The following is a 228,663-nucleotide window of genomic DNA, read 5'->3' as shown; positions in this document are numbered from 1 at the left end:
TCGGTCAGGTCGTTGAAGGCGGCGGCGAGGATGCCGGCCTCGTCGCGGGTGGTGACGGGGACGCGCACATGCAGCTCGGGCGGCTGCTGTGCCGCCTGCGTCAGCGCCCGCAGCGGCCGGACGAGCCGGGTGGCGACGACGGCGGTCACCGCCACGGTGACCGCCAGCACGAGCCCGGCGGCGCCGACGACCTTGGCCTTGTTGGCCGGGGACATGTCGAAGCGGACGGCGGTGGTGTCCCCACCCCCCAGGAAGAGTTCGGCGACGGGGGCGACGTACGGGTCGAGCTGGGCGTGGCGTGCCCCGTCGACACAGCGTTCCGCCTCACGTACGGCCTCGCGGTCGCCGGGCCTGCCGACCTTGCCCAGGAGGTAGCGGGTGCCCAGGCGTTGCTCGGTCACGTCGACCGCGACGAACTCGTTCATGCCCGGACTCGTTCCGTACTTGTCCAGGCACGCCTGGGAGCGCGCGGTCAGATCGGAGAGGGCCTTCTCCTCGGTCGGTGTGGGGGCGCTGAGCAGTCCGTCGGCGCATTCGTCGGGGACATGGCCGCCCGCGACGGGTCCGTCGTGGTCCGTGACGACGGGGCGGCCGCTCGGCGTCTGGACGACGTCGGCCTCGTAGCCGTTGCGGGCGAAGCACTTCTGCCGCATCAGGGCGAGCTTGTCCAGCCTGGCCCGCTCCTCGCCGGTCACCCGGTACGGGCCCACCACACGCGGATCGATGCCGCCGCGCTGTGCTCCGCGCTCCGTGTACGTGTCGACGTGCAGGGGGTCGACGGTGGCGGCGGCGCGGGGCGGCAGGGAGGTGCCGGGCGGGGCCGAGTCGGCGATGGTCCTGCGGTCCGTCGTGGTCAGGGCGATACGGCGACCCGTGCGTGTGGACAGCGCCCGTACGGTGTCCTGCACTCCCCGCCACTCGGGGTGCGTCGCCGCGTAGCCGCTGAGGCGGGCGAGGACGTCCATGTCCTCCGCGAGGACCTGCCCCTGTTCCTCCCGCAGCGCCCGGGTGGTGGTCTCCACCGCGAGCCAGGCGGTCGCCGCGACCGAGCACACGGCGATCAGCACCGTGGCGATCAGCAGCCGCACCAGGAGGCGCTTGCGCAGCGGTGCCCGCCGGTTCATCCGCGGCCGCCGCTGAGCTTGTATCCGACGCCGAACACGGTCAGCAGCCGCACCGGCCTGCGCGGATCGGCCTCGATCTTCCTGCGCAGGTTCATGATGTGGACGTCGACGGCCCGTTCGGTGGAGGCCCGGTCGGTGCCCCGGGTGCACTCCAGCAACTGCCGCCGGGAGAAGACCCGTTCGGGCTCGGCGGCCATGGCGAGCAGGATCTCGAACTCGGCCGGCGTGCACTCCACGGCGGCCCCGTCGCATCGGACCTCGTGCCGTACGGGGTCGACGGCGATGCCCGCCGCGCGTACGACGGGTTCCTCGCGCCGGTCGGCGGCACGCCCGCTGCGCCGCAGCACCGTGCGGATACGGGCCATCAGCTCACGAGGGCTGTACGGCTTGGTCATGTAGTCGTCGGCGCCGAGTTCCAGGCCGAGCAGTACGTCGTCCTCGGTCGAACGCGCCGTCAGCATCAGCACGGGGATGTCGTCGTCCCGGCGCAGCACCCGGCACACCCCGAACCCGTCGATCACGGGCAGCATCAGGTCGAGGACGACGAGGTCCGGCCTGAGCCTGCGGGCGGCGTCGAGGGCGGCCGACCCGTCGTGGACCACGGTGGCGGTGTGGCCCTCCGACAGCAGGGAGCGGCGTATGAGTTCGGCCTGCATCTCGTCGTCCTCGGCGACCAGCACATGTGCGCACACGCGGCGGATCCTAAGCGGTCGGGGGATTTTCAGCGGGCCAGCGACGTGGCGTCGCCCATGACGACGACGGGATGCAAGTCGGGGTCGAGCTTTCGCAGCAGCTCCCTCATGTACTCCCGCGCGATGCTGACACAGCCCTGTGTCGGACCGTCGTGGTCGACGTGCAGCCATATGCCGCCGCCTCGGCCCGCACCCAGCGGGCGGGTCCAGTCCAGGGGCGAAGTGCCGGGCGCGCGGTTGTAGTTGATGGCGATCACGAAGTCGAAGGAGCCGGCGAGGGACTCGCCCTCGAAGCCGGTGCCGGTGGCGGTGAATCCGCGGCCGTGGTCGTACGGCAGCCTGGTCCCGGGGTCGCGGAGCAGGCCGCCGGTGTCCGTGAGGGTGAACACCCCGATGGGTGAGCGCAGGTCGCCGGCGCGGTGGTGGTCGGTCCAGCCGCGCAGGGCGTTGTGGGCGGGCCGGCTGTCACCGGCCTCCCAGCCGGCCTCGGTGCGCTCGTACAGGACGACGGTGGACTGCGGGGAGTTCCTGCCGCGTCCGGTGACGACGACGGCCTGCCGGGTCCCGGTGGGCACCTCGGCCCAGGTCTGCGGTCCCAGGCCGGGCAGTCGCCGCGGGGCGGCCTGCGGCGTCATCTCGGGCGTGGGCGCGCCGGTCGTGGGCGCGCCCGGCACATCCGTGCCCGCCGGGGCCGTGGCGGCGCCGGGCTTGTGAGCCGGTGTCGCCACGGCTCCCCCGCCGCATCCGGTCAGCAACAGGGAGGCGGCCAGCAGCGCGGCACGAGGTCGGTCGGTGATCATGACTCGACCTTGGCCGACACTTGTGAGGAACTCGTCAGGGTCTACGGCTTGTTCGGCTTCCCCGGGGCGTACACCCAGGTCCGGAACAGCGCGTCCAGCTCTTTGCCCGACACGCGTTCCGCGAGCCGGACGAACTGCGCCGTCGTGCCGTGGCCGTCGCGGCGCTCGCCCGCCCACGTCCGCAGGATCCGGAAGAACGTGCGGTCCCCGACCGTCGTGCGGAGCCGGTGCAGGGCCATCGCGCCGCGGGCGTAGACAGGGACGCCGAAGATGTTCGCACCGCTGCCCGGGTCGCCGGGCGGGAACTCCCACAGAACGTCGTCGGCGGGGCGGGCGTACAGCGCGTCGAAGGTCTGCTGGGCGCTGTCGCCGCCGTGCTGCTCGCTGTAGAGCCAGTCGGCGTAGGTCGCGAAGCCCTCGTTGAGCCAGATGTCCTTCCAGCTGGTCAGGGACACGGAGTCGCCGAACCACTGGTGGGCGCTCTCATGGACGAGGGTGGCGAGGTCCGGCGCCCGGTCGTACACGGGACGCGTCTGGGTCTCCAGCGCGTACCCGACGTCCGGGGCACGGTCCACGATCGAACCGGCGGCCCGGTACGGGTAGGGCCCGAAGAGCTTGCTCGCCCACTCCAGGACGGAGGGCAGCTTCTTCAGTACGGGTGCCGCCTCGGCGGCCTCGCGCGGGTCGACGGCGTTGTAGACCCGGATGCCGTCGGGGGTGGTGTACTGCTCGACCTGGAACCTCCCCACGGTCGCCGTCGCGAGGTAGGCGGCCATCGGTTCGGGCTGGTGCCAGCGGAAGGTGGTCAGGCCGTTCGTCGTCCACTGCCCCAGGAGGACGCCGTTGGCGACGGCGGTGCGGCCCTTGGGAACGGTGATCGTGAAGTCGTACGACGACTTGTCCTTGGGGTGGTTGTTGGCCGGGAACCAGGTCATGGCGCCCTGCGGCTCCCCGGCGACGAAGGCGCCGTCATCGGTGGGGATCCAGCCGTCGACCGTGCCGTCCGGGTCGGTCACCGGGCCGGGGGTGCCGTTGTAGCTGACCGCGACGCTGAACACCTGGCCCTGGCGCAGGGCGCGGCGCGGGGTGACGACGAGTTCCTGTCCGTCGCGCCGGAAGGCGGCCTTGCGGTGGTCGACGGTGAGTCCGGTTACCTTCAGGCCGTTGAGGTCGAGGTCGAAGCGGGTCAGGGACCGGGTGGCACGGGCCGTCAGAACCGCCCTGCCGTCGAGGTGACGGCTCGTCGGGTCGTAGCGGAGGGTCAGGTCGTAGTGCCCGACGTGGTAGCCGCCGTTGCCGGCCAGGGGGAAGTACGGGTCACCCACGCCGGCCTCGCCGACGGGTCCGGCCGACGCGGGCCCGGCGGTGGCGAGGAGCGCGGCCAGGGCGAGGGGGACGGTCACGATCACGGCTTCGCGGCGGAGGACGGCCGTGCGTCTGGTGGCCTGCTCTCCGATGGCCTGCTTCACGTGTGCTCCTCCAACGTGGGGGGGGTGGGCAACGGCCTCACCCTAGGCGTGGGGTCGCCCGAACCCCCCTCACTCGCGGCAGGTTGTGTCGCTTCGACGGCCATATGAGTTCGCGGCAGTAGGCTCCGTGCACGACTTCGCCCGAGAAAGGCACGATCGTGAGCATTCGCGTCCGCCGCGTGTACGAACCGCCCGAGCCGGAGGACGGCGTGCGCGTCCTGGTCGACCGGCTGTGGCCGCGCGGTCTGTCGAAGGACGCGGCCCGCGTGGACGAGTGGCCCAAGGGGCTCACCCCGTCGACGGAGCTGCGCCACTGGTATCACGCGGACGAGAGGTCGTACGAGGAGTTCGCCGACCGCTACGAGGCGGAGCTGGCCGAGCCGGAGGCGGCCGAACTCCTCGTTCATGTACGGGAGTTGGCGAGCAAGGGTGAGGTGACCCTGCTGACCTCGTCGAAGTCCCCCGAGCAGAGCCACGCCGCCGTGCTGGCCCGTCTCCTTCAGGCGTGACGCCTGATTCCGTGGCGAGGAGACGGGCCGTATGCCCCCGTCAGGCCGTCTGCCGTGCCGCGGCCCGGCCCGCCGCGCGGCCCGAGAAGAGGCAGCCGCCGAGGAAGGTGCCCTCCAGCGCGTTGTAGCCGTGGACGCCGCCGCCGCCGAAGCCGGCGACCTCGCCGGCCGCGTACAGACCGTCGATGGGCGTCCCGTCGGCTGCGAGCGCGCGCGAGTCGAGGTCGGTCTGGATGCCGCCGAGGGTCTTGCGGGTCAGGATGTGCAGCTTGACGCCGATGAGGGGGCCGGCCGCCGGGTCGAGGATGCGGTGCGGGGTGGCGACCCGGCCGAGGCGGTCGCCGATGTAGCGGCGGGCGTTGCGGATGCCCTGGACCTGCGAGTCCTTGCTGTACGGGTTGGCGATCTGCAGGTCGCGGGCCTCGATCTGGCGCCGGACGGCCTCCGCGTCGAGGAGCGGCTTGTCCGTCAACTGGTTCATCTTCTCGACCAGTTGCTCCAGGTTCGGGGCGGTCACGAAGTCCGCGCCGTTGCGCAGGAACGCCGCCACCGGCCCCGGGGCGCCCTTCCCGAGCACCCGCTCCTTCAGGAACCCGGCGCGGTCCTTGGCGGTGATGTCGGGGTTCTGCTCGGAGCCCGACAGCGCGAACTCCTTCTCGATGATCTTCTGGCTGAGGATGAACCAGGAGTGGTCGTACCCGGCGATGTCCGCGTCGGTGCGCAGGTGCTTGAGGGTGCCCAGGGTGTCGTAGCCCGGCAGGCACGGGTCGGGCAGGCGGCGGCCGAGGGCGTCGAACCACATCGAGGACGGGCCGGGCAGGATGCGGATGCCGTGGCCGGGCCAGATCGGGTCCCAGTTCTGCAGGCCCTCGGTGTAGTGCCACATGCGGTCGCGGTTGACCAGGCGTACGCCCGCCTCCGCGCTGATGTCGAGCATCCGCCCGTCGACGTAGGCGGGGACACCGGTGACCATCTCGGTGGGCGGGGTGCCGAGCCGCTCGGGCCAGTAGCGGCGGACGATGTCGTGGTTGGCGCCGATGCCGCCGGTGGTGACGACGACGGCCTGGGCGGTCAGCTCGAACTCGCCGACCCGGTCGCGGTTGGAGGCGACGCCCCGGGGCGAGGTGTCGTCGGCCAGGACCGTGCCGCGCACGCCGCGTGCGGTGCCGTCCTCGATGACCAGTTCGTCGACCTGGTGCCGGTGGTAGAAGGTGAGCAGGCCGTCGCGCGCGGCCTGCTTGGCGTACCGGACGAACGGCTCCACCACGCCCGTGCCGGTGCCCCAGGCGATGTGGAACCGGGGCACGGAGTTGCCGTGGCCGTCGGCGCGCAGGTCGCCGCGCTCCGCCCAGCCCACCGTGGGCAGGAACTTGATGCCGTGTCCGTCCAGCCAGGCCCGCTTCTCGCCGGCCGCGAACTCGACGTACGCGCGTGCCCAGCGCACCGCCCAGGAGTCCTCGTCGTCCACCCGGTCGAACCGGGCGCTGCCCCGCCAGTCGTTCCAGGCCAGGTCGAGGGAGTCCTTGATGCCCAGGCGCCGTTGCTCCGGGGAGTCGACGAGGAAGAGCCCGCCGAAGGACCAGAACGCCTGCCCGCCGAGGTTGGCCGCGTTCTCCTGGTCCACCAGCGCGACCCTGCGGCCCCGGCTGGTCAGTTCGCTCGCGGCGACCAGGCCCGCGAGTCCCGCTCCGACGACGATGACGTCGGCATCCATGGCGACCGTCCCTTCCTTCGATGGTGGCGCTATTCGGTGGTGTCGCTGCCGTCGGTGAGCAGCGCCGTGAGCAGTTGCTTGAGCCAGCCGCGAGCGCGCTCGACGTCCCGGTCCAGCAGCAGTTGGGTGGTGACTCCGTCGTAGGCGGCGACCACCGCGTGGGCGGCGCCCTCGATGTCGCCGAGCACGACGGGCAGCTCGGTGTGCCCCCGCGCCCGGGTGAGCCGGTCGGCGATCGCCTCGCGCAGCCGCGCGCGATGTTCCAGCAGGCTCTGCGCGACATCCGGGTCACGCGCGGCATGGACCAGGAAGTCCGTCTTCACCAGCAGCCAGTCGCGGTCCAGGAGCAGCACCTCGGTGACCCGGTCCACGGCGGCGGGCACGTCCAGGTCCGGCCCGTCGAGGGCGAGCGCTGCGGACACCTGCTCCGCGATCAGGTCCGCGCGCTGCTGGTAGAGGGCGAAGAACAGTTCGTCCAGGCTGTCGAAGTTGGAGTAGAAGGCGCCCCTGCTGTAGCCGGCGGCCTCGCAGACCTCCTCGATGGAGACCCGGCCGAACCCCTTGGCGGCGAACACGGCGAACGCGGCGTCGAGCAGGTTGGCGCGCGTGCGGACGCGGCGCTTGGTGACGCGCCCGGTCGTTTCTTTCACCGCCATGCCCCGACCTCCGTTCGATACGCGAATGTATCTGATACACGAACGTATCCGAAGTGGAGGCCGGGAACTCGGTCGAAAATTTAATGGGAACACATTTTCGAATCAGGGGTACGCTGGAGCCATGGCCACGCATCTCCAGGGCTATCTCCAGGGCTCCCTCTTCGACCAGACCGACGAGCTGCGGCTCGGGTCTCTCGCCGGGATCCGCCGTACCCTGCTCGGCCTCGGCGCCTGGATCGACGTCCTGCCCGGCTGGCTGAGCGGGGCCGACGTCCTGTTCGCGCAGCTCGCCGCCGAGGTTCCCTGGCGTGCGGAGCGGCGGACGATGTACGACCACGTGGTCGACGTACCTCGGCTGCTCTCCTTCTACGGCGCCGACGGCGCACTCCCGCATCCCGTCCTCGCCCAGGCCCGCGACGCGCTGTCCGCGCACTACGCCGAGGAACTGGGCGAGCCGTTCACCACCGCCGGGCTCTGCTACTACCGCGACGGCCGGGACAGTGTCGCCTGGCACGGGGACCGGATCGGGCGGGGTGCGCGCGAGGACACGATGGTGGCGATCCTCTCCGTGGGGGCGCCCCGGGATCTGCTGCTGCGCCCGGTGCGGGGCGGCGGCGAGACGGTGCGCCGTGCGCTGGGGCACGGCGACCTCATCGTGATGGGCGGCTCCTGTCAGCGGACCTGGGAGCACTCGGTACCGAAGACCACGCGCGCCGCGGGGCCGCGTATCAGCGTCCAGTTCCGTCCGCACGGCGTGCACTGAGGCTTCGGAGGCGGCTGCCTCGGGTGCACGCGGGGGCTGCCTCCGGCGGACGGTGCCGGAGGCAGCCCTTCCTCTGGGCGAAGCCCTGCCGCGCCCCCACACTGGTCCGGGTGAGCGCTCGGACGCAGGTACCGGCCACCGCTCCCCGGCGCGGCGAGCCGGACACGCTGCGGATCTTCGTCGTCCTCGGTCTGGTCTTCTTCCACTCCGCCCTCGTCTTCTCACCGGACGACGACTTCTACGTCAAGAACGCGGAGACGACCGACGCCATTACCGTGCTCGCCGGGCTCGGGGTGCGGCGCCTGGGCGTCCCGCTGGTCTTCGCGACGCTCGTCCTGTGCCCGCTCCCCCAGTGCTCCTCGCCCCGGTCGCCAGGCCGCTCGCGGCCTGGACGGAGCCCGTCGGGCGGACGGTGGCGCGGCACCCGGCCCTGCTCCTCCTGCCCGCCCTGCCGCTCGCCGCGATCAACGCCTTCCTGGGCATGGAGGAGGGCTTCGCGGGCTGGAACCGCTGGGCGTACCTGGTGTTCTTCCTCTTCGGTTACGTCCTCGCCGACGACGCACGCGTGCGTGCCGGGCTGCGCCGACTCGCCGTGCCGGTGGGCGTGTCAGGGGTCGTCCTCTTCGCGGGGACCGCGCCCGGGTTCCTCGCCCTGGACGACCCTCCCCCAGCCTTCGGCCGGGGGGACCCCATCTCGCTGCGCTCGCCGAGTGGGGCCCGCTGGCGCTGGTGACCCGGGCGGTGTTCGGGGCGGCGGGCTGGTGCTGGGTCGTGGCGATCCTCGGGCTGCTGGACCGGCCGCGCGGGGGTCGGCCACACGAAGGGCGGCCGCCGTCGCGCGCGATGGTGTACCTCGGGATCGCGGCCCTGCCGCTGTACGTCCTGCACCAGCCGGTGGTGGTCGCCTTCGCCTACGGCGTGGTGGGCTGGTCGGCGCCGATCGTGGTCAAGTACGTCATGATCGTGACCGGTTCGCTGGCGGTGATCCTCGCGGTGTACGAGTTCCTGGTGCGCAGGACGCGCGTGACGCGGTTCCTGCTCGGGATGCGCACCGACCCGCCGGTCGCACCGTCCTCCTGATCTGCTTTGCTGTGTCCGTCGGGCACGGACCTCACCACGCGGGACGATCATGCGGGCAGATGTGCAGCAAGTGGCGGACGGCACCTACCTGGTGCACGGCAGCAACACCAACTGGGTGATCCTGACCGAGGGGGACGCGGTCACGCTGATCGACACCGGATACCCCGGGGACCGGGCCAGGCTCCTCGCCTCGCTCGCGGAGGTGGGGAGTTCGCCGGAGGCCGTCAGCGCCGTACTGATCACGCACGCGCACACGGACCACCTGGGCAACGCCGAGTTCCTGCGCACCACCCACGGCACCCCCATATACCTGCACGAGGCCGAACTGCCGCACGCCCGCCGGGAGTTCCTGCACCAGGTCAACGTCGGCACGGTCCTGAAGAACGGCTGGCGGCCGGGCGTCCTGCCCTGGGCGGTCCACGCGATCCGCTCCGGCGGCACGGCGCACGTCCCGGTCACCTCCCCCGAGCCGTTCCCGTCGGACGGCCCGCTCGACCTGCCCGGCCGGCCCGTCCCGGTGCACACGCCCGGCCACACCGGCGGACACTGCGCCTACCACCTGCCCGACGCCGGTGTGGTGATCGCGGGCGACGCCCTGGTCAGCGGGCACCCCACCTCGCGGATCAAGGGACCGCAGCTGCTGCCCGACATGTTCCACCACGAGCGGGCTCGTGCCGTGGCCTCGCTGGACGTGCTCGAAGGGCTCAAGGGCGACCTGCTGCTGCCCGGACACGGGCCGGTGCACCGGGGGTCGGTGCGAGAAGCTGCTCTTCAGGCGCGGGAGCGCGCGCTTTAGGGTGAGGTGACGATCACCGGCGAGGCGAGGACGAACGGCCCATGGCACTGCAGATCAGCGCGACGAACCCGGAGCACCCCGCGCTCCTGCTGGAACTGCCCTGGCAGCTGCCCCTGGAGGAGTGGCCGGAGGAGGTCCTGGTCCCGTTGCCGCGCGGTATCTCCCGCCACGTCGTGCGGTACGCCCGGGCCGGCAGCGAGGTGATCGCGGTCAAGGAGCTCGCCGAGCGCCCGGCACTGCGCGAGTACGAGTTGCTGCGTGACCTCGACCGGCTCGGCATCCCGTCGGTGGATCCGCTGGCCGTGGTCACCGGCCGCACCGACACCGCCGGCGGCCCGCTGGAGCCGGTGCTGGTCACCCGGCACCTGGGCGGCTCGCAGCCGTACCGCTCGATGTTCGAGACGACGATGCGTCCGGCGACCATGCACCGGCTGATGGACGCGCTGGCCGTGCTGCTGGTCCGCCTCCACCTCGCCGGTTTCGCCTGGGGCGACTGCTCGCTGTCCAACACGCTGTTCCGGCGCGACGCGGGCGCCTACGCGGCGTACCTGGTGGACGCCGAGACCGGCGATCTGCACCCGCAGCTCAGCACCGGCCAGCGCGACTACGACCTCGACCTCGCCCGGGTCAACATCAGCGGCGAGCTGCTCGACCTGGAGGCGTCCGGGGCGCTGCACCCGTCCGTCGACCCGATCGAGTTCGGCATGGAGATCTGCGCCCGCTACCAGAGCCTGTGGCAGGAGCTGACCCGCACCTCGGTCTACCCGGCGGGCAAGTACCACTACATAGAGCGCCGCATACGCCGCCTGAACGACCTCGGTTTCGACGTGGCCGAGATGCAGATCGAGCACGCCACGAACGGCGACACGGTCACCTTCGTGCCCAAGGTCGTCGACGCCGGCCACCACCAGCGTCAGCTGCTGCGTCTGACGGGCCTGGACGCCGAGGAGAACCAGGCCCGGCGCCTCCTGAACGACCTGGAGAGCTGGATGGCCACCCAGGACGACTACGCCCCGGACGACCCGCTCGGCGCCCGCCCGGAGGTGCTCGCCCACCGCTGGGTGCGGGACGTCTTCCGCCCCACGGTCCGGGCCGTGCCGCTGGAGCTGCGCGGCTCGATGGACCCGGCGGAGATCTACCACGAGCTGCTCGAACACCGCTGGTACCTGTCCGAGCGGGCGCAGCACGACATCGGTCTGGACGCGGTGGTCGAGGACTACATCAAGAACATCCTGCCCACGGCCCGGGAGACGCTGCAGCCGACGGCGTCCGACTGACTCAGTCGTGCGGCACGACCGCGACCGGGCAGTCCGCGTGGTGCAGCACGCCATGTGCGACCGACCCGATCCGGGCTCCCACGGCAGTACGGTGGGCGCGCCGCCCGACGACCATCAGCTGGATCCGTCCGGCGACCGACAGCAGCACCTGGCTGGCGCTGCCCATCTCCACGTGCTCGACGACATGGACGTCCGGGAAGCGCTCCCGCCACGGCCGCAGCGCCTCGCCCAGCGCCTTCTTCTCGTACGGCTCCAGGCCCCCGGCCTCGTCGAGGAGCTTGAGGGAGGCCGGGCTGTAGGCGAACAGCGGCGGCAGGGTCCAGGCCCGTACGGCGCGCACGGTCGCGCCGCGCGCCGCGGCCGTCTCGAACGCGAACCGCAGCGCGGCGGCGCTGTCTTCGGGGTCGCCCTGCTGGCCCACGACGATCTCGCGTCCGGCGGCCTCGGCGGACGCCTGGTCCTCGGCCCGTACGAGTACGACCGGAACCTTGGCCTCGGCGATCACCTGCTGTCCGACGGAGCCCAGCAGGAACCCGACGACCGCGCCGTGGCCCCGCGATCCCAGCACCAGCATCTCGGCTTGCGCCGCCGCGGCGACTAGCGTCTCGGCGGGCCCGCCGTCGAGGACGTCCGTGGTCACCTCAAGGCCCGGATGCCGTCCGGTGACGGTACGGGCGGCCTCCGCCAGCCCCTCCCGCACCCACTGCGCCTGAGTGTCCGGGTCCCCCACGTCGATCGCGTCGTGCGGCTGGAACCGCCAGGCGTGCACCACCCGCAGCGCGAGCCCCCGCCGCACCGCCTCCCGCGCCGCCCAGGCCAGCGCGGCGAGGCTCTCCTCCGATCCGTCCACCCCTGCCGTGATCGGGCGCGTCATGCCGGATGCCTCCTCGTGTCGTGGTCACGTTCTTCGGGCCCAGTCTTCACTACGCTGCGCCCATGGCCTTGGAATGGGAACAAGTGAACGTGGACGCGGCCGACCCGGCTGCCCTGGGGCGTTGGTGGGCCGAGGCGCTCGGCTGGGTCGTGGTGAACGACTCGGCCGAGGAGTACGAGATCCGGCCGGAGCACGACCGCCTGCCGGGCCTGCTCTTCGCCCCGGTACCGGAGGGCAAGACCGTCAAGAACCGCCTCCACCTCGACTTCCGTCCCGAAGACCAGGACGCGGAGGTCACCCGCCTGCTCGCGCTCGGCGCACGCCACGCGGACGTCGGTCAGACCGGCGAGGAGCCGTGGGTCACGCTGGCGGATCCCGAGGGCAACGAGTTCTGCGTGCTGGCCGCGCGGCGCGGCTGAAAACCTCCGTCTCCCGCCTACCCGAGCGAAGCGGGCGGATCGAACATACGATGGGCCGGAGTCGGCGCGGCGGTCGTCCAGACGCCGTGCCCTGGTTCCGATCCCGGGGTGGGAGACGTATGGCACAGGCCGCCGACGCAGCGCGGACCGTCATTCTGACCGTGGATGACGATCCGGGGGTGTCCCGGGCGGTCGCCCGTGATCTGCGACGGCGCTACGGTGCGTCGCACCGGATCGTGCGGGCGGAGTCCGGCGAGTCCGCGATGGAGGCGTTGCGGGAACTGAAGCTGCGCGGTGATCTCGTGGCCGTGATCCTGGCCGACTACCGCATGCCGCAGATGAACGGCATCGAGTTCCTCGAACAGGCCCTGGACGTGTACCCGGGGGCGCGGCGGGTGCTGTTGACCGCGTACGCGGACACGAACGCGGCGATCGACGCGATCAACGTCGTCGACCTTGATCACTACCTGCTCAAGCCGTGGGATCCGCCCGAGGAGAAGCTCTACCCGGTCCTGGACGACCTGTTGGAGGCGTGGCGGCGCAGCGACTACCGGCCGGTGCCCAGCACCAAGGTGGTCGGGCACCGGTGGTCGGCGCGCTCCTCGGAGGTACGGGAGTTCCTGGCCCGCAACCAGGTGCCGTACCGCTGGTACTCCGCCGATGAGCCGGAGGGGCAGCGGCTGCTGGCCGCGGCCGGGCAGGACGGGCAGCGGCTGCCGTTGGTGATCACGCCGGACGGGACGCCGCTGGTCGCCCCGGAGGCCCCCGAGCTGGCGGCGCAGGTCGGGCTGGCCACAATGCCGACGGCCGACTTCTACGACCTCGTCGTCATCGGCGGCGGACCCGCCGGGCTCGGCGCGGCCGTGTACGGGGCCTCGGAGGGCCTGCGGACCGTGCTGGTGGAGCGGTCGGCCACCGGTGGGCAGGCCGGGCAGAGCTCCCGGATCGAGAACTACCTCGGCTTCCCGGACGGCGTGTCGGGGGCGCAGCTCACCGACCGGGCCCGGCGGCAGGCGGCGAAGTTCGGCGCCGAGATCCTCACCGCGCGCGAGGTGACGGCACTGGAGGTCAGCGGCGCCGCCCGGATCGTACGGTTCTCGGACGGCTCGGCGGTCGCCGCGCACAGCGTGATCCTGGCGACCGGCGTGTCGTACCGGCAGCTGGCGGCGCCCGGCTGCGAGGACCTGACCGGCTGCGGGGTGTTCTACGGGTCGGCGCTGACGGAGGCACCGTCCTGCCAGGGCCAGGACGTGTACATCGTCGGCGGCGCCAACTCCGCCGGGCAGGCGGCGATGTATCTGTCGCGGGGCGCCAAGTCGGTGACGCTGCTGGTGCGTGGTTCGTCGCTGTCGGCGTCCATGTCGCACTACCTGATCCAGCAGATCGACGAGGCGCCGAACATCTCGGTGCGCACCGGCACGGTCGTCGAGTCCGCACACGGCTCCGACCACCTGGAGCAGCTGACGCTGCGCGACGTGGAGAGCGGGCGGACGGAACTCGTCGATGCGCAGTGGATGTTCGTGTTCATCGGCGCGGCCCCGCTGACCGACTGGCTGGGCGAGACGGTGCTGCGGGACGAGCGCGGCTTCATCCTGGCCGGGCCCGACCTGACGTCGGACGGGCGGCCGCCGGCCGGCTGGGAGCTGGACCGGCCGCCGTACCACCTGGAGACGAACGTCCCGGGCGTGTTCGTGGCGGGCGACGCGCGCGCCGAGTCCGCCAAGCGCGTGGCGTCCGCCGTCGGAGAGGGAGCCATGGCCGTGATGCTCGTCCACCGCTATCTGGAGCAGTCATGAGCGGGCAGTCGATGCCGTGCAATCCGGGGGAGATCGGGGCGCTGTTCCTGTTCGAGAAGCTCACCCCGGAGCAGCTCGGCAGGCTGTGCAGCGAGGGGCGGGTGGAGCTGTTCCAGCCCGGTCCCGTGTACGCCGAGGGTGATCCCGCGACCTGCTTCTACGTCATGGTCGAGGGCACCGTCGTGCTGTCCCGGCGGGTCGGCGGGGACGACGTGGAGGTCACCCGGACCTCCCAGCGCGGGGTGTACTCCGGGGCCTGGCAGGCCTACCTCGGGGACCGCGTGCCGCAGGTCTACAACAGCTCGATGCGGGTCACGGAGCCGACGCGCTTCTTCGTGCTGCCCGCCGAGACCTTCGCGGCCGTGATCCAGGAGTGGTTCCCGATGGCCCTGCATCTGCTCGAAGGCCTCTTCTTCGGCCAGAAGAGCACCCAGTCGGCCATCAACCAACGCGAACGGCTGCTGGCGCTCGGCTCGTTGTCCGCCGGGCTCACACACGAGCTCAACAACCCCGCGGCGGCGGCCGTACGAGCGACCGCGACGCTGCGCGAGCGGGTGGCGAAGATGCGGCACAAGCTCGCCATCATCGCGCAGGGCTCCTACTCCCCCGAGGTCATGGCGAACCTCATCGACATCCAGGAGCGCACGGCCGAACGCGTCGCCAAGGCACCCACGTTGAGCCCCTTGGAGGCCTCGGACCGGGAGGACGAACTCACCGACTGGCTGGACGACCACGGCATCGCGGAGGGCTGGCGGATCGCGCCCACCTTCGTGCAGGCCGGTCTGGACGCGGACTGGCTGGACCAGATCGCGGCGGCCGTGGACGAGGAGATCCTGCCGAGCGCGATCGGATGGCTCAACTACACCGTCGAGACCGAGCTGTTGATGGACGAGATCAACGACTCCACCAACCGCATCTCGCACCTCGTCGACGCCGCCAAGCAGTACTCCCAGCTCGACCGCGCGCCCTTCCAGAACGCCGACGTGCACGAACTCCTCGACAGCACCCTGCTGATGCTGTCGGGCAAGATCGGCCGGCAGATCAAGGTCGTCAAGGAGTACGACCGTACGCTGCCGAAGATCCCGGCGTACCCGGCGGAGCTCAACCAGGTGTGGACGAACCTGATCGACAACGCGGTCGCGGCGATCGAGAGCGCCGGCGGGGAAGGGACGTTGACCGTGCGGACGGCACCGGATCACGACCGGCTGCTGGTGGAGTTCCGCGATACGGGGGTCGGGATTCCGCCGGAGCACCGGGGGCGGATCTTCGATCCCTTCTTCACGACGAAGCCGGTGGGTGAGGGAACCGGGCTCGGCCTCGACATCTCCTGGCGGATCGTGGTCAACAAGCACCACGGCAGCCTCCAGGTGGAGTCGCAGCCGGGTGACACCCGCTTCCAGGTGCTGCTGCCGCTCACATCGGCCGAGGAGGAGTCCGCATGAGCAGCGACAACGGAATCGACCCGAGCGTTCCGCCGAGCGGGAGCGGGTGTGCCGAGTGCGATGCGGTCGGGGGGTGGTGGTTCCATCTGCGGCGGTGTGCGCAGTGCGGGCATGTGGGGTGTTGTGACAGTTCGCCCGCGAAGCATGCGACGGGGCATTTCCGGGACACCGGGCACCCCTTCGTGCAGAGCTTCGAGCCGGGTGAGAACTGGTACTGGAACTACGAGACGGACGAGTTGTACGAGTCGGGGCCTGAGCTGACTCCGCCGGTGAGTCATCCGGCTGAGCAGCCTGCGCCGGGGCCTGCGGGGCGGGTGCCGGATGATTGGGCGAAGACCTTGCGTGCCTGAGAACAGGTCGGCACAGGCGCTGTCAGTGGTGAGTGACAGGATGTGTGCGTGTCGCAGACCTCATTCAGCACGCCGTTGATCGGGCGGGAAGACGAGCTTGACCGGCTCTCCGGTGTGCTGGAGCGGGCCCGAAGCGGTGAGAGCCGGGCCGTCTTGATCGCCGGGGATGCCGGGGTGGGCAAGACCCGGGTGCTGGACGAGGTCGCGGGGCGCGCCGCTGCGGACAGAATGATCGTCCTGGCCGGGCACTGTGTCGATCTCGGCGACGTCGGGCTGCCGTATCTGCCGTTCACCGAGGTGCTGGGAGTCCTCGCCGCTGAGGAGCGGTTCGCGCAGGTCCTCACCGCGCATCCCGTGGTCGAAGGGCTGCTGGGCGGCGGGACGGACGCCGTGAGGGACCGGCTGCGGTTGTTCGAGGGCATCGCGGGGCTGCTCGCCGATCTGGCGGACGTCGCGCCCGTGCTGCTCGTGCTGGAGGATCTGCACTGGGCCGACCAGTCGTCCAGGGATCTGCTGCGGTTCCTGTTGAGCCGGGGGATCTTGCAACGGCCGACGGGGGGTGCGCCCGCGCATCGGCTTGCCGTGTTGGCCTCGTACCGCGCGGATGATCTGCATCGACGTCATCCGCTGCGGCCGCTGCTGGCCGAGTTGGTGCGGCTGCCCGCCGTCGAGCGGCTCGAACTGCGGCCGTTGGCCGACGCCGAGGTGACGCGTCTGGTGCGGGCCGTGCAGGAGCGGCCGCTGTCGGACGGCACGGTCCGGCGGATCGTCGAGCGGGCCGAGGGCAACGCTTTTTACGCCGAGGAGCTGGTCGCGGCGACCGACACGGAGGTCGGCGGGGTGCCCAGCGGGCTGGCCGACGTTCTCCTCATCCGGTTCGAGCAGCTGTCCGACACCGCCCAGCAGGTGCTGCGTACGGCCGCCGTCGCGGGGCGCCGTGTCGAACACGAGCTGCTGCGGGGCGCCGTGGGCATCCCGGAGGAGGAGCTGGAGGCGGCCCTGCGGGAGGCGATCGGGCGGCAGTTGCTCGTGGCCGGCGACGGCGACACGTACGCGTTCCGGCACGCGCTCGCGCGGGAGGCGGTGTACGCCGATCTGCTGCCCGGTGAACGGGCCCGGCTGCACGGCGCGTTCGCCCGGCTGCTCACCGGACGCGGCCGACCCGCCGAGACGGCGGCGGAGCGCGCCCACCACTACCGCGAGAGCCACGACCTGGCCGAGGCGCTGGCCGCCTCGCTGGAGGCCGCCGACCACGCGCACCGGGTCGGCGCTCCCGCCGAAGAGCTACGGCATCTGGAGGCCGCCCTGGACCTGTGGTCGTCGGTGGAGCCGTCGGCGCGGCCCTCGGGCGAGGGAAACGACCGTGTGACGCTCACGCTGCGCGCGTCGGCGGCGGCCGCGCACGCCGGGGAGTCGCACCGCGCGGTCACCCTCACCCGCTCCGCGCTCGCCGGCGTCGGCCAGGACACGGACACCGAGCTCGCCGCCCGGGTCCGCTACACGCTCGCCGGCAATCTGCTCAGCGTCGACAGCCTGACGGCGGCCTTCGCATACAGCAGCGAGGCGCTCGCTCTGATCCCCGCCGAGCCTCCGTCGCGCACGTGGACGTGGGCGGCGGCCACGCATGTCATGGCGGCACGCCAGGTCGGGGAGAACGAGACCGCGCTGCGGGTCGGCCGCGAGGCCCTGCGCACGGCCGAGAAATTGCAGGTGACGGATGCCCAGGCCGACCTGCTCATCTCTCTGACCGGACTCGAAGGCGGCAGCCGCGGCACGCCGGAGGGCCGGGAGCGGATGCGCCAGGCCCGGGAGTTGGCGCGGCGTGCGGGCAACGCGCCGGTGGAGATGCGCGCGCTGTTCAACCTCGCCATCGGCTGCTTCGAGTCCGGTGACCTTCAGGAGTGTCTGGCCTGGCTGACGGAGGGGCTGGACCGGGCCCGGCGTGCCGGGTTGCTGTCCTCGTCGTATCCGCTGGCGATGCGGTATCTGCAACTGCTGGTGCTGTACACGCTGGGCCGCTGGGACGAGTGCGTGAGCGCTGCCGCGGCCGACACCGAGGTGCTGCCCGCGACGGGCGGATATGCGGCCGGTCCGGCGCTGTACGTCGCTCTCGCTCGCGGCGACCTCGCGGCCGCCGAGCAGGCTCGCGCCCTGCTGGAGGGGCCCTTCGACTGGATGGGCACGCTCGTCGCGGGCATCGCGCTCACCGACGCCGCCGCGCTGCGCGGTGACGCGGAGGAGGCGGTGGAGCGGATGCGGTCCACGGTCGCGGCTCTCACCGACGAGGCGGGCAAGCTGCCCGACTCCACGGTCCGGCTCGCCGCCCTCGCGCTGGCCGCGGTCGCCGACCGTGCCGCCGCGCTGCGCCTGACCGGCGACGAGGCGGAGGTGCGCCGCTGGGCGGGGACGGCGACCGAACTGGTCGAACTGGCCCGGACGGCGGCCGTGCACGGCGAGAGCGGCACGCCACAGGGCCCGGAAGGCATGGCGTGGCTGGCCCGCGCGGAGGCGGAGTGGGCGCGGGCGGTGTCCGGGCCGGACGTGCGGGCGTGGGCGAAGGCGGTGGCCGCCTCCGACTACGGCGACGAGTACGAGCGGGCGCGGTGCCGACTGCGCCACGCCGAGGCCCTGTTGGCGGCGGACGACCGCGAGGCGGCGGCCACCGAGGCCCGGGCGGCCCGGGACACGGCGGCCCGGCTCGGCGCTACGCTTCTGCTGGAGCGACTGGACGCCTTGATCCGCCGCGGCCGCCTCGCGGAAACCTCCACCGACCGCTCCTCGCCGCTCACGGCCCGCGAGCAGGAGGTCCTGCTCCTGCTCGCCCTCGGCCGCAGCAACCGGCAGATCGGCGAGGAGCTGTACATCACCGGCAAGACGGCGAGCGTCCACGTCTCCAACATCCTCGCCAAGCTGGGCGCCGCGAGCCGCACGGAGGCGGTGGCGATCGCCTATCGGCAGGGTTTGATCACCCGCGAGGAGACGGTCGGCTGACTTCCCGTCGTGGCCGTCAGCCGGTGGTGTCGCAGTCGAGGGCGGTCAGGTCGACGGCGTCGGCCATCGCCTGCATCCCCTTGTCGTTGGGGTGGATGTGGTCGCCGCCGTCGAGGGCCGGAAGCATCCGTGCGGGGTCGTAGGGGCTGCGCAGGATGCGGTCGAAGTCGGTGACGGCGTCGAACTCGCCGCTGGTGCGGATGAAGGCGTTGACCTCCTGGCGCACGGCCTCGGCGGCCGGGTCCCATTCGTGCCAGCCCTTGAAGGGGCCGACGGTCGCGCCGACGACGCACTTGCCGGCCGCGCGGGCCCGGTCGACGATCTCGCGGTAGCCGTCGATCAGGTCCGCGGCCGTGACACCCGTATGGGCCTTGATGTCGTTGACGCCCTGGAACAGGAACACGGTCCGCACCCCCGGCTGGGACAGGACATCCCGCTCCAGCCGGTTCAGCCCGCTCTGGCCGGGGTTGTCCGCGAGGACCTTGTTCCCGGACATTCCTTCGTTGGCCACGCCCTTCACCGCCGTGTCCGCGCGTTGCAGGCGGCGGGCCAGGTAGTCGGGCCATCGGCGGTTCAGGTCGGCGGTGGACTGCCAGCCGTCGGTGATGGAGTCGCCGAGGGCGACCACCGCTCCGGTGCCCGCGGGGGCGCGTACGGAGACGGCGTCGAGGTAGAACCAGGAGCCGGTCGGGATGGTCCAGGCGGCGCCGCTCTCCTCGGCGGTGTGGTCGCCCTGGGTGGCGTACGACGACTGCAGGGCCATCCAGTGGCCGCTGGCCGGGCCGCCCGCGTCCGGGCTGTGCAGGCTCACGGCGAGGTTGGTCGCGGCGGGCAGCCTGCCGGGCAGCGGGTCGCTCCACACGGTGCCGCCGGCCGGCACGGTGACCGTGCGCGCACCGCCGAAAGTCAGGCGCCGGTTGCTGCCGGGCCGCAGTTCGGCGCCCTGTTCCTGGATGCCCGCGTAGACGCTGTCGAAGGTCAGCGGCCGGTCCCCGAAGGCGTTGGAGAGCCGGATCCGCAGGTCGGTTCCGCCCGCGCTGGTGTGGACGACGAGCCGGTAGCCGCGGCCGGCGACACCGTCGCCCATCCGGTCGGCGCTCGCCGCCCAGGTGACGACGCCGCTGGGGTCGCCGGTCGCCTCGGCGGGCGGGGACTGGCAGGCGACGAGCGTCAACAGGATGACGGCGATTGGTAGTTCGGCCCTCACCGGGCGAAGTCCTTCAACGTGACGGAGGCGCCGGGCCGCAGGGTGACCGTGCGCGACACACCGCCGTACGCGACCGTCGTGGTGCGGCCGCCGACGCTGTGGATCCGGACCTCGGTCGGTCTCCCGTCGTGCCAGCGCAGGTCCGCCTCGAAGCCGCCCCGCGCGGCCACGCCCCGGACGAAGCCCGAGCCTGCCCAGGCGTCGGGAAGCGCCGGGAGGAGTTCGATGTGCCCCGGCCGGGAGTACAGCAGCATCTCCACCACCGCGGCCGCAGTGCCGAAGTTGGCGTCGATCTGGAAGATGCCCCGGCCGCGTTCCACCTCGTAGATGTCGAAGAGGTTGGGTGCCGTGCCGTTGCTGCCGCCGGTCGACGGGCGGAGGTTGTTCACGACCAGCTGGTAGGCCTTCTCCGCGTCCTTCAGGCGGGCCCAGCACAGGCCGCGCCAGGCGTTGGCCCAGCCGAAGCTCTCCGTGCCGCGCGCGGTGAGCAGGGCGGTGGCGCCGGCCACGAGGTGGGCCGGGGTGGAGCCGTCGGGGCGGATCCGGTCGCCGGGGAACAGGCCGACGAGCGGGGACAGGTGCCGGTGCGTGGTCTCGCCGAGGTTGTCGGGGGACATCCACTCCTCCAGCCAGCCGGTGCTCGGGCTGACCTGTGGCAGGTAGAGCTTTCTGCGCAGTGAGGCGATCGTATCCGCGTAGTCCATGTCCGTCCGCAGCTCGGCCGCAGCGGTGCAGTAGTTCCCGAACAGCGCCCACACCAGTTCCTGAGCGTAGGTGATGCCCTTGGCGTCGAGCGGGCCGTGCTCGGGCGACCAGTCGCTGTCGGCGATCAACACCTCCTGTGTGGTGCCGGGGAGGGTGGTGGTGAGCAGTCTGGCCTCCCAGAACTCGCAGGCCCCCTTGAGCAACGGGTAGATCCTGGCCAGGAGTTCCCGTGACCGGGTGTACTCGTAGTGCTCCCACAAGGTCGCGCACAGCCAGGCGTTGCCCGCCGGGTGCCACCACCAGCCGCCTCCGCCGTGGGGGTTGGTGGAGATGGCGACGGTCCAGCCGGCGTTCCTGCCGGTGGAGTTGCGGTAGCGGTTGCGGGGGTCGCTGAACAGTCGGCGGGTGAGGTCGGTCCAGGACGGGAGCTGGGCGAGGCAGTAGTCGGTGAGGGCGTCGAAGCACGGCGACAGGCCCGTGCGGTCGGCCATCCAGTAGTTCATCTGGATGTTGATGTCGGTGTGGTAGTCGCCCATCCAGTCCGGGTCGTTGCCGTCGAGCCACAGCCCTTGCAGGGCGAGGGGCAGGCTCCCGCGTGAACCGGAGATCATCAGGTAGCGGCCGAAGTGCACGTAGGCGGCTTCGAGTTCGGGGTCGGGTGCGCCGTCCCGGGCCCGCGCCCGGAGCCGTTCCCAGGTGTCCAGCGAGCGCTGCTCGGCGGACGACGTGCCGAGCGCGAGGTCCATGCGCCCGTACAGGTCCTGGTAGTCGGCGACATGGGTGCGCAGCAGGGTGTCGACGGCGTGGGTGGCGGCATCGCGCACCTTGGTGCGGGCCAGCTTGTGCGGGTCGAGGGACGGATCGCGGTAGTCCTGGGCCGCGTCCGGCGCGTAGTCGGTGCCGCCGCTCACGACCACAGTCAGCTCCCGGCACCCGGCGAAATCGATCCGCGAGCCGCTGACGGTGACCCGGCCGCCCGTGCCGTACGCGGTGACGGCGGCCCCGTAGCGCAGGCCGTTCGGGAATGCCGTGCCGAAAGACACCCCGGCGCCCTCACCGTGCGTGCCCTCCAGCACGACGGTGCCGGTGTAGCAGCCGCCGCCGCTCTGCGTGAAGTGCAGGACGATCACGTCGTCGGGTCGACTGGCGAAGATCCGCCTGCGGTACGTCACTGCGGAGCGCGTGTACGACGTGGTCACCAGCCCCTGTGCCAGGTCGAGGGTGCGGCGGTAGCCGTTGACGGCGGACAGGTCGTGGTCAGGGATGTCGACGGAGAGGCGGGCGAGGAGGGTGAAGGAGCCGAAGTCGTCACGGCCGTAGGGGAACTGGCCGTCGGCGTCGAGGGTGTCGTTGCGGCCGCCGGTCCACATCGTGGCGTCGGTGATCAGGAGGAGTTCGCGGCCGGGGTCGTTGCCGACGAGGGCGCCGAGGCGGCCGTTGCCGACCGGCAGGCCCTGCTCGATCATGGAGTGCTCGTCGGCGGGGGCCTGCCACCACAGCTGGTGGCGTGAACTGCCCTCGCTCAGCGGCGAGTCGGTGGGGCGTTGCGGTGCGGCCGACGCGGTGAAGGCGGGCAGCGTGGTGAGGGCTCCGGTCGCCGCGGCGAGGGCGAGCAGGCTGCGTCTGGGCAGGCGGTCGGACGGGGCGGTGTCCATGGCGGGCTCCTGGCAGTCGTGGGCGGGCGCCCGGGGTGCGTTCAGGACGACTTCGGTACGTCGATCCGGTCGATGTCCGGGGCGTAGCCGGCGCCGCTGTCGAAGGTGACCGTGTTGGCACCCGCCTTGAGCGTCACGGGCACACTGACCGTCTCGGCGGTCCCCCAGTCGCCGGTGGAGGGGAACTTGTGCCGGGTGGCGCCGCCGCCGTTCGCGGAGATGCCGACCGACCGGGGGTCACCGCTGACGTAGGCCACCTTGATCAGGTAGGTGCCGGGCTTGTCCACGACGACGTCGTTGAAGCGGAGCGTGCCGCCGAGGTAGAGGTTGCCCACCTTGCGGCCGTCGGAGCAGGCCGAGCAGTCGGCGACGGAGGCGTTGCCGCCGAGGGTGTTCGCCGGGGACTCGGCTTCATAGGCGGTCGTGGTGAGCGCGCTGCCGCGCGGCGTGACGGTGAAGAGGCGGGAGCCGTGGGCGGGCAGGGCCTGGGTGATCTTGTTCGTGTAGCTGCCGAGGTTCTCGTGGTTCCACAGGTCGCGTACCGCGGCCTTGCCGGTGAAGCCGAGGGACGCCCAGTGGGCGGTGACGGCGGCGGGGGCGTCGGCGAGGTTGAACAGGGCGACGGTGTAGGTGCCGTCGGGGTTCTTCGCGGCCCACACCTGCTGGGGGTCGGAGGGGGTGACGGGGCGTGCGGGCGGGGTGGCGCCCTGGTTGACGGCGATGACCTCGCGGTTGGTCAGCAGGGACAGGCCGTAGGAGTCGAGGCGGGTGAGGTCGTCGCCGGTGTAGAGGGGGGACTTGGCGATGGCCCACAGGGTGGCGTAGCTCTGCCGCTCGGCCTTGGTGAGGCCGTCCATCTCGCCGTTGCCGACGTCGAGGGAGTCGAGGTCGTTCCAGCCGCCGGGGCCGGCGTGCCGGGTCCAGGCGGGGGCGTCGTCCCAGCGGTCGTCGACGGAGTTCTCCCAGCTGACCAGGGTGTTGCAGTAGCACTCGACGTCGGTGTCGATGCGCCAGCCCTGGGAGTGCTTCTTCCAGTCGGCCACGCGCCCGATGTCGAGGGACCAGGACAGTTCCAGGTGGATGGGCCGGCCGGTGGCGGCGATGGCCTTCTGCCACGCGGCCACGTCGGCAACGTTGTCGTACTGGTCGCCGTTCTTGCCGGAGCCGGGGCCGACACCGTCGAGCTTGAGGAAGTCGTAGCCCCAGTCGGCGAACATGCTCGCCTGGGAGTCGACGTACTTCTGCGCGCAGGGGTCGGAGAAGTCGAGCTTGTACGCGCTGTCCCAGCCGTTGGTCGTGCGCAGGTCGTCGTGGACGATGTCGGCGGTGGTACAGCCGTCGGCGTTCCAGATGGGCACCTTGCCGTCGCCGTACGCCTCCTTCTCCAGGCCGACCGGCAGATAGATGCCGGCCTTGAGGCCCTTGGCGTGGATGCGGTCGGCGAGGGCCTTCATGCCGCTGGGGAAGCGGACCGGGTCGGCCTGCTGGCGTCCGTACCGGTCGAACCCGGGCTTCCATGCCTTGTCGCGCCACCAGCCGGCGTCGATGTTGACGTATTCGTAGCCGTACTTCTTCAGCTTGGCGGCCAGGGCGCCGGCCTGCTTGAGGACGTTCGCCTCGGTCAGGTAGCTGTAGTCGCCGTCCGGGTTCAGGCCGGGATACTTCGAGGACTGCATGCTCCAGCTCGACCAGCCCATGTAGGGCTTGGCGGCGAGAGCCGGTGCGGCGGTCTCGGCCTGGGCGGCGGGTACGGCGGCGGTCACACCGGCGGCGAGGGCCAGGACCACCACCGCTCTCAGGGTGCGTGCGGGCATGACGGAGTACGAGGATGACCGCATGGGTCGTACCTCCAGGTGCGGTTTCAGCGGCTCTACTGCTGCTGGTCGGCTCTGATGAAGGACTGGATCGCGGTGGCCGCGGCGCCCCGCGCCCACTCGTCGAAGGGCAGCGGGCGGGTCTGTACGTCGCAGTGGGCGGCGGAGCCGAACGCGGCCGCGGCGAAGGCGTCGCGGATCTGTTCGGCGAACAGGTCGTGGGCGGCGAGGCCCTCACCGGAGATGATCACCCGCTCGGGGCCGAGCAGGTTGGCCACGGTGGCGATGCCCCGGCCGATCGCCTCGCCCGCGCGCGCATAGGCCTCGCGCGCTCCGGCGTTGCCTCGGTGGGCCAACTCCACGGCCTCGGCGGCGTCGGCGACCTGGACGCCCGTGGTCTCGCGGATCCGCCGGACGATCGCGGCGTCCCCCGCGATCGCCTCCACGCAGCCGCGGTTGCCGCAGTGGCAGGGCGGGCCCGCCGGGTCGACGGTCACATGGCCGATCTCCCCGGCCACACCGTGTGCCCCGGCGACCACCCGGCCGTGCACCACGAGCCCGCAGCCGATGCCGGCGCCGACCGTCACCACGGCGAAGTCGGACAGCCCCACGCCGGCGCCGAACCACTGCTCGGCGACGGTGAGGGCCCGTACGTCGTTGTCGACGGTGACCGGCAACCCGGTGGTCGTGGCGGCGAGTTCGGCGAGGGGCACGTCCCGCCACTCCAGGAACGGTGAGTAGCGGACGACGCCCGCGCCACGGTCGACGTCACCGGAGACGGCGATGCCGAGGCCGAGAACCGGCACGCCCAAGTCGCCCGCCTCGGCGAGCAGTTCGCCCGCCAGCTCGGCGACCGAGGCCAGCACGCCCTTCGGTTCCCGGTCCGCGAGCGGCGCGTGGCGGGCGACGCGGATGCGGCAGCACAGGTCGGTGAGCACGCCGATGATCTCGTCGCCGGTCACCTTGACGCCGATGAACAGCGCCCGTCCCCCGTCGACCCGCACCGGGTTGGCGGGGCGGCCGAGCGCGGGGCGGGCCGGCTCGTCCGCGTCCTCCACCAGGTAGCCGGCCTCGATGAGGGGCCGTACCGCCTTGGTGACGGCCGCCGGGGACAGTCCCGCCCGCCGGGCCACCTCCAGGCGGGTGAGCGGCCCGTGGGAGAGGACCGTGGTGAAGATCTGCGAGGCGGCCGGCGTGTTCGCCGGGAACGTCTCGGCACGGCGGGTCGAGGTCATGCCCGGAACCTAGAGCCCTTATTTTCCGCCGTCAATAAAAGAAGCAGGATTCACTGAAGGACTCCCTCCCGGCGGTCCGCTGTCGTCCAACTGCGCGTCGTCTGTGGCGATGTGACGGGATGCGAGAACGTTGCCCCGCACGAAGGTGATCGTTCTCGTATCAGCAGCACATCGACAGAATTGGGAGGAATCCGGATGGTCTCAGCATCGGTGGTCCGAGGTACGGCGGCAGCGGCGGCCCTCGTGTCGCTCCTGGCGGTTCCCGCACACGCCGCCACGCGGGAACCCGGCACCACCACGGCCGACGCCTCGGCGCGCGCACTGGCCGAACCGGACGTCACGGGCGTGTGGAACGTCCTGAACACGGTGCGGCGGCAGGGCGCACCCGGCGCGATGGCACGCCTCGACGACCGCGACACGATCCACTGGGCGGCCGTCGGTGTCGCCGATCGGAAGTCCGGACGGGCCATCAGCAACGCCGACCGGTTCCGCATCGGCAGCGTCACCAAGGTCTTCTCGGCCGTCGTCCTGCTGCAACTGGTCGACGAGAAGAAGCTGAAGCTGGACGCCCCGGTCAACCGCTATCTGCCGGGGCTGCTGCCCGACGACCGCATCACCGTGCGCCATGTGCTGAGCCACCGCAGTGGCCTGCACGACTACACCAACGAGATGTTCGCGCGGACGGTTCCCGGCTTCGAGGCGGTCCGCACCAAGGTGTTCACCTACCGGCAACTGGTGAACCGGTCCCTGAGCAAGCCACGCACCACCGAGCCCGGTGGCGCGTACTCCTACTCCAACACCAACTTCGTCGTCGCCGGCATGCTCATCGAGAAACTGACCGGGCACTGGGTGGGGACCGAGTACAAGGACCGGATCATCGACCCGCTGAAGCTGCGCGACACCTTCTACGTGCACCCCGGCACGAAGATCCCCGGCCGGCACGCCCGCGGCTATCTCACCCCGGACGCGGCCGGAGCGGCGCTCGTCGACTCCACCGAGCAGACGGTGTCCTGGGCGCAGAGTGCGGGCGCGATGATCTCCAGCACGCGGGATCTCAACACCTTCCTGTCGGCGCTGCTCGGCGGCCGGCTGACCTCCGGGGCGCAACTGGCCCAGATGGAGCGGTGGGTGCCGTCGGGCACCTCGCAGGCGTACGGGCTCGGGCTGCGGCGCCGCGACCTGTCGTGCGGGGTCTCCGTCTACGGCCACACGGGCGCCGTCCAGGGCTACTACACGTATGCGTTCGCGTCCAAGGACGGCAGGCGCAGCCTCGCCGCGGTAGCCAACACCTCCAACAACGGCACGGTCCTCAACTCCATGCTGGGCACGCTGGAGTCCGCGTTCTGCGGCAAGCAGACGAAGGCGCAGCGCGGTTCCGCGCCCGTCGAACGGCACGAGGACGTAGCGCCCGGGGTCCCCCTGGGCGTGAACCCGAGCTGAGGGCGGGCGCACACCGTCATCCCGGCCGGCGGGAACCCACGAGATCCCGGGGACGTTTTCCGGACATCCCCACCGGATCTCGAAGCACCCACCAGGACGGCACGATGAACGAGTTGGTTCCCGGGGGCAATCTGCCCCTCCCGGGCGGCAGCGTGAGCGTCCGGGTGACCGGCCCCTTCGACGTGTCCGCGCTCGTCACCGACGACAGCGGCAAGGTCCGGGGCGACGCCGACTTCGTGTTCTACAACCAGCCGTCCGCTCCGGGTGCCCGGCTCCACGGCGACACCCTGACCCTCGACCCACTGCGACTGCGCCCCGGGGCCACCCGGGTCACGGTGGTCGTCAGCCCCGCCGACCCCGGCACTCCCCTGGGCCGCCTGCCCTCCCCCACGCTCCAGGTCACCGGCCCGGGCGGCCACCCGATCGCCCGGTTCGCCCCGCCGCGCCCGCGGCAGGAGACCGTGCTGCTGCTCGCGGAGATCTACCGTCGTGGCGGCGGCTGGAAGCTGCGGGCCCTGGGGCAGGGGTACGCGGACGGGCTGGCGGGGCTCGCGCGCGATTTCGGGGTCGACGTCATCGAGGATGCGACGCCCTCGCCGGTCCCGTCGGCACCTGCCCCGCCGTCGCCCGTCGCACCACCCGCACCCCCACCCGCCGCTCCTCCCATGCCCACCGCTCCCCCGGTGCCTCCCGCACGGCCCTCGATGCAGACCCTCTCCGCCGTCTCCACCCCGCATGCCCCGTTCCCGGATCGCGACGGCTTCCTGGGCCTGGTCAACTCCGCCCGCGCCGAGGCAGGTTCACCGCCGGTCACCCTCGACGCCCGCCTCGCCTCCGCCGCCCAGGCCCACGCCTCCGCCATGGCCGCGGCAGGACGGCTCGGCGTCGAGGGCCGCGACGGTGTCTCCGTGTACCAGCGCATCACCACCGCCGGGTACGCGTATCTCACCGTCGGCGAGCACCTGGTCTCCGGCCCCCGCACACCCGCCGAGTTCGTCGCGTACTGCCTGCGCACCGAACACCCCCGCCGCACCCTGCACGACCCGGCCTTCACCCACGCCGCCCTGGCGCATGTCACGGGCGGCCGCTCGGGCGACACCTACTGGACCGCGCTGTGGGCCAGGCCGCTCACGCCGGGCGACCTGTCCCGCACGGCGGCCGAGGTCGTCGAGCTCACCAACCGGGAGCGGGCCGGGGCCGGGCTGCGCCCCCTGTCCGTCGACCCCGTGCTCACCACCGCCGCGCAGGCGTACAGCGCGGACATGGCGGCCCGCGCCTTCTACTCCCACACCTCGCCCGAAGGGGGTCAGCCCTGGGACCGGGCCGCCGCCGCGGGCTCCACGCGGCGTTCGATCGGCGAGAACATAGCGTGCGGCCAGCGCTCCCCCGCCGAGGTCGTGGAGGGCTGGATGAACAGCCCGGGCCACCGCGCCAACATCCTCAAGCGCGACTTCACCCACCTGGGGATCGGCTTCGCGGGCGGCGGACCGGCGGGGACGTACTGGACGCAACTCTTCGGTGCCTGACGGCCGCAGGACAGCGGCATGCCGCGATCTGGTCGGAACGGGACCGTCCGGGACAGGATGCCCGCATGAAGGGTGACCTCTTTTCCAGCGAGCACATGGTCCAGCCCGCCTCGGTGCCGGGCATGACGGTCGAAAACGCCAAATGCATCAAGTACGCGGTGAACGGCGAGATGCACGCCCGCCAGGGCGCGATGATCGCCTACCGCGGCAACCTCCAGTTCGAGCGCAAGGGCCAGGGCGTGGGCGGCATGCTCAAGCGGGCCATGACCGGTGAGGGGCTGCCGCTGATGGCGGTGCGCGGGCAGGGCGAGGCCTGGTTCGCGCACGAGGCGCAGAACTGCTTCATCGTCGAGGTCGACCCCGGCGACGAGTTCACGGTCAACGGCCGCAACGTCCTGTGTTTCGACGCCTCGTTGTCGTACCGGATCGCGACGGTGAAGGGCGCGGGCATCGCCGGTGGGGGGCTGTTCAACAGCGTCTTCACGGGGCAGGGCCGGCTGGGCCTGGTGTGCGAGGGCAACCCCCTGGTCATACCGGTCTCGCCGCAGTTCCCGGTGTACGTCGACACGGACGCGGTGGTCGGCTGGACCGCCGGACTGCAGACCTCGCTGCACCGCTCGCAGTCGCTCGGCTCGATGCTGCGCGGCGGTTCCGGGGAGGCCGTGCAGCTGATGCTGCAGGGTCAGGGCCATGTCGTCGTACGGCCGAGCGAGGCGACGCCGCAGAAGGCCCAGCAGCACTGAGGCCCACCGAGGCATAGGGTCCCGCGACGTGATCTGCGCCTCACGAGCAACCCTGCCCGCCCCGCCGACGTCTTGATCGACAACAGCTGAACAACATCAGGTGACCGACCTGGGATGACGCCCTGGCCCTTTGGGTCAGGGCTCACTTCCGACGCACTATACCCCTCATGTATACACAGTGCGTATAGATGCTGTGTATACCGGATCGAAAGGCATCCATGTACGGCAAGGCATTCGCCCCGGAGTATCAGGGCGCCCTGACCACGCTGTCCGTCAACTCCTCGCTGACCGACGTACTGGCCGCCGGCACCGAGCAGTTGCAGGCCGCGGAGCGGGCCGGGCGGCACGGCGAGGCGGCGCGCTCGGGGCTCGCGGTCGCCGAGGCGCATCGCCGGCTGGGGCAGGTCGGGGACGCGGACCGGGCGTGGAAGGCGAGCTACCGCGCCGCCCGGGAGGCCGACGACACCGCGGCGATGGCGTGGGCCCTGTGGAGCGGCGGCACGCTGGCCCGGCAGCGCGGCGCGTTCCCCCTGGCCCGGCGGCTGCTCCAACTCGCGGCAGACCTCGGCGAGCGCGGCGGCGACATCGTCGTACGCGGCTACTCGCTGGCCGGCCTGGCCGAGACCGGCCGGATCCAGGGCGACTACGAGGCCGTCCACCGGCTGCACGAGCAGCTGCTGGCCGAGGCCCGGCGGCGTGGCGAGGCGCGGCACACGGTGTGGGCACTGGAGGGCATAGCCCAGATCCATCGCAACACCGGGTCGTACGACACCGCGTACGCCCTGTTCGAGGAGGCGGCCGAGATCGCCGTGCGTGCCGACGACCGGCGTGGCCACGCCTGGGCGCTGCGCGGACTCGCGGACATCGTCTCGGTGCGCGACGGCGACGCCGAGCGGGCGCTGGCCCTGCTGTCCGAGGCGGAGACGACCTGCCGTGCGATGAAGCTCTCCAGCGCGCTGGCCTACAACCACAAGATGCGCGGCAACGTCCTCTACCGCGCCGGGCGTTACGCCGAGGCCCGGGACCTGTACGAGCAGGCGCTCGCGGAGTTCCGTGCCATGAGCGAGCCGCGCGGGGAGGCGCTGTCCCGGCTGGGGCTGGCCAAGTCGCGGGCCCGGCTGGGACGCGACCATGCTGAGACCGCCGCCGAACTGGCCGAGCTGGCAGGGGTGTTGGAGCGCATCGGACTGCGGCACGCGCGGGAGATGGTGGCGCGGGCGCAGGAGGAGTTCGGTGTCGTGGCGGATGCGGAAAACCCTGCCGAGCATGCCGTGGCGGGCGCCGGGGCGGTGTCCGTACGGTGACGGCGTTCCCCTCTGCGGTACAGGCGCCGGCAGACGCCCGCCAAGTCCTCGACCGCTGCCGCGCCTTGGTGCGGCCCGCACTGCGGGAGGCGGTGGGGCGGACGCATCCGTGGGTCGGTGAGATGGCCGCGTACTCCTTCGGCTGGTGCGAGGTGGGCGGCGCGCCGGCCGCAGCGTCCGGCGGGAAGGGCATACGGCAGGCGCTGGCGGTTCTCGGGGCCGAGGCGGCCGGTGCGCCCGGGCGTGTCGCGGTGCCCGGGGCGGTCGCGGTGGAGCTGGTGCACGCCTTCTCCCTGCTGCACGACGACATCATGGACGGCGACACGTCCAGGCGCCGCCGCCCCACCGTGTGGAAGGCGTACGGCACAGGGCCCGCGGTTCTCGCCGGGGACGCGCTGTTCGCGCTCGCGGTCGAGACGCTCGCCGTGGAAGCGGCGGGCCCGCAGGCCGTACGGCTGCTGTCGGTGGCGTTGCAGGACCTGGTGCGCGGGCAGGCGGACGACCTGCTGTTCGCCACGCGTCCCTGGACGGGACCGGAGCGGGTGCGGCCGGACGAGTACCGGAGGATGGCCGAGCACAAGACGGGCGCCCTGCTGGGCTGTGCGGCCGCGCTGGGCGCTCTGCTCGGCGGTGCGCCGCCCTCGACCGTCACCGCGCTCGACCGCGCCGGGCGGCATCTGGGCATCGCCTTCCAGGTGGTCGACGATCTGCTGGGCATCTGGGGCGACCCCGCCGTCACCGGCAAACCGGTGTACGGCGATCTGCGGGAGCGCAAGAAGACGTTCCCCGTGCTGGCCGCGCTCGACTCCCCCGCCGCCGGTCGTCTCAGCACGCTCCTGGAGTCGGCCGCCGACCCCGCCGAGACAGCCGCACTGATCGAGGAGGCGGGGGGCCGCTCGGCCGCGCTGGCTCAGGCGCGGCGCCATGTGACCGCCGTGGAGGCGGCTCTCGCCGATGTACCGCTGGAGGCGCGAGCCGCCGGGGAGCTGCGGGCGCTGCTCGACTTCCTCGTCCGGCGCGATCTGTGAAAGCACGGTTCACCGCCGGACGGCGGTGAACTTCGCGCCGCCATGCCGCCCACAGCGAAACCGAGTTGACCGGTGTCACCAGCCACGTCAGGGTGCGAAGCGGCGTGGCTCATCGCCCCCCACGCCGGAAAGGTGACTGCCTTGATCGGGATCTCGGACGTCGAAGCCGCGGCCGACCTCATCGCCGGACACGTCGTACCCACCCCGACCGTACCCAGCCCGGGCCTGTCGGCCCTGCTCGGCGTTCCGGTCACGGCCAAACTCGAACTCCTCCAGCGCACCGGCTCGTTCAAGGCCCGCGGGGCGACGGCGAAGCTGCTGTCGCTGACCGACGCCCAGCGCGCCGCCGGCGTCGTGGCGGTCAGCGGGGGCAACCACGGGATCGCCCTGGCGCTGACGGCGGCCGCCCACGACGTGAAGGCCACCGTGGTGATGCCGCGTACGGCGCCGGCCCGCTCCATCCGGATCGTCGAGGACGCCGGGGCGTCGGTGCGGCTGACGGACGACATGGACGGCGCGTTCTCGCTCGTCACCCGGCTGCGCGACGAGGGGCTGACGCTCGTCCACCCCTTCGACGACCCCTTGGTGATCGCCGGCCAGGGCACGGTCGGGCTGGAACTCGCCGAGGACGCCGGGGACCTCACGGACGTGCTCGTCAGCGTCGGGGGCGGCGGGCTCGTCGCCGGCGTCGCGGTGGCACTGCGGGCCCGCCGTCCCCACGTGCGGATCTGGGGTGTGGAGACCGAGGGCGCCGAGGCCATGTCCGAGGCGCTGGCGGCGGGCGGGCCGGTGCCGGTGGCGCTGTCGTCGATCGTGTCGACGCTGAGCGCGCCGGCCGTGTCGCAACTGACGTACGACCATGTGTCCGCGCTGGTCGACGAGGTGCTCGTGGTGCCGGACCGGGAGGCGGTGCGGGGCGTGCTCGACCTCGCCGAGCACGCCAAGGTGTGGGCGGAGCCGGCCACCGGCTGTCTGCTGCCCGCGGCCCGGCGCGTGGTGGAGCGGGTCGGGGACGGCGCCCGGCTGGGGCTGGTGGTGTGCGGGGGCAACGCGACGACCGGTGACGTGCTGCGCTGGGCGGCGGATTTCGGTCTTCACTGAAGCCCGCTGGCTCAATTCCCTCGGTTTTCCGAATACTTACTCGCGCGTAAGAAACAAATGAAAAGAGACGCCCTTTAGTTGAGGCTTTCGTTGAACGCATCCCGTCGCACCTCTCGTACTTCCTGTGAGAAATGAGAGCCAGGGGTTCAGCGAGGGATGACCATGGTCAAGGCGCGTGTCTCCACAGCCGAGTTGGTCGCGGGAAGGTACCGGCTCGTCGATGTCGTCCATCGCGAGACGAACCGCGTCAGTTACTACGGCGAGGAGATGGAGACCGGACGTCCATGCCTCCTCACCCAGATCGGGCTCCCCGACGACCCGTGCCCCGAGGACGGGCGCCGGGCCACCTCGCGGATCCTGCGGGCGTCCGAGCGGATGGGGCTGCTGCGCCCGGGCCGGGTAGCGAGCGTCCTGGAGGCCGTCGAGGAGGCCGGCAGCCTGTGGACCGTCACCGAGTGGATCGACGGCACGCCCCTGGGCGAACTCCTCACCCAGCAGGGCACGTTCAACTATGTGCGGGCCGCGCGCATCGGCCTCGAGCTGCTGGACGTGCTGGAGGCCGCGCACGTCGCGGGCATCACCCACGGCGAGCTGAGCCCGGGCCAGGTCTTCGTGAGCGACGAGGGCTCCGTCGTGGTCACCGGCTTCGGCCTGGCCGGCGCGACCCTCGCACCCCGGGTCGCCGCGCCGTCGTACGCCTCCCCGGAACAGGCCCGTGACGAGCGCATCGGGCCGGCGTCGGATCTGTGGGCGCTCGGCGCGATCCTCTACACGATGGTCGAGGGCCGCCCGCCGTATCGCGAACGGGACCGGCCCGAGGCCACGTTGAAGGGCGTGGACCGGCTTCCGCTGCGCGCGCCGGTGCGTGCCGGGCCGCTCACCCAGGCCGTGCAGGGGCTGCTGCGCAAGGACTCCCGGGAGCGGCTGAGCCGACCGGTGGTCCGCGACGCGTTCGTCCGCGTGCTCAACGAGGACCCCGAGGCTCCCCTGCAGGCGCAGTCAGGCCCCCGGCTGCGCGGTCTGTACGCCGTGGGACCGGGCTGGGGCAGACGCGCCATGGTCGCCGGCACCGCCCTCGCCGTGGTCACCGTCGCCGCCGCCGTCCTGGTGGTGACCAACGGCCGGCCGGACGACTCGGACTCGTCGGCGGCGGGTACGGCGCCCGGTCCGTCCGCCTCCACCGAGGCACCCACCCGTCCGTCCCCCACTGCCACGCCCAGCTCGGCGCCCAGTTCGTCCCCCACGCGGGAAGCGACACAGGCGCAGACGCCCACCGTGTCCCCGTCGCGCACGGCCCTGCCGCCCGGCTATGCGACGTACAAGTCACCGGACGGCTTCTCCGTCGCCCTGCCCGAGGGCTGGCAGCCGCTGCGCACCAAGCGCGCCTCGGACCTGGCGTACCGCGTCTTCTTCAGCGCCGACGGCGATGCGCGCAAGCTGGCCATCACCTACAGCGAACGCCTGGGCCCGGACCCGGTCGCCGTCTGGCGCGACGACGTGGAGCCCGGTCTGCAGGAGTGGAGCGGGTTCCAGCGGATCGGCGAGATCGAGGCGACCACGTACCAGGGATACGAGGCCGCCGACATGGAGTGGCTCTCGGACAAGGACGGCGTCCGTGTCCGCACCTTCGGCCGCGGCTTCCTCATCGATGATCACCGGGGCTACTCACTGCGCTGGACGACCCCGGAGGCCGACTGGGACGACCCGGCCAACCAGGAGGCCCTGGACGTCTTCCTGCGGACCTTCCGGGTGCCCGAGGACTGATCAGGCCGACGCGCGAGGTGCGCCCATCGCGCGCAGGGGCCGCTGGTGCAGCGGTTCGGTGCGCCAACGCGCCGTGAACGTCCGGTCCTTGAGCGAGCACGTCACGTCCAGGTGGTGCGGGGTCTCCAGGAAGGCGACGTCCACGACGAGGGTGTCCGCGTCGGTCCAGCCGCCACTGACCGCGGTGGGCACCGGCTCCTCGGCGACGGTCCAGTCGGCGTCCCCGAGCCGCAGCCGAAGCGGGTGACCGTCCTCGGTGAGCGTCAGGGTCCAGCCGTCCGCGCCGGGCGTGAGGTCGATCGCGGTCAGCTTGGGCAGGTGCACGCGGACACCGTCGTCCGGCGTGAACGCGGCGCCGGACCATGCCTCCGCCCGCTCGGGCGGTGCGGGCTTGCCGGCGGCGGGCGGCAGCGCGAGGCCCGCCAGCCGCTCCGCCAGGGCCGCGTCCGCCTCCCCGCCGCCGGTCAGGGGCGCGGGCCGCATCGCGGGCAGCAGATGCTCCCAGACCAGGTCCAGCAGGCCAGGCATGTGCCAGGTGTCCGCGGTCGTCGCGATCACGGCGTCGTGCTCGGGCAGCACCACACAGAACTGACCGAACGCGCCGTCACCGCGATAACCGTGCCGGGACATCCAGAACTTGAAGCCGTAGCCGCGTTGCCAGTCGTTCCCGAGCCCGTCACCGGCGGTCGAGATCTGTGGGCGCGTCGCCTCCGCCACCCACCATTCGGGCATCAGCCGCTCGCCCTCCCACACCCCGCCGCGCAGATACAGCTGGCCGAGCCGGGCGATCGCGTCGGTGGTGGCGTGCAGCCCGCTGAAGCCGAGCTCCCGGCCGCTGCGGTCACACAGCCACGCGACCTCGCCGATGCCGAGCGGATCGAGCAGGCGGGGCCGGAGGTACCCGGTCAGCGACTGGCCGCTCGCGCGCTGGACGAGGGCGGCGAGCGTGAAGGTGGCGGGCTGGTTGTACGCGAAGACGGTCCCCGGGTCGCGGGGCGGGGGTACCAGGAGGAACCCGCGGACGAGGTCCTCGCGGTCGAGTTCGCGCGCCGCGAAGACCGTGTCGGTCTCGTGGCCGCTGGCCATGGACGCCACATGCCGCACGAGCATCGCCCGGCTGCGCGGATCGGTGATGTCGGCCTCGAGCTCGGGGAAGTACGAGATCACCGGGTCGTCGAGCCGTATCAGGCCCTCGCCGGCGGCGATCCCGGCGGCGGTCGCGGTGAAGCTCTTGCTGATCGAGTAGAGAAGATGCGGGCGTTCGGGGGTGTACGGCGCCCACCAGCCGGAGGCGACGAGGTGGCCGTGCCGCAGGATCATCAGGCTGTGCGGCTCGATGTCGGGGGCGTTGTCGAGGGCGTCGAGGAAGGCGAGGACGCCGGAGGCGTCGACGCCCTGGGCGGCGGGGGAGCTCGAGGGCAAGGGGCGGGCAGACATGGGGGCATCCTCTCCCGATGACCGAGCGATGACCTAGACGTTTCTGCACCCCGGACCGTGCACCCTGCCCCGTCCGTCCCGTTTTCCACACCCGTGTCCGGGGACTCGGCCCCCATGGTGCAGATCGGATACACGATGATGACCGAGCAGGCCGGCCCCCGTGAGCTGGTGGACCACCTGGTCCGCGCCGAGGAGGTGGGCTTCGACTTCTCCGTGACCTCGGACCACTACTTTCCGTGGCTGCGTTCACAGGGTCACTCGCCGTACGCCTGGAGTGTGCTGGGCGCGGCCGCCCAGGCCACGTCGCGCATTCCGCTGATGACCTACGTGACGTGTCCGACGTTCCGCTACCACCCGGCGGTGGTGGCGCAGAAGGCGGCCACGATGCAGCTGCTGTCCGAGGGCCGGTTCCGGCTGGGACTCGACTCGGGCGAGAACCTCAACGAGCATGTCGTGAGCGGCGGTTGGCCGTCTGTCGACGTACGGCACGAGATGTTCGAGGAGGCCGTGGAGATCATCCGGGCGCTCTTCAAGGGCGGCCATGTCAACCGTCGCGGCACGCACTTCGACGTCGAGTCGGCCCGCCTGTGGGACCTGCCGGACCAGCCGCCCCCCATCGGCGTCGCCGTCTCCGGGGATCAGTCCTGCGAGCTCGCGGGCAGGCTCGGCGACCTGGTGATCGCCACGGAGCCCAAGGCGGACCTGCTGGCAGCGTTCGACCGGCACGGCGGCGCGGGCAAGCCGCGCGTGGGGCAACTGCCGGTGTGCTACGACCCCGACCGGGACACCGCGATCAAACGCGCCCACTCCCAGTTCCGCTGGTTCGGCGGCGGCTGGAAGGTCAACTCGGAGCTGCCGCACCCGGACTCCTTCGACGCGGCGACCCAGTTCGTCACCCCGGACGACGTCGCCGACTCGATCCCGTGCGGCGACGACCCGGACGCCTTCGTCGAGGCCGTCCGCCCGTATGCCGAGGCGGGCATCACCGAGATCGCCCTGGTCCAGATCGGGGGCGAGACGCAGCTGTCGTATCTCGACTGGGCGGAGAAGACGCTGCTGCCCGCGCTGCGGGACGCTCTCGGCTGACCGCACGCGTACCGCGCCGGGTGACGCCGGGACTGCGCGAGCGAGGTCCGCGGGTGCCATAGGCTGCTGGTCTGCACTTCTGCCGTCCAAGCAGACCTACAGGCACGCAGTCCCTACAGGAGAGTCACCCGTGACACTGGCGTTCGTCCCGCCCGAGACGTCCCCGTCGCCCCAGGCCCCGTTGTCCGATCTCGTCGCGCGGGACGCGCGCGAGTTCGGGGTCTACGCGCGGACCGGAGGGTGGGCATTCGGCCTGATGGTGGCGCGCAGCGTGCGGCCCGGCGGGCAGAGCGCGGGCGAGACGCCGAAGGTGTCCGCGAAGGAGTTCGCCGAGCTCGCCGGCTGCTCCGCCGAGCGCGTCATGCGCTACTACAAGGCCTGGGACCGGGCCGCCGACGACGGCCTCGTCCCGCAGTTCGAGGCGCTCGCGCCGGGCCAGGAGGTGGAGCTGCCGGACGCCGACGTGTGGCTGAGCTACTACGTCTCCCGCAACAGCGCCACCTCCGAGCGCGGCACCGCCATCGCCGAGGCCGCCGAGGCCGAGGGCATCCGCCCGACGAAGGCCCTGGAGGTCGCCGAGAACCCGACCGCGCTGCGCGCCGCGATCCTCGCCGATCCCTCGACCGCCCGTGCGGCCCGCCAGGCGCTCCTGGACCGGGTCCTCGAGGACCCCGACCTTCAGGCCGAGTTGGCGCGGGACGTCGTACGCACCGACGACCTGAAGAAGGCCGTCGCCAGTGAGAGCCGGGCGGTCGACCGGATCGACTACGTCCGCCAGATCGCCGAGTCCGGCCAGATCAAGACACCTGCCGGGCAGACCGTCGACGCGCCCGTCGACCTCCGCCAGGAGGCCGAGCGGCACCTCTCGCTGATCGACGAGCTGGAGGACGACGAGGACACCGGCGAGTGGGCCACCGAGGCCTACGGCACGATGAAGTCGCTCGTCGCCGAGGCCGTGGAGGCCGACCCCGAGCTGCGTGTGCAGGAGCGGCGGACGAAGTTCTACAGCAGCCTGCAGAAGGCGACGAAGGTCTTCGAGGAGCTGACCTTCGACGATGTCCAGGAGTTCGTCGAGGACGACATGGTCCAGCAGTTGGAGGAGCTCCAGCAGGCCATCTCCACGTGCATCGCGGCGCTGCGCGGGGCGCAGGGAGGCACGGCGCGGCAGCAGTAGCCGTCCTCGTACCGCCGAAGGCAGCCGCGCTCACACCGTCGAAACGCCACCGCTCACTCTGTGTAGCGGTGGCGTGTCCACAGCGGGAGCACGAACCAGCACATCAGGTACCAGAGGACCACGCCCGACACCAGCCAGGGCACATAGCCGTCATGGGTGGCGACGCGAAGGATCAGCAGGAGCGAGCACGCCGTCGTGGCGAGGAGCAGGATCAGGCCGACGAAGGTCAGCCGGGACGCCCACTCCACCGCCTTCGGTTTGATGCGCCGCCCTGACACCACGCGGTGCAGGGAGACGGGGCCGATCAGGGCGCCGGTGGCGGCGGCGCCCAGCACCACCGTCACGATGTAGATGGCCTGGTCCGTGTCGTCGAGGGTGTCGTACTTCGGCGTGAAGACGACGGTGAGCAGGAAGCCGAACAGGATCTGGACGCCCATCTGGGCCACCCGGACCTCCTGGATGAGCTCGCCCCACATACGGTCGGCCCGCTCGTCCTCGGTCTCGTCGCGTCCCTTCCGTCTCTCCTTCTCGGTCATGCGGGCCGGGTAACCCCGGCGCTGAACACTCAAACGAGCGGGCTCCGGGGCTCCGGGGCTCCGGGGTGGCCGCCCCGGAGCCGTACGGGTCTACCAGCGGTTTTCGACCTGGTCCTTGATGCGCCGGTCGTAGAGGTCCTCGATCGCGGCGAGCGTCGCGCCGGACAGCTCCGGCAGCGCGGCGGCGGCCGCGTTGGCGCGGGCCTGCTCGGGCGAACGGGCACCCGGGATCACCGTGGTCACGCCCGGCTGCTGGATGATCCAGCGCAGCGCCAGCTGGGCCGGCGTGAAGCCCTCGGGGGCGAGGGCGGCGAACTCCACGGCCGCCTCCACACCCGACTCGTAGTCGACGCCGGAGAAGGTCTCGCCCTGGTCGAAGGATTCGCCGTGCCGGTTGTAGGTGCGGTGGTCGTTCGCGGGGAAGACGGTGTCCTTGGTGTACTTGCCCGACAACAGGCCGGAGGCCAGCGGGACGCGGGCGATGATGCCGACGCCCGCCTGCTCGGCGGCGGGCAGCACCTCGCGCAGGGGCTTCATGCGGAACGGGTTGAGGATGATCTGCACGCTCGCGACGCCGGGGCGGGCGATCGCGGTCAGCGCCTCCTCGCAGGTCTCCACGCTGACGCCGTAGTGGGCGATGCGGTCCTCCGCGACCAGGGTGTCCAGCGCGTCGAACACCTCGTCCGTCGAGTAGACCGGCGTCGGCGGGCAGTGCAGCTGGACCAGGTCGAGGCGGTCCACGCCGAGGTTGCGCCGCGAACGGTCGTTCCAGGCGCGGAAGTTGTCGAGAACGTAGTTCTCGGGGATCTGGTCGACGCGGCGGCCCATCTTGGTCGCCACGAAGATGTCCGGCCCGGGCCTGCCGCGCAGGAACGCGGCGATGGTCTGCTCGCTGCGCCCGTCGCCGTACACGTCGGCCGTGTCGAAGAAGGTCACCCCCGACTCGACCGCCGCCTCCAGCACCGCCAGGGCTTCCTTGTCGTCGACGTCTCCCCAGTCGGCGCCCAGCTGCCACGTACCGAGACCGACGACGGATGCCCGCTGACCCGACCTACCGATTACATGCTCGTCCATGGCGTCAGTGTGTCATTCGTCATGCACGTGCGCGGAACGGGCCCCTCCGCGTGGCTACCTGTGAATCTTTCACTCACACGAGTGAATCGATTCGACAGGCCGGTAGTGACTGTCAAGCCCGTCCCTAGCGTGAACCCGTGACCGACGACTTCAGCCGCAGGGGCTTCCTGCGCACCGCCGCCGCCATGGCCGCCGCACCGACTCTCCTCCCGGCGGATCCGGCCGTCGCGGCACAGGAGTTGCCGGATTTCCCGGCGGATGTGGCGCTGTACCGCTCCGCGTACCGCAACTGGGTCGGCGAGATCACCGCCGACGGACTGTGGGCCTGCGCACCGGCCGACCCCGACCAGGTGGTCACCGTCGTCAACTGGGCCTGGCGGCACGGCTGGAGAGTCCGCGCCCGGGGTTCCTCGCATGGCTGGTCACCGCTGACGATCACGCAGGACACGGAGTCGGACGCGCCGGTCCTTCTCGTGGACACCGCCTCTCATCTCACCGGCCTGTCGCTGGAGTCGCCGACCTCGGTACGCGCCGGCACCGGCGTCACCCTGGAGGCCCTGCTCACCTACCTGGAGGAGCACGGCCTCGGCGTCACCGCCGCGCCCGCTCCCGGCAACCTGACCCTGGGCGGCGCCCTCGCCATCGGCGCGCACGGCACCGCCGTACCGGCGCGGGGCGAACAGCGGTCGACCGGGCACACGTACGGCTCGCTGAGCAATCTCGTGCTGTCGCTGACGGCCGTCGTCTGGGACGAGGACAGCGGCGCCTACGTGCTGCGGACGTACGACCGCGACGAGGCGGACTGCGCCGCGCTGCTCACCCATCTCGGTCGCTCCCTGGTCACCGAGGTCGTGCTGCGCGCGGGCGCGAACACCAACCTGCGGTGCGTCAGCCGTACGGACATTTCGGCCGGCGAACTCTTCGCCGCGCCCGGCACCGACGGACGCACCCTGGCGAGCTTCCTGGACCGGGCCGGGCGCGTCGAGGCCATCTGGTTCGCCTTCACCGAGTTCCCGTGGCTGAAGGTGTGGAGCGTCTCCCCCACCCGGCCGCTGACCTCGCGGCACGTGACGACGCCGTACAACTACCCGTTCTCCGACAGCGTCCCGACCCCGGTGGCGGACCTGGTCGGGCGCATGGCGTCGGAGGGGGCCTGGTATCTGGCGCCGGTGCTCGGCAACGCACAGTACGACGTGGCCGCGCTCGGGCTGGTGGCGACGCTGTCGGCGGACATCTGGGGGCCGTCCAAGAACACGCTGCTGTACCTGCGGCCGACGACGCTGAGGATAGCCACGAACGGGTACGCGGTGCTCACCAGCCGGGACCGAGTGCAGCGCGTCGTCGCCGAGTTCACCGCCTTCTACCGGGAACGGCTCACGGCGTACGCCGACCGGGGCCGCTTCCCGGTCAACGGCTCGGTGGAGATCCGGGTCACCGGACTCGACGAGGCGGCGGACGTCGGCGTGGACGGGGCGCGCACCCCGCTGTTGTCGGCGCTCGGGCCGCGCGACGACCGTCCCGAGTGGGACACGGTCGTGTGGCTGAACATCCTGTCCTTGCCTGGAACGCCGTACGCGGAGGCCTTCCTGAGCCAGATCGAGCGGTTCCTGCTGCGCACCTTCGACGGCGAGTACGCCATGACCCGCGTCGAGTGGTCGAAGGGCTGGGCCTACACGAGGGACGGCGCCTGGAGCGACGGCGAGGTGCTGGGCGCGGTCGTGCCCGGCTCCTTCGGGGAGGACGTGTGGGGGCGGGCGGCCGGGGTGCTGGACCGGCTCGACCCGCACGGTGTGTTCGGCAACGCTTTCCTCGACCGGTTGTTCCGGTGAGTGCGGCTACTTGCGGGAGGCCAGCGCCCTGGCCTGCACGGTGCGCGCGACCTTCGGCCCGAGCCGGCGCTTGAGGCGGCGCAACGCCTCCACCTGCCCGGCCACCCTGTCGATCCGGTAGTACAGCTGGGGCGGCACGTACGGCAGCAGGGGCGAGTGGCGCTGGCCGAGCAGGGCGAACATCTGCTGCGGGGGCAGGCGGATGTAGCGGGGCAGGTTCTCGTACCACTCGGCGCTGTAGCGGGCCGCGCTCTGGACGGCCAACAGGGCTTGCTTGCGCTCCTGTTCGTAGCGGGCGAAGGCCTGCGGGAGGGCGGTGTGCGCGTGCAGCGCGTCGGCGAGCGCGATGGCGTCCTCCAGGGCGAGGGTGGTGCCGGCGCCGACGGAGTAGTGGGTGGTGTGGGCGGCGTCGCCGATGAGGACGAGATTGTCGCGGTGCCAGGTGCGGTTGGTGAGGGTGCGGAAGGTCCGCCACGGGGTGCCGCCGTCGGCGCCGGAGCCGCCGACCAGGGGGTGGCCGTCGAGGACGCCGGCGAAGACCCTCTCCAGCCGGGCCACCGCGTCGGCCTCGTTCGCGGTGTCGAGGCCGAGGCCGGTCCAGGTGTCGGGGGCGCATTCGATGACACAGGTGCTGCCTTCGGGGCTGAAGCCGTAGCCGTAGCACCAGATCCAGCCGTGGCCGGTCTCGACGAAGGCGAAGGTGAAGGCTTCGAAGACCTTGCTGGTGCCGAGCCACATGTAGCGGTTGCGGCCGCGTCTGGCCCGTGTACCGAAGTGGTCGGCGTACTGGGTGCGCAGGGTGCTGTGGACACCGTCGCTCGCCACGACCAGGTCAGCGGCGGGCAGCTTCTCCGGCATGATCTCGTGCTCGAACTCCAGCCGTACACCGAGCGAGCGGGCGTGTCCGGCGAGGATCTCCAGCAGCCGGTGGCGGCCGATGCCGTGCCCCGTGTCGCCGGGGCGGCGGGTCGTCCGGCCCCGGACGTGGGCGACGCCCTCGTTCCAGCGGATCGAGCTCTCCTCGATGGCGCGAGCGGACGCGGGGTGGTGCTCGTGCAGTTTGTCGAGCAGTCCGTGCCAGTAGGTGACGCCCCCGCCGTAGGTGGCACCCTCCGGGTTGCGCTCGTGGACGGTGATGTCGTGGGACGGGTCCCGCAGCTTCAGCAGGATCGAGAGATACAGGCCCGCAGGGCCGGCTCCGACGCAGGCAACCTTCACACATACCCCTAGTAATGGTTTAAAACGGTCATATCACTTCGCAGGGTAGCAAGGCGGAGCAGCTCGGCCGCGACATTTCGGATCGCGCCAGTTTCGACCGGTGAGCCAGACCACTGGCAGCAGGCCCGCCCGCGAAGGATCACCCGAAATGTGATTCCCAGGAGAAGGAATTCCCCCTTCCGCCCCCCCGGGGCACCACCCACAGGAAGATCATCTTCGTTCAACTCTGCACGACATGTGCAGACTTGTCCGGATCGGAGCCAACCACTCCCGACCGATTTCTCCCGCTCTAGTCCGGCCCGATAGGCATGCGGAGTCGTCAACCGAACGAACTCAGGAGGTCCGCATGCCGGAACTCAGCCGTCGTCGTGCGCTCACCGCCGCGGCCGCCCTCGCCACCGCGGCCGGCGTCCAGACGCTCACCGCCCCCGGCGCGTCCGCAGCCGGGCACGACCACCACGCCCCGACGTCCTTCGACGAGGTCTACAAGGGCCGCCGAATACAGGGCCGGCCGTCCGCGGGCGGCGGCCACCAGCATCACGGCGCCGGATACGCCGTGTTCGTCGACGGAGTGGAGCTGCATGTGATGCGCAACGCCGACGGCAGCTGGATCAGCGTCGTCAGCCACTACGACCCGGTGCCCACCCCGCGCGCCGCCGCCCGTGCCGCCGTGGACGAGCTGCAGGGCGCCGCGCTGCTGCCCTTCCCCGCCAACTGACCTGCCCCACCCGCACTTTGGAGCACCCGCACCTCATGACTGTCCGCAAGAACCAGGCCCTGCTGACCGCCGACGAGAAGCGGCGGTTCGTCGCCGCCCTCCTGGAGTTGAAGCGCAGCGGTCGCTACGACACGTTCGTCACGACGCACAACGCCTTCATCGTCGGCGACACCGACAACGGGGAGCGCGTCGGCCACCGTTCACCGTCCTTCCTGCCCTGGCACCGCAGATTCCTGCTCGAGTTCGAGCGCGCGTTGCAGGAGGTGGACGTCTCGGTCACGCTGCCGTACTGGGACTGGAGCACCGACCGCTCGATACGGTCCTCGCTGTGGGCGCCCGACTTCCTCGGCGGCACCGGGCGCAGCCGCGACGGTCAGGTGATGGACGGGCCGTTCGCGGCGTCGACCGGCAACTGGCTGATCAATGTGCGCGTCGACGGCCGTACCTATCTGCGCCGCTCGCTCGGCACCGCCGTACGGGAGTTGCCGACCAGGGCCGAGGTGGAGTCCGTGCTCGCCATGCCGACGTACGACATGGCGCCCTGGAACAGCGGGTCGGACGGTTTCCGCAACCACCTCGAAGGCTGGCGCGGCGTCAATCTGCACAACCGGGTCCACGTCTGGGTCGGCGGGCACATGGCGACCGGCATGTCGCCCAACGACCCGGTGTTCTGGCTGCACCACGCCTACATCGACAAGCTGTGGGCGGACTGGCAGCGGCGGCACCCCGGCTCCGGCTATCTGCCCGCCGCCGGGACGCCGAACGTGGTCGACCTCAACGACACCATGAAGCCCTGGAACGACGTGCGTCCCGCCGACCTGCTGGACCACACCGCGCACTACACGTTCGACGCGGCCTGAGACGCCGTCCGCACCGCCCGCCAGGCCCCCTCGTCGGGACCGCCCGTCAGGCCTCGGCGGTACGGCAGTCCGGGTGGCCCCAGCCCTGGGCGTTCTTGGCGATGGGCTCGCCCGCCGCGTAGCTGCGGCCGCAGATGCAGCGGCCGGGGAACTTGGCCTTGATGGTGCGGGAGGAAGTGCCGTTCTTCCGGGTCGCCGCGGCCTTGCGGCGCGGGGCCTTGGCCGACGGAGTGTCCGGGGAGGGCGGCGGCTCGGGTGAGCCGAGGCCGCTGCCCGCGGGCTCCTGCACGGTGGCCGCCTGACTGGCGGCGCGGTCGGCGAAGTCGTTGAGCGGGTCGCCGTCGACCTGGTGGGCGGGGACGTAGCGGAACTCGACGGTGCGGCCGTCGAGCAGTTCGTCGATGCGCACGACCAGGTCCTGGTTGGCGACCGGCTTGCCGGCGGCCGTCTTCCAGCCGTTGCGCTTCCAGTTCGGCAGCCAGGTGGTGACGGCCTTCATGGCGTACTGCGAGTCCATCCGGATCTCCAGCGGTACGCCGGGGTCGGTCGCCGTGAGCAGGCGTTCCAGTGCGGTGAGTTCCGCGACGTTGTTGGTGGCCCTGCCGAGCGGGCCCGCCTCCCAGCGAGTCGGGGTCTCCTTCTCGTCCGCGACGACCCAGGCCCAGCCCGCCGGCCCCGGGTTTCCCTTCGAAGCCCCGTCGCACGCGGCCACCACTCGTTCACGCATGCGTCGATCATGCCATGGGCGGGCCGGGTGCCCGGTCGCGGTGTTCGTTCAGGAGATGTCGCTGAGCTTGGGCATCTCGCCCTCGGTCGTACCGGTGTCGATCACCGAGAAGTTCGCGCCCTGGGGGTCGCTCAGCGAGGCGAACCGGCCGAACGGGGTGCTCATCGGGCCGAAGCGCAGCACAGCGCCGAGCTTGGTGGCCTTGGCGACGGCGTCGTCGCAGTCGGGGACGTTGAAGTAGACGTTGATGTACGGCGGGACCTCGGGCGGGAAGTCGTCGGTCATCTTCATCCGGCCCAGGGCCATGGCCCCCTCGCCGAGGGTGTAGAGGCGGAAGTCGATCGCGTCGTCCTCCATATGCTGCTGCCCGTAGCCGAAGACGGCGGGGAAGAAGGTGTCGGACTTCTCCGGCTCGCGCGTGAAGACCTCCGCCCAGCAGAAGGCGCCGGCCTCGTCCGTCGCCGTGTCGAAGCCCTCGTGGGTGCCGGCCTGCCACACGCCGAAGACGACGCCGCTGGGGTCGCGGGCCAGGCACATGCTGCCGAACTCACCGACCTCCATCGGCTCCATCAGGATCTCGCCACCGTTCTCACGGACCTTGGCGGCGGTCGCTGCGACGTCGGAGGAGGCGAAGTAGAGGCACCACTGCGACATGCCCTCCTGGCCCGGCATGGGCGGGACCACCGCGGCGGCGGCCTTGCCGTTGGCGTAGGCCTGGGTGTAGTTGCCGAACTCCGACGACGCCTCGCCGAAGGTCCAGCCGAGGACGTCGCCGTAGAAGCTCTTGGCTTCCTCGACATCACTGAACATCGCGTCGGCCCAACAGGGGGTCCCTTGGGGTTGCACGGCCATGGCTGCGGCCCTCTTCCGGATCGGCGAGTTGTCCGGATTCTCACGCTAGTCACCTGTAGGTCCGGTCGCGCGCCGAATGGCCGCTCCCGTTCCAGACTGGGGGGAGGCGGAGGCAGACGGCGGCCGGTCGACGAAGAAGGCGACGAAGACGACGAAGACGACGGCGACGAAAAGGGCAACGAAGAGGGCGCGGTATGGCGGACAGGACGATGCGCGCGTGGTCGGTGGTCGAGCCGGGGCCGGTGGAGGAAGGGGCCCTGCGGCTCGTCGAGAAACCGGTGCCGGTGCCGGGGGACGACGAGCTGCTCGTGCGGGTGCGCGCGAGTGGGGTGTGCCGGACGGATCTGCATGTCGTCGAGGGTGATCTGCCGGTGCACCGGCCGGGGGTCACGCCGGGGCACGAGGTGGTCGGCGAGGTGGCCGGGTGCGGGGCGGCGGCACATGGCTTCGACGTCGGGGAGCGGGTGGGGGTGGCCTGGCTGCGGCGCACCGACGGCACCTGCGCCTACTGTGCGCGCGGCGCCGAGAACCTGTGCCCGGCCTCGCGGTACACGGGCTGGGACGCCGACGGCGGTTACGCGCCGTACACGACCGTACCGGCCGCGTACGCCTACCGGCTGCCGGGCGGCCTCGACGACGTGACGTACGCGCCGCTGCTGTGCGCCGGGATCATCGGCTACCGCGCGCTGCGGCGCTCGGCACTGCCGCCGGGCGGGCGGCTCGGGCTGTACGGCTTCGGGGGCAGCGCCCATCTGTGCGCGCAGGTGGCGCTGGCCGAGGGCGCCACGGTGCACGTGCTGACGCGGGGCGCGGCCGCGCGGAAGCTGGCGCTCGGCCTGGGTGCCGCCTCGGCGCGCGACGCGTACGAGATGCCGCCGGAGCCGTTGGACAGCGCGATCCTGTTCGCGCCGGTCGGCGACCTTGTGCCGTTCGCGCTGCGGGCCCTCGACCGGGGCGGCACGCTGGCGATCGCCGGCATCCACCTCAGCGACGTCCCGGCGCTGCGCTACGACAGCGAGCTCTTCTACGAGAAGCAGCTGCGCAGCGTCACCTCCAACACGCGCGAGGACGGCCGGGAGTTCCTGGCGCTCGCCGCCGAGCACGCCGTGCAGGCCACGACACACGCCTATCCGCTGTCGCGGGCCGACCAGGCGCTCGCGGACCTCAAGGCGGGGCGGTTCGACGGGGCGGCGGTGCTGGTGAACGACCTGTCCTGAGCGTCCCGCCGCAGCGTGTGGGAGCACGGGAGGGGAGCGGGATCACTCACGGTGTGCCCACTGCCTCGTACGGCAGGTTTGCACCTCCAGGGCCTGAAGCCGCCCCGTTCACGCCCTGACCCGGCAGCCTCCCCGGCTGTTGGCTGGTAGCCGCGCATGGCCAGCCCGCTCACCTCCCGGGAGGGAATGTGTCCACACCGGACAGCGCCACCGGTCCAGCCATCGACGAACCCGATCCCGACCCCCAGTCCGACGGTCAACTCACCAGCCTCAGCACCCAGGCGGCCCGGCAGCTCGCCACGACCACCAAGTCCGAACCCCAGATGCAGGCCATCAGCTCGCGCTGGCTGCTGCGGATGCTGCCCTGGGTGGACGTCAAGGGCGGCACCTACCGGGTCAACCGGCGACTGCAGCTGCGCGTCGGCCGCGGCCGGGTGCAGTTCGAGCAGAACGGCGCCGACGACATCAAGGTCATCCCCGAGACACTCACCGAACTGCCGGTCCTGCGCGGCTACTCCGACACCGACGTCCTCAGGGAGGTCGCCACCCGCTTCCGGGTCCGGGAGGTCCGCGCCGGCCAGGTGCTCGTCGAGGCCGGGCAACCCGTCACGGAGGCCTACCTCGTCGTGCACGGACGGTTCACCCGCTTCACGGAAGGCAAGTACGGCGAGGAGGAGATCCTCGGGGTCGTCACCGACGGCGACCAGATCGGCGACGAGGCCATCGGCCAGCCCGACCCGCTGTGGCTGAGCTCGGTACGGGCGGAGACCGCCGGCGTGCTGCTCGTACTCCCGTGGACGGTGGTCACGGAGTTCACCGACCGGGTGCCGTCCCTCGCGGCGCACCTGGAGGCCTTCGCCGAGCGGCAGAAGCTGCCGATGAACCGCAAGGGCGAGGCCGACGTCCCGGTGCAGGCGGGCCACATCGGCGAGCCGACCATCAACGGCGGCTACGTGGACTACGACCTCGCTCCGCGCGAGTACGAGTTGTCGCTGACCCAGACCGTGCTGCGCGTCCACACCCGGGTCGCCGACCTCTACAACAACCCGATGAACCAGACCGAGCAGCAACTGAGGCTGACCATCGAGGAGATCCGCGAACGCCAGGAGTGGGAGCTGGTCAACAACCGGGAGTTCGGACTGCTGCACAACGCCGACTACGGGCAGCGCATCAGCACCTTCACCGGTCCGCCGACCCCCGACGACATGGACGAGCTGCTGTCGATGCGCCGCAAGACCAAGCTGTTCATCGCGCATCCGAAGGCGATCGCGGCGTTCTTCCGGCAGTGCAACCGGCGCGGTCTGGTGCCCGGCACGGCCAGCGTCGAGGGCCACGAGATCCCTGCCTGGCGTGGTGTCCCGATCTTCCCCTGCAACAAGATCCCGATCAGTCCGCAGCACACCAGCAGCATCATCGCGCTGCGCACCGGAGAGGGCGACCAGGGGGCCATCGGGCTGTACCAGACCGGGATCCCCGAGGAGCACCAGCCCGGTCTGAACGTGCGGTTCATGGGCATCGGCACCAACTCGATCATCCGCTACCTCGTCACCGCCTACTACTCAATGGCGATCCTCGTGCCCGACGCGGTCGGAATCCTCGAGAACGCCCAGATCGGCCGGATCCCCGAGTGACCGCATGGAGCACCCGATGAGCACGGCCCCGACCACCGCCGCCTCCGCGATGCCGCTGCCCGGTCCGCCCAACCTCGCGCGCACCGTGCGGACCCGGCGCGGCGGTGCGATCCCCGGCCTCAGATACCGGTCGGTCGCCCCCGCGGACCCCGAGAAGGTCGAGGAGATCGACCGCAGGCTGGAGGCCTGGGCCGGGCGCCTGGACCTGTTCCCGCAGGCCTGGTCGGGGGACTTCTCGGGGTTCCAGTTCGGCCGGGCGGTGGTGCTCCAGCACCCGGCCGCGGCCGACCTGGAGCGCCTGACGGTGGCCGGGAAGCTGCTGCTGGCCGAGAACATCGTCGACAACTGCTACTGCGAGGAGGACGAGGACAAGGGCGGGTCGAGGAGCGGGCTCGGCGGGCGGCTGATCATGGCCCAGTCTGCGCTGGACCCGTACCACGGCACACCGGAGCTGCAGGAGGAGTGGCTGCACGGCATGCAGAGGGACGGCCCGCTGCGGTCGTACCACTGGGCCCTGAAGGACTACGCCGTCGTCGCCACGCCCAGCCAGACCGACCGGCTCGTGCACGATCTCGCCCGGCTGCACCTCGGCTACCTGGGCGAGGCGGCCTGGGGCGAGACCCGGTACACGCCCCGGGTGTGGGAGTACCTGGTGATGCGGCAGTTCAACAACTTCCGTCCCTGTCTGTCGATCGTCGACGCCATCGACGGCTACGAGCTGCCCGAGGCGGTGTACGCCCGCCCCGAGATCCAGCGCATCACCGCGCTCGCCGCCAACGCCACCACGATCGTCAACGACCTGTACTCCTTCACCAAGGAACTGGCCAGCGACCCGACGCATCTCAACCTGCCGCAGGTCATCGCCGCGAACGAGCGATGCGGGCTCAAGGCCGCGTATCTGAAGGCCGTCGAGATCCACAACCGGATCATGGAGGCCTACGAGGAGGAGTCGGCCCTGCTGTCCGCCACCTCACCCCTCGTGGAGCGCTACACGCGAGGGCTGTCCGACTGGGTGGCCGGCAACCACGAGTGGCACGCCACCAACACCCACCGCTACCACCTGCCCAACTACTGGTAGAGCGCGACTGAATGACAGAGCGTCAGATACAACGGCACAAGGAGTCACCGTTGACCATCGCCCCCGAAGCCGGCACCGCCGCAGCACCGGTGCCGTCCCAGTCCACGTACCAGACCCGCGTCGCGGACTACTGGAACGCCGAGGAGAACCCGGTCAACCTCGAACTCGGAAAGATCGACGACCTGTACCACCATCACTACGGCATCGGCGCCGCCGACCGCTCCGTGCTCGACGAGCCCGATCCCGCTCTGCGCGGCGAACGCATCACCGCCGAACTGCACCGGCTGGAACACGCCCAGGCCGAACTGCTCGCCACCCACCTGGGCCCGCTGACGCCCACCGATCGTGTCTTCGACGCCGGCTGCGGACGCGGCGGCGGCAGCGTGGTGGCGCATCTGCGCTACGGCTGCCAGGCGGACGGCGTCACGCTCTCCGCCAAGCAGGCCCAGTTCGCGAACGAGCAGGCCCGCAAGCGGAGCATCGACGACCGGGTCCGCTACCACTGCCGCAACATGCTCGACACCGGGCTGCCGTCCGGAGAGTTCGCGGCGTCGTGGAACAACGAGTCCACGATGTACGTCGAGCTGGACCTGCTGTTCGCCGAGCACGCCCGGCTGCTGCGCCGCGGCGGCCGCTATGTGGTGATCACCGGCTGCTACAACGACACCTACGGGCGCGCCTCCCGCGAGGTCTCCCTCATCAACGCCCACTACATCTGCGACATCCACCCACGCTCGGCGTACTTCCGGGCCATGGCCCGCAACCGGCTGGTCCCGGTCCATGTACAGGACCTGACCGAGGCGACGATCCCCTACTGGGAGCTGCGCCGCGAGGCCGAGCACCTGGTGACGGGCATCGAGGACACGTTCCTGACCGCGTACAAGAACGGCAGTTTCCAGTACCTGCTGATCGCGGCGGACCGCGTCTGAAGGACCGTCAGGACCGCGTCGGCCATGGGCGTTCCGTGGCCGACGCGGGTCTTCCCCCGTGGGCCCGGCTGTGCTTGCCTGGGGAGCCGTTTTCGGTGTCCGGGGCGGGAGTTGCCGTATGCGCAAGCCGTGGATCGTCGGGGTGCTGCTGGCCGCCGTGCTCCTCGGGGCGTGCGGGGACCCGGCGTCCGGGCCGGAGGCCGCCGCGCCGCCCGAGGTGCCGGAGGCGTCGGCCACCACCCACCAGCGGGCGCCCGCCTCGCCCGGCGCCTCTGCCAAGGCGCCCGCTGCGAAGGCGCCCTCCGTGCTGTATCTGGGCGACTCGCTCGCGATGGAGGCGCAGAAGGTACTCGGGCAGGAGCTGCGCCGCGGCCTACGGGCGACGTACACGAGCGCCCCCTACTCGGGAACCACCCTGTGCGACTACCTGGAAGGCACGGGCAAGCGGTCCCTCGTCCCCGTCGCGGACAAGGCGGCGGCCCTGGTGCGCCGGCTGCGGCCGGACTTCGTGGTGCTGCAGTTCTGGGGCAACGCGTGGGGTTACACACCGTGCATGGACGGGATCACGTACGACGCCTCCCCCGAGAAGTACTTCGCGCGGTACGCGGCCGACATGAAGCGGCTCGCCGACCAGATCGCCGCTGCCGGGGACGCCCGGATCGTCTGGGTGTCGCAGGGCCCGGACCCGATCACCCCCGAGCGGGTCCGGCGCGTCAACGCCCTCTACGAGGAGCAGGCCGCCGGCTCGGGCGACCTGGTCGCGGACGCGGGCAAGGCGGTGAGTGCGGCCGGGGCGCGTTACTCCTGGGTCCAGTACCTGCCGTGCACGGCGTACGAGCGCGAACACTCCGGGTACTGCACTCAGCCGGGCCGCGACCGGACGGCGCTGCACCGCGACGACGACTACCTGCACTTCTGTCTGGCGCCCACGACCTCGACACCGAAGCCCTGTCCGGTCCGCTCCCCCGGGATCCTGCGGATCACCCTGGAGATCACTCGGGCGATCCGCGAGAGTCCGTAGGCCGGGCTCACTCGCCCGCGTAGGCCTTGTCCAGGGCGGCGATGTCGAACTTGCTCATGGCCATGAACGCCTCGGTCACGCGGGCCGCCTTCGCCGGGTCGGGGTCGGTGATCATCTCCTGGAGCCGGTCCGGGACGACCTGCCAGGACACGCCGTACCTGTCCTTGAGCCAGCCGCACGGGCCGGGTTCGCCGCCGTTCTCGGTGAGCTTGGCCCAGTAGTAGTCGATCTCCTCCTGGTTCTCGCAGAAGATCATGAAGGAGGTCGCCTCGGTGAACTTGAACTGGGGGCCGCCGTTGAGCCCGAGGAACTTGTGGCCGTTGGCCGTGAACTCGACGGTCATCACGCTGCCGGCGGGCTGCATCGCTCCCTCGGGGTAGCGGGCGAGCTTGCCGACGCTGGAGTTCTTGAAGATCGAGACGTAGAAATGGGCGGCCTCCTCGGCCTGGCCGTCGAACCAGAGACACGTGGTGAATCCGTCGGTTGCCATGAGTACCTCCTGGGCGTGCGGAACGCTGTCATCTGTGTCGACCGATCCTCGCCCCGGAACTCATCGGTCGCGTGGCCGATTAATCCAGATGGCCGCTACACCCTTCCGCACTAGCATCCCGTTCATGACGTCTTCGCCCGCCGACAGCGGCATCCACCCCTTCCGTATCGACATCCCGCAGAGCGACCTGGACGACCTCCACCGTCGCCTCGACGCCACCCGGTGGCCGGATGAACTGCCCGGGGTGGGATGGGCGTACGGAGTTCCGTCGGAGTATCTGCGCGAGCTGGTGCGGTACTGGCGGCACGATTACGACTGGCGGGCCGCAGAGGCGCGGCTGAACGAGTGGCCGCAGTTCACGACCGAGATCGACGGCGCGCATGTGCACTTCGCTCATGTCCGCTCCCCCGAGCCCGATGCCACCCCGCTGATCATCACGCACGGCTGGCCGGGCTCGATCGTCGAGTTCCTCGACATCGTGGGGCCGTTGACGGATCCCGCGGCGCACGGCGGTGACCCCGCCGACGCCTTCCACGTCGTGCTGCCGAGCATCCCCGGCTTCGGGTTCTCCGGGCCCACCCGGGAGACGGGCTGGGAGGCGCGCCGGATCGCCGACGCGTGGGCCGAGTTGATGACACGCCTGGGCTACCAGCGGTTCGGCGCCCAGGGCGGCGACTGGGGCGCCGGCATCTCCCGCGAGCTGGGCCGCGTCCACCCCGACCGGTCCATCGGCATCCACCTCAACCTGCTGCCCGGTGCGCAGGCGGCCACCGAGCCGACCCCCGAGGAGCTTCAGGCGCTGAGCCCGCAGGAGCGCGAGCGCGCGCTCACCTCGTGGCGGCGGTGGGCCGATTGGTTCCGCGACGGGACGGGCTACTTCCATGTGCAGTCCACGCGGCCGCAGACCCTGTCGTACGCACTCACCGACTCCCCGGTCGGCCAACTCGCCTGGATCGTCGAGAAGTTCCAGGAGTGGACGGACTCCGGGCAGCTGCCCGAGGAGGCCGTGGACCGGGACCTGATGCTCACGAACGTGATGCTGTACTGGCTGACGGGCACGGCCGGTTCGTCCGCCCGGATCTACTACGAGCGCGCCCACGCCACGGGCGACCGGATCGCCGCTCCGCACGAGCCCTCGACCGCCCCGACCGCGGTGGCCTCCTTCCCCGGCGATCCGCAGATCCCGCTGCGCCACAAGGCGGAGCGGACGGAGAACATCGTGCGCTGGACGGAGCTCGACCGGGGCGGGCACTTCGCGGCGATGGAGGAGCCCGACCTGCTGGTGGAGGACGTACGGGCGTTCTTCCGGCAGTTGCGCGAGAAGGGCTGACCCGGCGCTCTGCCCGTGGCGAATCTGCCCCGGGCAGAGAAACCGCGTTCCGGCCCCGTCCGCGGTCGACAGTGGAGTCGACGGCATCCCCGCCACGACGAGGAGAACCGATGACACCACCGACCACGCTCGCCCCGCGGGCGGAGGAGGGCGACACCCCTCCCACCCGCTTCGACGACCAGCTCGCGTCCCAGCTGCTGGCGCAGCGCATCGTCCTGCTGGGCACCCAGGTCGACGAGGTCTCCGCGAACCGGGTCTGCGCCCAGCTGCTGATCCTGTCCGCGGAGGACCCGCGCACCGACATCGCCCTGTACATCAACAGCCCCGGCGGCTCGGTGCACGCCGGCCTCGCCATCTACGACACGATGCGGCTGATCCCGAACGACGTGTCGACGCTCGCCATGGGCTTCGCGGCCAGCATGGGCCAGTTCCTGCTGAGCGTCGGCGCCGAGGGCAAGCGGTGCGCGCTGCCGAACGCGCGGATCATGATGCACCAGCCGTCGGCGGGCATCGGCGGCACCACCGCGGACATCGAGATCCAGGCGGAGAACCTGGAGTTCACCAAGAAGACCATCGAGCGGATCACCGCGGAGCACACCGGCCAGAGTCCGGAGACCATCTCCCGGGACGGCGACCGCGACCGCTGGTTCACGGCCGAGGAGGCCAGGGAGTACGGCATGGTGGACCGGGTGGTGGAGTCCCTCACGGACGTCCGCCCGGCTTCCTCCCGACGACGGATGGGGCTGTGATATGGGGACCTACACGATTCCGAACGTCGTCGAGCGCACCCCGCAGGGTGAGCGGTCCTACGACGTGTTCAGCCGGCTGCTGTCGGAGCGGATCATCTTCCTCGGCACGGAGATCGACGACGGCGTCGCCAACGTCGTCATCGCGCAACTGCTCCATCTGGAGTCGGCGGCGCCGGAGAGCGAGGTCGCCATCTACATCAACTCCCCCGGCGGCTCGTTCACTTCGCTCATGGCGATCTACGACACGATGACGTACGTGCAGGCGCCGATCTCCACGTTCTGCGTGGGCCAGGCGGCGTCAACGGCGGCCGTACTGCTGGCCGGAGGGGACCCGGGCCGGCGGTTCGTGCTGGAGCACGCGCGCGTGCTGCTCGGTCAGCCCGCCAGCGGCGGCAGCCGGGGCGTGGTGTCCGATCTCGCTCTCCAGGCCAAGGAGATGGTCCGGATCCGCTCGCAGGTCGAGGAGGTGCTGGCCCGGCACACGCACCACGACATCGCCACGCTGCGCGCGGACATGGACCGCGACAAGGTGTTCACCGCGCAGGAAGCGGTGGCGTACGGGCTGGCCGACGAGGTGGTGAGCCGGCGCCTCGTGCGGGTCTGAGGCGCCGGCGCGTCCTCACGCGGCCAGGCACATCCCGTCGTACGACGAACCGGCCCTGCTGCGGCCGGCGCCCGGCACCCGGCGGCTGGTGATCCGCACGAGCTCGCCCTGCGCACGGGACAGCAGGTCGCCGAGGCCGAGCCCCAGGGCGTGGGCGGCGGCCGCGAGGACCTCCGAGGAGGCCTCCTTGCGGCCCCGCTCCACCTCCGAGAGATACGGCATGGAGATCCGGGCCGCGTCGGCCACGTCCTTGAGCGTGCGCTCCTGAGTCAGGCGCTCGCGGCGCAGGACGTCGCCGACCAGGTCGCGCCACAGGGGTTCCTTGGTCTCCCCCTGCGGTGACGGAGCGGCGGCCGGGCGCACGGCAGGCGGGCGCAGCGGAATGACGCGGGCTTCGTTCGGCGGTTGGTTGCTCACCACTTCAGACTAGATTCCCTGAACCTCGTGGGAAGGGATCAGCGTTCTGCTCTGGGGAGAATCGCCGGGAGGACCAACTCACCCTCCCGCCGACGGAGTTCGCCTGTCGACGTCTCCCGCCCGCGTCACTCGTCGGTCAGCCGCAGCAGCGCCCGCACCCGCTTGCCGACCGGCACCTTTTCCACGGTGACCTCCGCCGCGAGCGCGTGCACTATCTCCAGGCCGTGGCGGCCGACGCGCTCCGGGTCCTTGGGGTAGCGGCGGGGCAGGGCGGAGCTGCTGTCGTACACGGAGACCATGACGGCGTCGTCCGTGCCCTCCAGGTCCAGGATGTACGGGCCGTTGCTGTGCCGGTCGGCGTTGGTGACCAGCTCGCTGACCACCAGGAGCACCTTGTCCTCGGCGGGCTCGCCGATCGTGGCGCACCACTCGGTCCTGAGCCGGCCCAGGAACAGCGCGGCGAAGGACCGCGCCTCGGCGATGCATCCCGGTTCACCGCTGTAGTGCGCCGCCCGCCGAAGCGGTTCCACGGGCACGTCGAAACCAGTCGGAATCACTGCCCCGTCCACGTGCTCGATCATGCGTTTCTCTCTCGGAAGCCGGACTGGCCGGACGCTGCTGCACCAGTCCTCGTACCCAGAGCGGAGCCGCGCAGTCTCCATGCAGGTGGCGCTGTACGTCACAGCGAGGGTGAGCCCGACACGCTCCCACTCCTGCTCGCGGTGGACGCCGACTGTGACGTCGCGGTCGTGTCCCCGTCCGACGGCGGCTTGGAGGTGGAAGCCGACGTCTCGGGCGACGCGGATGTTTCGGGCTTCGTGGTCGTCGGCTCGCTCGTCGACGTCTGCGGGTTCGTCGAGGGCGAGGACGGGGCGGTCGACGTGGGCGGGCAGGGTGAGGCCGAACCGGGGGGCATCTCCGTGGCGTCGTCGGGCAGCGGGACGCACTTCGACGGGGAGCTCGGCGACGTCGGTGTCGACACGCTCACCGACGGGGAGGGCCTCACGGGCGGGCGGGTCTTCTTGTCCTTGCCGCCGTCGTCGCCGCGTTGCCGGGAGATCCACTCGTCGCGCTCGACGTCGAAGATGACGAAGACGTTGACGATCGTGACCGAGGGCGCGACCACCACGACGTTCGCGGAGCTGTACGACGGCCAGGTCTCACCCGTCCGCTTGAACGTGCCCTGCTGGGCGACCGGATCGGTCAGCGGGTTGCCGCAGGCGCAGCGCACCCGAGGCACTCCGCGGTCGTCGACGAGGACCGCCGTGCCGGCCTGGAGGACGGCCTGGTAGCTGGTGGCGGCGCCGTCGCGGTAGCCGTGGTTGGTGACGCGGGTGTCCATACGCAGCTGGACCGGGGTGAGCGAGCGCAGGTAGGAGGGGACGCCGGACGCGTCGACGTGGGCGACCGACGCGAACGCCCTGTTCTTCTCCGGGTCCGCCTGGAGGTACTCGATCTGCTTCTCGACGTCGCAGCTGGCCACGTTGCGGCTGCCGCCGTACAGGCCCGGTGCGCCGCCGTCGACACGCCGTACGGAGTTCGTGGGCGCCGGTTCGGCCGGGGACGGGGTGACGGGCGCGGCGGAGGTCTTCTCCGCCGTGGACTCGGTGAACGGGTCGGGGCCCTGCTTGTCCTTGGGCTGGCCGAAGACCTCGCCGCTGGCCACGGGGCTGGTGTCGCCGCCGCCTCGCGAGAGGACGACGGCGAGGACCACGGCGGCCACCACCACGGCGGTGAGCACCGCGATGCGGGGTACGGACTTCCACCAAGGGTGGTGGGGTTCGGGCCAGGGCCCTCCCGGACCGCCGTCGCCCGGAGGCTGCGAGGGTGGGCCGGAAGGGCCCGAAAGGGGGCCCGAGGGCGGTCCTGTGGGGCGGCCGGAGGACGGGGGTTCGACGCTCACGAAGCCTTCTTCCTCTTCTACTGTCCTTGTTGTCGTCTTTCGCAGCTCTTGTCGCTTTGTGGCGGTTTTCCCATTCTGTGCCTCGGTCCCGCGCCGCCCGCAAGCCGACGCGGACGGACCTCCCGGCGGGCGCACCGCAGCGGCGCTGCATAGCGTGGGCGGGGTGAGCGTGCTGACCCCCACCCGTCCGGCCGTGGCGAGCCATGGCTGGGTCCAGGCCCTCGCCGCGGTGCTGGCCGGGCTGGTCTCGATGGGGGTGGTCGCAGCGCTGGGACTGTGGGCGGCCGGGGCCTCTGAGCTCCCGGACAACGCCTTCCCGCGGGTCGTCGCCGCGACCGTGGTCACGGCGGTCGGCGGCACGGTCGAGCTCTCCGGCAACGCCGGCGGGCTGGCCGAGTCCGACGCCGGGCTGACCGTGATCCCGCTGTCCGTCACGCTCGTCGGAGCCCTCGTCCTGGCCGCCGGTTTCCTGCGGCCGCTGCGGCACCGGGCGGTCGCCGGCCCCGGGGAACTCGCCGGATGGGCGGCCAGGATCGCCGTGCTGTGGCTGGTCGGGCTGCTCGCGCTGGCCTACGCCGCCCGCCAGACCTTCTCCCTCTCCCTCGGCGACCTCGGGGAGGACGCCCTGGGTGACCTCGGTGACGTGTTCGGCATCTCACCGGAGGTCGGCTTCGAAACGGACGTCCCGGCGACGGTGTTCTTCGGCCTGCTGTGGCTGGCGGGCGTGCTGGTGCTGGCCCTGCTGGTCTCGCGCGGGGCTCCGCTGCCCGGCCGGCTGCTGCGCTTCCAGGAGTCGGTACGGCCGGCCGCGTACGCCATGGTGGTGCTGCTGTTCGCATGGGTCGGGCTGGGTGTCGTCATCGGCCTGGTCGTCGCGGCGACACGCGGGCATGCGGTCGAGACGCTCGCGGTGATCCTGCTCGGGATGCCGAACCTGGTGTGGCTCGCGCTCACGATCGGGCTCGGCGCGACATGGAACGGCCGGGTGGAGGGGCCGTTCGGGCTGCCCATGCCGCATGTCCTCGACGAGGTGCTGCGCGGCCGGGAGGTCGCCGAGCTGAATCTCGGCACGCTCGCCGAGCACGACGGCAGGGTGTGGTGGCTGGTCGCCGTCGACGCGGTGCTGCTGCTGGCGGTCGCGTTCGTGATGGCGCGGCGCTCACCCGCCCGGATGCGCGCCTGGCAGCACGCCCTCCACATGGCGGTCGCTCTCGCGCTCACGGTCCTGATGATCTGCCTCGTCGGCCGGATCTCCGCGCACTACGGCCTGTCGGTCCTGGGCATCGGCGACCTGGGCGGGGATCTGGGCGGCGAGCTGTTCCTGAAGCCCGAGGTGTGGACCGCGTTCGGGCTGGCGCTGCTGTGGGGGCTGGTCGCCGGGTTCCTCGGCGGGCTGCTGGCGCGGCCGGTGCGGCACAGGGGCGCGGTCGCGGCGCTCTGGGAACGATGACGTCCGCGCAACGGCCCGTGTCAACGAAGGGCGGGCTCGCGTTCACCGACGAAAGACCGGCTCGGCCCAGCGGGGTGGTGGTTTCGGGACGTCCTGCGCGGGCTCGTTCGGCTGCGCTACGGCCTTGAGGTCCACCTCCGTCGGCGCGCGCTCCGTGTCCGTGCCACCGGCCACGGCGGAGCGCAGGTCGGCGACGAGGGCGAGGCAGGAGTCGTGGCGGTCGTCGGGGTTCTTGGCCAGCGCCGTGGCGAACACGGCGTCGACGGACGCAGCGAAGTCCGGGCGGGCCTCGGTCAGGGGCGGCGGCTCGTCGTACTGGTGGGCCCACAGCAGGGCCATGTCGTCGTCGCGGCGGAACGGCGGGCAGCCGGCCAGGCACTCGTAGAGCACGCAGGCGAGCCCGTAGACGTCGCAGCGCGCGTCGACCGGCCGGCCCGAGATCTGCTCGGGGGCCACGTAGTCCAGCGTGCCGACGAACTGGCCGACGCTCGTGAAGCCGGTCAGGGACAGCGACTTCTTCGTCAGGCCGAAGTCGGTGAGGTAGACGTGCTCGGGGTGGTCGCTGTCGGTGCCGCGCGAGACGAGGATGTTGCCGGGTTTGACGTCCCGGTGGACCAGCCCGTGCTCGTGCGCCGCGTCGAGGGCGGAGGCGACCTGTACGGCGATGCGCAGGGTCGTCGCGGGCGGCAACGGGCGCCCGCGGTCGAGGAGATGGCGCAGGTCGCTGCCCTCGACGTAGCGCATGGCGATGTACAGGACACCGTCCGTCTCGCCCGCCTCGAAGACCGGCACGATGTGCGGATGGTCGATCGCGGCGGCCACCCGGGACTCGTGGCTGAAGCGGCGGCGGAAGGTGTCGTTGCGGGCGAGTTCGGGGGCGAGGAGCTTCAACGCGACGGTGCGCTCCAGGCGCAGGTCCCGGGCGCGGTAGACCACGGCCATGCCGCCCCGGCCGATCTCGCGCTCGATGCGGTAGCCGGCGACCTTCCGGCCGATCAGCTCGGAGGGCCGGCCCGAGAAGAGGCTCGTGTCACGGGTCATCGGTCGTCACGATCTGGGTCGGGGCGTGTCCGTGGTCCGCCTGGTCGCGGGGTCCGTCGTCGATCGTGTAGGTGCTCAGCCGGTCGCCCTGCGCGTACACCCACCGTCCGCGGTCGGCGTCGTACAGCCACACGGACTCCCCGTCGACGACGACCCCGATCCGCAGTCCCCGCGTACGGACGCGGAAGGTCTCGCCGTCCAGGTCGCCGGCCGCCAGGTCCTCGACCGCGGACCGGTAGGCGGTCAGCGCCTGATCGGCGCGGGAGAGCAGGGGGCGCGGGTCGGCGGTGCGGGTGAGCGGTCCGCCGTCGGCGGTGGGCGGGTCCTGGGGTACGGCGACCAGGAAGCGGCCGTCGACCCAGGCCGACCAGCCGTTGGCGCACACGATGTGCCCCCAGTCGCCGCGCCGTTCGACGAGCTGGATGGGCAGGAACGGGTCGAGGGGCACGGTGGGCCGGGCGGGATCGGGGGCCTCCCAGGCGGGCATGCCGTACCGGGGGACGACGTGGGTGGGCCGGAAGCCGGGGGAAGCCATCGTCTGGACCTCCTACTTCCGCATCACTACGGGTTCGTGCCGGCGCAGCAGCCGGGAGACGAGGTAGCCGAAGGCCCCGGAGAGCACGACCAGCATGGCCACGTTGAACAGCCACACGCCGGCCGAGTGCTCGAACAGGGGATCGCCGGTCAGCTCGCCGGGCACGATCCGGGACAGTTCGACGGTGCCGGCCATCGCGCCGAGCGCCCAGCGCGAGGGCACCAGCCAGGACAGCTGTTCAAGTCCTGGCACGCCGTGCAGCTTCAGCAGGGCGCCGCAGAAGACGACCTGGACGATGGCGAGCAGCACCAGCAGCGGCATCGTCACCTCCTCCTTGCGCACCAGCGCCGAGACGAGCAGGCCGAGCATCATCGCCGTGAACGCCAGCAGGGCGACGGCCACGGTGATTTCGACGAGCGGCGGCATCAACACGCCTTCGCCACCCGGTGCGTTGAGATCGACGCCGAGCAGGGCGACCAGGGTCAGCACGACCGCCTGCAGCACGGTGACCGTCCCCAGCACCACCACCTTGGACATCAGGTACGCCGATCTGGACAGGCCGACCGCCCGCTCCCGCTGGTAGATGACGCGCTCCTTGACGAGTTCCCGCACGGCGTTCGCCGCGCCGGTGAGGACTCCGCCGACGCACAGGATCAGCAGCGCGTTCATCGCCGTCTCCTGGGTCAGCTTGCTGCCCGCCAGGGCGCGGGCCATCGCGCCCATCACGAACGGCAGGGCGACCATGATGGCGAGGAAGGTGCGGTCGGCGGCGAGCGCGGTGGTGTAGCGGCGGACCAGCGTGCCGAGCTGGGCGCCGCGGCTGCGCGGCCGGGGCGGCCGGGTGATGACGACCGGGCCGGTGCGCGGCCGCCGGGGCTGTGCGGTCGCGTCGGTGACGTACTGCCGGTGGAAGAGCGAGGTCCGGTAGTCGCCCGCCCAGTCCCGCTCCTGGTCGCGTTCGAAGGCCTCGAAGGCCTCCGGCCAGTGCTCGAAGCCGAAGAAGAGCAGGGCCTCGTCCGGCGGGCCGTAGTAGGCGATCCGTCCGCCAGGCGCGAGCACCAGGAGCCGGTCGCAGACGTCGAGGCTGAGCACGCTGTGGGTGACGACGATGACGGTACGCCCGTCGTCGGCCAGGCCGCGCAGCATGTGCATCACCGAGCGGTCCATGCCCGGGTCGAGCCCGGAGGTCGGCTCGTCGAGGAACAGCAGAGACGGCTTGGTCAGCAGCTCCAGGGCGACGCTGACCCGCTTGCGCTGCCCACCCGACAGGCTGTGCACGGGCTGCTCGGCGCGCTGTTCCAGACCCAGTTCGTGGATGACCTCGTCGACCCTGGCCCGGCGCTCGGCCTTGGCGGTGTCCTGCGGGAAGCGCAGTTCGGCAGCGTAGGCCAGGGCACTGCGGACGGTGAGTTGTGCGTGCAGGATGTCGTCCTGCGGGACGAGGCCGATGCGCTGACGCAGCTCGGCGTAGTCGCGGTAGAGGTCGCGGCCGTCGTACAGCACGGTGCCGTGGCCGGCGGGGCGCTGGCCGGTGAGGGCGCCCAGCAGCGTGGACTTCCCGGCGCCGCTCGGGCCGACGACGGCGAGCAGGCACTTCTCCCCCACCGGGAAGGAGACGTGGTCGAGCAGGGTCCTGCGGCCGTGGTCGACGAAGACCGCGAGGTCCTGCACTTCGAGGGAGATCTCCCCGGTGTCGACGTACTCCTGCAGCTGGTCCCCGACCAGGCAGAACGCGGAGTGGCCGATCCCGACGACGTCACCGGGGCCGAGAGGCGCCACGGCGACGGGACTGCCGTTGAGGTAGGTGCCGTTGTGGCTGCCCAGATCGGCGATCTCGTACGTCCCGTCGGGCAGGGCGCGCAGCTCGGCGTGGTGGCGGGAGACGATCAGGTCGTCGATGACCAGGTCGTTTTCGGCGGCGCGGCCGATGCGGACGGTACGGGTGGACAGCGGGCGGACGGAAGTGGGCTGCCGGAAGGTGCCGGTGCGGTCGGGCATCGAGACCGCCGAGGGACGTTCCGGCGCGGCCGTCCGGCCGGGGCGGTCCAGCAGCACCGCGCGAGGGCCGTCGGAGGGGTTGCCGAAGCGGATGACAGTGCCGGGGCCGACGTCCCACGCGTGGATGCGGCGGCCTTCGGTGTAGGTGCCGTTCGTGCTGTTGTCGTCCTCGAGGGTCCAGTGGTCGGCCTCGGGGCGCAGCACCGCGTGGTGCCAGGAGACGCGGGCGTCGTCGATGACGATGTCGCTGAGCGGGTCGCGTCCGACGTGGTAGTCACGGCCCGGGGCCACCAGGGTGGAGCCCGACTCGGTCTCCACGACGAGTACGGGCGCAGTCGGTGCGAACGAACGCTCCGCCATGCCAGGATTCTATCGATCTGCCCATATATGTGCCTGCCCGGGCGCCGGAGGGCTGGATCACCCGGGACTTGGACCACCCGGGACTTGGATCACCCAGGGCAGACATCACTCGGGCCAGAGATCACTCGGGGCAGCGGGCTCACCCGACGGACACGACCAGCGCCGGGATGGTCCGCTGCATACGCAGCGCGTCCACCGACTCGGCGAGCAGTTCGTACTCGGTGGTGTCGTCGCTCACCGCGAGCCTCACCAGTCGCCCGGCCGCCAACTCGTCGGCGACCAGCTCCTGTTGAGCGACGTCGCCACACCAGGTGCGCAGTACGGCCGGCACGTCGGGCACGGTGCCGGCGACCGGGACGAGCGCGCCGGGCGGGAAGTGCTCGGCGTCGGGTTGCGGGTCTAATCGCTCGGCGATCCAGGAAGCCCGGTCGCGTAACCACCACAGGGCAAGGGCCAGGGTGGGCGCCCGGTAGGTTCCCAGGGGTACACCGATGCGCCGTCCGCCGCAGACGCCGTATGCGGTGACATGGCACAGGAACTCGTCGTGCACGTAGCCTCCCCCGTGTTGCCGTGTTCGCCTCTCGGCGGACCTCGCTTTCCGTGCGGCTCGTGAGCGGTGTGTAAGGGCGCCGTCGCCCCATGTGAGGCACCCTAGTAGTCGAGTATGTTCACTACTGAAACACTGTCACCACGACTTTCCGGCCACTCTCCTGGCATATTCACAGCCGGTGTTGGCCGAAATGCGGCGGGTACACGTCAACCTCGGGGAATGACCGGGGCATAACCTCGGACGATGAATTCCGTGCCTCGCAGCGGTCTGACCAATGAAGGCCGCGAAGACCACCGCGAGGGAGGACACCATGACCACGAGCGGGAAAATGACCACGAGCGGGAGCATGGACGCGGAATTCACCGCCGTCCTGGTCAAGAGCCCCAGCAAGGGCGGGTGGACCTATGTCGTCTGGCCGGAGTCCGCCGACTTCTTCGGCACCCGCGGGCTGGTCAAGATCCGCGGGACCGTCGACGGACATCCGTTCCAGAGTTCGTTCATGGCCCTCGGAGCCGGCACCCACAAGCTTCCCGTCAAGGCCGATGTGCGCAAGGCCATCGGGAAGCGGGAGGGCGACTCCGTCACCGTTCACCTGACGGAACGGCTCAGCCCTTGATCACCGCGTCGATCCGGGCCAGTTCCTCGGCGTCGAAGTCGAGGTTGCGGGCGGCGGCGACGCTGTCCTCGATCTGCTGCGCACTGCTCGCACCGACGAGTGCCGAGGTCACCCGGCCGCCGCGCAGCACCCAGGCCAGGGCCAGCTGCGCCAGGGTCTGGCCGCGGGACTTGGCGATGTCGTCGAGGGCGCGCAGCTTGCCGACCAGGTCCTCGGTGACCGCGTCCGAGTTCAGGAAGGGACTGCCGCTCGCGGCCCGCGATCCCTCCGGGATGCCGTCGAGGTAGCGGCCGGTCAGCAGGCCCTGCTCCAGCGGGGAGAAGACGATGGAGCCGACCTGGAGCTCGTCCAGGGCGTCGAGGAGGCCCTCGTCCTCGGGGCGGCGGTCCAGCATCGAGTAGCGCGGCTGGTGGATGAGGAGCGGGGTGCCCAGCTCACCGAGGATGCGGGCGGCCTCACGGGTCTGCTCGGCCGAGTAGTTGGAGACACCGACGTACAGCGCCTTGCCCTGCTGCACCGCCGAGTGCAGGGCGCCCATCGTCTCCTTCAGCGGAGTGTCCGGGTCGGGGCGGTGCGAGTAGAAGATGTCGACGTAGTCCAGGCCCATCCGCTGCAGGCTCTGGTCGAGCGAGGACAGCATGTACTTGCGCGAGCCCCACTCGCCGTACGGGCCGGGCCACATCAGATAGCCGGCCTTGGTGGAGATGACCAGCTCGTCCCGGTACGGCGCGAAGTCCGCCTTCAAGGCCTCACCGAACGCCGACTCGGCGGCCCCGGGCGGCGGGCCGTAGTTGTTGGCCAGGTCGAAGTGGGTCACGCCGAGGTCGAAGGCGCGGCGCAGGATGGCCCGCTGCGTCTCGACGGGGCGGTCCGGGCCGAAGTTGTGCCACAGTCCGAGGGACAGTGCGGGGAGTTTGAGGCCGCTGCGTCCGGTGCGCCGGTAGGGCATGTCCGCGTAGCGGTCGGTGTGTGCGGTGTACAACGCGACTCCAGAGGGGTTGGCACACGTGAGGACGGTTCCGCAGAACCGGTATGCGACCGGTATTCCAGTCGCCGCCCACTCTGTCGTGACCTGCGGGCAGTGGTCCAACAGGTAAATCCGATGGGATTCAGCGGCTACGCTGCTCAATCATGGAACTGCGCCATCTCCAGCACTTCGTGGCGGTCGCCGAGGACCAGCACTTCACCCGGGCGGCCGAACGCCTGATGGTGTCCCAGTCGGGCCTGTCGGCGTCGATCCGGGCACTGGAACGGGAGTTGCAGACCCCGCTGTTCGTGCGGACCACCCGCCGGGTGACGCTCACCCCGGCCGGACGGGCGCTGCTGGGCGAGGCGGAACGGATCCTCGCGCAGGTACGGGCGGCCCACGAGGCGGTGGCCGCGGTGCAGGGCGTGCTGCGCGGGATGCTGGCGCTCGGGTCCGAGCAGTGCATCGCCGGGGTGCATGTGGCGGGGCTGCTCGCGGCCTTCCGGCGGCAGCATCCGGACGTGGAGATCTGCCTGCGCCAGGCGGGGGCGGGCGCGCTCGCGGAGGAGGTCGCGGCTGGGCGCCTGGACCTGGCCTTCGCGGTACGGACGGCCGACGAGGACATCGACCAGCTGCGAGTCGTACCGCTGACCAGCGAGCCGATGACCGTCCTGTGCCATCCGAGCCACCGGCTCGCGACCGCCGGCGCCGCGGTCACTCCCGAGGAGCTGGGCGGCGAGGTCTTCGTCGACTTCCACCCGGACTGGGGGCCGCGCCGCACCACCGACGCCGTGTTCGCCGCGACCGGCGTCCGGCGGACCGTCGCCCTGGAGGTGAACGATGTGCACAGCCTCCTGGACCTGGTGGACGAGGACCTCGGCATCGCCGTCGTACCGCGCCACTTCCGGCACAAGCGCCGGTCGCTGACCGCACTGCCGGTGAAGGGCACCGGCGAGACGGTCTACGAGACGGTCGCCCTGCTGCCGCGCGCGCAGGCGACGAGCCCAGCGGCCCGGGCGCTGATGGCGCTGCTGGAAACGGAAGGCGCATGACGGCCGGTTGCGCGATGGTGGAGCCATGCATGCCAAGGACATCCTCATCGACGGATACAACCGCATCCAGGAAGAAGTCCATGCCGCCGTCGAGGGCCTCGACCCCGACGACCTGCACGCCCGCCCCTCCGCCGACACCAACTCCATCGCCTGGCTGATCTGGCATCTCACCCGCGTCCAGGACGACCACATCGCCGACGCCTTCGAGCTCGACCAGGTGTGGCTGACGCAGGATTTCCAGAAGACCTTCGGGCTGGACCTGCCACGCCATGACACCGGGTACGGGCACACCGCCGCGAAGGTCGACAAGGTACGGGTCGACTCCGGTGACCTGCTGACCCGCTATTACGACGCCGTGCACGCCCAGACCCTCGGGGCGCTGCGCGAGGTGGCCGCCAAGGATCTGGAGCGCGTCGTGGACGAGCGCTGGGACCCGCCGGTCAGCCTGGGTGTACGGCTGGTCAGCGTCCTGTCCGACGATCTCCAGCACGTCGGACAGGCCGCCTACCTCCGCGGGCTGCTGAAGAGCTCCTAGCCCGCGAGCCGCTTCACAGCGCGGCCGCGTACCCCGGCAGGACGACGTCCTCGATGAGGGCCTTGCGCTCGTCGAACGGGATGAACGCGCTCTTCACGGCGTTCACCGTGACCGTGCGCAGGTCCTCGACCGTCCAGCCGGCCTCCTCGACCAGCAGGGACATCTCGCGCGTCATCGTCGTACCGGACACCAGTCGGTTGTCGGTGTTGAGGGTGACGCGGAAGCCGAGGTCCTTGAGCGCGGTGATCGGGTGCTCGGCGATCGAGGTGGCGGCGCCGGTCTGGAGGTTGGAGGTCGGGCACATCTCCAGCGCGACACGGCGGTCGCGCACCCAGCCGGCCAGACGGCCGAGCTTGCCGTCCACTATGTCGTCGGTGATGCGCACGCCGTGACCGATGCGCTGGGCGCCGCACACCTGGAGGGCCTGGTGGATGCTGGGCAGGCCGTGCGCCTCACCGGCGTGGATGGTGAACGGGACGCTCTCGCGGCGCAGGTGCTCGAAGGCGTCGAGGTGGTCGGCGGGCGGGAAGCCGTCCTCGGCACCGGCGATGTCGAAGCCGACCACACCCGCGTCCCGGAAGGCCACGGCCAGGTCGGCGGCCTCGCGGACCCGGTCGAACATCCGCATCCCGCACAGCAGGGTGCCGACGCGCACCGGAGTACCGGCGGCCGCGGCCTTCGCCATACCGGCGGCCAGGCCCTCCTGGACGGTCTCGACGACCTCGGCGAGGGTCAGCCCGCCGTTGGTGTTCAGCTCGGGGGCGTAGCGCACCTCGCCGTACACGACACCGTCGGCGGCCAGGTCGAGGACGTACTCCTCGGCGGTGCGCAGCAGCCCCTCGCGGGTCTGCATCACGGCGAGGGTGTGCTCGAAGGTGGCGATGTAGCGGACCAGGTCGCCGGAGTTCGCGGCCTCGAAGTACCAGGCGGCGAGCTCGTCCGGGTCGGTGGTCGGCAGGGTGTGGCCGACCGCCTCCGCGAGCTCCACCACGGTGGCGGGGCGCAGGCCGCCGTCGAGGTGGTCGTGCAGGACGGCCTTGGGGAGGCGGCGGATCACTTCGGCGTCTACGCGCGTAGCAGTTGTCATGGCGGGTCTTTCCTTGAGCCTTGAGCGGGGTGGTTCGGAGCGACGGGAGGGAGGCGGGTCAGCCGGCGGGCTGGAGCAGGTCCCAGCGGTTGCCGTACAGGTCCTGGAAGACGGCGACGGAGCCGTACGGCTCATGCCGGGGCTCCTCCAGGAAGGTCACGCCGGCGGCGAGCATGCGGGCGTGGTCGCGGGCGAAGTCGTCGGTGTGCAGGAAGAACCCGACGCGCCCGCCGGTCTGGTCACCGACCCGGGCGCGCTGCCCGTCGCCCTTGGCCCGGGCCAGCAGCAGACCGGCGCCCTCGTCGCCGGGCTGGACGACGACCCAGCGGGAGCCGTCGGGGCGCGGGGTGTCCTCGACGAGCCGGAAGCCGAGGGCTTCGGTGTAGTGGCGGATCGCCTCGTCGTAGTCGTCGACGACGAGGGTGACCAGGGCGATGCGTCTCATCGGGGCCTTCCGGGAGGTGCGATTGACGGGAGAGGTTATACGTAAAACCTGCCTGACGCCAGTCGCTGGAGGAACAGACGCCGGTCGCCCGAGGGGCGGACGCCGGTCACCCCCGTGGACCTAGGGCGCAGGCCCGATCCGAGCCGGGCCCCGGGCCCGATCCGCACCGCCCGCTCCCTCGGTACCGTCCCGGCCATGACGATCACCGAGCCGCCCCGCGGCCCCGAGCAGCGCAAGCGCGATCTCCTGGACCGGCTGGAGAAGGAGATGGACGTCTGGGTGGCCACGGCCGACGCGGACGGGCTGCCCTGCCTGGTCCCGCTCTGGTTCGTGTGGGACGGCGAGTCCCTGTGGCTCGCGACACGGCTGACCACGCCGACCGGCCGCAACCTGCGCGAGGGCGGACGGACCCGGCTGGCGCTCGGGGACACGCTGGACGTCGTCCTCGTCGACGGCGACACCGAGATGTACGCCGCCGAGGATGTGCCGGGAGCCGCGGCCGAGGCGTTCCTCGCGAAGACGGGATGGGATCCCCGGGCGGACAGCCTGCCGTACGTCTACTTCCGGGTACGTCCGCGCACGGTCCAGGCGCGGAACGGGGAGCACGAGATGCGCGGCCGGTACCTCATGCGAGACGGGGTGTGGAGGGCCTGAGCCGGGTGTACTTCTTTTCCCGCACGGGTGTTACCAGGGAGTAATCGCCGGTGGTTTGATGTGCGGCGCCACTCCACCCCCTCACCCTCAGGGAGATCCAGTGACGCTCTTCGCACCGCGCCGCACCCCGGGCGCAGCCGTGCTCACCCTCGCGCTCGCCACCACCGGGCTCGCGGGCACCGCCCCCACCGCGACGGCCGCCGACCAGGCCCCGCCGTTGCGGGTGCTGTCGTACAACGTCTTCCTCTTCAGCAAGACCCTGTACCCGAACTGGGGCCAGGACCACCGGGCGGCGGAGATCGCGAAGGCGCCCTTCTTCCGCGGGAACGATGTCGTGGTGGTGCAGGAGGCCTTCGACAACTCCTCGTCCGACGCGCTGAAGTCCGCGGTGGCGGGCGAGTACCCGTACCAGACGCCGGTGGTGGGGCGGAGCAAGGACGGCTGGGACGCGACGGGCGGGGCGTACTCGGCGACGACGCCCGAGGACGGTGGGGTCACGATCCTCAGCAGGTGGCCGGTACTGCGCAAGGAGCAGTACGTGTTCAAGGACGCGTGCGGGGCGGACTGGTGGTCCAACAAGGGCTTCGCGTATGTGGTGTTGAACGTGAACGGCGCCAAGGTGCATGTCGTCGGCACGCACGCCCAGTCGACCGACCCGGGCTGTGCCGCCGGTGAGGCCGCCGCGATGCGCAGCCGGCAGTTCAAGGCGATCGACGCGTTCCTGGACGCCAAGAACATCCCCGCGGGTGAACAGGTCCTGGTCGCCGGGGACTTGAACGTCGACTCGCGCACCGCCGAGTACGCCTCGATGCTCGCCGACGGAGGGCTGGTGGGCGCCGACGCGCGGACCGGGCACCCGTACTCCTTCGACACGCAGGACAACTCCATCGCCCGCGACCGCTACCCCGACGACCCCCGCGAGGACCTGGACCACGTCCTGCACCGCGCGGGTCACGCCCGTCCCACGGTATGGAAGAACGAGGTCGTCAAGGAGCAGAGCGCGCCCTGGACGGTGACGAGCTGGGGCACCGACTACACGTACACCAACCTCTCGGACCACTATCCGGTGACCGGGTACGCGGGCTGAGCGACGACCCGACGGCCCCGGCTCAACCGGTCTGCTGCCGCGCCGCGTTGAGCCGGGCCAGCTCGTCGTCGGTGAGGCGCAGCGCGCCCGCGGCCACGTTCTCGACCAGGTGGTCGGGGTTGCCGGTGCCGGGGATGGCGAGGACGTGCGGGCCCTGGTGCAGGGTCCAGGCGATGCGTACCTGGGCGGGGCTCGCGCCATGCGCCCGCGCCACGGCGAGCACCTCGTCGTCGTGGGCGGTGGTCGCGCCCCGCTCCCCCGTCTCGCCGGCCACGGCGTAGAACGGCACGAAGGCGATGCCCTGCTCGCCGCACTGGCGAAGGAGTTCGTCGGCCTCGGGGTCGGGCCGGTCGAGCGCGTACCGGTTCTGTACGCAGACCACGGGCGCGATGGCCTGCGCCTCGGCGAGGTGCCGTGGCTCGACGCCGGAGATGCCGAGGTGCCGGACCAGGCCCGCCTCGCGCAGCTCGGCCAGCGCGCCGAAGTGCTCGGCGAGGGAGTCCTGCCCCATGCGGCGCAGGTATACGACGTCCAGGTGGTCGCGGCCGAGCTGGCGCAGATTCTCCTCGACGTGGCCGCGCAGCTGGTCGGGGCGGGCCGAGGTCCCCCACTCGCCGTGGTAGTCGCGGTAGGGGCCGACCTTCGTGGCGATGACCAGGTCGTCGGGGTACGGCGACAGTGCGCTGTTGATCAGTTCGTTGGCCGAGCGGAGCGCCGAGAAGTAGAAGGCGGCGGTGTCGATATGGGTGACGCCGAGCTCAACCGCCTTGCGCAGTACCGCGATCGAGCGGCCCCGGTCGCTCGGCGTCCCGTGGTGGAAGGCGGCACTGCCCGTCAGCCGCATCGCGCCGAAGCCGACGCGGCTCACGGACAGGTCGCCGAGTTTCCAGGTGCCCGCGGCGTCCGCGGTGATCGTTTCGGAGGTCATCGGCGGAGTCTCGCACACGCCTCGGGCACCGGGGGGCATCAGCAGTACAGGTTGCCGCCCGGGGAGACGCCGAGGATCTGCGTGAACCGCTGGTAGGCGCTGACGCGGCTCTGCACCTGGGCCGGGTTCTTGCCGTCGCACTCCAGGGAGCCGTTGACGCTGCGGATCGTCTGGCCGAAGCCGGCCTGGTTGACCATGGCGTTGTGAGGGGTCATGGTGCCGGGGCCGTTCTGGGTGTTCCAGTACCACAGGCCGGTCTTCCAGGCCACGGCCGCCTCGTTCTGCACCCGCCAGGGGTTGCCCAGCAGGTCGATGCCGAGGGCGTCGCCCGCTGCCTTGTAGTTGAAGTTCCAGCTGAGCTGGATGGGGCCGCGTCCGTAGTAGGCGGCCTGGCCGGCGGGGCAGCCGTACGGCTGGCTCCAGTCGCAGTAATGGGGGTAGTTGGCCTGGTTCTGCTCGACGATGTGGACCAGGCCGCCGGTCTCGTGGTTGACGTTGGCGAGGAAGGCGGCCGCCTCCTGCTTCTTCACCGTGTCGCTGCCGGTGTTGGCGAAGCCGGGGTAGGCGCTGAGGGCGGCGGTGAGGCCGCTGTACGTGTAGAACGAATTCCGGTTCGGGAACATCTGGTTGAACTGCGACTCGTTCACGACGAAGCCGGCGGCGGACGCGCTCGGGGCCGGCTGGAGCAGCAGCGCGGCGCTGCCCAGGGCGAGTGAGGACAGGAGTGCGGCTATGCGGCGCCTCGACACGGGATCAACTCCTTTGCGGAGCACGGCCGCACCCGGACAAGGGCAGGGCGAGGCAGAGCCTTGTGCGCACGCGCCGACTGGGTCGGCCACGGCGGTGGGGGCGGCCGTGGTGGGGGGTGTGGAGACCCACTGAACCGCGTTGGTCTGTACCAGTCAAGACTTTGGTCTGTACCAATCACGGGTGAAGGACAGTCAACCCGCCCGATGGCTCCGGGAGTTGAAGAGGCTCCTGATCACCGCCCCGCTCGGCCCGCGTACGCACGGACATCGGCGTCGGGGTCGTCCACCGCGGTGGCCAGCGCCGTACGGGCGTCGTCGTGCGCGGTGTGGCGCGACAGAGCGAGTACGGCTGCCTTGCGCACGTCGGCGTCGGCGTCGCGCAGCAGCTCGGCGAGCGCGGGGACGGCATGGTCCGGCGCAGCCCCGCCGAGGGCGGTCGCCGCGCCCGCACGGACCTGCCAGGCCGGGTCGGTGAGCGCCGCTGTCACGGTGGCGAGGAGTGCCTCGGGGACGCCGAGGACACCCAGGGTCTGCAGGGCCGCAGCGCGTACCAGGATGCCGGGGTCGTGGATCAGGTGGCGCAGGGCGTCCGGCGTATCTGCGTCCCGGTCGAGGTGCGCGGCCAGGGCGGCGAACCCGCGCGCCACGCCGACCCGCACCTCGCGCGCGGCGTCGCCCGCCGCCTCGGGCAGCGCCTGGACCGCGCCCGGTAGTCGGCGGCGAGGACGTCCTCGTGGGGCCGTGCGCCCCCGGGAAATCTCCCGGTCAGCACCAGGTGCCGCAGCAGGTCCGCGAGCTGACGCGCCCGGTCGGTACGCAGCCGTCGGCGGCGGGCGGCGCGGTGTGCTCGCGGGTTCGTTCGGCTGGCATGGGGCGACCATACCGACGCCGCCCGCTCAGTGGTGTTGCTGAATCATTGCGCCACCTGAGCCCCCTTCACCACGCCGCTGACCTGCGACTTTCCGGGAGGTGGGACCAGTTTCGCCACTACGCCCGCGGCACGGCCGACGTCACGTGGCGCTCTGCGTCGGCGCTTGCTCCAGCGTGTCGACCAGTCGCGCGAGCAGACCGTGCAGCAGTTCCTCGTCGCCCTCGCTGAGCACCGGCAGGCCCTCGCGGACCTCGCGGCTGATCCGCCGCCAGTAGGTCTCGCCTCGCGGGGTGAGGTGGGCGAGGATGCGGCGCCGGTCCAGCGGATCGACCCGGCGGTACACGAGGTTCTGGTCGACGAGGTGATCGACCAGCTTGGTCAGCGTCGCCGGGGGCAGGAAGGCCGCTTCGGCCACCGCCGTCATGGAGTGGCCCTCGCCGTCGGAGAGCTGGGACAGCACCCGCCAGGCGTCGAGCGAACAGCCGTCCTCGTCGAGGACGCCCTGCAGCCGGCGCGCGGCCAGTCGTTCGGCGCGCGTCAACAACCGCATGAGGTCCTGGGGCTGACGCGGAGGTGGGGTAGCCATCCTGCTCCTCGGTCCCGGGGTGCCGACCATCGTACAAGTGTCGTTTCACCAAAGGATCGTCCACGCTCACCACTTCCACACCTCCCGGCCCGCGAGACGGGTCTGGAGTTCACCGTGCGGACCCGGAATCATGACCGCATGTTCCAGCTCGATCCCCATCCGCTCGACTGGTTCACCGTCGACGACTCCGTGCTCAGCGTCGCTCTCGTGTTCCCCATGCAGGGCGCCGCGGGCATCTTCGGCCCGACCTGCGAGCTGTGCGCACAGCTCGCCGCCCAGGAGGTCAACCACGCGGGCGGCGTGCTCGGCAAGGAGCTGCGGCTGCTGCCGGTGGACGGCGGCGCCGAGCCTCGTGAGATCGCCGACCGGGTCGAGGCGCTGGTGGATCTGGGGGTCGTGCAGGGTGTCACCGGCTGGCACATCTCCTCGGTGCGCCAGGCGCTGGCCCCGCGCATCGCGCACCGGGTGCCGTATGTGTACACGGCGCTGTACGAGGGCGGGGAGCACACGACGGGCGTCTTCCTGACCAGCGAGACACCGGACGATCAACTGCGGCCCGCGATGCGGCTGTTGGCGGGCGAGCGCAGGGTGCGCCGGTGGTTCGTCGTCGGCAACGACTATGTGTGGCCGCGGCGCACGGCGCGGGCCGCGCGCGCGTATGCGCACGAGTCGGGGGGCGGCATCTGCGGGCAGGCGTATCTGCCGCTGGGCACCCACGACTTCGACGACGTGCTGCGCCGGATCGAGCAGTCCGAGAGCGACGCCGTCCTGATGCTCCTGGTGGGCAACGACGCCGTCCGCTTCAACCGGGCGTTCGCCGCGGCCGGCCTCGACCAACGGTGCCTGCGCCTGAGCACGCTCATGGACGAGAACATGCTGATGGCCAGCGGCCCCACGGCGACCGCCGGTCTCTACAGCACCGCCGGGTTCTTCGCCTCGCTCGCCAACCAGGACACCCTCGACTTCCACGGCCGGTACGCCGGGCGGTACGGCATCGAGGCGCCGGCGCCCGGGAGTCTCGGCGAATCGTGTTACGAGGGCGTGCTGTTGCTCGCCGCGCTCATCGCCCGGGCCGGGACGCTGGACGTGACGGCGATCGGCGCGAGTGCCGAGTCGGTGTCGTACGAGGGACCGCGCGGGTTGCTGTGGCTGCGGGACAGCCACGTCAAGCAGCGCATCTACCTCGCGCAGGCGGACGGCGTGGACTTCGACGTGCTCACCCAGCTCGACCTCGACGGCGCGCACCCTTGACATGCACCTCACCACACCCAGATACTTCCCACAGGAAGTATCTAGAATGCCTCGGGCGAACTGTGAATTCCGGTGCGGAATTCGTCCCGAGGCTTTTTTGTTTCCCGCTTCGTTGCCTGCGGCGAGCCGGAAGATACAGCTGGGAAAGTATCTCGAAACGCCGTGGAAACAGGGTGACTTGAGGCTGTGGACCGCACTTCAGGGACCCTGAAGGGCTGCTGATTCCTTCCTTTTCAGGTGTCCTCGTCATGGGGACAAGGAGGTTCACTTGTCCAGCCTTCACCACATTCACCGGCGCCGCTTCCTGGCCGGTACCGCGGCCCTCGCCGCCGTCGTCGCGCTCTCGGCGTGCGGCGCGAAGACCGACGCGGCGGGTTCGTCCGACAAGGCCGCGAAGATCGACGTCAGCGGTGACACGGTCAAGGTCGGCCTGCTCAACTCGCTGTCCGGCACGATGGCGATCAGCGAGGTCACCGTACGCAACTCGCTCACGCTCGCCATCGACGAGATCAACGCCTCCGGCGGTGTGCTCGGCAAGAAGATCAAGCCGATCAGCGAGGACGGCGCCTCCGACTGGCCGACGTTCGCCGAGAAGGCGACCAAGCTCATCAAGGAGGACGGCGTCGCGGCCACCTTCGGCTGCTGGACCTCCGCCAGCCGCAAGGCCGTCAAGCCGGTGTTCGAGAAGAACAAGTCGCTGCTGTTCTACCCCGTGCAGTACGAGGGCCTGGAGGAGTCGCCGTACATCTTCTACACGGGCGCGACCACCAACCAGCAGATCGTCCCGGCCCTCGACTACCTCAAGAGCCAGGGCCTGAAGAAGCTCTACCTGGTCGGCAGCGACTACGTCTTCCCGCGCACCGCCAACAAGGAGATCCGGGCGTATGCCAAGGCCAACGGCATGACGATCCTCGGTGAGGACTACGCGCCGCTGGGGTCCACGGAGTTCAGCACGATCGCCAACAAGGTGAAGGCGTCCAAGGCGGACGCGGTGTTCAACACCCTCAACGGCGACTCGAACGTGGCCTTCTTCAAGGAGTACAAGTCGGCGGGCCTGACGGCGAAGAGCATGCCGGTCGTCTCGGTGTCGATCGCCGAGGAGGAGGTCAAGTCGATCGGCACGCAGTACCTGGACGGGCAGCTGACGGCCTGGAACTACTACCAGACCACGCCGGGCGCCGCGAACGAGAAGTTCGTGAAGGCGTACAAGGCCAAGTACGGCCAGGACAAGCCGACCAGTGACCCGATGGAGGCGGCGTACGTCTCGGTCTACCTGTGGAAGGCCATGGTCGAGAAGGCGAAGTCCTTCGACCCGGAGAAGGTGAAGGCCGCCTCGGACGGCATCACCTTCGACGCGCCCGAGGGCAAGGTCACGATCGACGGTGCCTCGCAGCACATCTACAAGACGGCCCGGATCGGCAAGGTCGGCTCCGACGGTCTGATCGAGCAGGTGTGGGACTCCGGCAAGCCCATCAAGCCGGACCCCTACCTCAAGGGCTACTCCTGGGCCTCCGGCCTGTCCTGACCGACCGTCACCGCTTGTCGTGCGGGGGCCCGGCACACTCGCCGGGCCCCCGCTCCCCCGCCTCCCCGGAGCCGCCGTATGACCGTGATCCTCGGTCAGACCTTCACCGGCATCAGCATCGGTGCCGTTCTGCTGCTCATCGCGCTCGGTCTCTCGCTCACCTTCGGCCAGATGAACGTCATCAACATGGCCCACGGCGAGTTCATCATGGCCGGCGCCTACACGACGTACGTCCTGCAGAAGTCCATTTCGAGCGCCGGAATTTCGCTACTGGTCGCTCTTCCCGTCGCATTTCTCGTCTCGGGCGCCCTCGGCGCACTTCTCGAATGGCTGCTGATACGGCGCCTGTATCTACGGCCACTTGACACGCTTCTCGTCACCTGGGGTGTCTCCCTGATGCTCCAGCAGCTCGCCCGGGACATTTTCGGCGCACCGAACGTGCAGACGCGCGCGCCCGACGTCCTCACCGGGAACATCACCCTCATCGGCGGCGACGACCCGCTGACCGTCGCCAACAGCCGTCTGTTCATTCTCGGGCTGGCGGTCGCTGCGGTCGTCGCGCTGTCGCTGACGTTGCGGCTGACGCCGCTGGGCCGCCGGATCCGGGCCGTGGTGCAGAACCGCGACCTCGCGGAGGTGTCCGGCATCTCGACGTCGACCGTGGACCGTACGGCCTTCTTCATCGGCTCCGGGCTCGCGGGTGTGGCCGGGGTGGCGCTGACGCTGGTCGGTCCGATCGGGCCGACGATGGGCACCAACGTGATCATCGACGCCTTCCTGGTGATCGTGGTCGGCGGCATCGGTCAGCTCAAGGGCACGGTCATCGTCGCCTTCGTGCTGGGCGTGCTCCAGTCGGTGCTGGAGTACTCCACCACCGTCAGCGTCGCCAAGGTGCTGGTGCTGGTCGGCATCGTCGCGTTCCTCCAGTGGCGGCCCCAGGGGCTGTACACGCTGCGCACGAGGAGTCTCGTATGAACCTGCTCAAGGGGCCCTCGGCCCGGGCCGCGGCCGGTTTCGCGGGGGCGGCCGTCGTGCTGTTCGCCCTCGCCCCGCTGCTGCTGTCCGAGTTCCGCCTCGGGCTGCTCGCCAAGTACCTGTGCATCGCGATGGTCGCGGTCGGTGTCTGTCTGGCCTGGGGCCGCGGCGGTCTGCTGACGCTCGGCCAGGGCGTGTTCTTCGGGCTCGGCGGCTACGCCATGGCGATGCACCTGAAGATCGCCGACGCGGGGCCCGGCAACCTGCCCGACTTCATGCAGCTGTACGGCACCGCCACCGAACTCCCTTGGTGGTGGCAGCCGTTCGCGAATCCGCTGTTCGCCCTCGCGGCGACCGTGCTGCTCCCGATGGCCGTGGCCGCCGTGCTCGGCTCCTTCATCTTCCGGCGCCGGGTCAAGGGCGCGTACTTCGCGATCCTCAGCCAGGCGCTCGCCGCCGCCTTCGCCATCTGGCTGATCGGCCAGCAGGCCACGACCGGCGGCACCAACGGGCTCACCGACATCCAGGGCTTCTTCGGCTACGCCTTGGACGACCCGGTCAACCAGCGGATGGTGTACTTCATCATCGCCGCCGTCCTGCTGCTGCTCATCGCCCTCGCCCGCCAGCTGATCCACAGCCGCTACGGCGAACTCCTCGTCGCCGTGCGGGACTCGGAGGAGCGGGTGCGCTTCCTCGGCTACGACCCGGCGAACGTCAAGCTCGTCGCGTATGTGGTGGCGGCCGGCATGGCGGGCCTCGCGGGCGCGCTGTTCGTGCCGGCGGTCGGCATCATCTCGCCGGCGCTGATCGGCATCGTGCCGTCGATCGAGTTCGTCATCGGCGCGGCGGTGGGCGGCCGGGCCAGCCTGGTCGGCGCGGTGCTCGGCGCGGTCGCGGTGGCCTGGGCGAAGACGGCACTGTCGGAGGAGTTCCCGGCGGCCTGGACGTACTTCCAGGGGCTGCTGTTCATCGTGGCGCTCGCCTTCCTGCCCGGCGGTCTCGCCTCGCTGGCGGGGATCGTGCGGCGACGCAGGGCCGCGGCTGAGAAGAAGGCGGCCGTCATCCCCGTAGGAGAGGCAGCATGACCAGCGTAGGAGCGGCAGCATGACCGGCCTGGAGATACGCCGACTGCGGGTGTCCTTCGACGGATTCACCGCTGTCGACGGAGTCGACCTCGATGTCCGCCCCGGGGATCTGCGGTTCCTCATCGGTCCCAACGGCGCGGGCAAGACGACCCTCGTCGACGCCGTGACCGGCCTGGTGAAGGCGGAGGGCTCGGTGCGGTTCGGCGGCGAGGAGCTGCTCGGGCGGAGCGTGCACAGGATCGCCCGGTCCGGCATCGGGCGGACCTTCCAGACCGCCACCGTCTTCGAGGAGTTGACGGTCCTGCAGAACCTGGACATCGCGGCCGGTGCGGGCCGGAGCCTGTGGACCATGCTGCGGCGGCGCAAAGACGTCCCCGAGCCGGTCGCCAGGGCGTTGGAGACGATCGGGCTCACCGAGCTCGCCGACTCCCCTGCCGGGACACTCGCGCACGGTCAGAAGCAGTGGCTGGAGATCGGCATGCTGCTCGTGCAGGACGTACGGCTGCTGCTGCTCGACGAGCCGGTGGCCGGCATGAGCCACGACGAGCGTCAGGCGACCGGCGAGCTGCTGCAGCGGATCAGCGAGGAGCGGACCGTGGTCGTCATCGAGCACGACATGGACTTCATGCGGTCCTTCGCCCGCAGCGTCAGCGTGCTGCACGCCGGCAAGGTGCTCAGCGAGGGCACGGTCGCCGAGGTGCAGGCGGATCCGAAGGTTCAGCAGGTGTACCTCGGGCACGCGGCCGCCGAGACCACCGAGACCACCGCCGACGTGGCCGTGCAGGAGGCGTGATGCTCCAGATCGACGACGTACGCGTCGGCTACCACCGCAGCTCCGTCCTGCACGGCGTGTCCGTCGAGGTGCCCAGGGACGGCGTGGCGGCCGTGCTCGGGCACAACGGCGCGGGCAAGAGCACGCTGCTGCGGGCCGCCGTGGGACTGCTCACGCCGACCAGCGGCACGATCCGCCTGGACGGCGAGGACATCACCCGCCGCAAGCCGCACGAACGGGTCGCGCGCGGGATGGCGTACGTCCCGCAGGGCCAGCAGTCGTTCCCGCACCTGACCACCGCCGAGAACCTCCAGCTCGTCGCGGACGGGCGCAGGCGCGGCAAGGAGTCGGTCGCCGAGGCGCTGGACCTGTTCCCGGCGCTGCGGGCACTGTCCAACCGCCGCGCGGGCCTGCTCTCCGGCGGCCAGCGGCAGCAACTCGCCATCGCCCGCGCCCTGGTGACGGAGCCTCGGCTGCTGCTCCTGGACGAGCCGACCGAGGGCATCCAGCCGTCGGTGGTCGCCGAGATCGAGGAGACGATCCTCGCGCTGGCCGCGCGGGGCGGACTCTCGGTGCTGCTGGTCGAACAGCACGTCGGGTTCGCGATGCGGGCGGCTCAGCGCTACTACGTGCTGGAGGCCGGGCGGGTCACGTCCTTCGGCGACGGCGGCGCGGAGGGCGAGGTGGCGGTGCGGGAGGCGCTCAGCGTGTGAGGGCGCGGCGCCGGCGCTCGAGCCAGACACGCTCCGCCGGGCTCCCGGTCAGGGCGAGCGCGGCCTCGTACGCCCGAACCGCCTCCGCGTCCCGGCCGAGGCGCCGCAGCAGGTCGGCGCGGACCGCGTGGAAGACGTGGTAGCCCTCCAGGTCGAGGCTGTCCACGAGGTCGAGGGCCACTCGCGCGCCCTCGACCTCGGCCACGGCCACCGCCCGGTTCAGGGCGACGACGGGGCTGGGGGCCAGAACCATCAGCTGGTCGTACAGCTGGAGAACCTGCCCCCAGTCCGTGGCCTCGGCGGTGGGCGCGTCGCTGTGCACGGCCTGAATGGCGGCCTGGATCTGGTAGGGCCCCGGCTGGTTCCGGCGCAGGCACCGCCGTACGAGGGCCTGTCCTTCCGCGACGAGGTCGCGGTCCCAGCGCTCCCGGTCCTGCTCGGGCAGCGGCACGAGCGCCCCGTCGGCGTCCTCCCGTGCGGGCCGGCGGGACTCGACGAGGAGCATCAGCGCGAGCAGGCCGGTGACCTCGGGCTCGTCCGGCATCAGCTCGGCGAGCAGCCGGCCCAGGCGTACGGCTTCCGCGCACAGCTCGGGCGAGCCGCCGTAGCCCTCGTTGAAGATCAGGTAGACGACGGCGAGGACGCCGTTCAGCCGGTCCGGGAGGTCGGCGTCGCGGGGCACGCGATACGGGATGCGCGCGTCGCGGATCTTCGCCTTGGCCCGCACCAGCCGCTGGGCCATGGCCGGCTCGGGCACCAGGAAGGCGCGGGCGATCCGGGCGGTGGTGAGTCCGCCGAGGAGGCGCAGGGTGAGGGCGACCCGGGCCTGGGGGGCGAGGGCGGGATGGCAGCAGGTGAAGATGAGCCGGAGCCGTTCGTCGCGCACGGGGCCCTCCTCGGGCGGTGCGTGAAGGGCGTGCAGCAGGGCGGCCTCGGCGTGCCGTTCGTCCCGCTTGGCCTCGCGGCGCAGCCGGTCGATCGCCCGGTTGCGGGCGGTCGTGATGATCCACCCGGCCGGGCTCGGCGGCGCACCGGTCTCCGGCCAGCGCCGTACCGCCGTGGTGAAAGCGTCCTGGACCGCTTCCTCGGCGAGGTCGATGTCGCCGAGGAAGCGGACGAGGACGGCGACCGCGCGGCCGTACTCGGTACGGAAGACGGCCTCGACGTCGGGGGCCGTCATCAGTCCTCGGCTTCGCCCATGAACGGCCGCACCTCGATGGGAAGGGTGGTCGCCAGCGCCGCCTTGCGCCCCCATCCGAGGGCCGCGTCCAGGTCGGGCGCCTTGATCAGGCAGATCCCGCCGAGCATCTCCTTGCCCTCGGCGTACGGTCCGTCGGTGATCAGGACGTCACCGGCGCTGGGCCTCAGCACGGTGGACGACTCCGGTCCGTGCAGTCCCCCGGCGAAGACCCAGGCACCGGCCTGCCTCAGCTCCTGGTGGAAGACATCGAGGTTCTTGCCGATCTCGGCGAGCACCTCCGGCGGGGGCAGCTCGTCACCCACGGGCTGTACCACGCTGAGCAGGTAGTACTTCATGACAGCCTCCTTGGCCTCGGAGCGTCCCTGTCTGGCGCTCTCTCACCTCCTACACGAACGGCCCGCCCTCGGATCGACACCCGGCAGGCCGACACCGGAATGTTTTGCGGACGGCGGCTCCGCTTACATCGTCATGAACCCGACGAGCTCTACACATAAAGAAAAAATAAGAGCACAATGTCCCCTAGGCGGCGCTTACCGCATACCGCACCAGACGCGGTCAGGCCTGCAAGTCAAAGGAGACGAGTCATGGCCAATGTGCAGCCCACCAGAGGTGACATAACCGGCCACCCGGATGTATCCGAAATGCGGGAACGCTACGACCGCATGCTCGGCGGCCGTGACGTGGCACTCGTGGACGGACCGGTGTTCCTGCTCGGTCTGTACTGTGCGGTGTCCCCCTGGATACTCCACTACACGACCAGCCAGCCTCCGCTCGTGACCCACAACCTGATCGTGGGCATCGCGATCGGCCTGCTGGCCCTCGGGTTCACCCGGGCTCCGGAGCGTATGTACGGCCTCAGCTGGGCCTTCTGCGCGATGGGCGCCTGGATGATCATCGCGCCGTGGGTCGTCGGCGACAGCCCGGACGCGGGTGTCGTCGTCAACAACATCATCATCGGCGCACTGGCCGTGATCCTGGGGCTGATCTGCGCCGGTACGGCGGCCAGGAGCACCCCCAGGCCGTGAGGAGCAACCTCAGGCCGTAAGGGCCCAGCGGAGAGGAAGCCATGCCGGCCGGTCCGCACCCGCGGACCGGCCTTCTCGCGTCCCCTCACTGCGGCCTCGTTCAACGAGCCGGCATCAGCCACGGCTCCTGAGGCAGTACGTGGCCGGTCTCCAGGAGCGACTTGAGGTTGGACAGCACCGCCGGCCAGCCGGACGACACGTCGGCGCGCGCGCTCTCGTCCGGGAGGTCCTCGTGGGTCACGGTGAGGCGGACGATTTCGGCGTGCTGCTGGATGTCGAAGGTGACCCGGGAGTACTTGTCCTCCTGCCCCTCCTCGTCCGGGGCCACCCAGGTGGTGACCAGGCGGCTCGGGCGCTCGCTCTCCACGACGGTGCCGATGACGTCGGCGATGCCGGAGCCGTCCGTACGCACGTGTTCCCAGCGGGATCCGGGCCGCCAGTCCGAGACGTTGCTGTGACCCCAGTAGGCGGCGGTCAGGTCCGCGTCGGTGAGCGCGTCCCAGACCTTCTCGGGCGTGCTCTCGATGTAGGTGACGTACACGAATGTGGGCTTGTCGGTCATGGCTTCCTCGGCTCGTCGTTTCACGGCGCCGAGCACGCTCAGGCGCGGGCGCTCGAACTTGTCGATCCACCGCTCCTGGATCTCGTGGAGCGGGACCGGATTGAGGTAGTGCAGCTTCTCCCGCCCCCGCCGCACCGCGCTGACCAGGTTGGCGGCCTCCAGGACGGCCAGATGCTGGGTCACCGACTGGCGCGTCATGTCGATCCGCGCACACAGCTCCCCCAAGGTCTGCCCGTTGTCCTCGTGCAGCCGGTCCAGGAGCCGTCTGCGCGTGTCGTCGGCCAGCGCCTTGAAGACCTTGTCCATCCCGGAGTCGCTCTCTGCTCGCACACTCAACGTTATGCAGGCAATTACCTGCATGTCAATCGGTCAGTACTACTCCACAGCGACACCACTCTCCGGAGCGCTCACGCGCCCCCGGCGTCAGAACAGGAAGGCCTCCAGCTCGCGCCGGTGTCCCGCCACCCAGGCGTACGCGTTCCGAACCTCCTCCACGGCCCCGCCTTCCCGCAGCCCGGCCATGGCGGGCTCACCGCGCTGCGCGCCGGACTCGATACCCCGCCAGCAGCGGTCCTGCCACCAAAGGATCACGTCGACGATCCCCTCGCTGCCACAGCCCGGCCCGTACGCGTCGCACACGAGGGCGATGCGCCGGGCGGCTTCGGACACATCGGTGATCCCCGGACCCAGATCCAGGTACTGCCAGCACACATGGGCGAGGTCATGGACGCGCTCGCCTGGCGCGGCGATGTCCCAGTCGACGAAGGCGGTCGGCCACCACTCGCCGCCGTCCACCGCCCCGTACACCGTGTTCTTCGGGGCAAGGTCGTTGTGGCATACGACGTCCCGGTCGCCCGCCAGTGACGTTCCGTGCGTCAAGTCATGGAAGTGGCGGACGAGTTGAGCGACCCGCACGAGCGCCGCGTCGGTGCATGCCGCCGCCCGCTCCCGGGGAGTGACGGCCGCCCGGCCTTCGAGGTATGCGAACACCTCCCGGCCCCGCTCGTCCGTCCCGAGGTGGCGCGGCGCCCCGTCCCAACCACGCTCCTCGAAGAAGGCGAGCAACTCCCGCACATACCCGGACCGTTCGTGCGACGTACGCCGTACGGTCGCCCCCACCCGCACGACCTCGTTAACTGACCCGCCACCGAGCACCCGCTCCTCCATCCGCACCTCCACCCCATCAGCACGAGCCCGAGCCGAAACCACTCGCACAGGATGCCCAGGCCCAGGCACGCTTCCCGCATGGATCATGCGGAAGTACTACTCATCGGAGGACGGGCCGGGGTCGGCAAGACCACGGTGGGCTGGGAGGTCTCGGCTCGGCTGCGGGCCGCGCAGGTCGCGCATGCCGTGATCGACGGCGACTTCATGGGAGCCGTCCATCCGGCACCGGCCGGGGACGCGCGCCGGGCCGGCATCACGGAGCGGAACCTGGCCGCCGTGTGGGGGAACTACGCCGAGCTCGGATACCGGCGTCTCGTCTATACGAACACCGTCAGTGTGCTCGACGAGGCAGCACCCATGTTCCGCCGGGCCATGGGTGACGGCGTACGGCTCGTACGGGTTCTGCTCACTGCCACCGACGAGACGGCCGAACAGCGGCTGGCCGGGCGCGAGCTGGGCTCCGAGCTGGAGCACGAGGTGCGGGGCAGCGCCCGCAAGGCACGGCTCCTGGACGAGCGGGCGCCCGCGGACGTCGTACGTGTGGTGACCGACGGCCGCCCGGTGATCGACATAGCGGCGGAGGCGGTGGCCGCCACCGGGTGGTCACGGAGATCGCGGGCAGGAACCGAGCGGTGATCGGTCGGGCGTCCACCACTGGTTGAAGCGGAACGGACTGTCCCTCCCGCCAAGGGGAACTCGACTCATTGCGGGGGACAGGAGGAAGAGGGGCGAAATGGAGATCTCGGGCATCATCAGTGCCATCATTATCGGCATCATCATTGGTGTGCTGGGGCGCCTCGTGGTGCCGGGCCGTCAGCGCATCGGGGTCCTGTGGACCATCCTCGTCGGCATCGTGGCCGCACTGCTCGGCTCGGCGCTCGCGGCCGGCCTCGACGTGGCCGACACCGACGGCGTCGACTGGATCGAGTGGCTCATCCAGATCGGCCTCGCCGCACTGGGCGTCGCCGCACTGGACCGGACGAAGGCGCGCCGCTGACACGGAGTCGCGAAGGGACGGCGCGCCGACGGCATGCGGCGCGCCGTTCACGTGCGTGCCGCGGCCCGCATCGCGGCGAGGCCGTCGCGGGTCGCCGGGTGAGCGGGCGTCCAGCCGAGCTCCCGCTCCGCCTTCGCCGTGGACACCCGTAGCGTCGTCGACATCACCGTATGCGCGTACGACATGGGCCGCATCAGCCACAGCGGTACGGTCAGCGGTTTCGGCAGCCCGAACTCCTCGGCCACGCACCGGACATGGGTCCCGAAACCCATCGGGGTGCGGTCGGCGATGTTGTACGCCTGGCCGGGGCGCCCCCGCTCGACGGCGGCGACCACCGCTCGGGCCGCGTCGGTGAGGTCGATCCAGGGCAGGACCCGGCCGTGATCGGCGGGGACGGGCAGTTGCCGCTTGCGCAGCATCGGCAGGAGGCCGTCGGTGCCGCCAGGGCCGTAGAACAGGCCGAAGCGCAGTGCGATGCCGTCCAACCCGGAGGTGCCGAAGGTGAGTTGTTCCTTGATGCGCATCGCCGCGATGTGCCGTTCCAGCTCCGGGGAGCGGCCGCGCAGACCGAAGAGGTCGTCCTCGACGATCACATGGTCGCCGTGGTCGCCGTAGCCGTATCCGAAGACCATGGACTCCGTCACGAAGCGCCGGGCGCCGGTGGCCTGCGCGGCCTCGATCAGGTGGGCGGTGCCGTCGGTGCGCAGCACGTTGGTGGCGTGCATGTCGCGGTGGCGCATGGGCGGCTTGCGCAGTGCGGTCGCGGCGTGGATCACCGTGTCGAAGTGGTGGCCGTCGACGGCGCGCAGCAGGGCGTCGCGGTCCGTCAGGTCGGCCTGGATGTCGTTGCGCCCGCCCCGGCCGAGGCCGGTGACCTTGTGGCCCGCCTGAGTCAGGGCGTGGGTGATGTGCCTGCCCAGGACGCCGCCGGCGCCCGCGAGGAGGATGCTCCGGCTGTGGGCGCTGTCGTTGCTCTGGTTCGTCGTCATGTCCTTGCGACGGATCGACGGGGCGCGAATGTGACATCCGGCCGAGGTGACCACTCGGCGTGATCGGTCGGTGTCCCTACGGCGTGTACACGTACGGCGTCGTCGTGGTCAGCGGTTCGAAGCCGAGTCGTTCCAGGATGGGCCGGCTCGTGCTCATGGCGTCGACCTGGAGGTACCGGTAGCCACGGTCCACGGCGGCGCGGGCCCGGTGGGCGACCAGCGCGCGGTAGATGCCCCGGCCCCGCCAGCCCTCGACGGTCCCGCCGCCCCACAGCCCGGCGAACCGCGTCCCCGGCACGAGCTCCATCCGGGCCGCGCTGACCGGAGTGTCGCCGGCCAGCGCGACGACCGCGACCACGGTGTCCGGGTCGGCCGTGAGCTGGGCGAGCAGCTGGTGCCGGAGCCGGGAGCCGTCGGTGCCGAAGGCCTTCTCGTGCACCTCCGCGACGAGGTCCACGCCCGCCCGGTCGGTCACGGAGATCATGCGGACGCCTTCCGGCGGCTCCGCGTCCAGGTTCAGGTCGGCGACCTCGCCGATCATCAGCGTCTCCTCGGGCTCGGCCGTGAACCCCGCGTCCCTGAGCCGCTGTCCGAGGTCGACCGGGAGGTCATGGCCGTAGAGCTTCCACTCGAACTCGCGCCCCAGCCCGCGGAAGTGGGCGATCTGTGCGGCGATCGCCGCGTCGGCGCCCGCCTCGTCGAGGTCGGACCACACGACGCCGTTCCAGCCGAGTGCGGACGACACCTGGCGGACCACCCCGCCGACTCTCTCGACCAGGGCGTCGGGACCGTCCGGCCGCGCGCCTTCCCGCATGTCCCGGTCGAAGAGGGCGAGCACGCCGGCATGATCCATGGGGCCACTCCAGCACCCCGCCGCTGCCACGGCAAGGCCTTTTCGACCCGACCGCACACGACCTGCGCGACCATAGGAAGCTCAAGGCGAAGCCGCACCGCGAGGAGGGCCGTACGTCATGGTCGTGAAGGACGCCGAACTGCCGCACCTGCGCCGTTGCGTCGCGCTCGCGGCGCAAGCGCTGGAGGCCGGGGACGAGCCGTTCGGTTCGGTGCTGGTGGGGGCGGACGGCGTGGTGCTCGCCGAGGATCACAACCGGGTGGCCTCGGGCGACCGCACCCGGCACCCCGAGTTCGAACTGGCCCGCTGGTCCGCCGCTCATATGACGCCCGAGGAGCGGGCGGCCGCCACGGTGTACACCTCCGGCGAGCACTGCCCGATGTGCGCGGCCGCGCATGCGTGGGTGGGCCTGGGACGCATCGTGTACGTCGCCTCGTCGGAACAACTGGCCGGGTGGCTGGGCGAGTTGGGGGTACCGGCTCCGCCCGTGCGGACTCTTCCGGTCCAGGAGGTCGCCCCCGGTGTGGTCGTGGACGGCCCGGTGCCCGAGCTGACGGACGACATGCGCGCACTGCACTTCCGCTTCCACCGGCGAACCGGCTGACGGGCAGGTGGTCCGACAGCGGTGCGGCTGAAGGGCCGTACGCGCTAGGGCCGCACTCCTCGAAATGAAATGGCCCGGCTCACCCGCCCATCCACCAACAGGCCGACGACACCGCTTCCTCCACCCAGTAAGGAACCACGCCGTGACCACCCCTCACGTCTTCCCCCTGGAGCCCACCCCGATCCACGTGTCCGACGAGGTCCTCGATGACCTGCGCGCCCGTCTCACACTGACCCGTCCGCCGCTGGACGAGGGGAATGGGGACTGGTCCTACGGCACCCCGGACAGCTATCTCCGTGAACTGGTCGCCTACTGGCGGGACGGATACGACTGGCGCAAGGCCGAGGCCGCCATCAATGTCTACGAGCACTACCAGGTGAGCGTCGCCGGTGTCCCGGTGCACTTCATGCGCAAGCCCGGCCGCGGCCCCCGCCCGATCCCGTTGATCCTCACCCACGGCTGGCCGTGGACGTTCTGGCACTGGTCGAAGGTGATCGACCCGCTCGCCGACCCGGCCGCGTTCGGCGGTGACCCCGCCGACGCGTTCGACGTCATCGTGCCGTCCCTGCCCGGCTTCGGTTTCCCCGGCCCGCTCACCGCCTTTCCGGACGTCAACTTCTGGAAGGTCTCCGACCTCTGGCACACCCTGATGACCGAGACCCTGGGATACGAGAAGTACGCCGCCGGGGGCTGCGACATCGGCGGGATCGTCTCCAGCCAGCTCGGCCACAAGTACGCCGACGAGCTGTACGGCATCCACATCGGCTCCGGGCTGCCGCTCGACTTCTTCACCGGCCCCCGCGCCTGGGACTTCGCCCGGAATCGGCCCCTCACCGACGACCAGCCCGCCGACGTCCGCGCCCGCATCATCGAGCTGGACCACCGCTGGGCGCCCCACCTCGCCGTGCACATGCTCGACGGCGCCACCCTGGCCCACGGGCTGAGCGACTCCCCCGCCGGACTGCTCGCCTGGCTGCTGGAGCGCTGGAACGCCTGGAGCGACAACGGCGGCGACGTCGAGTCCGTCTTCACCAAGGACGACCTGCTCACCCACGCCACGATCTACTGGGTGAACAACTCCATCGCCACGTCGATGCGTTACTACGCCAACGCCAACCGCTACCCCTGGGCCCCCGCCCACGACCGCACCCCGGTCGTGCAGGCCCCGGTCGGCCTCACCTTCGTCACGTACGAGAACCCGCCCGGCATCCACACCGCCGACGAGCGCGTCCGGGCGTTCAAGACCGGCCCGCAGGCCGATTGGTTCAACCACGTCAACGTCAACGCCCACGACCACGGCGGCCACTTCATCCCCTGGGAGAACCCCGACGCCTGGGTGAGCGACCTGCGCCGCACCTTCCACGGCCGCAGGCCCTGAACGACCCTGCGGGGCTTCGGGTCCTGCGGCTGGCGGATCGCGGCGTGGTACACGGTGCGGGCGGCCTCGAAGTCGCCGGGCAGGTCGTCCTCACCCAGGCTCTAGCCCAGTTCCAGGGTGGTGACGCCGAACACACGCTCCTCGGCGTACGGCCGCACCGGGCCCGTGTACATGCGGGCCGTCTCGAAGGAGGGGCTGAAACCGGCCGCCTCGGCGAGAGCCACGCCCGCCGCGTTGGGCTCGGGCACGTCGATGGCGACCTCGCGACCGGCCGGCTCGGCGGTCAGGGCGGCGAACAGGGCCCGCGCGTCCTCGGCGGTGTCGGCGAAGAGCGGGCCGATGCGCGGGCAGTCGTGACCGGCGCGGATCACGCCGTAGCCGGTGACGCGGTCGCCGGTGCGGCGGACCACGGCGTGGTGTCCGGTGCCGGTGAGCCAGTGCGCGAGGAAGCGGGGGCGGTCGGCCGGGGTGCAGGTGGCGTCGTACGCGGTGATGTCCTCGATGTCCTCGGACCGTACGACCCGCACATCCGCAGGCACCTCGGAGGCGGGGGCGATTCCGCTGAACCGGACCGTGCGGTGGGCGAGTTCGAAGCCGGAGCGGCGGTAGTTGTCCTGCTGGGCGACGACCCCGTCGAGTCCGATCGTGCGGTTTCCGGCGTGGGCCAGCGCGGTCTTCCACGTGGTGAGGCCGTGGCCGCGGCCGCGCAGGTCGGGGCGGACCAGGTAGTGGCCGAGGAAGGCGTAGTCCGTGCCGTAGTTGACGACCGAGATCGCCGAGACGGGCTCGCCGCCGATCCTGCCGAGGAAGAAGCCGTCGGGGTCCTCGGCGAAGAAGGCCGGTCCGTCGGCGAGCCCCGGGTTCCAGCCCTCACCCGCGGCCCATCCGCGGATGACCGGCCAGTCGTCGAGGCCTGCACGGGTGACGACGAGGTCTTCGGGGGCCGGAGAGGTCATGGGTGCGCTCCATTCCTTGGGGGACTTTGCATGCGCACGGTGATCGACCGCGCACGGAGCATCCTCGCGGATCGTCCGGGAGGAGCGCCACGGCGTGATCAAGCCGTTGACGCGTTCCAAAAGGCCATGGGCGCCCGGGTGTTCGGCACTTCGGTACGACGAAGGCCCCACCGCTTGCCGGTCCGGTGGGGCCTTCCGTGCCGTGCGCGAAGCGCGGCGGCGGTCAGCGCACCGCCAGGGGACGGAAGCGCCGGTACAGGACGGCGCCGCTCAGGACGAGAAGCGTGCCGCCCGCCACGGCGGCGAGGGTCTGGTCCGCTCCGGTGTGGGCGAGGGCGCCCTCGGGCCCGTGCGGGACGAACGCGGGCGGCACCGGACGCGGCTGGTGCCTCGCCGGCGGTACGGACGGCTTCGGCGTCGGCTTCGTGGTGCGCGGAGGGTGGTTGCCGGGGGTGTTCACGGACTCGTTGCCGGTCGCCGGGTTGCCGACGCCGACCACGTTCACCGTGTTGCCGCTGACGTTCACAGGGAGGTGGACCGGCAGCTGGATGGTGTTGCCGGAGACGACGCCCGGCGAATCCTTTCCGCTTCCCTCGGCCGAGGCCCCGCCCTTCGACGCGGCTCCCGCCTTGCCACCGCCCGCGTTGGTGCAGGTGTTGCCCACGGCGGGGTTGAGCAGCCCCACCACGTTCACGGTGTTGCCGCACACGTTCACCGGGACGTGCACCGGGAGCTGGATGGTGTTGCCGGAGATCAGCCCGGGTGAGTCGGCCGCGGCACCGTCCGCCGCGGAATCGGCATACGCCGGCATCGTCACAGCCATCGCGCCGGTGGCGGCGAAGGCGATCACACCGTTTCGGGTAACCCGTCTCATAGGTTCCCTGCCTTCCAGACATGGTCGCGAGCACTCGCTCGCACCGGATAAAACGCCGATGAACCATTCGAGTTATGGCTTATCGGTCTTTCACCCCATCGAGCGGCATGGTTGTCGAACTGAGTGATGACTCCCCTTTCATTCGACTTGTCGCTCAGGACAGTGGCGCTCAGAACGCGCGGGCGCCGTGCGGTTGACCGTGCTTCGGCCCCGTTGTCCAAGGCCGAACGCAACGAGGCCCGGCCGAAGTCATCGCTGCCACGCCTCGGGGCCGCCGCCGCGCCACTCGATCAGCCTGGACCGCCGTACGTACTCCTCGTCGGCGTCCTCGATTCCCGCCCGGCGCAGGAACTCGGCAACGTCCAGCAGCCCGTACGCCATGCCGAGGAAATGGTCACCGGCACGGACCCGTCGGCCGCCGTCCTCGGCGGGCGGGTAGATCGCGATGGGCTGATCGCCGTCCATGGCACCAGGGTGCGGCCTGCGTCGGCTGCTCGCATGCGGGGCTGCTGCGCCACTGGTGATCAACCGCCGAACGTGGCGAGTTCCCCCAGGAGCCGAGCCGCCGGGGCCGGGGTGAGCAGCCATTTCAGGTGGCTGCCCTCGAGGGTGCGCACGTCGTAGGGGTTGTCCGGTGTGAGGGCGTTGCCCTCGCGGATCAGCCGGTCCTGCAGGGCGCGCGGCAGACTGGCGTCGTCGGCCAGGCGCACGTAGGTCTTCGGAATGCGGCCCCACGTCGCGGCCTGCGCCCGGTCGGAGGAGGTGCCGACATCCAGGTTCTCGTCGGGCTGGAAGGTGTTCAGGAAGGTCAGGAACTCCTCGTCGGTGCCGTCGGCGAGGAAGGCCGCCTTGAACGCCGCGAGAGCGTCCGGATCCGCGGTGCGGAAGTTGACCCGGAGCAGGCCGAGTTCGGCCGGGTTCCCGGCCATCGCCGCAGCCAGGGAACCCGCGTCGACCGTGGCCATCTCCGGTTCGGCGTAGTAGTCACCGACGTCGAGATCGACCGGGCACCAGGCCGAGACATAGACGATGCGGTCGATGAGGTCCGGCCGTGCGTTGGCCGCGGCGGTGGCCGTGATGCCACCGCGACTGTGCGCGACGAGGATCACGGGGCCGTTGCGCCGTGCTCGTTCCAGGATCCCGATCAGGTGCGCGGCGTTGTCGGCGAGGGTGACGCCCTTGATCGAGCCGGGCGCGGTGGCGAGTCCTTCGAGGTCCTGCGGGGCTTGATAGGCGCGCGCGTAGGTTGCCCCGAAGCCGTGACCTGGCAGGTCCACAGCGACCGAGCGGTGTCCGAGGAGGCCGAGCTCTGCCTGGAGCGGTGCGAAGGAGAAGGAGTTCGCGAAGGCGCCGTGAACCAGTACGAAGGTCGGTTGCATCTGTCTGCTCACTTTCAGCGCGCGGACGGTCGCCCGGCATTCGAACGTGCACACTACTCACCGAAAGATCATCCGCTCCACCGGTACGAGGACCTCCGCTTACCGACCGCCCGACGCGCGCACAAGGCGCGCAGCGTACGGCAGCCCAGACCGGGCCGCTCGCCCGGAGGCGTGCGTTCCGGGGCCCCCTTATCGTGATCGAGGACGCCGTATCCCGGTCCGCGACGGGCGTCCCTGGAGGCATTGATGCTGGCCAAGCTGTCAACGCGGCCCTCACTGCGCCGCTGCGCGGTCACCGGCGCGGTCGGACTGGTCCTGCTCGGCACGGGGCTGCCGGCGGCCACGGACGGCACGGAGCCCGACCTCGCCCGCTTCTACCGGCAGAAGATCACCTGGGCCAAGTGTCCCGGCGAGGGACTGCCGAAGGATCTGCAGTGCGGCAAGATCACCGTCCCCCTCGACTACGCCCACCCCCGGGCGGGGACGCTGGACCTCGCGCTCGCCCGCTACCGGGCCACGGGCCGGAAGCAGGGCTCGGTGCTGCTCAACTTCGGCGGGCCGGGCGGCGCCGGTGTCCCTGAATTTGCCGCCGGCGGCAAGGACTTCATGGAGCTGACGGACGGCTACGACATCGTGACCTTCGATCCGCGCGGCGTCGGCAGGTCCTCGCCGGTCAGCTGCGGGGACGGCGAGGAGGACATCGCCGTGACGGACGACGGCACGGAAATCGGCCGTGATCCGCAGTCCGTCCTGAAGCAGTTGAGGAAGGCGGCCGACGCGTGCGCCCGGCACTCCGGTCCCGTGCTCCCCCACATCGGCACGGTCAACGCCTCACGCGACATGGACGTGATGCGCCAGGCCCTGGGCGACAGGAAGCTCAACTACCTCGGCTTCTCCTACGGAACACGGCTCGGCGCGGTGTACGCCGCCCAATTCCCCGAAAAGGTCGGCCGGTTGGTGCTCGACGGTGTGGACACGCTGACCGAACCGCTGACCGAGCAGGGGGTGGCAGGCGCCAAGGGCCAGCAGAAGGCGCTGGAGGAGTTCATCAACTGGTGCGTGAAGGACATCGCCTGCCCCTTCGGACAGGACCCCCGCGAGGCCCGCAAGCAGGTCGTACAACTCGTCGACTCGCTGGACGAGGACCCGGTGCCGTCGGCCTTCGGTGAGCCGTTCACCGGGCAGGACCTGGTCGGCGCCATCGGACAGGCGCTCTACAGCGAGGAGTTGTGGCCCTCCCTGGAGCGGGCCCTCGCCTCGCTGGTCGAGGACGGCGACACACACGCCATCGAGACCTTCGCCACCGGCGGCGCCGCACCCGCGCGCCGGGACGAGACCGAGGCGACCGAGGAGACCGGGAACCCAGACGGCGGTCTCGTCGACGACGAGGAGGTCCCGCTCGACAACCTCCCCGCGGCGCTGATGGCGATCAACTGCGCGGACGACCCCGACCGCCCGACGAACGAGCAGATCATCGGCGATCTCGACCGGCTGCGCGCCGAGTACCTGCAGGCGTCACCGGTCTTCGGCCCCTACCGGCTCACCGAGGTGCTGATGTGCTACGGCCGCCCCAGGGGCACGGACTTCATCCGCGACGACGTGAAGGACGTGCACACGTCGAAGATGCTCCTCGTGGGCACCCGCGGCGACCCGGCGACGCCGTACCGCTGGACCGTGGAGACGGCGAGGCGGCTCGGCCCCTCGGCCGTGGTCCTGGACAACAAGGGCAGCGGCCACACCGGATACGCCTCCTCCAAGTGCGTGCACCGCAAGGTCGACACCTTCCTGCTGTACGGCACGCTGCCGGCCGACGGCAGCTCCTGCGGGCCGGAGGACGACGGAGAGTAGGTCCGCAGGGGCGAGGGGATTGCCCCTAATGCCCGATCGGCGAATCGGCCCTATCGTGCTGTTATGGAGCACGCACTCAGTCCCACGACCCTCATCGAGCTGCGGCGCCCGCGCCCCTATCCGGCCGTGTCCGTGCTGACGCCCACGCATCGCCGAGAGCCCTATCGGGCCCAGGACCAGGTTCGGCTGCGCAATGCCGTGGCCGAGGCCAAGAAACAGCTGGAGGCCGATCCCTCGGTCACCCGCGAACGACGGGTGGACGTCGAGCGACAGCTCGACCAGGCCCTCGCCGAGGTCGATCTCACTTATGCCGAGGACGGCCTGGTGATCTTCGCCGCCCCGGGTGAGCACCAGGTGTGGTCGCTCGCCCGAACCGTGCCCGAGCGCGTGGTGCTCTCGGACACCTTCCTGACCCGCAACCTCGTCTCCGCGGAGGCCGCCGAGCGGCCGTTCTGGGTGCTCTCGGTCTCCCCCGACCGTGTCACGCTGTGGACCGGCAGCCTGGACCGCGTCACCGAGGCCCGCATCGGCGGTTTCCCGCTGACCAGGCGTTTCGACAACTTCGACGCCGAGCGCCAGGAACAGATCGGCGACATGCCGAGCACGTTCCGCGACGAGGGCACCCGCCACTTCCTCAAGGACGCGGACTCCGCCATGAGCGCGATCCTCCGGGACAACCCGCGGCCGCTGTACATCACCGGCGAGCAGGCGGCGCTGTCCCTGCTGGACGAGATCGGCGGCGCCACCAAGGACGCGGTGCACGTCCCGCACGGCGGGCTCGCGCACGGCACGCACGAGGCGGTGTGGCAGGCGATCCGGCCGGTGATCACCGCCGAGGACCGCAGGAACACCGACGCCGTGGCCCGGGAACTCGAAACCGCCCTCGGCCGCAAGGCGTTCGCGGCCGGCGTCGACGAGGTCTGGCGCAGCGCCCGCGAAGGCCGGATCCGGCTGCTGGCCGTCGAGGAGAACTACCGGGTGACGGTGCGCGGCGAGGGCGGCGACCATCTCATCCCGGCCGAGAGCGGCGACCTCGACGCCCGCGAGGACATCGTGGACGAGATCGTCGAGCAGTGCCTGGAGACCGGCGCCGAGGTCCGCTTCGTACCGGACGGCACACTGAGCGACGCCCAGGGGATCGCCGGGGTGCTGCGGTACTGACGCGGGAGCGATGAGGAGGCACCGCGGCGGCGGCCAGGTCACCTCCTCATACGCTTACGCTCGGCCGCCTCGTCCGGCCGGTCTCCTCGTCCGGCCGGCCTCCTCACACGCTGCCGAAGAGCGAGCTCAGGCCTCGCTCCACGACCGCCCCGAGGTCCTCCTCGCCGGTCGCGACCACCGCGTAGGTCCGCAGCAGGAAGCGGTTCAGGGCGCAAGCGTCGAACTGGAGCAGCGCCATGCCGTAGGGCGAGTGCAGCTCCACGACCGTACGCTCCTGGCCGCACGGCCAGATGTGCACGTCACCGTCCCCGGCCGGCTCGCGCAGGCCCTCCTCCAGCAGGCTCCGGGCGAAGGTCCAGGTGGCCCCATGGCCATCGAGGGAGACCTCGCCCGGGAAGTCGATGTGCACCGCCAGCGGGTCCGTGGAGGCGTACCGCAGCTTGGCGGAAACGACGAGTTCGCGCTCCTCGCCGGTGATCAGGCGGGCGCGGGCGGGCTGCTCGAGGGCGATGTCCATGGGCGGTCTCCCCTGCGGGTCGGAGGTAGGACGGTTTTGCCGCTGTGCTTTTACGACCCCGCAAACGCCGTTTGCATTACACCGAAGCGCACATCATTTATGTGACCTGCATCACTCCCGAAGAGCGCATCGCCCGGACAGACGGCCACCGGCGCCCCGCCCCTAGAACATCCGACCGTCGAACACTCGATTGAGCGACGTACAATCGCCCCGACAGGACGTCAAATCACGTACGCCGCCTACGACTTGACCCCTTCGGCGACCTACGGCAATCGCATGGCATGAGCCCGCCGTGAAGACTCTGGCATATGCCAGGCGCACCACCGTATCGGGTGTTGCCAAATCCCTTACAGGGCGTCGCGGGCTGTGCAACAGTCGTAACGGTCCTTCCGTCAGCCTTGGTCGTACCGTCCTCGCATCGGAGTGCGTCATGCCGCCCCATCTCTCTGCGGACCGCCCCGCCGCTCAGCCGCCCGGACGCGGCTCGGTCGAAGCGCTCATATCGCAGACGCGGCGACTCAAGGGCGACGTCGACGCCGCCCTGCGGGACACGCGCAGCGACGACGGTTCGGACCCGCAGGAGCGGTGGCAGCGGGCGCTGTACGACCTCGCCCTGCACCAGCTCAACGATCTCGACGAGCACCTGGCGCAACTGCGGGACGGCCCGGCCCTGCTGGACGCGGCTCCCGCGGCCACGCCCGACGCCGTGCCGCCCGCTCCCCGGCGCGGCTCGCTGCTCAGCCGGGTCGGCAGCGCGGAGTGGAACCTGCTGACGGACGAGGCCAGTTGGTCCGGCGAGCTCTACCAGATCCTGGGTCGTGACCCCGCCAAGCCACCGCTCACCCTCGACGAGTTGCCGTCCCTGGTGCTCGACGAGGACCGGCCGAAGCTGACGGCGATGGTCACGAACTGCCTCGTCGACGCCCAGCCCATCGACGGCGAGTTCCGCGTCGTGCGGCCGGACGGCGCGGTCCGGACCGTGCACATGATGGGCGAGCCCGTGCTCGACACTGACGGCAGCACCGCCTCGATGTGGGCCGTGCTGCGGGACGTCAGCGAACTGCGCCGCAGCCAGCGCGAGGTGAGCGAGACCCGTGACTCGCTCCAGCGCCAGCGGCACCACGCGCAGAGCGAGCACCGGCTCGCGGTCGAGCTGCAGGAGGCCGTGCTGCCGCCGTGGCGCGGCTCCCTGCGACTCCCGCACCGGGGCCCGGAGACCCTGGACCTCGCGGCTCACCGTCTGCCGTCGTCGACGAGCGCGCTGATCGGCGGCAACTGGTACGACGCACTCGAACTGGCCGACGGCGCAACGATGTTGAGCATCGGCGACCTCACCGGGCACGGCGTCGCCGTGGCCTCGGGCATGGCGACCCTGCTGGGCGCCGTACGCGGCATGGCCATGGCGGGCACCCAGCCGGGGCAACTGATGTCCTGGCTCAACCAGTTACTCGACGCCACCGTCCAGCCGGCCCTCGGCAGCGCCCTCTGCTGCCGCTACCGGCCCGAGACCCGCACCCTGACCTGGGCGCAGGCCGGACACCCCGCCCCGCTGCTGTTCCGCGACGGGACGGGGCGCAGGCTGAATGCGCCGGACGGCGTCCTGCTCGGCGCCACCTCGGGTGCCGTCTACGCACAGGCAGAGGAGACCCTGGAGGTGGGCGACCTGCTCCTGCTGCACTCGGACGGACTGGTGCCGAGGCACAGCACAGCGGACGCCGTGGATCGTCTCCTCGAACTGGGCTCCCGTTTCAGCGAGGCACGCACCGCACAGGACTGCGTACGGCTGGTCGTAGAGGAGTTCGGTGTCAGTGAGCGCGAGGACGACGCCTGCGTGCTCGTGGCCAGGGTGATGTCCTAGGACCTACGGAACTACGGACCTACGGAGATCAATCAGTCGCGCAGTCCCCTTATGCCTGTGCGCTGTTGCCGCCGCCCGGCTTCCTCGCCTTGGGCAGCGCCAACCGGATCTCCTCCCGTAGTTCGTGGATCTTCGGGTAGCTGGAGTACTCGGCGGTGAGCCGGTACATCTGGCGCAGCCGGTCCCAGGTGCGGCCGGACGAGTTCGAGCCCATGGACATCAGGGCCAGTCGTGCGTACCGGTCCGCCTGTTCGGGGTCGTCCGCGATGAAGCAGGCGGACGCCATGGACAGATGGTCGAAGATCTTCGACCGCTCCCGGCCGTCGATGCGCAGGGCCAGGGCCTTCTCCGCGTAGTGCTGGGCGTGCGCGGCCGCGCCGGGCTCGAACTCGGCCAGCGTGCGGTAGGCCAGGGCCTGCATGCCGTACAGATCCTCGTCCTTGAAGGTCTGCATCCAGCTCGGTGGCGGTACGTCGCTCTTGTCGGAGACGAAGAGGTCCTCCGCCTGTCCCAGGGTGCGGCGCATGGCCTGGCCCTTGCCCATGGACGCCTGTGCCCAGGCCTCGATGGTGTGGAACATGGCCCTGGTGCGCGGCAGCACCTCGTCGCCGGAGCCGGACTGGGCGAGCTTCATGAGGTCGAGTGCGTCGTCGGGCCGGCCGAGGTGCACCATCTGGCGAGCCGCTCGGGAGAGCGCCTCCCCGGCGCGGGGCCGGTCGCCGCCCTCTCGGGCCGCGTGGGCGGCGATGACGAAGTACTTCTGGGCCGTGGGTTCCAGGCCGACGTCGTGCGACATCCAGCCGGCGAGGACGGCGAGGTTGGCGGCGACGCCCCACAGGCGCCGCTGCAGATGGTCGGGGTGACGGTAGGCGAGCATGCCGCCCACCTCGTTGAGTTGGCCTACGACTGCCTTGCGCTGGAGCCCGCCGCCGCGGGCCGCGTCCCAGGCCCGGAACACCTCTACCGAGCGCTCCAGTTCCTCGATCTCCTGCGATCCGATGGGGGCGGCCTCGTAACGGTCGAACCCAGCGGGTTCGGCGTGCAACGGGTCGTCGAACTGGGGGGCGTCGGCCCTGAGGGCCGGGTCGGTGTGCAGCCAGTCGTGCATGGCGCTGCTGAGTGCGGATCCCGCGGCGAGCGCGGCACCCGCGCCCACCAAGCCGCGTCGGTTGAGCATGAGGTCCATTCCCGTGAATTCGGTGAGGACCGCAGCCGTCCGCTCGGGCGCCCAGGGCACACCGTCGGGATGCTCCACACTCCCGCCGTCCTGCCGTTTCCCCGCACGCCCGTGCCGGACCAGACCGAGGTCCTCCATGGTCACGACACGGCCGAGACGCTCGGTGAACAGGGCCGCCAGCACCCGCGGCACCGGATCGCGCGGGATCTCTCCCATGTCGATCCACCGCCGCACCCGCGAGGTGTCGGTCGCCAACTGGGGGTGGCCCATGGCCGCCGCCTGCCGGTTGACCAGCCTCGCGAGCTCACCCTTGGACCAGCCGGCGAGGCCGAACAGGTCCGATAGGCGGGTGTTGGGTTGTCCGCTCACGTCAAGCCCCCAGGTTCTCGGCTGAGTTGACAGTAGCTCGGTGAGAGTTGCCTCGGGACTATTCGCCAGGGTTCGCCAGGGTGCGCCAGATGGTGTGCCACTGGGCATCGGGTGTCAGGTAGGAAAGCGCCACCCCGACCCGGTCGCCCTCTTGATACGGCTGGTGCATTCCCCAGGGTGCACCCGGGCGGCCGGATCGGGTCGCGCTTTGACTTCGCAGGCACACGAAGGGATCTGTCTCTCCCATGTACGCAGCATCGTCCTCCGTGTCCGCCCCACCCCGGTCGCTGCGCCCCCGCCCGGCGGGCGGCGGCCCCTACCTCGACCCCGCGCGGCCGACGGCCGCCCCCGTGCTCGGTGCGGGCCGGACGCGCCGCCCCGCGGGGCTCGGCACCCAACCGCTCAGCGGGAGACTCGACTTGTCCGGCCCTCAGGGCGCCCAGCTGCGTTCGGCGATCGCGTCGGTGCACCGGATCTGTCCGGAGTTCGCTCCGGTGCAGGTGCTGCGCCGCAGTGGGCGGTCCGTGCTCCTGGTCGGCACGACCGGACGCAGCACGGCCGTCGCCAAGTGTTTACTCGACCACTCGCCGGCGTGGGCCGAGCGGATCCGGCACGAAATAGCGGCATACCGCTCGTTCGTCCGGCACCGCCCACCGGTGCGTGTGCCGAGACTGATCGCAGCGGATCCGGACAACTGCACGCTCGTCATCGAGCGGATGCCGGGCCGGGTGGCGGCACTGCAGCGACACCCGGTGGAGGCGCCGCCGCGTGCGGACATCAGGGCGGCACTCGGAGCGATCTGCCGGCTCAACGCGTGGCGGCCCCCGGCGGGCACGTTCGACGCACCGCTGGACTACGCGACCCGGATCTCCCGGTACCACGATCTGGGCCTGCTCACCGACCGGGACATGGGCGATCTGCAGAAGCTGCTGCACGGCATCGCGACGACCGCGGGCCGGCAGGGCATGGGCCAGTTCTGCCACGGCGACGCACTGCTCTCGAACATCCTGCTCTCACCGGCCGGTCCAGTGCTGGTGGACTGGGAGCACGCGGGCTGGTATTTGCCGGGCTACGACCTGGCGACGCTGTGGTCGGTGCTCGGGGACGCGCCGGCGGCCCGTCGGCAGATCAGCCAGATCGCCCAGTCGGCGGGCCCGGCTTCACGGGACGCGTTCCTGGTGAACCTGATGCTCGTACTGACCCGTGAGATCCGTACCTACGAGACGGCCGTGCAGCGTTCGATGCACGACGCTCCGACCCCGGCGGCACCGGGAGTGGCCCACCTGGGTGCTGCGCCGTCCGGCGAGGAACAGCGGCTGCTGCTGAGGCGGCTGCACGACGACTGCCAGCTGGCCCGACGGGCCGTGCGCGCGGCGGTCGGCACTCGCTGACGGGGACGACAGTCCGCGGTGCGCGCTGGACAGCGGCGCACCGCGGACTGTCGTGTGTACGGCCGTAAACGCCCCATTGGTGTACGCCACTGACGCCCCGCAGGCCCTCAGGCTGCCGCCGCGAAACTCCCGGGACCCTCGATTTACAGGGGTATTCACCTGCCGGTCGGCATGATTGACGGATCGTCGGACAGCCGGTACCACAGACGCACGCCCGGCCCCGCACGGCTCATCGCGCCCGACCGTCCCTGGAGGCTGCATTGCGAGGATCCGTCACCGCCATGGCCGCTGCGGCACTGTTGTTCCCGCTGCTGGGCGCGGCCCCGTCCAATGCCCGGAACGCGGAGAACCACCTGCAGTCGGCCTTCGCCGCCGCGGCCGCCGAGTACCACGTGCCGCAGAGCGTCCTGCTCGGCGTCTCCTACCTCCAGTCCCGCTGGGACACACACGCCGGGGCGCCCAGTGTGACCGGCGGTTACGGCCCGATGCACCTCACCGACGCCCGCACTGCGCTCGCCGAGCAGCCGCCGCACCACAGTGACGGCTCGGAGGACGCGCGCGGCGACAGCGCCCGCCCGCCCCTGCTCCCCGAGGCGAAGCTGCCGGAGACCGCGGAGATCCCGGCCCGCCTCAGGACGTTGCCGAAGGCGGCCGAACTGACCGGTCTGCGCCCGGAGCAGCTGCGTACGGACCCGGCCGCCAATGTGGCCGGCGGTGCCGCCCTGCTCGCCGCCGCGCAGAAGGAGCTGGGCGAACCGCCGAGTTCCGACCCGGCGGACTGGTACGGCGCGGTGGCCCGCTTCTCCGGTGCCGACGACACCGCGACCGCGACGGCGTACGCCAATGACGTCTACGACGTGCTGCGCACCGGCCAGAAGCGTGCCACGGACGCGGGCCAGCTGGTCGCCCTGGCCGCTCAGCCACGCCTCTCCCCCGACCCGGGGCAGCTGAGCCGGGCGGGGTTGCGGACGCTCGACGCCGCGCAGACCGAGTGCCCGACGACGGTGTCCTGCGAGTGGATCCCGGCACCGTACGAGGAGTTCGGGGACGGCGACTACGGCAACCACGACCTGGGCAACCGCCCGGCCTCCCCGGGCATCGACTACATCGTCATCCATGACACGGAGGGCGCCTGGGAGGGAGTCCTCACCATGGTGCAGGACCCGACCTATGTGTCGTGGCAATACACACTGCGCTCCACGGACGGGCACATCGCCCAGCATGTGAAGGCCAAGGACGTCGCCTGGCACGCGGGCAACTGGTACGTCAACGCCAAGTCGATCGGCCTGGAGCACGAGGGCTTCCTGGCGCGGCCGGACGCCTGGTACACGGAGGCGATGTACCGGTCCTCGGCACGCCTGGTGACGTACCTCGCGAAGAAGTACGGCATCCCGCTGGACCGGCAGCACATCCTCGGCCACGACAACGTGCCGGGTCCGACCTCGTCGGCGGTCAGCGGTATGCACACCGACCCGGGTCCGTACTGGGACTGGCGGCACTACTTCGAGCTGCTCGGCCGCCCCTTCGAGGCCACCGCGGGCCCGAACGGCGGCCTGGTGACGATCCGCCCCGACTACGCCGCCAACCGGCCCCGGTACACCGGCTGCGTCACCGCGGGCGTGCCCTGCGCGGACCACGGTTCGAGCGCGGTGCGGCTGTATTCCGGGCCCGGCGAGTCGTATCCCCTGATCAAGGACGTCGGCCTGGGCTCGACCCCGACCACCGGGGTGAACGACCTGTCCTCGCGGGTCTCGACCGGTCAGCAGTACGCGGTCGCCGGCCGGAACGGCGACTGGACGGCGATCTGGTACCTGGGCCAGAAGGCGTGGTTCAAGAACCCGAAGAAGAACCCGACCGCGGTGAACGCGACCGGCCTCGTGGTGACGCCAAAGGACGGCCTCAGGACCATCCCGGTGTACGGGCGTGCCTACCCCGAGGCCTCCGCCTATCCGACGGACGTACCCGCCCAGGCGGTGTCGCCGCTGCCGTACACCTTGCCCGCGGGCCAGCGGTACGCGGTGGGCGGCAAACTTCCGGGCGAGTACTACTACGCCGTGGCCTTCGACGGGTCCTCACACCGGGTCGTGGTCGGCAAGGACGTCTATTACGAGATCCAGTTCGGCCATCGGGTGGCGTTCGTGCGGGCGGCGGATGTGCGGGTAGGGGCGTCGGGTTCCTAGCGGGGTCAGTCCTCCCTCTGCCAGGTGTAGCGTCGCCCGGCGATCGCCTTGAAGGTCAGCTGCCCGTCCTTGAACAGGTCGCTGCGTACGGTGAGTTCACGGGTCCGGGACGCCTTCAGGGCGATGCGGGTCGCCCGTCCGGCCGCCCACTCGATGTCGAGGGTGGCGCCGCCGCGGGCTCGCAGGCCGCGGACCGAGCCGGTCGGCCAGGTGGCGGGCAGGGCGGGCAGCACCTCGATGGCGTCGTACTGGCTCTGCAGCAGCATCTCCACGATCCCGGCGGTGGCGCCGAAGTTGCCGTCGATCTGGAAGGGCGGGTGGGTGTCCCAGAGGTTGGGCAGGGTCGAGGACGTGAGCTGTTCGCCGAGCATCTTGTGGGCGTGGTCGCCGTCGCGCAGCCGGGCCCAGAAGTTGATCTTCCAGGCCTTGGACCAGCCGGTGCCGCCGTCACCGCGCGCGGTGAGGGAGACCTTGGCGGCATCCGCCCACTTGCTACCGGGTTCGATCTGCCGTCCGGGGTGGAGGGCGAACAGGTGCGAGACGTGCCGGTGGGTGTCGGTGGAGTCGTCCAAGTCCTCCTTCCACTCCTGGAGTTGGCCCCAGGAGCCGATACGAAGACCGGCATCGAGCCGGTTCAGCGCGTCTTCGACGCGGCGGCGGAAGCCGGGCGTGTCGCCCAGGATCCGGGCCGCTTCCAGGGTGTTGGTGAACAGGTCGTGGACGATCTGCTGCGACATGGCCGCACCGGCGGTGAAGTCGCCGTGCTCGGGCGAGTAGCTGGGGGTGACGACGAGGGTTCCGTCACGCGGATCGGTGCGCAGGTTGTCGAGCCAGAACTCGGTGGCCTCCTTCATCACGGGGTACGCGGTGGTGCGGAGGTAGTCGGTGGAGCCGCCGAACCTGTAGTGCTCGTACAGCTGTTGGGTCAGCCAGGCCGCCGCCTCGGGGAACCAGAACGCGGTCGCCCAGTCGTGCACGCCGGTGAAGCCGTACGGGTTGGTCTCGTTGTGCACGACCCAGCCGCGCGAGCCGAACATCTCCTTCGCCGTACGGCGTCCGGGCGCGCGCAGGGCCTCGACGAAGCGGTCGTACGGCGCCGTCGTCTCGGCGAGGTTCGCGGCCTCGGCCGGCCAGTAGTTCATCTGGATGTTGATGTTGGTGTGGTAGTCCGCCGACCACGGGGGCGTGGTGCTGTTGTTCCAGACGCCCTGGAGGTTGGCGGGCAGTGAGCCGGGGCGCGAGGAGGCGATGATCAGGTAACGGCCGTATTGGAAGTACAGGGCTTCGAGGGCGCGGTCGGCCGCGCTCGTCCCGCCCTTGTACGCGGCCAGGAGCGCGTCGGTGGGAACGTCTGCCGCCGGTGACTGGCCGATGTCGAGGCCGACTCGGTCGAACAGGGCTCGGTGGTCGCGGGTGTGCCGGCCGAGCAGTGCCTCGTAGCGGTCGCCCGCCTGCCCCATGGCACGGGCTACGGCGGCGTGCGGGTCCGGGCCGCGGTAGTCGGGGTAGGTGTCGGCGTAGTCCGTGCCCGCGGCCAGCACGAACCAGGCGCTGTCGGCCCCGGTCACGGTGATGCTGCCGTCCCCGTCGGACGCCACCGTGCCACCCCGACTGCGCACCCGCACCTGCGCCTCGAAGCGCAGCCCGTTGTCGGCGAGTGCGCCCCGCACGGTCAGAGTCGCGTCGGCCGCGGTGGCCGTGAAGTCGGCGCGTGGCGAGGTGTAGCGCAGGGTGAAGGTGACGCTGCCCGGCCGGTCGGCGGCGAGCCGGCCCACGATCACCCCATCGGGGTAGGAGGCGAAGAACTCCCGTTGGTGGCGGACGCCTTGGTGGGTGTAGGAGACCGAGGCGACGGCGTTGTCGAGGTCGAGTTCGCGTCGGTAGTCCGCCGGGGTCGTCGTCGGCGCGCCGGGCAGGTCGAGGTGGAGGTCGCCGAAGGTCTGGTGGGCGCCGTAGCCGGTTCGTGGCTGGCCGAGCCGGTCGGCCACCGACTCGGGGTCGAGGGTGGTCCGCGCGTCGAGGTCGTCCTGTACGGCGGAGATCGCGTCGGGGCGGGGTGCGCGCCAGTTGCCGTGGTCGTAGCCCTGGGTGGAACCGGGGCCGCCGGTCCAGAGGGTCTTCTCGTTGAACTGCAGCCGTTCGGAGGCGAGGGTGCCGAACACCATGGCGCCGAGCGCGCCATTGCCGATGGGCAGGGCCTCGCGCTCCCAGTCGGCGGCAGGAGCGGTGTACCAGAGCACTGATGGCCGCTCCCTCGATACATCGGAGGAATCAGCGGCGACAGCCTCGATGGACCCCGCGCCCAGAGCAAGCGCGCCCGCACCACTGGCTGCGGCCTTTAACGTCGTCCGTCGAGTGATCTCATGCGGCTCATGCGACATGACCCCTGACGCTAGAGGTCCGATGACTCTGCGACAAGGGTCATGACAACATGCGCGGAACCCCGAACAGCGGGGCCCCAGGTGGGAGGACTCAGCCCTGCTGGAAGAGCTCCGCGGGCAGCGGCTTCAGGAGGGCGTACAGATCGTCGGTGATGGGGCGGTCCCACGCGGCGATGGTCACCAGGACGTTGTCGCTGCGGTCGAACTGCACGCAGGAGATCCGGCTCTCGCTCAGCTTCAGACGGCGCACGATCAGGAGGTTGTCGCCCTGCATCACGGGCACGTCCTCGCTGCCGACGACGGTGACCTCCTCGTCGTTCTCCAGGGCCAGCAGCAGCTGCGCGACCTCGAAGGGGATCTCGCCCTCGTCGACCTCGCGGGCCGGGGAACCCTCGGGCAGATTGCCGATGATCATCGCGGGGCCGCGGCCGCCGAAGAGGTCGTAGCGCAGGAAGACGCCCTGGCAGCTGCCGTCGGGGGCGGGCAGCAGCCCGGCGCCCAGATTGCCGGGCCAGTCGCCCGGATCCATGGCCAGTACGTCGAAGTCGGGCCCGGCGGGCGTGGCGCTGCGGCGGCGGAGGAACGACATGTCGCCATGGTACGTGGCCGGGCCTGCTCCGTGACGCGCGGGCATGGTTCGGACCCTGCTCCCTGACCCGGGGCGCGACTTCCCGAGTGCTCCGCGATGCCGTCGCGGGCCGCGGAATTCCGTTGCCCTCCGGCAGCGGCCGCCCTACGGTCCCGATCATGCTGCCGCCGGTGGAAACGGACGAGGAATGGGACGCCGTCGTCCCCGACGAGGAAGTGATGCGGGTGGGAGCGGAGGACCTGTGCGCCCGCCTCGGTCTGGCCGGCCTCCCGCTGACGCGGTTCCCGGACGGGTCGCAGCCGGTCTACGCCGTGGGCGACGAACACGTCCTCAAGCTGTTCCCCGGAGCCGCCGCCCGGGACGGCATCGCCGAGGGCCGCGTCCTGTCCCATGTCCAGGGGCTCCTGCCCGTCCCGACGCCAAGCGTGCGCGACGCCGGTCCGTACGAGAACGGCTGGCGGTACGTCCTGATGTCCCGGCTGCGCGGCGAGAACCTGGCCGGCGCCTGGGACCGCGTCCCGCGCCCCGACCGGGAGCGGCTCGTCACCGAGATCGGCGAGGCCCTGGCCGTCCTCCATGCCCTCGATGCCGCGCCGCTCGAGGACGTCCTCGGGCCCGGGGACTGGGGCGCGTTCGTGGACCGGCAGCGTGCCGGGGCGGTGTCGCAGCAGCGCGAGCGCGGTCTGCCGGCCGCCTGGCTGGAGCAGATCCCGGAGTTCCTCGCCTCGGTCCCGCTGCCGCGCACCCCGCACCGTTCCCTGCTGCACACCGAGGTCATGCGGCAGCACTTCCTCGTCGATCCCGACGGCTGGCGCCTGACCGGACTCTTCGACTTCGAGCCGGCCATGATCGGCGACCGCGCCTACGACTTCGTCGGCGTGGGCCTGTTCGTCACCCGCGGCGATCCGCGACTGCTGGCCCGCCTCACCAAGTCGTACGGCACCACCTTCGCCCCGGCCGAGCTGCTGGCGTACACACTGCTGCACGTGTACAGCAATCTCCCTTGGTACATACGGGAGTTGGGCGCACCGGCCGACGGTACGCTGCCGTCCCTGGCCGAGGCCTGGTTCGGCACCGCGTGACGCACTCCGGCGTCCTCTCACTCCTCCGGCGGCGCGGGCGGCACCACGGCCACCGGGCTCGCGGCGTGCAGCAGGACCGCCTGGGTCACCGAGCCCATCATGGGGGCGGGTGCCAGTAGGCGACGTCGGTGGCGGCCCACGACGACCAGGTTCGCGTCCCTGGAAGCCGCGACGAGATGGCCGGCCGCATCGCCCGGGGCGACGTAGGGCTCGGCGTGGACCTCGGGGTGACGGTCGCGGTACGGGGCGAGGAAGCCTTCCGCGAGGGTACGGGTCTCGTGCTCGACGGCGTCCTGGTCGACGGGCGGCGGCACGATCTGGCTGGGAGCCGCGCTCCAGAGGTGGGCCGGCCATGAATAGGCGGCGACGACCTGGAGTCGGGCGCCGCGCCGGGCGGCCTCGGCGAAGGCGAAGGACAGTGTGGCCTCGTCGGGGCTGTCGACCTGCAGGCCGACGGCGACCCGCGGCCCCGGCTCGATCGGCATGTCGTCGTGGACCTGGCGTCCCGGCTTGGGCACCACGACGACCGGGCACTCGGCGTCACGTGCGGCGGCCATGCCGTTGGAGCCGAGCAGCAGGCCGGCGAAGCCCCCGCGCCCGCGGGAGCCGAGCACCAACAGCTGGGCCGTGGAGCCCAGTTCGGGCAGCACCGCGGCGGGCGCGCCCTCCGGGGCGAGATACTCCGTCTCCGGCCGCTCGACCCGCCCCGCCAGATACCGGCGTACGTGGTGGAGCACCGGATCGTCCTCCGGCTGCGGTCGTCCGGCGGGCGGCACACCGGGCTCGGCCCAGGCGGCGTACTGCTGCACGTGGACCATCCGCAGCGGCGCCCCGCGCACCAGAGCTGCCTCGAAGGCCCAGTCCAGCGCGACCAGGCCGTCGTCCGAGCCGTCGACCGCCGCGATGACCGGCAGGGTGCTCATGGGTTCCTCACCTCCGGATACGACCTTCCCCCTCCCGGGGTCAGCCTGGCTCAGGCATCGGCCCCAGGGGGGTTGTCAAGGTCGCGTGTCCGGAAAAACGGGTGGAACACCCCCGGATCGGCCCGAGGACGGCTGTCAGGTCAGGTCGAACTCGCCCTCCCTCGCACCCGACACGAAGGCACCCCACTCGGCGGGGGTGAAGATCAGGGAAGGGCTCTCCGGGCGGCCGCTGTTGCGCATCGCGATGAACCCCTCGACAAAGGCGATCTGGACATCCCCCAGGCCACGGCTGCTCGAGTGCCAGTCGGCGCTGCTGAGGTCCAGCTCCGGCTTGTCCCAGCCCGTGAGCGGCTGCTGCTGGATGGTGGTGCTCTCGGCCACGTCCGTGCTCCTCCCGATTCGCGTCGTCCGCGGGCCAGCCTAGCGATCGGTTCCGAGTGTCAACAGGCCACGTGAGGAGGACCTTTGCGGAGTCACCTCCACCCCCCGTCCGGGGAGTTCGCTCATGCGTCCGGGGACTCGGAGCCCACGAGCCACATGGAGAAGAACTGGGAGCCGCCGCCGTAGGCGTGCCCGAGCACCTTGCGGGCCCTGTCGACCTGGTGTTCCCCGGCCTGTCCGCGCACCTGGAGGGCCGCCTCCGCGAAGCGGATCATGCCGGAGGCCCCGATGGGGTTGGTGGACAGGACGCCGCCCGACATGTTGACGGGCAGGTCCCCGTCGAGCTCGGTCACCCCGGACTCGGTGAGTTTCCAGCCCTCGCCCTCGGCGGCGAAGCCGAGGTTCTCCAGCCACATGGGCTCGTACCAGGAGAACGGCACGTACATCTCGACCGCGTCGATGTCCCGGCGCGGATCGGCGATCCCCGCCTGCCGGTACACGTCGGCCGCGCAGTCCTTCCCGGCCTGCGGCGACACGAAGTCCTTGCCGGCGAAGAGGGTGGGCTCGCTGCGCATCGCGCCGCCGAGCATCCAGGCGGGCGGACGGGGCGCGCGGGCGGCTCCGGCACGGTCGGTGAGGATCATCGCGCAGGCACCGTCGGAGGACGGGCAGGTCTCCGAGTAGCGGATCGGGTCCCAGAGCATGGGCGAGGCCTGGACCTTCTCCAGCGTGATGTCGTGCTCGTGAAGGTGCGCGTAGGGGTTCTTCAGCGCGTTGCGACGGTCCTTGTACGCCACCAGCGAGCCGACCGTGTCGGGCGCGCCGCTGCGCCGCATGTACGCGCGCACGTGCGGCGCGAAGAACCCGCCCGCGCCGGCCAGCAGGGGCTGCTGGAAGGGGATCGGCAGGGACAGGCCCCACATGGCGTTCGACTCCGACTGCTTCTCGAAGGCGAGCGTCAGCACGGTGCCGTGCACGCGGGCCGCGACCAGGTTGGCGGCGACGAGGGCCGTGGAACCGCCGACCGAACCGGCCGTGTGCACCCGGAGCATGGGCTTGCCCACCGCGCCGAGCGCGTCAGCGAGGTAGAGCTCGGGCATCATCACGCCCTCGAAGAAGTCGGGCGCCTTGCCGATGACGACGGCGTCGATGTCGGACCAGCTCAACTCGGCGTCGTCGAGGGCCTGTTGGGCAGCCTCCCGGACGAGCCCGGCGATGGACACGTCCCGGCGCGCCGCGACGTGCTTGGTCTGACCGACGCCTACGACGGCCACGGGCTCCTTGCTCATCGCGGATCCCCTTCGAGTACGGCGACCAGGTTCTGTTGCAGACACGGTCCGGACGTGGCGTGCGCGAGCGCCCGGTCGGACTCGCCCCGGTGGATGCGGGCGGCGGCCTCTCCGATGCGGATGAGCCCGGCGGCCATGACGGGGTTGGCGGCGAGGGCCCCGCCGGAGGGGTTGACGCGCACGCCGCCTTCGAGCTTCAGCGCCTTGCGCAGGACGACCTCCTGGGAGGTGAAGGGCGCGTGCAACTCGGCGGTGTCGACGGGCCGTTCGAAGGCGCCGGCCTTCTCGGCGGCGAGGCGGGTCGAGGGTGAGTCGGTCAGGTCGCGCACGCCCAGGCCGTGTGCCTCGATGCGGTGGTCGATGCCACGGATCCAGGCGGGCCGCTCGCACAGCTCGCGGGCCCGCTCCCCCGCCGCGAGGATCACGGCGGCGGCCCCGTCGCCGATGGGCGGGCAGTCGCCGGTACGCAGCGGTCGTACCACGTACTCTCCCTGCGGCACCGAACCCTGCAGCTGGGCATGGGAGTTGGTGGCAGCGACATCGCGACTGCGGACCGCGACGGCGGCGAGCGCGGGTTCGTCCGTGTCGCCGGCGTCGATGAGGGCCTGCGCCTGGAGGGCGGCCAGGGCGACGGAGTCGGGCCACAGGGGCGCGACGTAGTAGGGGTCGAGCTGCCGGGTCAGGACGTCACGCAAGGGGCCGGGCGAGGACTTGCCGTAGGAGTAGACGAGCGCGGTGTCGGCGTCCCCGGTCAGAAGCTTGGTCCACGCCTCGTACAGCGCCCACGCGCCGTCCATCTCGACGTGCGACTCGGAGATCGGCGGCCAGGCGCCGACGCCGTCGAGGGCGAGGGTGAAGGAGAAGGCGCGGCCGGCGAGGTAGTCGCTGGAGCCGGAGCAGGTGAAGCCGATGTCGGTGGTCTTGAGGCCGGTCTGTGCGAGCACGTCGTGCAGGACCGGCATGAGCATCTCCACCTCGGAGAGCTCTTCGCTGGTGCGCCGGTGATCGGTCTGGCCGAAGGCTACGACGGCGATGTCCCTGACCGGCAGGTCCCTGGCCATCTACACCAGCTCCTTGTACGTGTCGTAGTCCGCGTCGGGCTCGCCGGTCGGCCGGTAGTGGTCGGGGTAGCGGCCGCCCTCGGTCCACACAGGTTCGACGCGCAGGCCCATGCGCACCTGGTTGTAGGGGATGCCGCCGATACGGCCGTGCAGGGCGAGGTCGGCTCCGTCGAGGGCGATGTGGGCGTAGACGTAGGGCACTTCGATGTCGAGGTTCTTCGCCTTGATGTTGACGATGCAGAACGTGGTGACTGTGCCGCGAGGACCTACCTCGACCTGTTCTGATGTGGCGACCCCACATGTGGGGCACGCACCCCTCGGCGGGACGTACACCTTGCGGCAGGAGGGGCATCGTTCGCCGACGTTGCGACGGTCGGCCAGGGCGTTGATGTAGGCGGTCTGGGCGCGGCCGGGTGAGTAGGTGTAGTCGAGGCGGGCGCGGGCGACGATGCCGGTGATCGGGTCCTCGAACTCCCCGGTGTGGCCCGTGGGTTCGGCTGGGCTGCCGTCGTACGGCTCGAAGCAGGCGATGTCCGTGATGGCGCCGGTGCGTTCCCCGGCCCAGCGGACGCGGACGCGCATGCCGGTGTGCACGGCGTCGGGGCCGGGGGCGTCGAGGGCGTGCAGGAGGGCGGTGTCGGCGCCGTCGAGACGGACCAGGGCCCAGGCGAAGGGGGTGTCGAGGGGCTGGTCGCGGCGGGGGGCGTGGTTCCAGGCCCAGGTGGTGACCGTGCCGGTGGGGGCGACCTCGACCAGGTCGCGGATCTCCTCGGCGGTGACGGGGTCGTACTCGACGGGCGGGACGAGCGTGCGGCCGTCGCCGGTGCGCACTCCGAGCACGATGCGTTCGCGCAGGCCGGTGAGGAAGGCGCTCTGGACGGGGCCGAGGGAGCGGGTGAAGGGGAACTCGACGACGAGCGGCGCTTTGAGGACTTCGGGCATCCCGCGGATCTCCTTTGGAGGTGGGGCGCACGGGCCGGGCACGGCGGTCAGGTGCGCTTGTAGACGGGCGGTCGTTTCTCCGCGAAGGCGCGGGCGCCTTCCTTGGCATCCGCGGTGTCGAAGATCGGCCAGCCGCGCTGCAGTTCGGCGGCGAGGCCGTCGGTCTCGGTCAGTTCGGCGCTCTCGTAGACCGACGCCTTGACGGCCTCGACGGCCAGTGGGCCGCAGGCGTTGATGCGTTCGGCGATCTCCAGGGCCTTGGTCAGTGCCGTGCCGTCGGGGACGACGTGCCCGACCAGGCCGATGTCGGCGGCCTCGCGGGCGCTGTACGGGCGCCCGGTGAGCAGCATCTCCAGGGCGTGGGTGCGCGGGATCTGGCGTTGCAGGCGGACCGTGGAGCCGCCGATGGGGAACAGGCCGCGCTTCACCTCGAAGAGCCCGAAGGTCGCGGACTCGCCCGCGACGCGGATGTCGGTGCCCTGCAGCATCTCCGTGCCGCCCGCGACGCAGTACCCCTCGACGGCGGCGATCACCGGCTTGCGGGGGCGGTGATGGCGCAGCATCGCCTTCCAGTGCAGGTCGGGGTCGGCCTTCAGCCGGTCCCGGTACTGCTCTCCCTCCATGCCCTTGCCGGCCAGTGCCTTGAGGTCCATGCCCGCACAGAACGAGCCGCCCGCCCCGGTGAACACGATCGAGCGGACCGAGTCGTCGGCGTCGGCCTCGAGCCAGCCGTCGTACAGGCCGACGAGCATCGCCAGTGAGAGCGCGTTCTTGGCCTCCGGCCTGTTCAGCGTGAGCACCAGTGTGGCGCCTTCGCGCTGCACGGTGAGGTGTTCCGTCCCACCCATCGCCCATCTCCCCTCTGAAAGAACGAGAACAGGTTGCAGGAGGCGCCGGGGCACTTCAAGGGTTTTCTGACAGACAGTCAGATTTCTTGTGCGCGGGCCCTTCACAGTTGTGCCGCCCTTTGCTCTGATGACCGGCAGCCGGTGGAGAGCGAGGTCAGGAGGAGCGGTGGAGTACAACCTTGCCGACCTGTTCGAGTCTGTCGTCGACGTGGTTCCGGGCCGCGAGGCGCTCGTGTACATCGACCACCCGGGCACGGGCGCGCAGCGCCGTCTGACGTACGCGCAGCTGGACGCGGCCGCCAACCGGATCGCACACCATCTGATCGACAGCGGGATACGTCCCGGCGAGCACCTCGGGCTCCACCTCTACAACGGCATCGAGTACTTGCAGACGGTGCTGGGCTGCCTGAAGGCGCGGATCGTCCCGGTCAACGTCAACTACCGCTATGTGGAAGAGGAGTTGGTGTACCTCTACCGGGACGCCGATCTGGTGGCCCTGGTCTTCGAGGCGGAGTTCACGGACCGGGTGGCGGCGGCGCTACCGCGGGTGGACGGGCTACGGCATCTGGTGCGGGTCGGCGCCGTGGCGCCGGGCGCGGCCGGTGCTCCGGTCGTGCCCGCCGTGGCATTCGCGGACGCCGAGGCCGCGGGGTCGCCCGAGCGGGGGTTCCCGGCGCGGTCGGGGGACGACCAGTTCATCATCTACACCGGCGGCACCACCGGGATGCCCAAGGGTGTGATGTGGCGCCAGGAGGACCTGTTCTTCTCGGGGCTGGGCGGCGGCGCGCCGACCGGTGAGCCGGTGAAGAAGCCGCAGGAGCTCGCCGAGCGGGTGGCGGCGGGCGGCGACGGGATCACCTTCTTCCCCACCGCTCCACTGATGCACGGCACGTCCACGCTGACCGCCTTCATCGGCTTCAACTTCGGCCAACGCGTCGTAATCCACCGCAAGTTCGCGCCGGAGGAGGTCCTGCGGACGATCGAGAAGGAGAAGGTCACCAGCGTGTCGCTGGTCGGCGACGCGATGCTGCGGCCGCTGGTCGACGCGCTCAGCGGGCCGATGAAGGGCACGGACTGCTCGTCGATGTTCAGCGTGTCGTCGTCCGGGGCCATCATGTCCGAGACCGTGCGCCGGCAGTTCCAGGCGCTGGTCCCCAACGTGATGCTGCTGAACAACTTCGGCTCCTCGGAGTCCGGCTTCAACGGCACCGCCACCGAGGACTCCGGTCCCGAGCGCGGCTTCCGCATCCGCGTCAACTCCCGTACCCAGGTGGTCGATCCGACCACGCACGAGCCGGTCGCCGTGGGCGAGGTGGGCCGGATCGCACAGTGCGGTCACGTGCCGCTCGGCTACTACAACGACCCGGGGAAAACCGCCGAGACCTTCTTCGAGCAGGACGGCGAGCGGTGGGTGCTGCTCGGCGACATGGCCACGGTCGACGAGGAGGGCGTCGTCACCGTGCTGGGCCGCGGCTCGCAGTGCATCAACACCGGGGGCGAGAAGGTGTACCCGGAGGAGGTCGAGCAGGCGCTCAAGTCCCACCCCGACGTGTACGACGTACTGGTGGCCGGGGTGCCGGACCCGAAGTGGGGGCACCATGTGGCGGCCGTGGTGCAGTTGCGGGCAGGTGCGGTACAGCCTTCGCTGGCGGACATCCAGACCCACTGCCGCTCCCACCTCGCGGGATACAAGATCCCCCGCCAGCTCGTGATCACGGACTCGATCCGGCGCTCGCCCAGCGGCAAGGCGGACTACCGGTGGGCGCGGGAGACGGCGGTGGCGGCGGTGTCGGCGGTGTCGGCGGCGGACGGGTGAATTCCGGGCAGGTCCGATTGAACCTAAGGTGACGTGCGGACGTACTCGTGGGGGCAGGCCCGATCATTGGGCGCTGTTTGCCATGCCATCGCAAGACCGCACGGGAGGACCTCCGGGTGTCGCAGGAGGCAACAGACGAAGTAACGCAGGAGACGGAAGAAGCGGGGACGGCGGAAGCCGGGACGACGGAAGCGGGGACGGCAGAAGACGGGACCGCAGCAGCGGCCGAGACTGCCGCGGACGACGAAACAAAGGCGAGCCCGTCTGCGGAGCCCTCCGGCTCCCCACCCCCCGGCTGGTTCGGCTGGCGGCGCCGCTACCCCCGTACCGCACGCGGCGTCACCGTGGGGACGACGGTCCTGGCCGGCGCGCTGCTGCTCTTCGCGCTCCTCGTGCCGAACCGCCTCGAACGACTCGACGCCGAGGCGTTCTTCCGCCTCCCGGCCGAGGGAATCCTGCTCGCGGGACTGTTGCTGGCGCTGCCGACGCGGTCACGGCGGCTGATGGCGGTGGTATCGGGCGCGCTCCTCGGTCTGCTCACGGTACTGAAGTTCGTCGACATGGGCTTCTACTCGGTTCTGGCGCGCCCCTTCGACCTGGTCCTGGACTGGATCCTGCTCGACGACGCGGCGGAGTTCGTACGGGAGTCGTTCGGGCGTACCGGCCAGGTGCTCGCGGTGGTCGGGGTGCTCGTCCTGATCGTCGCGGTGCTCGTCCTCATGACACTCGCGATGGTGCGGGTGACGAACCTGATGGTCCGCCATCGCGCCGTCGCCGCCCGCACGACACTGATCCTCGGCACCGCCTGGATCACCTGCATGACGCTGAGCATCCAGGTCACCAGCGTTCCGCTCGCGACCAAGGCCAACGCCGACCTCGTCAACAACCGTATCGAGCAGGTGCGCGCGGGCCTGAAGGACGGACGGGTCTTCGAGAAGCAGGCGGCGGTGGACGCCTTCGCGAAGACGCCGCCGGACCAGTTGCTGACGGGACTGCGCGGCAAGGACGTGCTGTTCACGTTCATCGAGAGCTACGGCCGTGTCGCGATCGACGACCCGGCGATGGCGCCGCAGATCGACGCGGTGCTCAAGGAGGGGACGAGCTCGCTCAAGACGGCCGGCTTCCAGTCGCGCAGCGCCTGGCTGAAGTCCCCGGTGACGGGAGCGGGCAGCTGGCTCGCCCACTCCACCTTCCTGTCCGGTCTCTGGATCAAGAACCAGCAGCGGTACCGGAGTCTGACCACCAGCGACCGCGCCACACTGAACAGCTACTTCCGCAAGACGGGTGCGTGGCGCACGGTCGGTGTCGTGCCCGGGGTGCGACGGGCCTGGCCGGAGGGCAAGTTCTTCGCTCTCGACCACATCTACGACTCCGAGCACCTGGGCTACCAGGGCCCCTACTTCAGCTGGACGCCCGTGCCCGACCAGTTCAGCCTGGAGGCCTTCCAGCGTCTGGAGCACGGCAAGAAGGACCGCGAGCCGATCATGGCGGAGATCATCCTGGCCTCCAGCCACAATCCCTGGTCCCCCATCGCCCGGATGGTCGACTGGGACGACCTCGGCGACGGCTCGGTCTTCCACCAGATCAAGAAGGAGGGCACGGACCCCAAGGAGGTCTGGAAGGACCCCGAGCGCGTGCGCACCGAGTACCGTCGCGCCATCGAGTACTCGCTCCACAGCCTCACCGAATGGGTCGAGCGCTACGGCACCGACGACACGGTCCTCGTCTTCCTCGGCGACCACCAGCCCGTCCCGACCGTCACCGCGGGCAACACGAGCAAGGACGTCCCCGTCACCATCGTCGCCCGCGACCAGAAGGTCCTCGACAAGATCGCCGACTGGCACTGGAGCGACGGCCTCAAGCCCGCCGAGAACGCGCCGACCTGGGGCATGGACAAGTTCCGCGACCGTTTCATGACGGCGTACGGGCCGCAGACGGACTGAGCACCCGGGGCTGGGCCGTTCGGGCACCGCCGATGGGCGGAGAAGTCGTATGGCGTAACAGGACGCGCCGGTGAGCGGGTGACGTCCCTACGGTCGCAATGACGGTCGTCGAGACCGCACGACCGAAAGGGAACGCTCGTGAAGAGACGCATCCATGCGATATGCGCAGCCGCGATCACCGTCCTCGTCACCACCGGCCCGGCGGCCCCCATCGCCCACGCCCAAAGCGACCTGGACTGCGGCGACTTCGCCTTCCAGGAAGACGCACAGGCGCAGTTCAACCGCGACCCCGATGACCACCATCGCCTGGACGAGGACCGGGGCAGGGACGATGGCGTCGCCTGTGAGGACCTGCCGCGCCGTGACGCGGCCGTCTCCTCGCCGCTCCCCATACGCACGCCGCTCCCCACCCTCTCGCCCCTCCCCACGCAGGGAGTCAGGGGCGGCCTGGGCGGCAGCACGGGGCCGGCGGACTTCGAGGTGGCGCTGGGAGCCGGCCTGGCCGTCGGTGCGGTGGCGCTGGCCGCCGGTTACGTCACGTACCGGCGTCGGTTCAGCCGCTGAAGCGCGGTTGCTGTCCCTCGGCCGGTGACTGGAGCGATGGGCACTCTGGCTATGGCTATGGCTATGGCTGTCGTGGGGAACCCTGGCCGGTAGGGCGGTCGGCAGTCGGCTGTACCGCTCGCTCAGGGCTGGCCGACGACGTCCTGTCCCTCCATCACCTCATGCGGTGCGTCCCGCGACGCGTCGACCTCGCCCCCGGTCTCTGCCGCGGTGGCTGCCGAGCCCCTCGGCGCGCGCCTGCCCAGGCGCTGCGTCAGACGGGTCGCCAGAGGTTCGGTGTAGCGGGCGGTGAGCGGGCCCAGGATCACCAGGATCAGTACGTAGGCGGTGGCCAGCGGGCCCAGCGACGGCTCGATGCCGGCGGTGACGGCGAGCCCGGCGATGACGATGGAGAACTCGCCGCGGGCGACCAGCGTTCCGCCCGCGCGCCAGCGGCCCTTCGCGGAGATCCCGGCGCGTTTGGCGGCCCAGTAGCCGGTGGCGATCTTCGTGAGCGCGGTGACGACGGCCAGGGCGAGCGCGGGCAGCAGCACCGGCGGGATGCTCGCGGGGTCGGTGTGCAGGCCGAAGAAGACGAAGAACACGGCGGCGAACAGGTCCCGCAGCGGCGCCAGGAGGTTGTGCGCCCCCTCGGCCACCTCACCGGACAGCGCGATCCCGACCAGGAACGCGCCGACGGCGGCGGAGACCTGGAGCTGCTGGGCGAGCCCGGCCACGACGAGGGTCAGGCCGAGCACGACGAGCAGCAGCTTCTCGGGGTCGTCGCTGGAGACGAACCGGGAGATGTGGCGGCCGTAGCGCACCGCGAGGAGGAGGACGAGTCCCGCGACGCCGAGCGCGATGGCGAGCGTGACGCTGCCCGCGGCGAGACCGGCACCGGCGAGCAAGGCGGTGACGATCGGCAGGTAGACGGCCATGGAGAGGTCTTCCAGGACCAGGATGCTCAGGACGATCGGGGTCTCGCGGTTGCCGAGCCGCCCGAGATCACCGAGCACCTTCGCGATGACACCGGAGGAGGAGATCCAGGTGACACCGGCCAGTACGACGGCGGCGACCGGACCCCAGCCGAGCAGCAGCGCCATCGCGGCACCTGGCAGGGCGTTGAGCGCGGCGTCGACGAGACCGGCCGGGTACTGGGTCTTGAGGTTGGAGAGCAGATCGCTGGCCGTGTACTCGAGGCCGAGCATGAGCAGCAGCAGGATCACGCCGATCTCGGCGCCGATGGCGACGAAGTCCTCGCTGGCGCCCAGAGGAAGCAGCCCGCCCTTGCCGAAGGCGAGCCCGGCCAGCAGGTACAGGGGGATGGGCGAGAACTGGAACCGCCCGGCGAACCGGCCCAGCAGCCCCAGGGCGAGGATGATCGCGCCGAACTCGATGAGGAAGACCGCGGAGGAGTGCATCGCGGCTCACTCCCGTCCGAGTATCGCCGCGGCCGCCTCCACACCCTCGCGGGTGCCGATCACGATCAGGGTGTCGCCGCCGGCCAGGCGGAAGTCCGGCGTCGGCGACGGGATGGCCTCGGCGCGGCGCAGCACGGCCACGATGGACACGCCGGTCTCGGTGCGCATCCGGGTCTCGCCGAGCAGCCGTCCGTTCCAGTGCGACGTGGCGGACAGCTCGGTCCGCTCGGCGACGAGGCCCAGCTCGGTGGTGGACAGCAGGTTGGGGCTGTGGTGCGCCGGCATCAGCGCGTCGATCAACGTGGCCGCCTCACCGGAGGTGAGCCGTACCGACAGCGCGCAGGCGTCCGGATCGTCCTTGCTGTACGCGCTCAGCGTCCGCGAACCGTCCCGGTGGGCGACCACCGACAGGCGGCGCTGTTCGCGCGTGGTGAGGTCGTAGCGGACCCCGATGCCGGGCAATGGCGTACTGCTCAGGCGTGGAGCGCCCACAGCTGTCCCCTCGTTCAGGTGCCTCTTCCAGCTCTCTTCGACGAAACATTACGACCGTGGAACATCCGGGCCGAACTCAGCCCGTTCGACGGCCTCTCCCGTCCAGGAACTCGGCGTCCAGGTCACCCAGGTAGGCGGAGGCCCGCATCGGCCCGCCGGGCAGGGTGACCAGCGGCTCGCCCGCACCCCATGGGCTCTCAAGCCGCCCTGCCCGCCGTGCCCCCCTCCGCGGTCGCCCGTTCGCCGCAGCGCAGCCGCGTCACGCGCAGAAATGTACGAGCCGCCCCCTTGCCTGATCATCCGCCGCCTGGATTACTGATCCCGAACACCCGTACCGAATGATCGGTCGTCCGGATTGACGCGGTTGGCGAGGGAGAACTCCCCATGGCGGATGCGACGGAGCTGCTGGACTCGGGGGAACGGCTCGACCATGAGGCGTTGCGGGAATTGCAGCTGGAGCGGCTGCGGGCGTCACTTCGGCACGCGTACGACAACGTGCCGTTCTACCGGGAGTCCTTCGACAAGGCCGGCGTACGGCCCGACGACTGCCGCTCGCTCGCCGATCTGGCCCGCTTCCCGTTCACGACCAAGGCCGACCTGCGCGAGAACTACCCGTACGGGATGTTCGCCGTGCCCCAGGACCGTATCCGCCGCATCCATGCCTCCAGCGGCACCACCGGACGTCCCACGGTGGTCGGCTACACCGACGCCGACCTTTCCCTGTGGTCCGACATGGTGGCCCGCTCGATCCGGGCGGCGGGCGGGCGGCCCGGGGACAAAGTGCATGTGGCGTACGGCTATGGGCTGTTCACCGGTGGGCTCGGCGCACACTACGGTGCCGAGCGGCTCGGCTGTACGGTCATCCCCGCGTCCGGCGGTATGACGGCCCGCCAGGTCCAGCTGATCCAGGACCTCAGGCCCGAGATCATCATGGTGACGCCCTCGTACATGCTCACCCTCCTCGACGAGTTCGAGCGGCAGGGCGTGGATCCGCGCGGTACCTCCCTGCGCGTGGGCATCTTCGGTGCCGAACCCTGGACGGAGCAGATGCGTCAGGAGATCGAGGAGCGGTTCGCGATCGACGCCGTCGACATATACGGGCTGTCCGAGGTGATCGGGCCGGGGGTGGCGCAGGAGTGTGTGGAGACCAAGGACGGGCTGCATGTGTGGGAAGACCACTTCTTCCCGGAGATCGTCGACCCGTTCACCGGTGAGGTGCTGCCCGAGGGTGAGGAGGGCGAGTTGGTCTTCACCTCGCTCACCAAGGAGGCCATGCCCGTCATCAGGTACCGCACGCGGGACCTGACGCGGCTGCTGCCGGGGACCGCCCGGGTGTTCCGGCGGATGGAGAAGGTCACCGGGCGCAGTGACGACATGGTCATCCTGCGCGGGGTCAACCTCTTCCCCACGCAGATCGAGGAGATCGTGCTCCGAACACCGGGCGTGGCACCCCACTTCCAGCTGCGCCTCACCCGGGAGGGCCGTCTCGACGCCCTCACGGTGCGGGCGGAAGCTCGCCGCGACGCGTCGCCCGAGACGCGGGACGCCGCCGCGCAGAGCATCGCGGCGGCCGTGAAGGACGGCATCGGGGTGTCGGTCGCCGTGGAGATCGTCGAACCGGAGTCGCTGGAACGGTCCGTCGGCAAGATCCGGCGGATCGAGGACCTTCGACCCCGCTAGGCAGGACGTACGGGCCGCTCTTCGAAAACCAGTGGAACAGCGCCGCTGTGCGCCATTACCGTGCTGCCGAACCAAGTCGTCTAGGCAAGGACGTGCCGTTGTACACCCTGTGAGACCTCCCGAGCGCTGATTGGTCGCGCGTCGCGCATATGCGCCGCGCTGCTTTTTGCTGCGGACTTCTCACTGAAACCGGTGTACTTCTGTGCTCAACAACTGGGTGGTCATGCCCACCTGCCTGCCGACCGTTCTCCGCCGTTGCCACACGTGCGCGTCCGGGCGCTTCAGGGCAAGCGGTAAGTTTCGCGTCAACGCAAACCACAAGCTCATCGACGCCTGGCTCCTCGTGCTCTGTACGGCTTGCGGGGACACTGCAAAACTCACGGTCCTGGAACGGATGAATGTGCGCTCCGTACGGCCTGAGCTGCTGGACCGGCTGCACGACAACGACCTTGGCCTGACAGCCGAGCTGCTCCAGGATCCGGTCGTGCGGCGCCGTAATCGCATAGCCCTCGACTGGGACAACGCCTGGCGGCTCGACACCGGCGGATCGGATCACCTGGACCGCGAGGTGATCGACGTCTCGGTCCGCTTTGCGGCGCGGATCCCTGTCCGGCCGGTGCGACTGATCGCTGAAGGCTGCGGTCTTTCGCGGGCCGAGGTCGAGAGACTGATCACGGAGGGGAACCTCGTTTCGGCAGTCCGGCTGAGCGGCAAGCTCTCCGGCGACTTCACCTTCACGCTCAAGCGCTGAGCGGTCCCCGGGACCAGGGCCTGTCCGGCAAGAACCGCCGGACAGGCCCTGACCCTCTGCAAACCCCTAACCCTCTGCAAACCGGTCCCGCAGCTCCCGCTTGAGGATCTTCCCGCTCGCGTTGCGCGGCAGCTGCTCGACGAACACCACCCGCTTCGGCGCCTTGAAGTGGGCGAGCTTCTCGCGCGCGTGCTCGATCAGTTCGGCCTCGCTCACCTCGCCGCGTGGGACGACGACCGCCGTGACCGCCTCGATCCACCGCTCGTCGGGCAGGCCGACGACGGCGACCTCGGCGACGCCGTCGTGCGTGTACAAGGCGTCCTCGACCTGACGTGAAGCGACCAGCACGCCACCGGAGTTGATGACATCCTTCACCCGGTCGACGATGGTGAAGTAGCCGTGCGCGTCCCGCACCGCGAGGTCGCCGGAGTGGAACCAGCCGTCCCGGAAGGCCTCGGCAGTCTCTTCGGGCTTGTCCCAGTAGCCCTCGCACAACTGCGGGGAGCGGTAGACGATCTCGCCAGGCGTGCCGTCGGGGACGTCCTCGCCGTCCTCGTCCACCACACGGGCGTCGACGAAGAGGACGGTACGACCGCAGGAGTCCATGCGGCCCTTGTGTTCGTCCGGGGCCAGCACGGTGGCCAGCGGGCCGATCTCGCTTTGGCCGAAGCAGTTGTAGAAGGCGAGCTCGGGCCATCGCTCACGCAGCCGCTCAAGGACCGGCACCGGCATGATCGAGGCGCCGTAGTACGCCTTGCGCAGACCATCCAGGTCACGGGTCGCGAAGTCGGGGCGGTTGGCCAGACCGATCCACACCGTGGGCGGAGCGAACAGACTGTCCGCGCGGCCCGCTTCGATCAGGTCGAAGAGCTGCTCGCCGTCGGGCCCGTCCACGATGATGTTCGTGGCGCCGACCGCCAGATACGGCAGCAGGAAAACGTGCATCTGCGCCGAGTGGTACAGCGGCAGCGAGTGGACGGGGCGGTCGCCGGCGCTCAGATCGAGGGCGGCGATCGCGCTCAGGTACTCGTGGACCAGGGCGCGGTGGGTCATCATCGCGCCCTTCGGCAAGGCGGTCGTGCCCGAGGTGTAGAGCAGTTGCACCAGGTCCTCGCTGCGCGGCTCCGGGCCGTCGTAGGCGGACGCCGTGGCCTGCCGCGCCAGCAGTGAGTCGTCGGCATCGCGCAGGGGCAGCGCAGGGACGCCGTCCGGGAGGCGGGCCGACAGGTCAGGGTCCGCGAGGACCAGGGAGCTGCCGGACTGGCCGACGATGTACGCGAGGTCGTCGCCGGTGAGGTTCTGGTTGACCGGGACGTGGACGAGGCCCGCGCGGGCGCAGGCGAGGAAGGCGATCAGATAGGCGTCCGAGTTGTGGCCGTACGCGCCGACCCGGTCGCCGGGGGTGAGGCCCTGGCCGAGCAGGACGCTCGCCGCGCGCGATACGGCCGCGTCGAGTTCCTCGTACGTCCAGGTGCGGTCGCGGTACTCGACCGCGACGCGCGCCGGGGTGCGTCGGGCACTGCGGCGCAGTACTCCGTCAACCGTGCTGCCGTCTCCTGGCGTCATGACACATGATCCTCGGTGTGTCGCACAGACAGGTCAAGCAGGACACCAGTACACCTCACCGGGGACACATACCCGTTGGTACGCTCAACGGCTCCTTCCCTCAATGACGTTGGGAGGCACGATGCGCACCCGCCCCAGACGGCTCGTCGTCGCGGCCGTCGCCCTGCTCGCCGCCACCGCCGGGCTGCCCGCGACTGCGGCCGAGCGGCAGGACCAGCACGACCGGCAGGAACAGCAGGAACAGCAGGAACAGCAGGAACAGCTCTCGCACGGCGGTCTGTCCGCCGTCGTCCGCTATACCGAGTACGGCATTCCGCACATCGTCGCCAAGGACTACAAGTCCCTTGGTTTCGGCACCGGTTGGGCGCAGGCCGCCGACCAGGTGTGCACGCTCGCCGACGGATTCGTGACCGTGCGCGGCGAGCGCTCGCGCTTCTTCGGGCCGGACGCGGCGACCGACTTCTCGCTGTCCTCGGCCACCAAGAACCTCTCCAGCGACCTGTACTTCCGAGGCGTACGCCAGACACGCACGGTGGAAAAGCTCCTCGCCGAACCGGCACCGCGCGGCCCGAGCCGTCAGGTCAAGGACCTGATGCGGGGCTTCGCGACCGGCTACAACGCCTGGCTGAAGCAGAACCGGATCACGGACCCCGCGTGCAAGGGCGCCGCCTGGGTGCGGCCGGTCACCTCGCTGGACGTGGCCGCCCGGTTCTACGCCGTCGCCGTGCTCGGCGGCCAGGGCGGCGCCGTGGACGACATCACCTCTGCCCAGCCGCCCACCGGATCCGCCGCCCGCGGCAAGGGCATCGGGACCAGCCCGGACGCCGAGACGCTGATACGGGCCGTGCGCGAGCGGACCGCCGACGCGGACATGGGGTCGAACGCGGTCGCCTTCCGGGGTGACACCACAGCCACCGGCCGCGGCCTGTTGCTGGGCAACCCGCACTACCCGTGGCACGGTGGACGCCGCTTCTGGCAGGCCCAGCAGACGATTCCCGGCGAGCTCGACGTCGCCGGGGCGTCGCTGCTGGGCTCGCCGACGATCTCCATCGGCTACAACTCACATGTGGCGTGGAGCCACACTGTCTCGACCGGCGTCCCGTTCAATCTGCACCGTCTGACGCTGGATCCGGCCGACCCCACCGTCTATCTGGTGGACGGCGAACCCGAGCGGATGAAGAAGCGGACCGTGACCGTCGCGGTCAAGGACGGCGCCCCGGTGACCCGCACCCAGTGGTGGACCCGGTACGGCCCGGTCGCGGCCTCCGCCGACGGCGAACTCCCGCTGCCCTGGACCGCGACGACGGCGTATGCGCTCAACGACCCCAACGCGGCCAACCTGCGCTTCGCCGACACCTCACTCGGCTTCAGCAAGGCGCGTGGCACCGCCGACGTCCTCGCGTCCCTCGCCCGGCACCAGGGGCTGCCGTGGGTGAACACCATCGCCGCGGACTCCTCGGGACACTCCCTGTACACCCAGTCGCAGGTGCTGCCCCGGATCACCGACGACGTCGCGGCGCGGTGTTCCACGGACCTCGGCAAGGCCACCTATCCGGCGGCGGGCCTCGCGGTCCTCGACGGATCCCGGGGTGACTGCACCCTGGGGCGCGACACCGACGCCGTCCAGCCCGGGACCTTCGGGCCCGCGCGCATGCCGACGCTGAAGGACGCCCCGTACGCGGAGAACTCCAACGACAGCGCGTGGCTGGCCAACGCCGACCGGCCGCTCACCGGATACGAGCGGATTTTCGGCAACATCGGCACCCAGCGCTCGCCACGCACGCGTGGAGCGATCGAGGACGTGGCGGCGATGGCCGGGCGGGGCGGTCTGACCTTCCGGGATCTGGAGCGGCAACAGTTCGCGAACCGGGTGCCCGCGGCCGACCTGGCCGCGGCCGACACGGCGACGGCGTGTGCCGCGCTGCCGGGCGGATCGGCAACAGGCAGTGACGGCAAGGCGGTTGACGTCACGGAGGCCTGTTCGGTGCTCGCGGCCTGGGATCGCACCATGGACACCGGCAGCCGGGGCGCCCTGCTCTTCGACCGGTTCTGGCGAAAGCTGACGGCGAAGGTGTCGGCCGCCCAGCGCTGGAAGGTGCCCTTCTCGGCGGCGGACCCGGTGCGCACACCTAACACCCTCAACACCGCCGCCCCCGGCTTCGCCGTGGCCCTCGCGGACACGGTCGCCGAACTCCGGGCGGCGGGCATCGCGCTCGACTCCCGCCTCGGTGAGCACCAGGTCGTCGCACGGAACGGTCAGCGCATCCCCGTTCCGGGCGGCACGGAAGGGCTGGGCGTGTGGAACAAGATCGAGGCGGTGTGGGACCAGGCGCGCGGTGGCTATACGGAGGTCACGACCGGCTCCAGCCACATCCAGGCGGTCGGCTGGGACGGCAGCCGTTGCCCGGTGGCCCGTACGCTGCTGACGTACTCGCAGTCCTCGAACCCGAACTCGCCCCACTTCAGCGACCAGACCCGGTTGTTCTCCGGTGAGAAGTGGGTGACCGCGCGGTTCTGTGAGAAGGACATCCTGTCGTCGCCCGCCCTGAAGGTCGTCCGCGTACGCGAACGCTGAGCGACTGTGGTCCCGTCCCACACGGGGCGGGACCACATAAGGCCAGACCATGTAGGGCCAGACCACATGGGGCCAGACCACATGGGGCGGGACTACATAGAAGTGACAGGTGAAATTCACCCGTCGCCGCACGATGCATCAACTGCCCTTGGCCGAATGCTTCCTTTGCTTCTCCGTGCTCCTGTGCGCCCCTTTGGAGAAAGGTTTCCGGAAACCGATTGCCGCTTGGACTGGGCAGGACATGACTCAAGTGTCAAGTCCGTGGCACGTTCACCGAATATTTGCGTGTCACGTCAGGCAGGAGGTTTCCCATGAGCCGTGCTGTGCCTGAACAGGAGCGAGTATGGCGGACAGGTACTGCTCCAGGCATATTCCCCATCCTCGGTCACGGTATCGCGTTGTTCCGTCAGCCGTTGGCGTTTCTGAATTCTTTGCCCGCGTACGGGGATCTCGTCGAGATACGACTGGGCCCCCAGCGCGCCTGGATGGTGTGTCACCCGGAGCTGGTCCACGAGATGCTCAAGGATCCGCACACCTTCGACAAGGGGGGCCCGCTCTACGACAAGCTCGGGAAGCTGATGGGCGACGGTCTCGTCACCTGCCGCCAACCGGCGCATCGGGACAAACGCAGGCTGCTGCAACCCGGTTTCCGCCCTTCCCACGTCGCCACCTACGCGAACCTGGTCAGCGAGGAAGCCGAGTCGGCGTGCCGCGCGTGGTCCGCCGGGCAGGTGGTCCGCGTCTCTGACGCGATGATGGCGCTGACGACCCGGGTGATCAGCCGAGTCCTCCTCTCCGACTCTCTCGACGACAAGACGGCCGCCGAGGTGCGGGACTGTCTCACCGTCATCGTCCGTGGCCTGTTCGTCCGCACGGCCGTGCCGATCGAGGCCCTCTTCCGCCTCCCCACTCCCGCCAACCGCCGCTATCAGCGCGCGGTCGACCGGCTGCACGCGATCATCGACGCCGCCATAGCGGACCGGCGCCGGGGTGCCTCCCACGACGATGTGCTGGGAACCTTGTTCGCGGCCACGCGGGGGGAGGGCGCAACGCCGGCGATCACCGACCGGGAAGTCCACGATCACCTGATCACGCTCCTGCTCACCGGCGTCGAGGCCCCCGCGCTGTGCCTGGCCGACGCCTTCAGCCTGCTGGCCCGCCATCCGGTGGCGGAGCGCCGTCTGCACGCCGAACTCGACGCCGTTCTCCCCGGAGGCCGGCGGCCCGGCCCCGATGATCTGCCGCACCTCGTGTACACGCGGTGTGTCGTCTCCGAGACGCTGCGCCACACGTCGCCCGGCTGGCTCTTCACCCGCCTCACCACCAAGGAGACGGAACTGGCCGGGTGTCGCCTGCCGCGCGGCGCCACCGTCCTGTACAGCCCCTACCTCCTGCACCATGACTCCTCGTCGTTCACCGACCCCGACCGTTTCCTCCCCGACCGCTGGTTACCGGGGCAGGTCACCGCCGTACAGCGCCGCGCGATGATGCCGTTCTCCGCGGGCAGCCGCAAATGCCTCGGGGACGAGTTCTCCATGGCGGAGGCCACACTGGCGCTCGCGACCATCGCCGGGCGCTGGCGGCTGCGCCATCTGCCCGGGCATGTCGAACCCAAACCGCGCCCCGCGATCACCCTGGGGCCCCGTTCGTTGATCATGGCCTGCGACCCCATGGCCACCCTTCGCGTATCGGATTCCCGGACGGCAGGTGACAGCGGTGTCGACAACGCATGAGGAAATCGCGGTCGGTGTACCGGACGGAATTCCGGTTCCCCATCTCAAGGAACTGATCGACACCCACCTCCACATGCCCTTCCCGTTCATGCGGAATCGCCACGAACCCGCGGCCACGGCAGGCGTCGACGCATGGCTGGCCGCGTGGGGGCTGACCGCCGATCCGGAGGTCGCGGCGATGATCGCCCGCACGCGCCCCGCCGAGCTCGCCTCCTACAACAGCCCCACCATGGATTCCGGTCTCCTCCAGATCGTGGCCAATCAGATCGCCTATCAATTCGTCTTCGACGACCGGGCGGAGGAAATCGGTCGGCATTCTCCGGGTCTGCTGATGCCCATGCTGTTCGAGAGCATCGCGATTCTGCGGGACGGCCGCCGGCCCAGCACTCCGCTCGGCGCGGCCCTGGCCGATCTCCACCGGCAGGTCCGGGAGCGGTGCACGCCGGACCAGGCCGCGCGGTGGGCGTGGAAGAGCCGTGAGTACGTGCACGGCCTGTTGTACGAGGCGGTGGCGCAGGCTGACTCCCTCCCCCTGCGGACCGGGCACTGCACGTCGATACGGTCGCTGACCGCGGGCGTCGAGCCGTTCCATCCGCTGTGCGAGGCCGCCCAGCCGCACGAGCTGACCCACGCCGAACTCCACCACCCCGTCGTACGCCGACTGGGCCGGTTGTCCGCCGACGCGGCGGTGTGGATACCCGACCTGTTCTCCGCGGTGAAGGAACAGCGCGCAGGCGGAATGATCAACCTGGCCCTCGCCCACCAGCGCGAACAGCGCTGCTCTCTGCCGGCGGCCGTCATGCTGGCCATCCAGCAGATCAACGCCACGATCAAGGAGTTCCAGATGCTCTTCGCCCAGGTCGAACCGGAGTTGAGCCCCTCGGGCGTCGGCTACGTGGAGGGCATGATCGGCTGGGTCCGCGGCTGTTACTACTGGTCCCGGACCGTGCCGCGCTACGCGGACGCGGCGTGCGTGCCGGCGCTCCCGTGACGCCCCCCGTCATGCTGCGGTGAGAGACCCCCTGGAACAGGCCCATCCGAATTTCCTACCCGAGAAACGGGCCTTCTCATTCCCTTCGATCGATGATTCATCCGTTGGTGCACAATCCGGCCTGCCGCACCGTCAGGAGGCGTAATCTCGGCTGCTCCGAGGCCGAACTACTGAAGGCGGTACGGCACATGGCGAAGGAGCCACGGCCCCCGATCGCCGAGCACCGGATGTTGATCGAGCGGCAGCGGGAACTTCATGCTCTCGACGCCGCGTTCAAGGAACTGCGGCACACCACGGACGGGGTTCCGCGAGCGCGGCGCAGGGGGCTGCTCGCCTTCACCGGGTCGGCCGGACTGGGCAAGACAGCACTCGTCAGGGCAGCCCGCTCCCGGGCTGCGGCGCACGGGTTCACCGTGCTCTCGGGCCGGGGCGGCGAGAAGGAGCAGGAGCTGGCGTTCCGCGTGGTGCGCCAGCTCATGCAGCCTCCGCTGGCGGCGATGGACGGGGCGGAACTCCGCGCCTTCATGGGCAGTTGGTACGACATCGTCGCCGCCGCTCTCGGCCTCGAGGCGCACGGCCCGGGCCCGGTGCCGGACCCGACCGGGGTCCGCGAAGGTCTCGACTGGGTCATGACGCGCCTCACCGTGAGGAAGCCGCCCGTCGTCCTGCTCCTGGACGACCTGCACTGGGCGGACGCCGAGTCGCTCAACTGGCTCTCCTCCTTCGCGCCACGGGTCGAGGACCTTCCGCTGCTGATCGTGCTCGCCTACCGACCCGACGAACTGCCCCCCGAGGCGGAGGAACTCCGCACACTCGTCGGACGCCACGGGGGCCGCCCCCAAACCCTGGACCGGCTCACCGCCGACGGCGTGGCGCGGATCGTCAGGCACGAGGTCGGGGAGGGAGCCGAGGACCGGTTCTGCAGGGAATGCTGGTCGGCCACCGGCGGGAGCCCCTTCGAAGCGGTGGAGCTCGCCATCGGACTCGGCGAGCGGAACCTGAGGGGCACCGAGGACGACCTGCCCGCGATGCGTGAGCTCGCCGCGGCGGTCAAGGGCCCGGGGCTGATCGAGCGTCTCGAAGGGCTCGACACGACGACCGTCCGCTTCGCGCACGTCGCTGCCGTACTGGGCTCGCCCTTCTCACCTCAGCTCGCCGCGACCATCGCGGTGCTCGGCGACGAGACCGTCGCCGAGGCGACCCAGCAGTTGCGCACCGCCCGGATCCTGGCCGACGGTCACGGTCCCGGGGGTGAGCTCGAGTTCGTTCATCCACTGATCGCCACCACCATCTACCGGTCCATCCGCTCAGCCTTCCGGGCCGGTCTGCACAACGCCGCGGCGGAAGCCGTCCTGGCCGCCGGGTACGGCCCCACCGCCGCCGCCCGGCATCTGCTGGAGGTCCCCTGCGAGGGCAACCCCGAGGCGGTCGCGTGTCTGCGCGAGGCCGCTCGGGAGAACCTTCGCGCCGGAGCGACCGAGGCCGCCCGGCGCCTGCTGACCCGTGCGCTGCAGGAGCCGCCACTGCCTGAGGACCGTGCCGCGGTCCTTCACGAACTCGCCTGCTCCACGTTCCTGATCGAGCCCACCGCCACGGTGCGGCATCTGCGCCAGGCGCTGGCGGAACCCGACGTCGCCCCCGATCTGCGCGCCTCCATCGTCTATCGGCTGACGCAGGCTCTGGCCCACACCGATCAGCTGGCCGAGGCCGTGGACGTGGCCGCCGAGGAGGCGCGGCAGGCCACGAATCCGCGCGTCAAACTGCGTATGCAGGCCGATCACTTCGTCTGGAGCATGGTCCGCACCGACGACCCCGACTCGCCCGCCCGGTCCCGTACGCTGACGCGGCTGGCCGAGCAGTTGCCCGGTCGCAGGCTGGAGGAGCGCTACATCCTGGGGCTGCGGGCCTGGGACGCGGTGAAGCGCGGCGAACCCCGGCAGACCGCCCTCGCCTACGCCGAGAAGGCCTTGCACGGTGGCATGAGCTGGACCGACGAGAACCGGGGTTTCGAGGTACCCGTTTCGGTCGCCCTGGTGTTCATGTACGGCGACCAGCCGCGACGGGCCGAGGAGTTGTTCAACAAGGGCATCGAGGAGTGCGCGGCCAAGGGCTGGCGCGGTTCTCACCTGGCCTTCGGCCAGACCCTCGCCGGCTACATCCGCTACCGCCGCGGCTGCCTGGCCGAGGCCGAGGACCGCGTGCGGGAGGGACTGCGCATCGCCGACAAGGTGGAAGGGGCCGTGCCCGCCCAGTGGTTCGCCGTCGGCATCCTCATCAAGACCCTGCTGGCCCGTGGGCGCGTCAGCGAGGCGCGCGCACTGGCCGACGAGCACCACTTCGGTGAGGTCACTCCGAACGCCGTCATCTACCCCGATCCTCGCACCGTGTACGCGGAACTGCTCCTGGCGGAGGGACGGCACGCCGAAGCTGCGGTGCTGCTGTCCTTGGTCGGGGACTGGCTGGACCAGCGGGCCTGGCGCAACCCGGCCTGGTGCCCGTGGCAGCTGCGGCTCGCGTCCGCGCTCGCCCCCACCGCACCGGACGAGGCGGTCGAGCACGCCCGGGAGGCCGTCAAGCGCGCCCGGGCCTTCGGCGCCGCCTCCACCATCGGCCGGGCCCTCCACACCCTCGCCGAGGTGACCGGCGGGCCCGCGGCGCTCGACCTGTACGCGGAGGCCGTCGAGCACCTGGAGCAGTCACCGTCCGCGTACGAACTCGCCCGCGCCCTGGTCGGCCACGGCGCCGCACTGTCCCGCAACGGGCGGCTCCAGGAGGCCGCCGATCGGCTCTACCAGGGCCTGGAAGGCGCAGTCCACTGCGGGGCCGAGGCGCTCGCCGCCCGGGCCAGGGAGGAACTGTCGGCGGCCGGTCTGCGCCCGCTGCCGCTGCGGTACGTGCAGGCCGACACACTGACCGCTCAGGAACGCCGCACCGCCGAACTGACCGTCCAGGGCCAGCCGGTGGCCGTGGTCGCCAAGGAACTGCGCCTCACCGAGCAAGGCGTGCGGCACCTGCTGTCCTCCGTCTACCGCAAGATCGGCACCGACGCCACCGGCCTCGCCATGTGCCTGGAGTCCGTGCCCCACCCTCGCTCTTGAGAGCGGCGGTCGCGGGCCCGTGCCGGGCGTCGTCACACGGGTCGTGAGCGGCCCTCCCAGTACGGGTCCCGCAACCGCCGCTTGTACAGCTTGCCGTTGGGATCGCGCGGCATCTCGGTGATGAAGTCGACGCTCTTGGGCCGCTTGTAGCCGGCGAGTTGCTCGGCACAGTGGTCGAGGATCGCGGCGGCGAGGTCGGGGCCGGGCTCGTGGCCGTGGGCCGGTTCGACGACGGCCTTGACCTCTTCGCCCCAGTTGTCGTGCGGGATGCCGAAGGCGGCGGCGTCGGCGACGGCCGGGTGGGCGAGGAGCACGGACTCGATCTCGGCCGGGTAGATGTTGACCCCGCCCGAGATGATCATGTCGATCTTGCGGTCGCGGAGGAAGAGGTAGCCGTCCTCGTCGAGACAGCCGAGGTCGCCGACGGTGAAGAAGTCGCCGATGCGGTTCTTCCGCGTCTTGGCCTCGTCCTTGTGGTAGGCAAAGCCGCCGGTGTTCATCTTCAGGTAGACAGTGCCGAGTTCGCCGGGCGGGAGCCGGTTGCCGTCGTCGTCGAAGATGGCCAGTTCGCTGATGGGCCAGGCCTTGCCGACCGTGCCGGGCTTCTTCAGCCAGTCCTCGGCGGTGGCGAAGGCGCCGCCGCCCTCGCTGGCCGCGTAGTACTCCTCCACGCACGGGCCCCACCAGTCGAGCATCGCCCGCTTCACGTGGTCGGGGCAGGGGGCGGCGCCGTGGATGGCGTGCCGCATGGAGGTGACGTCGTAGCGTGCCCGCACGTCCTCGGGCAGTGCGAGCAGGCGGTGGAACTGGGTCGGCACCATATGGGTGTGGGCGCACCTGTGGGTGTCGATCAGGCGGAGCATCTCCTCGGGCGTCCACTTGTCCATCAGCACCAGCCGGTGACCTATGTGCAGGGAAGCGCCCGCGAACTGAAGCACCGCGGTGTGGTACAGCGGCGAGCAGACGAGGTGCACGTTGTCGCCGAACGGGCGGATGCCGAAGATACCGAGGAAACCGCCGAGGTACGCCTCCTCGGGGGCCTTGCCCGGCAGCGGGCGCCGGATGCCGCGCGGGCGGCCGGTGGTGCCGGAGGTGTAGTTCATGACCCAGCCGAGGGTGCGGTCGCCGGGCGCCGACTCCGGTTGCCCGTCGAGGAGTTCGGCGTACGGGCGGAAGCCCTCGACCGTGCCGATCGCGTACCGGTGGGTGCCGGGCAGGCCGGCTTCGTCGGCGGCGTGACGCGCGGGGGCGGCGAAGCGTTCGTGGGCGAGGAGCACCTTGGCGCCGGCGTCGGCGACGATCCAGGCGATCTCGGGGCCGACGAAGTGGTGGTTGATGGGGACCAGGTAGAAGCCGGCCTGGCTGGCGGCGAGGTACGCGGTGAAGAACTCGGCGCTGTTGGGCAGGACCACGGCGAAGGCGTCACCGCGTTCCATTCCGGCCGCGCGCAGCCCGTGGACGAGGCGGTTGGTGGCGGCGTGCAGTCGCCCGGCGGTCCACTCCTCGCCGTCGGGGGCGACGAGGACCGTGCGGTCAGGATCGGCCGCTGCCTGGGCCCAGAAGCCTGCGGGGGGTGTGCTCGTCACTGGCCGCTCCTTCCGGCGATGCGGTTGATGCGATCGACGGCTCGCTCGAAGCCGCGGGTGAGGTCGTCGACGACGGCCTGGACGCTGCGTTGGCTGTTCATCCGACCGACGATCTGGCCGACGGGTGTGCCGAGCAGCGGCTCGACCTCGTACTTCTGGATCCGGGAGACGGCCTCGGCGACGAGCAGTCCCTGCAGGGGCATGGGGAGGGTGCCGGGCCCGTTCGTGTCGTCCCAGGCGTCGGTCCACTCGGTGCGCAGCTGACGTGCGGGTTTTCCGGTCAGGGCGCGGGAGCGCACGGTGTCGCCGGAGCCTGCGGCCAGCAACTTCTGGATGAGCCTGGGTGAGGGGAGTTCAGCCTCTGTGGTGGTCAGCCATATGGAGCCGAGCCACACACCCTGAGCGCCGAGGCTGAGTGCGGCAGCCACCTGTTGGCCGCTGCCGATCCCCCCGGCCGCCAGCACGGGCAGCGGGTCGACCGCTTCCACCACCTCCGGTGTGAGCACCATGGAGGCGATCTCCCCGGTGTGGCCGCCCGCCTCGTAGCCCTGGGCGACCACGATGTCGATACCGCCCTCCTTGTGCTTGACGGCGTGCCGGGCGCTGCCCGCGAGTGCGGCGACCAGCACACCCCGGTCATGGGCGCGCTCCACGACGTCCGCGGGCGGTGAGCCCAGGGCGTTGGCGAGCAGCTTGATCGGGTAGTCGAAGGCGACGTCGAGCTGGCTGCGGGCGACCTGCTCCATCCACCCGGTGATGCGCCAGCCGGACGCCTCTCCCTCGGCCAGTTCGGGCACGCCGTACTTGGCGAGGGTGTCCTTGACGAACTGCCGGTGCCCCTCGGGGATCATCGCCTCGACATCGGCCTCGGTCAGTGTCTGATTGTTCGGGGCCTGCACCTTCTTGGCGGGCATGACGACATCCAGGCCGTAGGGCCGGCCGTCGACATGGGCCTCGATCCAGTCGAGGTCGCGTTTGAGGTCGTCGGGGGCCGTGTAGCGGACCGCGCCGAGCACTCCGAAGCCGCCGGCCCGGCTGATGGCCGCGGCGACGGCGGGGAACGGCGTGAAGCCGAAGATGGCGTGCTCGACTCCCAGTTTCTTGCTCAGCTCCGTCTGCATGGGCGCAGGATGCCGCAGTCCTCCGGACGACGGAAGGCCTTTTCTGATACACCGTCAGATCTCTTGGCCGACCACCCCGTTGACAGGTCCCACGCCTGACACGAAAGTTTCACCACGCAAGGTGATCCCGGAAAGATACTTTCAGCCTGAGTGGTGGGAGGAGCCTCGATGACGGACGGCAGAAGCAGACTGACCCGGCGTCAGCTGGGCCGCACAGCCCTGGCCCTGGGCGGCGCGCTGGCCATCGCCCCCTTCCCCGCCGGACCGGCGGCTGCCGCCTCCTCCGGCCGCGGCGGCACCCTGCGCCACGGCTCCCCCGAGCGCGCCGGCCTTCTCCCCGCCCACCTCCGCCGACTCGTCACCGACGCCGAGGCGTTCCTGGGCCCCTCCCCCGAACACCCCTGGTACGCGGGCGCCGTCCTGCTCGCCGGGCGCGGCGGCACCGTAGCCCTGCACCAGCCCATCGGCATGGCACTGCGCTACCAGGCGTACGACGAGAAGACCGACACCGGCGTCGAGTTCCCGGCCGACCAGCAGATCCCGATGGCCGAGGACACCGTCTTCGATCTCGCCTCGGTGTCCAAGCTGTTCACCTCGATCCTCGCCGTGCAGCAGATCGAGCGGGGTGCCCTCGGGCTGGAGGCGACGGTCGCCTCCTACCTCCCGGACTTCGGCCGCGCGGGCAAGCAGGACATCACGGTCCGTCAGCTCCTCACCCACACCTCGGGGTTCCGCCCCTGGATCCCGCTGTACAACGCGCCGACGTACGAGGAAAAGCTCCAACTCATCTGGAACGAGGCGCCGCTGAACACGCCAGGCACCAAGTACCTCTACTCGGACCTGAATCTGATCTCCCTCCAGCTGGTCCTGGAGGAGATCACCGGCCGCACGCTCGACACCCTCCTCCGCGACGAGATCACCGCCCCGCTCGGCATGCGCCGCACCCGCTACAACCCGCCCGCCGCCTGGAAGCCGAAGATCGCGGCCACCGAGGACGCCCGGGGGCCCTGGTCCGGCCTGGACCGTGGGCTGGTGTGGGGCGAGGTGCACGACGAGAACGCCTTCAGCCTCGGCGGGGTCGCGGGCCACGCGGGCGTGTTCTCGAACGCCTGGGACCTCGCGGTCCTCGGCCGGGCACTGCTCAACGGCGGCGCCTACGGCCGCTCCCGCATCCTGGAACCGGAGTCGGTGGACCTGATGTTCACCGACTTCAACACCGCCTTCCCGGGCGACGAGCACGGCCTCGGCTTCGAGCTCTACCAGCACTGGTACATGGGCGCGATGGCCACCCCGCGCACCGCGGGGCACACCGGCTTCACCGGCACCTCGCTGGTCCTCGACCCGACGACCGACTCCTTCCTCGTCGTCCTCGGCAACTCGGTCCACCCGGTGCGCAGGTGGCGCTCCGGTTCGGCACCCCGGGTCGCCGCCGCCGACAACCTGGCCCGCGCCGTGCCGGTCCGCCCCCGGCAGGGTCGTACCGCATGGTTCTCGGGCATGGCGAGCGCCGCGATCGCGACCCTCGCGCTTCCCGCACTCGACACGTCCTCGGGCGACGCACGGCTGTGCTGCGCCCTGTGGTGGGACACCGAGCCCCAGTCGGACGTCCTCACCCTGGAGTCGACGACCGACGGGGGCACCACCTGGCAGCAACTCCCCTTCACCACGACACGCCACGGCGAGCGACCGCAGGACCACCCGACCGGCACGGTCACCGGCTGGTCGGGCCGCGTCTGGCACCGGCTCGCGGCGCGACTCCCCGCGCACCGGCAGCTGGTGCTGCGCTGGCGGTACGCGACCGACCGGCTGTACGTGGGCCGTGGCGCGTACGTCGACGGCCTGCGCGTCGAGACGCCGGCCACCGTCCTCTTCGACGAGGCCCGCCCCGCGGACGCGGCGCGGATCGAGGCGACGGGCTGGGCGGCCTCCGCCGACTGACCGCTCTGCGGCGAGTTCCTCGGCGCCGTCAGCCGGCGGTGGCCTCCAGCACCGCCATCGCCGCGTTGTGCCCCGGCACCCCGCTCACCCCGCCGCCACGCACCGCGCCCGCCCCGCACAGCAGTACGTTCGCGTGCCGTGTCTCCACGCCCCAGCGCCCGGTGCCCTCCTGGGCGTACGGCCAGGCCAGGTCGCGGTGGAAGATGTTGCCGCCGGGCAGGCGCAGGTCGCGCTCCAGGTCCAGCGGGGTCTTCGCCTCGATGCAGGGCCGTCCGTCCGCGTCCGTCGCCAGACAGTCGGCGAGCGGCTCGGCCAGGTGGGCGTCGAGCTGGGCGAGCGTCGACTTCAGCAGTTCCTCGCGTACGGCGTCGTTGTCATGTTCGAAGAGCCGGGCCGGCGTGTGCAGCCCGAACAGGGTGAGGGTCTGGTAGCCCTGTTCGACGAGGTCGGGGCCGAGGATCGTCGGGTCCGTCAGCGAGTGGCAGTAGATCTCGGACGGCGGCGCGCTGGGGAGTTGCCCGGCGGCGGCCTGGGCGTGGGCGGTGGCCAGTTGGCCGTAGCTCTCGGCGATGTGGAAGGTGCCGGCGAACGCCTCGCGGGGGTCGACGGAGCTGTCGCGCAGCCGGGGCAGGCGCTTGAGCAGCATGTTCACCTTGAGCTGGGCGCCCTCGGCGCGGGTCGGCGGTGTGTCGCCGGTGAGGGCGGCCAGTTCCTGCGGGGAGGCGTTCACCAGGACGTGCCGGGCCGCGGCGACGCCCTCGCCGTCCGCCGTGCGATACGTGATCTCCGCCGTACGGCCGTCCGTGTCGATCCGGACCACCTCGTGCCCGGTGACGACCACCGCGCCCGCCGCGCGAGCCGCCGTGGCCAGGGCGTCGGTGAGGGCGCCCATGCCGCCTACGGGGACGTCCCAGTCGCCGGTGCCGCCGCCGATCACGTGGTAGAGGAAGCAGCGGTTCTGCTTCAGGGAGGCGTCATGGGCGTCGGCGAAGGTGCCGATCAGCGCGTCCGTCAGGACCACGCCCCGCACCAGGTCGTCCGTGAAGCGGTCCTCGATCGCGACACCGATCGGCTCCTCGAAGAGGATCCGCCAGGCCTCCTCGTCGTCCACCCGGCGGCGCAGGTCCTCGCGGCTCGGCAGGGGTTCGGTGAGCGTCGGGAAGACCCGTTTGGCGACCTCGCCGGTGATGCCGTAGAACCGCTGCCAGGCCGCGTACTCGCGCTCGCCGCCGGTCAGCCGGGCGAACGCCTCCCTGGTGCGCCGCTCGCCTCCCCCGACCAGCAGTCCGGTCGGCCGTCCGTCCCGTTCCACGGGCGTGTACGAGGAGACGTTGCGCGTGCGGACGCGGAAGTCGAGGCCGAGGTCCCGGACGATCTTCTTCGGCAGCAGGCTGACCAGGTACGAGTAGCGCGACAGCCGTGCGTCGACGCCGGCGAACGGCCGCGTGGACACGGCGGCGCCCCCGGTGGTGTCCAGTCGCTCCAGCACCAGCACGGACCGTCCGGCCCGGGCGAGGTAGGCGGCGGCGACCAGGCCGTTGTGGCCTCCGCCGACGATGACCACGTCGTACGTACGGTGTCCCGGGTGTCCCTCGTGTGCAGGCATGGTTCTTCGTAACACGTGATGATCTAGGTCGGCCATAGGTCGGCCGCGCGGGAGTCACCGGCCGGCGGACGCCACCGGGCTCACGGGCCGCCGGATCCCCGCTGCTGCCGCAGCACCGCCACCCTCCGGTACAGCTCGACCGCCTCCGCGCCCCGCCCGAGCTGCTCCAGGCAGTGGGCCTCGTCGTTGCGGCTGGCGAGGGTGTCGGGGTGGTCGGCGCCGAGGACGCGTTCGCGGGCGGCGGCCACCCTGCGGTACTCGGTGAGCGCGTCCGGCCAGCGGCCCAGCCAGCCGAGGCTCACGGCGACCTCGCGCCGGCTGACCAGGGTGTCCGGATGGTCGGAGCCCAGCACACGCTCGCGGATCGCGCACACGTCGCGGGATTCGGCGAGGGCCTCCTCCCAGCGGGCGAGCCGGCCGAGGTTGACACCGAGGCCGTGGCGGGCGCGGAGGGTCTCGGGGTGGGCGGGGCCGTGGACACGGGTGCGGTCGTCGATCAACTCGCGATAGAGCTGGAGCGCCTGCGCGCTGCGCCCGAGGCGGCCGAGGCTGATGCCGACCTCGTAGCGGGCCGAGAGGGTGTCCGGGTGGTCGGGCCCGAGGGCCTGCCCGCGCGCCTCGGCAACCTCGCGGTAGGTCTGCAGGGCCTCCTCCCAGCGCCCCAACTGGCCCAGTGCGTAGGCGACTTCGTAGCGGGTGACCAGGGTGTCGGGGTGATGCGGGCCGAGGATGCGGGCGCGGGCCGCGGCGACCTCGTCGGCCATGCGGTACGAGTCCTCCAGGCGCCCCAGCCTGCTGAGGTTGAAGGCGAGGTTGTGGCGGCAGCGCAGGGTGTCGGGGTGATCGGCACCCATGGTGCTCTCCCGCGCCGTCAGCACGGACGTGTAGACCTGGTGCGCATCGAAGTGGCGGCCCAACTGGCCGAGTACGTAGGCCATTTCCTGCCGGGCGGCCAGCGTGTCGGGGTGGTCCGGGCCGAGGGCGAGGCTGCGGGCGCGGGCGACATGCTTGTACTCGCGCAGGGCGTCGGCGGCGCGGCCGGTGCGGCTGAGGGTGAAGGCGACCTCGTAGCGGCTGGCGAGGGTGTCGGGGTGGTCGGGCCCGAGGAGGTGCTCGCGCTCGGCGGCGACCGCGCGGTGCACCTCGCCCGCCTCGGTCCAGCGGCCGAGGCGGCCCAGGCTGAGCCCGGCATTGTGCCGTCCGGCCAGCGCGGCGAGGGTCCCCGCGGAAGGGGCGGTGGCAGGCTCGTCCGGTACGGCGGTCTCCTCGGGGCGGCCGGCCGTCGACCGCGGGACCCACTCGCCGGTGAGGCCCGCCCCGGCGTCGGGGGGTGTGGTGCGCAGTCCGGCGCCGGTGGCCTTGTGGCCGGTGGTCATGCCACGGGTCCAGGAGGGTAGGCGGGGTTCGCGGGCCACGGGCGCCGGGGGCCTGAGGTCCGGCTGCGGGGTGACCACCGTCGGCACGTACGCCGGTGTCGTACGGCCCAGGCCGATCCGGCGCCCCAACTCGCGGCCGTCGTGCGGGCGTTCCTCGGGGCGTTTGGCGAGCAGGTCCAGGATGACCTTCTCGAAGTACTCGGGCAGCTCGGCGCGGTGGCTGCGCGGCGGCCGGGGCGGGGTGTCGCGGTGGCCGACGAGGATCGCCCAGGGGTCGTCGAGGTCGAACGGCGGTACCCCGGTGGCGATCTCGTACAGCACGCACCCCAGCGAGTACAGGTCGCTGCGCTGGTCCACCTCGCCCCCGCTGATCTGTTCCGGCGACATGTAGTGCGGGGTGCCCATCGCGATGCCGGTGCCGGTCAGCCGGGAGGTGAAGCCGATGTCGTGGCCTAGACGCGCTATGCCGAAGTCGCAGATCTTCACCGTGCCGTCGGCGAGCCGCATGATGTTGGCGGGCTTCAGGTCGCGGTGCACGATGCCCTGTTGGTGGGTGTAGGCGAGGGCGGCGGCGACCTGGTCGGCGATCTCGACGACGTCCGGGACGGGCAGCGGGTGGTGCTTGTTGTCCTCCAGGAGCTGGCTGAGGTTGCGGCCCTGAAGCAACTCCATGACCAGGAACAGGATGCCGTCGGACTCGCCGAAGTCGTGGACGACGGTCACCCCGCGGTGCTGCAGCGCCGCGGCCACCCGGGCCTCACGCCGAAACCGCTCCCGCAGGACCCGGGTGAAGGACTGGTCGTGGTGCGGTCCCAGCGGCTTGAGGCACTTCACGGCGACATGCCGGCCCAGCGACTCGTCGCGCGCACGCCACACCTCGCCCATACCGCCGCGCCCGATCAGATCGAGCAGCCGGTACCGGCCCTGGATCAGCCTGCTGTCCCCCATCGCCCGCGATCGCCCCCCGTCACGGTCCGCCCCACCCTCCCCCGGCTCGTCCAGTATGGCGAGCTATCGTCCGAGTTTGTACGGTGCCGGGCGCGCGCCAGGGCCGAGTCGGCTCATGGCGCGCAGGATGTGTTTCGGCGGGAGTTGCCAGCGCAGACGTGCGGGAATACAGCGCAGCAGGGTGCCCGTGGCACGCAACTGACGGGTGACGGTGGCGGGTTTCGGGGCCGGTCTGCCGTACAACTCGTGGGCGTACGGCGGCAGGGCGGCGTACGCCAGTTGCGCCACGCGCCGCCACAGCACCTCGCGCGCCGGGACGAGAAGGGGGTGCGTCGGCGGGCGGAGCAGGAAGTCGTCCACCGCGCGTGCCTCGGGTCCGCACGCGAGCTCGGGCCGCACCTTCTCGAAGTACGCCGCCATCTCCTCCCGGCTCGCCGGTACGGCGTCGGGGTCGAGGCCCACCAGGCGGGCGCTGACCCGGTGTTCAGCGAGGTAGCGGTCGGCCTGCGCGTCGGTGAGGCGGAACCCGGAGCGGCGCCCGACCTGCAGATAGGAGTCGATCTCGGCGCAGTGCACCCACAGCAGCAGCTCGGGCTCGTCGACGCCGTACCGCTCCCCCGTGTCGGGGTCGGTCGCGCTGAGCATGCTGTGGATCTTCCGCACCCGGGCGCCGGCCCTCTCGGCGGCCTCGGTGGTGCCGTACGTGATCGTCCCGACGAAGTTGGCGGTGCGCAGCAGGCGGCCCCAGGCGTCCTCGCGGAAGTCGGAGTTCTGCATGACGCCGCGTACGGCACGTGGGTGCAGGGCCTGGAGGTAGAGCGCGCGGACTCCGGCGACCCACATCATGGGATCGCCGTGCATCTGCCAGGTCACGGAGCTGGGGCCGAAGAGGCCGGGGTCACCTCTGCGTATGGCGTCCACACCCGCAGGCTAACGCCGCACCCTCGGCATCCCCAGACCGATCCACGAGATGATCTCCCGCTGGATCTCGTTGTTGCCGCCGCCGAAGGTGAAGATGACGGCGGAGCGGTAGCCGCGCTCCAGCTCGCCGTGCAGGACCGCGCCCGCCGAGCCCTCCTTCAGCGCCCCGGGTGCGGCGACGATCTCCATCAGCCAGGCGTACGCGTCGCGGCGCGCCTCGGAGCCGTAGACCTTGACGGCGGAGGCGTCCTGCGGGGTGAGTGTGCCCTCCTGGACGGCGCTGACCATCCGCCAGTTGAGGAGCTTGAGGGCGGCGAGCTTGGTGTGGGTCTGGGCGAGGCGGCGGCGTACCCAGGGCAGGTCGATCACCCGGCGGCCGTCGGCGAGCTTGCTCTCCATGGCCCAGCGCTGGACGTCGTCCAGGGCGCGGACGGCCATGGTGCCGTGGGCGGCGAGGGTGACGCGCTCGTGGTTGAGCTGGTTGGTGATCAGGCGCCAGCCCTGGTTCTCCTCGCCGACGCGGCGGGAGACGGGGACGCGGATGTTCTCGTAGTAGCTCGCCGTGGTGTCGTGCGAGGCGAGGGTGTTGATGAGGGTGCAGGAGTAGCCGGGGTCGGTGGTCGGGACGAGGAGCATGGTGATGCCCTTGTGGGGCGGGGCGTCCGGGTCGGTGCGGACGGCCAGCCAGACCCAGTCGGCCGTGTCGCCGTTGGTGGTCCAGATCTTCTGGCCGTTGACGATGTACTCGTCGCCCTCCCGTACCGCGCGCGTCCTGAGTGAGGCGAGGTCCGTGCCCGCGTCGGGCTCGCTGTATCCGATCGCGAAGTCGATCTCGCCGGAGAGGATCTTCGGCAGGAAGTACGCCTTCTGCTCGTCCGTGCCGTACTGCATGATCGTCGGGCCGACGGTGTTCAGGGCCATCAGCGGCAGCGGTACGCCCGCCTGGGCCGCCTCGTCGAAGAAGATGAACTGTTCCATCGCGGTCAGGCCGCGCCCGCCGTACTCCTTGGGCCAGCCCACGCCGAGCCAGCCGTCCGTGCCGAGCCGCCGAATGGTCTTGCGGTAGTGGCGCTTCTGGGCGGCCGGGTCGGTGAAGCGGGTCTGTGCGAGGTCCGGCACCAGTTCGGCGAAGTAGTCGCGCAGTTCGCTGCGCAGCCGCTGCTGCTCGGGCGTGTATTCGAGATGCACGGCGCCTCCAGGCTCCCAAGGCCAGTCCTGACGGCGCACACGGTAGAACGTGTTTCAGAAATTGGGAATGGCGAGGGGCGGCCGGATCCGGTGCCGGAGCTGCCGCGGGCTCAGTCGAGCGTGGCCATGAAGTCCATGCAGGCCTGTGCGCACTCCCGGCACGCCTTCGCGGTGTCCTCGGCGCCCGGGTAGCGGTCGAAGAGGTGCGCGCACTCCAGGCACACCGTCCGGGTCCACTCCAGCTGGACGCGGAGGGCGGCCTCGGCGCCCTCGTCCGCGCACTCCTCGGAGAGCACCCGGCAGGTCGCGTCGCACACCTCGGCGCACAGGATGCCCTTGCGGCGCAGAAGGTCCTGATCCTCGGCCCCGTCCGGATCCGCCAGGCTCGCGCGCAGGGCACAGGCTCGAGCGCACTCGGTGCAGGCCTGCGCGGCCGCGAAACGGTCCTCCAGGAACTGGACGAGCTGCTGCTGGGACGTTGTCTGTGTCACACCGGTCGGGTAGCCGGAGCGGGTGCGCCCAAACCCGGTGCTCGCAAGGGTTCTGGCCGGGTCCGAGGGCGGTGCGGTCGAGCGAGCACGCCACTGAGCACGTCAGGTGCTCGGGTTCACGCGGGGTGCCGGGGGTACTCGCGGCGCCATGGACATCGCATGGACGGACCTCGCAGCGGAAGGTGCGCTCGGCATCGGACTGGTCGTCGCCGGTCTGGTCGTCGTGGCGCTGCTCATCGGTGCCTTCGTGCTGGGCGCCCGGATCAGGCGCCGGGAACCGCCTCCGCCACGCCCCGAGGAGCAGCCGAGGCTGCCCGAGGAGGGACCGGTCCACGAGGTCCGGGAGCACCGGGAGCCCGACGAGGTGCCCAGGAGCGAGCGCCGGCTGACCCCGCACGAGCTGCCCGCCCACGGCAACGTTCCCACCCGCACCAGCCCCTCGCAGCAACGGCGCCGCTGGTCCGAAGGCGGCAGCGGGTCCTTCGGCAGCGGGGGTCCGGGCAATACCTGACGCCCGACCGGCGGGGCAACCGAAGCTGGGCAACCAAAGAGTGATCGTGGGTGACTGTCCGTTTCCGAGCGCGGGCGCGCGGGCACTCGTGATCCGTGCTGTGGAGGAGGAGCAGGGCCCGTGCCGACGCGCGGGCCCGTCATGCCGCTCAGCGCACCGCCGACTACGTCGACGCGCGACTGCCGCTCTCCGAGGGCGGCGGTCTGCTGCGCAAGGCCTTTCCCGACCACTGGTCCTTCCTGCTGGGTGAACTCGCCCTCTACAGCTTCGTCGTCCTGTTACTGACCGGCGTCTGGCTGACGCTGTTCTTCCACCCGTCGATGACGGAGGTCGTCTACCACGGCTCGTACGTGCCGCTCGCGGGGAGTCGCATGTCGTCCGCGTACGCGTCGACGCTGGACATCAGCTTCGACGTGCGCGGCGGTCTGCTGCTCCGTCAGCTGCACCACTGGGCGGCCCTGGTGTTCCTCGCCGCGATCGGGCTGCATCTGCTGCGGATCTTCTTCACGGGCGCGTTCCGCCGGCCCCGCGAGGTCAACTGGCTGATCGGCGTGACCCTGTTCATGCTGGCGCTGGCCGAGGGCTTCGCCGGCTACTCGCTGCCGGACGACCTGCTGTCGGGGACGGGGCTGCGGATCGCCCAGGGCATCATGCTGTCGATTCCGGTGGTGGGAACGTATGTGAGCATGTTCGCGTTCGGCGGCGAGTTCCCGGGCGAGGAGCTGATCCCGCGGCTGTACGCGCTGCACATCCTGCTGCTCCCCGGACTGCTGCTCGCGCTGATCTCCGTGCACCTGATCCTGGTGTTCTACCTGAAGCACACGCACTGGGCCGGCCGCGGCCGCACCAACCGCAATGCGGTCGGCAAGCCCATGTTCCCGCAGTTCACGGCGGCTTCGGGCGGCCTTTCCCTCATCGTCTTCGGGGTGCTGACGCTGCTCTCGGGGGTCGCGCAGATCAACCCGATCTGGGTGTACGGCCCCTATCGCGCGGACATCGTGTCGACGGGTTCGCAGCCGGACTGGTACGTCGGTTTCCTGGAGGGCTCGCTGCGACTGGTGCCGCCCTGGGAGACGGTGGTGGCCGGGCACACGGTGATGTGGAACGTGCTGTTGCCCGCGGTCGTGCTGCCGGGGGTCCTGTTCGCCGTGCTGTACGCGTACCCGTTCGTCGAGCGGCGGGTGACCGGTGACCGCGAGGAGCACCATCTGTGCGACCGGCCCCGCGACAAGCCCGTGCGCACGGCGCTCGGTGTCGCGGCGATCAGTTGCTACGCCGTCCTGCTGGCGGCGGGCGGCAACGACATCATCGCGCACGCCTTCAGGATCTCGGTGAACGCGCTGACCTGGGTGTTCCGGATCGCCTTCGTGCTGCTGCCGCCGCTCGCGTTCATGGTGACCCGGCGTGTCTGTGTGGCGCTGCAGGAGGCGGACCGGGAGCGGCTGACGGAGGGCGAGGAGACCGGCGAGGTGCGGCAGACCATCGCGGGCGGCTACGAGGAGAGCCACGAGCCACTCGACGAGGAGCGGCGGTATGTGCTGAGGAGCTATGGCTACCGCGCCGAGGAGGATCGGGCGTCGTCGGCGGACGAGCTGGAGCGCTGAGCGCCCCGGCCCGCGTACTGGAACACCATGCCGAACACCCCGTGCCCGAGCACACCGATGCCCAGCAGGAACAGCCACAGGCCGTAGACGACGCCGAGCGCCGCCAGGACGGAGCCCAGTGCGGTCGTGATGGGCCAGGGGCTGCGCGGCGCGAAGAAGTGGAGCGGGCCCGCGGTGTCGGCGACTTCGGCGTCCGGGCGGTCCTGCGCTCTCAGGCCCCGTCTGCGGTACTGCATGTGCAGGAAGAACGCGACGAGGGCGGCCATCAGGAAGGCGATGGTCAGGACGGCGGTACCGGCGGGTTCCTTGGAACGCCAGCCGTAGCCGACCGCGGTGACGAGGAAGAACCCCGCCACGCCGATGAACAGACGGGCCTCGGTCTTCACTGCTGCTGCCTTTGGTCGAGGCGGGCGAGGTCGGGGTGGTGCAGGTCGAACGCCGGGGACTCGGTGCGGATCCGGGGCAGTGCCGTGAAGTTGTGGCGCGGGGGCGGGCAGGACGTGGCCCATTCGAGGGAGCGGCCGTATCCCCAGGGGTCGTTGCGGGCCACCGGTGTTCCGTAGTGGGCGGTGCGCCAGACGTTGTAGAGGAACGGGAGCGTGGACAGCCCGAGGAGGAACGCGCCGATCGAGCTGACCGTGTTGAGCAGCGTGAAGCCGTCCGCGGTCAGGTAGTCGGCGTAGCGGCGGGGCATGCCCTGTTCGCCCAGCCAGTGCTGGACCAGGAACGTGGTCTGGAAGCCGACGAAGAGGGTCCAGAAGTGGATCTTGCCGAGGCGCTCGTCGAGCAACTTGCCGGTGAACTTCGGCCACCAGAAGTAGAAGCCCCCGAACATCGCGAAGACGACCGTGCCGAACAGCACGTAGTGCAGATGGGCGACGATGAAGTACGAGTCGGTGAGGTGGAAGTCGAGCGGCGGGGAGGCGATGATGACGCCGCTCATGCCGCCGAGCAGGAACGTCACGAGGAAGCCGCACGCCCACAGCATGGGTGTCTCGAAGGACAGGGAGCCGCCTCGCATCGTGCCGATCCAGTTGAAGAACTTCACCCCGGTCGGCACCGCGATGAGGAAGGACATCAGCGAGAAGAACGGCAGCAGCACCGCGCCGGTGGCGAACATGTGGTGGGCCCACACCACCGCGGACAACATGGTGATGGCGATGGTGGCGCCGATGAGGCCGACGTAGCCGAAGAGCGGCTTGCGGCTGAACACCGGGATGATCTCGGAGATGATCCCGAAGAACGGCAGCGCGACGATGTACACCTCGGGGTGGCCGAAGAACCAGAACAGGTGCTGCCACAGCAACGCGCCGCCGTTCGCCGCGTCGTAGATGTGCGCCCCGAACTTGCGGTCCGCCTCCAGGGCGAACAGGGCGGCCGTCAGGACGGGGAACGCGGGCAGGATCAGGATCGAGGTGAACAGCACGTTCCAGGTGAACAGCGGCATCCGGAACATGGTCATGCCGGGGGCGCGCAGGCACAGGATCGTGGTGATGAAGTTGACCGCGCCGAGTGTGGTGGACACGCCGGTCACGACCAGGCCCATGGTCCACAGGTCACCGCCCGAGCCGGGGGTGCGCACCACGCTGTTGAGGGGCGCGTAGGCGAACCAGCCGAAGCTCGCCGCTCCCCCGGGTACGACGAAGCCCGCGACGACCATCAGGCCGCCGCCCAGGTACAGCCAGTACGACAGGGCGTTCAGCCGCGGGAACGCCACGTCCGGGGAGCCGATCTGCAACGGCATGATCGCGTTGGCGAACCCGGCGAACAGCGGGGTCGCGAAGAGCAGCATCATGACCGTGCCGTGCACCGTGAACAGCTGGTTGTACTGGTCGCTGCTGAACAACTGGAGCCCGGGGCGGGCGAGTTCGGCCCGCATCAGCAGCGCGAGGACGCCGCCGAGGAGGAAGAAGCCGAAGGCGGTCGTCATGTAGAGGTTGCCGATCACCTTGTGGTCGGTCGTCGTCGCCCACCGCAGCAACGCCCGGCCGAGTCTCCCGCGCGGCCGGGGCAGCGTAGCGCGCGCCGGCTCGGTCCTGCTGTCCACCGCCATGCGCCGCTGGGTACCCGGGCAGCGGTGGCGTCAGTCCTGCGGGCCGGGGCATTCACCCGTGCGCCTCACCCAGCGTCCCGGCATGGTGCCCGGACGTTCTGTGGCCGCGTCCGGGGTGCGCGGCTCATCGTCGGTCAGTACGGTGCTGTTCTGGTGTTCGGGCAGGCGGCGGGAGGCGGCATGGCCGGCGACAAGGCGGAGAAACTGCCGCGCAAGGTGTACGAGAGGGAACTGCTGCGCCTGCAGACGGAGTTGGTGAAGCTGCAGGAGTGGGTGCGTGAGCAGGACGCCAGGCTGGTGGTCGTCTTCGAGGGGCGGGACGCGGCGGGCAAGGGTGGCACCATCAAGCGGGTCACGGAGCATCTCAACCCGCGGGTGGCACAAATCGCGGCCCTGCCCAAGCCGACCGAGCGCGAGCGCACGCAGTGGTACTTCCAGCGGTACATCGAGCATCTGCCGGCCGCCGGGGAGATCGTGCTGTTCGACCGCAGCTGGTACAACCGGGCCGGTGTCGAGCACGTCATGGGCTTCTGCAGCAAGGAGGAGTACCAGCTCTTCCTGCGCCAGTGCCCCCTCTTCGAGCGGATGCTGGTGGAGGACGGGATCCTGCTGCGCAAGTACTGGTTCTCGGTGAGCGACGAGGAGCAGCAGGACCGCTTCCGGCGCCGCCTGGAGGATCCCCTGCGGCGCTGGAAGCTGTCCCCGATGGACATGGAGTCGATCACCCGCTGGGAGGACTACTCCCGGGCCAAGGACGAGATGATGGTGCACACCGACATCACCGAGGCGCCCTGGTACGTGGTCGAGAGCGACGACAAGCGCCGGGCCCGGCTGAACATGATCGCCCACCTGCTGGACTCCCTGCCGTACCAGGACGTGTCCCCGCCGGTCCCGGACCTGCCCGAACGGCCGGGGTCGACCGGCTACCAGCGGCCCCCGCGCGATCTGCAGAACTACGTCCCGGACCACGCGGCGAACCTCTGAGCCCGCGCACCGGGGCCGCTCTCTCTCCCCCCGTCACCGCTCACCGGACCGCACGACGACGACCGGACAGTGCCCATGCTGGAGCACGGCCTGGCTGACCGAGCCCAGGAGCAGCCCGGCGAACCCGCCCCGGCCGCGTGCCCCGACCACGACGATCCCGGCCTCGGCGCTGGCCTCGATGACGGTGTGGCGGATCCGGCCGCGCACCAGCCTGCGGTCCACGGCGACGTCGGGGTACGTGTCGCGCAGCCCGCCCAGCGCCTCGGCGAGCACGCGCTCCTCCTCGTCGCGCAGCCGGTCCTCGTCGTACGTCACGAAGGGCGGGTCGGCGGGAGCCTCGTAGGCGCGTTCGGTCCGGGTGCTCCAGGCGTGCAGCGCCACCAGGTCCGTGCCGTGCAGGGAGGCCAGGGCGAAGGCGAACTCGACGGCTCCCCGGGCCGCGGGCGAGCCGTCGACGGCCAGGAGGACGGGCCCCTCCGGGTTCGGCCTGCCGCGCACCACCAGCACCGGGCAGGCGGCATGGGCGGCCAGATGACCTGCGGTGGAGCCGAGCAGCAGGGCGCCGAACCGGCTGTGGCCCCGGCTCCCGACCACGGCCAGGGTCGCGGTGCGCGATTCGATCTCCATCACCGTCACCGGGTCGCCGACGACGACCTCGCGCTCGATCTCGACGCCCGGCGCCGTCTCGTGAGCGCGCTGCTCCGCCTTGGTGAGCGTGCCGTCGATCAGCTCGCGCAGCCCGGCGCCGCTCGGCTCCCACGGCCGCCCCCCGGCCGGTATGTGCGCGGCCGGCCAGCCGAAGGCATGCACCAGCCGGAGCCCCACACCCCGCAGCCCGGCCTCGCGCGCCGCGGCCTGCACCGCCGCCATGCTCGACGGCGAACCGTCCACCCCTACGACAACCGGGCCGTTCATCGCGCTCCCCTTTCCGTGCAGGAACCGCGGGTTTTCGCGCAGGATCGCTGTCTCCCAGCCTCTCCCCGTCAGGCGCGTCCCGCACAGGGCCGCGTCAGTCCGGAAGGACGAGTCGTCCCGTCTCCCCCGGCTGCAGGGACACCTCCAGCCCCGGCAGCCGTACGTCGATCGGGGAGGCGTCGGAGGACGGGACCGCGATCTCCAGCAGTCCGCGTTCCAGGCGCAGGCGTACGCCCCAGTTGCCCTGGTAGCGCAGGGCGAAGCCGTACGAGGACAGCTCGGGCAGCGGCACGGGGTCGAGCCACAGGGCGCCGCCCCGGGTCTCCAGGCCGGTCAGCCCGCGCTGGACGAGGTCGAGGGTGCCGGCCATCGCGCCGAGGTGGATGCCCTCGCCGGTGGTGCCGCCCTGGACGTCGGCGATGTCGCCCTGGAGGGCCTCCTGGCAGAACTTCCACGCGTCGCTGCGTCGGCACCGGGCCAGTACCCAGCCGTGGACCAGGCCGCTGAGGGTGGAGCCGTGGCTGGTGCGGTGGATGTAGTAGTCGAGGGTGCGCCGCCAGGTGTCCTCGTCCAGCCGCACCCCCAACCGGTGGAAGAGGCCCCCCAGTTCCGCGGGCGCGAAGAGGTAGCCGAGCATCAGGACGTCGGCCTGTTTGGAGGCCTTGTAGCGGTTGACGGTGTCGCCCTCCGCCTCCAGGATCCGGTCCAGCCGCCGGATGTCGCCGTACTTGCCGCGGTAGCCGTTCCAGTCGAGTTCGGCGAGGTCGGCGTAGCCGGCGAACTGGCTGATGACGTCGTCGTGGAAGGGGACGTGGAGGGTGCGCGAGACGTCCTCCCACCGGTCGAGTTCGCCGGCGTCCAGGCCGGTGCGTTCGACGAGTTCGCGACGGCGCGGCTCGGGCAGCGTGTCCAGCAGCTCCATGGTGCGGGTGAGCACCCAGGCGGCCGTGACGTTGGTGTACGCGTTGTCGTCGAGGCCGGGCGCCTCGGCACCCGGGTAGGACTCGTGGTACTCGTCGGGGCCGACCACGCCCTTGATGCGGTGGCGGCCCAGGCTGTCGTCGTAGACCGCCTTGTCCGCCCAGAAGCGGGCGATCTGCAACAGCATCTCAGCGCCCTTGGTGTGCAGGAACTCCATGTCGCCGCTCGCCTCGCAGTACTGCCACACGTTGTACGCGATCGCCGACCCGACATGGTGCTGGAGCCGCGAGTGGTCGGGCAGCCAGCGCCCCGAGCGCGGGTTGACATGCAGCTGCTGGGTCTCCTCGCGTCCGTCGCTGCCGCTCTGCCACGGGTACATCGCCCCGCGGCGGCCCGCTCGCCTGGCGCTGGTGCAGGCCTGTTCGAGGCGGCGGTGGCGGTGGCGGAGCAGGGCGCGGGAGACCTCCGGGAAGTGCAGGTTGAGGAAGGGCAGGACGAACAGCTCGTCCCAGAAGACGTGGCCGCGGTAGGCCTCGCCGTGCAGTCCCCGGGCGGGCACGCCGACGTCGAGGTCGGCGGTGTGCGGGGAGAGGGTCTGCAGGACGTGGAAGAGGTGCAGCCGCAGGATGCGGCCCGACTCGCCGGGGACGTCGAGTTCGGCACGGCGCCAGAGCTGGCCCCAGGCGGTGCGGTGCGACGCGACCAGCGCGTCGAAGCCGGGGGCCCGGCCCACCCGGTCGACGGCGGCGTGCAGCGGGTCGCTGATGGCCGGGTCGTGGGAGGTGTGCAGGGCGACGGTCTTGTCGACGGTGACGGTGTGGCCGGGGACCATGTCGAGCGTCAGCCGCTGGATGGCGTACGGCCGTTCGTGACGGATCGTGGCGGGCGTGTCGGTGGTCAGCCGGGCCGCGATGCCGATCCCGATGTAGGAGGTGCGGGTGCGGCAGCTCAGCCAGACCGTGTCCGGGGCGGCGGTGCCGGTGTGGACGTGGGTCAGATGGCGGCCGTCGAGGTCCCGGTAGCGCGCGACGCCGGAGTTGGTGACCGAGCCGTCCAGGGCCGCCTCCACCTCGAGCGGACCGGAGAACCCCTCGGCCGTGAACTCGGTGCGCAGAGCGGCCAGATGCGGGTCGGCCATATGCACGATCCGCTGCTGACGCACTGTCAACGCCCGGTCCCCGCCGAGTCCGTACCGGGTCCAGCGCTCCAGCATCCCCGAGGACAGGTGCAGCAGCTGCCGGTGGTCGAGCACGGTCGCGGTGTCGGGGACGATCCAGTGCCCGTCGGGGAGCCGGAAGCGCAGAGGCAGCCAGTTCGGGACGTTGACCATGTCCTCGTTCTCCACACGGCGGCCCGCGACATCGGAAGTGAGCCGGTTGTAGATGCCGGCCACATACGTCCCCGGATAGTGGACCTCGTCGGCGGCGCACTCGGGAAGCACGCCCCGCGTGGCGAAGTAGCCGTTGCCGAGCGTGCACAGCGACTCCCGAAGGCGTTCGTCGGCGGGCCTGTAGCCCTCGTACTCCCAGCTCCAGCCCGCTGCCTCGGCCTGCGAGCTCCGGTCGTCCGTCACTACGGCGCTCCTCCCGCGCACAGTTCTCCGAGGTCGCGTACGACGATGTCGGCGCCGTGCCGCAGCAGCCGTGCCCCGCTGTCCGCACCGGCGGCCCGGTCCACGCCGACCACCAGGGCGAATCCACCGCGCCGGCCCGCTTCCACCCCGGCCAGGGCGTCCTCGACGACTGCGGCCCGGCCGGCGGGGACGCCGAGTCGGCGGACCGCTTCCAGGAACAGGTCGGGGTCCGGCTTGCCCGCGAGGCCCAGCCGGGCCGCCTCGCCGCCGTCCACCAGGACGTCGAACAGGTCGAGCACGCCTGCCCGGCTCAGCAACTCGCCGGCGTGCCGGGACGCGGAGGCCGCGGCGCGGGGCACTCCCGCCGCACGCAGCGCCCTCACCAGCCGTACGGTCCCCGGGTAGGCCTCGACGCCGTGCTCGCGCAGCCGCTCCGTAAAAAGGCGCTCCTTGTCCGCGGCGACCGCCCGCACCGTCTCGGCCGACGCCTCGATGCCGCGTGCGGTCAGGAAGGCCTCGGCTCCGTCGAGGCGGGACTTGCCGTCGACGTGGCGCAGGTAGTCGTCCTGCTCGTCGAAGGGGCGGCGTCGGTCGGGGTCCTCGGGCGGGTGGGCGCGCAGGAAGCCGTCGAAGGCCACCTTCCAGGCGGCGGCGTGCACCTTGGCCGAGTCGGTGATCACTCCGTCGGTGTCGAAGACCACGGCGCGTACGTCGTGCAGGACCGGGGCGAGCGTGTCGCGGGGCCTGTCGCGCGTACGACGGAACGCGAACCGCACGGCCTGCTCACCTCCACTCGAGAGCCCTCCCGCGCCCGGCGGGATCCGCTCATGGGTACCCGCCGGGCCCGCCTTGTCACCCACGGACCCCAGCAGGGACCCCAGCTCCCCGGGTACCCGTGAGCGGCCCTGGCGCATTCGCCGCGGGCATGGTGTGCTGGAGGTGACGGGAAGGACCCAGAACGACGCGGGGAAGCGGATGACGGCCGCGCACCGCGTAATCAGGATCCGCGAGAAGTGGATAGGGCCCTTCCCGCCCTGTGCTGTCTCCGTACTCCCGTCCCCGTACCCCCGTCCCCGTACGACAAAGGGCCGTCGAGGGCGTCAGTCGCCCCGGTACAGCGCCGTGACCAGCTCGATCACCGCCTGCGCGGCGGGTGGCGGGTCGTCGCGCCACCAGGTCAGCCGTACGGCGATGGGTTCGGCGTCCCGTACCGGCCGGTAGACGATGCCGGGGCGCGGGTACTGGTGGGCGGTGGCCTCGGCGGTCACGCCGATGCAGCGGCCGGTGGAGATCATCGTGAGCCAGTCGTCGACGTCGTGCGTCTCCTCGGTCGCCGGACGCGCGTCGGGCGGCCACAGGTCAGTGGTCGTGGTGCCGGTGCGGCGGTCGACGAGGAGGGTACGGCCGCTGAGGTCGGCCAGCCGGACCGCGCGGCGCCGGGCCAGCGGGTCGTCGGCGGCCACGGCGCACAGCCGCCGCTCAAGACCGACGATGGCGGAGTCGAACCGCCGGTCGTCCACCGATCGGCGTACGACGGACAGGTCGCAGGCGCCCTCCGCGAGACCGGCGGTGGCCGAGTTGACGCGCACGAGGTGCAGATCGGTCCCGGGGTGCGCGGCGGCCCACCGGCGCTGGAAGGCCGGGGTGTGCCGGCCGAGCGCCGCCCAGGCGTAGCCCATCCGCAGCCGGTCGTGCCCGGAGCCGGCCTCCCGGACCAGGTCGTCCACCTCGGCGAGCACCCGCCGGGCATACGCCAGGACGCGCAGCCCGGTCCCCGTGGGGCTCACCTCGCGGGAGGTCCGCCTCAACAGCCGTACTCCCAGGTTCCGTTCGAGCGAGGCCAGCGAGCGGGAGACCGCTGCCTGGGAGACGCCGAGGGCGATGGCGGCGTCGGTGAAACTGCCCTCGTCGACGATCGCGACGAGACAGCGCAACTGCCTCAGCTCCACATCCATGACTGAAGCATCCATGACTCAAGCGTATGGATGCCGATGCGGACGCATTTTGCGCAATGATCCGACGGCCGCACGATCGGCTCATGCGCACCCGACCCGCACCCGCGCCTGCCCAGGCGGCCCCGGCGGTTCCGCTCACCGAACTCACCGAGCACACCGAGCACACCGGCGGCCGTCTCGCAGGCGTGGCCACGATGATCGGCAGCGGTCTGTCCACCCAGACCGGTGCCGCGATCGGCACTCTCGCCTTCCCCGTCCTCGGCGCCGTCGGCGTCGTCGCCGTACGCCAGTACGTCGCCGCGCTGGTGCTGCTGGCCGTCGGCAGGCCGAGGCTGCGTTCGTTCACCTGGCGCCAGTGGTGGCCGGTGGTCCTGCTGGCCCTGGTGTTCGGCACCATGAACCTCTCGCTGTACTCCGCGATGGACCGCGTCGGCCTGGGTCTGGCGGTGACCCTGGAGTTCCTCGGCCCGCTCACCCTCGCCCTGGCCACCTCGCGCCGCCGTGTGGACGTGTGCTGCGCGGTGATCGCCGCGGCCGGTGTCATCACCCTGATGCGGCCGCGGCCCTCGACCGACTACCTCGGGATGGCCCTGGGCCTGCTGGCCGCCTGCTGCTGGGCGTCGTACATCCTGCTCAACCGCACGGTCGGCCGACGCATCCCCGGTGCGCAGGGCGCGGCCGCCGCGGCCGGCCTGTCCGCCGTGATGTTCCTGCCGATCGGCATCACCGTCGCCGTACGGCATCCGCCGACAACCGGCGCCCTCGCCTGCGCGGTCGCGGCCGGTGTCCTCGCCTCGGCCGTGCCCTACCTCGCGGACCTGTTCACCCTGCGGCACGTGCCGCCCCGGGTCTTCGGCCTGTTCATGAGCGTCAACCCGGTCCTCGCGGCCGTGGTCGGCTGGGTCGGCCTGGGCCAGGGGCTGGGCGGGCCGGAGTGGGCGGGCATCGGCGCCATCGTCGCCGCCAACTCGTTGAGCATCCTGACCGCGCGGAACTGACGCGCAGTCATGTATGCCATGACGGTCCGGCGAGAAAAAGGCTTGCAGGCTCCCTGGTGCCCCGCCTACGGTGCTGCACATGGGTTCTCTGTGACAGTCCCCGCGCGACCGCGTTGAGCTCGGCTCCGCCGTCGCGCGTTCTCATCCGTGTTTCCGCTCCTCCCGTGCTGCCGCCTGTCCGGCGTGCAGCGGAGTGATCTCGCGTGCGCGGATGCGTCCATCTGCCCGTTCCGATCGGTTCGGCCGAGAACTGGGGACTCTTCCATGTTCACTGCACAGCTATCCCTTCAGAACGTCACCCGCCGCTACGACGACCATGTCGTGCTGGACGACGTGTCCTTCAGCATCAAGCCGGGTGAGAAGGCCGGCATCATCGGCGACAACGGAGCCGGGAAATCCACCCTGCTGCGGCTGATCGCCGGTCAGGACCGGCCCGACAACGGCGAACTGACCGTGATCGCGCCCGGCGGCGTCGGCCATCTCGCCCAGTCACTCGCCCTTCCACCCGAGGCGTGCGTCCAGGACGCGGTGGACGTGGCCCTTGCCGACGTACGCGATCTCGAAGCGCGGATGCGCCGCGCCGAGGCCGGGCTCAAGGGCCTGGCGGGAGCGGAGCTCACCGCGGCGCTGGACGCCTACGCCCATCTGGTCGCCCAGTACGAGGCGCGCGCCGGCTACGAGGCCGACGCCCGGGTGGACATCGCCCTGCACGGGCTCGGGCTGCCCGGCCTGGCCCGGGACAGGACCCTGGGCACCCTGTCGGGCGGTGAGCGGTCTCGGCTGGCGCTGGCCGCGGCCCTGGCGTCCCAGCCGGAGCTGTTGCTGCTGGACGAGCCGACCAACGATCTGGACGACCAGGCGGTGGGCTGGCTGGAGGCCCACCTGCGGGCGCATCGCGGCACCGTGCTCGCGGTCACCCATGACCGGGTGTTCCTGGAACGGGTCACCACCACGATCCTGGAGGTCGGCGAGGGCAAGGTGACGCGGTACGGCGACGGCTACGACGGCTACCTCGCCGCCAAGGCCGCCGAGCGGCGGCGCCGTCTGCAGGAGTACGAGGACTGGTGCGCGGAGCTGGCCCGCAACCAGAAGTTGGCCGCCACGAACGTGGCGCGCCTGGAGGCGATCCCGCGCAAGCTGCCGTTCGCCGTGTTCGGCCAAGGCGGCTTCCGCGCCCGCAGCCGCAGCCACGGGGCGATGAGCCGCATCCGCAACGCGAAGGAGCGTGTCGAACGGCTCACGGACAACCCGGTCGCACCACCGCCCGAACCTCTGGTGTTCGCCGCCCGCATGACGACAGCCGACGGCCGGACGTCGCAGACCGCGGCGGAGCTCACCGGCATCCGTGTCGGGGACCGGCTGCACGTACCGTCACTGCGGGTCGGCGGCGAGGAGCGGCTGTTGGTCACCGGGCCCAACGGCGCGGGCAAGACGACGCTGATCCGGGTACTGGCAGGTGAGCTGCGGCCCGATGAGGGGACGGTGCGCACGCGGGGCCGGGTCGGGCACCTGAGGCAGGAGGACACTCCGTGGCCGCCGCGCCTCACGGTCCCGCAGGCGTTCGCATACGGCCGCGGAGGCGACCTGGACGAGCACACCGACCACCTCCTGTCGCTCGGCCTGTTCAGCCCCTCCGACCTGCGCCTGAAGGTGAGCGAACTGTCCTACGGGCAACGGCGCCGGATCGAACTGGCCCGCCTGGTGAGCGACCCCGTCGACCTGCTGCTGCTCGACGAACCCACCAACCATCTCTCCCCTGCCCTGGTCGAGGAACTGGAAGGAGCTCTGACCGGCTACCGAGGCGCGGTGGTCGTCGTCACCCACGACCGCCGCATGCGCACCCGCTTCACCGGCACGCACCTGGAACTGAGCGCCGGCCGGGTGGCACAGCTCCAGGAGGCCGAAGCGAGCTGAGACCCGCAGGTCCCCGCCGCCGGCGGGACAGCCCACTGACCCTGTCCCGCCGGCGGCACTGTCGCCGCGGGCGCTACGGCTTTCGCGCCACACCGCCGAAGTCGTCGACCTCGGCGGGAGCTTGCTCACCGGACTCGCCGGCGCGCCACCGGGAGACGGAGACCAAGCCGGGCTCCAGCAGCTCCAGGCCCGCGAAGAACCGGGCGAGTTCCTCCGGGCTGCGGTTGACGCGGGGGTTGTCGCTCGCCTCGTTCCACTGCTCGATCATCTCGCGCATCTGCTGCGGGTTGAGCACCTCGGTGTCGTCGCAGAGCACGAGGTAGCTGCCGGAGGGCAGGGCATCCACGAGCCGGCCGACGATGTCGTAGACGGTGTCGTCGGTGATGTGGGCGGTGATGCCCAGCAGGATCAGCACGACCGGCTGGGTGAAGTCCAGTGTCTTGGCGGCCTGTTCCAGGATGGCCTCGGGTTCGCGCAGGTCGGCGTCGATGTAGTCCGTGGCCCCTTCGGGCGTGCTGGTCAGCAGCGCCTCGGCATGGGCCAGGACGACCGGATCGTGATCGACGTAGACGATCCGGGCCTCGGGGACCAGTCTCTGGGCGACCTCGTGGGTGTTGTTCGCGGTGGGCAGGCCGGTGCCCACGTCGAGGAACTGACGTATGCCGGCCTCACCGACGAGGTGCTCCACCGTCCTGACGAGGAACGCCCGCTGTGCCAGGGCGATGTCGAGGATTGCCGGGTTGGCGCCGGCTATCTGGTCGCCGACCTGCCGGTCGATCTCGTAGCAGTCCTTGCCACCGAGCCAGTAGTTCCAGATCCGGGCGGAGTGCGGCACGCCGCTGTTGATGAGTGGACGTTCAATGGGCATGGGTGCTCCCCGAGTTGAGCGTGGATGTCACTGCACAACCTAGACGGGGGAGGGTGGTCGTCGGCGGTCGCCTTACCGCCCGGCCCCGTTGCTCGGGGCCGGAGGCGACGACCGTGTGATCCGTGTTCTGTTCTCGGGTGCCGGGCCCTACTGGACGAGCTCCCAGTCCTGTGACCCGTCGGTGACCGCGCTCTGCAGGGTCAGCGGCGCGCCGGCGGTCGCGCCGGTCAGGTACAGGCTCGTGTTCTTGACCGACTGCAACTTGTAGAACCCGTCGGCGGTCTTGATGAGGTTCCAGCTGCCCGTGGTGCTGTTGTCGACCCACTGGCCGATCCGTTGGCCGACCGTCGCGTTCCCGGTCCAGATGGCCGCCGCGCGGCCGCCCGACTTGTTGAGCAGGGTCACGCCACCGTTGGGTTCGCTCACCACGTGCCAGTACTGGGTGTCCCCGTTCGCCGCCGAACCGGGGGCCTCCAGGCGGACGTCGGGAACGTCTCCGTTGCCGATGTTCGCGTCGTTGGTCTTGTTTCCGGTGCCGATCACCTGGTCCGTCTTGCGGTTCACCAGTTGGTAGTAGGCGCCGTCCGAGTGGCCGAGGTCGACCTCGGCGAAGCGGAGGGTCGAGGTGCCCTGGTTGTTGAGTATGGAGACGCGGCCGGTGCCCTCGACGTACTGCAGGTTGCGGCTGTACCCGGCCTGCGAGGTCGTCTGGTACTCCTTCCAGGCGCCGTCGCTGCGTCCGCTCTCGTTGACCCAGACGTTGCCGCTGCCGGCGGCGTTGTAGACCAGGCGACCGCCGGGGACCCTGATGAGGACCGGGCTGCCGCTCGTCGCGAGAGCGCGGGAACCGGCGTCGAGCGGCAGGGAGGTGACGCCGGTACCCGTGGCGGAGCCGCGGTAGAACTTCAGCGGGTCGTCGGCGAGCACGTATCTGGTGTTGGCTCCGCCGCCCCAGTACTCGAAGGTCAGCAGCCACTTGCCGTCCGTCGTCCGGACGACGTTCGTCATGCCCGGGCGTCCGTCGCCGATCTCCGTCTTGCCGCCGCCCATGTCCTGGGTCAGTCCGGCGATGTCGACGACGGGCGCGCTCCACGCCACGCTGCGGCCGTCCCAGGTCTTGTGGACGAGGATCTGGCCCTTGGAGTCCGTGGCGGTGTCGTTGGCGGGATCCAGGGTAGGGACGCCGGTGGTCGCGTTGAAGCCGGTGTAGTCGTTCTCGTCGGAGTAGTAGCAGACGAGTTGGCCCTTGTAGACCATCAGGTACGGCTCCCAGAGGGGATCCACCTGCTTGTTCGTGTTCGCGGCGGCGATGTTCTGGCCGGTCGCGCCCGCGCTGCCGCCCTGCCAGCCGCCGGTGGCGACGACGTTGACGACCTTCCACGTGGCGCCGTCGTCGGTGCTGGAGTACAGGGCGATCGCCATGTCCTTGCGGTCGCCGTCGTTGAACGGCGTCCAGTTGGGGTCGGCCGCCTTGTGCTCCTTGTAGTAGTAGTCGTCGCCCGACACGACACTCGCGAGGAGCAGGGTGCCCTGCTTCAGGTTCCCGACGTCCTGCGGCAGGACGTAGAGGTACGGGTTGGTCCAGTTGCTCGTGTACTTCGCGTACTGGGGGTCGCTGGAGAGATACGCCGGGGCCTTGACCTCGGCCAGCGGCTGCCAGGTCGTCCCGTGGTCGTCGCTCTTGTACACCGGGAGGGTCTGCTTGTCCGCGCTTCCCGTCTCCGGGACGACCGTGGACTTCTCGAACGACGCGACCAGGCGCCCGCTCGGCAGCTGTGCCGACTTCGGGTAGACCGCGCAGTTGCCCCGCCCTTTCAGGCACGGCTCGTTCCCGAGCTGGTACAGGGTCCCGCCCGTCGGGTTGTACGCGTGTGCGCTGCTCATGGGTATCGCCACCATCGCGGATGCCGCGACGACGGTGCCCAGCGCCCTTCTCAGCCTTCTTCTGTGCATTGCCCCTCCTTTGGGGATGGCCATGGGGATGACCACGGTGATGCCGTACCGGCGGCTTCGTCCTAGGCCGCCGGTCCGTCTGCGGTTCCGGCTGCGGTTCCGGCTGCAGTTCCGTCTGCGGTGACGAACACCCGTACGTCCCACGCCTGAAGCTCCACCGCCGTGCCTGCGGGGATACGGCTGCCGCCCAGGAGGTCGGACAGCTCCACCGGAGCCGCCACGCGGGTCGGCTCCCAGCTCCAGTTGTGGATCACATGGATCCGGCGTCCGTCGGGGGACGTCCCGGTCGTCGCGGTGACGGTCTCCGGCAGGTCGCGCCAGCCGCTGATGGCGGAGGGCGTGAGCCATTCCGCCAGCGCGCGGGCGAGGGAGCGGCCGGGGATCGTGCCGACGTAGGTGACGCGGCCCGCGCCGTGGCGCCGGCTGGCGATCGCGGGCCAGCGGCCGAAGTGCGGGTGGTCGTACGCGGCGAGGACCTCGGCGTCGGTGACAGTCAGGCCGTCGGCCCAGCGGGTCGCCGTCGCGTCGTGCGACAGTCGGAGCGGACCGCCGGGTACGGAGTGGACCGGGAGGTCGTCGGCGAGGTTGCTGAACTCGTCGTACGTGACGCCCGCGGCCTCGGCGAGGCGTCCGGGTTGCGGTTCGATCCGGGTCCTTGCCTCGTGGTCGGCGTAGCCGGTGCGCGGGCCGAGGACCAGGTGGCCGCCCGCGTCGGCGTAGGCGGTGAGCCAGTCGAGGGTCGTGTCGGCGGCGATGTACAACGCCGGTACGACCAGCACCGGGTGACGGCGGGCGGCCTCCTCCGGTGCCATGCCCTCCCGTGTGCCGCTCGGGTCGTGCAATTGGCGGGCGTGCACGATCCGCACCTGGCGCCCCGCTTCGAACGCGCCGCGGTAGAAGGGATCGAGGATGCGGTGGTAGGCGGCGGGATCGGGCTCGCCGTCGGCGGTCGCGAGCGGGGGGTGCTTCTGCATCAGCCACTTGCTGGGCGTCGAGTAGACCACCGTGATGTCGGCGTCCGGCTCGAGCCCCGCGACGAGCGGGCCGGCCGCCTCGAACTCGGCGCCCAGGCGGGCGAGTTCGCCGTAGGCGCGGCCGGGCTGTCCGCTGTGCGGCAGGACGCCGCCCCAGTAGGTCTCGGCGCCGAAGCGCAGGGTCTGCCACTGCCAGTACTCGATCATCCGCGCGCCACGCGCCACGTGCGCCCAGGCGGCCTGCCGCCACTGGCCGTCGTAGGCGGGGCGGTTGTCCCAGGCGAAGCCGATGGAACTCGCGTTGGTCTCGGTGACGAGGAACGGCTCCTGACGGGAGGAGAACATCCAGTCGGCGGTCTGGTACATCGACCAGACGCCGGTGGTCTTCCAGACCTGCTCGTGGTCGTCGGGGGTGGGGTCCGGGAGCAGGAGGCCGTCCTGCATGTCGTAGTACGGGTTGCCGGAGGCGATGTCGAGCCGGGCGGACAGCTCGTCGTCCGCGACGCCCTGGCGGGTGTAGGAGATGCAAGTCGTGACGAAGTGCTCGGGGCGCGCGTACTCGCGGACGATGTCCGCCTGCCAGCCGATGAACTCGGTGACCTGGCGGGCCTGGAACTCCCGCCAGGCGACGTCGTACTGGGGCTGGACGTTGCCGTCCGGCGTCCACAAGTCGGCCCAGTCGGAGAGTCGGTGGGACCAGTACACCAGGCCCCATTCTCGGTTGAGGGTCTCGACGTCCCCGTACTTGTCGCGCAGGTGGTCCACGAAGCGCTGGAAGACGCCCTGGTTGTGGAAGAGGTGCAGGCCGGGTTCGTTGTCCACCTGCCAGCCGATGATCGCTGGATGGTCGGCGTATCGCGCGACGATCTTGCGGATGATCCGCTCGGCGTGGAAGCGGAAGGCGGGGTGGGTGAAGTCGACCTCCTGACGGCCGCCCCAGCCGATGCGCTTCCCGGTGGCGTACTCACCGGTGATCTCCGGGTACTGGCGAGCCAGCCAAGGCGGTACGGCGTAGGTCGGCGTACCGAGGATGACGGAGATGCCGCGCTCGTGGGCGCCGTCGAGGACGGGCTCCAGCCAGTCGAGTTCGAAGCGTCCGCTCGTAGGCTCCCAGGTCGACCAGACCGACTCGCCCACCCGGATCACGGTGAAGTTCGCCTCGGCCATCAGGTCGAGGTCGGTCTTGAGCCGTTCGTCGGGCCGCAGTTCGGGGTCGTACGCGGGCGTGTACTCGTGGTAGTACGCGGCGCCGAACAGGACGCGGGCGGGCAGATCCGCCATGAAGGAACCTCCGGAAAGTTAAGGGGAGTTACTGCTTGACGCCGCCGGTGGCCAAGCCGCTCTGCCAGTAGCGCTGGAGCAGGAGGAAGGCGATGACGAGCGGCACGATGGAGATCAGGGAGCCGGTCACGACGAGCGGCAGCATGTCGCTGCTGGCGCCGCCTCCCCCGTTCTGCGCCTGCGCGGCCCAGGAGGAGAGGCCGACCGTGATGGGGTACAGCTGCGGGTCGTTGAGCATGATCAGCGGCAGGAAGTAGTTGTTCCAGGTCGCCACGAGCGTGAACAACAGGACGGTGACCAGGCCGGGAGCAAGCAGCCTGAGCGCGATCCGGAAGAAGATGCGTGCCTCCCCCGCCCCGTCGATGCGGGCGGCCTCCAGAAGGCTGTCCGGGACCGCGTCGGCCGCGTAGATACGCATGAGGTAGAGGCCGAAGGGGTTGACGAGCGAGGGCAGGATGATCGCCCAGGGGGTGTTGACCAGGCCGACCTTGGCGAACAGCAGATAGGTCGGGATCGCCAGCGCGGTGGCGGGGACCATGATGGCGCCGAGGACCAGGTTGAAGGCGGCGCGGTCACCGCGGAAGCGGAACTTGGCGAACCCGTACCCGGCGGCGGCCGCGAGCAGGGCGGCGCCGACCGCGCTGACGACGGCGTACACGGCGGTGTTGAGCAGCCAGTCGACGAAGACGCCGTCGTCCTGGGTGAAGGTGGCCTTGATGTTCGCCAGGAGCTGCGGGGCGTCGGAGAACCACAGGCCGAAGCTGTTGATCAGGTCCTGGGTGCCCTTGGTCGAGGCGACCAGCAGCCAGAACAGCGGGAGGAGGAAGTAGGCCAGCGCCGCCAGCATGACGATCGTCAGCGGGGTGCTGCGGCGGCGGGGTGCGGGCCGGTGCCGCCTGGGTGCGGTGGGGGCCGCTGCGGTCGCCGGCGGCTGCAAGGTGGTCGTCACGCGGCCCTCCTGCGGTTCGCGGTGAGCAGTACGACGTAGGAGGCGATGACGATGACCAGTCCGAGGAGGAAGGAGACCGTGGCCGCGTAGTTGAGCTGGTTTCCGGTGAAGGCGAGGGAGTAGGAGTAGAGGTTGGCGGTGTAGGAGCTGCTGATGACGTCCGGGGCGATCTTCATCAGCAGGTTCGGTTCGTTGAAGAGCTGGAAGCTGCCGATCACCGAGAAGAGCAGGGTCAGCAGGAGCGCCGGCCGCAGCGCGGGCAGCTTGATCGACCAGGCGATCCGCCAGGCGCCCGCCCCGTCCATCGCGGCGGCCTCGTACAGGTCCTGCGGGATGGTCCGCAGCGCCGCGTACAGGATGATCATGTTGTAGCCGACGAACTCCCAGGTCACGATGTTCGCCAGACTGCCCAGCATCCAGCTCTCGCTGAGGAAGTGCGGAGCCGGGAGGTCCAGCTCCCGGCTCAGCTGGGCGAACGGGCCGAAGTCGGGGCCGTACAGATAGCCCCACATGAGCGCGGCGACCACACTCGGGACCGCGTACGGCACGAAGATGCCCAGCCGGATCACGCGCGCCAGCCGCAGCAGGCCGCTGTCGAGGGCGAGGGCGAACACCAGGGCCAGCAGCAGCATCAGCGGGACCTGGATCACGAAGAACAGGGCCACGCGGCCGACGCCGTGCAGGAGGAGCGGGTCCTTGAGGGCGGTGACGTAGTTGTCCAGGCCGACGAAGACCGTGCCGCCGATGAGGCGTTGCTGGAAGAGGCTGAGGTAGGCGGCGTAGCCGAGCGGGGCGAGGAACAGCAGGAGGAAGAGGATCAGGAACGGGGCCACGAACAGGGGGCCCGGCCCGCCGAGCCGGCGGCGCGGCGGGCCGGCTCGGCGCGGCCTGGCGTAGGCGGCGGTGGTGGCTGCCATCTCAGGCCCCCTTGACCGTGAAGCCCTGGTTCTTGGCGTACGTCGTCAGCCGCGACTGCCAGGTGCCGAGGGCGGCGACGGTGTCGGCCTGGTCGGCGAGGGACTTGCCGACGGTCTCGGTCCAGTCCTTCGCCGCCTGGTCCAGGAACGGCGGCCACTGGAACGCGGTCGGGACCGTGTCGCTGATGTCGGCGAAGACCTGGTTGACCTTCTGGCCGCCGTAGAAGGCGGGTGCGTCGCCGGTGAAACTCGGGTCCGCAAGCAGGGACTTGGTCGCCGGGAAGAAGAACTGCTTGGTGGCGAACATCTTGGCGCTCGCCGGGTCGCTGTTGAGGAACTGGGCGAACTGGGCCGCCGCGATCGGGTTCTTCGTGGCGCGGATGACCGCGGTCGTGGAGCCGCCCCAGTTGCCCGAGACCGGCTTGGCCGCGTCCCACTGCGGCAGCGGCGCGGCCCGCCACTTGCCCGAGGTGGACTTGGCCGAACCCGACAGGAACGCCGGACCCCAGGCCGCGGTGAGCCAGGTGGCGTACTTGCCCTTGTTGAACCCGGCGTACCACCCGTCGGTGAAGTCCGGGTCGGTGCTGATGACACTTTCCTTCGCGAGCCCGCCCCAGTACTCGGCGAGCTTCTTGGAGACCGCGTCGTCGACACTGAGGGAGAGGTCGCTCTTGCCGGAGGTGGCGTACGGCTTCGCGCCCGCCTGCCACAGCAGACCGTGCCAGGCGGCGGGTTCGTTCGCCGCGAGGTTGGTGAGGTAGACGTCCGGGTCGGCCTTGTGGAGCTTGCGGGCCGCGGCCGCGAACTCCTCCCAGGTCTCCGGCACTTGGATGCCGTGCTTGTCGAAGATGTCCTTGCGGTACAGCATGCCCATCGGGCCGGTGTCCTGCGGGATCGCCCAGACCTCGCCGCCGGGTCCGCTGACCTGACCCCACGTCCAGTCGACGAACTGGTCCTTCAGCGCCGCGGCGCCGTACGGGGTCAGGTTCAGCAGGCTGTCCGTGATCGTGAAGGTGGGGACCGCCTGGTATTCGATCTGCGCGAGGTCCGGCGCGCCGGTGCCCGCCTTGAGGGCGGTGCGCAGCTTGGTGTAGTGCTCGACGCCCTGACCGGCGTTGACGACCTTGACCTTGATCGCGGGGTACTTCTTCTCGAAGAGCGCGATCTCCTGCTGGATGTCCGGGACCCAGGTCCAGAACGTCAGTTGGGTCGGCGTCTTCATCGCCTTGTCGATGTCGGCCTGGCTGACCGGCTCGGTGGAGGTGGAGGAGCCGCCGGAGTCGCTGTCGCCGCTGCACGCGGCAAGCGCGGCACCGAGGGACACCGCTCCGGTCGCGGCGAGGAACCGCCGGCGGCTCATGGAGGACGTGGGAACGAAGGATCTGGGCATGGTGAACTCCCGCCGATGGGCAGAGGGACGGCACGCCTGGCGAGGGCGCGTCGCACGGGTGGGAAGGGAGAGGAGGAAAGGTGGAGGGGAGGAAGGGTGGAGAGGTGTGAGGAGGGGTGAGGCGCGGACGTCGCTACCAGGGCATCGGGGTCGCCATGTTCGGGTGCGCGTCGCGCGGGCTGTGACCGGCACGCGCGTCACGTGCCGTGCAGCGGAAGTCCACGGTGGTGGAAGGGTTTCGCCGGGCGGGGCGGGGTGGGGTGGGGCCGGCCGCAGGCGGGCTCACCGCCCGGTCCTGAGCGGATGCTGCTCTGGCCGGGGGTGCTGATCAGTCGCCGACGGACGGCCCGTTGCCGGCCTGCGGTTCATTGCCGGCCTGCGGTCCGTTCCCGCCCGGTGGTGCGTGTGGCGAGTCATTCGAGCGGGAGGCCGAACGCCGCCCGCGCGCCAAGGCCTTCCGGGCCGCCGGGGGTGCGGTCGAGGCACGGACGACCAGTTCGACCGGCGGATCGCTCGCCGGCGCCGGCTCCGCGTCCGGTTTCTCGATGGCCTGCACCAGGAGCCGGAGCCCCTCGTGCGCGACGGCGTCGAACGGCTGGCGCATCGTGGTCAGCGGAGGCGTGACATAGGCGGAGACGGGGATGTCGTCGAAGCCGACGACACTGACGTCGCCCGGTACGCTCAGGCCGGCTTCCGTCAGGGCACGGATCAGACCGATGGCCATGTCGTCATTGGCGGCGAACACCGCGGTGGCATCCCCGGCGGCGGCCAGTTCGCGGCCCGCGGCGTAGCCGGAGGCTGCCGACCAGTCGCCCTCGATGACGGGCGGCTGCTCCCTACCGCGCGCCGACAGCGCCGCCCGCCAGCCGTCGAGGCGGTCCCGGGCGGCGAACCACCGTTGCGGACCGGCAAGGTGATGGACCGTCACATGGCCGAGGTCCAGGAGGTGTTCGGTGGCCGCCCGCGCCAGTGACTCGGCACCGACCCCCGCGCTCACGGCCCTGGGGCCGCCGAATGTCGCGGGTGCACCGAAGACGAGGACCGGCACGTCGACGCTGAGGGAGTCCGATCCCTCGTCTCCCTCGTCGATCGGTTCCGATACGACGATGCCGTCCACGCCCTGTTCGAGCAGCGACTCCACGGCCCCGGCGACGCCTCCCGGGTCACCCTCCAGCGTGTTGTACACCCGGAGCGCATAGCCCGCGTCCCGGGCGGCCCGCTCGATGCCGATGAGCAGCGAGGCCGGCCCGTACAGGGCGGTCCCCAGCGTGACCACGCCGATGGAGCGGGTACGCCCCGAGGCCAGTGCCCGGGCCGCGCTGTTCATCCGGTAGCCGAGCTCCTCGGCGGCTTCGAGGACACGCCGGCGCACGTCGTCGGAGACGTACCGCTCACCGTTGAAGACCCGGGAGACAGTCTTCTGGGAGACGCCGGCCTGCCGGGCCACGTCCACGGCACGCGGCGCGGCAGGGCTCCCGCCCTGGCTTCCCACTCGCGTCATTGGTGTCTCCCCTGTTTCCGGCGGCTCAGATCCTAGCGAGTCACAGCCAGTCGCCAGGAGCCGATGTCCCGTCGACCACCTTTATGACTGCGCTGTCATGACTGCGGTGTCATATCTACGCAGTCGAACAGGACGTGTCAAGACTTCGCACAGCATCACGGCTACCCGCGGCAGGTCCCCTGGCAGGCACCGGGCCGCCGTGTGATCCGGCGCGGTAGGTTCCCACCTGGACGAACATGCGGAGGTGTCGTGGGCGAGCAGGGCCGGCAGGACAGGCAGGACGGGCAGCGGGAGATCACGACCGCGAAGGAGGCGGCCGACAACGACCTGGTCCTGGCGTTCGGGCGGTTGCAGGGTGCCGCGAACCGGCTGGAGTACATCCTGGGCCGGCAGATAGAGGAGGAGTGCGGGATCAGCCACCTGATGTACGAGGTGCTGCTGATCCTGGGACGAGCCGGCGACCCCGGGTTGTCGATGCGGGCGATCAGCCAGGAGCAGGTGCTCACCACGGGTGGGGTGACACGACTGGTGGACCGGATGCAGGCGGCCGGGCTGGTACAGCGCGTGACGGATCCGGCCGACGGGCGAGGGCGTCTGGTGCGCCTGACACCGCTGGGCGAGGAGACCGCCGTACGCGCCTCCCGGCTCCACGTGAAGAACATCCAGCGGTACTTCCTGGAGCCGCTACCCCCTTCCCACCGGGAGCGCTTCGCGGAGGACCTGCGGATTCTCAGCCACTCGGCCCGCGCCTCCCTCCCCCTGCTGCCCTGAGCGGGCCGCCGCACCACGGACGTGCGGCCTGCCGTTCCCTGCCGTTCCTACGGCGAGACTCGAGTTGCTCCGAGCGGATTCCCCCGCATTGAAATATCTGACACGTCAGATAATGTTGCCCAGGTGAGCGTCCGCACAAGGCGGGTGCCACATCCTCTCGAGGTCCTCGATGCAGCTCATCTACGTCTTCGATGCCTACTGCGGCTGGTCGCACGGTTTCTCCGCGACACTGGGCGAGATCACCTCCAGGCATCCCGAAGTGCCGGTTGAGGTCGTCTCCGGCGGCCTGTTCACCGGGCCGCGCCGGGTGCCGATCCGCGAGTTCGGGTACGTCCAGGGCGCGAACGAACAGATCGCCGAGCTGACCGGCGCCGAGTTCGGCGAGGCATACGAGCGGCTGATCGCCGACGGCTCGTTCGTGATGGACTCCGAGGCCGCCGCCCGCGGTGTGGCCGCGCTACGCCGGGCGGCTCCCGACCGTACGGCCGAACTGGCCGCCGCCCTCCAAGGCGCCTTCTACATCGACGGGCAGAGCCTGTCCGACCCGGCGACCTACCGACAGCTCGCCGAGGACGCGGGGTTGGACGCCGAGGCGGTCGTCGCCGCGTACGAAGCACCGGCGACGCGGGCGGACGCCGAAGCCGACTTCCGCCGCGCCGCCGAGCTCGGCGTCACCGGCTTCCCCACGCTCCTCGCCCTCGACGGCGGCCGCGTCACCACCCTGGCCCGCGGACACGCCACCGCCGACGAAGTCGACCAGCGGCTGTCCGCCCGCACCTCCTCCTGACCCCCTTTCCCCTCTCCGTCTTCCCCTCTCCGTTTCTCCCCTCTCCGAGAGCTAGGAGCCTTTCCATGGGCACGCTCGACTTCAAGGTCCTCGACCTCGACTTCCCCGCCGGCAGCAAGAACAAGACCGCCACGCTCGTCACCGGTGAGAGCGAGGCTCTGCTGGTGGACGCCGGCTTCACCCTGGCCGACGGCCACCGCCTGGCCGCCGAGATCCTCGACTCCGGCAAGAAGCTCACCACCGTCTTCATCAGCCACGGCGACCCCGACTTCTACTTCGGCGCCGAAGTCCTCGCCGACGCCTTCCCCGACGCGAAGTTCGTCGCCACCGAGCACGTCATCGAACACATCCAGCACTCCTACGAGGGCAAGCTCAAGGCGTGGGCGGCGCTCGGCACCAACCTGCCCACCCGCCTCGTGGACATCGAACCGCTCACCGGCGACCTCTCCCTGGAAGGCCACCGTTTCGAGCTCAAGGGCGGCCCAGCCGAGCTGTCCGACCGCCACTACCTGTGGCAGGCCGAGCAGCGCGCCATCCTCGGCGGCGTCCTGCTGTTCCAGAAGGAGCACGTCTGGGTCGCCGACACCCAGACCCCCGAGCAGCGCGCCACTTGGGTCAAGCTGCTCGACGAGATGGCCGCCCTCGACCCGCAGCTGGTCGTCCCCGGCCACCGCCTGCCCGACACCGCCGCCGACGTCTCCGCCATCACCGCCACCCGCGACTACCTGGTGGCGTTCGAGGAGGAGCTGGCCAAGGCCGCCGACGGCGCCGCGCTGACCGAGGCCCTCGTCGCCCGCTACCCGGACAACGGCATGCTGATCGCCGCCCGGATCGGCGCCAAGGTCGCCAAGGGCGAGATGAAGTGGGGCTGACCGTGACCGACTTCGCCACGTCCACCGCCCCCGCCGACGTCGTACGCCGCCAGTACCTGGCGTCCGCCAACGGGGACCTGGAAGCCCTGCGTGCGACCCTCGCCCCCGACGTGGAGTGGAAGGAGATGGCCGGCTTCCCGCTGGCCGGCACCTACCGCACCCCCCAGGGCGTGACCTCCAACGTCATGGAGCAGCTGGGCAAGGAGTGGGACAACTGGATCGCCCACGACGACACCTACGTCGTCGACGGCGAGGACGTCGTCGTCCTGGCCCGCTACACGGCGGCCAACAAGGCGACCGGCAAGCGGATCGACGTCCGCGTCGCGCACCACTTCGTCGTACGCGGCGGACTGATCGTCCGCTTCGAGCAGTTCGTGGACACCGCCAAGGTCCGTGAGGCCATGACCGACGACGCGCAACCGTGACGACCGCACCCGTCCATGCCGTTGCACGGGTGCGGTCACGGTCTCAGGTGGGTAGCGGGCGGGTCTCACCGGGCGTCCGGCCGGCCCCCGTGCGTGCCAGCTCCCGGTACCACAGGGCGCTGTCCTTGAGCGTACGACGCTGGGAGTCGTAGTCGACATGGACGATGCCGAAGCGCTTGGAGTACCCGTAACCCCACTCGAAGTTGTCCATCAGCGACCACACGAAGTACCCGCGCAGATCGACACCGGCGGCAAGTGCCCGGTGGGCGGCGGTGAGGTGGCGACGTAGGTAGTCGACACGCTCGGGGTCGTGGACGGCGTGGGTGCCGTCGGGGCGGGTGGTGAGATGGTCGTCGAAGGCCGCTCCGTTCTCCGTGATGACCAGGGGCTGGTTCGGGAACCGGGTGTGCAGGTCGAGGAGGAGTTCTTCGAGGCCGTCGGGGTCGATGTTCCAGCCCATCGCGGTGTGCGGGCCGTCCTGTTCGACGAACTCGACGTGCGGCGATCCGGGCCACGCCGAGCCGCCCATGTCCTTGTGGCCGTCGTGGTTCTGACGTGGTGTCACGCCGTCCCACAGGCGGACCGTGGTGGTGGCGTAGTAGTTGACGCCGAGCAGGTCCAAGGGCTGGTGGATCTGGGTGAGGTCACCGTCCTCGACGAACGCCCAGTCGGTGACGGCGGCGGTGTCCTCGATGAGGTCCTCCGGGTAGTGGCCGCGCAGCAGGGGTTCGGTGAAGGAGCGGTTGGCCAGCGCGTCGATGCGGCGCACGGCCTCTTCGCCGCCGTCGCCCTTGCCCCTCAGGACGTGGAAGTTCAGGGTGACGGAGTACTGCGGATCATTGGTGGTGACCGCCCTGAGCTGCTGAACCGCCAGGCCGTGGGCGAGGTTGAGGTGATGCACCGCCTTCAGTGCCGCGGCGCCGTCGGTGCGGCCGGGGGCGTGGGCTCCGGATCCGTAGCCGAGGTAGGCGGAGCACCACGGTTCGTTCAGGGTGGTCCAGATCGCGACGCGGTCGCCGAGGGCTTCGCCGACGATACGGGCGTAGTCGGCGAAGGCGTGGGCGGTGGCGCGGTTCGTCCAGCCGCCGGTGTCTTCGAGGGCCTGGGGCAGGTCCCAGTGGTAGAGGGTGGCGACCGGGGTGATGCCCCGGGCGAGAAGGCCGTCGACCAGACGGCTGTAGAAGTCCAGCCCCTTGGGGTTGGCCGGGCCCCGGCCGGTGGGCTGGATACGCGGCCAGGCGAGGGAGAACCGGTAGGCCTGCAGGCCCAGGGACGCCATGAGATCGAGGTCGTCCTCGAGGCGGTGGTAGTGGTCGGCGGCGACGTCACCGGTGTCGCCGTTCCATGTCTTGCCCGGGGTGTGGGAGTAGGTGTCCCAGATGGAGGGACCGCGGCCGTCCTCGGTGGCGGCGCCTTCGATCTGGTAGGCGGCGGTCGCGGAGCCGAGGATGAAGTGGGCGGGGAAGGACAGGGGCTCGGCGGGTTCCTGCCAGGCTGTCGGCATGCACGCCTCTTTCTGATGAGTATCGGTAAGGATCGGGTCACCCCTTCAGGCCCCTGGCCGGCCCCCGCGCGCCAGAACCGCGCGCCGGAACCGCGCGCCAGAGCCGCCGCAGGCTCAGGACCAGGGCGATCAGGGGGAGGACGGAGACGGCCGAGCCCAGGCCGACCAGGGGGAAGAGGTCGGTGTCGCCCACGCCCTTGGACGGGGACGTGTCCAGACCCGGCGTGATCGGGTATTTGCCCTGGTCGGAGAACATGACGAACGGCTCATTCACGTCTCCTTCGACATGGTGCGTTCCGGTCGGCTGCCGGTCCTCTTGCCAGAAACCAAGGTGATGTTAACGTTAACAAGCTGTCAAGGCCTCCACCCCGACGAATCCCTCTCCCCCGCCCCCACCCGCCTCGGAGTGCGCCCGTGCCGACCTTCGCCAACCCCGTTCTCGCCGGCAGTCATCCGGACCCCTCGATCTGCCGGGTCGGGGAGAACTTCTACCTGGTCACGTCATCGTTCGCGTACTATCCCGGGCTCCCGGTCTTCCACAGCCGCGACCTGGTGAACTGGAGACCGCTGGGCCACGTGGTGCACCGGCCGTCCCAGGTGTCGCTGACCGGGCTCGATGTCTCGGACGGCCTCTGGGCAGCCACCATCCGCCATCACGAGGGCACCTTCTACGTGGTCGTGACGCTGGCGAGAGGCCGTCAGGGCAGCACCACGTTCCTCTGCACCGCCTCCGACCCCGCCGGTCCGTGGTCGGACCCGATCGTGCTGGAGGCGGAGGGCATCGATCCCTCGCTGTTCTTCGACGACGACGGCCGCTGCTGGTTCACCGCATGCCGCGACGCCGCCCGCCCGGAGGAGACCGGCCCCGGGGAACTGTGGATGCGCGAACTCGACCTGGAGACACTGGCGTTGACCGGCCCGACCCACATCCTTTGGTACGGGGCGATGCGCGGTGCCTGGGTGGAGGCGCCGCACGTGTACAAACGGGACGGCGTCTACTACCTGATCGGCGCGGAGGGCGGCACCGAACACCATCACGCCGTGACCGCGGCCCGTTCCGACGTCGTCACCGGCCCGTACACCACGGATCCCAGGAGCCCCCTGCTCACCCACCGCCACCGCGGGGCGGCGGAACCGATACACAACGTCGGACACGTCGACCTCGTCGACACCCCCGCCGGAGAGACCTGGGCCGTCGCTCTGGGAGTACGACCGATCGACGGCACGCATACGCTCGGCCGCGAGGTGTTCCTGGTCCCGGTCGAATGGACCGCCAGAGGCCCCGTCTTCGCACCGGACACCGGGCGGGTGAGGCTGTCGGAGCGGCTGCCCGCGGGAGTCACCGCGGCGGCCGTGGGCCCGGGCGGGCCGGTGCGGGACGACTTCACCGGCACGGTGCTCGGCCCGGAATGGAACAGCCTGCGCGGACCGGTCGACCATCTCGTCTCGCCCAGCCCCGGGGAAGGCGGCCTGACCATCCGCCTGTCCCCCGAGCCCCTGACCTCGACGGGCACTCCCGCGTTCGTCGCGCGCCGTCAGCAGCATCTCCGCATGCGCGCCAGGGCCCGAATCCGCTTCGCTGCCGCCGCGCCGACGCAGGCAGCCGGGCTGGTCGTCTTCCAGCACAACCACCACGCCACCCTCGCGCTGACCGTCGACGCCTTCGGAACCCCTCACGTCGTACTCACCGCCCACGAAGCAGGTACCGACACCCGCCTCGCGTCGGTCGCCGTGACGGACGGCGACGTCGTCCTCGTGGTCGACAGCGACGAATCCGGCTACACGTTCCACGTCGAGGACCGCACCTGGACGACCCTCGGCAGCATCGACCGCCCTTTCTTCAGCACGGAACGGGCCGGCGGGTTCGTCGGTGTCCATATCGGCCTGTACGGCGTCGGCGAGGCTGAAGCCGGCGCGGGCGACGCGCATGTGCGCTGGTTCGAGTACGCGCCCCACCCGGGCCGGCCGAGAACGGCGACACGGGTGGGCAGCTGCAGTTGACGGCGCGCCTACAAGCGAGCGCGGGCACGGATCAGCCGTAGAAGTTCTTCACCCAGCGGTGCTTGGCCAGCAGCGAGAGTTGCTGCGGGGTGAGCGGCGGTGCGTCGGCGATCGCCGCGTTGCGTTCCACGTTCCTCAGGGAGCGCATCCCGACGATGACGGTGGAGACCGCCTGCCCGGCGAGGGCGAACCGCAGGGCGGTGGACGGGAGTTCCTCGACATCGATCCCCAGGTCGGCGAGGATCCCGTCCACGCGCTTCTCGACCTGGGCGGGCCGGTCGTCCCTGAAGTACCAGTTACGCCAGTCGCCCTCCGGGAAGGTGACGCCCGTCCGGATCGAGCCGGTGAGGGCGCCTTCGTCGAGTGCGACCCGCCCGATCACACCCACGCCGTACTCCGCGCAGGCCGGCAGCAGCGCATCGGACGGTGCCTGCTCGAAGACGTTGTAGATGACCTGGACCGTGTCCAGAACCCCGGTGCGCAGCACCGCGAGCACGTTCTCGGGCTGGTGGTCCTTGACGGAGATCCCGAAGGACCTGATCTTGCCCTCCTGCTTGAGGGCGTCCACCGTCTCCAGCCAGTCGCCGCGGCCGGTCCATTCGTCCTCCCAGGTGTGCAGCTGGAGGAGGTCGACGTGATCGCGGCCCAGTTCGCGCAGGCTGGTCTCCAGGCTCTCGCGCAGGTGCGAGCCGGGGAACGCCTCCATGGGGTCCAGTCCGCTCGGCGAGAGGGAGACCGGCACTTTCGGCCCGACCTTCGTCGCCACGTGCACGCCGTCCCCGCCGCCTGGAAGCTCCCTGAGCGCACGGCCGACGACGCGTTCGCTGCGGTCGTACGCCCGGGCGGTGTCGATGAAGGTGACGCCCAGGTCGAGGGCGCGGTGCAAGGCACGTACGCCGGAGTCGTCGTCGGCGCCGACCCAGGCCCCCTGGCCCAGCCCCCAGGCTCCGTAGCCGATCTCGGACACGGTCAGCCCGGTGCGGCCGAGTTCCCGATAACGCATGTGCTGTTCGTACTCCTCGGGTGACGCCCCCTGGCGAGGGCCACTTCCCTGTGCTGCTTCAACGGCACCACGGCTTGCCCGCACGACGCTACTGACGGCGGCACTCCGGCAACAGCGCGACAGAACAGCGAAACTTTCGAATCGGCGCCATGCTTCGGCGTCACGCTTCGGTGCCGTGCTTCGGCGCCACGCTTCAGGAATCGGCGCGGGGAGCGGCGGTGCTGCGCCGTACGACGAGTTCCGGGGTGATCTTCTGTCGTTCCGCTGGTTCCCCGCCCAGCATCCTGACCAGCAGTTCGATGGCGCTCATGCCCAGGTGGGCGAAGTCCTGTCGGACCGTGGTCAGGGCGGGCACGAGGTAGCCCGAGCCCTTCATGTCGTCGAACCCGACGAGCGACACGTCCTGTGGCACCATCACACCCCGCTCCGCGAACGCCGCCAGCGCTCCCATCGCCATCTGGTCGTTGCCCGCGAAGACCGCGGTCGGCAGGTCGGTGCCGTCCGCGCAGAGCTGGTGGGCGAGGCGGAAGCCGCTCTCCGCGCTGAAGTCCCCTTCGAGCATGATCCCCTCCGCGCCCGCGGTGGCGAGCTCGGCCTGCCAGCCGTCGACGCGGGCCCGGGCGTCAAAGGTGCGCAGGGCGCCCGTCAGGTGGGCGATGTGCCTGTGTCCGAGATCGAGGAGGTGCCGCACCGCGAGACGGGCGCCGAGTTCCTGGTCGACCTCGACGAAGCTCAGATCGGGGTTGGGCACGCTGCCGGACATCACCACCGCCACCGGCACCTCGAAGACGAGGCCGGACAGCGCCTCCACGGCGAGGGGACGGTCGGCGACGACCGCGATCGCCTCCACCGACTGATCGGTGAGCCGCTGCAGTGTCTCCACGAGGTCACCGGTGGTGCTCTCGCCCTGCCGGCTCGCCAGACTCACCCAGTAACCGGCCTGCTTGGCGGCCGTCTCCACACCCAGGAGGATGCGGGGCAGCTCGAAGAGGTCCGACCCGACGATCACCACGCCGATCGTCGACGAACGGCGGCTCTTGAGGGCCCTGGCCACGCTGTTGCGGCGGTAGCCGAGCTTCTGGATCGCAGCCTCGACCCGGGCGCGGGTCTCCGGCCGTACCGACGGATGACCGTTGATGACCCTGGAGACGGTGATGTGCGAGACGCCGGCCTCCCGTGCCACATCCATCATTCCTGGTGGCCGGTTCATGTCACTCGTTCCTCTGCCCTCAACACCAGCATGCGGCCCTGCGTCCACAGCCGATACTGTCACAGGCCGTGTGCCGCACACCCGCAACGGCCGGGGCAGTGCTCAGGAGGTGCGCAGCGCCGTCAGACGACCGCGCAGTGCCGTCGCGATCCGATCGGCCGCGGCAACGTCGTCCGGTGTGAGGGGATGGACGAACAGCCCACGGACGGCGCGCAGGTGCGGCAGGGAAGCGTTCCGGAAGGCTTGCGCGCCGTCGGCCGTGAGCACCACCTCAGCGCGCCGGCTGTCGGTGGCGCACTCCTCGGCCGGATCGGGCCCCGCCGTTCCATACGGCCGAGCTGATGCGGGAGACGGCTGCGCTACCAGCCGATACCGGCCGCCAGCTCGGCGTTTCGACGCCGCGGTGAGCGACCGCAGGTTCGTCATCACCGCCTCGAACTACGCCGCCGGCGTCGTCGGGCCGCCGCTGCGAGGCCTGCTGGCCCGGCAAGCGCTTCCCCGACGAACTGCGCGCCCGCTACGGCCCTGGCCTCCAGCAGCTGGTGCGGCCCCCGGACACCGGGGACGCACCGCTGCGCGGTCGCCCCGACTCCGGCACCCGCACCGCCTGACCAAACGCGCCAACCCGACCGGCGTCCGCGCACCGGTTCCCGGCCTCGGGGAGGACACGCGGGCGAGATTCACGCCGGAGTCGCCCCCGTGGCCCGCCGGCACGTGTCATGCCGACCGCTCACCGCTGCGGATCACGGCCAGGACGCCTGGCGTGCCACCGAGATCAGACCGCCCTACCTCCGACGCCAGGGCAGTACCTCCTGATCGTCTTGTGCGGCGTCCACGCGTTGCAGTGCGGCGTTGATGGCCTCACCGATCTCCGCGAACTGGAGCACCTGTTCGGGGGTCAGTGCGTCGAAGACGGCGCGACGTACGGCCTCGACGTGGCCGGGGGCCGCCCGCTCCAGAAGCCGGCTCCCCTGCGCGGTGAGCACGGCAAGCTGGTTGCGCCGGTTTGCCGGGTCGTCGCAGCGGTCCACGTAACCGGCCTGCTGAAGGCGGGTCACGGCATGAGTGAGTCGACTGCGGGTGATCTTCAGGCGCTCGGCCAGCTCGGACATCGTCAGGGTCTGGTCGGGGACGGAGGAGAGGTGGGCGAGCAGGGTGTAGTCGGCATGCGTCAGCCCCGCGTCCCGTCGTAGCTGGCGGTTCAGGTGGTCGGACAGGTGAGTGGAGAACTCGACGTAGGCGAGCCAGGCTCGTCGTTCCTCGGTGTCCAGCCAGCGTGGCGTCGTGGGCATGGTCACATTCTAGGCAGCATCGTTTGAATCTTCAAACCGCCCCGCATCTGATCACCACCGGCCAGGTCGAGGGCGCCGACCCCGCCGACGCCACGGGCGCCGTACCCGAGTGCGCCGGGCGAATCCCATCCATGGCATGGATGAGCCGGATACGGGGCACGGTCGCCGCGGCCTCCCAGCCCAAGGAGACCCGCGACTTCACCGACCGCACGTGCGTCCTCGAACACGGCATCACCACCGACTTCACCCTCGTACGGGCCTGGCCCTGCGACCGCCACGGGAACCTGGTCTTCCGCAAGTCCGCCGCCCACTTCAACCCGCTGGCCGCGATGGCGGGCAGCATCACCGTCGCCGAGGTGGAGGAACTCGTCGAGCCGGGCGCGCTGAGCCCGGAGAAGAGGGCCGTACGCACATGAGCACCACCGTCCGTACGCAACCGGGGTGGACCCGCGACCACATGGCCGCCCGCGCCGCCGCCGAACTCAGCGACGGCTCCTACGTCAACCCGGGCATCGGCCTGCCCACCCTCATCCCCGGCCACCTCCCACCGGCCCGTACCCCATCGAGGACGACGTCGACCCCGACCTGATCAACGCGGGCAAGGAGACCGTCACCGTACTGCCGGGGGCCTCCTTCTTCGACTCAGCACTGTCGTTCGGCATGATCCGGGGCGGCCACATCGACACCGCCGCGCTCGGCGCCCTGCAGGCCTGTGCAGCCGGCGACCTGGCCAACTGGATGATCCCCGGCAAGATGATCAAGGGCATGGGCGGTGCGATGGACCTCGTCCACGGCGCCATCACGCCCCATGGCCTCACTCTCGTGCCAGTGCGGTCCGGATGTGAGCGCCGAGGACATCGCCGCCCGCACCGACGCGCCTCTGATCCGGAGGCCATAAGCCGTGAACGCGTCGGGCGGGCAGGCACTACAGCCCCTGCCCGCCCGACGTTTTCCGTCTGTTGTCCGTGCCCCTACGACAGGGGCATGACCTTGCGATACGCGAACACCGCGGCCGCCGCGACCACCACGTGCATCAGGAGCAGCGCCCCCACGCCGATCGCACCGCCGTCACCGAAGAGCAGGAAGTCGGGAACGAAGGACACCACGACGAGGGTCGGCACCAGCCAGCGCACCAGCGCCTCGGGGTCCTTCGACACCTTGCGCACGATCGCCCAGCCCACGGCACCCGCCACCACCCCGACCGCCGTCAGGAAGATGTACGAGGACGCCTTCAGCGGCTCGAAATCGTCGGGCGCGCCGGCGGCCAGCGCGAGGAGAGCGAGCACCGCGTCCGCCACAGAGGCCACCACGATCGCGGCGAGCACACCTCCCAGCACCACGAGCGGACCACGGCGGACGGCGACTGCACCAGAAGGAAGGGACATGGCAACTCCAGGGAGGCGACTGCGGGAGAGCTCCACAAGGGAACGTTTGAAGCGTCAAACGAGAGTCTGACGGAATTCATTTGAAACTTCAAGCGCAGGGATGGACGTCCCACCGAGTGGGCGCTCACGCCGCAGTAACGAACCCACCGCCCGGCACCGTGCCGCCGTGCAAGAGCCGGTCTGCGAAGATCGCTTTCCCCGCCCGGCCGTCATGAGTGGGCGTGGACTTCTCCGTTGTACTTCGGCTTGTGCAGACGGTCGGGTGTCAGCGGGCTCATGTCGGTCACGTCACGCGGGACGATCTGGAAGCCCTGCCAGTGCACCGGCATCGGCGTCTGATCCTCGTCGCGGGCGATGTGGTGGAAGCCGACGTTCACCCACAGCACGGGACGGGTGAGGATCTGTCCGTTCACGAACTGACCCACATGGTCCTTGCAGCCGGTCTCGCCGTTGCTGTTGTTGTCGTTCGAGTAGGTCTCGCAGCGGTTGAACTGGGTGACGTACAGGTCGTGCCGGGTGTACGGGCGCGAGGTGTACTTGTCGGTGTGCTGCTGGACGATCTCCCATGAACGCGGGTGGTTCTCCCCGTTCCTGGCCGTGCTGACGACGCGCCACCAGCGGGCGTTGCTGTTGTCGCCCTTGAACTCCTTGGTGATCGGTGTGCGCGTGGTCTTCAGCCGCCCGATGCGCGTGGAGGCGTCGGTGCCATTGGGTTTGGTGTCGTAGCGCTCGACCCTGGACTTCCACGAACCGTCCGGTTTGAAGTCCAGCTTCCACAGAACGTTGTGCTGGTGACTGAGGGCCCTGGCGTTGCCGTTCTTGCCGACCGGCCAGCCGGTGCTGTCGGAGGCGTCGAACTCGTCGTCGGCGAGGTTGCCGGTGGCTCCCTCCTTGGCGGTGATGGTGCCGTCGTCGGAGAAGTTCCACTGGGTGATGTAGTGGTACCAGCCGATGGCGTTGATGGTGTACACGACCAGGTCGCTGCCCTGCGCGGAGTCGGTGTGGGCGCGGGTCTCCCCGACGTGGTCGCTGTTCCCGTGGTAGGCGAAGCCGCGCGGCTGCGTCGTCACGCACAGCCCCTTGACGGTCCGGCGCCCCTCCCCGTCCGGGTTGGCGGCCGGGAAGCTCTTGATCGTGCCGTTCGGGCAGTCCTTCGGTTTGACCGGCAGGGCGTTGTCGCCGAAGAACTGCTCGGTCACGTCGTTGTACTCGTGCTCGCCGTTGTCGTACGGAACAAGGATCTGGGCGAGGGCGGCTCTGCCGAGGACCTCGATCGGCCGGGCGGCGTGCTTGGGCTGGTAGGTGACATGTGACAGGACAAGACCCGAGGTGGGGTTGTTGCGCCAGCACATGCGCCGTGTGGTACCCAGGGAGGGACCCAAGATCAGCACGGGTGCCTATCCTGGCCCGTCAAAGCGGTATTGCAGGGTGTTCGTCGGTGTCTCGCTCACCCGTCAGACGCTCTCATCTCTCACGGGATCTCACATGGACGGTCCCAACCCAACGGCCCTTGTCCCTCTCGCTACGACAGGCCCGGCACTGCCGAAAGCCTCGAGGGTCCAGGTAGGTGTTCTCCGGCGTGTACTCGTGACCGTGTCGACAATGGGTCCTGCGGGCGCGTGCCCTCTCCCAGTCCCGGCGCCGAAGAGCTTCGCGCCTGCTGGCAAAGGTGCCCGTCGGCCGCGTCGTCCACACGCGTAAGGCCCTGCCCGCAGTCCTGCCGGTCAACTTCTGCCTGGACGGCGACGGCGCGGTGCTCCTGTGCACGTCGGCCGGACGACTGCCGGTTTCGGGCACTGGTTCAGACGTGCGGGACGACAGCGACGGGGCAGCCGGCATGGTGCAGCACCGCGTGGGTGACCGGGCCGGTACGGGGGCCGAGGCGGCTGTCCCGGATCCGGCGTCCCACGACGACAAGGGCCGATCCAGAAGCGGCGCGGGTCAGTTCGGCGGCCGCCCGGCCTTCGACGACTGTCTTGGTGACGGCGACCTCGGGGAACTTCTCGCACCACGGGCGCAGCGTCGCGACCACGGCATGTTCGTGCTCCGCGAGGAGCTCCGGGCCGGGCGGCGGGACGACCCGGTCGGCGGTGGCGTATCCCGGCGGAACCGTGAAGGTGTGGATCACGCGCAGCGCGGCGCAGCAGCGCCGGGCGGTCTCGAAGGCGAACTCGATGAGCTCGTCGCAGGGTTGGCCGGTGTCGAGGCCGAGGACGACATCGCGGTACGGAATCTCGGGGATCTCGTCCGGAGAGACACCGCCGGGGACGGGGAAGTGTTCGTCAGCGACGCTCTCACCCGCGCGGACCAGCACGACGGGGCGCGGCGACCTGGCGACGACCCGCGCGGACACCGAGCCGAGCAGGAAGCCGGCGACTCCGCTGAGCCCGCGGGACCCGAGCACCAGCAGCTCAGCCCGCTCCCCCGCCTCCAGCAGGGCAGCGGCCGGTGACGCCTGCACCTGCTGCTCGACGACTTCGAGCCCGGGGTGCGCGGCGCGGACGCTGTCCGATCCCTCCTTGAGGATCTGCCGTGCCCAGCTTCGCTCGGTCATGTCCATGGGCACGTTGGCGGCGGGACGCGGGTGCAGTTGCCATGCGTGCAGGAGCCGCAGCCTCACGCCTCGGCGCAGGGCTTCCCGGGCCGCCCAGTGAGCGGCGGCGCGGCTCTCGGGAGAAGCGTCGATCCCCGCGACAACGTATCTCTCCATGACCTGTGCCTCCTCGGATCCATATGTCCACCATCAAGCCTGTGCCGAACACCGGGCTGTGGGCAGGGGCCGGACGGGCCCTGCCCTTGGGCTCCCTGGCCCGATTGGGCCAGTCGCGGGCCTCGGCGCGGCGTTCGCACGGCTGCGGCGCCACGCGTCTGCAGGTGCTTCCGTCATGAGCGTGGTCGCAGCGGCCCTTCCGTCCTGCGCCGGCCTTCGACTGCACCCTCACCGCCGCCCCGGGGGCCACGGCGAGCCGGGCCGCCCGCTCTTCGGATCTTCGGCGTTGTCGGCCCACCAGTCCCACCCGGACCGGCCGATGAGCGGACGGTTCGGCCCGGGAGCCCGGGCCGGTCGACCCCTCCCCCTGCACACCGTGGAAAGCGAGGCTGAAGTGGCATCGGAGGGCCGGCTACCCGGGACAGTCCGAAGGGACGGCAACGGCCGAACCGGCCGCTCGAACCCGCGAGTTCCGGCCCGCCGATGCAGACCGCCGGGGCACGACCCCCGGCGGTGTCCGGGCAGGCCCGCGGGCGCCGTACGCACCACAGACCGGTCGCGCTCCGCTTGAAGTGGTGAAGGAGAGGGGGAGACAGCCATGAAGACCTGCAAGGTCGGCGAGGTGATGACCAGCGAGGTCATCGGCGCCCGCCGGGAGACGCCGTTCAAGGATGTGGCGCGGCTGCTGGACCAGCATCGGATCAGCGGCCTGCCGGTGGTGGACGCCGACGACAAGGTCGTGGGCGTGATCTCCGAGACCGACCTGGTACGCCGACAGGCGGCTCGGGCCGAACGGGACCCGGGACGCCGCTTCCCGCTCTCCGCCCTGCGCCGGAAGGTACGGCGCAGGGCCGCCGAAGCCCGCGCCACGACTGCGGGGCAGCTGATGTCGACGCCCGCGATCACGGTGCACCCGGAGCAACGCGTCGCGGACGCGGCCCGGGTGATGGAGCGTCACCACATCGAACGGCTGCCCGTGGTCGACGAGGAGGACCGCCTCATCGGCATCGCCACCCGCCGCGACCTGCTGCGGGTCTTCCTGCGGACCGACGAGGAGATCCGCCAGGAGATCATCGACGAGGTCCTGACTCGCGCCATGTGCTTGCCGCCGCACACCGTGATCGTGTCCGTCCGTGACGGCGTGGCCACGCTGGAAGGTCGCCTGGAGCACCGCAGCGACATCCCTCTGGTGGTCCAGCTGGTCTGGAAGGTGGACGGCGTCGTGGGCGTGATGAGCAGCCTCACCTTCCGCATCGATGACACCCGCCTGCCCGAGACACACCCCTCGCGCCGGATCGCCCATCACTGGCTCCCGGAGCGGTGATCCCGACGTCGCTTCGGCGGCGTGCCGCCGGGACGGCCACGGCCATCCCGGCCCCTGAGCCCGGCGACGCCCGCACCACCGCCACCTCCCAATTTTCCCGCCCCATCCCGGACAGCCGGGCCAGCCTGCAAGGGGCAGAGCACATGACCGCGTCCGCAGTCCCCCTCATCAATCCCCAACTGATCGACCTTCACCTCGAGGCCGGAAGCAAGGACGAGGCCGTCCGCGCGCTCGCCGAGCGCCTGGCCGACCAGGGCCGGGTCACCGACCTCGACGGGTTCCTCGCCGACTTCGCCGCTCGCGAGCAGCAGATGCCCACCGGCTTGGAGGGAGGTATTGGCATCCCACACGCCCGCTCCACCTACGTCACCCACCCGAGCCTGGCCTTCGGGCGCAGCCCGCGCGGCGTGGACTTCGGCGCCACGGACGGCCCGGCCGATCTGATCTTCCTGATCGCCGCCCCGGCGGGCGCGGACGACGCCCATCTGACGATCCTGTCGTCGCTGGCCCGGCAGTTGATGAACCCCGAGTTCACGACCACGCTGCGGTCCGTGGACGACGCGGCCGCCGCCGCAGCCTTGATCCGCGGCGAGGACACCCAGAGCCCGAGAGCAGCACGAGCCCCGTAAGCACCGAAGACTCCGCGGCGGCGTCGGCTGGAACGGCCTCCTCCGAGGAGCCCGGCGCAGCGGAACCCTTCCGTATCGTCGCCGTCACCTCCTGCCCCACCGGCATCGCGCACACCTAGATGGCTGCCGAGTCGCTGGAGAACGCGGGCCGGGACGCTGGTGACGTCGAGATCGTCGTCGAGACGCAGGGCTCGGCACTCCGAGGTCAGGGCGAAGGCCGCACGCGGCGAGGTCACAGCGGCCGCGAAGGGCGGGACCCCGGTGCAGCGGGCCGGTGAACCCGGCGACGGCTACGGAACCAAGCTCCGCAAGTGGCTGATGTCCGGCGTGAGTTACATGGTCCCGTTCGTCGCCGCGGGCGGTCTGCTGATCGCCCTCGGCTTCGCGATCGGACAGGCGCCGGTGACCGCGCCGTACCGGTGGCGAAATGAGGGCCGACCGGGACCTCAGCGGGGACCTTCGGCACCGCAGTGGCGGGCATGCCAGGAGCCACAGTGGTACCGGGAGCGGTACCGAACCCTCGCGGTGCCGCTCCCGGTACGAGGGCCGAAGCCCCGGCTTCGGCAATTCCGACCAAGGAGGCGTAGTTCCATGTCCCGTAAGGACGACCGCAACCGGACCGCTGCCCCGAAGGACTCCGAGGGCGGGCCCTCCGACACCGCGATCGCCGTGGACCGGCTGGTCACGAACGGGCTGAAGGCGCTCGCCGACTACGAGGCCCTCGACCAGGAACAGGTCGACCACATCGTCAAGAAGGCCTCCGTCGCCGCCCTGGACCGGCACACCGAGCTCGCCCTGCTCGCCGTGGAGGAGACCGGCCGCGGCGTCTTCGAGGACAAGGCCGCGAAGAACATGTTCGCGTGCGAGCACGTCACGCACAGCATGGGGAAGATGAAGACCGTCGGGGTCGTCGCCCGCGACGACATCGACGACGTGATCGAGGTGGCCGAGCCCGTCGGTGTGGTGTGCGCGATCACTCCCGTCACGAACCCGACCTCCACCACGATCTTCAAGGCGCTCATGGCGCTGAAGACCCGCAATCCGATCGTCTTCGCCTTCCACCCCTCAGCCCAGCGGTGCAGCGCGGAGGCGGCCCGCACCGTGCGCGACGCGGCCCTCGCCGCGGGTGCGCCCGAGCACTGCGTGCAGTGGATCGAGACCCCGTCCATCGAGGCGACAGGCACGCTCATGCACCACCCGGGCGTCGCTCTGATCCTCGCCACCGGCGGCAACGCCATGGTCAAGGCCGCCTACTCGGCCGGCAAACCCGCCCTGGGCGTGGGCGCCGGCAACGTCCCCGCGTACGTACACAAGAGCGCCAAGCTGCGCCGGGCCGTCAACGACCTGGTGCTGTCGAAGGCGTTCGACAACGGCATGATCTGCGCCTCCGAGCAGGCCGTCATCCTGGACACCGAGATCTACGACGCGGCACTCGCCGAGTTCCGCACGCTGCACGCCCACCTGGCGACCGCCGAGGAAAAGCGGAAGTTGGAGACGTATCTGTTCCCCGTCAACGCGTCGAGCTGGGGGCACCCCCGGCCGGAGGCTGGGGGAGGCTGCGAGCCGAAGGTCAACGCGGCGGCCGTCGGACAGAGCCCGGCGTGGATCGCGCAGCAGGCCGGGTTCAGCGTGCCCGAAGACACCTCCCTCATCCTCGTCGAGGCCGAACGGGTCGGCCCGGACGAGCCGTTGACCCGCGAGAAGCTCTGCCCGGTGCTCACCGTGCTGCGCGCCGGCTCCGAGGACCAGGGCTTCGACCTGGCCGCCGACATGGTCGCCTTCCACGGCCAGGGCCACAGCGCGGTCATCCACACCGGCGACCCGGCGCTCGCGGAGGCATACGGGAAGCGCATGAAGACCGTACGCGTCATCGTCAACTCGCCCTCTTCACAGGGCGCCATCGGCGGCATCTACAACAGCCTGCTGCCGTCCCTCACTTTGGGCTGCGGCTCCTGGGGCAGCACCTCGGTGTCCAACAACGTGTCCGCTGCGAACCTGTTGAACATCAAGCGGGTCGGCAGCCGCCACAACAACCTGCAGTGGTTCAAGGTCCCGCCGAAGATCTACTTCGAGCCGCAGTCCATCCGGTACCTGGCCTCCATGCCGGACGTCCACCGCGTCACGATCGTCACCGACGCGACCATGACCCGCCTCGGCTTCGTCGACCGGGTGAGCCGCGTCCTCCAGCGTCGGCCCCAGCCGGTGACCCTGCAGATCATCGACAACGTCGAGCCCGAGCCGAGCATCGACTCCGTCCGACGCGGCGCCCGCCTCATGGGCGACTTCCGCCCGGACACCATCATCGCGCTGGGCGGCGGCTCGCCCATGGACGCCGCCAAGGTGATGTGGCTGCTGTACGAGCAGCAGGCCGACGGCGAGGACGTCGACTTCGCCGACATGCGGCAGAAGTTCTCCGACATCCGCAAGCGCGCCTTCCGCTTCCCCGTCCTGGGCAAGCTCGCCCGCCTGGTGTGCGTCCCCACCACCTCAGGCACCGGCGCCGAGGTCACCCCCTTCGCCGTCATCTCCGACCCCGCGACAGGCAAGAAGTACCCACTCGCCGACTACGCGCTCACCCCCAGCGTGGCCATCATCGACCCGCTGCTCACCACCGAGCTGCCCCCGGCTCTGGCCGCCGACAGCGGCTTCGACGCCCTCACCCACGCCATCGAGGCGTACGTGTCCGTGTACGCCAACGACTTCACCGACGGCCTCGCCCTGCACGCGATCCGCCTGATCTTCGACAACATCGAGTCGGCGGTGAACCACCGCGAGGCTTCGTCGGAGGCCCGGGAGAAGATGCACAACGCCGGCACCATCGCAGGCATGGCCTTCGGCAACGCCTTCCTCGGCATAGTCCACGCCATGTCCCACACCCTCGGCGCCACCTTCCACATCGCCCACGGCCGCACCAACGCAGTCCTGCTGCCGCACGTCATCCGATACAACGGCACCGTCCCGACCAAGCTGACGGGTTGGCCGAAGTACGAGAACTACCGCGCCCCCGAACGTTTCCAGGGCATCGCCCGCACCCTGGGCCTGCCCGCCGCCACCCCTGCGGAGGGTGTCGAATCCCTGGCCACCGCTGTGGAACGCCTCCGCGACGCGGTCGGCATCGAGCCCACCTTCGAGTCCCTCGGCATCGACGAGAAGACCTTCCTGGACGCCCTGCCCCGGCAGGCCCTCAACGCCTACGAGGACCAGTGCGCACCCGCCAACCCGCGGATGCCCATGCTCGACGACATGCAAGAGATCATGCGCACCGCCTACTACGGCCGCGTGAACACGCCCGGCACGTAGGGCCGACCGTACGTACGCCAGGGCCGTTCGGCCCTGGCGTACGTAACTCCGACCGCAGAGAGCCTTGAGGTATGGATGCAGGGAACAGACCGGCGGCTGTCTCAGCCATAGCGGTGCGCCGGACCCGGTGGGTGAACCGCATCGTCCTGACGTTGCTCCGATCGCGGTGGCAGGCGGCAGTGCCCGGCCTGTGTGCACTGGCTTTCCTGGGGCGCCGCACCGGGCGCCCTGTGACACTGCCTGTGCAGTACGCGCGCGAGGTCGATCAACTCGTCGTGCTCGCAGGTCGCGCTGCCGACAAACAGTGGTGGCGGAACTTCACCCAGCCCCATCACGTCGGTGTTCTGGTCGGCGGAGTGACCTACGAAGGCATCGGCCGCCTGATGCCAGCTGGTCATGCCGGCCGTATCGCAGCGGAAAGGGCTTACGGTCGGCGACATCCACACGTCCGGATCAGCAAGGATGATCCCCTGATCGTGGTCACCTTGTCGTCCGACCGTGTCCCAAGTCCGGAGCCCGTGCGCTCAGGCCCTGTCGGCGAGCCGTCAGCGCCGGCTGGGCTGCGGCTCTGGGGGCAGTGGTGGCGATGGACAACACTGGGAGAGGCTGCGGGCTTCTGCGTCCCGGCGGCCGCCGGGGCCATGTCCAGCGAGGCATCCACGGCGATTGCCTGGCCGATGCTGGTGGCAGCGGGGACGGCAGAGGGAGCACTGCTGGGCGCGGCTCAGGCCCATGTGCTCGCCCGGGTGATGCCCGATCTGCGGCCTCGCCGCTGGGTGGCCGCAACGGCGGTGGCCGCCGGCTTCGCCTGGATGCTGGGGCTGCTGCCCTCTCTTGTGGCTCCGCGGGTCGGCTTCTCGCCCGCTGTCGCCGGCCTGGCAGCGGTCGGCGGGGTACTTGTGCTGCTCAGCCTGGGCACCGCGCAGTGGTGGGTGCTGCAGCGACACGTCACCGACGCCTGGAAATGGATTCCGGCCACCGCGGCAGCCTGGCTGGCCGGACTGGCCGTCTTCTTCGCAGTGACCATGCCGTTGTGGCACCCGGGCCAGTCTCCCTTGCTGATCGCGGGCATCGGCGTACTCGCCGGGTTGCTGATGGCGGGCACGGTCGCTGCCGTCACCGGGTGGGCACTGGTGCTCCTGTTGAGGTGACCGACGGAGCCTTCAGCGCGTCCATCAACGACAGTGCCACGAGTAGCGGTTGCGCCCATTCGACTCACTGGCCGAAGCGGAGAAGGGCGAAGCCCCTTGTGGCGCGGGCTGATCCCCGCCAGATCAAGCACCCTCGCCGCTGCGGGGGCCGGCGCCACCCGAGGGCTGGCCAGGGCGTGGGCACGCCTGCCGTTCGTCAGCCGCAACCGCTGACTGCTCTCACCGGCTCGGCCGGCCGGACCAGCTCCCAGGACGGGTACCGTCGCAGCGATGCGGCGGTGCCCGCTCGTGTGCGTGTTGCCATCCGCCAACCCGCCTGGAGATGATCCACCGGCCTCACGCGAGAGAGGTGTCTCGTTCTGCCCCGGACATCGCGCGCAACGAGACTTGAGCCGCCCAGGGCATCACTGTCAGTCGTGCGGGACGACGGCGACGGGGGCGGTGGCGTGATGCAGGACGGCGTGCGTGATGGGTCCGATGTGGGCGCCGAACGGCGAGCGACGAACACGGCGGCCGACGACGACCAGGGAGGCGTCACGCGCGGCGTCGACCAGGTGGTTGGCGGCCTTGCCGGTACGGGCCTCCTCCACTACCTCGATGTCCGGGAACTTCTGCCGCCAGGGACGCAGCAGTTGGGTGAGGACGGCGGCATCCTGCGTAGCCAGCAGGGTGTTCAGCACGGCGTCGGCAGGCAGTCCGTAGGCGAGGTAGGGCGGCGGATTCCAGGCGTGGACCACGCGAAGGGCGGTCTTCCGTCGGGTCGCGGCGTCGAAGGCGAACTCGATCACCGCGTCGTCGGGGCTGTCGATGTCGAGGCCCAGCACGACGGGCCGATAGGGCGTGGCGGCGGACGGGATCCCGGACGGGTCCAGGGTGTGCTCGTCGGCGGCCTGCTCGCCGGCCCGTACGAGGACGACGGGCCGCTCGCTGTGCGCCACGACGGCCATGCCGACCGAGCCAACCATGAAACCGCCGATTCCGCTCAGCCCGCGAGAGCCGAGAACGAGCAGCTCGGACTCCTTCGCCACACCGGGCAACACCTCCATGGCCTGGCCATGGAGCTGCTCCATGGCGACCTCGACACCGGGGTGGCGCAGACGGAGGCCCGCGGCGGCTTCCCGCGGGATCCGCTCGGTCCAGTGCTGGTGGGTCTCGCCACCGAGAAGCGGGGCCTGGGCGATGGGGTCCGGCACCGGCGCCCAGACGTTGACCAGCTTCAGCGGCAGCCCGCGCAGCTTCGCCTCGCGAGCCGCCCATTCGGCGGCGGACCGGCTCTCCGGCGAGCCGTCGAGGCCCACGGTGACGGTGCGGGACATGGTCGTACCTCCTGGGGTCGAGTACCAGATCGGGGGCGATTCCAGCGTCCTGCTTGGGACGCGTGGAGCGGAGAGGCCGATCAGGTCCTTACAGGGGGCCCATCGGCCCTGACGAGGGCCGATGGGCCGCCCGCAGGGCGAGCCGCCGGGCCGCGTGCGAACCCGGCAGCTCCCTCAGATCGGGATACCCGATCCGAATGCTGATCCGGACGCTCTTGAACAGCTGGCCTGCTCGGCACAGGGGCCGGTGACGGACTGCGCGTCAGGCAGGCGCACCGGTCCTGCGCATTGCCGACAGCGCGGCCCGCACGGCCAGTTCGGCGAGAAGGACGGTGGATGCGGTACCCACGCAGACGGCCCACTGGGCCGCGTTCAGCGGCACGGTGCCGAAGACCGTACGTGCCCAGGGCAGGTGGACGGCGATGACCTGTATGGCGAGGACGCCGGCCAGGCACAGCCACAGGGTGCGGTTGCGGAACTGGTGGCGGCCGAGCAGGGGTCCGTCGTCCGCGCGGGCGTTGAGGGAGTTGAACAACTGGAACAGGACGAACGTGGTGAACGCCATGGTCAGGGCGGTGTCCGGGCCCAGCTGCGCACGGGCGAGGGCCAGCAGGGTCACGGTGCCCGCGGCCATCACCGCACCGGCCCGGACGATCGCGAAGACCCGGCGGGCGTCCAGGATCCGCTCCGCCGGGTCACGCGGGGCGTGTCGCATCACGTCGTCGCGAGCCGGGTCGACGGCCAGCGCCATCGCGGGCGGCCCGTCCATGATGATGTTTATCCACAACAGTTGCGCCGCCGTGAGCGGCGCGGGCAGCCCGGCCAGGGAGGCGCCCAGCAGGGTCAGGATCGCACCGATGTTGGTGGCCAGTTGGAAGCGGACGAACTTGACGATGTTGTCGTAGATGGCGCGCCCTTCGCGGACGGCTCGCACGATGGTGGAGAAGTCGTCGTCGGTGAGGACCATGTCGGCGGCTTCCTTGGCCACGTCCGTGCCGGTGACGCCCATGGCCACGCCGATGTGCGCGGCCCGCAGCGCGGCGGCATCGTTGACGCCGTCTCCGGTCATCGCGACGATGTGGCCGCGGCTGGCCAGGGCCCGCACGATGGCGACCTTGTGGTCGGGTGCGACGCGAGCGAACACGCCGATGTCGTCGATGCGGGCGGCGAGTTGGTCCTCCGTCATGCTGTCCAGCTCAGCGCCGGTCACGACGTCGCCTGCGATGTCCAGCTCGCCTGCGATGGCGGCCGCGGTGTCGGCGTGGTCTCCGGTGATCATCTTGACAGCGACTCCGGCCGTGCGGCACAGCGCTATCGCGTCCCGTGCCTGCGGGCGGGGCGGGTCGGCGATGCCGGCGATCGACACCAGGGTCAGTCCGGGCAACTCGGCCGGAGTGGACGCCGGCGGCGGGCCGTCCATGACGGCGGTGGCCGCGCCCAGGACGCGCAGCCCGGCTCCGCCCAGTTCCGACGTCACGGTGAGAATCTCGCTCCGTTGCCGGTCGTCGAGCCCCCGCACACCGTCTTCGGTGCGGACGTCGGCACACAGGCCAAGCAGGACGTCCACCGCGCCCTTGACGTGAACGCGGGTGCGGCCGTCGGGTTCGGCGTGGAAGGTGGCCATGTACTTGGTAGCGGCGTCGAAGGGCAGTTCGCCGATACGAGGCAGCTCTGTGCGCAGCTGGTCGGCATCCATACCGGCCTTCGCCGCGAGGACCACCAGCGCCGCCTCCGTCGGGTCGCCGATGAAGCCGTTCTCGGTCAGGCGCGCGTCATTGCACAACGCGAAGGGAAGCACCGCTTCCAGCGGGACGCCGGGGTCTGGGGACCGGAACGTCTGGACGGTGCCTGCCGTCCCGTAGCCCTCGCCGGTGACGTCGTAGAGCCTGCCCGCGGCCCACAGGGCACGCACGGTCATCTCGTTGAGCGTGAGCGTCCCGGTCTTGTCGCTGCACACGACGGTCGCCGAGCCGAGCGACTCCACCGAGGCGAGGCGCTTGACGATGGCACCGCGCCGCGCCATGCGGTACACGCCCAGGGCCAGCGTCAGTGCCAGCACGGCGGGCAGGCCTTCGGGAATCGCGGCGACGGCGAGGGCCACCGCCCGTAGCGCGATGTCCGCCAACCCCTCGCCACGCACCAGTGCGGTGAGGGCGTAGGCGACGACGGCGACGCCGCTCAGCAGCGCGAGCCGCCGCCCAAGACTGTCCAGTTGGATCTGGAGCGGGCTGGGTGGCTCCGCGCCGGTGCGCAACGCCTCGGCGATCGCGCCGAGTTCGGTACGCATGCCGGTGGCCGTGACGATCATCTCGGCGCGGCCCCGGGTCACGGCGGTGTTCATGAACAGCATGCCGGCGCGCTCGGCGACCGGTACCTCGGCCTCTCCGGCCCGCCCGACCGCCGCCACGTCCTTGGCGACCGGCTGGGACTCGCCGGTCAGCGCGGCCTCGGCCACCTCCACCGACTCCGCGACGGTCAGCCGCCCGTCGGCCGGTACACGGTCGCCGGCTTCCAGCAGCACCACGTCCCCGGGTACGAGGCTGTCCGCCTCCACCACCTGCTCCGTACCGTCACGGCGGACCCTGGCGGTCGGCACCAGCATGCGGCGCAGCGCCTCCAGGCTGCGCTCGGCTCGTCGCTCCTGCAGATAGCCGAGGACAGCGTTGATCTGCAGGACGACGGTGATCACCACAGCGTCCTTGACGTCTCCGATCGCGCCGGCGACGACGGCGGCGATCAGCAGGATACCGATGAGCCAGTTGCGGAACTGGTCCAGGAACTTCAGCCATTCCGGCCGCCGGGCCGGTTCGGCCAGCCGGTTCGGCCCACACTCTGCGCCGCGTTCGGTAGCCCGCCGTGCGCTCAGTCCCACGCCGGGGTCGACGTCGAGGCGGGCCGCCACCTGAGCAGCGGTCAGCCGGTGGGCGTCCGACACCTTGAAGGGGCTCTCGTCCGCGGGGACGGCCCGTACCCGCTCGGTGGTCGTCTGTCCGTCCACGGTCACACCGTCCCGGCCGGGACCACGGCGACAGGGCACTGCCCGTCACGCAGAACCGCCCTGACGACCGACCCCGGCAGCATGTCCGCGACGCGGCGCCTGCCGTGTACGCCGACCACGACGAGCTGAGCGTCGGCGCTCGCGTCTACGAGAGCGCGGCGCAGCACCCGGTACCGGACCCGTCGGAAGCGCACCGTGACGTCGGGGTACTTCTTGCGCAGCCCGGTCGGCGCGAACCGGTCGTCGTCCCCATGCGCGTGGAGGACAACAAGGTCCGTACCGCGCGCAGAAGCTTCGGCGAAGGCGAATTCGACCGTTCCCCGGGTCGCCGACGATGCACCGCCGGCCAGCACCACAGGACCGGTTCGGTGCGGCCGACCGCGCACCACCAGCACCGGGCAGGTGCCGCGAGCGGTCAGCTGCCCGGCGACCGAGCCATGCCGCCGACTCGCCGGGCCCTCGCCCACCACGGTGAGTGTTGCCAAGCGCGACTCCGACTCCAGTACCGCCCCGGGCTCACCCATGAGGACCTCGCACGTGATCTCCACCTGCGGCGCGACACTGCGGGCTCGCCGCTCGGCCTCGGCCAATGCGGCGTTCGTCCCGTGATGCAGCCCTGCCCCGTTCGGATCCCAGGGCGGCACACCGGGCGGCACAGGCTCCGACGGCCATGCGAGGGCGTGCGCCAGCCTCAGCGCCACCCCACGTCGGCCGGCCTCCCACGCCGCGGCCTCCACCGCGTCGAGGCTCGACGGCGAGCCATCCACGCCCACTACGACCAGACCGCTCATCGCGGCTCTCCCCTCTCCGGGCGGTCAGGGGCGCAACCCGAGTGCCCCGCGCTGAAGCGGCGGCAGCACGACGCGGCCGGGCGCTGGACCCGGCAGCCTCGGCCGGGCCGCCCGCCCTTGCTTCCGAGGCTCTCAGCGTCTGGCGAACGCCCGCGTCCCGCACTGGGCCGTACGGGCCCCAAGGGCGCACCGTCCGGCCCTCCCCTTGGTGGCCGTACGGCGACGAGTCTGGAGGCGGGGACCATGCGCGGCAGCCCCATTCTCCTTCCGCAGCCCATTTCGTCTCACCTGTCGCGCCGACACCGGAGGTGTGCCATGACCGGACCTGTCGTCGTCGGACTCGACGGCTCCGCTGCGAGCGTTACGGCCGCGTGGTGGGCCGCGCGCGAAGCCCGGGACCGGCACCTGCCCGTCCTGCTGCTCCACTCCTGGACCACCCAGCCGCTCAACGTGCCCATCCCGCAGGAGGCCCGCAGTAAACAGCGGTACGGCGAGCAGGTGCTGCGCCGGACCGAGGCCGAACTGCTCCACCGCTACGCCGATCTGTCCCTCACCACGGAACTGATATCGGAACCCGCCGCGCAGGCTCTTCTCGACCGCAGCGAGAGCGCGTCCCTACTCGTGCTCGGCTCCCGTGGACACGGCTCGATGGCAGGTTTCCTGCTCGGCTCCATCAGCCTGCACGTCCTGGGACTGGCGCAGTGCCCGGCCGTCACCGTCCGGGCCGGCGATCCCGCCGTCGAGGCCGGCTGAGAGCATCCGGCACGGCGGACCGGGACGAGATCGTGGTCGGCCTCCGGGAGTCTGGAGCCACCGCCAACCCTCTGCTGGAGTTCGCCTTCACCACCGCCGAGTCGCAGGGAGCACGCGTACGCGCGGTGCGGGCCCTGGCTTCTGCGGCTCTGATCACCCATCCGACGTCCGCCGGGCACGCCGACGGCTCCCACGAGGCGGAGGAACGCGCACGCCTCGTCGCCGCGCTGGAGCCGTGGCGTACGAAGTTCCCCGAAGTCTCCGTCGTGGAACAGGTCACCACCGGTCCGGCCGCGCATGTGCTCATGTCCGCCGCCACGCGCAGCCGGCTCACCGTCGTGGGACGTCGTCGGCACCCGTCCCACCTCACCTGGAAACTCGGGCCCGTCGCACACGCGGCGCTTCACCACCTTCCCTGCCCCGTCGCGGTTGTCCCACACGGCTGAGAACCCAAGAGGCCCTGGTACTCCCATGGTTCGTGGCGGCCCCTCGAAACGGTCCACAGCTGGTGCGGCAGTCGGCAATGCGGCACGCTCGACGTGAGCAGAGTGGGCGGCTGCGCCGCTGCCCCAGGTGTTCGCACATGCGCGCCCGGTCGGTTGGCGGCCTTCCTCCTCTTCGCACGGTGGATCCACCGTCCACTGCGTCGACTGAACCTCACCGATCGGCGTTGCGGTAGGGGTCGACCAGCCCTGGTATCAGGCCACGTGGGACTTCAGTCATCAGTTCGTAAGGTTGAATCTGTAATTGGGCGCGGGCGTTACGGATGGCCTGCCGGCTGCCGTCCTCGGGAAGAGGGCGTTCGTGCTCCGGGGGCCGCTCGCGGGTAAAGGCGACCGTACGTGGGTCGTCGGCCGCTCCCCGTGAGCATGCCGTTCCCCCGGCGGCACGCCCCCGCGGGCCTCCACCCTCACGGAAGGGCGGGTGGAGGCCCGGTTCGCACGACTCCTTGTCGGAACGGTCGACCACCGGCGACTCGCGGCGTACCGCGTCAGGCGGCCGTCGCCCGTCACACGCCCGTCATGTGTAGATGATCTGCCCGCCGGCGGCGAGGTCGTAGAACTCGCCGACCGTGATGATGCCCTGGACCTGCTCGGTGAGGTCGTCCTTGTCGAGTTCGAAGAGGTCCACCGACGCCTTGCAGGCGTAGATGCCCGCACCGGTGTCGGAGATCATCTCGATGAACTCGGGTATGGGCGGGATGTCGAGCTTCTCCATCTTCCGTTCCATGTACCGGGTGATCAGGTCCGGTACGCCCGGCAGGCCGCCGAGCACGGTGGGCAGGTGCAGCCCCGGGTTGCCTACGGTGGCGAGCCTGATGTGCTCGTAACGCTTCTTCGTGATGGCGTCGAGGCCGAAGAAGGTGAAGAACAGGTCGGCCTCAATGCCCTCGGCGCGGGCGCCGTTGGCCATGATCAGGGCTGGGTAGATCCCTTCCAGGGACCCCTTGGAGACGATGATCGACACCTTCTCGATCGTGCCGGTGGCGGCCATGACGGATACTCCGTTCCGAATACGGCGGGCAGGTCAGATGCAGCCGCGGGGCTTGGGGATTCCGGCGATCTTCGCGGCGGTCTTCGCCGGGCCCTTGGGGAAGAGCTGGTACAGCTCCTTGACGCTCACGCCAGAGGTCCTGCCGAGCACCCGAACGGTGGGACCGGTGCCTTTGGCGGCGTACTCGGCGCGCATGAAGCGAATGACCGTCCAGTGCCGCTCGGTCAGGTCCTCGACCCCCTGCTCGCGGGCCAGTTGCCCGGCCATGGCCTCGGTCCACTGGTCGGGCTCGGTGAAGAAGCCCTCGTCGTCGACCGGGACGACGGTGTCGTCGTAGGTGGCGGTGGGCATGACGGTTCTCCTCATTTCAGACGTGGACATGGTTCTTGCCGCGCTCGGGCATCGCCGAGCCGATGCCGGGCAGTTCCCGGCCGGGCAGCAGGTTGTGCCAGTACAGCCACTCGAAGGCGAGCTTGCCGAGGTGGTTGGCGTGCGATTCCTTCAGCAGCGGCAGGCCGAGCGTGGCCGGGAAGTGACCGGGCAACGGCTCGGTCTCGTAGTTGAAGTCGATGAGCAAGGCCTTGTGGAAGCCGGTCTCGACGAAGCAGTTGGTGTGTCCGTCGTAGGAGGCGTCCAGCGGCTGCCCGGCGAGGAAGCGGCCGATGTTGTGCACCAGCACCTCGCCCTCGAAGTGGGCCACCGAGCCGGCCTTGGAGGCGGGCAGGCCGGCCGCGTCACCGATGGCGAACACGTTGGGATGGCTGAGGTGTTGGAGCGTGTGCTGGTCAACGGGGACGAAGCCCAGTTCGTCACCCAGACCCAGCGAACGGTTGACGTACTCGGCGCCGCCGTGCAACGGCACGACGACGGCCACGTCGAACGTCACCTCGCGCTCGTCGTAGGACACCAACCGGCCGCCCGTGCCGTCGACCTCTCCGAGCGTGAACTCGGTGACCAGCTCGATGCTCTTCTCCTCCAGCAGACCGCTCAGCGCCTTGGCGGCGACCGGCTTGGTGAAGGCGCCGTCCAGAGGCGTGACGTACGTCAGCTCGACCCGGTCGCGGATGCCGCACCGCTGGAAGTACCAGTCGGCGAGGAAGGCGAACTCCAGGGACGCGACAGGGCACTTGACCGGCAGGTCGGCCACGTCGACGACGATCCGGCCGCCCTCGAAGCGCTCCAGCGCGTGGTGAAGGCCGATCGCACCGGGCAGGTCGTAGAAGGTGAACACCTTCTCGCCCCAGCCGGGGCCGGTCAGCCCCTCTGTCTCCTCTGGGAGGAGCGCGGCTCCGGTCGCCACGACGAGGACGTCGTAGGTCAGCCAGCCGCCGACGGCGAAGTGCACGGTGTCCGCGTCAAGGTCCACCCGGTCGATCCGGGCCCGCCGATAGTCGATGCCGTCGTGGAGCTGGCGCGGCCGGGACCGGACCAGTCCGTGGGGCTGTGCCAGCCCGAAGGGCACGAACAGCAGCCCGGGCTGGTAGACGTGGTCGTCATCCTGGTCGACGACCGTGATCCGGCACTCGCGCTCGTCGTACATCCGCCGCAGCCGGTTGGCCGTCAGCGTGCCGGCGGTGCCGCTTCCGAGAACCACGATGTGTTTGCTCATGCCTCCACTGTCGTGCGGGAGTTGAGGTGGAGGCAGGGGCCACTGGTCCCTGGCCACTTACCCATGGGGGTATAGCGCCGGGGCTGCCCCCGCCGGGCCGAACGGCCCTCCCGCCACCCCACTCGGCCTCTCCCCGTCCCGCGCCGCCCGCGTTCCACTGGAGTCCGGCAGCTGTCGACATACGAAGGAGGGCTCCGCCATGACCCGCACAGCACCGGAGATCGTCACCACCCCGCAGCCACCGGAACCGGAAGCGGACGTGCACCGGCTCGAGGTCACCCACGTCTGCGGTGACGCGTACGCCGTCGATGTCCGCGGTCACCAACTCCTGGTCGACCAGCCTGTGGAGGCCGGTGGCAAGGACACCGCGCCCACCCCGGTCGAATTGTTCGCCGCGTCCCTGGCCACCTGCGTCGCCTTCTACGCGGGTCGTTACCTCCAGCGCCACGGCCTGCACAGCACCGGGCTCCGGGTCCGTACGGAGTTCACCATGGCCACCGACCGCCCTGCCCGCGTCGCCTCCATACGCCTCGTCCTCGTACCGCCGCCCGCGCTCTCCCCGCAACGCCACGCGGCCATGCTCGCCGTCGCCTCCCACTGCACCATCCACAACACGCTCCACGAAACACCCGAAATCGCCATCGAGCTGGAGCGGTGAGCACACAGGACGGTCCGCTACGGCAGCCCCGACGAGTCGCCTGCGCCAACCGCCTTCCGCATCCTGTACGTCCGCACCGCGCCGGCCGTAGCCGGGGCCGACAGCCGCGTCATCAGGCCGAAGGCCCCGCGACGGACTCCGGAGCCTCTCACTCCGCCTCGCACACCGGTCGCATCCCGGCGCATGGAGAACCCGCGTGAAGAACCACAGACGTGTGCGCAGCCGGCATGCCCTCCCGGCTGCGCACACGTGGTGCGGCTCGGTCGAGCCCTGCCCTCAGCCGTGCCGCACAGGAATGGTCCTGGTGCCCGCCTTCGCCTCCGGCACCGGGACCGTGATGGTCAGGACGCCGTCCTTGTACTCCGCGATCGCTTCGTCGCCCTTGGCTCCGGCCGGGAGCCGCACGGAGCGGGCGAAGACTCCGTAGCGGAATTCGGTCCGCTGCTTCTGTGTGGTCTCCTCGCTGCGCTCGGCCCGCAGGGTGAGGACGCCTTCCGTGACGGTGATCTCGACGTCCTTGGAGGGGTCGATGCCCGGGAGTTCGGCCCGCAGCACGTACTTCTCATCCGCGAGGTGCTCTTCGATACGGATGCCGTGCGCTCCCGGAACCATGTGCCCTCCGGGGAACCCCGACTCGACCCAGCCGAACAGGTCAGGCAGTGTCGGCCAGCCCGGCAGCCGCTCCACCATGCACCAGCAGCTCCCTGTCCGACGAGCCGCAGGAAGGGGGCGGCTCCGCGGCACAGATCCCGCTGGGCGCCGGGTTCCTGCTCCCGCTGGGCGGGCACGAGCACGCGCGGGGAGTCGTGCAGGTCGCCAACCTGCCTGGCGGGGAGGAGTTCTCCGACGCCACCATGGTCATGATCAGCGGTTTCGCCGACCAGGCGGCACTCGCCTTGGAGATCGCCGAGCACCGGCGCGAGGCCGATCAGCTCATGGTCCTGACCGCCCGTGACCGCATCGCCCGCGACCTGCACGATCTGGCCATCCAGCGGCTGTTCGCCTCCGGCCTGACGCTGAACTCGGTGGTTGGCCGGGTGGCCGACCGGCCCGAGGTGGCCGAGCGCGTCCAGCGGGTGGTCGACGATCTCGACGACACCATCAAGACGGTCCGGACCACGATCTATGCGCTGCGTGAGCGCGACCGCTCGGACGGGCGCGGCGGCCTGCGCGCGAAGCTGCTGGCCGAGACCGACCAGGCCACCGACACGCTCGGTTTTTCTCCCGCGCTGCGGATGACCGGCCTGCTGGACACCGACGTACCCGACGGCCACGCCGAGCACCTGCTGGCGGTGCTCCGCGAGACGCTGTCGAACACCGCCCGCCACGCACACGCCACCGCGGTGGAGGTCACCGCCGAGACGGACGGCACCCGGCTGGGACTGCGCGTTGCCGACAACGGGCGAGGCATCGACCCCGCCGTCACCCGCCGCAGTGGCCTGGACAACCTCCGCCAGCGCGCCACCGACTTGGGCGGCAGCCTGACTCTCACGCCGAACCAGCCCACCGGCACCATCGTGGAATGGACGGTCCCTCTGCCCGTCCAGGCGCAAGCCTGACCTCGCCGCCCGGCGGTGCTCTCCGTGAGGGGAGACGGATCCGGAGGATCGGTCTGCCCTGGGATGACCCACAGCCGCTCGGTTCTCATCGTGGCGCCAGCTTCGCGATGGACCGTTGCCCATCTCACGCCGTCGGACGGGAGTACGACGTAGGACACCCGCTGTCCGTCCCGCGCGGTGGGTCCCGGTGATCGGACCGTTTGTCTGGCTGGCGAGGCCGTTGCTGCCGCAGGCGCCGCCCGTCCTCAGTGGTGCCATTCGGCCCCACAACGAGGGCCGGTCGCCACACGCCAGGTGTCCTCCCCCTCCGTCACCGTAGAGGCGAATGCTCGATCCTGCTCCGGCTGAGCATTCCAAGGCGAGCCGGGCTCTACGCATGGGATGGCACCGATGACACCCTTCCGGGACACCGAAGGATCACTCGCCGGGTCGGCACCGGACCGTACCCCGGCCAGGCCCAGGAGCACCGCGGTATGGAGGGCAGCGAAGTGGATCGCCCCGGTCGCCGTGGGCCTGATCGTCTATCTGCTGCCGCAGCCCGACGGGATCAAGCAGGGCGGCTGGGCGGTCCTGGCCATCTTCACCGCGACCGTGCTCGGCCTGATCCTCCAACCTCTGCCGCTGGGCGCGGTCGCCCTGGTCGGCCTCACCGTCACCGTGATCACGGGAACGCTGGAGCCGGACGTCGCCCTGGGCGGCTTCTCCGAGCCGACGATCTGGCTGATCGTGGCCGCGTTCTTCATCTCACTCGGCTTCACCAAGACCGGACTCGGCCGCCGGATCGCGCTGCTGTTCGTCAGAGAACTGGGCCGCAGCAGCCTCGGTCTGGCCTACGGGATCACCCTGACCGACCTGGTGCTCGCCCCGGCCACGCCCAGCAACACCGCCCGCTCCGGTGGTGTCATCCACCCGGTCATCCGCTCGCTGAGCACCAACGCCGGCTCACACCCTGGCGATGAGAGCCGCCGCAAGCTGGGCGCGTACCTCAGCGTGACCGCGATGCAGGTCAACACGGTCACCAGCGCCATGTTCCTGACCTCCATGGCCGCCAACCCGCTGGTGCAGAAGCTCGCCGCCGACCACGGCGTGCAACTGACGTGGACCTCCTGGGCACTGGCGGCAATCGTGCCCGGCCTGGTCGCCCTGCTGGTGCTCCCCGCGCTGCTGTACCGGATCTTCCCGCCGTCGCTGCGAGAGACCCCCGAGGCGCCGGGACAGGCCCGCGCCCAGCTCACCGAGCTCGGGTCGATGTCCCGCAACGAGTGGACGATGGCGGCGGTCTTCGTGCTGCTGCTCCTGCTCTGGTCGGTCGGCGGCCAGGTCTGGGACCTGTCAGCCACCGTCTCGGCCTTCACCGGCGTGACCCTGCTGCTCGTGAGCGGGGTGTTGACCTGGGGCGACCTGGTCGCGGAGAAGTCGGCCTGGACCACGCTGGTGTGGTTCTCGGTACTGGTGATGATGGCCGGCCAGCTGCAAGACCTCGGTGTGATCGGCTGGTTCAGCGATTCGATCACCGATGCCGTCTCCGGCGTGGGCTGGCAGGCCGCATTCGTCGCCCTGACCCTCATCTACCTGTTCTCCCACTACCTGTTCGCCTCCAACACCGCTCATGTCGCGGCCATGTACGCCGCCTTCCTCGCGGCCGCGACTGCCACCGGAGCTCCGCCGGTGATGGCCGCGCTGGTGCTGGGATTCATCAGCTCCCTGTACGGCGGCCTGACCCACTACGCCTCCGGCCCGGCCCCCGTCCTCTTCGGCGGCGGGTACGTCACCCTCGGCGAGTGGTGGCGTACCGGCCTTGCCGCTGCCGCGGCCAACATCGCCATCTGGATGGGTGTCGGCGCCGTGTGGCTGAAGATCCTCGGGCACTGGTGAGCCGTACGGAGGGGGAGCCTGCTCCGCGGTCCTTCTGATCGCCGCGAGCAGGCTCCTGCGCGTTGTCCGCTGCCGAGCAGCACCGTTGCCATAGGACCCGGCCGGTTCAGCGGCGCGTCAACCGTCTTCGCGGAATGGGGTGTTACGCGTGTGCGGGACTCGGGGAGGCTTCGCACGCACGAGCCGCGCCCGATCCGTAAAGACCGGAACGCGGTGGTAGCAAGAGGGAAGGGCGGGGTCCGTTCATGGCTGCGTGCCTCACCGTCCGCAGATCAGAGGCACAGCAGGAGCACCGTTGGACATCGTGATCATGCGGATGCGCGTCTTGGCCGAGACGGCGTCATGTGTGTGGATCGCGGTCAGCGGCGCCCTCGTGCTACCACCCAGCGCCGCATGCACGAGCAGCTCCGAGCCCTCGCCGGCTTCAGACACAACGCATTCTTTCTCGACCTGCGAGAGCTGCGCTGCGTCGAGGGGATCGCTGTCGAGGACGTGCTCGAGGTGTTCTTCCTCGGCCCAGCAGTGGTGCTCCACCTGATCGGCGCTCCGGCCGAGATCCGCGTGGGGCTCACGGGGAATCCGTACGTCACACTGCACCCCAGCTTGGCGTCCGCGTGGGAACAATGGGTCTGAAAGCCGGCGCCGCCGGACGAGCCGACCGCGTACGCGTTAGGAGTGCAGGGCCCGGCTCCTTGCAGACGTCTGATCCGTCAGTCGAAGGCCATCCGGTGGGCCGAGGGTCCATCCACGAGGCGCTCATGCCCCAGTGCGTTCCCAGCCCCGGCGCGGAGCCCTGGCGCCGAGTTGGGTGTCGCGGCCGCGGTAGACGATGTAGGGCCGGGTCAGATAACCCACTGGTGCGGTGAGCATGTGCACGAGCCGGGTGAAGGGCCAGAACGCGAACAGCAGCAGGGCGCTCAGCGCGTGCAGCTGGAACAGCACCGGCGCTTCGCTCATCAGGTCCGGGGCGGGCTGGAGGTAGAAGATGGAGCGGAACCAGGGGGAGATCGTCTCGCGGTAGTTGTACCCGCCGCCCACGAGGTTCGCGGCCACGGTGGCGGCCAGGCCCAGGGCGATGGTCAGGGACAGGGAGACGTACATCGCCTTGTCGTTGCGGGTGGTGGCCGAGAACACGGGCCCGACCGTGCGGCGCCGGTAGATCAGGATGGCCAGCCCGCCTACGGTGGCGACGCCCGCGATCGTGCCGAGGACGACGGCGGAGACGTGGTACGCGTCCTCGCTGATGCCGACCGCTTCAGTCCAGCTCTCGGGGATGACCAGGCCACCGATGTGGCCGAGGAGCACGATGAGGATGCCGAAGTGGAACAGCGGGCTGCCGATGCGCAGCAGGCGGTGTTCGTACAGCTGGGAGGAGCGGGTGGTCCAGCCGAACTTGTCGTAGCGGTAGCGCCACATGTGGCCGAGGACGAACACCGCGAGCGCCACGTACGGCAGGACGACCCACAGCAGGATGCCGCCGGTGCCGGCCTCGACCGCCAGGGTGACGGGCTGCGCGGGTGCGGTCATCGGGGACCTCCTACGACGGGATCGGGCAGGAACACGGGGGATGCGTACGGGTCGAGGCCGACCTGTTCCTCGGGCGGCCCCTCGGCGGCGAGGCGCATGACGGCTTCGCGTTCGTCGCCGCCCAGGGCCGGCAGGGTGGCGGACACGGAGTCCAGGACGTTCGCCCAGGGCGAGGCGGCGTCGCGCAGGGCGAGTCGCAACAGTTCCAGGCCGGCACGGTGATCGTTGAGCAGCCGGTATCCGAGGGCGGGCTCGGTGGCGGCGAATTCGAGGACGACGGCCAGGTGGTCGGGCAGTTCCTCGTCGGTGACCCGCCATCCGGCTCTGGCGTAGGTCTGCTTCAGACGCAGCAGGGCGAGGCCGCGCTTTCTGGTGTCGCCGTGCGCGTAGTAGGTCAGGAAGAGGCAGCAGCGTTTGCGGTGGTCGAAGGTGGCGACGTAGTCGGCGGCCAGCTCCGGCAGCGGGGTGCGGTCGACGTGCTCGGCGAAGCGCACGAGAGGGCTGCCGACCGTCTTCGGCTGGGTGGCGGCGACCTTGAGGGCCAGGGCGAGGCGCTGTTCGAGCTGGTCGTCGGGGTAGGCCAGCAGCAGCGACTGGGCCTGCCAGGCCAGCGCGTTGTGGGCATCAGTGGCGCGGGGCCTCATGACACGGAGCCGTTCTCGTCGTCCGAAGCAGGCGGGAAGAGACCGGGCGGGGAGCCCTTGCCGTCCCAGTTGAGGAGATTGACGCGGGTGGCCTTGTCGGTGGGGGCGGCGGAGGTCTCGGAGGTCTGGCGTTCGCGCAGGGCCTGGAAGTTCTCCACCGCGATGGGCGCCGCGCCGCCAGAGGACTCGCCGAAGGGGCCGGAGCCACCCATGCCGGGGCCACCCTCGTAGTCGAGGCTGCACTCGGTCGCCAGCTCTTCGAGTTTGTGGGCCTGTTCGGCGTGGGCGGGCGGAATGACGTACCGCTCGTCGTACTTGGCCAGGGCCAGCAGCCGGTACATGTCGTAGATCTGCTCGCCGGTCATGCCGACGGACTTGGGGATGGTGTCGTTGGGTTCGCGGCCGAGGTTGATGTCGCGCATGTACGCGCGCATCGCGGCCAGCCGGTGCAGGACCGCGTCCACAGGTGCCGGGTCGCCGGCGGTGAACAGCTGGGCGAGGTAGTCGACGGGGATACGCAGGGCGTCGACCGCGGCGAAGAGGTTGCGGTGGTCCTCGGCGTCCTGGCCGGTGTCGCGGACGGCGTCGACGACCGGGGACAGCGGCGGGATGTACCAGACCATGGGCATCGTCCGGTACTCCGGGTGCAGCGGCAGGGCCACCTTGTAGGTGTTGATCAGGGAATGGATCGGGGAGCGTTGGGCGGCCTCGATCCAGTCCCGGGGGATGCCCGCCTTCTCGGCTGCGACGACCACGTCCGGGTCGTGCGGGTCGAGGAAGACCTTCCGCTGGGCCTCGTACAGGCCGGTCTCGTCCGGAGTGGAGGCGGCCTCGAGGACGCGGTCGGCGTCGTAGAGGACCAGGCCGATGTAGCGCAGCCGGCCGACGCAGGTCTCGGAGCAGACGGTGGGCAGGCCCACCTCTACGCGGGGGAAGCAGAAGGTGCACTTCTCGGCCTTGCCGGTGCGGTGGTTGAAGTAGACCTTCTTGTACGGGCAGCCGCTCACGCACATCCGCCAACCGCGACAACGGTCCTGGTCGACCAGCACGATGCCGTCCTCCTCCCGCTTGTAGATGGCGCCGGAGGGGCAGGAGGCCGCGCAGGACGGGTTGAGGCAGTGCTCGCAGATGCGCGGCAGATAGAACATGAATGTCTGCTCGAACTCGAACTTGATCTTCTCGGCGACCTCGTTCAGCAGGACGTCCTTCTCGCTGGTCGCAGCCGAGCCGCCGAGGTCGTCGTCCCAGTTCGCGGACCAGGAGATCTTCATGTCCTTGCCGGAGATCAGGGACTTGGGGCGGGCGACCGGGGTGTGCTCCTGGAGCGGGGCGTTGGTCAGGGTCTCGTAGTCGTAGGTCCAGGGCTCGTAGTAGTCGTCGAGGGTCGGCAGCACCGGGTTGGAGAAGATCTGGATGAGCTTCTTGAACCGGCCGCCGGCCTTCAGCGCCAGGCGCCCCCGCTTGTTGAGTTCCCAGCCGCCCTTCCAGGTGTCCTGGTCCTCGTAGCGGCGGGGGTAGCCCTGGCCAGGGCGGGTCTCGACGTTGTTGAACCAGACGTACTCGACGCCGGTGCGGTTGGTCCACGCCTGTTTGCAAGTGACCGAGCAGGTGTGGCAGCCGATGCACTTGTCGAGGTTCATCACCATCGCCATCTGGGCCATCAGGCGCATGTCAGTACTCCACGTCCTGGTTCGCGCGGCGGCGGACGACGGTGACCTCGTCGCGCTGGTTGCCGGTCGGGCCGAGGTAGTTGAAGGCGTAGGAGAGCTGGGCGTAGCCGCCGATCAGATGGCTGGGTTTGATCAGCAGGCGGGTCAGGGAGTTGTGGATGCCGCCGCGCCGGCCGGTTGTCTCGGTGCGGGGCACGTCGATGAGCCGGTCCTGGGCGTGGTGCATGTAGACGGTGCCTTCCGGCATGCGGTGCGAGACGACCGCTCGGGCGGCGACCACGCCGTTGCGGTTGACGGCCTCGATCCAGTCGTTGTCGTGTACGCCGATCTTCGCCGCGTCCTGCGTGCTCATCCAGATCGCCGGGCCGCCCCGGGAGAGGGAGAGCATGAACAGGTTGTCCTGGTACTCGGAGTGGATCGACCACTTGTTGTGCGGGGTCAGGTAGCGCACGGTCACGCCCAGTTCCCCGACGTCTCCGAGGCGCGGCTCGCCGAACAGGGCGTCCATGTTCAACGGTGGCCGGTAGACGGGGAGTTGTTCGCCGAGGGCGGTGATCCAGTCGTGGTCGAGGTAGAAGTGCTGGCGGCCGGTGAGGGTGTGCCAGGGCTTGAGGCGTTCGACGTTGACGGTGAACGGGGAGTACCGGCGACCGCCGGTCTCCGAGCCGGACCATTCCGGGGAGGTGATGACCGGGACGGGGGCGGCCTGGGTGTCGGCGAAGGTGATCTGCTTGCCCTCGTGCTCGGCGGCCAGGTCCGCGAGTTGTGTACCGGTGCGGGCTTCGAGGGTGTGGAAGCCCTGGGTGGCCAGGTGGCCGTTGGTGGTGCCGGACAGTGCGAGGATCGCCTCGCAGGCGTGTACGTCGCGGGCGATCGAGGGCCGTCCGTCGGCCGCTCCTCCGCGCACGGTGCCGTTCTTGTGGCGCAGGTACTCCAGCTCTCGGTCGACCTTGAAGGTGACGCCCTTGGTGGTGGCGCCCAGGGTGTCCAGCAACGGGCCGAGGGCGGCCATCTTCTCGGCCACGGCCGCGTAGTCCCGCTCGACGGTGATGAGTTTGGGCATGGTGCGGCCCGGCACCGGCTCACACTCCCCGGCCTTCCAGTCGCGGACCCGTCCGTGCGGGTTGGCCAGTTCGTCCGGGGTGTCGTGCAACAGCGGGGCGGCGATCACGTCCGTGCGGACACTGAGATGATCGGCGGCCTGACGGCTGAGCTCCTTGGCGAGCGTGTGGAAGGCGTCCCAGTCGGTGCGGGTCTGCCAGGGCGGGGCGATCGCCGGGTTGAAGGCGTGCACGAAGGGGTGCATGTCCGTGCTGGACAGGTCGTGCTTCTCGTACCAGGTGGCGGCGGGCAGTACGACGTCAGAGAAGACCGTGGTGCTGGTCATCCGGAAGTCCAGGGCCAGCAGCAGGTCGAGCTTGCCGACCGGGGCCTCCTCCCGCCAGACCACATCGCGCGGGCGGGCGTCCGACGGTGCCTCGGTGGCACGCACCGAGGCGTCGGTGCCGAGCAGGTGCTTGAGGAAGTACTCGTTGCCCTTGGCCGAGGATCCCATCAGGTTGGCCCGCCACACGGTCAGCACCCGCGGGAAGTTCTCTGGGGCGTCCGGGTCCTCGCCCGCGAACTTCAGCCGCCCGGACTTGAGTTCGTCCACGATGTGCTCGGCGGGCGGGCGGCCCGCGGCCTGTGCCTCGTCGGCGAGGTCCAGCGGGTTGCGGTCGAAGGTGGGATACGACGGCATCCAGCCCATCCGCGCGGACTGAGCGATGACGTCGGCGGTGGTCTTCCCCGCGAACGGGCCGCCCGCGCCGGCCGCCGCGAGGGTGTCGGCCGAGAACGGGTCGTAGCGGAACTGATCGCTGTGGAGGTACCAGTACGCGGTCTGGATCATCAGCCGGGCCGGCCGGTTCCAATCGGCGGCGGTCGCGATCGCCGAGTGGCCGGTGATCGGGCGGACCTTCTCCTGCCCGACGTAGTGCGCCCAGCCGCCGCCGTTGACGCCCTGGCAGCCAGTCAACGTGGTCAGCGTCAGGAAGGAACGGTAGATGGTGTCGGAGTGGAACCAGTGGTTGGTACCCGCCCCCATGATGATCATCGAACGGCCGCCGGACTCCTCGGCGTTGGCCGCGAACTCGCGGGCGATACGCGCCGCCTTCCCGGCGTCCACGCCGGTGATCGCCGCCTGCCAGGCCGGGGTGTACGGCTCCTCCGCGTCCTCGTACGAGGACGGCCACTCGCCCGGCAGGCCGTCGCGGGCCACCCCGTACTGGGCCAGCAACAGGTCGTACACCGTGGTCACCAGCCGCCCAGCCACCCGGTGCACCGGCACCCCGCGCCGCAGCCGCCCCGCACTGCCGTCCAGGGCATCGAAGCGGGGCAGGTCGACGGCGACCGGCGCCTCGGCACCGCCCTCAGCGGACAGCAGGGGCTGGGCGTCGCCGAGGTCCAGGTTCCACCTCCCGGCGCCAGCCTCGCCGTAGCGGTCACCGAGCGTGCCGTTGGGCACCACCGGCCGGCCGGTGGCCGCGTCCAGCAGAACCGTCCGGAACTCCGCATGCTCGGCCGCCGCGTGCTCGCCGCCGAGGTCGGCAGCGGTCAGGAACTTGCCAGGCCGGTAGGTGCCCGGCTCGCCCTCGGCCTCGTCAAGGGCGACCAGGAAGGGCAGATCCGTGTACTTCTTGACGTAGTCGGTGAAGTACGGCGTGGCCCGGTCGACGAAGAACTCCTTGAGGATCACGTGGCCCATGGCCATCGCCAACGCCCCGTCGGTGCCGGGCTGGGCCGCGAGCCACTCATCAGCGAACTTCACGTTGTCCGCGTAGTCCGGGGAGACCGCCACCACCTTCTGGCCCCGATAGCGCGCCTCGGCCATCCAGTGCGCGTCCGGCGTACGGGTCACCGGCAGGTTGGAACCCCACATGATCAGGTAACCGGCGTCCCACCAGTCCCCCGACTCCGGCACGTCGGTCTGGTCGCCGAACACCTGCGGCGAGGCCACCGGCAGGTCGGCGTACCAGTCGTAGAACGACAGCATCGCCCCGCCGAGCAGCGAGTAGAAGCGGGCGCCGGCCGCGTGCGAGACCATCGACATCGCCGGGATCGGCGAGAAGCCGGCCAGCCGGTCCGGCCCGTACTCCTTGATCGTGTGCACGTGCGCGGCGGCGACCATCTCCACTGCCTCGTCCCAGCTCGCCCGCACCAGGCCGCCTTTGCCGCGCACCGCCTTGTAGCGGCGGGCGCGCTCCGGGTCGGAGACGATGTCCGCCCAGGCCGCCACCGGATCACCGCCCAGCCGGTCCTTGGCCTCGCGGTACATCTGCAGCAGCACGCCGCGCACGTACGGGTAGCGCACCCGCGTCGGCGAGTACGTGTACCAGGAGAAGGCCGCGCCGCGCGGGCAGCCGCGCGGCTCGTACTCGGGACGGTCCGGGCCCACCGAGGGATAGTCGGTCTGCTGCGCCTCCCACGTGATGATGCCGTCCTTGACGAACACCTTCCACGAGCACGAGCCGGTGCAGTTCACTCCGTGCGTGGAGCGCACCACCTTGTCGTGCGACCAGCGGTCCCGGTAGAACTCGTCCGCCTGCCGGCCGCCCTTTCGGTGCAACGTGCGCAGGTCGTCGGAGACCTCCGCCCGGGTGAAGAAGCGGCGGCTGCGCACCAGCGCCTCCGCCAACTCGCCGTCCAAGCCCGCCCGCGTCTGTTCCCGGCTGGTCTCCGTGCTCACCGTGCCACTCCGCCCCGGGCACCACGGGCACCCGTTCGAATTGTGATCGGTTCCGCCAGCACACGACTCTACGACCGCCGTCCCCGGGAGGGTCAACAGCCACACCACGAACAACGCGCGGTTTGGTCGAGATCGCCTGCGTGCCGGGGTATCCCGGCACCGCCTGGCCATGCCCTCGCCTGCAAAGCCCCGTACCCCCGCTCGGGGTGAGCGGGGGTACGGGGCTTTGCAGGAGTGCTGCCCCGTCGACGTTGGCGGGCGGACTTTTCAGGGGGTCGGCCGGGACAGAGCGCCGCCCGCCTTCAGGCGCTCGGCCTCGACCGCTTCCCACTCCTCGGTGCTGAGGTTCGCGAGGGCGGCCGGGAAGACGCCGTCCTGTTCCTTGAGGATGTGGTCGCGCAGCATGGCCATCCCCTCCATCAGCCGGTCCGGCCAACTCGGGTCGGTCAGGTACGGCCCGTCCGCCTCGGCCAGCACCGCCTCGATGCGGCGATGCTCGTCCTCCAGCGCCGCGATCTGCTCGGGGAACTCGGCGGCCAGGGCCGGGAACAGGCCGTGCTCCTCCACCTGAGTGTGCGGGCCCAGCACGGCCGCGATCTCGCGGGCGAGCTCCGCCATCCGGGCGATAGCGCCGTCACGCCGGGCGTCCCGTAGGAGGCTGATGAGGTTGACGACCCTCTCGTGTTCCTGGGTCAGTTCGTCGATGGTCTCCAGGGCCTGGCAGCCGCAGTACTCGCACACCGGTCTACTCCCTTGTTCCTCGGCCCGTCGTTCTCGTCCGCTCGCCCTTACGCGGTGGTGTCGGCGGTGCGGTGCTTGCGCTGGCGGGTGCTCTGCTTGCGCCGGCCGCCTTCGGCCGCGGCGCGCACACCGGTGAGGGTGAAGGCCAGCGCCGCGGCGGCCACGAACGCGAGCAGGGCGAGGCCGGCCGCGTACGTTCCGTACTCGCCATACAGCGAGCCCATCACCAGCGGCGGCAGGAAGCCGCCCAGGCCGCCCGCGGCGCCGACCACACCGGTGACCGAGCCGACCTGGTTGGCCGGGGTCCGCAGAGCCACCAGGGCGAAGGTCGCCCCGCTGCCCGCGCCGAGTGCGGCGGCCATGGCCAGGAAGGCGATCGTGCCCAGCGGCGCCAGGCCCGGGGTGAACGACTGCATGACCGCCCCGGCCACGACCACCGCCAGCGAGCCGGCCAGCACCCGGACCGGGCCCAGCCGGTCGGACAGCCAGCCGCCCATCGGGCGCATCGCCACGGCGAGGAGTACGAATCCGGCCATGCGGTTCGCGGCGTCGGCCTGGGCCAGGCCGTAGCCGGTCTTGAGGTAGGTCGGCAGGTAGACGGAGAAGGCCACGTAGCCGCCGAACGCGACCGCGTACAGCGCGGACGCTTGCCAGGTGATGGGCAGCCGGGCGGTGGCGGCCAGGCGGCGGGCCAGCGGCTCGGTCGGTACGGTGCGGCCGGGTGCGTCGCGCAGCAGCAGCGCGGCGGCCACGGCGTACACGGCCAGGACCGCGGCGGTGATCAGGAACGGGGTGGACATGCTGTTGGCGTCGACCAGCTTCACCGTGGTGAGGGCGCTGATGGCGGTGCCGCCCATGCCGGCCCCGAAGACACCGATGGCGAGCCCGCGCCGCTCGGGCGGGAACCAGGCGTTGACGAACGGCACGCCGACGGCGAACGCGGTGCCCCCGATGCCGAGGAAGAACCCGCCGGCCAGCAGGGCGGCGAGGGAGGAGTGGCCGGCCAGGCCGAGGTAGAGCACGGGCACTATGGTGGCCGCCGACACGATCGGGAACATGATCCGGCCGCCGAACCTGTCGGTCAGCGCGCCTACCGGGATGCGGCCCAGGGAACCGACCACGACCGGCACCGCGACCAGCAGTGACTGCTCGAACGACGACAGGTCGAGCCCGTCCTTGAACCGCGGGCCGAGCGGGCTGAGCAGCGCCCACGCCCAGAAGTTCACGGCAAAACCAACGGTGGCCAGGGCCAGCATCAGCCACGCCCGGCCGGACACCGGCGCACCTGACGGTGAGCTGCCGCTCTTCGACTTCAACGGCTGGACCATGTTGTCCGTCCCTTTCCTCATGGTGGTACTGCGCCACCGGGATCGCACGCGCACCGCAGGCCCCTTGCCTGCAGAACGGCGTCACGTCACCACTGTCCGCATCAGGACTCACCGGAGGCATGGGCCATCAGTCCCTACCGGTGGACAGACGGTCCCCTGAGTCCGGGCCCGGCCGTCCCTCCAAACAGCCCCCTGAACCGCCTTGCCCGCGTGGCTCCCGCGGAACAACGGCTGCGATCGGTCGTCCCTCGCGCGGAGAGGGGGTAGGGCCGGTCGGCCCTACCCCCTCTCCGCGACCACGGGGAGGATGGACTGATGTTCCAGAACGACGCCTTTCGCTCACTCGACCGGCAGGAGTGCCTGCGGCTGCTCGCCAAGGTGCCGGTCGGCCGCGTGGTCTACACCCGGCAGGCGCTGCCCGCGGTCCTCCCCATCAACTTCTCCCTGGACACGAACGCCTCCGTCCTGCTGTGCACCTCGCCGGACTCGGACCTCGTCCGCGCCATCGACGGCGTGGTGGTCGCCTTCGAGGCGGACGAGTTCGATGCGGCGACCCGGTCCGGCTGGAGCGTGGTCGTCACCGGGCGGGCCACCGTGGTGACCGATCCCGCCGAGCAGGAACGGCTGTCGCAGGCCGGCCCCATCTCCTGGATGCCCCTGCGGGACGCGGTGTTCGTACGGATCGAGTCGGAGATGGCCACCGGACGCGAACTCAGGGGAACGCTCGGCACTGAGTGAGGCGCAGCCCGCCGCGGCCCGCCGGGCTTCTGGCGCCTGCGGCGCGGACAGGGCGCGGGCCGACGGTAGTCAGCCTGTCGGCTCGAGCCTCGTACCGGTCCCATCGTCCTCGCGTCCGATCAGTCAGGCGGGGTGGCGAAGTCATCGCGGACAAAGGGCAATTGTCCCCGTTCGACGGGAGGGGAAGCACATGGGGCGGCGCAGGGCCGGTCTGGAAGACGAGTGGTCCCGCTGGGTGCCACGGTTGAAGGTCGCGGGTACGCCCCCGATCGGTGGCGGCGCGTTGCGCCAGGAGGTGACCGAGTCGTGGGCGCGCTCGCTGACCAGTGTGGATCCCGGCCGGGACAGCGCTCCCGTCGCCGACGGTGGTGCAGTGCACCGGCGCTGGTCCGGATCGCCGCTGCGCGGGCCGGTCGACGGCCTCGCCGACGAGCTCCGCAGCGTCGCCGACGACGCCGGATTCGTCACCGCGGTCACCGACGAGTCCGGGACGATCCTTTGGACGTACGGCGGCCAGGCGATGCGGCGACGCGCCGAGCGGGTCAACTTCGCGCCGGGCGGGCGGTGGGACGAGCAGGCCATGGGCACCAACGCCGTGTCCCTCGCCCTGCGCACCGGCCGCCCCAACACCGTCTTCTCCGCCGAACACCTGGTGACGGCGCTGCACGGCTGGGCCTGCTACTGCGCGCCCATCCACGGCCGCGACGGGCACGTCCTAGGCGTCCTGGACCTGTCCACCACCTGGGACCGCTCGCACCCCCTGGCCATATCCACCGTGCGCGGCCTGGCGTCCGCCATCGAGGCCGGCCTCCGTACGGAACTGTCCCTTCGGCCTCCCGAAGACCGGCTGCCCCAGCTGCGGCTGAACCGCCTGGGCACCGAGAAGGCCGTACGAGACGGCGTCCCCCTTCTCCTGCGGCCCCGGCAGCTGGAGATCCTCACGCTTCTCGCGCTGGAACCGGACGGATACACACCGGACCGACTCCGCGAGGCCCTGTACGGCGACCGTGCCGTCACCGCCTCCACGTTCAAGGCGGAGATCTCGCATCTCCGCCGGGCCCTCGGCGGCGGTATCGCCACCCGCCGCTACACGCTGACCACACCCGTATCCTGCGACGCCGTCGACGTGCTGCGCGCGCTGGAGAGCGGCGACACGGAGACGGCCCTGCGCCTCTACCGCGGGCCGCTGCTCGCCCGCTCAGAGGCCCCGGGCATCGAGGAATGGCGCACCCACCTGGAGGTCGCCGTGAGGGAGGCGGTCCTGGCAAGTACACGCCCAGACCACGCCCTGCGCTACGGCGGGCGTGCACCGTACGACGCGGAGGTGCACGAGCACGCGCTGCGGCTGTTCGGTCCGGCCGACGCACGTCGGGCGATCGCGGCCGGCCGGCTGACCACCGCGCTGCGCGACTGACACCCGCGCACCAACCTCGCGCCAACCTCCCGGGGCCACGGTGGGGCAGACCACGACGGCGTGGGCCGTCGTACCTCTGTCACTCACCATCGCCACCGAGGAGAGCCGCCATGGTGTACGCACAGCCGGGAACGGACGGCAGCATCGTCAGCTTCGCCCCCCCGATACGACAACTTCATCGGCGGCGACTGGGTCGCCCCCGTGGAGGGTCAGTACTTCAAGAACCACTCGCCGGTGAACGGGAAGGTCTTCTGCGAGGTCGCCCGCTCGTCCGCGGCCGACATCGAGCTGGCCCTGGACGCCGCGCACGCCGCGGCGCCCAAGTGGGGCCGCACCTCCAGCGCCGAACGCGCAGGCATCCTCAACAAGATCGCCGACCGGATCGAGGAGAACCTCCCCAAGCTCGCCGTCGCCGAGACCTGGGAGAACGGCAAGCCGGTGCGCGAGACGCTGGCCGCCGACCTCCCCCTGGCCGTGGACCACTTCCGCTACTTCGCCGGGGTGGTCCGCGCGCAGGAGGGGAGCCTCTCCGAGATCGACGCCGACACGGTCGCCTACCACTACCACGAGCCGCTGGGCGTGGTCGGGCAGATCATCCCGTGGAACTTCCCGATCCTGATGGCCGCGTGGAAGCTGGCACCCGCGCTGGCCGCCGGCAACTGCGTGGTCATCAAGCCGGCCGAGCAGACCCCGGTCAGCCTCCTGCTGGTGATCGAGCTGATCGCGGACCTGCTTCCGCCCGGAGTGGTCAACATCGTCAACGGCTTCGGCGTCGAGGCGGGCAAGCCGCTCGCGTCCAGCCCGCGCATCGCCAAGATCGCGTTCACGGGTGAGACCAGCACCGGTCGACTGATCATGCAGTACGCGAGCGAGAACATCATCCCGGTCACCCTGGAGCTGGGCGGCAAGAGCCCGAACGTCTTCCTGCCGGACGTCATGGCCGCCGACGACGACTTCCTGGACAAGGCGGTCGAGGGCTTCGTGATGTTCGCCCTCAACCAGGGCGAGTACTGCACCTGCCCGTCCCGCGCCCTGATCCACAGCTCGATCTACGACGAGTTCATAGCCCGCTGTGTCGAGCGCACCAAGGCCATCGTCAGCGGCGACCCCCTGGACCCGGCCACCATGATCGGAGCCCAGGCCAGCGTCGACCAGTACGAGAAGATCCTCTCCTACATCGACATCGGCAAGAAGGAAGGCGCCGAACTCCTCACCGGCGGCAACCCCCGCACGGTCCCGGGCCTGGAAGACGGCTACTACATCGAGCCCACCATCTTCCACGGCACCAACGACATGCGGATCTTCCAGGAGGAGATCTTCGGCCCGGTCGTCTCCGTCACCACGTACGACTCCCTCGACGAGGCCCTGAAGATCGCCAACGACACCCTGTACGGTCTCGGCGCCGGCGAGTGGACCCGGGACGCCAACAACGCCTACCGCGTCGGCCGGGAGATCAGGGCCGGCCGCGTGTGGACCAACTGCTACCACGCCTACCCGGCCCACGCGGCCTTCGGCGGCTACAAGGGCTCCGGCATCGGCCGCGAGACCCACAAGATGATGCTCGACCACTACCAGCAGACGAAGAACCTGCTGGTCAGCTACGCCCCGAAGAAGCTCGGCTTCTTCTGACGGGCGCCCATACCGGGCGCGTCGGGCTGCCGTCGGCCGCCGACACCCTGTGCGCCAGATGGGCACGGGTCGGTGACGTTCCATCAGTCCGGGGGCTGCTTCGACGGCAGCCCCCGATGAGCTATCCGCGCGGCAGGTTCCGGGGGGCGCCGTGCGTCCCTCTCGGCCACGTCGCGGTGTTGCACACGACCAGGGGTGCTGCTCGCCCCACGCGCTCTGGTCGTCATGGCGTGAGGAGTCCCAGTGGGCATGGCACTGATCGCTCGCCGGGGTCGGCCGATCAGTGTGCGGAGCGGATCCACAGCTCCTGGGCGGTGAGTTGCAACAAACGCCTCGACACCAGAGGTCTGCTGGACGACGCTGCACCCCATGGCGACACCTACGGTCTACGCAGATGAGTCCAGTTCCACAGGGGAGAACCTTCTCGACCCGGATCAGCCTGTGTTCTGCGCCGCGGCCGTCCACCTGGATGACAGCCTGGCCCAACAGACCGTCGAGGACGTCAAAGCGCACCTCCCCTCAACACACGGCGAACCGAAGTACACCGCTCTGTCGCAGACCGGCACGGGCCGGGATGCGCTGATCGCCGCGTTCGACACGCTGGCCGGCGAGAGCATCCTGGCGTTCATCGCGAACAAACGCTTCATGGTGGTGACCAAGATGGTCGACGTCCTGGTCGAGGAGCTGGCACACGAGACGGGCTTCAACCTGTACGACGGCGACGCCGCGCTGGGGCTGGCCAACCTTTACCACCTCTCGGGCCCCGTGTTGGGTGACCCCGGCGCATACGACCGTATGCTCCAGACGTTTGTCGACGCGGTACGGCGGCGTAGTCGCGCCAGTGCAGCCGATCTGTTCGCTGCGATCTCCACCTACCGGGCCACGACGAAGCCGCCACTGACGAAGTGGGTCGAGTTGCTGGAGTGCACGCGCGCGCAGGGGGACGACATCATCCGCAGGATCACATCCGGGGAGATGCGGGATGTGCTCGACCCTGCGATTCCGTGCCTGGCGGTGGTCTGCGGCGAGATGGGGAAGATCGTGGGCGACTTCGCCCTCGTTCACGACGAGTCAAAGGCGGTCGCCCGTGGCTCTGTCTTCCTCCAGTACCTGCACTGGCTCCCCGACCCTGCGCGGCCGGGACTCATGATGGAGCGCCTGCCCGTCACCAGCGTCGCGTTCTCCGACAGCACTGCGGCGCCGCAGCTTCAGATTGCGGACTGGGCAGCTGGAGCGGTCCGGCAGTGGGCGACCAGTTTGGTCACCACCAAACGCGATCCGTTCGCGGAGAGGTTGGAGCCCTTCGTGAAGAGGTGGACGGCTGGAGGGATCTGGCCCGACCCCGACTTCTTCACCACGGGCAGGAATCCGATCGGGCGACCCGAAGAGCCGGACGAGCCTGCGCGGTAGGGATTTGCTCGCGCCACACCGCCGTGGGCCTCGGGCCGGAGCGCCGTGACAGACCGCGGCTCTCAGCCCGGTTCCGTATCGGTTGCGGGCGGTCCTGCGGGACGAGCAACGGAGTGCCCGGATTCTCGCGGTGTGCCGACGCCATCCGGGCCGTAGCCGAATCGGATCAGTACGTGCGGATGGCACCGCTTGTGTCGTGGGAGAGCTGTTGCGGACCGCAGGTCGGGCCATTCCATGGCCTGGTGCAGGAGTGAGGTGCGCAGCCCGCGGGCGGTCGCCGTGAGCAGGACGTACTGCAGGGCCTGGCCGGCCCGCAGCCAGTCCTCCCGCCGGTCGTGGGGTGTCCACAGCAGGGCGAGCTGGACGTGGCGTTCGAACCACAGGGCGGGCAGGCGGAGGGCGGGCAGTGCGCCGGGGAAGTTGCGCATCGGCATCCGCCCGGCCGCGTCGGGCGGGCCGAGGGCGGTGGCGGGTATGCCGTAGGGGGTGCTCGTTCCTGGGGCGTTGATCCAGGTGAGGGTTTCGGCGGTGCGGTCCGGATGGGCGTGGTTACGTGCCTCGGCTGCGGCGGTCAGACGCAGCAGCCGCCGTGTTCCGGCGATGTCCGGGATGTGCAGGCGGGCGCCGGCGGCGTGCGCTGCCGACGCCATCTCCGCCACGATCGGCTCGGGCGCCGGGCGCCGGGCGGCCGGTGAACGGCATCCGGCTCGTGTGCCGCCGTGTGATGGCCTCGTAGAGGTCAGGGTCCGACGGCTGGTCTTCCTCGCCGAGCGGACCGGTCAGTCGTACGGCGGCCAGCAGTCCGGGTTCGTGTGGATCCGGCAGCAGTTTCACCTCGGGTCGCCAGCCCTGGTGGACGGCGGCGAGCCGAAGGTTGAAGACCGCGGCGCCTACGGACAGATACTGGGCGCGGTGCATCGGGTCGGTCAGTGGCAGGGTTCGCTCCGGCGCCGAGTGGACCTCCAGTACCTGGCGGTGGGGGTCCAGGCGGAAGCGCCAGGGCTGCGTGTTGTGGATCGACGGGGCTGCCACGGCGGCCGTCAGGAGCGACTGCACGGTGGCCGTGTCCGGCAGGACTTGGGTGCGCATGATGGCTTCTCTTCCTTTCTTCGTCGTGGCCGCTGGTCAGGTGGCAGGCAGAGCCGTGGCCAGCAGGACGACTCCGAGTGAGCCGACGAGGGAGACGACCGCCAGGGACCGGGCCAGGTCGGCGCGGCCCTTGGCGTGGGCGATGCCGTGGCCGGCCGCGGCGAGCATCACGACCACGAAGAGGGCGAGTTTGGTGGCCAGGGTGCGGCCGTAGCCGGGTTCGGCGAGGGAAGCCCAGGTGACTCCCCTGTGCCAGGCCATGGCCCAGCCGGTGGCCAGCTGCACGGGCAGGAACACCGCCCCTGTCAGCATTCCGAACCGGCGGCCGGCCGCTGCGGTGAAGCTGGCCTTGGCCTCCGGGGCCAGCAGATGGCGGGCCAGCGGCAGGATCACCAGGGAAAGGGCCAACTGCCCACCGACCCACAGGGCGGCACCGGCCACATGCGCGAACCGCACCAGGGACCACCAGCCGACGGTGTCCACTACTTGCTCACCTCCACCATGCCGTGGGCGCCGGCTTCGGCGTGGCGCATGTCGTGGTCGACGAACGGGTAGTGGCCGGCCTCGGGGAACGTCGTCTCGACGAAACCGCCCTGTGCTGGGGCCAGGTCCAGTACCTGGGCTCCGCCCGGTTGGTTCGGTTTGAGCAGGTAGGCGCCCTCCTTGTACACGGTGTCGAAGACGGTGCCGACGACGTGGAAGGCGATGCCGTCGCTGGGTCCGGCGGCGACCACCCAGAAGCGGGCCCGCTCACCGGGCTTCATCTTCAGGGGCTGCTGGGCGTACTGGTTGGCGATGCCGTTGAACGCCCAGGCGTCCGGGGTGTTCTGACGCATCTTCGTCACCTGGGCTGTGCTGCCGGGCTTGCCGAGGTAGAGCTCGGAGGAGACCAGCACGTATTCGTGGTCCACCTTCGCGAGGCCGGGCGGGTCGATGACGATGGCGCCGTACATGCCGTTGCCCATGTGCTGGAGCATCGGTTTGGTGCTGCAGTGGTACAGCCAGGCTCCGGCCTTCTCGGCGCGGAAGCGGTAGACCAGGCGTTCGCCCGGGTCGAGGGTGCGCATGGGCTGGTCGGGGGCGAGGGAGCCGACGTGGAAGTCGATGCCGTGGCCCATGCCGTGGTCGTCGTTGACGAGGGTGACCTCGAAGACGTCGCCGACCTTGCCGCGCAGGGTGGGGCCGGGTGCAATGCCGCCGAAGGTCCACATCTGCTGCTTCACGCCCGGGGCCACTTCGACCGTGGTGTGGGCGGCGTGCAGCTCGACCCTGTGGACCGTTCCGCCGGGTGCGGGGGCGAGGTCGGCGTCGCGTGACTGCCAGCCGGTGGAGAAGTCGGCGGAGAGGTCCAGGCCGGCGTCGTCGGCGGCGGGCGTGTGCCCGTCGTGTCCGCTGCTGTCCGTCGCCGTGTCGTCCTTCTCGTCTTTCACGACGATGTTCATGGTCATTCCGGCCGCCTTGTGTCCCGGCAGGGTGCACCACGCCTCGCGGTTCTCGGTGACCTGCCCGAGGTCGAGTACACGGGTGTCGCCCTGGGCGAGCATCGGGGTGGCGGGGCCGTCCTCCACCTTGAGGTCGTGGCGCTGGGCATCGGTGTTGGTGACCTTCAGCCGCAGCGCGGTGCCTGCCGCGACCTCGATGCGGGCCGGGCGGATGCGCATGTCCGCCAGCGTGACGGCAACCGTGCGGGTGGTCCCGGAGCCCGCACCCGCCGTCCCGGCAGCGGCCGTCTCGCCAATCGCGCCCCCGCCGCTGTTGGCCACGAGCACGGCCAGAACGGTCAGTACGGCGCCCGCAGCGGTGCCCCACAGGGCCGGGCGCCGTGACACGCCGTCCGCGCCTGCATCCGGCGACAGCCTCCGGCCGCTGTGGACGAGCACGGGCACCGCGAGGGTGAGGAACGCGGCCCCGGCCAGCGCGGCCAGCAGCATGCCGGTCGTGGCGGCCGGTCCGGGCAGCGGGAGTGCCGCCAGTGCGACACCGGTGTTGAGCGCCACCAGTCGCGGCAGCCAGCCCCGTTCGAGCAGCGCCCGTACGGCCGCACGGTCCTTCGGGCCGGTGCTGAGGACGACCGGGAGCAGATAGGTGAGCGCGCCGATCAGGATCTGGGCGACGAAGCCGATGAGCAGCACCGGGAGCAGTGTGTCGATCCCGGTCTGTGCCGCCGCGAGCGGCCGGGCGGCCAGCCATGCGAGGTCCGCCGCCACCGCGATCAGCAGCCAGCAGGTGGCCGCGGCGAGCATCCAGGCCGCCGCCGCGGAGACGGGCCGGTTGCCGCGTACGGTACGGACGAACAGGTTGACGGCGAGGGCCGCTCCGTCCGCGTAGAGGGCGAGGCCCGCCGCGGCCGGCCAGCGCCAGCCGAGGGCCAGCGCGGCGATGGCCACCAGCAGTCCGCTGCCGGTGAGCCACAGCACCCATCGGGACACCTTGGTGGTGCGGTCCTTCATCCGAACGCCCAGCACGGTCGGCCACAGCATGAACAGCGTGCCCAGGACCGGCAGCCCGATCCAGCCGAGCAGCGTGACGTGGATGTGCGCCAAGCGCAGCCCGGCGTACCGGTCGGGGCCTCCAGCGCCGCCGGTGGCCAGCAGCCAGCCGAGGACGGCACCGGCGATCAGAGCCGCTATGGCCGCCTGGTAGTAGGAGACGATCGGCTTGAGCCGCCCGCCGAGCGCGCCCCGCCTCAGGCGGATCAGCATCATCAAGTGCGCGGTGGCCGCGGCCACCAGCAGCGCGGCGGAGATTGCGGTCAGCACGGGCTGGGCGGTCCACACTCCGATGAGCAGCCCGGCCACGGCGAGGTTGGCCGTCGCGAGCCGGGTGGCGCTCCCTCGTGCGTCGGGGATCTTCGCGTGCAGCAGGGCAACGGCGAAGTGCTCGCTCCAGATGAGGATGGCGGTGGTGACGGCACCGAGCAGGAACATGTGCACAGCCAGCCAGCGGGCCACCGGCAGCGAGTCCTGCGCCGCGACCGCCAGCAGGGCCAACGCCAGCCACCCCATGACCAGGACGTGGGCGCGCAGATGCCGGGCCTTCACGCCGGACGCCCTGAACCTGTTCGGGTACTTGCCGGGACCGCTCGCGTCGCCCTTGCCGGGCCCGCTCACGTCGCCGGTCCCGGTGGGCCCACTGGCGATGCTGGTCATGCCACTCCTTGGTGCTTGGTCGAACTCCGGCCCCGGTTCTCGTGGGACGCACTGTGCCGGGGGACCGGCCCGTCCTCCGCGGCGGCGCCGTCGGACAGCAGCGCGGCCAGTTCCCGCTGGTGCGGGAAGGAGCCGGGGACGTAGCCGCACCAGGGCTCCTCGGCGTACGGGTCGCCGGTGACGCCGTACGCCCTGGACCGCGAGCCGCCGCAGACCCGGCGGAACTCGCACGCTCCGCACCGGCCCCCGAGCTGGTCGGGGTCCCGCAGACCGGTGAACAGCTCCGAGGTGCGGTAGATCTCCGTCAGCGGCGTCTCGCGCACGCTGCCGGCACCCAGCGGCAGGAACCCGCTGGGATGCACGGTGCCGGTGTGGGAGATGAAGACGAAGCCGCGGCCCGCGTTGACGTCCAGCGGCGGGCGCCGCACCCGGCGCGCTCCGGCCGCCAGGCCCAGCTCGGCGGCCCGCTCGGTCAACTCCCGGTAGAGCGGGCCGAGTTCGAGTACCGCCACATGGTCGTCGCCGGTGGCGGCGAGGATTTGGCGTTGCAGGGCGACGCGGCGGAATTGGTGGGCCTCGGTGGTCTTCGCCGGCACGGTCAGGCCCACGTCGTAGACGAAGTTGAGGACGTCCTCCACCTCGCCCGCGGTCAACGCGCCCAGGCTGCGGCCACGACCGGTGGGCACCAGGAAGAAGGCGCTCCACAGCATCGCCCCGTGCTCGGCGACCAGACGGACGATGTCCGGGAGGTCATGCAGGTTGTGCCGGGCGACCGTGGTGTTGATCTGCACCTTCATCCCGAGGGCGCGCGCCGCGTCCCAGGCGTCCAGAGTCCACCGGAACACCCCGGGCACCCCGCGGAAGTCGTCGTGCAGCTCTGCGGTGGAGCCGTCCAGGCTCAGCGAGAGCCCCACCGCACCCGCCGCGTGCACCTCGCGCAGCCGCTCCGCAGTGAGCGTCGGCGTACCGGACGGCGACACCGCGACCCGGACGCCGACCTCCTGGCCGTAAGCGATGAGCTCGGTCAGGTCGGGGCGCTGGAACGGGTCGCCTCCGGTGATGACGAACAGGGGGGCGGGCTGCCCGAAGGCGGCCACCTGGTGCAGCAGGTCCTTGGCGGCGGTGGTGTCCAGCTCGCGCGGGTCGCGGTCGGGCACGGCTTCGGCGCGGCAGTGCAGGCAGGCCAGCGGACAGGCCCGCGTGGACTCCCAGATGATGATGAACGGCCGTTCCCCCGCGTTGTGCCGCTGGCGACGGATGGCATGGGTGGCGGTCCTCATCGCGCCGCCCTGCCCAGCGCCCGGGGGCTGTGTCCGGCCGCCCTGGAGTCAGGGCAGACGAGGCGGGCGGCCGGACGGTGACCGGGCCGGACCGTGCGCGGCACCCACCGCGAGCGACAGCGGTGGAATCGGCCTTGAGGGCGGTCGATGTGGTCGTGCACGGGATACCTCCGGAGCGGTCGCCGTCAGCATCCACCGGCGGCGGTGGTCGGCGCGGCGGCCGATGGTCTTCTCGAACAGGGCCGACGGTCCCTGTTCGCGGCAGGTGGACCAGGGCCGGATGGACCGTCGGAAGGGCGACTGGGGATGGCGTGCCTGCCGGCACTCTGGGCATCCCACGCACGCGGGGGTGCAGGTCCCGTCCGTGCGCGCCGCCGTTTGTCAGGGGCGATTCGAAGAGCAGGGTGTCAGGGCGTCAGCGGTGGCCACCAAGGCGACACCCAGGCCGGTCAGTGCGGCGCCCAGGCCCGTGACCAAGGTCGTGAGGTGCCATGCCTGGTGGGCGGACATCAGCGAGGCGCGCAGGGACTGACCCATGAACGCGGTCTGGCGCAGCTCGGCGAGCTTGTCGTCGTCGCCTCCGGCGGCGTGCAGCTCAGCGCTGATCTCGGCATAGGTACGGCCGCCGGTGGCGTGGGCGAGATTGCCCTTGATGAACTCGGCGTAGGCGTGTGCCTCGGGTCCGGTTTCCACACGGCGGCCGGCGTGGGCGGCGAGTTCGGCGGGCAGCCCGCGCTCGGGGAAGGTGATCTTCTGGGCGGCCAGTTCGGCACGGATCTCCTTCCTGCCGCTGCGGCCACGCCACACCATGACCGGCCCTGCCGCTGCCAGGGCTATGCCGACTGTCCCGAGCAGGGTGCCGGCCCGACGGTGCGATCCGTCCATGACGTGTTGTCCTTCTTCCTCGTGTGCTTGTTCCTCGTGTGCTTGCGGGTACGGCGGTGCGTGCGCGTCAGGTGGGCAACGTCTGTGCGCCGCCGTGAAGTCGAGTAACGACGGATCAGCGGTGGCTGAGCCGCAGCCGCCAGGTCTCGGGGCCGCGTTCCAGGTACTCCACCGAGAAGACGCCAGGGCTGCGCTGTTCGATCTGCGCGAGCAGCGGCAGCGGGTCGTGCGGTGCGACGAGCACCATCGCGGTGCCCGCCGGAACGGCGTCCAGGGCGCCGAAGACCGTGGCGTGACGCAGGGCGTGCGGAACCTCCCGCACGTCCAGTTCGGGCTCGGCCGTCTCCTCCGCACCACCGCAGCCGCATACCCCGCCGCAACCGCCGGTCTCCTCGATCTGCCCTTCTCGCATGGCCAGTCCTTCCTCGGTGTCCTGATCTTCTTGAGCGCTGGTGTTGCCCGTGTCGCCCGCGAGCCGGTGATGCATCTCCGCGAGCAGCTCCGCCAGGGAGACCTCCGACGTCATGGCGAGCAGGGGCAGCACGAGGCCGTTCTCCTTGGCCACGTGCTCTTCGAAGAGCACCTGAAGGGCCCGGGCGTCGGCCGCCGCGCCCGCCGGGCTGGGCGCGGAGCGTAGGGCGTCGACGAGCGCGGTGAGGCAGTGGTGTTCGCCGATGAGACTCTCGATGAGCAGGCGGGCCTCGGGCAGGCCGTGGGCGGCGGGGTAGAGCACGGCCTCCTCGGCGGTGGCGTGCGGCAGCAGTGCACGGTCACAGAAGGCCACGAGACCGGCATGGATCTTCTCGGCGGCGCTGGGGTCGCGGTCCACGGCGGTCAGCAGCATCCTCACCCGCCCGGCCAACTCCCCGGCCAAGCGGGCGTGATGCGCCTCAGCGGCTTCGAGGGCCGTGGCGTCTTCGGGGGCCGAGGCGAGGGTGAGCACGCTCATGACGGTGTCTCCAGCAGGTCACGGTCGGCTCAGCCGACCGGTGCGAGTGGGGATGGCATCCCGGGCGTCGACGCCAGGGAAGAGGGATGCCGCGTCCGGCCGCCAGTGGCGGCCGGACGCGTGACCGACCCGGGCGCCACGCGCCGTACGCGCTACACCTGCGGCGGCCAGGGACGGAGGAATTGGCCGCCTGGCAGGCACGGAATGCGGTCGTACAGAGGGGCATCTGCGGTTCGATCACTGCCAAGCATGCAACGCCGGCCGCGCTGACTCCTCGGCCGACCGGACCCCACCACAGGGACCATTGGGCCCTATTACGACCAGCCATATTGGGCCGGAAGGCCAGCCGTCAGGGACCGCCAGCCCCAGGTGGGGGACGCGGTGCGCCGCCTAGCGTTCTCGGCCATGGAGAACGATCAGAACGTACGGCGTGAGGCGCTGCGCGCCGGTGAAAGCTGGCCGCTGGCCGCCCGCAGGCTGCTCACCCGCCGCGAGGTGTCCGCCGACGGACGCGCCGTGTTCGGCACAGGCGACCCGAAGTGGGAGGGCTTCTACAGGGACCGCTGGTCGCACGACAAGGTGGTGCGCTCCACGCACGGGGTGAACTGCACCGGTTCGTGTTCGTGGATGGTGTACGTCAAGGACGGGATCATCACCTGGGAGCACCAGGCCACCGACTACCCGTCGATCGGCGCGGACTGCCCCGAGTACGAGCCGCGCGGCTGCCCGCGCGGGGCGTCGTTCTCCTGGTACACCTACTCGCCCAGCCGGGTCCGCTACCCGTACGTGCGGGGTGCGCTGCTGAAGCTGTGGCGCGAGACCCGGCGACGGCTCGGTGACCCGGTGGCTGCCTGGGCCGAGATCACCGGTGACCCGGCGAAAGCGCGGGCGTACAAGCGGGCCCGCGGCAAGGGCGGGCTGGTGCGCGCCGGCTGGGACGAGGTGAGCGAGCTGGTCGCCGCCGCCCAGGTGCACACCGTCAAGGCGTACGGCCCCGACCGCGTCGCGGGCTTCTCGCCGATCCCGGCGATGTCGATGGCGTCGTTCGCGGCCGGGGCGCGGTTCCACTCGCTGATCGGCGGCACCCTGCTGTCGTTCTACGACTGGTACGCCGACCTGCCGATCGCCTCCCCGCAGGTCTTCGGCGACCAGACGGACGTACCGGAGGCGGCGGACTGGTGGAACGCCGGATATCTGATCATGTGGGGCTCCAACATCCCCGTGACCCGCACGCCGGACGCACACTTCCTCACCGAGACCCGCTACAACGGCACCAAGGTCGTCGCGGTCAGCCCCGACTACGCCGACAACGTCAAGCACGCCGACGAGTGGCTGGCCCCGCACCCCGGCACGGACGGCGCGCTGGCGATGGCCATGGGGCATGTGATCCTGCGCGAGTTCCTGGTCGACCGCGAAGTGCCGTACTTCCAGGACTACATGCGCAAGTTCACCGACGCGCCATTCCTGGTGACCCTGCGCGAGCACGACCACGGTCTTGTCCCCGACGGGTTCCTCACCGCTGCCGATCTCGGCCGTGAAGAAGAACACGCCGAGTCCAAGACGGTTCTCCTGGACCGGGCCACCGGCGATCCGGTGGTCCCGGGCGGCTCGCTCGGCTTCCGGTGGGGGGAGGCCGGGCGAGGCCGCTGGAATCTCGAACTGGGCGATGTCATGCCGGAGTTGAGCCTGCTGGAGCGGGCCGACGAGACCGTCGAGATCGCGCTGCCCCGGTTCGACGAGGGCGGCACCGAGGGCGGTTCGGTCATGGTCCGGGGCGTTCCGGTCCGCCGGATCGGCGGACGGCTCGTCACCACCGTCTTCGACCTGATGCTCGCCCAGTACGGTGTGCGGCGTCCCGGGCTGCCGGGCAGCTGGCCGTCGTCGTACAAGGACGCTTCCGAGCCGTACACCCCGGCCTGGCAGGAAACCATCACCTCCGTGCCCGCCGAGCAGGCCGCCCGCATCGCCCGCGAGTTCGCCCGCAACGCCGAGCGCACCAACGGCCGGTCCATGATCGCCCTCGGCGCCGGCACCAACCACTGGTTCCACTCCGACACCATCTACCGCGCCTTCCTGGCGCTGACCACCATGACCGGCTGCCAGGGCGTCAACGGCGGCGGCTGGGCGCACTACGTCGGCCAGGAGAAGGTCCGCCCGGTCACCGGACAGCAGCACCTGTCGTTCGCCTTCGACTGGCAGCGGCCCACCCGGCACATGGCGGGCACCTCCTACTGGTACCTGAACTCCGACCAGTGGCGCTACGAGGCGTTCGGGCCCGACGAGCTCGCCTCCCCGCTGGGGAAGGGACGGTTCCAGGGCAAGGGGTTCGCCGACTGCCTGGCGCAGGCCGTGCGGCTGGGCTGGACACCGGGACACCCGGGCTTCAACCGCAACCCGCTGGACCTGACGGACGAGGCGAAGGCTCAAGGGCGTGAGGTCGCCGAGCACATCGTCGACGAGCTGAAGTCCGGGCGGCTGCGGTTCGCCGCCGAGGACCCCGACGACCCGGCCAACTTCCCCCGCGTACTGACCGTGTGGCGAGCCAACCTGCTCGGCTCCTCCGGCAAGGGCAACGAGTACTTCCTGCGCCACCTGCTGGGCACGGACGCGGCCGTCCGCTCCGAGGAGACCCCGCCCGAGGGACGCCCGAAGGACGTGGTGTGGCGGGAGGAGGCCCCCGAGGGCAAGCTCGACCTGCTCGTCACCATGGACTTCCGGATGACCTCCACCGGCCTGCTCGCCGACGTCGTCCTCCCCGCCGCCACCTGGTACGAGAAGGACGACCTGTCCAGCACGGACATGCACCCCTTCGTGCACGCCTTCACCCCGGCCATCGCCCCGCCCTGGCAGGCCCGCACCGACTACGACACCTTCCTGACCATCGCCGACAAGTTCAGCGAACTCGCCGCCGAGCACCTCGGCACCCGCACCGACGTCCTCGCCGTACCGCTGCTGCACGACACCCCCGACGAACTCGCCCAGCCGGGGGGCGTCGTACGGGACTGGAAGACGGGCGAGTGCGAGCCGATCCCGGGCCGCACCATGCCGAAGCTCGTCGTCATCGAGCGGGACTACGCCGCGATCGCGCAGAAGATGCGCGCGGTCGGTCCGCTGCTGGACACATTGGGCACGACCACCAAGGGTGTCACCGTCCACCCGAACCAGGAGATCGAGGAACTGCAGAGCCGCAACGGGACCGTACGAGAAGGGATCGCCGCCGGCCGGCCTTCGCTGGCCACCGCGAGCGACATGTGCGAGGCGATTCTCGCCCTGTCCGGCACCACCAACGGGCGTCTGGCCACGGAGGGGTTCCGGGTGCTGGAAAGCCGGACCGGCAGCGAGGGCCTGGTGGAACTGGCCTCCGAGCGCGAGGCGGAGCGGATCACGTTCGCCGACACGCGCACCCAGCCCCGTTCGGTGATGACGTCGTACGAGTGGTCGGGCAGCGAGACCGGTGGCCGCCGCTACTCGCCGTTCGTGATCAACGTCGAGCACCGCAAGCCCTGGCACACCCTCACCGGCCGCCAGCACTTCTTCGTCCAGCACGACTGGATCGCCGAACTCGGCGAGCAACTACCCGTCTACCGGCCTCCGTTGAACACGCCCAAGCACTACGGCGATGAGCAGCTGCGCGAGAACGGCCGGGCGGAGGTCACGGTCCGCTATCTGACCCCGCACTCCAAGTGGTCCATCCACTCCAACTACCAGGACAACAAGTACATGCTCGACCTGTCCCGCGGCGGCCCCGTGATCTGGATGTCCACCGCCGACGCCGAGAAGATCAGTGTCAAGGACAACGAGTGGATCGAGGCCTACAACCGCAACGGCGTCGTCGCCGCCCGCGCCGTGGTCACCCACCGCATGCCCGAGGGCACCGTGTACATGTACCACGCCCAGGACCGCAACGTGAACGTGCCGAAAACCGAGGTCAGCGGCAAGCGCGGCGGCATCCACAACTCCCTCACCCGGCTGCTGCTCAAGCCCACCCACCTCGCGGGCGGCTACGCCCAGTTCACCTACGCCTTCAACTACTACGGCCCGACCGGCAACCAGCGCGACGAGGTCACCGTGATTCGCCGTCGCTCGCAGGATGTGGAGTACTGACATGCGCGTCATGGCTCAGATCGCCATGGTGATGAACCTCGACAAGTGCATCGGCTGCCACACCTGCTCGGTCACCTGCAAGCAGACGTGGACCAACCGCACCGGCGTCGAGTACGCCTGGTTCAACAACGTCGAGACCAAGCCGGGAGTCGGCTACCCCCGCCGCTACGAGGACCAGGAGCAGTGGAAGGGCGGCTGGATGCTCGACAAGCGCGGACGGCTGGTGCTGCGCTCCGGTGGCCGGATCAAGCGGCTCCTGTCCCTGTTCTCCAACCCCGACCTGCCGTCCATCGAGGACTACTACGAGCCGGTCACCTACGACTACGACAACCTGGTCAGCGCCCCGGCCGGCAAGGACATCCCGGTCGCCCGCCCCCGCTCCGTCCTCACCGGAAAGCCCACCGCCATCACCTGGGGCGCCAACTGGGAGGACGGCCTCGGCGGCGCACCCGAGAACGCCGGCGGCGACCCCAACCTGACCGGGGAATGGGCCGAGAAGGTCAAGTTCGAGTTCGAGCAGACCTTCCTCTTCCACCTGCCCCGCCTGTGCGAACACTGCCTCAACCCGGCCTGCGTCTCCGCCTGCCCGTCCGGCGCCATGTACAAGCGGGTCGAGGACGGCATCGTCCTCGTCGACCAGGACCGCTGCCGTGGCTGGCGTATGTGCGTGACGGCATGCCCGTACAAGAAGGTGTACGTCAACCACGCCACCGGCAAGGCCGAGAAGTGCACCTTCTGCTTCCCGCGCATCGAGGCCGGGCAGCCCACCGTCTGCTCCGAGACCTGCGTCGGCCGCCTGCGCTACCTCGGCCTGCTCCTCTACGACGCCGACCGCGTCGGCGAGGCCGCCGCCACCCCCGACCAGCACGACCTGCTGGACGCCCAGCGCGGCGTCTTCCTCGACCCGTACGACCCCGACGTCATCGCGGCCGCACGGGAGTCGGGCATCCCCGAGGACTGGCTGGACGCGGCCCGCCGCTCCCCCGTGTACGACCTGGTCATGCGCTACAAGGTCGCGCTGCCGCTGCACCCGGAGTACCGGACCCTGCCCATGGTCTGGTACGTGCCCCCGCTCTCCCCCGTCCTCGACGCCGTCGACGCGGCGGGCGGCAACCAGGACGACCCCGACCACGTCTTCGCCGCCGTCACCCGGCTGCGCATCCCGCTGGAGTACCTGGCGGAACTCTTCACGGCCGGAGACACCGACGTCGTCGCCGGCGTGCTCATGAAGCTCACTGCCCTGCGCTCGTACATGCGCGAACGCACCCTCGGTGAGGACGGCGACGAGGCCACGCTCAAGGCGGTGGGTCTCACCGCACGTGAGGCGGAAGACCTGCACCGCCTCCTCGCCGTCGCCAAGTACGCCGACCGGTACGTCGTCCCCGCCGCGCACAAGGAGGACGCCGCCGCGCTCACCGCGATGGAGAACCGCTGCCCGGTCGAGTCGTCCGGCGACCCGGCCGAGGCCGGTGGCCGACGCGTGATGCTCGGCATCCCCACCCTGCGCCGCCACACCACCGGAGGCCACTCGTGAGCCCGCTGCCCGCCACCATCCCCGCCCTCGTCCGCACCCGCGTCCGGGCGGCCGTACGCCGCCCGGCCCGGCTCAGCCCCGAAGAGGCCCAGACCCGCACCCTGCTGCTGCGGCTGTGCTCGCTGCTGCTGCAGTACCCGGACGCCGAACTCACCACCGCGCGACCGGTGCTGACGGCCACCGCCGAAGCGCTGCCGCCCTCGCCCGCCGCCGAACACCTGGCCGCCTTCACCACCTGGTTCGCCGGCCAGGACCCGGAGGCGCTGGAGCGGCACTACGTCGAGATGTTCGACCTGCGCCGCAAGAGCAGCCTCTACCTCACCTACTACCTGCACGGCGACACCCGCCGCCGGGGCATGGCCCTGCTCACCCTGAACCAGCGCTATCGGGCCGCAGGCTGGGACACCGACGGCGGTGAGCTGCCCGACCACCTGCCGGTCGTGCTGGAGTTCGCCGCCCTGGCGGGTCCGGGCGGCGGCGAGGCGCCGCTGCGCCAGCACCGGCGCGGGCTGGAGCTGATCCACCGCGCGCTGACCGACTCGGACTCCCCCTACCGGCACGTCCTGGCCGCGCTGCTCACCCTCCTGCCGCCGCCCACCGAGGCGGACCGCGCGGCGGTGGCCCAGCTGGTCGCCGAGGGCCCGCCGAACGAGGAGGTCGGCCTCGATCCCTACGGGACGTACGGAGACGGGGAGTTCGCACCTCCGGGCACCTTCGTGCCGCCCGTACAGGCCCCGCCGACCCGAGTCCCGCCCACCCCGACCAGCCGTACGGAAGGCCCCCGATGAACGTCGCGCTCTCCCCCGTGGCCGCCGCTTCGGCGAGCGGCGCCGACCTTCTCCTGTGGGTCGCCGTCCCCTACATCTGCCTCGCCGTGTTCGTGGTCGGGCACGTCTGGCGCTACCGCCAGGACCAGTTCGGCTGGACCTCCCGCACCACCCAGCTCCTCGAACACCGCTGGCTGCGTTGGGGCAGCCCCCTGTTCCACCTGGGCGCCTTCATGGTGATCGCCGGCCATGTCGTGGGGCTCGCCATTCCCGACGCGTGGACCGAGGCCGTCGGCATCACCGAGCACGCCTACCACACCACAGCCGTATGGGCGGGATCGGTCGCGGGCGTCGCCATGGTCGCCGGGCTCGGCATGCTGTGCGCCCGCCGGCTGCTCACCCGCCAGATCCGCCTCGGCACCGACCGCAGCGACAAACTCCTCTTCCCCCTGCTCTCCGCCACCGTCCTGCTCGGCATCACCGCCACCGCCGCCCACAACGTCTTCGGCGCCGGCTACGACTACCGCTCCACCGTCTCCGTATGGTTCCGCGGCCTGTTCGTCCTCCAGCCCCAGCCCGAAGCGATCGCCGGAGCCCCGCTGCTGTTCCAGTTGCACGCCCTGACGGCCTTCCTGCTCTTCGCCGCCTGGCCGTTCACCCGGCTGGTCCACGTGTGGAGCGCCCCGATCGGATACCTGGCCCGCCCCTACCTGGTCTACCGGCGGCGAGCCACACCGACGGCAGCCCCGAAGACCGCGGGCCGGACCCGGTCGGCCTCCGGCTCCCGGCGAGCGGCGTGAGTCACGGACCCGCGCTCGCACCGGCCGCCACGCCCACCCGGCACCGGCACACGGTGGGCGCGAGCCGCCGCACGGGATGGGTGATGGTCCTCACCGGGATCATCGGCTGGCTCGCCTCCTTCCAGCTCACCGTGGACGACTGGCGGCTCCTCAAGGACCCGGCCTACCAACCGCCCTGCAACATCAGCCCCGTCGTGAGCTGCGGCAGCGTCATGTCCAGCCCGCAGGGCAGCCTGCTCGGCTTCCCCAACATGCTGCTCGGCCTGGGCGCCTTCGCCGCCGTGACCGCCCTGGGCATCGCCGTGCTCTCCGGGGCGCGCCTGCACCGTCGGCTGTGGCTCGCGCTGGACGCCGGGGCGCTGGTGGGGGTGGCGTTCGCACACTGGCTGATCGGGGAGTCGCTCTACGAGCTCAACAAGCTCTGCCCCTACTGCGCTGCCGTCTGGATCGTGACCATCGCCCTGTTCTGGTACGTCACCGTGCACTGCATGGAACGGGGCATCGTCCCCGTGCCCCGAGGCGTGCTGTATATCGTCCGCGACACGCACTGGATGCTCCTCGGCGCCTGGTACGGGGTGATCGTGCTGCTCGTCCTCACCCGTTTCTGGCCGTACTGGAGCAGCCTTCTGTAACCGGCCAACGCCCTCCGCACGCCGCACAACCCGCTGACAGGTCACCCGGACGAAAGATATGACGATCATGGACGACGTACTGAAGGAATGGACGGCCGCCCTCAAGGCCGAGCTGGGCATCGAGCTCGAAGTCGACCGGACGCTGCTCCTCGCCCTCGCGGGCGAGGCCGCTCACGGCGTCGCCCGACCGGCCGCCCCGCTGACGACCTTCTTGGTCGGGTACGCGGCGGGGCAGGCGGGCGGCGGTCCGGACGCGGTGGCCGCCGCAGCTGGGCGTGCCGGAGAACTCGCCGCCCGGTGGGCGAATGAGGCCAGCCCTGGCCCCGCCTCCGGGGCCGCATGACCAGCCCCCACCGTCAGGCACGATCACCGGGCGGATGGGCAAGTCGCACTAGGTTCTGACATACGGGACGCCCTTGGCGTCGAGCAGTGCCCCCACTCGGGCGACATGCCTGCGGTGGACCGCGCACATCAGCAGTTCCTGGGCCCGAGAGCCGGCCACGTAGAGGACGCGCCGGGCCTCGGTGTCATGACCGCCTTCCCAGTCGTCGAGGACTGTCCACTCCGTGATGCGATCTACGCGTAGCTTCTCCGGCAGGACGAGCACCACGCCGGGGAACTCCATGCCTTTGACGCCGTGCACGGTGGAGAAGCGGATCATTGGGCTGTTGCCGAAGCTGGCGACGCTTGTCCAAGCCCCATCCGACGGAGCCTTGAACAGCTTGCCGAGGTCGCTGGAACTGGGAGGTGCCACGTCGCCCCAGTCCGCGGTCTTCATGAAGTCGCGAACCTCGACGGCGAACTTCTGTTTGGCCCGGCCCTCGGCATCGAGACTGATCGCCATCCGGACCGCAAACGCCTCCAGCCAGCGCTGCTCGACCCCTGCTTGCTCGCACAACGCATCGAAGCTGTGGTGCTCCGTCCTCTGGTTCACTGTGAAGGCTGCCAGAACAGCGCGCTGTACCTGATCCACTGCTTTCCGACGAGTCTTCGGATCGGTCTCCCGCGACCTGAGCTTCAGCCCGGCGCTGGCGATGGCGAGGACTCGGCTGCTTCCCACGCTTTCGGGGCTCACCACGCCGGCCGCCTTCATACCGTGGACCTCGGCGTGCGACAGGAGCATCAAATCGTCTGCGGTCAGCTTGTACTGTTCAGCAACGTCCAGAGCAGCGGGCACGATCTGGTCGAGAGACGAGAACTCGATCAAGTGCACCGG

At 70.7% G+C, this 228,663-nt stretch carries 193 protein-coding genes and 9 pseudogenes (2 of these 202 only partly in view); 98 read left to right on the top strand and 104 right to left on the bottom strand.

Annotated features, from left to right (window positions below; all coding sequences use genetic code 11):
- The 4 genes in view from PBV52_RS49525 to PBV52_RS49510 are tightly spaced (at most 41 nt apart) and all read right to left on the bottom strand, a layout consistent with a single transcriptional unit that may run on beyond the window.
- Nucleotides 1-1,124 carry the 5' portion of a cell wall metabolism sensor histidine kinase WalK gene (locus tag PBV52_RS49525; protein WP_274248783.1) on the bottom strand. 700 nt of this gene lie to the left of the window's left edge, so the window shows 1,124 of its 1,824 coding nt (coding positions 1-1,124); its start codon is at nt 1,122-1,124; the stop codon falls past the left edge of the window.
- Nucleotides 1,121-1,816, bottom strand: coding sequence for a response regulator transcription factor (locus tag PBV52_RS49520; RefSeq protein WP_274248782.1), 696 nt, complete (start codon nt 1,814-1,816; stop codon nt 1,121-1,123). The genes PBV52_RS49525 and PBV52_RS49520 overlap by 4 nt, the downstream gene beginning before the upstream one ends.
- 29 nt (nt 1,817-1,845) lie before the next feature.
- Nucleotides 1,846-2,616: a L,D-transpeptidase family protein gene (locus PBV52_RS49515; protein WP_274248781.1), complete on the bottom strand. Its 771-nt coding sequence runs from the start codon at nt 2,614-2,616 to the stop codon at nt 1,846-1,848.
- Nucleotides 2,617-2,657: 41 nt separating this feature from the next.
- Nucleotides 2,658-4,085 carry a M1 family metallopeptidase gene (locus PBV52_RS49510; RefSeq protein WP_274248780.1) on the bottom strand — a complete coding sequence of 476 codons (1,428 nt, stop codon included), beginning with the start codon at nt 4,083-4,085 and terminating at the stop codon, nt 2,658-2,660.
- Between the two features lie 158 nt (nt 4,086-4,243).
- Between PBV52_RS49510 and PBV52_RS49505 the strand changes: the two genes are divergently transcribed.
- Nucleotides 4,244-4,594 carry a DUF488 domain-containing protein gene (locus PBV52_RS49505; RefSeq protein ID WP_274248778.1) on the top strand — a complete coding sequence of 117 codons (351 nt, stop codon included), beginning with the start codon at nt 4,244-4,246 and terminating at the stop codon, nt 4,592-4,594.
- 40 nt (nt 4,595-4,634) lie between these two features.
- Here PBV52_RS49505 and PBV52_RS49500 read toward each other — a convergent pair whose 3' ends face one another.
- Nucleotides 4,635-6,308 carry an FAD-binding dehydrogenase gene (locus PBV52_RS49500; RefSeq protein WP_274248777.1) on the bottom strand — a complete coding sequence of 558 codons (1,674 nt, stop codon included), beginning with the start codon at nt 6,306-6,308 and terminating at the stop codon, nt 4,635-4,637.
- Between the two features lie 29 nt (nt 6,309-6,337).
- Complete coding sequence (locus tag PBV52_RS49495) at nt 6,338-6,964, bottom strand: TetR/AcrR family transcriptional regulator (protein WP_274248775.1); 627 nt, start codon at nt 6,962-6,964, stop codon at nt 6,338-6,340.
- Between the two features lie 121 nt (nt 6,965-7,085).
- On the opposite strand from PBV52_RS49495, the gene PBV52_RS49490 reads away from it, so the two are divergent.
- From PBV52_RS49490 to PBV52_RS49470, 5 genes are all read left to right on the top strand, one after another.
- Nucleotides 7,086-7,727, top strand: a complete 642-nt coding sequence (locus PBV52_RS49490; RefSeq protein ID WP_274248773.1) for an alpha-ketoglutarate-dependent dioxygenase AlkB — start codon at nt 7,086-7,088, stop codon at nt 7,725-7,727.
- 337 nt (nt 7,728-8,064) lie between these two features.
- Entirely contained in the window at nt 8,065-8,460 is a 396-nt protein-coding gene (locus tag PBV52_RS49485) for a hypothetical protein (protein ID WP_274248771.1), read from the top strand.
- On the top strand, nt 8,457-8,807 hold the full coding sequence (locus PBV52_RS49480) for a hypothetical protein (RefSeq protein WP_274248769.1): 351 nt from the start codon (nt 8,457-8,459) through the stop codon (nt 8,805-8,807). Before PBV52_RS49485 ends, PBV52_RS49480 begins: the two co-directional genes overlap by 4 nt.
- A 49-nt stretch (nt 8,808-8,856) precedes the next feature.
- The gene (locus PBV52_RS49475; RefSeq protein ID WP_274248767.1) at nt 8,857-9,603 is read left to right on the top strand and encodes an MBL fold metallo-hydrolase; all 747 of its coding nucleotides are present in this window, start codon (nt 8,857-8,859) and stop codon (nt 9,601-9,603) included.
- A 41-nt stretch (nt 9,604-9,644) separates the two neighbouring features.
- A complete protein-coding gene (locus PBV52_RS49470) occupies nt 9,645-10,880 on the top strand; it encodes a DUF4032 domain-containing protein (RefSeq protein WP_274248765.1) in 1,236 nt (411 codons plus the stop codon).
- A gap of 1 nt (nt 10,881) precedes the next feature.
- Here the strand turns inward: PBV52_RS49470 and PBV52_RS49465 are convergent, their stop codons facing one another.
- Nucleotides 10,882-11,754 (bottom strand): universal stress protein, encoded by an 873-nt coding sequence (locus PBV52_RS49465; protein WP_274248764.1) that lies wholly within the window; start codon nt 11,752-11,754, stop codon nt 10,882-10,884.
- A gap of 62 nt (nt 11,755-11,816) precedes the next feature.
- Between PBV52_RS49465 and PBV52_RS49460 the strand changes: the two genes are divergently transcribed.
- From PBV52_RS49460 to PBV52_RS49440, 5 genes are all read left to right on the top strand, one after another.
- On the top strand, nt 11,817-12,173 hold the full coding sequence (locus PBV52_RS49460) for a VOC family protein (protein WP_274248762.1): 357 nt from the start codon (nt 11,817-11,819) through the stop codon (nt 12,171-12,173).
- Between the two features lie 119 nt (nt 12,174-12,292).
- Nucleotides 12,293-13,969, top strand: coding sequence for an FAD-dependent oxidoreductase (locus PBV52_RS49455; protein WP_274248760.1), 1,677 nt, complete (start codon nt 12,293-12,295; stop codon nt 13,967-13,969).
- Nucleotides 13,966-15,411, top strand: coding sequence for an ATP-binding protein (locus PBV52_RS49450; RefSeq protein ID WP_274248758.1), 1,446 nt, complete (start codon nt 13,966-13,968; stop codon nt 15,409-15,411). Before PBV52_RS49455 ends, PBV52_RS49450 begins: the two co-directional genes overlap by 4 nt.
- A complete protein-coding gene (locus PBV52_RS49445) occupies nt 15,408-15,761 on the top strand; it encodes a UBP-type zinc finger domain-containing protein (protein WP_274248756.1) in 354 nt (117 codons plus the stop codon). Before PBV52_RS49450 ends, PBV52_RS49445 begins: the two co-directional genes overlap by 4 nt.
- Nucleotides 15,762-15,809: 48 nt before the next feature.
- Nucleotides 15,810-18,752, top strand: a complete 2,943-nt coding sequence (locus tag PBV52_RS49440; RefSeq protein ID WP_274248754.1) for an AAA family ATPase — start codon at nt 15,810-15,812, stop codon at nt 18,750-18,752.
- 16 nt (nt 18,753-18,768) lie between these two features.
- Here PBV52_RS49440 and PBV52_RS49435 read toward each other — a convergent pair whose 3' ends face one another.
- Genes PBV52_RS49435 through PBV52_RS49420 form a run of 4 tightly spaced genes read right to left on the bottom strand, consistent with a single transcriptional unit; the run spans nt 18,769 to nt 25,368 of the window.
- Nucleotides 18,769-19,929, bottom strand: a complete 1,161-nt coding sequence (locus PBV52_RS49435) for an SGNH/GDSL hydrolase family protein (RefSeq protein WP_274249994.1) — start codon at nt 19,927-19,929, stop codon at nt 18,769-18,771.
- Between the two features lie 26 nt (nt 19,930-19,955).
- Nucleotides 19,956-22,319 (bottom strand): glycoside hydrolase N-terminal domain-containing protein, encoded by a 2,364-nt coding sequence (locus PBV52_RS49430; protein WP_274248752.1) that lies wholly within the window; start codon nt 22,317-22,319, stop codon nt 19,956-19,958.
- A 41-nt stretch (nt 22,320-22,360) separates the two neighbouring features.
- Nucleotides 22,361-24,157, bottom strand: coding sequence for a carbohydrate-binding protein (locus PBV52_RS49425; protein ID WP_274248750.1), 1,797 nt, complete (start codon nt 24,155-24,157; stop codon nt 22,361-22,363).
- A 32-nt stretch (nt 24,158-24,189) separates the two neighbouring features.
- On the bottom strand, nt 24,190-25,368 hold the full coding sequence (locus PBV52_RS49420) for an ROK family transcriptional regulator (RefSeq protein WP_274248748.1): 1,179 nt from the start codon (nt 25,366-25,368) through the stop codon (nt 24,190-24,192).
- Nucleotides 25,369-25,563: 195 nt separating this feature from the next.
- Between PBV52_RS49420 and PBV52_RS49415 the strand changes: the two genes are divergently transcribed.
- The 7 genes from PBV52_RS49415 (at nt 25,564) to PBV52_RS49385 (ending at nt 34,274) form a co-directional block, all read left to right on the top strand.
- Nucleotides 25,564-26,808, top strand: coding sequence for a serine hydrolase (locus tag PBV52_RS49415; RefSeq protein ID WP_274248746.1), 1,245 nt, complete (start codon nt 25,564-25,566; stop codon nt 26,806-26,808).
- 104 nt (nt 26,809-26,912) lie between these two features.
- The gene (locus PBV52_RS49410) at nt 26,913-28,334 is read left to right on the top strand and encodes a CAP domain-containing protein (RefSeq protein WP_274248744.1); all 1,422 of its coding nucleotides are present in this window, start codon (nt 26,913-26,915) and stop codon (nt 28,332-28,334) included.
- Nucleotides 28,335-28,399: 65 nt separating this feature from the next.
- Entirely contained in the window at nt 28,400-29,077 is a 678-nt protein-coding gene (locus PBV52_RS49405) for an AIM24 family protein (RefSeq protein WP_274248743.1), read from the top strand.
- Nucleotides 29,078-29,295: 218 nt separating this feature from the next.
- Nucleotides 29,296-30,381 (top strand): tetratricopeptide repeat protein, encoded by a 1,086-nt coding sequence (locus tag PBV52_RS49400; protein ID WP_274248741.1) that lies wholly within the window; start codon nt 29,296-29,298, stop codon nt 30,379-30,381.
- Nucleotides 30,378-31,409 carry a polyprenyl synthetase family protein gene (locus PBV52_RS49395; RefSeq protein ID WP_274248739.1) on the top strand — a complete coding sequence of 344 codons (1,032 nt, stop codon included), beginning with the start codon at nt 30,378-30,380 and terminating at the stop codon, nt 31,407-31,409. Before PBV52_RS49400 ends, PBV52_RS49395 begins: the two co-directional genes overlap by 4 nt.
- A 141-nt stretch (nt 31,410-31,550) precedes the next feature.
- On the top strand, nt 31,551-32,510 hold the full coding sequence (locus PBV52_RS49390) for a threonine/serine dehydratase (RefSeq protein WP_274248737.1): 960 nt from the start codon (nt 31,551-31,553) through the stop codon (nt 32,508-32,510).
- Nucleotides 32,511-32,666: 156 nt separating this feature from the next.
- The gene (locus PBV52_RS49385; RefSeq protein WP_274248735.1) at nt 32,667-34,274 is read left to right on the top strand and encodes a serine/threonine-protein kinase; all 1,608 of its coding nucleotides are present in this window, start codon (nt 32,667-32,669) and stop codon (nt 34,272-34,274) included.
- Here PBV52_RS49385 and PBV52_RS49380 read toward each other — a convergent pair whose 3' ends face one another.
- A complete protein-coding gene (locus PBV52_RS49380) occupies nt 34,275-35,711 on the bottom strand; it encodes a serine hydrolase (RefSeq protein WP_274248734.1) in 1,437 nt (478 codons plus the stop codon).
- A gap of 114 nt (nt 35,712-35,825) precedes the next feature.
- Here PBV52_RS49380 and PBV52_RS49375 point away from each other — a divergent pair, with 114 nt between their 5' ends.
- A complete protein-coding gene (locus PBV52_RS49375) occupies nt 35,826-36,797 on the top strand; it encodes an LLM class F420-dependent oxidoreductase (protein ID WP_274248732.1) in 972 nt (323 codons plus the stop codon).
- Nucleotides 36,798-36,927: 130 nt separating this feature from the next.
- Nucleotides 36,928-37,971 (top strand): hypothetical protein, encoded by a 1,044-nt coding sequence (locus PBV52_RS49370; protein WP_274248731.1) that lies wholly within the window; start codon nt 36,928-36,930, stop codon nt 37,969-37,971.
- 53 nt (nt 37,972-38,024) lie between these two features.
- On the opposite strand, the gene PBV52_RS49365 is transcribed toward PBV52_RS49370, so the two are convergent.
- Both PBV52_RS49365 and PBV52_RS49360 read right to left on the bottom strand, forming a co-directional pair.
- On the bottom strand, nt 38,025-38,507 hold the full coding sequence (locus PBV52_RS49365) for a DUF6328 family protein (RefSeq protein ID WP_274248728.1): 483 nt from the start codon (nt 38,505-38,507) through the stop codon (nt 38,025-38,027).
- 90 nt (nt 38,508-38,597) lie between these two features.
- Complete coding sequence (locus PBV52_RS49360) at nt 38,598-39,581, bottom strand: aldo/keto reductase (protein WP_274248726.1); 984 nt, start codon at nt 39,579-39,581, stop codon at nt 38,598-38,600.
- Between the two features lie 185 nt (nt 39,582-39,766).
- Between PBV52_RS49360 and PBV52_RS49355 the strand changes: the two genes are divergently transcribed.
- Complete coding sequence (locus tag PBV52_RS49355) at nt 39,767-41,410, top strand: cholesterol oxidase substrate-binding domain-containing protein (protein WP_274249993.1); 1,644 nt, start codon at nt 39,767-39,769, stop codon at nt 41,408-41,410.
- 6 nt (nt 41,411-41,416) lie between these two features.
- Here PBV52_RS49355 and PBV52_RS49350 read toward each other — a convergent pair whose 3' ends face one another.
- Complete coding sequence (locus tag PBV52_RS49350) at nt 41,417-42,628, bottom strand: FAD-dependent monooxygenase (protein ID WP_274248724.1); 1,212 nt, start codon at nt 42,626-42,628, stop codon at nt 41,417-41,419.
- A gap of 346 nt (nt 42,629-42,974) precedes the next feature.
- On the opposite strand from PBV52_RS49350, the gene PBV52_RS49345 reads away from it, so the two are divergent.
- Nucleotides 42,975-43,346, top strand: a complete 372-nt coding sequence (locus PBV52_RS49345; RefSeq protein WP_274248722.1) for a tyrosinase cofactor — start codon at nt 42,975-42,977, stop codon at nt 43,344-43,346.
- A 35-nt stretch (nt 43,347-43,381) separates the two neighbouring features.
- Nucleotides 43,382-44,206 (top strand): tyrosinase family protein, encoded by an 825-nt coding sequence (locus PBV52_RS49340; protein ID WP_274248720.1) that lies wholly within the window; start codon nt 43,382-43,384, stop codon nt 44,204-44,206.
- Between the two features lie 46 nt (nt 44,207-44,252).
- On the opposite strand, the gene PBV52_RS49335 is transcribed toward PBV52_RS49340, so the two are convergent.
- Together PBV52_RS49335 and PBV52_RS49330 are read right to left on the bottom strand one after the other, a co-directional pair.
- The gene (locus PBV52_RS49335; RefSeq protein WP_274248718.1) at nt 44,253-44,933 is read right to left on the bottom strand and encodes a ribonuclease H; all 681 of its coding nucleotides are present in this window, start codon (nt 44,931-44,933) and stop codon (nt 44,253-44,255) included.
- Between the two features lie 48 nt (nt 44,934-44,981).
- Nucleotides 44,982-45,785: a VOC family protein gene (locus PBV52_RS49330; protein ID WP_274248716.1), complete on the bottom strand. Its 804-nt coding sequence runs from the start codon at nt 45,783-45,785 to the stop codon at nt 44,982-44,984.
- Between the two features lie 209 nt (nt 45,786-45,994).
- Here PBV52_RS49330 and PBV52_RS49325 point away from each other — a divergent pair, with 209 nt between their 5' ends.
- The 5 genes from PBV52_RS49325 (at nt 45,995) to PBV52_RS49305 (ending at nt 51,661) form a co-directional block, all read left to right on the top strand.
- The gene (locus PBV52_RS49325) at nt 45,995-47,002 is read left to right on the top strand and encodes a zinc-binding alcohol dehydrogenase family protein (protein ID WP_274249992.1); all 1,008 of its coding nucleotides are present in this window, start codon (nt 45,995-45,997) and stop codon (nt 47,000-47,002) included.
- Nucleotides 47,003-47,190: 188 nt separating this feature from the next.
- Nucleotides 47,191-48,633: a family 2B encapsulin nanocompartment shell protein gene (locus tag PBV52_RS49320; RefSeq protein WP_274248714.1), complete on the top strand. Its 1,443-nt coding sequence runs from the start codon at nt 47,191-47,193 to the stop codon at nt 48,631-48,633.
- 16 nt (nt 48,634-48,649) lie between these two features.
- Nucleotides 48,650-49,711 (top strand): family 2 encapsulin nanocompartment cargo protein terpene cyclase, encoded by a 1,062-nt coding sequence (locus PBV52_RS49315; protein WP_274248711.1) that lies wholly within the window; start codon nt 48,650-48,652, stop codon nt 49,709-49,711.
- Between the two features lie 50 nt (nt 49,712-49,761).
- Nucleotides 49,762-50,640, top strand: coding sequence for a geranyl diphosphate 2-C-methyltransferase (locus tag PBV52_RS49310; protein ID WP_274248709.1), 879 nt, complete (start codon nt 49,762-49,764; stop codon nt 50,638-50,640).
- Nucleotides 50,641-50,758: 118 nt separating this feature from the next.
- Nucleotides 50,759-51,661, top strand: coding sequence for an SGNH/GDSL hydrolase family protein (locus PBV52_RS49305; protein WP_274248708.1), 903 nt, complete (start codon nt 50,759-50,761; stop codon nt 51,659-51,661).
- 7 nt (nt 51,662-51,668) lie between these two features.
- Here PBV52_RS49305 and PBV52_RS49300 read toward each other — a convergent pair whose 3' ends face one another.
- Nucleotides 51,669-52,151, bottom strand: a complete 483-nt coding sequence (locus tag PBV52_RS49300; RefSeq protein WP_274248705.1) for a VOC family protein — start codon at nt 52,149-52,151, stop codon at nt 51,669-51,671.
- A 124-nt stretch (nt 52,152-52,275) separates the two neighbouring features.
- On the opposite strand from PBV52_RS49300, the gene PBV52_RS49295 reads away from it, so the two are divergent.
- The 3 genes from PBV52_RS49295 to PBV52_RS49285 all read left to right on the top strand — a co-directional run bounded on the left by PBV52_RS49295 (nt 52,276) and on the right by PBV52_RS49285 (nt 54,834).
- The gene (locus tag PBV52_RS49295) at nt 52,276-53,481 is read left to right on the top strand and encodes an epoxide hydrolase family protein (protein WP_274248703.1); all 1,206 of its coding nucleotides are present in this window, start codon (nt 52,276-52,278) and stop codon (nt 53,479-53,481) included.
- 110 nt (nt 53,482-53,591) lie between these two features.
- On the top strand, nt 53,592-54,230 hold the full coding sequence (locus tag PBV52_RS49290; protein WP_274248701.1) for an ATP-dependent Clp protease proteolytic subunit: 639 nt from the start codon (nt 53,592-53,594) through the stop codon (nt 54,228-54,230).
- Nucleotide 54,231: 1 nt separating this feature from the next.
- Nucleotides 54,232-54,834, top strand: a complete 603-nt coding sequence (locus tag PBV52_RS49285) for a ClpP family protease (RefSeq protein ID WP_274248699.1) — start codon at nt 54,232-54,234, stop codon at nt 54,832-54,834.
- Between the two features lie 15 nt (nt 54,835-54,849).
- Here the strand turns inward: PBV52_RS49285 and PBV52_RS49280 are convergent, their stop codons facing one another.
- From PBV52_RS49280 to PBV52_RS49270, 3 genes are all read right to left on the bottom strand, one after another.
- Nucleotides 54,850-55,251: a helix-turn-helix domain-containing protein gene (locus PBV52_RS49280; RefSeq protein WP_274248697.1), complete on the bottom strand. Its 402-nt coding sequence runs from the start codon at nt 55,249-55,251 to the stop codon at nt 54,850-54,852.
- Nucleotides 55,252-55,376: 125 nt separating this feature from the next.
- Nucleotides 55,377-55,832: an ATP-binding protein gene (locus PBV52_RS49275; RefSeq protein WP_274248696.1), complete on the bottom strand. Its 456-nt coding sequence runs from the start codon at nt 55,830-55,832 to the stop codon at nt 55,377-55,379.
- A 98-nt stretch (nt 55,833-55,930) separates the two neighbouring features.
- The gene (locus PBV52_RS49270) at nt 55,931-57,154 is read right to left on the bottom strand and encodes a DUF6777 domain-containing protein (protein ID WP_274248695.1); all 1,224 of its coding nucleotides are present in this window, start codon (nt 57,152-57,154) and stop codon (nt 55,931-55,933) included.
- Nucleotides 57,155-57,317: 163 nt separating this feature from the next.
- Here PBV52_RS49270 and PBV52_RS49265 point away from each other — a divergent pair, with 163 nt between their 5' ends.
- Nucleotides 57,318-58,604, top strand: a complete 1,287-nt coding sequence (locus PBV52_RS49265; protein WP_274248693.1) for a streptophobe family protein — start codon at nt 57,318-57,320, stop codon at nt 58,602-58,604.
- A 42-nt stretch (nt 58,605-58,646) separates the two neighbouring features.
- On the opposite strand, the gene PBV52_RS49260 is transcribed toward PBV52_RS49265, so the two are convergent.
- The 4 genes from PBV52_RS49260 to PBV52_RS49245 all read right to left on the bottom strand — a co-directional run bounded on the left by PBV52_RS49260 (nt 58,647) and on the right by PBV52_RS49245 (nt 63,088).
- The gene (locus PBV52_RS49260) at nt 58,647-59,645 is read right to left on the bottom strand and encodes a serine/threonine-protein kinase (RefSeq protein WP_274248691.1); all 999 of its coding nucleotides are present in this window, start codon (nt 59,643-59,645) and stop codon (nt 58,647-58,649) included.
- On the bottom strand, nt 59,635-60,180 hold the full coding sequence (locus PBV52_RS49255) for a hypothetical protein (protein WP_274248689.1): 546 nt from the start codon (nt 60,178-60,180) through the stop codon (nt 59,635-59,637). Before PBV52_RS49255 ends, PBV52_RS49260 begins: the two co-directional genes overlap by 11 nt.
- A gap of 12 nt (nt 60,181-60,192) precedes the next feature.
- Complete coding sequence (locus tag PBV52_RS49250) at nt 60,193-62,538, bottom strand: FHA domain-containing protein (protein WP_274248687.1); 2,346 nt, start codon at nt 62,536-62,538, stop codon at nt 60,193-60,195.
- A gap of 139 nt (nt 62,539-62,677) precedes the next feature.
- A complete protein-coding gene (locus PBV52_RS49245) occupies nt 62,678-63,088 on the bottom strand; it encodes a hypothetical protein (RefSeq protein WP_274248685.1) in 411 nt (136 codons plus the stop codon).
- Between the two features lie 328 nt (nt 63,089-63,416).
- On the opposite strand from PBV52_RS49245, the gene PBV52_RS49240 reads away from it, so the two are divergent.
- Nucleotides 63,417-63,704 (top strand): DUF1905 domain-containing protein, encoded by a 288-nt coding sequence (locus PBV52_RS49240; protein WP_274249991.1) that lies wholly within the window; start codon nt 63,417-63,419, stop codon nt 63,702-63,704.
- Here the strand turns inward: PBV52_RS49240 and mgrA are convergent.
- On the bottom strand, nt 63,694-64,686 hold the full coding sequence (gene mgrA / locus PBV52_RS49235) for an L-glyceraldehyde 3-phosphate reductase (RefSeq protein WP_274248683.1): 993 nt from the start codon (nt 64,684-64,686) through the stop codon (nt 63,694-63,696). The two genes, PBV52_RS49240 and mgrA, sit on opposite strands and share 11 nt — an antisense overlap.
- 149 nt (nt 64,687-64,835) lie before the next feature.
- Between mgrA and PBV52_RS49230 the strand changes: the two genes are divergently transcribed.
- Nucleotides 64,836-65,723: a LysR family transcriptional regulator gene (locus PBV52_RS49230; protein WP_274248681.1), complete on the top strand. Its 888-nt coding sequence runs from the start codon at nt 64,836-64,838 to the stop codon at nt 65,721-65,723.
- 25 nt (nt 65,724-65,748) lie between these two features.
- The gene (locus PBV52_RS49225) at nt 65,749-66,258 is read left to right on the top strand and encodes a DUF664 domain-containing protein (protein WP_274248679.1); all 510 of its coding nucleotides are present in this window, start codon (nt 65,749-65,751) and stop codon (nt 66,256-66,258) included.
- Nucleotides 66,259-66,271: 13 nt separating this feature from the next.
- On the opposite strand, the gene PBV52_RS49220 is transcribed toward PBV52_RS49225, so the two are convergent.
- Together PBV52_RS49220 and PBV52_RS49215 are read right to left on the bottom strand one after the other, a co-directional pair.
- On the bottom strand, nt 66,272-67,345 hold the full coding sequence (locus PBV52_RS49220) for an adenosine deaminase (protein ID WP_274248677.1): 1,074 nt from the start codon (nt 67,343-67,345) through the stop codon (nt 66,272-66,274).
- 58 nt (nt 67,346-67,403) lie between these two features.
- Entirely contained in the window at nt 67,404-67,790 is a 387-nt protein-coding gene (locus tag PBV52_RS49215; protein ID WP_274248676.1) for a VOC family protein, read from the bottom strand.
- A 195-nt stretch (nt 67,791-67,985) separates the two neighbouring features.
- Here PBV52_RS49215 and PBV52_RS49210 point away from each other — a divergent pair, with 195 nt between their 5' ends.
- Nucleotides 67,986-68,444 (top strand): pyridoxamine 5'-phosphate oxidase family protein, encoded by a 459-nt coding sequence (locus tag PBV52_RS49210; protein ID WP_274248674.1) that lies wholly within the window; start codon nt 67,986-67,988, stop codon nt 68,442-68,444.
- 58 nt (nt 68,445-68,502) lie between these two features.
- Nucleotides 68,503-69,531 (top strand): sphingomyelin phosphodiesterase, encoded by a 1,029-nt coding sequence (sph, locus tag PBV52_RS49205; protein WP_274248672.1) that lies wholly within the window; start codon nt 68,503-68,505, stop codon nt 69,529-69,531.
- 22 nt (nt 69,532-69,553) lie between these two features.
- On the opposite strand, the gene PBV52_RS49200 is transcribed toward sph, so the two are convergent.
- The 4 genes from PBV52_RS49200 to PBV52_RS49180 all read right to left on the bottom strand — a co-directional run bounded on the left by PBV52_RS49200 (nt 69,554) and on the right by PBV52_RS49180 (nt 72,665).
- Complete coding sequence (locus PBV52_RS49200) at nt 69,554-70,459, bottom strand: aldo/keto reductase (protein WP_274248670.1); 906 nt, start codon at nt 70,457-70,459, stop codon at nt 69,554-69,556.
- A gap of 38 nt (nt 70,460-70,497) precedes the next feature.
- Nucleotides 70,498-71,208, bottom strand: coding sequence for a chitinase (locus PBV52_RS49195; protein ID WP_274248669.1), 711 nt, complete (start codon nt 71,206-71,208; stop codon nt 70,498-70,500).
- 233 nt (nt 71,209-71,441) lie between these two features.
- Entirely contained in the window at nt 71,442-71,855 is a 414-nt protein-coding gene (locus PBV52_RS49190; protein WP_306801483.1) for a HEAT repeat domain-containing protein, read from the bottom strand.
- 363 nt (nt 71,856-72,218) lie between these two features.
- Nucleotides 72,219-72,665, bottom strand: coding sequence for a MarR family winged helix-turn-helix transcriptional regulator (locus PBV52_RS49180; RefSeq protein WP_274248667.1), 447 nt, complete (start codon nt 72,663-72,665; stop codon nt 72,219-72,221).
- Nucleotides 72,666-72,803: 138 nt separating this feature from the next.
- On the opposite strand from PBV52_RS49180, the gene PBV52_RS49175 reads away from it, so the two are divergent.
- The 6 genes from PBV52_RS49175 to urtE all read left to right on the top strand — a co-directional run bounded on the left by PBV52_RS49175 (nt 72,804) and on the right by urtE (nt 78,986).
- On the top strand, nt 72,804-73,916 hold the full coding sequence (locus tag PBV52_RS49175; RefSeq protein ID WP_274248665.1) for a substrate-binding domain-containing protein: 1,113 nt from the start codon (nt 72,804-72,806) through the stop codon (nt 73,914-73,916).
- 268 nt (nt 73,917-74,184) lie between these two features.
- Nucleotides 74,185-75,441, top strand: a complete 1,257-nt coding sequence (urtA, locus tag PBV52_RS49170; RefSeq protein WP_274248663.1) for an urea ABC transporter substrate-binding protein — start codon at nt 74,185-74,187, stop codon at nt 75,439-75,441.
- 78 nt (nt 75,442-75,519) lie between these two features.
- Nucleotides 75,520-76,416 (top strand): urea ABC transporter permease subunit UrtB, encoded by an 897-nt coding sequence (gene urtB, locus PBV52_RS49165; protein WP_274248661.1) that lies wholly within the window; start codon nt 75,520-75,522, stop codon nt 76,414-76,416.
- Nucleotides 76,413-77,501 (top strand): urea ABC transporter permease subunit UrtC, encoded by a 1,089-nt coding sequence (gene urtC, locus PBV52_RS49160; RefSeq protein ID WP_274248659.1) that lies wholly within the window; start codon nt 76,413-76,415, stop codon nt 77,499-77,501. Before urtB ends, urtC begins: the two co-directional genes overlap by 4 nt.
- A gap of 19 nt (nt 77,502-77,520) precedes the next feature.
- Nucleotides 77,521-78,294, top strand: coding sequence for an urea ABC transporter ATP-binding protein UrtD (gene urtD / locus PBV52_RS49155; protein ID WP_274248657.1), 774 nt, complete (start codon nt 77,521-77,523; stop codon nt 78,292-78,294).
- A complete protein-coding gene (urtE, locus tag PBV52_RS49150; protein ID WP_274248656.1) occupies nt 78,294-78,986 on the top strand; it encodes an urea ABC transporter ATP-binding subunit UrtE in 693 nt (230 codons plus the stop codon). Before urtD ends, urtE begins: the two co-directional genes overlap by 1 nt.
- Here the strand turns inward: urtE and PBV52_RS49145 are convergent.
- On the bottom strand, nt 78,976-80,166 hold the full coding sequence (locus PBV52_RS49145; protein ID WP_274248654.1) for an RNA polymerase sigma factor: 1,191 nt from the start codon (nt 80,164-80,166) through the stop codon (nt 78,976-78,978). The two genes, urtE and PBV52_RS49145, sit on opposite strands and share 11 nt — an antisense overlap.
- Nucleotides 80,166-80,522: a YciI family protein gene (locus PBV52_RS49140; protein WP_274248653.1), complete on the bottom strand. Its 357-nt coding sequence runs from the start codon at nt 80,520-80,522 to the stop codon at nt 80,166-80,168. The genes PBV52_RS49145 and PBV52_RS49140 overlap by 1 nt, the downstream gene beginning before the upstream one ends.
- Before the next feature lie 249 nt (nt 80,523-80,771).
- Here PBV52_RS49140 and PBV52_RS49135 point away from each other — a divergent pair, with 249 nt between their 5' ends.
- On the top strand, nt 80,772-81,212 hold the full coding sequence (locus PBV52_RS49135) for an SPW repeat protein (RefSeq protein ID WP_274248651.1): 441 nt from the start codon (nt 80,772-80,774) through the stop codon (nt 81,210-81,212).
- Nucleotides 81,213-81,312: 100 nt separating this feature from the next.
- Here PBV52_RS49135 and PBV52_RS49130 read toward each other — a convergent pair whose 3' ends face one another.
- Complete coding sequence (locus PBV52_RS49130; protein WP_274249990.1) at nt 81,313-82,080, bottom strand: metalloregulator ArsR/SmtB family transcription factor; 768 nt, start codon at nt 82,078-82,080, stop codon at nt 81,313-81,315.
- A 117-nt stretch (nt 82,081-82,197) separates the two neighbouring features.
- A complete protein-coding gene (locus tag PBV52_RS49125; protein WP_274248650.1) occupies nt 82,198-82,941 on the bottom strand; it encodes a phosphotransferase family protein in 744 nt (247 codons plus the stop codon).
- 78 nt (nt 82,942-83,019) lie between these two features.
- Between PBV52_RS49125 and PBV52_RS49120 the strand changes: the two genes are divergently transcribed.
- The gene (locus PBV52_RS49120) at nt 83,020-83,577 is read left to right on the top strand and encodes an AAA family ATPase (protein WP_274248649.1); all 558 of its coding nucleotides are present in this window, start codon (nt 83,020-83,022) and stop codon (nt 83,575-83,577) included.
- A gap of 97 nt (nt 83,578-83,674) precedes the next feature.
- Complete coding sequence (locus PBV52_RS49115; protein ID WP_274248648.1) at nt 83,675-83,938, top strand: GlsB/YeaQ/YmgE family stress response membrane protein; 264 nt, start codon at nt 83,675-83,677, stop codon at nt 83,936-83,938.
- Nucleotides 83,939-83,985: 47 nt separating this feature from the next.
- Here PBV52_RS49115 and PBV52_RS49110 read toward each other — a convergent pair whose 3' ends face one another.
- Together PBV52_RS49110 and PBV52_RS49105 are read right to left on the bottom strand one after the other, a co-directional pair.
- Nucleotides 83,986-84,927: an NAD(P)-dependent oxidoreductase gene (locus tag PBV52_RS49110; protein ID WP_274248647.1), complete on the bottom strand. Its 942-nt coding sequence runs from the start codon at nt 84,925-84,927 to the stop codon at nt 83,986-83,988.
- A 76-nt stretch (nt 84,928-85,003) separates the two neighbouring features.
- The gene (locus PBV52_RS49105) at nt 85,004-85,780 is read right to left on the bottom strand and encodes a GNAT family N-acetyltransferase (protein ID WP_274248645.1); all 777 of its coding nucleotides are present in this window, start codon (nt 85,778-85,780) and stop codon (nt 85,004-85,006) included.
- Between the two features lie 118 nt (nt 85,781-85,898).
- On the opposite strand from PBV52_RS49105, the gene PBV52_RS49100 reads away from it, so the two are divergent.
- Both PBV52_RS49100 and PBV52_RS49095 read left to right on the top strand, forming a co-directional pair.
- Nucleotides 85,899-86,384, top strand: coding sequence for a nucleoside deaminase (locus tag PBV52_RS49100; RefSeq protein ID WP_274248643.1), 486 nt, complete (start codon nt 85,899-85,901; stop codon nt 86,382-86,384).
- Between the two features lie 142 nt (nt 86,385-86,526).
- Nucleotides 86,527-87,762, top strand: a complete 1,236-nt coding sequence (locus tag PBV52_RS49095; RefSeq protein WP_274248642.1) for an epoxide hydrolase family protein — start codon at nt 86,527-86,529, stop codon at nt 87,760-87,762.
- 101 nt (nt 87,763-87,863) lie between these two features.
- Here PBV52_RS49095 and PBV52_RS49090 read toward each other — a convergent pair whose 3' ends face one another.
- From PBV52_RS49090 to PBV52_RS49075, 4 genes are all read right to left on the bottom strand, one after another.
- Entirely contained in the window at nt 87,864-88,718 is an 855-nt protein-coding gene (locus tag PBV52_RS49090; RefSeq protein ID WP_274248640.1) for a GNAT family N-acetyltransferase, read from the bottom strand.
- Between the two features lie 223 nt (nt 88,719-88,941).
- Nucleotides 88,942-89,592: a chaplin gene (locus tag PBV52_RS49085; protein WP_274248638.1), complete on the bottom strand. Its 651-nt coding sequence runs from the start codon at nt 89,590-89,592 to the stop codon at nt 88,942-88,944.
- Nucleotides 89,593-89,841: 249 nt separating this feature from the next.
- The gene (locus PBV52_RS49080) at nt 89,842-90,057 is read right to left on the bottom strand and encodes a hypothetical protein (protein WP_274248636.1); all 216 of its coding nucleotides are present in this window, start codon (nt 90,055-90,057) and stop codon (nt 89,842-89,844) included.
- 59 nt (nt 90,058-90,116) lie between these two features.
- Nucleotides 90,117-90,971 (bottom strand): alpha/beta fold hydrolase, encoded by an 855-nt coding sequence (locus tag PBV52_RS49075; protein ID WP_274248633.1) that lies wholly within the window; start codon nt 90,969-90,971, stop codon nt 90,117-90,119.
- Nucleotides 90,972-91,217: 246 nt separating this feature from the next.
- Here PBV52_RS49075 and PBV52_RS49070 point away from each other — a divergent pair, with 246 nt between their 5' ends.
- Both PBV52_RS49070 and PBV52_RS49065 read left to right on the top strand, forming a co-directional pair.
- Nucleotides 91,218-92,819, top strand: a complete 1,602-nt coding sequence (locus PBV52_RS49070) for an alpha/beta hydrolase (RefSeq protein ID WP_274248631.1) — start codon at nt 91,218-91,220, stop codon at nt 92,817-92,819.
- 63 nt (nt 92,820-92,882) lie between these two features.
- Nucleotides 92,883-93,980, top strand: coding sequence for a chemotaxis protein (locus PBV52_RS49065; RefSeq protein WP_274248629.1), 1,098 nt, complete (start codon nt 92,883-92,885; stop codon nt 93,978-93,980).
- 103 nt (nt 93,981-94,083) lie between these two features.
- On the opposite strand, the gene PBV52_RS49060 is transcribed toward PBV52_RS49065, so the two are convergent.
- The gene (locus PBV52_RS49060; RefSeq protein WP_274248627.1) at nt 94,084-94,497 is read right to left on the bottom strand and encodes an SsgA family sporulation/cell division regulator; all 414 of its coding nucleotides are present in this window, start codon (nt 94,495-94,497) and stop codon (nt 94,084-94,086) included.
- A 430-nt stretch (nt 94,498-94,927) separates the two neighbouring features.
- On the opposite strand from PBV52_RS49060, the gene PBV52_RS49055 reads away from it, so the two are divergent.
- Nucleotides 94,928-96,355, top strand: coding sequence for a PP2C family protein-serine/threonine phosphatase (locus tag PBV52_RS49055; protein WP_274248625.1), 1,428 nt, complete (start codon nt 94,928-94,930; stop codon nt 96,353-96,355).
- A gap of 49 nt (nt 96,356-96,404) precedes the next feature.
- Here the strand turns inward: PBV52_RS49055 and PBV52_RS49050 are convergent, their stop codons facing one another.
- Complete coding sequence (locus PBV52_RS49050; RefSeq protein WP_274248623.1) at nt 96,405-97,901, bottom strand: hypothetical protein; 1,497 nt, start codon at nt 97,899-97,901, stop codon at nt 96,405-96,407.
- Nucleotides 97,902-98,146: 245 nt separating this feature from the next.
- On the opposite strand from PBV52_RS49050, the gene PBV52_RS49045 reads away from it, so the two are divergent.
- Together PBV52_RS49045 and PBV52_RS49040 are read left to right on the top strand one after the other, a co-directional pair.
- Nucleotides 98,147-99,292 carry an aminoglycoside phosphotransferase family protein gene (locus tag PBV52_RS49045; RefSeq protein ID WP_274248621.1) on the top strand — a complete coding sequence of 382 codons (1,146 nt, stop codon included), beginning with the start codon at nt 98,147-98,149 and terminating at the stop codon, nt 99,290-99,292.
- Between the two features lie 281 nt (nt 99,293-99,573).
- A complete protein-coding gene (locus PBV52_RS49040; protein ID WP_274248620.1) occupies nt 99,574-101,472 on the top strand; it encodes an N-acetylmuramoyl-L-alanine amidase in 1,899 nt (632 codons plus the stop codon).
- Nucleotides 101,473-101,477: 5 nt separating this feature from the next.
- On the opposite strand, the gene PBV52_RS49035 is transcribed toward PBV52_RS49040, so the two are convergent.
- Both PBV52_RS49035 and PBV52_RS49030 read right to left on the bottom strand, forming a co-directional pair.
- Nucleotides 101,478-103,712 carry a glycoside hydrolase family 95 protein gene (locus PBV52_RS49035; protein WP_274248618.1) on the bottom strand — a complete coding sequence of 745 codons (2,235 nt, stop codon included), beginning with the start codon at nt 103,710-103,712 and terminating at the stop codon, nt 101,478-101,480.
- A 232-nt stretch (nt 103,713-103,944) separates the two neighbouring features.
- Complete coding sequence (locus PBV52_RS49030) at nt 103,945-104,442, bottom strand: hypothetical protein (RefSeq protein WP_234767165.1); 498 nt, start codon at nt 104,440-104,442, stop codon at nt 103,945-103,947.
- A gap of 158 nt (nt 104,443-104,600) precedes the next feature.
- Here PBV52_RS49030 and PBV52_RS49025 point away from each other — a divergent pair, with 158 nt between their 5' ends.
- On the top strand, nt 104,601-105,524 hold the full coding sequence (locus PBV52_RS49025; RefSeq protein ID WP_274248614.1) for a phosphotransferase family protein: 924 nt from the start codon (nt 104,601-104,603) through the stop codon (nt 105,522-105,524).
- Nucleotides 105,525-105,541: 17 nt separating this feature from the next.
- Here PBV52_RS49025 and PBV52_RS49020 read toward each other — a convergent pair whose 3' ends face one another.
- The 6 genes from PBV52_RS49020 to PBV52_RS48995 form a co-directional block, all read right to left on the bottom strand.
- Entirely contained in the window at nt 105,542-106,447 is a 906-nt protein-coding gene (locus PBV52_RS49020) for a universal stress protein (RefSeq protein WP_274248613.1), read from the bottom strand.
- A 135-nt stretch (nt 106,448-106,582) separates the two neighbouring features.
- The gene (locus PBV52_RS49015; protein ID WP_128429686.1) at nt 106,583-106,828 is read right to left on the bottom strand and encodes a DUF397 domain-containing protein; all 246 of its coding nucleotides are present in this window, start codon (nt 106,826-106,828) and stop codon (nt 106,583-106,585) included.
- Between the two features lie 122 nt (nt 106,829-106,950).
- On the bottom strand, nt 106,951-108,117 hold the full coding sequence (locus tag PBV52_RS49010) for a thiolase domain-containing protein (protein ID WP_274248610.1): 1,167 nt from the start codon (nt 108,115-108,117) through the stop codon (nt 106,951-106,953).
- Nucleotides 108,114-109,178 carry a thiolase domain-containing protein gene (locus PBV52_RS49005; RefSeq protein ID WP_274248608.1) on the bottom strand — a complete coding sequence of 355 codons (1,065 nt, stop codon included), beginning with the start codon at nt 109,176-109,178 and terminating at the stop codon, nt 108,114-108,116. The genes PBV52_RS49010 and PBV52_RS49005 overlap by 4 nt, the downstream gene beginning before the upstream one ends.
- Complete coding sequence (locus PBV52_RS49000) at nt 109,179-110,120, bottom strand: Zn-ribbon domain-containing OB-fold protein (protein ID WP_274248606.1); 942 nt, start codon at nt 110,118-110,120, stop codon at nt 109,179-109,181.
- Between the two features lie 47 nt (nt 110,121-110,167).
- Nucleotides 110,168-110,968: a crotonase/enoyl-CoA hydratase family protein gene (locus PBV52_RS48995; RefSeq protein WP_274248605.1), complete on the bottom strand. Its 801-nt coding sequence runs from the start codon at nt 110,966-110,968 to the stop codon at nt 110,168-110,170.
- Nucleotides 110,969-111,134: 166 nt separating this feature from the next.
- Between PBV52_RS48995 and PBV52_RS48990 the strand changes: the two genes are divergently transcribed.
- From PBV52_RS48990 to PBV52_RS48980, 3 genes are all read left to right on the top strand, one after another.
- A complete protein-coding gene (locus PBV52_RS48990; protein WP_274248604.1) occupies nt 111,135-112,784 on the top strand; it encodes an acyl-CoA synthetase in 1,650 nt (549 codons plus the stop codon).
- A 116-nt stretch (nt 112,785-112,900) separates the two neighbouring features.
- On the top strand, nt 112,901-114,727 hold the full coding sequence (locus tag PBV52_RS48985; RefSeq protein ID WP_274248602.1) for a sulfatase: 1,827 nt from the start codon (nt 112,901-112,903) through the stop codon (nt 114,725-114,727).
- A gap of 138 nt (nt 114,728-114,865) precedes the next feature.
- Nucleotides 114,866-115,291, top strand: a complete 426-nt coding sequence (locus PBV52_RS48980; protein ID WP_274248600.1) for a hypothetical protein — start codon at nt 114,866-114,868, stop codon at nt 115,289-115,291.
- A gap of 122 nt (nt 115,292-115,413) precedes the next feature.
- On the opposite strand, the gene PBV52_RS48975 is transcribed toward PBV52_RS48980, so the two are convergent.
- Together PBV52_RS48975 and PBV52_RS48970 are read right to left on the bottom strand one after the other, a co-directional pair.
- Nucleotides 115,414-116,691, bottom strand: coding sequence for a cation:proton antiporter (locus PBV52_RS48975; protein ID WP_274248598.1), 1,278 nt, complete (start codon nt 116,689-116,691; stop codon nt 115,414-115,416).
- Nucleotides 116,692-116,697: 6 nt separating this feature from the next.
- A complete protein-coding gene (locus PBV52_RS48970; protein WP_274248596.1) occupies nt 116,698-117,183 on the bottom strand; it encodes a cation:proton antiporter regulatory subunit in 486 nt (161 codons plus the stop codon).
- Nucleotides 117,184-117,567: 384 nt separating this feature from the next.
- On the opposite strand from PBV52_RS48970, the gene paaK reads away from it, so the two are divergent.
- Both paaK and PBV52_RS48960 read left to right on the top strand, forming a co-directional pair.
- Nucleotides 117,568-118,863: a phenylacetate--CoA ligase PaaK gene (gene paaK / locus PBV52_RS48965; RefSeq protein WP_274248594.1), complete on the top strand. Its 1,296-nt coding sequence runs from the start codon at nt 117,568-117,570 to the stop codon at nt 118,861-118,863.
- Between the two features lie 202 nt (nt 118,864-119,065).
- A complete protein-coding gene (locus tag PBV52_RS48960; protein ID WP_274248592.1) occupies nt 119,066-119,614 on the top strand; it encodes a DUF1062 domain-containing protein in 549 nt (182 codons plus the stop codon).
- A 66-nt stretch (nt 119,615-119,680) separates the two neighbouring features.
- Here the strand turns inward: PBV52_RS48960 and PBV52_RS48955 are convergent, their stop codons facing one another.
- A complete protein-coding gene (locus PBV52_RS48955) occupies nt 119,681-121,180 on the bottom strand; it encodes an acyl-CoA synthetase (RefSeq protein ID WP_274248590.1) in 1,500 nt (499 codons plus the stop codon).
- 121 nt (nt 121,181-121,301) lie between these two features.
- Between PBV52_RS48955 and PBV52_RS48950 the strand changes: the two genes are divergently transcribed.
- The 4 genes from PBV52_RS48950 (at nt 121,302) to PBV52_RS48935 (ending at nt 129,577) form a co-directional block, all read left to right on the top strand.
- Entirely contained in the window at nt 121,302-123,755 is a 2,454-nt protein-coding gene (locus PBV52_RS48950) for a penicillin acylase family protein (protein WP_274248588.1), read from the top strand.
- A gap of 311 nt (nt 123,756-124,066) precedes the next feature.
- On the top strand, nt 124,067-125,488 hold the full coding sequence (locus tag PBV52_RS48945; RefSeq protein WP_274248586.1) for a cytochrome P450: 1,422 nt from the start codon (nt 124,067-124,069) through the stop codon (nt 125,486-125,488).
- Nucleotides 125,472-126,479 carry a (-)-alpha-amorphene synthase gene (locus PBV52_RS48940; protein WP_274248584.1) on the top strand — a complete coding sequence of 336 codons (1,008 nt, stop codon included), beginning with the start codon at nt 125,472-125,474 and terminating at the stop codon, nt 126,477-126,479. The genes PBV52_RS48945 and PBV52_RS48940 overlap by 17 nt, the downstream gene beginning before the upstream one ends.
- Before the next feature lie 188 nt (nt 126,480-126,667).
- The gene (locus tag PBV52_RS48935; RefSeq protein ID WP_373922051.1) at nt 126,668-129,577 is read left to right on the top strand and encodes an AAA family ATPase; all 2,910 of its coding nucleotides are present in this window, start codon (nt 126,668-126,670) and stop codon (nt 129,575-129,577) included.
- 32 nt (nt 129,578-129,609) lie between these two features.
- Here PBV52_RS48935 and PBV52_RS48930 read toward each other — a convergent pair whose 3' ends face one another.
- Together PBV52_RS48930 and PBV52_RS48925 are read right to left on the bottom strand one after the other, a co-directional pair.
- Nucleotides 129,610-131,163, bottom strand: coding sequence for an acyl-CoA synthetase (locus tag PBV52_RS48930; RefSeq protein WP_274248583.1), 1,554 nt, complete (start codon nt 131,161-131,163; stop codon nt 129,610-129,612).
- Nucleotides 131,160-132,284 (bottom strand): nitronate monooxygenase family protein, encoded by a 1,125-nt coding sequence (locus tag PBV52_RS48925; RefSeq protein WP_274248581.1) that lies wholly within the window; start codon nt 132,282-132,284, stop codon nt 131,160-131,162. Before PBV52_RS48925 ends, PBV52_RS48930 begins: the two co-directional genes overlap by 4 nt.
- A 168-nt stretch (nt 132,285-132,452) precedes the next feature.
- Here PBV52_RS48925 and PBV52_RS48920 point away from each other — a divergent pair, with 168 nt between their 5' ends.
- Nucleotides 132,453-134,222, top strand: coding sequence for a serine hydrolase (locus tag PBV52_RS48920; RefSeq protein WP_274248579.1), 1,770 nt, complete (start codon nt 132,453-132,455; stop codon nt 134,220-134,222).
- A 28-nt stretch (nt 134,223-134,250) separates the two neighbouring features.
- Here the strand turns inward: PBV52_RS48920 and PBV52_RS48915 are convergent, their stop codons facing one another.
- The 5 genes from PBV52_RS48915 to PBV52_RS48895 all read right to left on the bottom strand — a co-directional run bounded on the left by PBV52_RS48915 (nt 134,251) and on the right by PBV52_RS48895 (nt 140,752).
- A complete protein-coding gene (locus PBV52_RS48915) occupies nt 134,251-135,828 on the bottom strand; it encodes an NAD(P)/FAD-dependent oxidoreductase (protein ID WP_274248577.1) in 1,578 nt (525 codons plus the stop codon).
- An 80-nt stretch (nt 135,829-135,908) separates the two neighbouring features.
- Complete coding sequence (locus tag PBV52_RS48910; protein WP_274248575.1) at nt 135,909-138,152, bottom strand: tetratricopeptide repeat-containing serine/threonine-protein kinase; 2,244 nt, start codon at nt 138,150-138,152, stop codon at nt 135,909-135,911.
- Nucleotides 138,153-138,215: 63 nt separating this feature from the next.
- Complete coding sequence (locus tag PBV52_RS48905; protein WP_274249988.1) at nt 138,216-139,013, bottom strand: oxygenase MpaB family protein; 798 nt, start codon at nt 139,011-139,013, stop codon at nt 138,216-138,218.
- A 69-nt stretch (nt 139,014-139,082) separates the two neighbouring features.
- Nucleotides 139,083-140,261 (bottom strand): acyl-CoA dehydrogenase family protein, encoded by a 1,179-nt coding sequence (locus tag PBV52_RS48900; protein ID WP_274248573.1) that lies wholly within the window; start codon nt 140,259-140,261, stop codon nt 139,083-139,085.
- A gap of 110 nt (nt 140,262-140,371) precedes the next feature.
- Nucleotides 140,372-140,752 carry a ferredoxin gene (locus tag PBV52_RS48895; protein ID WP_274248571.1) on the bottom strand — a complete coding sequence of 127 codons (381 nt, stop codon included), beginning with the start codon at nt 140,750-140,752 and terminating at the stop codon, nt 140,372-140,374.
- A gap of 148 nt (nt 140,753-140,900) precedes the next feature.
- Here PBV52_RS48895 and PBV52_RS48890 point away from each other — a divergent pair, with 148 nt between their 5' ends.
- Nucleotides 140,901-141,263, top strand: a complete 363-nt coding sequence (locus PBV52_RS48890; protein WP_274248569.1) for a DUF6479 family protein — start codon at nt 140,901-140,903, stop codon at nt 141,261-141,263.
- 95 nt (nt 141,264-141,358) lie between these two features.
- Nucleotides 141,359-142,867: a ubiquinol-cytochrome c reductase cytochrome b subunit gene (locus tag PBV52_RS48885; RefSeq protein ID WP_274248567.1), complete on the top strand. Its 1,509-nt coding sequence runs from the start codon at nt 141,359-141,361 to the stop codon at nt 142,865-142,867.
- Here the strand turns inward: PBV52_RS48885 and PBV52_RS48880 are convergent.
- A complete protein-coding gene (locus PBV52_RS48880) occupies nt 142,816-143,253 on the bottom strand; it encodes a cytochrome c oxidase subunit 4 (RefSeq protein ID WP_274248565.1) in 438 nt (145 codons plus the stop codon). The genes PBV52_RS48885 and PBV52_RS48880 overlap by 52 nt on opposite strands.
- Nucleotides 143,250-144,920: a cytochrome c oxidase subunit I gene (ctaD, locus tag PBV52_RS48875; protein WP_274248563.1), complete on the bottom strand. Its 1,671-nt coding sequence runs from the start codon at nt 144,918-144,920 to the stop codon at nt 143,250-143,252. Before ctaD ends, PBV52_RS48880 begins: the two co-directional genes overlap by 4 nt.
- Nucleotides 144,921-145,100: 180 nt before the next feature.
- Between ctaD and ppk2 the strand changes: the two genes are divergently transcribed.
- Nucleotides 145,101-145,904 carry a polyphosphate kinase 2 gene (ppk2, locus tag PBV52_RS48870; RefSeq protein WP_274248561.1) on the top strand — a complete coding sequence of 268 codons (804 nt, stop codon included), beginning with the start codon at nt 145,101-145,103 and terminating at the stop codon, nt 145,902-145,904.
- A 33-nt stretch (nt 145,905-145,937) separates the two neighbouring features.
- Here ppk2 and PBV52_RS48865 read toward each other — a convergent pair whose 3' ends face one another.
- The 4 genes from PBV52_RS48865 to PBV52_RS48850 all read right to left on the bottom strand — a co-directional run bounded on the left by PBV52_RS48865 (nt 145,938) and on the right by PBV52_RS48850 (nt 151,268).
- On the bottom strand, nt 145,938-146,819 hold the full coding sequence (locus tag PBV52_RS48865) for a universal stress protein (RefSeq protein ID WP_274248558.1): 882 nt from the start codon (nt 146,817-146,819) through the stop codon (nt 145,938-145,940).
- A 94-nt stretch (nt 146,820-146,913) separates the two neighbouring features.
- Nucleotides 146,914-149,313, bottom strand: a complete 2,400-nt coding sequence (locus PBV52_RS48860; RefSeq protein ID WP_274248556.1) for a glycoside hydrolase family 65 protein — start codon at nt 149,311-149,313, stop codon at nt 146,914-146,916.
- A complete protein-coding gene (locus tag PBV52_RS48855) occupies nt 149,313-150,089 on the bottom strand; it encodes an HAD family phosphatase (protein WP_274248554.1) in 777 nt (258 codons plus the stop codon). Before PBV52_RS48855 ends, PBV52_RS48860 begins: the two co-directional genes overlap by 1 nt.
- A 324-nt stretch (nt 150,090-150,413) precedes the next feature.
- The gene (locus PBV52_RS48850) at nt 150,414-151,268 is read right to left on the bottom strand and encodes a LysR family transcriptional regulator (RefSeq protein ID WP_274249987.1); all 855 of its coding nucleotides are present in this window, start codon (nt 151,266-151,268) and stop codon (nt 150,414-150,416) included.
- Between the two features lie 83 nt (nt 151,269-151,351).
- Between PBV52_RS48850 and PBV52_RS48845 the strand changes: the two genes are divergently transcribed.
- On the top strand, nt 151,352-152,266 hold the full coding sequence (locus PBV52_RS48845; RefSeq protein ID WP_274248552.1) for a DMT family transporter: 915 nt from the start codon (nt 151,352-151,354) through the stop codon (nt 152,264-152,266).
- 264 nt (nt 152,267-152,530) lie between these two features.
- Nucleotides 152,531-154,180, top strand: a complete 1,650-nt coding sequence (locus tag PBV52_RS48840; protein WP_274248550.1) for a TlrC/CarA/OleB/SrmB family ABC-F type ribosomal protection protein — start codon at nt 152,531-152,533, stop codon at nt 154,178-154,180.
- Nucleotides 154,181-154,253: 73 nt separating this feature from the next.
- On the opposite strand, the gene PBV52_RS48835 is transcribed toward PBV52_RS48840, so the two are convergent.
- From PBV52_RS48835 to PBV52_RS48805, 7 genes are all read right to left on the bottom strand, one after another.
- Nucleotides 154,254-155,048, bottom strand: a complete 795-nt coding sequence (locus PBV52_RS48835) for an SAM-dependent methyltransferase (protein WP_274248548.1) — start codon at nt 155,046-155,048, stop codon at nt 154,254-154,256.
- Between the two features lie 147 nt (nt 155,049-155,195).
- Nucleotides 155,196-157,001, bottom strand: a complete 1,806-nt coding sequence (locus tag PBV52_RS48830; RefSeq protein WP_274248544.1) for an RICIN domain-containing protein — start codon at nt 156,999-157,001, stop codon at nt 155,196-155,198.
- Between the two features lie 62 nt (nt 157,002-157,063).
- Nucleotides 157,064-159,256 carry a beta-galactosidase gene (locus tag PBV52_RS48825; RefSeq protein ID WP_274248542.1) on the bottom strand — a complete coding sequence of 731 codons (2,193 nt, stop codon included), beginning with the start codon at nt 159,254-159,256 and terminating at the stop codon, nt 157,064-157,066.
- Nucleotides 159,257-159,284: 28 nt separating this feature from the next.
- On the bottom strand, nt 159,285-160,205 hold the full coding sequence (locus PBV52_RS48820; RefSeq protein WP_274248540.1) for a carbohydrate ABC transporter permease: 921 nt from the start codon (nt 160,203-160,205) through the stop codon (nt 159,285-159,287).
- A complete protein-coding gene (locus PBV52_RS48815; RefSeq protein WP_274248538.1) occupies nt 160,202-161,122 on the bottom strand; it encodes a carbohydrate ABC transporter permease in 921 nt (306 codons plus the stop codon). Before PBV52_RS48815 ends, PBV52_RS48820 begins: the two co-directional genes overlap by 4 nt.
- A 1-nt stretch (nt 161,123) precedes the next feature.
- On the bottom strand, nt 161,124-162,512 hold the full coding sequence (locus tag PBV52_RS48810; protein ID WP_274248536.1) for an ABC transporter substrate-binding protein: 1,389 nt from the start codon (nt 162,510-162,512) through the stop codon (nt 161,124-161,126).
- A gap of 328 nt (nt 162,513-162,840) precedes the next feature.
- A complete protein-coding gene (locus PBV52_RS48805) occupies nt 162,841-164,013 on the bottom strand; it encodes a LacI family DNA-binding transcriptional regulator (RefSeq protein WP_274248534.1) in 1,173 nt (390 codons plus the stop codon).
- 249 nt (nt 164,014-164,262) lie between these two features.
- Between PBV52_RS48805 and PBV52_RS48800 the strand changes: the two genes are divergently transcribed.
- From PBV52_RS48800 to PBV52_RS48785, 4 genes are all read left to right on the top strand, one after another.
- Entirely contained in the window at nt 164,263-164,784 is a 522-nt protein-coding gene (locus PBV52_RS48800; protein ID WP_274248532.1) for a MarR family winged helix-turn-helix transcriptional regulator, read from the top strand.
- A 169-nt stretch (nt 164,785-164,953) separates the two neighbouring features.
- Nucleotides 164,954-165,571 carry a DsbA family protein gene (locus PBV52_RS48795; protein ID WP_274248531.1) on the top strand — a complete coding sequence of 206 codons (618 nt, stop codon included), beginning with the start codon at nt 164,954-164,956 and terminating at the stop codon, nt 165,569-165,571.
- A gap of 65 nt (nt 165,572-165,636) precedes the next feature.
- A complete protein-coding gene (locus tag PBV52_RS48790; RefSeq protein ID WP_274248528.1) occupies nt 165,637-166,443 on the top strand; it encodes an MBL fold metallo-hydrolase in 807 nt (268 codons plus the stop codon).
- Nucleotides 166,434-166,868 (top strand): nuclear transport factor 2 family protein, encoded by a 435-nt coding sequence (locus tag PBV52_RS48785; protein WP_274248526.1) that lies wholly within the window; start codon nt 166,434-166,436, stop codon nt 166,866-166,868. Before PBV52_RS48790 ends, PBV52_RS48785 begins: the two co-directional genes overlap by 10 nt.
- A gap of 43 nt (nt 166,869-166,911) precedes the next feature.
- On the opposite strand, the gene PBV52_RS48780 is transcribed toward PBV52_RS48785, so the two are convergent.
- Both PBV52_RS48780 and PBV52_RS48775 read right to left on the bottom strand, forming a co-directional pair.
- Nucleotides 166,912-168,372 carry a GH1 family beta-glucosidase gene (locus tag PBV52_RS48780; protein WP_274248524.1) on the bottom strand — a complete coding sequence of 487 codons (1,461 nt, stop codon included), beginning with the start codon at nt 168,370-168,372 and terminating at the stop codon, nt 166,912-166,914.
- 37 nt (nt 168,373-168,409) lie between these two features.
- Nucleotides 168,410-168,646: a hypothetical protein gene (locus tag PBV52_RS48775; protein ID WP_274248522.1), complete on the bottom strand. Its 237-nt coding sequence runs from the start codon at nt 168,644-168,646 to the stop codon at nt 168,410-168,412.
- 140 nt (nt 168,647-168,786) lie between these two features.
- Between PBV52_RS48775 and PBV52_RS48770 the strand changes: the two genes are divergently transcribed.
- On the top strand, nt 168,787-170,373 hold the full coding sequence (locus tag PBV52_RS48770) for a glycoside hydrolase family 43 protein (protein WP_274248520.1): 1,587 nt from the start codon (nt 168,787-168,789) through the stop codon (nt 170,371-170,373).
- 31 nt (nt 170,374-170,404) lie between these two features.
- Here the strand turns inward: PBV52_RS48770 and PBV52_RS48765 are convergent, their stop codons facing one another.
- From PBV52_RS48765 to PBV52_RS48750, 4 genes are all read right to left on the bottom strand, one after another.
- The gene (locus PBV52_RS48765) at nt 170,405-171,376 is read right to left on the bottom strand and encodes an aldo/keto reductase (protein ID WP_274248518.1); all 972 of its coding nucleotides are present in this window, start codon (nt 171,374-171,376) and stop codon (nt 170,405-170,407) included.
- A gap of 193 nt (nt 171,377-171,569) precedes the next feature.
- Nucleotides 171,570-172,586 carry a LacI family DNA-binding transcriptional regulator gene (locus tag PBV52_RS48760; protein WP_274248516.1) on the bottom strand — a complete coding sequence of 339 codons (1,017 nt, stop codon included), beginning with the start codon at nt 172,584-172,586 and terminating at the stop codon, nt 171,570-171,572.
- 102 nt (nt 172,587-172,688) lie between these two features.
- Nucleotides 172,689-172,853, bottom strand: a complete 165-nt coding sequence (locus tag PBV52_RS48755) for a hypothetical protein (RefSeq protein WP_274248513.1) — start codon at nt 172,851-172,853, stop codon at nt 172,689-172,691.
- Between the two features lie 518 nt (nt 172,854-173,371).
- Entirely contained in the window at nt 173,372-173,878 is a 507-nt protein-coding gene (locus tag PBV52_RS48750; RefSeq protein WP_274248511.1) for a MarR family winged helix-turn-helix transcriptional regulator, read from the bottom strand.
- Nucleotides 173,879-174,033: 155 nt separating this feature from the next.
- On the opposite strand from PBV52_RS48750, the pseudogene PBV52_RS48745 reads away from it, so the two are divergent.
- Together PBV52_RS48745 and PBV52_RS48740 are read left to right on the top strand one after the other, a co-directional pair.
- A pseudogene (locus tag PBV52_RS48745) lies at nt 174,034-174,276 on the top strand (CoA-transferase); the annotation flags it as partial.
- Nucleotides 174,277-174,290: 14 nt separating this feature from the next.
- Nucleotides 174,291-174,676, top strand: a pseudogene (locus PBV52_RS48740) (CoA-transferase); the annotation flags it as partial.
- Between the two features lie 173 nt (nt 174,677-174,849).
- Here the strand turns inward: PBV52_RS48740 and PBV52_RS48735 are convergent.
- Together PBV52_RS48735 and PBV52_RS48730 are read right to left on the bottom strand one after the other, a co-directional pair.
- Complete coding sequence (locus PBV52_RS48735; protein ID WP_274248509.1) at nt 174,850-175,263, bottom strand: DUF6069 family protein; 414 nt, start codon at nt 175,261-175,263, stop codon at nt 174,850-174,852.
- 209 nt (nt 175,264-175,472) lie between these two features.
- Nucleotides 175,473-176,714 (bottom strand): annotated as a pseudogene (locus PBV52_RS48730) (copper amine oxidase).
- Between the two features lie 218 nt (nt 176,715-176,932).
- On the opposite strand from PBV52_RS48730, the pseudogene PBV52_RS51980 reads away from it, so the two are divergent.
- A pseudogene (locus PBV52_RS51980) lies at nt 176,933-176,986 on the top strand (pyridoxamine 5'-phosphate oxidase family protein); the annotation flags it as partial.
- A gap of 78 nt (nt 176,987-177,064) precedes the next feature.
- On the opposite strand, the gene PBV52_RS48720 reads toward PBV52_RS51980, so the two are convergent.
- Nucleotides 177,065-177,973 (bottom strand): universal stress protein, encoded by a 909-nt coding sequence (locus tag PBV52_RS48720; protein WP_274248505.1) that lies wholly within the window; start codon nt 177,971-177,973, stop codon nt 177,065-177,067.
- 598 nt (nt 177,974-178,571) lie between these two features.
- Between PBV52_RS48720 and PBV52_RS48715 the strand changes: the two genes are divergently transcribed.
- The 5 genes and pseudogenes from PBV52_RS48715 (at nt 178,572) to PBV52_RS48695 (ending at nt 184,377) form a co-directional block, all read left to right on the top strand.
- Nucleotides 178,572-179,297, top strand: coding sequence for a CBS domain-containing protein (locus PBV52_RS48715; protein ID WP_274248503.1), 726 nt, complete (start codon nt 178,572-178,574; stop codon nt 179,295-179,297).
- Between the two features lie 143 nt (nt 179,298-179,440).
- A pseudogene (locus PBV52_RS48710) lies at nt 179,441-180,319 on the top strand (fructose PTS transporter subunit IIA); the annotation flags it as partial.
- A 198-nt stretch (nt 180,320-180,517) separates the two neighbouring features.
- Complete coding sequence (gene adhE, locus PBV52_RS48705) at nt 180,518-183,226, top strand: bifunctional acetaldehyde-CoA/alcohol dehydrogenase (RefSeq protein WP_274249986.1); 2,709 nt, start codon at nt 180,518-180,520, stop codon at nt 183,224-183,226.
- A gap of 71 nt (nt 183,227-183,297) precedes the next feature.
- Nucleotides 183,298-183,558 (top strand): annotated as a pseudogene (locus tag PBV52_RS51975) (hypothetical protein); the annotation flags it as partial.
- A 309-nt stretch (nt 183,559-183,867) separates the two neighbouring features.
- Complete coding sequence (locus PBV52_RS48695) at nt 183,868-184,377, top strand: hypothetical protein (RefSeq protein ID WP_274248500.1); 510 nt, start codon at nt 183,868-183,870, stop codon at nt 184,375-184,377.
- Nucleotides 184,378-184,787: 410 nt separating this feature from the next.
- Here PBV52_RS48695 and PBV52_RS48690 read toward each other — a convergent pair whose 3' ends face one another.
- The 3 genes from PBV52_RS48690 to PBV52_RS48680 form a co-directional block, all read right to left on the bottom strand.
- Nucleotides 184,788-185,693 (bottom strand): universal stress protein, encoded by a 906-nt coding sequence (locus PBV52_RS48690; RefSeq protein ID WP_274248499.1) that lies wholly within the window; start codon nt 185,691-185,693, stop codon nt 184,788-184,790.
- A gap of 262 nt (nt 185,694-185,955) precedes the next feature.
- The gene (locus PBV52_RS48685; RefSeq protein ID WP_274248497.1) at nt 185,956-188,691 is read right to left on the bottom strand and encodes a cation-transporting P-type ATPase; all 2,736 of its coding nucleotides are present in this window, start codon (nt 188,689-188,691) and stop codon (nt 185,956-185,958) included.
- 2 nt (nt 188,692-188,693) lie between these two features.
- On the bottom strand, nt 188,694-189,482 hold the full coding sequence (locus PBV52_RS48680) for a universal stress protein (RefSeq protein WP_274248495.1): 789 nt from the start codon (nt 189,480-189,482) through the stop codon (nt 188,694-188,696).
- 315 nt (nt 189,483-189,797) lie between these two features.
- Between PBV52_RS48680 and PBV52_RS48675 the strand changes: the two genes are divergently transcribed.
- Together PBV52_RS48675 and PBV52_RS48670 are read left to right on the top strand one after the other, a co-directional pair.
- Complete coding sequence (locus PBV52_RS48675; protein ID WP_274248493.1) at nt 189,798-190,235, top strand: universal stress protein; 438 nt, start codon at nt 189,798-189,800, stop codon at nt 190,233-190,235.
- Between the two features lie 32 nt (nt 190,236-190,267).
- The gene (locus PBV52_RS48670) at nt 190,268-190,681 is read left to right on the top strand and encodes a universal stress protein (RefSeq protein WP_274248491.1); all 414 of its coding nucleotides are present in this window, start codon (nt 190,268-190,270) and stop codon (nt 190,679-190,681) included.
- Between the two features lie 574 nt (nt 190,682-191,255).
- Here PBV52_RS48670 and PBV52_RS48665 read toward each other — a convergent pair.
- Genes PBV52_RS48665 through PBV52_RS48655 form a run of 3 tightly spaced genes read right to left on the bottom strand, consistent with a single transcriptional unit; the run spans nt 191,256 to nt 193,338 of the window.
- Nucleotides 191,256-191,729, bottom strand: coding sequence for a DsrE/DsrF/DrsH-like family protein (locus PBV52_RS48665; RefSeq protein ID WP_274248489.1), 474 nt, complete (start codon nt 191,727-191,729; stop codon nt 191,256-191,258).
- 33 nt (nt 191,730-191,762) lie between these two features.
- Nucleotides 191,763-192,080, bottom strand: coding sequence for a TusE/DsrC/DsvC family sulfur relay protein (locus PBV52_RS48660; protein WP_274248487.1), 318 nt, complete (start codon nt 192,078-192,080; stop codon nt 191,763-191,765).
- A 16-nt stretch (nt 192,081-192,096) separates the two neighbouring features.
- Nucleotides 192,097-193,338, bottom strand: a complete 1,242-nt coding sequence (locus PBV52_RS48655; protein WP_274248485.1) for an NAD(P)/FAD-dependent oxidoreductase — start codon at nt 193,336-193,338, stop codon at nt 192,097-192,099.
- A 199-nt stretch (nt 193,339-193,537) separates the two neighbouring features.
- On the opposite strand from PBV52_RS48655, the gene PBV52_RS48650 reads away from it, so the two are divergent.
- On the top strand, nt 193,538-193,996 hold the full coding sequence (locus tag PBV52_RS48650; RefSeq protein WP_274248483.1) for an OsmC family protein: 459 nt from the start codon (nt 193,538-193,540) through the stop codon (nt 193,994-193,996).
- A 276-nt stretch (nt 193,997-194,272) separates the two neighbouring features.
- Here the strand turns inward: PBV52_RS48650 and PBV52_RS48645 are convergent, their stop codons facing one another.
- A complete protein-coding gene (locus PBV52_RS48645; protein WP_274248481.1) occupies nt 194,273-194,686 on the bottom strand; it encodes an Hsp20/alpha crystallin family protein in 414 nt (137 codons plus the stop codon).
- Between PBV52_RS48645 and PBV52_RS48640 the strand changes: the two genes are divergently transcribed.
- The 3 genes from PBV52_RS48640 to PBV52_RS48630 all read left to right on the top strand — a co-directional run bounded on the left by PBV52_RS48640 (nt 194,656) and on the right by PBV52_RS48630 (nt 198,063).
- Nucleotides 194,656-195,555: a sensor histidine kinase gene (locus PBV52_RS48640; protein ID WP_274248480.1), complete on the top strand. Its 900-nt coding sequence runs from the start codon at nt 194,656-194,658 to the stop codon at nt 195,553-195,555. The two genes, PBV52_RS48645 and PBV52_RS48640, sit on opposite strands and share 31 nt — an antisense overlap.
- Before the next feature lie 390 nt (nt 195,556-195,945).
- The gene (locus PBV52_RS48635) at nt 195,946-197,430 is read left to right on the top strand and encodes a DASS family sodium-coupled anion symporter (RefSeq protein ID WP_274248478.1); all 1,485 of its coding nucleotides are present in this window, start codon (nt 195,946-195,948) and stop codon (nt 197,428-197,430) included.
- A 393-nt stretch (nt 197,431-197,823) separates the two neighbouring features.
- A complete protein-coding gene (locus tag PBV52_RS48630; protein ID WP_274248477.1) occupies nt 197,824-198,063 on the top strand; it encodes a hypothetical protein in 240 nt (79 codons plus the stop codon).
- A 123-nt stretch (nt 198,064-198,186) separates the two neighbouring features.
- Here PBV52_RS48630 and narI (PBV52_RS48625) read toward each other — a convergent pair whose 3' ends face one another.
- The 6 genes from narI (PBV52_RS48625) to PBV52_RS48600 form a co-directional block, all read right to left on the bottom strand.
- Nucleotides 198,187-198,957, bottom strand: coding sequence for a respiratory nitrate reductase subunit gamma (gene narI, locus PBV52_RS48625; RefSeq protein ID WP_274248475.1), 771 nt, complete (start codon nt 198,955-198,957; stop codon nt 198,187-198,189).
- Complete coding sequence (gene narJ / locus PBV52_RS48620; RefSeq protein WP_274248473.1) at nt 198,954-199,601, bottom strand: nitrate reductase molybdenum cofactor assembly chaperone; 648 nt, start codon at nt 199,599-199,601, stop codon at nt 198,954-198,956. Before narJ (PBV52_RS48620) ends, narI (PBV52_RS48625) begins: the two co-directional genes overlap by 4 nt.
- A complete protein-coding gene (narH, locus tag PBV52_RS48615) occupies nt 199,598-201,271 on the bottom strand; it encodes a nitrate reductase subunit beta (RefSeq protein WP_274248471.1) in 1,674 nt (557 codons plus the stop codon). Before narH (PBV52_RS48615) ends, narJ (PBV52_RS48620) begins: the two co-directional genes overlap by 4 nt.
- A 1-nt stretch (nt 201,272) precedes the next feature.
- A complete protein-coding gene (locus PBV52_RS48610) occupies nt 201,273-204,998 on the bottom strand; it encodes a nitrate reductase subunit alpha (protein WP_274248468.1) in 3,726 nt (1,241 codons plus the stop codon).
- A gap of 267 nt (nt 204,999-205,265) precedes the next feature.
- The gene (locus PBV52_RS48605) at nt 205,266-205,739 is read right to left on the bottom strand and encodes a hemerythrin domain-containing protein (RefSeq protein ID WP_274248466.1); all 474 of its coding nucleotides are present in this window, start codon (nt 205,737-205,739) and stop codon (nt 205,266-205,268) included.
- Nucleotides 205,740-205,786: 47 nt separating this feature from the next.
- Nucleotides 205,787-207,067, bottom strand: a complete 1,281-nt coding sequence (locus tag PBV52_RS48600; RefSeq protein ID WP_306801503.1) for an MFS transporter — start codon at nt 207,065-207,067, stop codon at nt 205,787-205,789.
- A 315-nt stretch (nt 207,068-207,382) separates the two neighbouring features.
- Between PBV52_RS48600 and PBV52_RS48595 the strand changes: the two genes are divergently transcribed.
- From PBV52_RS48595 to PBV52_RS48580, 4 genes and pseudogenes are all read left to right on the top strand, one after another.
- On the top strand, nt 207,383-207,805 hold the full coding sequence (locus PBV52_RS48595) for a pyridoxamine 5'-phosphate oxidase family protein (RefSeq protein WP_274248465.1): 423 nt from the start codon (nt 207,383-207,385) through the stop codon (nt 207,803-207,805).
- Nucleotides 207,806-207,995: 190 nt separating this feature from the next.
- Complete coding sequence (locus PBV52_RS48590) at nt 207,996-209,219, top strand: GAF domain-containing protein (protein ID WP_274248462.1); 1,224 nt, start codon at nt 207,996-207,998, stop codon at nt 209,217-209,219.
- A 110-nt stretch (nt 209,220-209,329) separates the two neighbouring features.
- Nucleotides 209,330-210,848, top strand: a pseudogene (adh, locus tag PBV52_RS48585) (aldehyde dehydrogenase).
- A 369-nt stretch (nt 210,849-211,217) separates the two neighbouring features.
- Nucleotides 211,218-212,258, top strand: coding sequence for a DUF3800 domain-containing protein (locus PBV52_RS48580; protein ID WP_274248460.1), 1,041 nt, complete (start codon nt 211,218-211,220; stop codon nt 212,256-212,258).
- Between the two features lie 62 nt (nt 212,259-212,320).
- On the opposite strand, the pseudogene PBV52_RS48575 reads toward PBV52_RS48580, so the two are convergent.
- From PBV52_RS48575 to PBV52_RS48550, 6 genes and pseudogenes are all read right to left on the bottom strand, one after another.
- Nucleotides 212,321-213,347 (bottom strand): annotated as a pseudogene (locus PBV52_RS48575) (hypothetical protein).
- Nucleotides 213,348-213,383: 36 nt separating this feature from the next.
- Nucleotides 213,384-213,830, bottom strand: coding sequence for a hypothetical protein (locus PBV52_RS48570; protein ID WP_274248459.1), 447 nt, complete (start codon nt 213,828-213,830; stop codon nt 213,384-213,386).
- Complete coding sequence (locus tag PBV52_RS48565) at nt 213,830-216,496, bottom strand: multicopper oxidase domain-containing protein (protein WP_274248457.1); 2,667 nt, start codon at nt 216,494-216,496, stop codon at nt 213,830-213,832. The genes PBV52_RS48570 and PBV52_RS48565 overlap by 1 nt, the downstream gene beginning before the upstream one ends.
- Entirely contained in the window at nt 216,493-217,776 is a 1,284-nt protein-coding gene (locus PBV52_RS48560; RefSeq protein ID WP_274248456.1) for a TIGR04053 family radical SAM/SPASM domain-containing protein, read from the bottom strand. Before PBV52_RS48560 ends, PBV52_RS48565 begins: the two co-directional genes overlap by 4 nt.
- Nucleotides 217,777-218,157: 381 nt before the next feature.
- A complete protein-coding gene (locus PBV52_RS48555; protein WP_274248454.1) occupies nt 218,158-218,661 on the bottom strand; it encodes a hypothetical protein in 504 nt (167 codons plus the stop codon).
- 115 nt (nt 218,662-218,776) lie between these two features.
- Nucleotides 218,777-219,610 carry a DUF2249 domain-containing protein gene (locus PBV52_RS48550; RefSeq protein WP_274248451.1) on the bottom strand — a complete coding sequence of 278 codons (834 nt, stop codon included), beginning with the start codon at nt 219,608-219,610 and terminating at the stop codon, nt 218,777-218,779.
- 405 nt (nt 219,611-220,015) lie between these two features.
- On the opposite strand from PBV52_RS48550, the gene PBV52_RS48545 reads away from it, so the two are divergent.
- The 6 genes and pseudogenes from PBV52_RS48545 to PBV52_RS48520 form a co-directional block, all read left to right on the top strand.
- A complete protein-coding gene (locus PBV52_RS48545) occupies nt 220,016-223,714 on the top strand; it encodes a nitrate reductase subunit alpha (protein WP_274248449.1) in 3,699 nt (1,232 codons plus the stop codon).
- A 1-nt stretch (nt 223,715) separates the two neighbouring features.
- On the top strand, nt 223,716-225,248 hold the full coding sequence (gene narH / locus PBV52_RS48540) for a nitrate reductase subunit beta (protein ID WP_274248447.1): 1,533 nt from the start codon (nt 223,716-223,718) through the stop codon (nt 225,246-225,248).
- Nucleotides 225,245-226,036 carry a nitrate reductase molybdenum cofactor assembly chaperone gene (gene narJ / locus PBV52_RS48535; protein ID WP_274248445.1) on the top strand — a complete coding sequence of 264 codons (792 nt, stop codon included), beginning with the start codon at nt 225,245-225,247 and terminating at the stop codon, nt 226,034-226,036. The genes narH (PBV52_RS48540) and narJ (PBV52_RS48535) overlap by 4 nt, the downstream gene beginning before the upstream one ends.
- Complete coding sequence (gene narI, locus PBV52_RS48530; RefSeq protein ID WP_274248443.1) at nt 226,033-226,815, top strand: respiratory nitrate reductase subunit gamma; 783 nt, start codon at nt 226,033-226,035, stop codon at nt 226,813-226,815. Before narJ (PBV52_RS48535) ends, narI (PBV52_RS48530) begins: the two co-directional genes overlap by 4 nt.
- Nucleotides 226,812-227,447, top strand: coding sequence for a vitamin K epoxide reductase family protein (locus PBV52_RS48525; RefSeq protein ID WP_274248441.1), 636 nt, complete (start codon nt 226,812-226,814; stop codon nt 227,445-227,447). The genes narI (PBV52_RS48530) and PBV52_RS48525 overlap by 4 nt, the downstream gene beginning before the upstream one ends.
- A 76-nt stretch (nt 227,448-227,523) precedes the next feature.
- Nucleotides 227,524-227,790: pseudogene (locus PBV52_RS48520) on the top strand (DUF6457 domain-containing protein); the annotation flags it as partial.
- A gap of 48 nt (nt 227,791-227,838) precedes the next feature.
- Here the strand turns inward: PBV52_RS48520 and PBV52_RS48515 are convergent.
- Nucleotides 227,839-228,663, bottom strand: partial view of a UvrD-helicase domain-containing protein gene (locus tag PBV52_RS48515; RefSeq protein ID WP_274248439.1) — the 3' portion only. It continues 669 nt past the right edge of the window; 825 of the gene's 1,494 nt are visible here — the last part of the coding sequence; its start codon lies beyond the right edge, outside the window; its stop codon occupies nt 227,839-227,841.

Origin of the sequence: Streptomyces sp. T12, from assembly GCF_028736035.1 — a bacterium.
GTDB lineage: Bacteria > Actinomycetota > Actinomycetes > Streptomycetales > Streptomycetaceae > Streptomyces.
The sequence above is the reverse complement of the archived record's forward strand: the minus strand, read 5'-3'. Positions and strand labels throughout refer to the sequence as shown.

Bases quoted from the DNA above. Each gene is read 5' to 3' on its own strand.
- PBV52_RS49515 (WP_274248781.1), bottom strand. From the start codon at position 2,616: ATGATCACCGACCGACCTCGTGCCGCGCTGCTGGCCGCCTCCCTGTTG.
- PBV52_RS49500 (WP_274248777.1), bottom strand. From the start codon at position 6,308: ATGGATGCCGACGTCATCGTCGTCGGAGCGGGACTCGCGGGCCTGGTC.
- PBV52_RS49495 (WP_274248775.1), bottom strand. From the start codon at position 6,964: ATGGCGGTGAAAGAAACGACCGGGCGCGTCACCAAGCGCCGCGTCCGC.
- PBV52_RS49490 (WP_274248773.1), top strand. From the start codon at position 7,086: ATGGCCACGCATCTCCAGGGCTATCTCCAGGGCTCCCTCTTCGACCAG.
- PBV52_RS49475 (WP_274248767.1), top strand. From the start codon at position 8,857: ATGCGGGCAGATGTGCAGCAAGTGGCGGACGGCACCTACCTGGTGCAC.
- PBV52_RS49470 (WP_274248765.1), top strand. From the start codon at position 9,645: ATGGCACTGCAGATCAGCGCGACGAACCCGGAGCACCCCGCGCTCCTG.
- PBV52_RS49465 (WP_274248764.1), bottom strand. From the start codon at position 11,754: ATGACGCGCCCGATCACGGCAGGGGTGGACGGATCGGAGGAGAGCCTC.
- PBV52_RS49460 (WP_274248762.1), top strand. From the start codon at position 11,817: ATGGCCTTGGAATGGGAACAAGTGAACGTGGACGCGGCCGACCCGGCT.
- PBV52_RS49455 (WP_274248760.1), top strand. From the start codon at position 12,293: ATGGCACAGGCCGCCGACGCAGCGCGGACCGTCATTCTGACCGTGGAT.
- PBV52_RS49450 (WP_274248758.1), top strand. From the start codon at position 13,966: ATGAGCGGGCAGTCGATGCCGTGCAATCCGGGGGAGATCGGGGCGCTG.
- PBV52_RS49445 (WP_274248756.1), top strand. From the start codon at position 15,408: ATGAGCAGCGACAACGGAATCGACCCGAGCGTTCCGCCGAGCGGGAGC.
- PBV52_RS49430 (WP_274248752.1), bottom strand. From the start codon at position 22,319: ATGGACACCGCCCCGTCCGACCGCCTGCCCAGACGCAGCCTGCTCGCC.
- PBV52_RS49425 (WP_274248750.1), bottom strand. From the start codon at position 24,157: ATGCGGTCATCCTCGTACTCCGTCATGCCCGCACGCACCCTGAGAGCG.
- PBV52_RS49420 (WP_274248748.1), bottom strand. From the start codon at position 25,368: ATGACCTCGACCCGCCGTGCCGAGACGTTCCCGGCGAACACGCCGGCC.
- PBV52_RS49415 (WP_274248746.1), top strand. From the start codon at position 25,564: ATGGTCTCAGCATCGGTGGTCCGAGGTACGGCGGCAGCGGCGGCCCTC.
- PBV52_RS49410 (WP_274248744.1), top strand. From the start codon at position 26,913: ATGAACGAGTTGGTTCCCGGGGGCAATCTGCCCCTCCCGGGCGGCAGC.
- PBV52_RS49405 (WP_274248743.1), top strand. From the start codon at position 28,400: ATGAAGGGTGACCTCTTTTCCAGCGAGCACATGGTCCAGCCCGCCTCG.
- PBV52_RS49400 (WP_274248741.1), top strand. From the start codon at position 29,296: ATGTACGGCAAGGCATTCGCCCCGGAGTATCAGGGCGCCCTGACCACG.
- PBV52_RS49385 (WP_274248735.1), top strand. From the start codon at position 32,667: ATGACCATGGTCAAGGCGCGTGTCTCCACAGCCGAGTTGGTCGCGGGA.
- PBV52_RS49380 (WP_274248734.1), bottom strand. From the start codon at position 35,711: ATGTCTGCCCGCCCCTTGCCCTCGAGCTCCCCCGCCGCCCAGGGCGTC.
- PBV52_RS49375 (WP_274248732.1), top strand. From the start codon at position 35,826: ATGGTGCAGATCGGATACACGATGATGACCGAGCAGGCCGGCCCCCGT.
- PBV52_RS49365 (WP_274248728.1), bottom strand. From the start codon at position 38,507: ATGACCGAGAAGGAGAGACGGAAGGGACGCGACGAGACCGAGGACGAG.
- PBV52_RS49360 (WP_274248726.1), bottom strand. From the start codon at position 39,581: ATGGACGAGCATGTAATCGGTAGGTCGGGTCAGCGGGCATCCGTCGTC.
- PBV52_RS49355 (WP_274249993.1), top strand. From the start codon at position 39,767: ATGGCCGCCGCACCGACTCTCCTCCCGGCGGATCCGGCCGTCGCGGCA.
- PBV52_RS49345 (WP_274248722.1), top strand. From the start codon at position 42,975: ATGCCGGAACTCAGCCGTCGTCGTGCGCTCACCGCCGCGGCCGCCCTC.
- PBV52_RS49340 (WP_274248720.1), top strand. From the start codon at position 43,382: ATGACTGTCCGCAAGAACCAGGCCCTGCTGACCGCCGACGAGAAGCGG.
- PBV52_RS49335 (WP_274248718.1), bottom strand. From the start codon at position 44,933: ATGCGTGAACGAGTGGTGGCCGCGTGCGACGGGGCTTCGAAGGGAAAC.
- PBV52_RS49330 (WP_274248716.1), bottom strand. From the start codon at position 45,785: ATGGCCGTGCAACCCCAAGGGACCCCCTGTTGGGCCGACGCGATGTTC.
- PBV52_RS49325 (WP_274249992.1), top strand. From the start codon at position 45,995: ATGCGCGCGTGGTCGGTGGTCGAGCCGGGGCCGGTGGAGGAAGGGGCC.
- PBV52_RS49315 (WP_274248711.1), top strand. From the start codon at position 48,650: ATGAGCACGGCCCCGACCACCGCCGCCTCCGCGATGCCGCTGCCCGGT.
- PBV52_RS49305 (WP_274248708.1), top strand. From the start codon at position 50,759: ATGCGCAAGCCGTGGATCGTCGGGGTGCTGCTGGCCGCCGTGCTCCTC.
- PBV52_RS49300 (WP_274248705.1), bottom strand. From the start codon at position 52,151: ATGGCAACCGACGGATTCACCACGTGTCTCTGGTTCGACGGCCAGGCC.
- PBV52_RS49295 (WP_274248703.1), top strand. From the start codon at position 52,276: ATGACGTCTTCGCCCGCCGACAGCGGCATCCACCCCTTCCGTATCGAC.
- PBV52_RS49290 (WP_274248701.1), top strand. From the start codon at position 53,592: ATGACACCACCGACCACGCTCGCCCCGCGGGCGGAGGAGGGCGACACC.
- PBV52_RS49285 (WP_274248699.1), top strand. From the start codon at position 54,232: ATGGGGACCTACACGATTCCGAACGTCGTCGAGCGCACCCCGCAGGGT.
- PBV52_RS49275 (WP_274248696.1), bottom strand. From the start codon at position 55,832: ATGATCGAGCACGTGGACGGGGCAGTGATTCCGACTGGTTTCGACGTG.
- PBV52_RS49260 (WP_274248691.1), bottom strand. From the start codon at position 59,645: ATGACCCGTGACACGAGCCTCTTCTCGGGCCGGCCCTCCGAGCTGATC.
- PBV52_RS49255 (WP_274248689.1), bottom strand. From the start codon at position 60,180: ATGGCTTCCCCCGGCTTCCGGCCCACCCACGTCGTCCCCCGGTACGGC.
- PBV52_RS49250 (WP_274248687.1), bottom strand. From the start codon at position 62,538: ATGGCGGAGCGTTCGTTCGCACCGACTGCGCCCGTACTCGTCGTGGAG.
- PBV52_RS49240 (WP_274249991.1), top strand. From the start codon at position 63,417: ATGACCACGAGCGGGAGCATGGACGCGGAATTCACCGCCGTCCTGGTC.
- PBV52_RS49230 (WP_274248681.1), top strand. From the start codon at position 64,836: ATGGAACTGCGCCATCTCCAGCACTTCGTGGCGGTCGCCGAGGACCAG.
- PBV52_RS49225 (WP_274248679.1), top strand. From the start codon at position 65,749: ATGCATGCCAAGGACATCCTCATCGACGGATACAACCGCATCCAGGAA.
- PBV52_RS49220 (WP_274248677.1), bottom strand. From the start codon at position 67,345: ATGACAACTGCTACGCGCGTAGACGCCGAAGTGATCCGCCGCCTCCCC.
- PBV52_RS49215 (WP_274248676.1), bottom strand. From the start codon at position 67,790: ATGAGACGCATCGCCCTGGTCACCCTCGTCGTCGACGACTACGACGAG.
- PBV52_RS49210 (WP_274248674.1), top strand. From the start codon at position 67,986: ATGACGATCACCGAGCCGCCCCGCGGCCCCGAGCAGCGCAAGCGCGAT.
- sph (WP_274248672.1), top strand. From the start codon at position 68,503: ATGTGCGGCGCCACTCCACCCCCTCACCCTCAGGGAGATCCAGTGACG.
- PBV52_RS49200 (WP_274248670.1), bottom strand. From the start codon at position 70,459: ATGACCTCCGAAACGATCACCGCGGACGCCGCGGGCACCTGGAAACTC.
- PBV52_RS49180 (WP_274248667.1), bottom strand. From the start codon at position 72,665: ATGGCTACCCCACCTCCGCGTCAGCCCCAGGACCTCATGCGGTTGTTG.
- PBV52_RS49175 (WP_274248665.1), top strand. From the start codon at position 72,804: ATGTTCCAGCTCGATCCCCATCCGCTCGACTGGTTCACCGTCGACGAC.
- urtB (WP_274248661.1), top strand. From the start codon at position 75,520: ATGACCGTGATCCTCGGTCAGACCTTCACCGGCATCAGCATCGGTGCC.
- urtC (WP_274248659.1), top strand. From the start codon at position 76,413: ATGAACCTGCTCAAGGGGCCCTCGGCCCGGGCCGCGGCCGGTTTCGCG.
- urtD (WP_274248657.1), top strand. From the start codon at position 77,521: ATGACCGGCCTGGAGATACGCCGACTGCGGGTGTCCTTCGACGGATTC.
- urtE (WP_274248656.1), top strand. From the start codon at position 78,294: ATGCTCCAGATCGACGACGTACGCGTCGGCTACCACCGCAGCTCCGTC.
- PBV52_RS49145 (WP_274248654.1), bottom strand. From the start codon at position 80,166: ATGACGGCCCCCGACGTCGAGGCCGTCTTCCGTACCGAGTACGGCCGC.
- PBV52_RS49140 (WP_274248653.1), bottom strand. From the start codon at position 80,522: ATGAAGTACTACCTGCTCAGCGTGGTACAGCCCGTGGGTGACGAGCTG.
- PBV52_RS49135 (WP_274248651.1), top strand. From the start codon at position 80,772: ATGGCCAATGTGCAGCCCACCAGAGGTGACATAACCGGCCACCCGGAT.
- PBV52_RS49130 (WP_274249990.1), bottom strand. From the start codon at position 82,080: ATGGACAAGGTCTTCAAGGCGCTGGCCGACGACACGCGCAGACGGCTC.
- PBV52_RS49125 (WP_274248650.1), bottom strand. From the start codon at position 82,941: ATGGAGGAGCGGGTGCTCGGTGGCGGGTCAGTTAACGAGGTCGTGCGG.
- PBV52_RS49120 (WP_274248649.1), top strand. From the start codon at position 83,020: ATGGATCATGCGGAAGTACTACTCATCGGAGGACGGGCCGGGGTCGGC.
- PBV52_RS49115 (WP_274248648.1), top strand. From the start codon at position 83,675: ATGGAGATCTCGGGCATCATCAGTGCCATCATTATCGGCATCATCATT.
- PBV52_RS49110 (WP_274248647.1), bottom strand. From the start codon at position 84,927: ATGACGACGAACCAGAGCAACGACAGCGCCCACAGCCGGAGCATCCTC.
- PBV52_RS49105 (WP_274248645.1), bottom strand. From the start codon at position 85,780: ATGGATCATGCCGGCGTGCTCGCCCTCTTCGACCGGGACATGCGGGAA.
- PBV52_RS49100 (WP_274248643.1), top strand. From the start codon at position 85,899: ATGGTCGTGAAGGACGCCGAACTGCCGCACCTGCGCCGTTGCGTCGCG.
- PBV52_RS49090 (WP_274248640.1), bottom strand. From the start codon at position 88,718: ATGACCTCTCCGGCCCCCGAAGACCTCGTCGTCACCCGTGCAGGCCTC.
- PBV52_RS49085 (WP_274248638.1), bottom strand. From the start codon at position 89,592: ATGAGACGGGTTACCCGAAACGGTGTGATCGCCTTCGCCGCCACCGGC.
- PBV52_RS49080 (WP_274248636.1), bottom strand. From the start codon at position 90,057: ATGGACGGCGATCAGCCCATCGCGATCTACCCGCCCGCCGAGGACGGC.
- PBV52_RS49075 (WP_274248633.1), bottom strand. From the start codon at position 90,971: ATGCAACCGACCTTCGTACTGGTTCACGGCGCCTTCGCGAACTCCTTC.
- PBV52_RS49070 (WP_274248631.1), top strand. From the start codon at position 91,218: ATGCTGGCCAAGCTGTCAACGCGGCCCTCACTGCGCCGCTGCGCGGTC.
- PBV52_RS49065 (WP_274248629.1), top strand. From the start codon at position 92,883: ATGGAGCACGCACTCAGTCCCACGACCCTCATCGAGCTGCGGCGCCCG.
- PBV52_RS49060 (WP_274248627.1), bottom strand. From the start codon at position 94,497: ATGGACATCGCCCTCGAGCAGCCCGCCCGCGCCCGCCTGATCACCGGC.
- PBV52_RS49055 (WP_274248625.1), top strand. From the start codon at position 94,928: ATGCCGCCCCATCTCTCTGCGGACCGCCCCGCCGCTCAGCCGCCCGGA.
- PBV52_RS49045 (WP_274248621.1), top strand. From the start codon at position 98,147: ATGTACGCAGCATCGTCCTCCGTGTCCGCCCCACCCCGGTCGCTGCGC.
- PBV52_RS49040 (WP_274248620.1), top strand. From the start codon at position 99,574: ATGGCCGCTGCGGCACTGTTGTTCCCGCTGCTGGGCGCGGCCCCGTCC.
- PBV52_RS49030 (WP_234767165.1), bottom strand. From the start codon at position 104,442: ATGTCGTTCCTCCGCCGCCGCAGCGCCACGCCCGCCGGGCCCGACTTC.
- PBV52_RS49025 (WP_274248614.1), top strand. From the start codon at position 104,601: ATGCTGCCGCCGGTGGAAACGGACGAGGAATGGGACGCCGTCGTCCCC.
- PBV52_RS49020 (WP_274248613.1), bottom strand. From the start codon at position 106,447: ATGAGCACCCTGCCGGTCATCGCGGCGGTCGACGGCTCGGACGACGGC.
- PBV52_RS49010 (WP_274248610.1), bottom strand. From the start codon at position 108,117: ATGAGCAAGGAGCCCGTGGCCGTCGTAGGCGTCGGTCAGACCAAGCAC.
- PBV52_RS49005 (WP_274248608.1), bottom strand. From the start codon at position 109,178: ATGGCCAGGGACCTGCCGGTCAGGGACATCGCCGTCGTAGCCTTCGGC.
- PBV52_RS49000 (WP_274248606.1), bottom strand. From the start codon at position 110,120: ATGCCCGAAGTCCTCAAAGCGCCGCTCGTCGTCGAGTTCCCCTTCACC.
- PBV52_RS48995 (WP_274248605.1), bottom strand. From the start codon at position 110,968: ATGGGTGGGACGGAACACCTCACCGTGCAGCGCGAAGGCGCCACACTG.
- PBV52_RS48975 (WP_274248598.1), bottom strand. From the start codon at position 116,691: ATGCACTCCTCCGCGGTCTTCCTCATCGAGTTCGGCGCGATCATCCTC.
- paaK (WP_274248594.1), top strand. From the start codon at position 117,568: ATGGCGGATGCGACGGAGCTGCTGGACTCGGGGGAACGGCTCGACCAT.
- PBV52_RS48955 (WP_274248590.1), bottom strand. From the start codon at position 121,180: ATGACGCCAGGAGACGGCAGCACGGTTGACGGAGTACTGCGCCGCAGT.
- PBV52_RS48950 (WP_274248588.1), top strand. From the start codon at position 121,302: ATGCGCACCCGCCCCAGACGGCTCGTCGTCGCGGCCGTCGCCCTGCTC.
- PBV52_RS48945 (WP_274248586.1), top strand. From the start codon at position 124,067: ATGAGCCGTGCTGTGCCTGAACAGGAGCGAGTATGGCGGACAGGTACT.
- PBV52_RS48935 (WP_373922051.1), top strand. From the start codon at position 126,668: ATGGCGAAGGAGCCACGGCCCCCGATCGCCGAGCACCGGATGTTGATC.
- PBV52_RS48925 (WP_274248581.1), bottom strand. From the start codon at position 132,284: ATGCAGACGGAGCTGAGCAAGAAACTGGGAGTCGAGCACGCCATCTTC.
- PBV52_RS48920 (WP_274248579.1), top strand. From the start codon at position 132,453: ATGACGGACGGCAGAAGCAGACTGACCCGGCGTCAGCTGGGCCGCACA.
- PBV52_RS48915 (WP_274248577.1), bottom strand. From the start codon at position 135,828: ATGCCTGCACACGAGGGACACCCGGGACACCGTACGTACGACGTGGTC.
- PBV52_RS48910 (WP_274248575.1), bottom strand. From the start codon at position 138,152: ATGGGGGACAGCAGGCTGATCCAGGGCCGGTACCGGCTGCTCGATCTG.
- PBV52_RS48905 (WP_274249988.1), bottom strand. From the start codon at position 139,013: ATGCACGGCGATCCCATGATGTGGGTCGCCGGAGTCCGCGCGCTCTAC.
- PBV52_RS48890 (WP_274248569.1), top strand. From the start codon at position 140,901: ATGGACATCGCATGGACGGACCTCGCAGCGGAAGGTGCGCTCGGCATC.
- ctaD (WP_274248563.1), bottom strand. From the start codon at position 144,920: ATGGCGGTGGACAGCAGGACCGAGCCGGCGCGCGCTACGCTGCCCCGG.
- ppk2 (WP_274248561.1), top strand. From the start codon at position 145,101: ATGGCCGGCGACAAGGCGGAGAAACTGCCGCGCAAGGTGTACGAGAGG.
- PBV52_RS48865 (WP_274248558.1), bottom strand. From the start codon at position 146,819: ATGAACGGCCCGGTTGTCGTAGGGGTGGACGGTTCGCCGTCGAGCATG.
- PBV52_RS48850 (WP_274249987.1), bottom strand. From the start codon at position 151,268: ATGGATGTGGAGCTGAGGCAGTTGCGCTGTCTCGTCGCGATCGTCGAC.
- PBV52_RS48845 (WP_274248552.1), top strand. From the start codon at position 151,352: ATGCGCACCCGACCCGCACCCGCGCCTGCCCAGGCGGCCCCGGCGGTT.
- PBV52_RS48840 (WP_274248550.1), top strand. From the start codon at position 152,531: ATGTTCACTGCACAGCTATCCCTTCAGAACGTCACCCGCCGCTACGAC.
- PBV52_RS48835 (WP_274248548.1), bottom strand. From the start codon at position 155,048: ATGCCCATTGAACGTCCACTCATCAACAGCGGCGTGCCGCACTCCGCC.
- PBV52_RS48830 (WP_274248544.1), bottom strand. From the start codon at position 157,001: ATGCACAGAAGAAGGCTGAGAAGGGCGCTGGGCACCGTCGTCGCGGCA.
- PBV52_RS48825 (WP_274248542.1), bottom strand. From the start codon at position 159,256: ATGGCGGATCTGCCCGCCCGCGTCCTGTTCGGCGCCGCGTACTACCAC.
- PBV52_RS48815 (WP_274248538.1), bottom strand. From the start codon at position 161,122: ATGGCAGCCACCACCGCCGCCTACGCCAGGCCGCGCCGAGCCGGCCCG.
- PBV52_RS48810 (WP_274248536.1), bottom strand. From the start codon at position 162,512: ATGCCCAGATCCTTCGTTCCCACGTCCTCCATGAGCCGCCGGCGGTTC.
- PBV52_RS48805 (WP_274248534.1), bottom strand. From the start codon at position 164,013: ATGACGCGAGTGGGAAGCCAGGGCGGGAGCCCTGCCGCGCCGCGTGCC.
- PBV52_RS48795 (WP_274248531.1), top strand. From the start codon at position 164,954: ATGCAGCTCATCTACGTCTTCGATGCCTACTGCGGCTGGTCGCACGGT.
- PBV52_RS48790 (WP_274248528.1), top strand. From the start codon at position 165,637: ATGGGCACGCTCGACTTCAAGGTCCTCGACCTCGACTTCCCCGCCGGC.
- PBV52_RS48780 (WP_274248524.1), bottom strand. From the start codon at position 168,372: ATGCCGACAGCCTGGCAGGAACCCGCCGAGCCCCTGTCCTTCCCCGCC.
- PBV52_RS48765 (WP_274248518.1), bottom strand. From the start codon at position 171,376: ATGCGTTATCGGGAACTCGGCCGCACCGGGCTGACCGTGTCCGAGATC.
- PBV52_RS48760 (WP_274248516.1), bottom strand. From the start codon at position 172,586: ATGAACCGGCCACCAGGAATGATGGATGTGGCACGGGAGGCCGGCGTC.
- PBV52_RS48750 (WP_274248511.1), bottom strand. From the start codon at position 173,878: ATGCCCACGACGCCACGCTGGCTGGACACCGAGGAACGACGAGCCTGG.
- PBV52_RS48735 (WP_274248509.1), bottom strand. From the start codon at position 175,263: ATGTCCCTTCCTTCTGGTGCAGTCGCCGTCCGCCGTGGTCCGCTCGTG.
- PBV52_RS48720 (WP_274248505.1), bottom strand. From the start codon at position 177,973: ATGGAGAGATACGTTGTCGCGGGGATCGACGCTTCTCCCGAGAGCCGC.
- PBV52_RS48715 (WP_274248503.1), top strand. From the start codon at position 178,572: ATGAAGACCTGCAAGGTCGGCGAGGTGATGACCAGCGAGGTCATCGGC.
- adhE (WP_274249986.1), top strand. From the start codon at position 180,518: ATGTCCCGTAAGGACGACCGCAACCGGACCGCTGCCCCGAAGGACTCC.
- PBV52_RS48695 (WP_274248500.1), top strand. From the start codon at position 183,868: ATGTCCAGCGAGGCATCCACGGCGATTGCCTGGCCGATGCTGGTGGCA.
- PBV52_RS48690 (WP_274248499.1), bottom strand. From the start codon at position 185,693: ATGTCCCGCACCGTCACCGTGGGCCTCGACGGCTCGCCGGAGAGCCGG.
- PBV52_RS48680 (WP_274248495.1), bottom strand. From the start codon at position 189,482: ATGAGCGGTCTGGTCGTAGTGGGCGTGGATGGCTCGCCGTCGAGCCTC.
- PBV52_RS48675 (WP_274248493.1), top strand. From the start codon at position 189,798: ATGACCGGACCTGTCGTCGTCGGACTCGACGGCTCCGCTGCGAGCGTT.
- PBV52_RS48665 (WP_274248489.1), bottom strand. From the start codon at position 191,729: ATGGCCGCCACCGGCACGATCGAGAAGGTGTCGATCATCGTCTCCAAG.
- PBV52_RS48660 (WP_274248487.1), bottom strand. From the start codon at position 192,080: ATGCCCACCGCCACCTACGACGACACCGTCGTCCCGGTCGACGACGAG.
- PBV52_RS48655 (WP_274248485.1), bottom strand. From the start codon at position 193,338: ATGAGCAAACACATCGTGGTTCTCGGAAGCGGCACCGCCGGCACGCTG.
- PBV52_RS48650 (WP_274248483.1), top strand. From the start codon at position 193,538: ATGACCCGCACAGCACCGGAGATCGTCACCACCCCGCAGCCACCGGAA.
- PBV52_RS48645 (WP_274248481.1), bottom strand. From the start codon at position 194,686: ATGGTGGAGCGGCTGCCGGGCTGGCCGACACTGCCTGACCTGTTCGGC.
- PBV52_RS48635 (WP_274248478.1), top strand. From the start codon at position 195,946: ATGACACCCTTCCGGGACACCGAAGGATCACTCGCCGGGTCGGCACCG.
- PBV52_RS48630 (WP_274248477.1), top strand. From the start codon at position 197,824: ATGCACGAGCAGCTCCGAGCCCTCGCCGGCTTCAGACACAACGCATTC.
- narI (WP_274248475.1), bottom strand. From the start codon at position 198,957: ATGACCGCACCCGCGCAGCCCGTCACCCTGGCGGTCGAGGCCGGCACC.
- narJ (WP_274248473.1), bottom strand. From the start codon at position 199,601: ATGAGGCCCCGCGCCACTGATGCCCACAACGCGCTGGCCTGGCAGGCC.
- narH (WP_274248471.1), bottom strand. From the start codon at position 201,271: ATGCGCCTGATGGCCCAGATGGCGATGGTGATGAACCTCGACAAGTGC.
- PBV52_RS48600 (WP_306801503.1), bottom strand. From the start codon at position 207,067: ATGGTCCAGCCGTTGAAGTCGAAGAGCGGCAGCTCACCGTCAGGTGCG.
- PBV52_RS48595 (WP_274248465.1), top strand. From the start codon at position 207,383: ATGTTCCAGAACGACGCCTTTCGCTCACTCGACCGGCAGGAGTGCCTG.
- PBV52_RS48590 (WP_274248462.1), top strand. From the start codon at position 207,996: ATGGGGCGGCGCAGGGCCGGTCTGGAAGACGAGTGGTCCCGCTGGGTG.
- PBV52_RS48580 (WP_274248460.1), top strand. From the start codon at position 211,218: ATGGCGACACCTACGGTCTACGCAGATGAGTCCAGTTCCACAGGGGAG.
- PBV52_RS48565 (WP_274248457.1), bottom strand. From the start codon at position 216,496: ATGACCAGCATCGCCAGTGGGCCCACCGGGACCGGCGACGTGAGCGGG.
- PBV52_RS48560 (WP_274248456.1), bottom strand. From the start codon at position 217,776: ATGAGGACCGCCACCCATGCCATCCGTCGCCAGCGGCACAACGCGGGG.
- PBV52_RS48555 (WP_274248454.1), bottom strand. From the start codon at position 218,661: ATGGACGGATCGCACCGTCGGGCCGGCACCCTGCTCGGGACAGTCGGC.
- PBV52_RS48550 (WP_274248451.1), bottom strand. From the start codon at position 219,610: ATGAGCGTGCTCACCCTCGCCTCGGCCCCCGAAGACGCCACGGCCCTC.
- PBV52_RS48545 (WP_274248449.1), top strand. From the start codon at position 220,016: ATGGAGAACGATCAGAACGTACGGCGTGAGGCGCTGCGCGCCGGTGAA.
- narH (WP_274248447.1), top strand. From the start codon at position 223,716: ATGCGCGTCATGGCTCAGATCGCCATGGTGATGAACCTCGACAAGTGC.
- narI (WP_274248443.1), top strand. From the start codon at position 226,033: ATGAACGTCGCGCTCTCCCCCGTGGCCGCCGCTTCGGCGAGCGGCGCC.